The sequence below is a fragment of the Propioniferax innocua genome (assembly GCF_006716235.1).
Taxonomy (GTDB): Bacteria; Actinomycetota; Actinomycetes; order Propionibacteriales; family Propionibacteriaceae; genus Propioniferax; species Propioniferax innocua.
Window position 1 is genome coordinate 861,817 of sequence record NZ_VFOR01000001.1, and the last position, 230,686, is coordinate 1,092,502.

Genomic DNA, 230,686 nt, shown 5'->3' on the forward strand with positions numbered 1-230,686 from the left:
GCGTTCCCGCGGGAACGTGGACCCGGAGCTCGGCCGCGTGGTCGGCACGCATCACGGTGGTGGGCGGCAGCATGCGGCGCCACGGTTTGCTGCGGGTCTCCTCCAACGCGGTCTCCACAGCGGCTTCGTCGGAGGCGTCGACGCCGAGCGCGGCGAGCACCGCACGGAGTGTGCTTGGTTCGATCCGGGCGTGATTCCCGGTCCAGTCGGTGAAGTCGGTGGCGACTCCGTGAGCGGCGGCGAGTTCGGCCAGGCGATCGGACACGGGTTTCCCTTTCGATCGGTTCAACGCACCGGATGAGTCAACGCGTCTGACGCGTCGAGTCCATCATGCCCTGTGGATGCTGGGCACCCTGCTTGACGTTGACCACCTGGGTACCGGCCACTTTGTCGTGCAGTGACTGGCGTCGTTTGTCCCACAGGGGCCACAGCAGGTCCAGCAGCAGCACCAGCCACACGAGCACTGAGAAGCGGGCCAGTATCTGGTAGACGAGTGCCCGAACGAAGCTGCGTCCCCACGCAAGCCCTTGGATCTGGGTGCCACGATCGACGGGGACCACCCGCAGTCCGAGCATGAGCTTGCCTGGAGTGGCGCTCAACGCGGCGTGGAAGATCGTGAAGAACAGGACGCCCACAGCCAGATACAGCGCGATCTGCACATAGAAGTCTCGGGTCAGGATGATCGAGAGGGCATGCATGGCGTCAAAGGCCTCCGGATTCGAGAGGCTCTCGAACACATAGGCCTGATACCGCTGGGCCGCGGCTTCGAGGCGCACGTCTGCACCGGTCGCGCGCTGGATGGAGCCCACCACGAGGAGACCCAGGAACCACAGGAGCACAGCATCGATGATCGCCGCCCCTGCGCGCACTCCCCACGAAGCCAGCGGCACACCGTCAGCAGTGGTGGGCACCGACGTGCCGGTCGACGTGCCGCCGGTGTTGCCGATGTTGCCGGGGGAATAGGCCGCAGGCTGACCGGGCGGCGCTCCCACGGGCCCTGCCGAACCGACCGCGGGGCGTGTGCTGCGGTTCCACTGCCACCCATCCCAATAGCGTTCGCGGGAGGGATCACTCGGGTCGGGGTACCAGCCAAGTGGTGCAGCGTGCCGCCCCGGGGGCACCGGTGGGCTACCCACCGGAATGTCGTCGCTCATGCCTCTCCTGTCGCATCGGAACCGGTCAGGGCCGGTTCCCACGGTTGGCCGTCACGCAGATCGTGCATCATCGTGGACGTCATATCGCCATAACGGCCGAACGGCAACCTCCAGCCGCGCTCGTTCAACAGCCCCTCATGGATACCGAAACCAAGGGGTGCGTCCAGATCACGCAAGAAGTCGATGTGTTCCTTCATCGCGGCCCAAGGCCCCATCATCGGTACCGCAACCACATCGATACCGGCAGGGACCGCATCGAGGCTGTCTCCGGGGTGGAAGAAGGTCGGTTCCCCCTCGGCGGTGACGACGAGCCCGACATTGCCGACGCGCGGGATGTCCTTGTGGATGACGGCGTGAAGGCCACCCACCGCATCGATGCGGACGCCCCCGAGCTCGACGCTCGCATCGGCCGCGAGGCGCTGCACATGTGCAGGCAGCTCGTAGGTGTCCACCACGCTGGGCTCCACATGCACCTCGGCCTCAGGGTTGGCGTCGATGAGCGCACCGATGTTGTCCGGGTCGATGTGGTCGGGGTGGAGGTGGGTGACGCAGATGGCGTCGAGCCCTTCGAGCCCGTGCCAGCCGTCGGAGAAGTTGCCGGGATCGAACAGGATCCGGCGGTCTGCGACGTCGACGAGCACCGCTGCATGGCCCAAATGTGTGATCCGCATGTATCGAGCCTACGAGGTGCCTCCAGCACCGTGGCCGCAGATCGGACACAATGGGCGCGATGGAACAGATCGGGCGGTATCGGGTGGAACGGCGGATCGGCGCCGGTTCCTTCGCGACCGTCTGGTTGGCCACCGCGCCGTCCACCGGCCGCGCCGTGGCAGTCAAGGTGTTGGCGGAGAACTGGACCGACGACACCGACGTGCGCCACCGCTTCCTCAACGAGGCCCGCATCATGCGCGGCATCCAGAACCCACGGGTCGTCGGCGTCCACGACATCGGTACGCACGGCCAGCAGCCCTATTTCGTCATGGATTACTGCGACGCGGGCTCACTTCAGAAGGTGCGCAGCACCTCCATGCACCCCGGCGCGAAACTGCGTCTGTGCGCCGACGCCTGCCGCGCTGTCGCCGTGCTGCACTCCCATCACGTGGTCCACCGCGACGTGACACCGAGCAACCTGCTGCTCCACAAGGGCTCGGGAAACCATCTGGAGGTCCGACTCGCCGACCTGGGAGTCGCCAAGGACCTCAGGGAACGCGCCGGGCAGACGATGGCCGCCGGTACGCCCGCGTTCATGGCTCCGGAACAGGCACGTGGAGACGCGTCGATCGGCCCCCACTGCGATGTGTACTCGTTGGCCGCCATGACGTACACGGTGTTGTCGTCACGCGTGCCGTTTCCGCGTCAGACGATGCTGCAACTCGTACAGCGCCCCGAACATGTGCGTCCCGGGCCGATCGCCGAATCCATCGGGGCACCCGCCGAACTGGATTCCCTGCTCAACGCGGGCCTCAGCATCGATCCGCAGAACCGCCCGCCCGACGCGACCACCTTGGCCGACGCCTTGGACGCCATGGCCACGCAGATGGGCACCCCCGCCGGGCCGGTGCCGGCGTCGGCACGCACCACGCGTCCCCACCGCAGCGAGATCACCCCCGTGGTGCCCCTGCGACGTGACCGTCTGGCCGGGCTCCTCGATTCTCCGCCCTCACCGACCGCGCCACCGGCGCAAGCAGCCGGCTCCGGATGGAGCACCTCCCCACAGGCGGGAACGATGCATGCCGCTCCCCCGGGCTCACGTGGACCGGCGGCGCTGCGGCCCTCCGAATTCACCGAAGCGGCCTTTCTTCCCTCGGCGCCGGTGCCGGCACAGGGGCCGGAACAGACGGTCGCGCCCACCACCGGCAGCGCCCCCTCCGGCTGGGAGTTGACACCCGACGCATCGACGTCCGGTCGTGAGCCCTTCCCCCGCTGGCTCATCATCCTGTGGGCGAGCATCGGCGGTCTGACGCTGCTCGCCATCGTGCTCGCGATCTACATCGCGGTCACCCAGTGACGTGCGCAACCCCGTGGACTTGCACTGACCGGGCATCGTTCACGGCAAGGCCCTGACCACTTGGGCCACGCGAGCCCTCGGCACGCTTGCCACAGGCATGAAAGCCGGAATGTTCCGCTGTTGTGCGCAGAGCCCGGACAAAAGCCCCAACCGTGTGTCACCTTGGCCCGGTGCCACCGAACACCAAGGTGATCAAGGGAGCCTCCGGGTTCATCGTCAAACACTGCGGGCAGTTCTTCCGCGTCCCCAGAAAACTCATCAAACACGGCGACACCGCCGACGACGTCGCACGACGCCTCGCCAACAGCGGCCGCGGCCTGGACCAACTCAAGAAGCTCAAGAGCCCCCGCAGGCACCTCCTGGGCCCAACACCAGGGAAACTCGACCCCACCGGCCAACACGTCTGGCGCCGCATGGCCCGCAACGGCGACCTCGTCGACGGCGACGGCCTCCCCTTGGACCTCGACGACTTCGGTGGCCGCGACTCACTCCGCGACCTCACCAAGCAGGACCTCAAACGAATCTACGTAATGGGCGAAGACGGGCCCATCCAACTGAAGAAATGCGACATGGGTCACATCGAAGGTGCGGTGGAATTCTGGATCGACCGAGGCCACCGCATGAGCCCCGACGCACGCAAACAATGGATGCTCGACCTCGAACCCCCACCCCCGGGCAAGAACTACCAATTCACCCCCAGCAGCCTGAACCGCTCCGCCGGCGGCCGCAACCCCCACCGCTACCGTGACGTCGACCCCACCGTCCATGCTGCCGACGTTCCCGGCTGGCCCTGACCAACAAGGAGATCCCATGACCCCCGACGAATTCCTCAAGAGCATGAAAGCAGCCCGCAAAGACCTGGAAGCTGCCGAGGACGCCCGGGACACCGCCACCCTGACCACGATGTACCAACACATCCGCGCCGCCATGCCCCCCGACCTCCCCAAAATCAACTTCCAAGCCATCTCATACACCGCCGTCACACGCCTCCTCGAAGCCGAAGCCTGGGACGAAGCAGCCCACTGGCTGGTCAAGTTCGAACAGGGCTACGGGCCCGACTTCTACGACGTCGAGTTCGCCCACGCCGTCCTCGAATGGCACACCGGCAACCCCACCCACGGCAAAACCCTCCTCCAACAGGTCTACCGCACCCACGGAACCCTCCCCTTCCGCGGCTTCGAACGCTACCTCGCCATCGCCCGCGACAACGCCAACGCCCTCCCACCCCACACCGACACCGACGACACCCTCGACATCGACCACCCCCTCATCCAAGACCTCACCAACCGCATCAACACCGCCATGGACAACGAGCACTACACCGACGCCATCGAACTGTGCCGCCAAGCCCTCCACCACCTCGACGACCCCGCCACCACCGACGGCCCCATGTGGTTCCTCGCCACCGCCGGCGAGGCCTACTTCGCCCAAGGCGACTACCAACGCGCCCACGACGCCTTCGACGCCGCCCACCGCGCCCAAGGCGGCCACACCAACCCCCTGGTCCTCCTACGCCTGGGCGAATGCCACATCGAACACGGCAACACCGACACCGGCATCGAACACCTCATCGCCGCCCACATCGCCGACCCCACAGCCCTCGAACACGCCGAACCCCACCACCTCGAACCCCTCCACCAACGCGGACTCCCCTGACCACACAACAGGCGGCGGTGGCACGATGGGTCATTTCCTTCCGGTGACCGCCCACTTGCGGATGAGGTCGATCCGCTGTTGGAGGGTGTCCTCGTCGGCGGCTGCGCTGGGAGGTCCACCGGTGGCCGAGCGCAGTTCATTGTGGATGACACCGTGGGGCTGGTCGGTGCGGTGATGCCATGCCCCCACCAGGGAGTTGAGCTCCTTGCGCATCGCTCGCAGACGTTGATGCGTGGCCTGGCTCCTGGCCGGCCCGGCCGCGTCCCCCTCGGCCTGGGCGCGTTCCTCGGCCCGTGACAGATGCTGGGCCTGGCGTCGCTGCAGGAGATCACGCACCTGCTCGGGTTCGAGCAGCCCCGGCAGCCCGAGATAATCCCGCTCCTCCTCGGAGCCGGCCATCGCCTGCAGCCCGAACTCGCCGCCGTCGTAGAGGATCTTCTCGAAGTCGGCCTCAGAGGCCAGCGCGGTGAACTCTCCCTCTTCGGGGTCGACGTCCTCGGTGCTCTGGGTCCGCTCGGCCAGTTCCAGTAGCTGGGCCTCGTCGGCGTCCTTGGGCGCCTTCAGCACATGGTCACGAGTCTCCTCCATGGCGGACGCATGCTGCAGCAACCGGCTGACGCTCGGCACGAACACCGATGCGGTCTCCCCCTTGCTCCGGGCACGCACGAAACGACCCACCGCCTGGGCGAAGAACAATGGTGTCAACGTGTTGGTGGCGTAGACCCCCACCGACAGGCGCGGCACATCGACGCCCTCGGACACCATGCGCACAGCGACCATCCACCTGCTGGTTCCGGAGCTGAACTCCTCGATGCGCTCGCTCGAGCCCTCCTCGTCCGAGAGCACGACCGTCGGTTTCTCCCCGCACAGGTGCTCGAGCAGACGCGCGTAGGCCCGTGCCTTCTCCTGATCGGAGGCGATGACAAGCCCTCCGGCGTCGGCAATATGATTGCGCACCTCGGACAGCCGTGTGTCGGCCGCCTGCAGCACCTGGGGAATCCATGCACCGTTCGGGTCAAGTGCGGTACGCAGCGCCTGCGACTCCAGATCCTTGGTGAGGGGGGTCCCCAGCCGTGCCGCCACCTCGTCCCCCGCCCGCGTCCGCCAATGCATGTCGCCGGAATAGGCCATGAACAACACCGGACGGACGATGCCGTCGGCCAAGGCCTCGCCGTAACCGTAGGCGTAGTCCGCGGCCGAACGGGATCCCCCTCGGCCGTCGGGCTCGTAGCGCACGAAGGGAATCGGATTGGCGTCGGAGCGGAAAGGGGTACCGGTCAACGCCAGCCGACGCGTGGCCGGTTCGAACGCCTCCCGCACGCCCTCACCCCAGCTCAGGGCATCACCGGCGTGGTGAACCTCGTCGAGGATCACCAACGTCTTCGACTGTTCCACACGCACCCGCAGACCATTGGGGTTGGTGGCCACACCGGCATAGGTCAACGCGAAACCGTTGAACTCGGGCGCCAGAGCGCCCTGTTTGACGGTGTAGGTCGGGTCCAGCGAGATACCCACGCGGGAACCGGCGTTGGCCCATTGAGTCTTGAGATGCTCGGTGGGGGCCACCACCACGATCCGTTCCACCACGCGACGCTCCAACAGGTCGGCTGCGAGCGTCAGAGCGAAGGAGGTCTTGCCCGCGCCGGGCGTGGCGACGGTCAGGAAGTCCTTGGGCTCACGCGAGCGGTACTCGGCAAGGGCCGCGGCCTGCCAGGCACGCAGCGTCCGGACCGTCCCCCACGCAGCCTTCTGCGGGTACGCCGGGGAGAGTCCCTTGGCCCGCAGGTCAGGGACCGCACCTTGCTCGAAGAGATCGGGGGCCTCACTCACCGGGCCGATGGTAGCCGTTCGAGCAGGGCTCCGGTGCTGGCGCACGGATCGGAGGCGATGGAACAGCCCACTGCGACATGAACACAAGATGTTTGATCTCTCATGTTCGCTGTGTTTATATGACCGCATTCGACAGAATCGTCAATCCATCCTCGGACGAGCCACATGGGAGTGCACCATGCCCGACAACCCATCGCGTCTTCTGAAACTCCTTGCAGCCGTGGCCGCCACGATCATGACCGGCACCCTGGCCTCCCCGGCATTTGCTGCTCCCACCGTGTCCCCCACCCCGACACCGACCGTGGCCGAAACCCCATCCGCGGAAGAATCAGGAGCGGGGGAATCCGGAGCTGACCTGGATCCCGAGACCGACGACGGCCGGTACGACCCTCCCACCGAGGATGAGCTGGAACAGGCCCCCGATGCGACACCAGAACCGGTGGATCCCTCCGACATCCCTGTTGTGGACATCGAACCGCACGCGATCGCCCCGGCCTGCCCGAACGTGACGTTCGGAGTGGCCGGCGCATCATTCACCGATGGCTGGAACCCCGACGGCCGCATCTCCAACGATGGCGATGGCATCGAGGGCACCTATATGCACGAACGCAACGCGATCAGCACCTCGTGGGCGCACTACACCACACGCGATCCGTATCTCTTCCTCGATGGTGGCTGGGCCAAGGGCGGCAGCACGGTGGGTGATCTGGCGAACAAGATCCGCCCCCACATGTATCGCTCGGGCAGCTACGTGGTGATCTTCGCTGGAACCAACGACCAACTCCGGGGTGTCAGCGCCGAACGCTCGATGCAGCACATGGCCACCCTCGTCGAGAACACCGGCGTGGCCAAGAACCGCATCCTGCTGGTGACCCTTCCGCCGATCCGGCACCTGGAACAGCGCGTCATCACCTACAACGAACACCTCGCCGAGTTCGGACGCCGCAACGGCATCCGTGTGCTCGATGTGCACACGATGAACGCCAATGGAGCCCACTGGCGTGACGGACACACCTATGACGGCATCCACTTCAACCTTCCACAGGCGAAGGCCGTAGGCGATTCCATCGCCCACACCCTCAACGACATGACCGGTTGCGTCCGCAGCGACTTCGGCGCCGAAGCCGCTCGTGCGCAGCTGGGTGCAGCGCGGACCGGGATCCACGTGGGTCTGCGCGATCACGGCAAGTTCCAGCACTTCGACATCGGCTCGGTGTACGTCTCGAACGTGAGCCCCTCCACCTCGGTCCGCGGCGCGATCCGCGACGAGTGGGCGCGCATGGGCTGGGAGAACGGCTATCCCGGGTACCCGATCGAACCTGAACGGTGTGGTTTCGTGCGTGGTGGCTGCTACAGCGTCTTCGAGCGTTCCTCCATCTACTGGTCACCCGCCACCGGTGCGGTCGAGATCAACGGTGCCACCCGTGATCACTGGGGCCGGCTCGGCTGGGAGCGCGGATGGTTGGGCTACCCGACCCGCACCAAATACTGTGGCCTCATCCGCGGTGGATGCCTGCAGCGCTTCGAGGGCGGCGTCATGTACTGGACGAGCAGGACGGGCACGCACGCGGTCCGCGGCAAGATCTTCGAGCACTGGGGCACCTCCGGCTGGGAACGCGGCCATCTGGGCTACCCCACCACCGACGAACACTGCGGCCTCATCCGTGGCGGCTGCTTCACCCACTTCGAAGGTGGATCCATCTACTGGTCCCCCGGCACCGGCGCACACACCGTGAAGGGGCGCATCAAAGATGCCTGGGCCGCCGGTGGCTGGGAACGTGGACGTCTCGGCTACCCGGTCACAAGTGAGCGCTGCGACCGCGTGGGATGCACGCAGGAATTCCAGGGAGGACGTATGGTGTTTCGTTGGGACACCGGAAGGGCTGTCTCACATCACCGATGATCTTCCCAGCTGACCTGGAGTTTCCGTGAAACATGCCAAGCCCAGCAAGCGGGCGTTGATCGGGCGACGCCTTCTGCTCGTCGCCCTGCTGATCGGCATCCCCGTTTCCAGTGGGCTCGCACACTCACGAGCCGAAGCCGGGCTGAGCATGGGCGGCGAGGCCCCCGTACAGCAGGCAGAGGATCCGGGCGCACCGTTGCCTCGGAGGGGCTTGGTCGAGCACTGCCGTGTCACCTTCGGTGCCGTCGGCTCGTCCCACACCGACGGTGGCTACCCCGTCAGCGGCAAACGTGCCGACGACGGCGATGATGAGATCGGCACCTACCTCCATCACGACCACATGGTCGACACCTCGTGGGCCTACTACACAACACGCGACCCGTATGTTCACCTCGACGGCGGCTGGGCCTACGGCGGGAGCACCGTGGAACGTCTGGCTGACACGATCGAGCCCAGCATGTTCCACGAGGACAGTTACGCGGTGATTCTGGCCGGAACCGTCGACAACCTTCCCGGTTTCCTGTTCCCCCCGGAAAAGTCCATGGAGCACTATCCACGGATCGTGGAGAACACCGGTGTTGCCAAAGAGAACATCTTGATCGTCAACCTGCCTCCGGTGCGGCATCTCGAGCAGCGCGTCATCGACTACAACGAAGCACTCGAGGCCTATGCCGATAAAGAGGGGATCCGCGTCTTCGACCTGCACTCCCTGACCTCGAACGGCTACAACTGGCGCCCCGGCTATGACGCCGACGGCGCTCACTTCACCCCGGAGATCGCCTCCGTGATCGGGCAGGCCATCGCCGACACCCTCAGCGACATGTCCGGGTGCGTCGGCGATACGCACAGCCAGGTCGCGCAGCTCGCCGGCCTCGGGCCATCGACCAGCGATGTCACCTACGGCCTCGTCAACGGCGGCAAGGTGCAGGAGTTCACCGGTGGCGCGGTCTACAGTTCGACCCACACCGCTGCAGCCCCGATCCATGGCCGCATCAGGTCGACCTGGGAGACCCGAGGTGGCCCCGAGGGACCGTTCGGATATCCCCTTGATGCCGAGCGCTGCTTCGAATCCACCTGCACCCAGTACTTCCAGGGTGGACGCATCGTGCATGAGACCGTCAGCGGCCTCACCGTCCCCCACCCCTACAGCAGCGACACCATCAACTGACGCGACCCTCCTAGAATGACCGCATGAATCAACAGCTCAGCCCCGGCGCGCAGACCATCACCAAGGAGCGCACCGAGCACCAGTACCAGGACGGCGATCACGAGCGTTTCTCGCACTACGTTCCCAAGGACAAGCTCACTGAGGCCATGGTGATGGGAACACCGGTGATAGCCCTGTGCGGCAAGGTCTGGATTCCTTCACGCAACCCTGATCGTTTTCCCGTGTGCCCCATGTGCAAGGAGATCTGGGAGCAGATGAACCCCGACGACGCCGGCGACGACTCGGAATGACCCATGAGGGGTTCAGCCGCTAACGTGCCCCCATGCGCATCCTGACCCGTCCCCTGTTCGTCGTGGCTGCGGCCACCACCGTGGCACTGACCGCCTGCGGAACTCCCCCGATCCAGAACCATGTGCCCCCGTGGGAGCGACTCCAGCTCGGTGATACCGCCACACGTGGAAGCGTCGATCTCACCGTGCACAGCGTCGACGGCAACGCCGCCGAGGTGGAGATGTGCTACACCAAGGAGGGCAAGACGGGCGGTGCGAGCGCAGCCGCGTGGTGGGTGTGGACCTCCGAGGGCGGGGCCTACACGGTACGACCCAAGCAGGAGAAGCAGCCGGTCTACGGCGAGGGCAAGAAGGATCAGTGCCACCGTGGCTGGGTGCAGTACGAGATCCCCCAGGGAGCGGAGATCACGCACGTGACTTTCCGCACCAACGAGGGGACGCCCACCGAATTCACCTGGCAGGCGACCCCCGCCGGTTACAACTGATCAGTAGCGGTAGGTGTCCGGCTTGTAGGGCCCCTCGACCGGGACACCGATGTAATCAGCCTGTTTCTGGGTCAGCGTGGTGAGCTTCACTCCAAGGGACTCCAGGTGCAGACGGGCGACCTCCTCGTCCAGATGCTTGGGCAGAACGTAGACCCCCACCGGGTAGTCCTTGGTGTACAACTCGATCTGAGCCAGCACCTGGTTGGTGAAGCTGTTGCTCATCACGAAGCTCGGGTGCCCGGTCGCATTGCCCAGATTCAACAGGCGACCTTCCGAGAGCACGATGATCGAATGGGCCTCCACGGCCCCGGCCACGGTGTTGCCGCCGGGAATCCGCCATTCATGCACCTGGGGCTTGATCTCGACTCTCTCGACGCCGGGGATCGCTGCGAGACCGGCCATGTCGATCTCATTGTCGAAGTGACCGATGTTGCCCACAATGGCCTGATGCTTCATGCGCCGCATGTGCTCGGCCATGATGATGTCACGGTTACCGGTGGTGGTGACGAAGATGTCCGCCTGCGAGACCACCTCATCGAGGTGGGCCACCTGGAAGCCGTCCATGACTGCCTGCAGTGCGCAGATGGGATCGATCTCGGTGACGATGACACGCGCGCCCTGGCCACGCAGCGACTCCGCACAGCCCTTGCCCACATCGCCATAGCCGCACACGACTGCAACCTTGCCGCCGATCAGCACATCGGTGGCGCGGTTGATGCCGTCGATGAGCGAGTGACGGCAGCCGTACTTGTTGTCGAACTTGCTCTTGGTGACGGCGTCGTTGACGTTGATGGCGGGGAACAACAGGGTCTCGTTGCGCTGCATCTCGTAGAGGCGATGCACACCGGTGGTGGTCTCCTCGGTGGTGCCACGAAGATTCTCGGCCACCGCGATCCAGTCGGTGCGCTTCTCAGCCAGATTGCGTTCGAGCACCGCGTGGACGACTTTCTCCTCCTCCGAGGCATCCTCGGGAAGGTCGGCCAACGCACCGGATTTCATGGCTTCGACGCCCTGGTGGACGAGCACGGTGGCATCACCACCATCGTCAAGGATCATCGTGGGATGGCGTCCGTCGGGCCAGGTGAGGATCTGCTCGGTGCATTCCCAGTACTCGGTGAGCGACTCACCCTTCCACGCGAACACGGGCACGCCCCTGGGGTCATCGGGGGTTCCGTCGGGGCCGACGACCATGGCGGCAGCGGCATGATCCTGCGTCGAGAAGATATTGCACGACGCCCACCGCACCTCAGCACCCAGAGCAGTGAGTGTCTCGATCAGCACGGCGGTCTGCACCGTCATGTGGATCGAGCCCGCGATACGCGCCCCCTTGAGCGGCTGCGATTCGGCGTAGCGTTCCCGCATCGCCATGAGGCCGGGCATCTCATGCTCGGCGAGGGTGACTTCGGCACGGCCGTATTCGGCAAGGGACAGATCTGCGACGCGGAAATCCATGCGCGCGAGTCTAGCGCCGACTTCGAGACGTCAGTCAGGAGTGGGAAGCTCCCGCCCCAGGGCGATGCCCAGGTAGGCAGCGCCGAAGCGACCGGTCTGCAGCAGCGCCGCGTAGCGCTCCATGACCGAACCACGCCCCTGCACCGATCGCCAGATGCGGACGTCCGCGGCTTCTGCAGCACTCTCGAGGGAGCGAGCATCACCAAGGACACCTTCACTCTCGTCACCGTCGTCGAGCATCATCAACGCCGGCCGGTTGTCCGCCGGTGATTCGAAGGGATCGGCGAAGAGATCACGACGCGGGACGCCGGCGAGCACGGTGCGGAGCTCACCGGCATCAGCCGCCAGAGTCGCTCGACCGGATACGGCACGCACCTGTTCGGCCACGCGTCGACTCGCCCGGGCCGCCAGAACCGAACCACCCCACACCAGTGGTAGGGCATCGGCTGCGACGAGAGCGAACTCCTTGGCGGGGTTCGTGGAGATATCCCGGAACGGCGAGCACTCCTCAGCCACCAGGTCCATGGCGTCTGCCACCAGCACCGGATCCACTGCGGGCCCGACCCCTGCCTTGGCCAGCGCTTGAAGCATCACCACCGCCGACGCCAACTCATCGCCGGTCGTGGTCGGCAACAGTGTCGTGCTGGGAGAGGACGCACACTCGGCGATCTGGGCATCGGGCGGGCAGGCGATCATGATCCGTGCGCCACGGCGTCGGGCCTCGTGCACGGTCTCGTGCAGGGCTTCATCCCGGGCCGGTTCGCCGTGGCCCAGAACCACCACCAGATCCAAGGTCCCCACCCATTGCGGCAGTGTGGTGGACGGCCACGCGACGAAGGGAATCGGGCACCAGGGCTCGAGCACCGCGCGCAGCAGCCGCGCCTCGGGGCCCACCGCCAGCACAGCACGGGGACGCTCGACCTGCACCGCCGCGAGCGGCCCCTCCGCGGCCTCGGCCTCGATACGCAGTCGTGCACCGCTGCCGGCCAGGTGCCTCAAGAGCCCGTCAGCTGCGTACAGCGCATCGGGATCATCGAGTCGAGTGTCATCGAACTGATCGGCCACGACGAACTCCCTCCACCAGTTGGTACATCGCCGGAACGGCTCAGACCTTGCGGGCCTCATCGATGAGAAGCACCGGAATCCCCTCATCGGTCACGGGAAAGGCCAGTCCGCACACCGTTCCGGTGCACACGAGTTCGCGTCGGTCATGGTCGACGGCCAACGAACTGTGGCAGGCCGGGCACACGAGAATCTCGAGCAGATCGGCGGGGAGCTCCACCCCGATGGACACCTCGGCCATCAGACGTCCGCCCGCACTGCTGCAAGAACCTCATCGCGCAGCGACTCCATCAACGCAGGATCCTTTGCCTCCACGTTCAGACGCAGCAGCGGCTCGGTGTTGGAAGGACGCAGGTTGACCCACCAGTCCTCACCCTCGACGAGCATGCCGTCCTCCCAGGAGACATCACCGCGCCCCTCGAAGAGCGCCGCGACCTTTTCCATCGTCGCTTTGGCGTCCGCAACGGTCGAGTTGATCTCACCCGATGCCGTATAGCGGTCGAAGCGCTTCACCAGACTGCTCAACGGCTCCTGTGAACTCCCCACCAGGGCGAGCACGTGCAGTGCAGCGAGCATGCCGGTGTCAGCTCCCCAGAAATCACGGAAGTAGTAATGCGCGGAGTGTTCGCCACCGAAGATGGCGTCATACTGTGCCATCGCGGCCTTCACATAGGTGTGGCCCACTCGGGAGATCACGCACTCGCCGCCGGCTTCGGCCACGACTTCCCGCACCGTGCGGGAGGTGATGAGGTTGCACACGATCGTGGCGCCGGGTTCCCGCTCGATCTCCTGTGCGGCGATCAATGCGGTGATGGCCGAGGGATCGACGACCCCGCCGGTCTCGTCGATGATGAAGCAGCGGTCGGCGTCCCCATCGAACACCAGAGCCAGATCGGCACCGTGCTCACGGACGGCCTGCTGCGCATCCACGAGGTTCTCCGGCTCCAGCGGATTGGGCTGGTGGTTGGGGAAACTGCCGTCCAGTTCGCAGAACAGGGGCACGATCTCCAAGGGGAGATCGCCGAGAACACCCGGCACGGTGTGAGCGGCCATGCCGTTCCCGGCATCGACCACGACCTTGAGCGGCCGGATGCCACTGAGATCCACCAGGGAGCGCAGATGCTCGGCATAGGCCGGCAGCAGATCCTGCTCGCGGACACGTCCGGGAACACGGACCGGTGGGCTGGGCTGTGCCTCGTGGTCGAAAGCGCTGCGCGCGATATCGAGAAGCATCTGCGGTGTCACCGGACGCGCGTCGGCCAGGCAGAACTTGATGCCGTTGTAATTCGCAGGGTTGTGGGAGGCGGTGAACTGCACCCCCGGCAGTTCCAGACGGCCCGACGCGAACCAGAGCTGGTCGGTCGAGGACAGCCCGATGTCGATGACATCGGCTCCGCAGGAAACCGCTCCCTCGATGAACGCAGCGCTCAGCTCTGGCCCCGAAACCCGCATGTCACGGCCCAACACGAAAGCCCGCTCGTTCTCCATGAGTTTCAACGCGTCCACGAAGGCCACACCGAGGGCGAAGGCCCCGTCGGCGTCCCACTGTGCGTCATCACCAGAGCCGACGACTCCGCGGATATCATTGGCCTTGAAAATGTCCTGTGTCAGCATCACTCACAGCCTAGCCGGATCGTTCGTGCCATGGCGCATCTCACGGGTTCACGCATCACGATCGGCGAACACGGTCAGATGACCGCGCTGCGCCAACTGCACGACGCCCGCGGGGTTGGGGGTGGATGGGGGCTCGTGGTTCTCTTCGGTCCCGGAAAAGCCGACTGCGCGGACGGCCTCGGCCAGAGCGAGCAGGTCATCTTCGAGCGGTTCGGGAGCTTCGGCCTCATCGAGCGGGAGCCTGATGACGTCCCAGCCGCGAGGTGCGGTCAGACGCTCCGCGTGGCGGCTGCAGAGGTCGTAGGAGGAAGGCTCGGCCCGCTGTGCCAGGGGGCCGACCACCGCCGTCTGGTCGGCATAGACGTAGGTCAACGTCGCCACAGCGCCCATATCGCAACCTGTCCGCGCACACATCCTGCCCATCACCCCGCGAGCGTAACCCCGACCCACCAGAGTTCGAAGCATCGCCGCTCAGCGGGTCGCTCTTTCGCGCCTCGGTGAGTCAGTCGGGGGTGTCCGTGGGGTCCAGGTCCGACACCGGGCGCCCGGTCAATGCAGAGAGCTGCTCGACCAGGGTCCGCCGCACCAGGATCTGCAGGCCCTTCGAACTCGCCGCCCGCAGCTCCAGTGGCCGCTGGAACAGCACCACGACCGACGGATCCTTGGGATCTGAGGGCTCGCTGGCCGCGGCGAGCGGCACACGACGCTGCCCGTTCTCGAGCTCCGGAGGAACGGTGTCCACCGCCACGCGCACTCCCACCAGCGCCTCGGGGCAGTTGGTCTCCACAGCCTTCACTGCGGAGGCGACCGCTGCGCGAAACTCATCGCCCCGGGTACGACGCCGGAGCGGGGCGATGCGTCCGTGGGGGTTCGCCCGCGCCAAGGGGCCGCGCATGCCGCGTCCATGCCTGTCTCGACTCATCGCTCGTCTCCGTTCATCGCGCACCCTCTCACCCGAGGCCCGGATCCATCTCGGGTTCGACGCCCTCGGCTTCGGGCTGCGGAACGATCAGGGGCGCGGTGGCCATGCGATCGAAGTCCTTGTCGCTGGAGAGCAGGACACCTGCATAGAGCTCGGTGCCGGGCGTCACGTCAGCGAACACGCTTCCGGGTTCGGAACTCTCGGGAAGATTCCACACGCGCGTCGATCCGGCCGGGACCACCAGGGAGTTCTCGGCCACGTGCTCCCCCGCGGTGTTCCGAACGCGGAGCGGCAGAACCGCCTCGGTGTCGGCGGCATTGGTGACCACCACCGAGGACGCCACCCCGGGCAGCACACCGACCGGCGCAACGCCGAGTCCCTGCAACACAGGGGTGGAGGGCTGCACCGCGAGGTCCTGCCGTCCCGGATCATCGGTACTGGTGCTGACCACCGAGCCGGTGACGAGCTGATCGGAGGTGAGCCGGACCGCTCCGGCCTGTTCGGCCAGGCCTTCAGCCAGATCAACCTCCACCGAGGCCCTTGGGTTGACCCGCACATCCTCACCACCGACCGGAACGAACGCACCGTCCGGCCCGAGGATCTCCACGTGCACCGACGCCCGTCGGTCGCCGGGGTTGACCACCACGAGACGGCGTCCACCCGGCCCGTCCGGGACCCCGGGAATCACCACCGAGCGCGCCGGGAGCGTGGACGCGCTGGCGTAGGTGGCGCCCTTGGGCTGGTCCCCACCGGCACGGTCGGCCACGATCGCGGCGACGCGCCCCTGACGAGACCGCACCTGGGCCGACACCAGCTCCGGCGCAGACACGTGGGATTCGACGGCGACCTCACGGGTCTCATGCGCCGGCACCACGATGCCACGGGTCCCCGGCGTGGCCATCTCGCCATCGCGACCGTGGAACACCACATCGACGCTGACCTGCGCGTCATCGGGGTTGGTCAGGATGATCACGCTGCGCATCTCGTCATTGCCACCGAGCCCGGTGAACCAGTGAACGCCACCGGGCTCGGTGCAGGTTCCCAGGCTGATACCGCGGTCAGGGCCGCCATCCCGTTGCGCATGGACGCCCGCCGCGCTCGCCCGTGTCTGCCCGCCGCCGGCGCTCACCATCAGAGGCTCGGCCAGCTCCTCGTACTGGGTGACCGCGTCGGTGGTTCCGAGCTGGGACACCCCGGATTTCAAGCCTCCGAGCTCGAGTGATCCGCCTTCACGACCCGACGACACCACCGCGGCGAGGTCGTCGGCGGCCGGGCAGATGGTCGTCGTGCGTCCCTCGACCTCCACCGGGGCGACCGGCTCCGGAGGTTGCAGCGGAAGCTGCCCGAGCCCGAAGGTCGCCAGGACGGTGGCGAGAACAGCACCACCGGCGATCAGGGCATTGCGCCCCATGGAGTCGGTCATCGCTGCTCCTGCTCCTCGTCGGGCACCGGGCCGGCAGCCCTCCGCGCGCGTGCCGCCGGGAGCACCATGGTCTCCCATTCGGTGTCGTCAGGAGCGGCGGCGCGACGCGGCGCGGTGATGTCGGGATCGACCCGCGGATTGTTCTCGGGCTGCGAAGGCCGGGCATATGGGTGGTGAGGCTGTCGGGGTCGCGTCAGATCTGCTTCATCGACCGCCGCGACCGATGACCGAGGTGGGGATGGAGGCGCCGGACGGGGCGTGTTCCGTGCTGCACGGGCCCGCGTCGGAGCGGCGGCCCGAGCAGGTGCGGCACCGCTCTCCCACGCCGCACGACGTCGTGCACGCGAGCCGGCGAGCGAAGGTGCTGCGAACACCACCATGAGCACGATCACCGCGAGCTGGAGCCACAGCACCCAGCGGGGCCACATGGGCAGGAGTTCGAAACGCAACACACCGGTCTTGGCCGGCAGATCCACCACGGCCCGCTGCCCCTCGGCCCGATGGTTCAGCACGGCGTCATCGAGGGTGATCCGCCAGCGTCGATCATGCGGTTCGGAGATGAGAAGCCGCCGCCCCTCGACAGGTTCATCCAGCACGATCTCCCCACGCCGCCCGTCGGAGGGCACCACCACACTCGTTCGATCGGGGTTCTCGACGCTGACCCGCGCAGCGGTGCCCGGCAGCGTCCACACATGCCAGTCGTCCTTACCGGAGCCGGAACTCAGCCCGGGGGTGTTGGCGATCTTGATGCGTTCGGTCTCACTTGCTCCCCGAACCCACACGTGCCCCACTCCGAGCGCCTCCAGCGTCTCGCCCACGGACTCGTCCGCCGACCCCGACACCATGGACGCGACCATCGCCCGAGTGAGCTGGGGCCATTCGGGGGACCCGGCGTATCCGAAGCCACGGTCGGACTCACCCAGGCGAGGGCCGTCACCATCGACGAGCTGATACTGCGGCACTTCCCCGGTCAGATCGATCGCCAGCGTCCGGGTCGCAGCGGGCCCGGTCTGGGAGTTCACGACGAAAGCAGGAAGGTCCGACGCCGGCTGACGAGACAGGCCCGGCACGGCCCACACCGCCCAGCCGACGCCGCCCGCCAGCAGAACCAGGGTGGCAGCGACCCCCACCAGACGCGCCAATGGCCCATCTGGCCGATCAGCGCCCGTACCGGCACGGACATGCGTGTCGACCCCGGCCACGAACGCGGCCACGAGTGCACAGCCCATGATGACGACCCATCCGGTGAGATCGGGGCGCACCTGGCTGCCGACGGGCAGAGCCTGGAAGAGCTGCCGGCCCACGATGACGCCCACCGCAGCGGAACCGGCGGCGACCATCCAGGCGACACGCACCACTGCCCGGTCGGCGGCGACCACGAGAGCAGTGACCGCCGCGGCCCACAACAGCATGAAGGCGACCACCGAGACCCACACGGCGGGCAGGCCGGGGCCGGGCGTCCGCCCCACCAGCAGTTGCCACCACGGCACGATGTCCCACGAACCCAGCGCGGCGTCCGGCCCCAACAGAACGCGAGCGTTCCCGCCGAGGACCGACGCCGCCACCCACGGCAGCAGAACGACCAGCGGGGCCAGAGCAGCCAGGAGGGCGCGTCGGACACGTGCCCCGGAATCGAAGAACGCGCCGACGATGAGCGCCACCGCCGCCACCGGCAACAGCAGCGGGAAGAAAGGAGACAGCACTGTGAGCGCCAGCGCCGTCGACCATGCCGGACGCCAGGATTCGGGTCCGTCGATGGGCTTGGTGAACAGTGCGTGGATCGCTCCGGCGAGCAACGGCAGACCGATGGCGAAGATGATCGCACCGATGGCTCCACGGTTGACCGCTCCACTGAGCACGGGGATCAGGCCGTGAGCGACTCCGGCAAGAGCACGGATGCCCGGGCGACGCGTCAGGTGCCGCAGCCACACCTGCGAGGTGAGGAAAGACAGGGGCACCGCACCGAGCACGACCAGCGTCACGAACCACTCCGGCTGCCCGAACGTGAGTGTCGATCCGACCGCCACCCAGCCCAACCAAGGAGCGGCCAGGGATTCAGCGGTGCCTGCGATGGGCGCGAGGAAGGCTTCGTAGGCTGCGCCGAGCGTTTCCTGGCTGGGCAACAACCGCTCGCCGGTGAGTCGCCCGGGACCGATCAGATGCCGTGCCGCCACGAGTGCGGCGATGAGCGTCAGCACGAAGCCGAGTGAGAGCGGCGAGGTCCATGCGCGGCGGGTGTGTTCCGAGCCGCTGAAGTCATCGCCGGTCAGTTCGTCCAAGGTCGGCTCCCCGGCCGATGGGCCTTGGGATCCGAAGATGTCGCGCCACTGGGCGGCGATCCCACCTGCCACGGCGTCGAAGGCGAGGGCAAGCCCATGCGTCCGGCCCGGGCGCAGTTCGGCGACGCGAGCTGCGGTCTCCTTCGTCGGTACGGGAACGCGGGCCCGCAGACTCCGCGTCGCTCCCCCACCGAGGAACGCCGCAGCCGCCCGCAACTCATCACCCGAGCGACCGGGGGCCTTGGCGAGCAGAAAACCGAGGGCGCGCAACACACAACCGAGCACCAGAGCGACCGAGCCCAGCAACGCTGCGATGCCACGGCGATGCCCGGCCACGGCACGCATCGCCATCAGGCGCCGGGTGGCTTCGGGACGTTCACCGACAACCGGACTGTTGCGCAGGCCATTGTGTCCAGCACCTCGATGGACGATGACGGCCTCGGGGCAGGTCCGCACGCGATGCCCGGCCTCGGTGGCCCGCCACCCCAGGTCGAGGCCATCGGTGAACACCGCGAGTTCGGGCGCGAAACCACCCAGCTGCTCGAACACCTCGCGCCGGACGAGGAGACCGCAGGAATCGAGCCCGAGAACATCTTCGGCCCGGTGCTGACGCTGATCCACCTCCCCCTCATCCACGTGACGGTCCACCCAGCCGCCATGGGAGATTGACTGCCCGACCGACGCCAGGCGCGGCGCTCCCGCCTCGCGGCTGTGCTGGAGGATCTTGGGCCCCACCATGGCGGTGTCCGGCTCGCGGACCACCTGCGTCAACAGGGCTCCGAGTGCCTCGGGTGCCACCTGACAGTCGTCGTGGAGGAACCACAACCAGCGTCCCCCCGTGGCGGAGGAACCGAATTCACGCGCCGGGTCATGGGCGTCGAGAGCTTCCCGCACCGCGGCGCCGAATCCGCGGGCGGCGGTCTGCACCACTGTGGTGAACAAGCCGCTGCGTCGCATGATCTCGCCAGAACGGTCGAAGGAATCGGCGTCGACGCCGACGATATGGGTCGGTCGCGGGTCGAGTCCCCGCAGCGATTCGATGGTCTGGCCGAGCCAGTCGGCTCCGTTGTGGGCCACCACCACACAGGTGACCTCTTCGGTCGAGATATCGACCGGTTCAGGGGAGAACTCCTCGTCCTGCCAAGCCCAGAGCTCGGCCGAAGTGGGACGGTGGAGTTGCGGAACGGCGGGTTCAGGCCGTGAAGCCTCTACAGGCTGGCTCATGGTCCCCCTTCACGCCGATGTCACATCATGCGAACGCTCACACTACCCAACATTCGCACCGATCGAGATCGATCGTCAGCCCGGCGTCCGGGGGGGAAGTCCAGCGGTCAGACCGCCTGCTTCTTGATGCGGCGACGCTCACGCTCACTGAGCCCGCCCCAGATACCGAATCGTTCGTCGTGGTCGAGTGCGTATTCCAAGCACTCACTGCGTACCTCACACGAGAGGCACACCTTCTTCGCCTCGCGGGTCGAGCCACCCTTCTCAGGGAAGAAGGCCTCGGGGTCGGTCTGTGCGCACAGTGCGCGTTCCTGCCAGCCGAGAACGCCTTCGTCGTCCTCGGCGGTGATCACGTCCAGCCAGTCCTGCATGTTCTCCTCCTCACCAACGGAATCGGAACCTGCCGTCGCTAACTCCGCTGATGAAATTACACGCGTGTGATCACCCTGAAGTCAAGCCGAGAGCGAAATGTCACCGATGAATACGGCGTGTCGGCTCGTCAGCACCCTGAATGAGATCTTCGCGACTCAGCTCCCGGCCGAACATCTCGCGCACCTCTTCGACGTCTCCGGCGCGGGCACGACGGCACAACCGCCACAGCGCCCACAGCAACAGCGTCGGAATGGCCTGCAACACGGTGAAACCGATCAGGCCGATGACGCGCACCGGAACCGGTTCGGGCAGCACCGGGGAAATCTGCCCGATCATCTGGAACACCACGGCGATCAGCGTCGCGGCCACACCGAAACCCAGAGCGACATACAGGAACCACACGGCCCGACGCGGCAGCGGCTCCTCCAGCACCAGACACACCGCCACGATCACCAACGGCAGCGCATGCACGATCGTGAACAGTGACGGCGCGTAATCAGCGACGACTCCGATCGGACCATCCGCGGTCAGCGCCGCGAACACACGCCACACCGTCCACGCAGCCCCCAGCGCCAGCACGATCCATGCGATGGCACTCCGATGGTTGCCGAGTCGTTCAAGCATGCAACAAGGTTAAGCTCGGATTCCGCCACCGGTGGAGCGACACGCCCCTGCGATGACCGGGCTCAGGTGAACTTCAGACCGTGGTCCGATTCCGCCTTGGCCACGAGCTCCTTGATGCGTTCGGCCTCCGAGCTCGGGCATACCAACGTGATGTCCTGAGTGCTCACCACGACGGTGTCGCGCAACCCCAGAACAGCCACCAGGCGTTCGTCCCCGGCAGTGTTGATGACCAAGTTCTCCCACGAGTCCAGCACAAGCGTCCGACCATCAATGGCATTGCCATGTTCATCGCGATCAAGATGCTCCCCCAGCGCGGGGAAACCGCCCACGTCATGCCACGTGATGGGCAGACGCACCGCGACGACATGGGCACGATGGCCCTCGATATCCGCCCCGCGCCCGTGCGAGACCGGCTCCATGATGGCGTAATCGACCGAGATCTTCGGCAGCTGCGGGAACAGCTCATCGATCCGCTCAGGCTGCTCTGCGATATCGGTGACGACGCTGTGCCCTGCGGGAACCAACTGCTGGAGCTGCTCCAAGAACGTGCTCGCACGCCAGACGAACATGCCGGCGTTCCACCAGTACTCCCCCGAATCGACGTACGACTGCGCCGTGGCAAGATCCGGTTTCTCCTTGAACTCCCGCACCTCGCACAACTCATCGGACCCTCCGATCGCCTCACCGCGATGAAGGTAGCCGTATCCGGTGTGGGGTCGATCAGGGACGACGCCGAAGGTCACCAACGCGCTCGCGTCGGCCTCGGCGGCCTCGAATCCACGCCGCAGCGCGTCCTGGAACACATCGACCGGCTCGATGAGCTGATCGGCGGTCACCATGGCCACCACTGCATCGGGGTCGCGCTTGTCCAACACGGCAGCGGGCCACGCGACAGCATTGAGTGAATCACGCCCCACGGGCTCGCCCAAGATGTTCTCCACGGGCATCTCGGGCAGTTCCTCGCGAACCACCTCGGAATAGGCCGCCCCGGTGCACACCCACACCTGATCGGCGCCGACCACATCCACCACCCGTTCGAACGCCATCCGGAGCAGGCTCTTGCCCTGCACCAGGCGCAGAAGTTGCTTGGGCATCCCCTGCCGGGAAAGCGGCCACAGACGTTTACCGGACCCACCGGCCATGATCACCACGTATCGCACGGGCGCCACCCTAGTGAGCGTCCGAGCCGGAATGCGGGACCGGCACGGCGGTGCGCCTAACATGGAGCGCATGTTCCGCAACGTGGTCACCCGACGGCTCGACACCGAGGCCGTCACCCCCCTGGTGACGTGTTACGGCTCGTCCCCCGAGGAACGCAGCGAGTTCTCGGCTCGCAGCTTCGCCAACTGGGTGGACAAGACCGCAAACCTCCTGGCCGATGAGTTCGACGTGACCGAAGGCGACGGCATCGCGCTGCCCGTCCTCGCCACGCATCCCCACCACTGGATGGCCTGGGTATGGCTGACCGCCGCATGGCAGGTCGGAGCCGAGGTCAGCGTCGACGGAAGCGGCGAGATCGTCGTCGACGGCCCCGACGCGACCCCGGCCGGCGAGGGCATTCCGACCGTCGCATGCTCACTGCATCCTCTTGGGATGCCCCTGACGACGATCGCCGACGGCGTCATCGACTACGTCACCGAGGTCCGTGGCCAACCGGATTCCTGGCTGGGTGTCGACCCCGACCCCGGGGCCATCCTGTGGCAGGGCCTGACGTGGAACGATCTCGAGGTACCCGCCGACGACGCCCGACGGCTCGTCTGCCCCAGAACTCCACAGGAGGCCATCGACGCACTGCTGGCAGCCCTGCCCGGTGGTTCGGTGGTCAGCGTCCCCTCCACGTGGGACGCCGAGACACAACGAGCCATCGCCGAGGTCGAGAGGGTCACCGCATGAAACCCCTCACCGAAGAATGGCCGGGCGTCTCCTACGTGATGCCGGTGCTCAACGAAGCCCCCTACCTTCGCGAATCGGTCGAAGCGATCCTCAAGCAGGACTACCCCGGCGAACGCGAGATCATCCTCGCTGTGGCTCCCTCCAACGACGGGACCGATGAACTCGCTGCCGAACTGGCAGAAGATCACCCACAGGTGAAGGTTGTGCCGAACCCGGGGCGGGACATCCCCCGTGGCCTCAACCTCGCGATCTGTACATCACGACACCCGGTCATCATCCGCGTCGACGCGCACAGCGAACTCATGGACGACTACACCCGCATCGGCATCGCGACGCTCAAACGCACCGGTGCCGCGAACGTGGGCGGATTGATGCGCGCACACGGCAAAAGCCCGTTCCAGTACGCGGTGGCACAGGCCTACAACTCCCCCATCGCCCTGGGCGGCGGCCAGTACCACTCGGGAACCGTCGAAGGGCCTTGCGAATCGGCCTACCTCGGCATCTTCCGCCGAGAGGTGTTGATGGAGGTCGGCCTGTTCGACGAGTCCATCCGCCGAGGTGAGGACTGGGAGCTCAATTACCGCATCCGCCGCGCCGGGTACACCGTGTGGTTCACTCCTGAACTCACCGTCACCTACTGGCCACGCGAGACCCCCACGCAGCTCGCCCGCCAGTTCTACTCGACCGGCGCCTGGCGCGGCTCCCTGGTGCGCTCGGGACGCCGGACCCCCCTGCGATTCTTCGCGCCACCGGCACTGGTCGCCTCCGGGGTGATCGCCGCGGGCGAGGTGGTCGCCGACAGGTTCCTGCCCCGCCGCGTCCGCCCCTACGCCCGGATCGCCCTGAGCGGACCAGTCGCCTACGCGGCATTTCTCGCCGCTGTGAGCCAGACCGCCGCGGCTCGACGCTCGCGCCCACCCCAATTCCTGCTGACGATCGCGATCATGCACATCAGCTGGGGTGTGGGCTTTTGGAGCGGCGTCCTGCGCGGTGCAGGCAACACCATCGACACCTCACGGCTCGACGCCGAGGGCTGAACCCCGCCCCGGGCCTCAACCCACGGACCTCGGAGGTGGGTGATCAGCCTGCGGAGCAGATCGCTTCGAGGTCCTCGGCAGTCGGCGCCGGCGCATCCGGCTGACCATCACCGGGCTGGCCCTCGGCCGGCACGGGAAGTGCTGCGGGCCGGGTCACCCCGAAGGGCTCCGCACCACCGGCGGGATCGTCGGCCCCGTCCCGTTCGCCGCTCTCCCCCTCGGGCGCGGGCGTCGGCTGATCGGCGGCCTCGGACTTGGCGATCTCATCACGCACCGTCTGCTGGATGACCCCGAGGTCGGCGGCACCGGGCTGGACCAGCGGTGGCACGAAGTTGACCGATGCCACGTCGGTCCCACGGGTCTTCTCCGCCAGCGCCATGAGTGTGGCCACCTGATCCGGCGGGATATCGGTTTCGGCGATCTGCTTGCCGGCCTTCGCGATCTCGGTGAATTTCGTCGACACCGTCATCGGATCAAGCTGCTGGAGCATCGCGTTCATGACGCACTTCTGCCGCGCCATGCGCTCATAATCAGAGGACTCGGCTCGGGAACGTGCGAACCACAGGGCATCGCGACCATCGAGGTGGATGTCCTTCCCCGGGCCCAGATAGCGGCCGACCGTGCTGGACCCACCGCCGACCGGTACCGGACGGTTGATGTCCATCGTGATGCCACCCACGGCATCGATGAGTGCCTCGAACCCCTTGAGGTCGATCATCACGTGGTAGTTGATCGGCAGCCCGAGAGTCTCCTCGATGATCTCCCGAGTCGCCTCGGCCCCCGGGTCGGCGGCGTCGGGATACAGGTTCGGATCCTGTTCGGCGGCCTCGGTCGCCTTGGTGTAGACCGCGTTCAACAGGCACTCATCGGCCTCGCACTCGAATCCGTCGGGGTACAGCGTCCGCATGGGCGAGTCCGCGGGGAAATGGAGCCCCTGCAGGTTTCGGGGCAGACCGAACAACACGGTGCGTCCGGTTTCGGCGTCGATACTTGCCACGGTCAACGAATCCGGACGCAGGCCCTCCCGGCCGTCGCCGGCGTCGGCACCCATCAGCAACACGTTGTAACGACCGGCCTTCTGCTCGGTGTCACCACCACCGGCGAAGATCGACGCCAGCGCATCGGACTGGGTGTGGAAGGCACTCGCGCTCGCCGAGAGCCCACCCAACAGACTGAAAGCGAGGACGCCGCTGAGCGCGGCGAACCCGAGCCGGTGTCTTTGTGCCATGGACGGCGGCGATGAGATCCGCCACGCGTCGAGAACCAGCAGGCACCAGCCGACACCGACCGCGAAGAGCCACCCCGTCACCAAGGTCGCGACCACCGGATTCGCCACCAGCGCCAACGCCGCGCCCCGCATGAAGACCGCCATGAGGACCCACAGCACGATCGCTGCCCAGGTCCCCAACCACAGGCGCATGGCGATCCGTCCGACTCGGGCATTGCCTGCCCGGGCCTGCATGGATCCGGGCAACAGGAGCGTCAGGCCGAGATTGCCGAGACCGCGTCGCAGCCGCAGCCCCTGGCTACGGGTGAACGCGTCCCGTTCGCCACGGGCCCGTTCGCGTTGCGCTCGACGTTCGGAAACACGCTCGGTGAATGTGGTGCGCTCTCCCCCACGGGACTCAATCGTGATCCGGGGTCGGTTCTTGGCGCGCACGGTTGCGTTGGGAACACGGGAACGACGAACGTCCACGATGACCTCTCGATCGGCAGCAAAGGGGGAAGAGCCGAGGAAACACTCGAGTCGCCTCCAGTATTGGGGTGGCTCCGCCCGGTGTCGACCACGACGCGCCGCCGCCGGGTACTTTGGAGCCCATGGACGCTGATCGACACCCCGAGCGCCGACGCGCGACCTTCAGCGAGGAGGATCTCGCGCCCTCCACCGACGGGCCTGATCGGCCCGACCCGCGCGCTCAGGATGGGACGCCATCGGCTCCACGACCTCGCCGACGCACCACATTCTCCGAATCCGACCTGCCCGCCGGGGAGTCGGCCACACGGCCCAGCGCCCGTGCCCCACACCGGGCCGAAGCTCGACGGCCGGTCGGCCCGCCGGCCCAGCCGCCGCGTCCACCACGCCAGGGCGGGCCCGGCGCGAGGGGACCCCGCCCTCGAATCCGCATTGGCCGCGTGATCGGGGTGCTGCTGCTGGCGTGGCTGGTGTTCCTGGTTGCGACCCCGTTCATCGCGTGGGGAAAATCGACCAAGGAGCCGGTCTTCACCGCGGCGGAGCGGCCCGAGAAACAACCCGGGACCGTGTACCTGCTGGCGGGCTCCGATTCCCGGGACGGACTCGACGACGCCGAGCGCGAACGCCTTGGCACCGGCGACACCGAGGGCAAACGCGCCGACACGATGATCATGTACGTGGTGCCCAAGAGCGGCCCGCCCACGATGATCTCGCTCCCCCGCGACTCGTACGTCCCCATCCCCGGGCACGGGACCAACAAGCTCAACGCCGCCTACGCCATCGGCGGCCCGGAGCTTCTGGTGGCCACGGTGGAAAGCGTCACCGGCGTCCGCATCGACCACTACATCGAGGTCGGCTTCGGTGGCTTTGTGAACGTGATCGACGCCGTGGGTGGCGTCGAGATCTGCCCGAAAGAGGATATCCAGGACAAGAACTCACGTCTGGATGTGAAGGCCGGCTGCCAGAACGCCGACGGCGCCACCGCCCTGGCCTATGCACGGATGCGTTACGCCGACCCCCTCGGCGACCTGGGCCGCATGCATCGTCAACGCGAGATGATGTCCGGCGTCGCCAAAAAGGTGGTCAGCCCCTGGACCGTCATCAACCCGTTCCGATGGTGGGGAGTCAACATGGGGATGGCCAGCGCGCTCACCGTCGATGAGGACACCAGCGTCATCGGTCTGGCCAGGATTGCACCATCGGTGATGCAGGTGGGCCGCGGAAAAGGTGTGACGTTGATGGTCCCGGTCTCGGATCCGAACCTGCAGACCGAGGTCGGGTCATCGATGAAGTGGGACTCCGAGGAAGCCTTGGCCATGTTCGAGCAGGTGAAGTCCGGCGACACCACCGGCATCGAACGGTTCAAGCAGGAGTTCTGACCCCGTGCCAGAACCTGACGGGGAACCCAGAATCTGACTGGGAACCCGAAACCTGCCTGAGAACCCACAACCTGCCTGGGAACCCAGAATCTGACTGGGAACCCACAACCTGCCTGGGAACGAGGACAGGGGCCGTGGCACACGGTGTGCCACGGCCCCTGTCATGCCCGGGTGATGCGTCAGCGGTTCTCGGGAAGGCCCTTCAGGAGCTGTTTGGCCATCACGATGCGCTGCACCTGGTTGGTGCCCTCGTAGATCTGGGTGATCTTCGCGTCGCGCATCATGCGCTCCACCGGGTAGTCGCGGGTGTAGCCGTAACCGCCCAGGAGCTGCACCGCATTGGTGGTGACCTCCATGGCCACGTCCGAGGCCATGCACTTGGCGGCGGCGCCGTAGTAGGTGAGGTCGGCGTCGCCACGCTCGGAACGGGCTGCCGCAGCGTAGGTCAGCTGACGCGCGGCCTCGATCTTCATGCCCATCTCGGCGACCATCCACTGGATGCCCTGGAAGTCGGCGATCGCCTGACCGAACTGCTTGCGTTCCTTGATGTAGCCCATGGCGTAGTCAAGTGCGCCCTGTGCGATGCCGAGCGCCTGCGCGGCGATGGTGACGCGAGTGTGATCGAGTGTGCGCATCGCGGTGATGAAACCGGTGCCCTCCTCCCCGACCATCCGGCTGGCAGGAATGCGGACGTTCTCGAAGCGCACGGTGCGTGTCGGCGACCCCTTGATGCCGAGCTTCTTCTCCGGGGCGTCGAATGAGACCCCCTCGTCGGACTTCTCCACCACGAAGCAGGAGATTCCCTTGCTGCGCTTCTCCGGATCAGTGACGGCGAAGACGGTGTAGAACTCGGAGACACCGGCATTGGAGATCCAGACCTTCTGCCCGTTGAGCACGTAGTCGTCACCGTCGCGGACCGCACGCGTCTTCATCGACGCGGCGTCGGAACCGGCCTCGGCCTCCGACAGGCAGTAGCTGAACATCTTGCCCTCGGCCACCTGCGGGAAGTACTTCTGCTTGATCTCGTCGGACGCGGCGAGGATCAGCGGCACCGTGCCGAGCTTGTTGACCGCCGGAATCAAGGAGCTCGATGCGCACACGCGGGCGATCTCCTCGATGATTATCACCGTGGCGAGAGCGTCGGCGCCGAATCCACCGTACTGCTCGGGGATGTGGGGTGCGTGCAGGTCAGCGGCCTTCAGTGCGTCGAAGGACGCCTGCGGGAACTCGGCCTTCTCGTCGGCCTCGGCCGCGAACTGTGCGACCTTGCCCTCACAGATGTCGCGGGTGGCCGCCCGAATGGCGTCATGATCCTCGTTGGGGCGGTACATCTCGTCAAAGTCGCTCACGGTCACTCCTGAGTCATGCGTCGGTGCAAGGATGTGACTCCACAGTAACCCCTTTCGGTGAGCCACGAGTAACCGTTCGTCACATGTGACCTCCGCGGGGTCTTCGGGAGCGTCGTTCGACCCGCTTCGTTTGAGCTCCATTTGAACATGGCGGCCTCAGGCCCTCCCCGACTGCTCTCAGCTGTGGCGAACACCACCGCAGACGGTGCGTAACGCCACAGGCATGAACCCGACACGCCCGGCTGCATGCAGTGGCGCATTTTTCACGGCTCCACAACGCTGATCCCATGCAGGCTCGGCGACAACTTCCACCCGCGATCGAGGCCTTGGCCCGACGTCAGGGCGGCGTCGTCACTGTCGGTCAGCTCGACGCATCGGGGATCACCCGACGCATCCGTGACCGCATGACGAATTCAGGAATTCTCATCAGGATCCATGACCAGAGCGGGCTGCTGTGCACACGTGCGCCAGATCTGAAGAGCAGGCTCTGGGCCGGAATCCTGTTGGCCGGGGACCCTTCTGCGCTGGGAGGTTGGCATGCCCTGCACGTCATGGGTGCCGACGTCCGGCCCTCCAGGTTGGCCGAACCCATCCAGATCTGGGTCGAGCCCCATCGATCGCTGCGACCGAAAGGGCCATGGCGATTTCGCCGCGATTTCGGGGACAGGCTCACCGACAGGTTCCGCCTGGACTCGAAGAACCCCTGGACCATCTCAAACGAACGCAGCTTCCTGGACATCTCGCTCGGACTCGAGGCGCAGGCATGCGTGGGGCTGGCTCTGGATCTGCTGCGCGATGGCGGACTCCGGCCCGCCTTCCTGGCCGCAGCGCTCACCCGTCAATCCCATCGTCACCGTCGGCTCCTCCTCGATGTGATCGCTGACCACGAACAGGGCATCCACTCGATGCTGGAACAGCACTACGCCCGTGACGTCGAAGCGGCCCACAAGCTGGCGACCGGCAGCCGCCAGGTGCAACTCCGTGGAGGATTCGCCGATGTCGTCTACACCGCGCACAGGGTGATCGTGGAACTCGATGGGCGGGCATTCCACCGGGACCGTTTCCGCGATGCCCGACGTGACAACGCCAACGCCCTGGCCGGGTACGAGACGCTCCGCTATGGGTGGACCGACGTGGTGGGAGATCCCTGCCTGGTGGCCGAACAGGTCGCTCGACGCCTTCGGGCGCGCGGCTGGAAGGGTCGGCCGACTCCCTGCCATCGCTGTGCCTGAACGAGTCACCTCCGGCGTGCTCCGCCCCAACTGTGGCAAACAGCACCACAGACGGTGCGTAACGCCACAGCAGTCAGTCCAAGAGATCCCGCGCCAACACGGTGGCCCCGGCCACCGCGGCCGGGAACACGACGACGCTGAGCAGTGGCACGGAGAGAAGCCAATACGCTGGAACGCCGAACCCGAGGACAGACCAAGCATTACGGAGCAGTACGGCGCGTCGCTCCGCGAGGGTGAGCACCCCGCGGCGCTCACAGGTGGGCCCCACCAGTTCGCGCGCCATCATCCATCCGCCGAACACCGACGAGGCCACGACGCCGAGCACCGCTCCCACCGCCGGGATCAGGCCCAGCAGGAAGCAGAGAACGGCGCCGGCCATCGAGAGGAAGACCGTCGCGATCACCTGCCAGATCACCCGCACGATCATGCGGCCGGTGGGCTCCTTGTGTTCGGGCGGGACGGCACCGAGCGTCCGGTCCACGCCGGCGGAGATGGCGTCGTAGACCGGAGCGCCGAGCGTGATCGTCAACGTGGAATAGGCAACCACCGAGACCAATACGGCACCGACGACCAGGGCGATGGCAAGCAACACCTGCAGCACACCGCCACCGAGATCACCGGGCATCCAGTCGAGGACGGCACCGGCCATGGCCCCGGCGTTCATCACCAGAGCCACCCAGACGCCGATCAGGAGCACCGACATCACCAACGGCGGCACCATGCCGAGCACGAAGAGCCGTGGCTGCGACGCGATCACCCCGAAGCCCCGCACCAAGCAGCCGACCCCGCCGGCCACCCCGTGCACCTGGCTCCGACCGAGCACCTGGTTCACCGTGCGTCTCCACCGCGAACGTGGGCACGCACCTTCTCACCCTTGGCCTCGGCCGCAGCCCGCAGGTCGTCCTGGAACCGCAGCATCGCCTCTGTCAGCTCCGGGTCACCGGCGGCCAACATGCGTACGGCCAGCAGACCCGCGTTCCGGGCATTGCCCACCGCGACGGTGGCCACGGGCACGCCCGCGGGCATCTGCACGATCGACAACAACGAATCCATGCCGTCGAGATACTTCAGCGGCACCGGAACTCCGATGACAGGCAGCGGCGTCATGGCCGCGACCATGCCGGGAAGATGCGCCGCCCCTCCGGCCCCGGCGATTATCACTTCAAGTCCGCGCTCATGGGCGCTGCGCGCGTACTGCACCATCGCTTCGGGCATGCGGTGCGCCGACACCACATCGGCCTCGACCGCCACACCGAACTCCGTGCATGCGTCAGCAGCCGCCTGCATCACCGGCCAGTCCGAATCCGACCCCATGATGATGCCCACGCGGGCGTTGTCGATCGTCATCTTCGTCCCCCATCTGTATCGCCGTCGGTTTCGGCTTCGTCATCGATCCCCATGAGTCGGCTGGCGGCATGACGAGCCCGACGCCGGACCTGCGCAAGGTCTTGCCCCGTCACCGTCACGTGGCCCACCTTGCGGTGCGAGCGCACCTGCTTGCCATACAGCTGGACGCGCAGGCGTCGGTCCCGGGCGAAGCAGTGCAGCAGTTCCGATGGGAGGTCCTCGACGGTTCCGCCCAGCACATTGGTCATCACCGCGTACGGGTCGCGCAGACCCGGATCCCCCAGTGGTAGATCGACGACCGCGCGCAGGTGATTCTCGAACTGCGAGGTGTAGGCACCATCCATGGTCCAGTGGCCGGTGTTGTGCGGTCGCATCGCGAGTTCGTTCACCACGACGCTGCCATCGGCGCGCTGCATCAGTTCCACCGCGAGCACCCCGACGACATCGAGTTCACGGGCGATACGCAACGCGAGCTCCTGGCAGGTGATCGCCTGATCGTCGGTGAGCCCTTCGGCCGGAGTCACGGTCTCGGTGCAGATGCCCTCCTTCTGGACCGACTCGCTGACCGGGTACGCCACGGCCTGATTCGATGGTGAGCGCACCACTATCGCGCTGAGTTCGCGAGTGAAGTCGACGAACTCCTCGGCCAGGATGTCCGCACCACCGTGCAGTCCAGCGAACAGCGCGTCGGCCTCACCGGGCCGGTCCAGTTTCCAGACGCCCTTGCCGTCATAGCCCCCTCGCGTGGCCTTGGCGATGATCGGCCACCCGACCTCGTCGCCGAAAGCTTTCAGCTCGTCAGCATCTGCCACGAGGCGATTGACCGGACAGGGAATCCCCATGTCGGCGAACCGCTGACGCATGATGCCCTTGTCCTGCGCATGGATGAGGGCATCGGGGCCGGGACGCACCTCGATCCCCTCGGCCGCCACCGCACGAAGGATTTCCGTGGAAACATGCTCATGGTCGAAGGTGATGACGTCACACTGACGCGCGAAGGTGAGCACAGTGTCATGGTCGGTGTAATCACCCACCACGACGTCGGAGCCGACCTGGGCGGCCGAGACATCCGGTGATTCGGCGAGGATCCGCACGCGGAGTCCCAGCCCGATCGACGCGGCGTACATCATGCGGCACAGCTGGCCGCCGCCGATGATGCCCACCACGAAGGGGCGGACAGACGTGTCGGGTTCTTCATTCACAAGATCCCAGCCTAATGGCCGAACCCCAACCAACGCTCATCCGAGGCGCAGCCGGAAGATCACCACACGTTGGATCACGAAGTTCAGGAAGGTCGCGACGCCCTGACCGACGCAGAACGCCAAGGTGCGGGCCAGGTTCGAAGGCGGGATGAAGTTGTCCAACAAGCGGAATGTGAGTGTGTAGAGGCCGACGTTCACAAAGAAGGTGGCGCCGTACAGAACCCACACCAACGCGAGTCGACGCTTGGAGGGGCCGGTGCGGAAGGTCCAGCGTCGATTCATCGTGTAGGCGAACGTGGTTCCCACGATGAAGCCGACGGTCCGGGCGCCGGCTTCGTTCGGCCACAGGAAGTTGACCAGAAGCAACGTGATCCCGATGTCGAGCACCGCTGCCATCGCACCGGAGACGGTGAATCGCCAGACCTGGGATCGCAGCCCGACGCGTTGAGGCGTCACGGCCGTGCTGGTCTCGTTCACACATCCCACCTTAGCGAGGACCGCACGCGCCCCGGGGATATCAGTCCCGGGGCGCGTGTGGGTCGAACGGTCAGGTGCGCGGGAGATCAGGCGCCGGTCCACTCCCAGTGCCAGGGCTCGCCGGACACACCGTCGTCGAACCCGTAGGAGGGGGCGTTCGCGTTGAGCCACTTGTAGGTGGCGCCGCCGTAGCCTCCGGTGCCGGAGATGTCGACCGCCAGGCCCCATCCGTGGTTGGAGTATCCGGGCTTCGCGGCCCTGAGGTTGGGGTTGTTGTAGTACTCCACCTGGCGCTCGTAGGAGCGGTAGGCGTTGCCGCCGCCGGGGTTGGTGATCTGCAGGTTTCGTCCGAACTTCGCCGCGTAGGCGTCGTTCATGGCTTCGAGCTCGTCCTCGACGTAGCAGGCCACCTTGTCCTTGGGCGAGAAGTCGAGCGAGCACAGCACGCTGTCGGGCAGGCGTCCGTTCGAGAAGCCGTTCTCAGGGCTCGGCTTCACATCCGATCCCCCATTGTCTCCGTCATCCCCGTCATCGCCGCCGTCGTTATCGGGAGCGCCACCCACGAGGGCCGCCCAGGTGTCGGGGCCGACGACACCGTCGACGGAGAGACCCTCCGCACTCTGGAAGGCCTCGACTTTTTGGCGGGTCTCCGAGCCGTACTTGCCGTCGACGCCGGCGCCGACGAGCATCTGGACGGCCTTCACGTCGTTGTCGGAATCACCGGGACGCACCTTGCCCACCAGGGATCCCCAGGTATTGGGGCCGACGACACCGTCTTCCTGCAGGCCCTTGAGACCCTGCAGGTGCTTCACCGCGCTCAGCGTGTCGGGGCCGAACTTGCCGTCCACGCTCAGCGAATACCCATGTGCGTTGAGAATGGTCTGGAGTGCCGAGATGCTCTTGCCGGAGTCCCCGTGGCGCAGCTTGGGCAGGGACTCGGCCACGGCCGTGGCCGCCGAAGCGGTCGGCGCGGTGGAGAGCGCGAGATCACCCGCGACGACGCCTCCGACGGCGAGGGCGGCAGCACCCGCCGCAGCAGCGAGGCGCAGTCCGAACCCATGGGAGGGCTTGGGGTTGCTGATGGTCGTACGGCGAGAGGTGAACATCGTGGACATGGTCGCTCCTAGGGTGAGGTGCCTGCGGTGGGGTGCACGAACCACCATCACGATGACTCGGCAGACGAGTCCGCGTCAGCCCTGCAACAACGGAACTCTCCTGTGGAGCCTTCCGCTTGCCCATACCTCTCGCGGCTCCACCTTCACGTTGAGCCGCGTCTATCCGGCACAAGGCCGAGGTGAGAGCACTGTCTCACGACGACCCGTAAGCCACCTGTTCAGCGCACGTGCACCACATCGCCGACGCTGAACGTGCGCACCGAGCCGTCCACATCGACCCGCAGACAACCGCTGGCGTCCACTCCAATAGCGTCCCCGGTCACGAAGGCATCCGGTTCGTCGATCTCCGTGTCAGGACGTACCTGAATACGGACGCGACGGCCCACCGTCGAGCAGGCTGCCGCATAGGCCTCGGCCACCGATCCGGGGTTCTGCTGCCATGCATCGAGTTCTGTGGCGGCCACGTCCAGCACCGACACCAGCAGGTCGGTCATCGACACTTCGGCCCCATGCAGATGGAGCGACGTCGCAGTGGGCACAGGCAGTTCATCGACGTCCATGGAGACGTTGATGCCACACCCGAGGACGACGGCCAGCCCATCGGGGGCGGTCACCTGCTCGGCCAGGATCCCGCAGACCTTGCTCTCACCGATCAACACGTCATTCGGCCACTTGAGCGTCGGTTGCAGGTCGGTCACCTCGGTGATCGCGCGGCGGATCACGACGCCGGCGAGCAACGGGATCCAGGACCAGTGGTCCAGAGGAACCGATGGCCGCAGCAACATCGACAGCGCCAACGACACGCCGGGAGGTGTGGTCCAGACCCGGGTTCGACGTCCGCGCCCGGCGGTCTGGTCGGCGGTGGCCACCACCGCGCCCGGACGCGCACCGGCACGCGCGAGTTCCAGGAGCTCGGCATTCGTGGACCCCACCGAGCGGTGGATGACGAGGTCCGGCCACGTGGCGGCGTCGACGCGGCGGCGAACGGCGGCGGCGTCGATGGGATCGATCGGGGGCATCGCACTCCTTCATTCGAATTCTTCATCAGAAATCATTCCAGCTCGCCTCCGAATGGGCGCTTTCCAGCGACCCCAAATGGGCGCTTTCCAGCGACGGCTGCTCGCATCGTTCGGTTCGAGCGATAGTCTCGTCCCCATGCAGCCAGACATCCACACCACGGCCGGAAAGATCGCCGAACTGGAACGCCGCACTGAAGCGGCTGTTCACGCCGGTTCAGCCGCAGCGGTCGAGAAGCAGCATGCCAAAGGAAAGCTGACCGCTCGCGAGCGCATCGAACTGCTGCTCGACGAGGGCACTTTCAGCGAGCTCGACCAATACGCACGGCACCGCTCCACGTCCTTCGGCATGGACGCCAACCGCCCCTTCGGCGACGGTGTCGTCACCGGGATCGGCGAGATCGACGGGCGTCCGGTCTGTGTGTTCAGCCAGGATGTGACGGTCTTCGGTGGGTCGCTCGGCCAGGTGTACGGCGAGAAGATCTGCAAGGTCATCGACTTCGCCATGCGTACCGGGTGCCCGCTCATCGGGATCAACGAGGGCGGCGGTGCTCGTATCCAGGAGGGCGTGGTCTCCCTCGGGTTGTACGCCGAGATCTTCCGTCGCAACACCGAGGCCTCCGGCGTGATCCCGCAGATCTCGCTCATCATGGGCGCTGCAGCCGGTGGCCACGTGTACTCCCCCGCCCTCACCGATTTCGTGGTGATGGTCGACAAGACCTCACAGATGTTCATCACCGGCCCCGACGTCATCAAGACCGTCACCGGCGAGGACGTCTCGATGGAGGAGCTCGGCGGCGGGCGCACCCACAACACCAAGTCGGGTAATGCGCACTACCTCGGCAGTGACGAGGAGGACGCGATCGGCTACGTGCGTGAACTCATCGGGTTCCTGCCGCAGAACAACCTCGACGAGCCGCCGATCTACGAGTCCGACAGCCCGATGGACGTCACCGACCTCGACGAGTCGCTCGACACGATCATCCCCGACTCGCCGAACCAGCCCTACGACATGGCCGAGGTGGTCACCTCGATCCTCGACGACGAGGAGTTCCTGGAGACCTCCCCGTTGTTCGCACAGAACATCATCACCGGATTCGGCCGCGTCGAAGGGCGCTCGGTCGGCATCGTGGCGAACCAGCCGCTGCATTTCGCCGGCTGTCTCGACATCGACGCCTCGGAGAAGGCCGCCCGATTCGTGCGCACATGCGACGCGTTCAACATCCCGGTGCTCACCTTCGTCGATGTGCCCGGGTTCCTCCCCGGCGTCGAGCAGGAGCACGGTGGCATCATCCGCCGCGGCGCCAAGCTCATCTACGCCTACGCCGAGGCCACCGTGCCGCTGATCACGATCATCACCCGAAAGGCGTATGGCGGCGCGTACGACGTGATGGGGTCCAAGCACCTCGGCGCCGACCTGAATCTGGCATGGCCCACCGCCCAGATCGCGGTGATGGGCGCCCAGGGTGCGGTGAACATCATCCATCGCAAGCGTCTGGCCGCAGCCAGCGACCCCGAGGCGCTGCGCCAGCAGCTCATCCAGGAGTACGAGGACGAGCTGGTGAACCCCTGGCTCGCCGCCGACCGCGGTTACGTGGATCAGGTGATCGCCCCGCGTGACACCCGTCGCAAGATCGTCCGTGGGCTGCGCACCCTGCGCACCAAGCGTCAGACGCAGCCGCCCAAGAAGCATGGGAACATCCCACTGTGAGCGGCACCGAGACGTGGAAGGTCATCGCGGGGTCCCCAACCCCCGAGGAGCTCGCGGCGATCGTGCTGGTGCTCGGCTCGGGCGACGGTGACACCGGCACCCAAGCACCCACCTCGGACCTCGCCCCGGTGGGCGGCTGGGCCGCACGGCACCGCCTGTTGCAGCCCCGGCTGCTCACCGGCCCCGGAGCCTGGCAGGCCATGGTCCGCCGATGAGCACCCCGCCGCGATTGGTCCTCGCTTCGGCATCGCCTGCGCGGCGTCAGGTGTTGACGCGCGCCGGGTTGAATCCGGAGGTGATCGTCTCCGGCGTGGATGAGAGCAGCGCCAAGGCCGAATCCCCCGCCGACCTGGCAGGGCGCCTCGCCGAGCTGAAGGCTCGAGCGGTCGTCGAACGGCTCGAGGTGACCGGCCCAACGGTGGTGATCGGCTGCGACTCGGTTCTGGAGCTCGACGGCGTCGCCCACGGAAAACCACACACCGCCGAACGCGCCACCGAGCGTTGGCGGGCGATGCGCGGGCGCACCGGCATCCTGCACACGGGGCACCACGTCGTCTGTCATGACGAGGATCTGCATCCGACCGCCCGCACCTCGGTGGGATCCACGAAGGTGACCTTCGCAGACCTGAGTGACGCCGAGATCGTCGCCTACGTCGCCACCGGCGAACCGCTCGGGGTGGCAGGAAGCTTCACCCTGGATGGTTTCGGTGGCGCCTTCATCACCGGCATCGAGGGCGACCCGGCGAACGTTCTGGGCATCTCGCTGCCGCTCCTGCGTCGCATGCTCGCCGACGCCGGGGTGGAGTGGACATCATTGTGGAGCGGCTCGAACAGTCACCGCTGAGACGTTCTCGGAGATCGTGAAGGCACCGTCCCAACCGGGCCTGGTGAACAGGATCGCCTCGGGTGTGTCGGCGGTGATCTCCCAACCGGCCCCGGGAAGGTCGGCTCGCAGAACATGGGCGATCTCCGCCCCATCAGGCTGCGAGAAGGAAGCGGTTATCACATTCGGCTGATCCACGTACTGTGTGATGGCCGCATCGTCGGGGATGGGGATCAGCGCCGACGGCCCCTGCTCGTAGCCCTTCTCCGCCAAGGAGATGGTGCCGGGGGAAGGTTCAAACGAACCGGTGGGAGTGGGGGTCGGCTTCGGCACGGTGGCACCACAGCCGACCAGCACCAGGACACAGGCCCCCGCCATTCCCAGCCGAACAAGGGCCGTGGACATCACTTGGAGCCCTGCCGCAAGATGAACTCTCGGGGACACGCCCCGCACCACCGCGTCGGATCGCACGAACCCCACACTAGTCGCGGTAATCTGACGCCGTCATGACTGAAGAACCTGAGCTCACCCGTACCCCGAGCGAGGCCGCCCACGCGCCTCCGAAGCACCGCCTGCCGGCAGGCATCCGCGCCATGCGCCCCCGGCAGTGGATCAAGAATGTCCTGGTGTTCGCGGCCCCGCTCAGCGCGGGCTCGCTGTTCCACGAAGACGTTCTGCTCAAGACTTTCCTCGCCTTCTTCGCCTTCTGCATGGTGAGTGCGACCGTCTACCTCATGAACGACATCAAGGATGTCGAGGAGGACAGACTCCACCCGCGCAAGCGGTTCCGCCCCATCGCAGCCAAGGAACTCAGCGTCGGCGCAGCCTGGGTGCTGGCTGGAATCACCGCCGCCTTGGGCTTCGGAATTGGTTTTTGGACCTCGACGTACCTGGGCGTGACGCTCGCTGTGTATCTGGCGCTGCAGATCCTGTACTCGATGTTCCTCAAGCACCAGCCGATCATCGACCTCGCGATGGTGTCCTCCGGCTTCCTGCTGCGCGCCGTCGCCGGTGGCGTGGCGTCGCAGATCGACCTGAGTGCCTGGTTCCTGCTGGTGGCATCGTTCGGCTCGCTGTTCATGGTCGCAGGCAAGCGCTACTCGGAGATGAAGGTGCTCGGTTCCGACGCCGGCACCCGCAAGTCGCTGGCTGCCTACACCGTGTCGTACCTGCGCTTCGTGTGGCATCTCTCGGCCGCTGTGACCTTGATGTCCTACTGCCTGTGGGCCTTCGAGAACCAGGAGCGCGGCTGGGCCGCAGTGCCGTGGACGGTGCTCTCGATCGCTCCCCTGACGATCGGCCTGCTCCAGTACGCCATGCAGGTCGACCGCGGCAATGCCGGTGAGCCCGAGGACGTGGTGCTCAACAACCGCCCGCTGCAGCTCATGGCCGTGATCACCGTGGTCCTGATCGCCGTCGCCGTCTTCACCAAGTGAGCCCCACCCACATGAGTGCCGCCCAAGTGAGTGCCGCCCAAGTGAGTGCCGCCCAGATGAGTTCTACCCAAATGAGTGCCGCAATGACCGACGAACGCCCGGTGGCTCTTGTCACCGGTGGCAGCCGCGGCATCGGCCGCGCCATCTGTGCCGAACTGGGCCGCACTCATCACGTTCTCGTGGGCGGGACGCGAGCAGATTCGGTCGCCGAGGTGGTGGCTTCCCTGCCATCGGCTGAGCCGTTCGTGGCCGACCTGACCGACGAGCAGGCCGTGGCGTCGGCCGCAGCCAAGGTCGGGCGTCTCGATGCGCTGGTGCACAGCGCCGGCATCGGCGGCTTCGGCGATACATCGGGCTCCACCCGCGAACGCTGGCGACGCGTGCTCGAGCTCAACGTCGTGGCCGTGGTGGATCTCACCGAACTGCTCATCGAGAAACTCCGCGAGAACCACGGAATCGTGGTGGCGATCAACTCCGGCGCCGGGCACAACGCGAGCCCCGGCAATGGGCTGTATCCGGCATCGAAGTTCGCGCTGCGCGCCTACACCGATGCCCTGCGCGGACGCGAGATGGGGCGCGTACGCGTCACCTCGATCCATCCGGGCCGCGTCGACACTGACATGCAGCACGAGCTCATCGCATCCGAGGGCAAGCAGTACGACGCCACCAAGTACTTGAGCCCCGACGCCGTCGCCGAGACCGTTCGCCTGGCCATCGACACCGACCCCCGCGGTCAGATCAACGAACTGTCGATCCGCCCCTTCAACTGAGCCCGTCTCCCCGAGTAGGCCTTCCCGCGCACGCCTCCCTGTGCGCGCCTTCCCATGCGCGCCTTCCCATGCGCGCCTTCCCGCACACGCCTTCCCATGCACGCCTTTCCGCACACGCCTCCCTGTGCAGGCCTTCCCGCGCACGCCTCCCTGTGCACGCCTCCCTGTGCACGCCTCCCTGTGCACGCCTTCCCGCACAGGCCTTCCTGCGTCGGAAGGAAACATGTCCCGGACCAGCACCGAGCCACATGCCCCCATACATGCAGAAAAACATTGCGGTCAGATTCGGTCCTCATCTACGTCCGCTGACGATGTTTCGAACGACATTGCGGCCAAGATCTGACCTCAATGTTTTTCCATGTGTGGTGCCCCCTCGCCTGACGATGCCCACACCTTCCACGCCTGATGCAGCCCACACCCGCCACACCTGACGCAGCCTCAGCCCACCTCGCGGGCTTCGGGGCCGAACCAGTCGTCGAGCTGATCGTCGATATCACGCCAGCGGTCGAGTTCGCGCATCTCGAAGTCGGTCATCAGTAGATCGTCAAAGGCCCGCTGCACTCGCCCAAGGGCCTCCTCGCCATGTCCTTGCACGACCAAGCGTGTGCTCGGGCGACGCTGCGCCCACTGCCCACCGGAGCCAAGTGCGACCTGGCTGCCAGCAGCGGTGAGCACGCACACCGTGGCCGGACGCGTGGGCAAGTGGAAGCACCCGCGGATACGGACCGGCCCCACACCCAGAAGCTCCAGATCATTCATGAGACGCCCGGGGTGGAATGGTCGTTCGCTGACGAATTCCCTGGACCAGAACCCTTCGATTTCCGGCACGTGCCGAGGCGGTGTACGCACCGGGTCCAGACGCCGCTTCGCGCCACGCATGTCGTGCTTCATGTGGAGCAGACGCATCGGGTTGATGGCGCTGAGGACCTCGGCATATCGCTCTTCGGGCACCAGGTGCCGCAGGGCGGCGATCTGTCCGCCGCGTGGCGGGTCGAGTGTGCACACAAGATCGCTGTAATCGACCTGCTCCATCAGGGCTTCAGCCACCGATCGATGGTCACGGCCACCCAAGCCAAGTCCGCGCTCGGCGAGGAGGTCATCACCGAAGGCGTCCTGCGCCACGGTCTGCTCGTCCACCACCGAGAGCACCGACGCGATCCGCACCGGAAGGAACGAATGCTCGACCGCCTCGCTGATCTGCCACACAAGAGGCTCGGGTGCCGCAGCCAACGGCAGCGCCAGCACGATCGTCTGCCACGTGCCCACCTCGGCGAGGCGTCGCAGCGTCGGCACGATGTCCTCCCGTGCCGTGCACGAGAGGCACGCGTGCTCCAAGTGCGCGGTGTCGTCCTCGACCAGCCCGGAGTCGTCTGAGACTGTGCGACGGACAGTACCCCCCTCCCCCTCCTCGTCCGGTGTGAGTTCGTGACGCACCAGCACGGCGTCGGGCAGGCCCATGAGCAGCGACATGACTCCACACTCGCGTGCCACACGATCGATCGCCGACACGATCACGACCAGGGTCATCGCCCACTCCCGTAACGCTGCCGGAATCGTTCGACGCGGCCAGCGGTGTCGATGGTGCGCGAACGACCGGTGTAGAAGGGGTGACTCGCGGATGAGACATCGACGTCCACAACCGGATAGGTGTTGCCGTCCTCCCACTCCAGCGTCTTGTCCGAGGTACATGTCGAACGGGTGAGGAACAAAAGTCCTGCCGAACGATCCCGGAAGAGCACCGGTCGGTACTCGGGGTGGATGCCTTGCTGCATGGGGCCTCCTGGTTGAGTTTCGGATATGTACGAGGTGCCGCGCACGGCCGATGAACAGATCCGCTGCGCGATCTGGCATGGACACACTACACATTAAACGAGTACGGTTCTCATTTGCTTCAGTCGGGAAGGTCCCGAAGAAGGAGGATCGATGTCAGCTCGCTGCCAGGTGACCGGGGCCCAGCCCGGTTTCGGCAACAACAAACCATGGTCGAAGAAGCGCACCAGACGTCGCTTTGACCCCAATATCCAAAAGAAGCGCTACTGGGTGCCCAGCCTCGGGCGCACCGTGACACTCACTCTCTCGGCGCGAGGCATCAAGACGATTGACCGACGCGGCATCGACGCCGTGTGCCACGACCTCATCGCCAAGGGAGTGAAGATCTGATGGCCAAGCGCAGTGACGTCCGCCCGATCATCAAGCTGCGATCCACCGCCGGCACCGGGTTCACCTACGTGACCAAGAAGAACAAGCGCAACAACCCCGACCGGCTGACGCTGCGCAAGTTCGACCCCATCGTGCGCCGACACGTCGAGTTCAAGGAGACCCGCTGATGGCCAAGACCTCCAAGATCGTCAAGAACAACAAGCGCGCCGAGATCGTGGCCCGCTATGCCGAGCGTCGGGCTGAACTCAAAAAGCGCATCCGCACCGCGGACACCATGGAGGAACGCATGGAGGCCGTCCGCGCCCTCGCAAAACTCCCCCGCGATTCATCGCCCACACGGCTCCGCAACCGTGACTCCGCCGATGGACGCCCACGCGGCTTCATCCGCAAGGCGGGGGTCTCCCGTGTCCGATTCCGCAGCATGGCCCACCGTGGCGAGCTGCCCGGGATCCAGAAGTCGAGCTGGTGAGGAGCTGACATGGCAGTACCGAAACGCAAGAAATCCCGTTCACGCACGCGACATCGTCGCGCCAGGTTCACGGCCGAAGCCCCGCATCTGACGCCGATCAGGGTCCAAGGGCAGACCAAGAACGTCCCCCGGCGTCTTGCGAAGGCCTACCACCGCGGCCTGATCGATGACGACGGTCTCTGACCCGAACCACTCGAGCCGATGAATATCCGGGCCTCACGCACATCTCCCATGTGTGAGGCCCGGCTCTTTGGCCTCGGGATCCTCCCCGCACCGGAATTTCCGGGAGTGGGACAGGCGCGTTTCCACCACGAACCACTCAGGATCTGAAAAGGTGGCGGGGCGGTGCACCGATCAGGACGCCGCTAGACTCCCGGTGAACCGGCAGGGATTCAAGGAGGAACTGTGGCCCTCAACAAGGTGCTCGTTGCCAACCGTGGCGAAATCGCCGTGCGCGTGGTCCGCGCTGCGGCCGATGCCGGGTTGGGCAGCGTCGCGGTATACGCCGAGCCCGACGCGGACGCGATGTTCGTCAAACTCGCCGATGAGGCCTACGCGCTCGGCGGATCCACGCCGGCCGAGACCTACCTCGACGTCGCCAAGATCCTGGACATCGCCGAGCGCAGTGGCGCCGACGCGATCCACCCCGGCTACGGGTTCCTCGCAGAGAACGCCGACTTCGCCCAGGCGGTCATGGACGCCGGCCTCACCTGGATCGGCCCTCCACCGTCGGCGATCGATGCGTTGGGCGACAAGGTCAAGGCGCGCCACATCGCGCAGAAGGCGGGCGCCCCCCTCGTCCCCGGCACCGCCGATCCGGTCACGAACGCCGATGAGGTGGTCGCCTTCGCCGACGAGCACGGACTCCCCATCGCGATCAAGGCAGCCTTCGGCGGCGGTGGTCGCGGGTTGAAGGTCGCCCGTGAGCGCAGCGAGGTCAAGGACCTGTTCGAGTCCGCCACCCGTGAAGCCGTCACCGCCTTCGGGCGTGGCGAGTGCTTCGTCGAGCGTTACCTCGACAAGCCGCGCCACGTGGAGACCCAGTGCCTGGCCGACAAGCACGGAAACGTCGTGGTGGTATCGACGCGCGACTGCTCGCTGCAGCGTCGTCACCAGAAGCTCGTGGAGGAGGCACCCGCACCATTCCTCAGCGATGACCAGTTGCAGCGCCTCTACGAGTCCTCGAAGGCGATCCTGGCCGAGGCCGGCTACGTGGGCGCGGGAACCTGTGAGTTCCTCGTCGGTCTCGACGGCACCATCTCCTTCCTCGAGGTGAACACCCGTCTGCAGGTGGAACACCCCGTTTCCGAGGAGGTCACCGGCATCGACCTGGTCCGCGAGATGTTCCGCATCGCCGACGGCGAGGAGCTCGGCTACGACGACCCGGTCATCCGCGGCCACTCCATCGAATTCCGTCTCAACGCCGAAGACGCCGGACGCAATTTCATGCCCGCCCCCGGCACGCTCACCGCGTGGCACGCGCCCACAGGCCCCGGCGTCCGCGTCGACGAGGGCTACCAGACAGGTGACACGGTCCCCGGTTCGTTCGACTCGCTGGTCGCCAAGATCATCGTCACCGGCGCGACGCGCCAGGAGGCCATCGAACGCGCCCGACGCGCTCTCGCCGAGACCGTCGTGGAGGGCATGCCCACGGTGCTGCCATTCCATCGTGTCGTCCTCGATGACCCTGCGTATGCGGCGGTCGACGGTGATTTCACGGTGCACACCCGTTGGATCGAGACCGAGTTCGACAACCAGATCGAGCCTTGGGAGGGCCAGCCCGCCGACGCCGAAGACCGCCCCGAGAAGCAGGTCGTGGTCGTGGAGGTCAACGGCAAGCGTGTGGAGGTCGCCGTTCCCGAGGGTGCCTTGGCATCGGCCAACGCATCCAGCAGCAGAAAGCGCAAGAAGTCGAAGCGTTCCTCACGCGGCAGCGTCGCGGCGGCTCCGACCAATGCCCTCACCTCCCCCATGCAGGGCACCATCGTGAAGGTGGCCGTCGAGGAAGGTCAGGACGTCTCCGAGGGCGACACCATCGTGGTGCTCGAAGCCATGAAGATGGAGCAGCCGCTCACCGCACACCGCTCAGGCACGGTCTCGGGGCTCGATGCCACGCAGGGCGCCACAGTGCAGGCCGGGTCAATCATCTGCACCATCGAAGGTGACGAGGACGACGACTGACACCTATCGGGCCGCGGCCCACCGACGACAGAAGTCGGTGGTGCCCAGCTCGAGCCGCACGGTGGCAAGATCATCGCCGCGTGTGCCGCCACGATTGACGATGACCACGGGCAGACCGGCCTTCGCAGCCTGACGCACGAACCGGAGCCCGGACATCACCGCCAGCGACGATCCCAACACCACCAGGATGTCGGCTTCATCCACCATCGCGCGGCAATGAGCCACGAGATCCTTGGCAACCGTTCCCCCGAAGAAGACCACGTCGGGTTTGAGGACACCATCGCACACCAGGCAGTCGGGCACGACGAAGTCCTCCCAGCCCTCGATCTCCATGTCTCCGTCAGGGCGGGCACGAGCCGGATCGGGCCGCGGCGCATAGGCGCCGGTGGGATCGTCATGGCCCGATGGCAGCACATCGGGGTTGAGCACCGCCAGACGCTTCTGCAGGTCATAGCGCGAGGAGATGTCCCCGCACGTCAGGCAGACCACATCGGCCAGACGCCCGTGAAGGGCCACCACCGGTCGGCTTCCTGCCGCCTCGTGAAGTCCGTCGACGTTCTGGGTGATGACGCCCGTCACCTGATCGTTGAGCGAGGCCAGAGCGATGTGCCCCGCATTGGGGTGGGCGCCGGCCACAAGCTCCCATCCACGGAAAGACCGAGCCCAGTAGCGTCGACGGTTGCTGGCCGACCCCACGAACTCGGCGTGCAACATCGGGTTGCTGCGGGGCGATCCGGGGCCTCGGTAGTCGGGGATGCCCGAATCAGTGCTCATTCCGGCGCCGGTGAGCACAGCGACACGTGCCCCACGCAGGAGATCGAGCGTCTGCTCCACTCGGATGGATTGAGCGGGCCGGATGGATGGAGCGGGCCGAATGGACGGGGCGGGCGTCACAGAATCGGTTCGAAGCCCATGTCCAGCTGTTCATCACTGTGCCCGTGCAGACGGCGTGCGGCCTCGGCGAACGAACCCGACAGCGACGGGTAGACGGTGAAGTCGTGGGCGAAGTTGTCGACGGTGATGCGTTCGGAGACCGCGATCGACAGGGAATGGATGAGTTCCGATGCCGCCGGCGAGACCACCACGCCACCGACGATGATGCCGGTGGTCGGCAGGCAGAACAGTTTGACGAAGCCCTCGCGGATCTCCTGCATCTTGGCTCGAGCATTGCCCTTGAGCGGCAAGGTGTACGACAGGGCGCGCACCTCACCCGAATCCACCTGCGCCTGGGTCACACCCACCGTCGCGATCTCGGGGGCGGTGAACACATTGGACGCCACGCCACTCATGTCAAGGGGAGCCACCGCGTCACCGAGTGCGTGCCACATCGCGATGCGGCCCTGCATGGCCGCCACCGAGGCGAGCGGCATGACACCGGTGCAGTCACCGGCGGCATAGATGTTGCGGACGCTGGTTCGCGAGACCTTGTCGACCTCGATGTGTCCCGAACCGGAGACCTTCACCCCGGCGTCGGGCAGACCCATGTTGGTGGTGCTGGGCACCGAACCGACCGCCATCAGACAGTGGGTTCCGGTGACGGTGCGGCCGTCGGTCAGCGTGACGGTGACCTCATCGCCGTCACGTGTCACCGATTCGGCGCGGCTCTGCGACATGATCTGCATGCCGCGACGTTCGAAGACATCCTGCAGCACCATGGCGGCGTCGGCATCCTCGCCGGGAAGCACCAGGCGACGCGAAGACACGAGAACGACCTCGGCACCCAACGCGCGATAGGCGCTGGCGAACTCGGCGCCGGTGACGCCCGAGCCCACGACGATGAGCTTCTCGGGCAGTTCGGTGAGGTCGTAGAGCTGGGTCCAGTTGAGGATGCGTTCCCCGTCGGTGCGTGCGCTCGGGAGCTCTCGGGCCGTGGAACCGGTGGCGACGAGAACGATGTCGGTGTCGAGACGCTCTTCGGTTCCGTCGGGGCGGGTCACCACAACGGTGTTGGTTCCGTCGAGGCGTCCGCGGCCCTCGATGACCTCGACTCCGGCGTTCTCCATCTGCTTCTCGATGTCGCGGGACTGCTGCTGTGCGAGGTCGAGGACACGTCGGTTCACCGCGCCGAGATCCACCGACACCGAGGACCTGTCTGCGGAGCCATCCAGTCGGATGCCGAGCGCACCGGCGCGCTCGACCATCGTCATGATCTCCGCTGTTGCGATGAGGGTCTTGGAGGGAACACAGTCGGTCAGGACCGCCGAACCCCCCAGACCATCGCTGTCCACAAGACGCACTCGGCCGCCAAGCTGGCTGCCCACCAGTGCCGCCTCGTATCCGCCAGGTCCGCCACCAATGATCACCACGTCAGTCACAGGGCTCATTGTTGCAGTATTCGCACAGGAGGCAGAATCGGCCCCATGGAGAGCACGCAGACATCCGCCGCCGATGCCGCCCACGCCCTGCTCGAACGTGTGGGGGTGGAACGACTCGACACCGCATTCATCCTCGGCTCGGGGTGGTCCAGTGCCGCCGACGACCTCGGGGAGGAATTGGGACGCTGCCCGCTGGGCAAGCTTCCCGGTTTCCGCGCCCCCGTGGTGGCCGGTCATGGCGGTGTCGTCCGTGCCGTGAGGACCGGTTCGGGCCGCATCGCCGGGGTCCTGACCGGGCGTACGCACTTCTACGAGGACCGCGATGTGATGGCCGTCGCCCATGGTGTGCGGACGCTGGCCGCCGCCGGCGTCGAACGCCTGGTGTTGACCAACGGCTGCGGGTCGCTGCGTCCGGACTGGGGACCGGGTCAGGTGGTGCTGCTCCGCGACCACATCAACCTCACCGGCGCCACACCCCTGCGCGGCCCGGAGTTCATCGACATGAGCACTGCCTACTCCTCTGCCCTGCGGGAGGTCGCACGGAGCGTCGACGCCGAGCTCCCCGAGGGGGTCTACGTGCAGTTCGCCGGGCCCCAGTACGAGACACCGGCCGAGGTTCGGATGGCCGGTGTCCTGGGTGGTGATCTGGTGGGAATGTCGACGACGCTCGAGACCATCGCCGCACGGGCGGCGGGCGTCGAGGTGCTGGGGATCTCGCTCGTGACGAACCTCGCAGCCGGCGTGGGCGAGGCGCCGCTCGACCATGCCGAGGTGCTCGCGGCCGGGAAGGCGGCGGCACCGCGGCTTCGGGAACTGCTCACGGGAATCGCCGAGGTGCTGTGATGCCCGGCTCCGGACTGCCGCTCGACCCCGGATTGCGCGAACAGGCCGAGGACTGGCTCGCCGAGGACCCCGATCCCGAGACCCGCGCCACTCTGACGACTCTCCTCGAACAGGCCGAGGCTGCGGCGCCGACGTCGGCAGCCGCCGCCACCGAGCTGGCGTCGGCGTTCGCGGGGCCGCTGGAGTTCGGTACCGCGGGACTGCGTGGGCCCATGGGTCCGGGGCCCGCGCGGATGAACCGGGTGGTCGTGACGCGTGCCGCCGCTGGTCTGGCGCGCTGGCTCACGCAGTGGCGGCTGACCGCACGCGTGCTGGTGGGTCATGACGCCCGGCATGGATCGGAGAGATTCGCCCGCGACACCGCCGAGATCCTCGCCGGGGCGGGACATGAGGTCGTCCTTCTCGACGGCCCGGTCCCCACGCCTCTCGTGGCTTTCGGTCTGCTCAACGGCGAGCGTCCGGCCCATGCCGCGGTGGTCGTGACCGCGTCGCACAATCCTGCGGCGGACAACGGCTACAAGGTCTATGTGGGCGGCTCACAGATCATCCCGCCGGTGGACGCCGAGATCGCCGAGGCCATCGCCCACGAATCAGCCGAACCGCTGGCGGCGCTCCCCCGGCGTGCGGTGACGCCCACCGGCCCGGAACCGCTTCTCGCCGCCTATGTGGCCCGGGCCGCCGCTGCGGCACCGGACACCGATTCCTCCGTTTCTCCCGTCCAGTGGGTGCACACGGCCATGCACGGCGTCGGGGCGCCGTTGGTGCGACGCGTGACCGCGGCCGCAGGGCTGCCCGAGCCGATCGAGGTGGCGGCACAGGCCGAACCGGACCCTGACTTCCCGACGGTGCCGTTCCCAAACCCCGAGGAAGCCGGCGCGATGGACCTGGCTCTCGATCTGGCGGCCGAACAGGGCGCCGACGTGGTCATCGCCAACGACCCCGACGCCGACCGCTGCGCCGTCGCGGTTCCCGGTGCCGACCCGCATGATCGCGCGGCATGGCGTCTGCTGACCGGCGATGAACTCGGTCTTCTCCTGGGGGATGACGCCCTGCGCCGCGGCGTCCCTGGTGTGTTCGCGGCGTCGGTCGTCTCGGGGAGCGCGCTGGAACGACTCGTGCGTTCCGCAGGGCGCGAGTTCGTCACCACCCTCACGGGGTTCAAATGGATCGGACGTGTGCCCGACCTCGCCTTCGGCTACGAGGAGGCCATCGGCTACTGCTGTGACCCCCATGCCGTCGCCGACAAGGACGGCATCACCACGGCCCTACGGGTGCTGCAGATGGTGGCCCGGTTCAAGGCATCGGGCCGGACGCTGACCGACCGACTCGATGAACTCGCTGCCGAGCACGGGCTGGTCAGCACGGCGCAGGTGTCCATCCGCACCGATGATCCGGAGACCATCTCGCGAGCTCTGACCTCACTGCGGCAGACCCCGCCCACGCGGCTCCTCGGTGAGACCGTGGGAGTCACCGACTTGGCCGACCCCTCACGCCCCGAGCCGGCCGATGCGACCGCTGGTCTTCCCCCGACCGATGCCGTCATCCTGTCGGGTCATGACTTCCGTGCAGTGATCCGCCCCTCCGGCACCGAGCCCAAACTGAAGATCTACCTCGAAACTCGCCACGACCCGGTTCCTCCCGCAGAACTTCACCGGGTGCGGAGCCTCGAACAGGACCGGCTCGGGCTGCTCGGGCACGAGGTCACGAGCATCCTCGGACTCCGAGAACCGGACCGACTTCACGAGGTCTGAGCGGCAGAACCCCAAGGCCGCAGGCGGCTTGCCGAGGACAGTGGAGGTCTGCGCACCGATGACGGTGCACAGACCTCCACTCAAACTCATCCACTCACGCTGGCGTGAAAGCGTGAGCAGTCTGCTCAGCGGCGACGCAGGATGGTCACGCCACCGAGGATGGCGCCCAGCCCCACTGCGATGATGCCCAGAGCGGGACCACCAGTGTTGGGCAGGCCCGCTGCAGGACGCGTGCCGGAGGGATCAGACGTTCCCGCCCCGAGAGCCTGGGTCTCGGGGGCCTGGGTGTCAGGGGCTTGGGTCTCGGGGGCCTGGGGCGGGGCCGGAGTCTCGTCACCGGGTGTGCTGACCGGGTCCTGTGACGGCGTGGGCGTCGGATCGGGCGACACCGTCTCCATCGGGGGCTCACTCGGCGCAGGTGTCTCCGTCGGCGTCACGCTTGCACTCGGCTCAGACGTCTCGCTCGGCGTGGGCGCCGGAGTCTCGGACGGGGTCTCACTCGGCGTCGGCGCCGGAGTCTCGGACGGCGTCTCACTCGGCGTCGGCGCCGGAGTCTCGGATGGCGTCGGTGTGGGGGTGGGAGTCGGAGTCGGCGTGGGAGTCGGCGTCGGAGTCGGCGTGGGCAGCACGGCACCCGGCTCCAGCACATACTTGGTGTCGGTGCACTTGTCGATGGAGAAGCTGTCCAGCGTCTCCCCCACAGCCACGTCGGTGGTGGAGTTGTCACGCTTCGCGCCAACGGTGGAGGTGTACTCGAGACGGCACCCGTTGATGCTGATGTTCTGGAACGTCGTGGTGTAACCGGCGCTCGTCACCACCGTGGCATCGTTGTTGGACCAGGCGTTGTTGTCATCGGGAGCAGGGTCGTAGTCCTTGCCGCCGGCATGCGAGACCACGTACATGGGTCCGGTCGTCACGCCCTCGGTATCGGTGGCGTTGTCGTTGTCGAAGCCACGCCCATAGGTGTGGTCGTGGCCCTGCAGCACCAGGTCCACATCATGTTCTTCGAGAATCGTCTGCCACGCGTCACGGATGCGGCTCTCATCGCGTCCATCACGGGTGTTGTAGACCGGCTGGTGGAACATGACGACGGTCCACGCGTTGGGGTTGTTCGCCAGCGTCTCGTCCAACCACGTCGCCTGCTCATCGATCTGTTGGTTTCCGTCGAGCACCACGATCCGCACGTCATTGCGGTCCACGTAGTAGTTGCGCTCGTCGTACAGGCCGTTCGTGGGCAACGTGTAGTTCTGGTAGTAGTCGGTGGGCGGTACCTGCGGAAGATCCCAGAAGTTTCCCGGCGTGTAGTACTCGTGGTTACCCGGGGTCAGCAGGTGCTGACGCGAGGTGGCGTCAGCACCCAGGGCACCGAACCAGTCGTTCCACTCCGCATGGTTGTAGGGGACGTCGATCATGTCGCCCGCGTGAAGAACCAGGCCCGAATCGGGGTGGTTCTCGAACGCCATCCGGGAATTCTCGGCCCACTCCTCGGTCAGTCCCTGCTGTGCATCACCGAAGTAGAGGAAGTCGAGCCTGTCGCTGGTGTCGGCGGTGGTGAAGGAATGCCACTCGCTGGCGTCCTCCCCGCTGACCACGCGGAACTCGTAGGTGGTGCCGGATTCGAGCCCCTCGACGTCGGTACTCCACGGATAGTGCAGGTCGGCCATGTAGGCGCCACGGGTGGGCGTCAGGGTCTGCAACACGTCAGTGGTTCCGGCCTGACGCACCTCGACGGTGGGCTCTGAGGCCACCGACGGCAACCGGAAGTTGATGCCCACGCCCGTGGTGGGGTCGGCTGCCGCGTTCACGATGAGCCGACCCGGTTCCAGCGTCGCCGCCGATGCCGGAGCAGCCGCACCGGTGGCCAGAACAGCCGCCACGCCAAGGACTGCCACGAACTTGTTGATGGTCACCTGACTCCTCCTGAGAACACCGCGTGCAAGGCCTCCTGCCACGGGTGAGGAGTCAAACCATCCCGGGTTGCCGCAGGATTACCTCAAGGTGAACATCAGTCGACCATCTCAGACGATGGGCGCCCACTCCGGACCGGTCTCGGCGAGCTCGGCGTCCAGCTTTCCGAACAGCGGCTTGGGCTTGGCCAGAGGCGTCCCGGTCTTGACCGGGCGTGATCCCCATTCGGCCTGTTCACTCGCGTAGTCACCCATGAGCACCGGGTAATCGGTGTTGCCTTCCTCGCTCACCTCGCGGATCTCGGGCTGCGCCGCCCAGACGCCCTCTCCCCCGAGTGCTTCGTGGATCTTCTGGGCCGAGTGCGGCAGGAAGGGCGTCATCATCGTGTTGACATCACTGACCACCTGGAGCGCGGTGTGGAGCACGGTGTCGCGTCGGGCCGGATCCTCCTTGAGTTTCCAGGGTTCGGTCTCCGACAGGTAGCGGTTGGCGTGCGAGGCGATGCGCATGGCCTCGGTGGCAGCGTTCTTGAAGCGGTTCTTGCCGAGGAGATCCCCCACCGTGGCGAAACCGGCCTTGGAGAGTTCCAACAGCTCGGTGTCAATGGCGTGGAACTCGTTGGGATGCGGGATCGCACCGTTGTTCTTGTGGGCCATGGAGATGGAGCGGTTCACGAGGTTGCCCCACTCGTTGGCGAGCTCGGAATTGTTGCGTCGCACGAACTCGTCCCAGGTGAATTCGGTGTCCTGGTTCTCCGGCCCGGCGATGGCGATGAAGTAACGCAGTGCGTCGGGGCCGAACTCCTTGAGGAAGTCGGTGACGTAGATGACCTTGCCGCGGGAGGTCGAGAACTTCGAGCCGGCCATGTTGAGGAACTCCGAGGAGACGACCTCGGTGGGCAGGTTCAACTCGCCGAACGCCCCGGGCTCGCCGCCCTTGACACCCTGACCGTTCTGCCCCAACAGAAGTGCAGGCCAGATGACCGAGTGGAAGACGATGTTGTCCTTGCCGAGGAAGTAATAGGCCTGCGCGTTCTCGTCGAGCCAGAAACGCTTCCAGGCGTCGGGGTCGCCGATGCGCCTGGCCCATTCGATCGACGCCGAGAGGTAGCCGGTGACGGCGTCGAACCACACGTACAGACGCTTCATCGACTGATCGCTCCAACCGTCGAGCGGGATCGGCACACCCCAGTCGAGGTCGCGGGTGATCGCGCGCGGCCGCAGGTCCTTGAGGAGGTTCTCGCTGAACCGGAGCACATTGGGACGCCAGTCGGTGCGCTGCGACAGCCAGGTGCCGAGCTGCTCGGCGAGGGCGGGGAGATCCAGGAAGAAGTGTTCGGTCTCCACGAACTTGGGGGTCTCACCGTTGATGCGCGAACGAGGATTCTTCAGATCGATGGGATCGAGCTGGTTGCCGCAGTTGTCGCACTGGTCACCGCGCGCGCCGTCGTCACCACAGATCGGGCAGGTGCCCTCGATGTAGCGGTCGGGCAGGGTGCGTCCGGTCGAGGGGCTGATCGCCCCCTTGGTGGGTTTGGCCACGATGTAGCCGTTGTCGTACAGGGTGAGGAACAGGTCCTGCACCACCTTGTAGTGGTTGCGCGTGGTGGTGCGGGTGAACAGATCGTAGGTGAGCCCCAGGCCCTGCAGGTCCTCGACGATGACCCGGTTGTACTTGTCGGCGAGCTCCCGCGGCGAGACACCCTCACTCTCGGCCTGCACCGAGATGGGTGTGCCGTGCTCGTCGGTGCCCGAGACCATCAACACGTCGTTGCCGATCATGCGCTGATAACGCGCGAAGACATCCGACGGAACCCCGAACCCGGAGACGTGTCCGATATGGCGGGGTCCATTGGCGTACGGCCAGGCAACGGCGGTGAGCACAGAGGTCATGGGGGCCAGCCTATGACACCAACCGTGGCCACGTCCTGACAACGATTCTCACGCCAGAATCCCGAAAAGACCTTGCAGGGCCCTCATCCGCGTGGTCTGCTGGGAACAGGGGGATGAGACATGCGAATGAAACCGGTACGGAGACGTCGATGGACGCTGGTCGGCGTCCTCATGGCCTTGGCATTGGCCACATCCGGGTGCTGGAAGCCCGGCGCCGAACCCGAGCAGGAGACGAACGCCCCGGCACCGACGCCCACCAGCGCCGCACCTGAACCAGAGCCCATCTGGCACGAGCACGAGGGTTTCTGGCGGCCTGTGGCCGACGATGGGGACAACCGGTTGTTGCTGACCGACGGCAAGAAGCTCATGGCGTGGAGCCCCGAGGCGGGCGAACTGTGGTCCACCCCCGCGCCGACGCGGATGGACGGGTCCATGGCGGTGATCGCCGACGCGCACCATGTCTACGCACAGGACGACGGCACCGGGGTCAGTGCATTGTCCTGGGACAGCGGCGAGATCGTATGGGAAGCGGACATGGCCGAGCGTATGAACTGCAGCAATGCCTCGGTGCTGATCCTGCAGAGCACCGGACAGGTCGAGGGCGGCTGGTTGACGGGCCTTTACATGGGCCCCACGCCCGAGATGGAGGGTGACTGTTCCACGGGCTCTCCCGCCGAGCCGGTGACGGTGGCCGCAGCGATCGACCCGAAGACCGGCGAACTCAACGGCGAGCCGTTCAAGATGCCGGGTGATCGCATCGAGAGCGGACACGCCCACAGCCGCGACGGATCAGCCATCTATGTGTTCACGTCCGACGGTATGGGGTCGGGCCTCCATCGCTACGACCTTCGCGAAGGTCGGACCGATGTTCTGGGACTCAACGATGCCTTGGGCGAATATGCGAATCAGGGCGTCCAGGCTGACCTGTCCGAACTCGACGACGACACGCTGCTGCTCGCCTTCACCGACCCCCTCGAGAATCAACGCATCGCCGGCTCGATCGACATCGCCTCGTGGAACGACGACGACAAGGTCGGGAAGGCCACGTTCACTGCTGCCCCGCCGCAGAAGGACTACTGCCTGCGGCACATCGTGCGTACGGCCGATCCTGCTCCCTACTGCATCCGGGACGACATCGTCCCCAACCCCGAGACTCCCGATGGTGGGGCGGATGCGTTCTGGGTCGGGGTCCCCGATGAGAAAGGTGTCTTCGTACTGGATGAATTCCAGCACGTACCGGCTCCCGGTGACCTCGACCGACGCGGCCAAGCGCGCGAGGACTCCTACGGCGCGTTCAACGCACTGATTCCCGCAGACACCTTGGAGGCCGGTTCCGGGGCGCCCGGAATCGTGGTGCCCGGCGACGGTGCATCGGTCGCCGCCTTCGACGTCGCCACCGGCGATGAGCTGTGGCGCTTCGAGCCGTCGAGTGGTGACGGCGTCAGCACCCAGCCATATGCCCTTCCGTCCTTGGGAGAGGTCGCCTTCGTGATCCGTGGGGCCGGGGACGAGGAGACCGTGATCCTCGACGCCGCCACCGGCGCGGAGGTCGAACGCGTCACCGGCGGATACAACGCGCTCGACGGCTACTCCGGCGAATTCCTCGTCGTCAACGACGGCGAGAACACGCGCGTGCGAGCCCTGCCCTGATCCCGGGCGGCGTCACCTCGACGTGGCCGAGGGTCAATCGCCCACGGTGGGGAAGGTGTGCAACCGCTCGATGATCCGATCGGCAGTGGAGACATCGGTGAACGCTGCCCACGCCGCGTTCGCGGTGAAGCGCTTGAGGTCATCGAGCTCATAGCCGAAGGTTTCGACCAATGACTGGAACTCGGCGGTCAACGACGTCCGGCCCAGCAGACGGTTGTCGCAGTTGATGGTGAGGGTGAACCCCAGTTCATCCAGCAGCCGCACCGGGTGTTGGGACAGGTCGGTCGACGTGGCACCGGTCTGAAGGTTCGAGCTCGGGCACACCTCCAGCGGGATCCGGTGGTCACGGACGAACGAAGCCACCCGCCCCAGCCGCGGGATCGACCCGCTGAGGTCGATGTCCTCCACCACCCGCACGCCGTGCCCGATGCGCTGAGCGCCCTGCGTCAGAGCATCGCGCAGGGAGTCGACGCCCGCCGCCTCGGCGGCATGGATCGTGATGTTCGCAAGGTTCTCCCGCAGCCGGGCGAAGGCTTCGGTGTGCTTGCTCGGCGGGAACCCGTCCTCGGCACCGGCGATGTCGAAGCCCACCACACGGGCCGAAGGGTCGTCTCGTCGATCCAAGTAGAGGTCCGCGATCTCCGGTGAACGATCGGCATGACGCATCGCGGTGATGATCTGCGAGGCCACGATCTCGACGCCGTCGAGCCGCGCCTCGTCCATGCCCTCGGTGAGTCCTGCCGCAACGGCGTCGACGGCCTCATGGAGCGTGAGCCCCTTCGTCAGGTGCTGCTCCGGAGCCCAACGGGCCTCGGCCAGGACGACCCCGTCGGCGGCCTGATCGAGCACCCATTCCTTGGCGACGCGACGCAGCCCGTCAGCGGTCTGCATGGCGGCGGTGGTGTGGGCGAATGTCTCGAGATACCGCGGCAGCGACCCGGAGTTGGCCGCGTTGAAGAACCACTCCCCCAGTTCTTCGGGGTCGGTGGTGGGCAGCTCGTGACCGGCGTCCTCGGCGAGGTCGACCAACGTCGACGGACGCAGACCACCATCCAGATGATCGTGGAGCGACACCTTGGGCAGCGCCCGGATCACGTCGGTGGTGAGTTCGAGGTCATCGGTCATGCCAGTCTCCTGAAACGTCGAGCGGGGTCCACCCCATGATTTCCCATCACGACACACAAGCGCCGGGCACCCCTGAAGATGCCCGGCGCTTGAACAGAAATCAGTCAGTTCACTTCTTGCCCGAGACCTTGGCCTTGAACTGCGCAGCAGCCTTGAACCCGGGGACGGAGGTGGCGGCAATCTCCATCGCCTCACCGGTGGCGGGGTTGCGGCCGGTGCGGGCTGCACGGTCGCGCTTCTCGAAGGTGCCGAGGCCGGGCACGGTCACCTTGTCGCCCTTGGCCACGGTGCCGGTCACCGAGTCGATGAGGGCACCGAGAGCCTTGTCAGCATCAGCCTGGCTGATGTTGGCAGCAGAGGCCATGGCCTCGAGGATTTCCTTCTTCGTCATTGATGGTTCCTTTTCCGTTGGTCATCAGGACGGTCACCAGAGTAACCACGTCATCACAGCGGATTCCACCCCCAAACCGCGGCGTGGCGGGGTTTTCTGCACTCAACACACCTCAGATTCCCGTCTGATATCTTGCCCCGGCCCACAGGGCCGGAACACCTCACCGAACGACTTTCGAATACCTACGTCACAGTTTGATCTCACGCCGCATCGCACAGCGTGTCGCCAAGCCGCCCTTGACTCCGCATGGTGACCTGATACCACACACCGGTTGAGGAGATTCTCATGCTCACATTCAAGAGGCTGACCGCGAGCGTCAGCACTCTCGTGGTCGGCCTGACGACGGCATTCGTCGGGACGACAGCCGATGCTGCCTTCCCCGAGACAGATCCGGCACCGCAGACCCCCATGACGTCGTCCATGACCCCGGCACCCGAACTCGACGACCGAGTCATCTTCCAGGGCTTCAGCCTGTACCAGCCCTACGAGAGCAACACCTATCAACGGCTCGGCGACCATGCCGACCAGCTGAAGGAATGGGGCGTCACCGATGTGTGGCTTCCACCGGGCTACCGCTCGTTCGGCATGGCCCGCTACATGGAGGGCTACGCGATCGCCGACCGCTACGACCTCGGCGAATTCCCCAAGGGCCTGAACAACGAACGGGCCACCAAATACGGCACCTCCGACGAGCTGAAGGCGCTCATGGACGACCTCCACGGCGCTGGGTTGCGCGGCCAGATGGACCTCGTTCCCAACCAGATGATGGGCCTCGAGGGCCAGGAGGCCGTGCGCGTCAGCCGCGTCGACCACCACGGCAACCGGTTCCAGAACCAGTACACGACGCACGAGCCGTCGGACATCCAGGATGAGGTCTACCTCGCATACACCAAGGGTGGTGGCCCCGGCCAGGAGAAGTACGGCCGCATCAAGGAGTTCAACAAGAACCACTTCAACGGCTCCTCACTGCAGCAGCTGGGCATGGGTGATGTGCTGAAGGACGCCGACGGCAAGCCGTACCGTGTCAAGCAGGCCTCGGGTAACAACCCGCCGCAGTGGTGGGACCAGTCGCTCGGCATCAACGACGTCGAGGGGTATCTCTCGGCCCGCGGCGCCTTCGAGCTGACCGCCGGCAACTGGAAACCGACCATCCTCAAGGCCGACCCCGGATTCACCGATTTCGCGCTCGACCGCGCCAACCGGGAGACCTGCCCCTACACCCGTGCCGCGCAGCTCGAGGAGCCCGGCGACAACGCCATCTGGGCCTGCCGTGACGCGTACCTGTCCACTCAGGACGCCTACGGCAGTCGCTCGGAGGAGCCGACCTTCGCCAATGACGAATCGGGCATCGACTGGGATGACCAGATGCTGTTCGACACCCACGGGCCGTTGGACCAGAGCTTCGGCAATGAGTTCCTCGTCGGCAACGATTTCAAGAACACCGATCCCGAGGTGCAGGCCGAACAGCGTCACTGGATGAAGTGGCTCCTCGAGACCTACAAGCTCGACGGTTTCCGCATCGATGCCGCCGCGCACTACGACACCGACATCCTGGCCATCGAGGACGAGGTCACCAGCCAGCACTTCGGCGGCGACCGCAGCAAGTACACCAGCTACCTCGAGGCCTATTACGACGACCAGAACGGCTATCTGGATTCCCGTGGCAACCGCCAGCTCGCCATGGATGGTGATCTGTTCTACAACATGCAGGGAACGCTCGGGCGACGCGATCACCCCGCGTGGTTGCGCGAGTCGTTCGAGGGACGCCACAGCGCCGTCGATCGCATCAACCCCGGGCAGCCGGCACGCCCCAACTGGTCGTTCGTCAACAACCATGACCAGGAGAAGAACCGCGTCAACCTCGCCATGATGAAGCGGCTCGGCATGACCCCGAACCATCAGTGGGGCGACGCTGTGCCCCGTTCGTTCGAGGAGGAGTACACCAAGGAGCTCGAACGGGCTGCGCTGAACGACTACAACGCCGACCTCAAGAAGGTCGACAAGACGCTGTCGCCGGTCAACGTGCCATCGATGTACGCGATCCTGCTCACCAACGCCGGCACGGTTCCGACCGTCTTCTACGGCGACATGTACACCACCAACGCCTCGTACATGAGCGAGAAGACGCCCTACCACGACACGATCGCCGCACTTCTGAAGGCACGCAAACAGTTCGCCAAGGGCAACCAGCGCGTCGAGCTGTTCCAGACACCGGGAACGGTGGCCGAGGGGCAGCAGGTCGTGGCCAGCGTCCGTGAGGGCGACAGCCGGGGCACGGGCTTGGCGACAGTGGTCGCGAATGTTCCCACCGTGGACACCCACGTACGGGTCAACATGGGCCGCGAACATGCGAACCAGAAGTACCGCGATGTCACCGGGAACCACTCCCAGCAGTACGTGACCGACGGTCAGGGTTTCCTCACCGTTCCGGTGAAGGGCAAGAAGACCGCCCAGGTGCATGGCAGCCTGGGTGTGTGGGCTCCGGTGAACAGCGATGAGAGCATCGCCGTCCACGGCGCGATCCGCGCCAAGTGGGGGTCGCTGGGTGGCGCGACGGGCGTCATGGGCAGGGCGACCGGCATCGAGGCGTGCTTCCTGCGCGATGGTGGCTGTTTCCAGGCATTCGAACACGGCCGCATCTACTGGTCGCCAGCGACAGGAGCGCATTTCGTGCGTGGCGACATCGATCGTCGCTGGGGCCAGCAGGGATGGGAGACCGGGTTCCTCGGTTACCCCACCACCGACGAGATCTGTCGCCACGGCTACTGCGTGCAGGAGTTTCAGGGCGGCACGATCACATGGCGTCCCGACGGGCGTCGTGGCCTGATCATCAAGGGCGCGATCCTCGGCGAGTGGAACCGTATCGGCGGGGTCGACGGGGTCATGGGCCCGGCCCAGATCGAAGAACAATGCTGGCTGCGTGACGGCGGCTGCTTCCAGCGCTTCGACCGCGGCCACATCTACTGGCAACGGCACACCGGCGCGCACTTCGTCCGCGGTGAGATCTTCAAGGAATGGGGACGCCTCGGCTGGGAGGCCGGACGCATGGGCTACCCGACCGGACCGGAAGCCTGCGTGTTGAAGGACGGTGGCTGCTTCCAGTCCTACGAGGGTGGCCTCATCTACTGGACGATGGGCACCGGAGCACACCCGGTGATCGGCAAGATCGGCGAGCACTACGCATCCACAGGTTGGGAACGCGGCCGCTTCGGGTATCCGGTCGAGGCGGAGAGGTGCACGGTCGGGACCAAGGGGCTGGAGTGCACTCAGCGCTTCCAGGGCGGTGTGATTCGCTGGTCCCATGCTCGAGGCATCCACTGACATCGCCCGTTGGCGAATCGCGGCGCAGCGTCTGGCGGGTTTCGACCTGCCGGACGCTGCGTCCGTTGTGACATGGCTGGGATGCGTCCAGGCTCAGGATCTACCCGGAGCCCTCACCTCGGTCGCCCTCCGGACCCCGGACCGCTCGTTGGCCGGAGTCCGCGATGCGCTCGACTCCGGCCAGATCGTGCGCTCCTGGCCCATGCGCGGCACCCTGCACCTCGTACCTGCACGTGACATCGGCTGGATGACCGGTCTGACACACCCGCGCACGTTCGCGCAGTCGCGGCGACGCCGCGAAGAACTCGGTATCGATGAGACGATGATCGAGCGCGCATGGGAGTTGTTCGCCACCGCCCATGCCGAGCAGGGCCCACTCCCTCGAGCAGCGGTGCTGGAGGCGTGGAAGTCGTTGGGCGTCGACGAGGTCAAGGGCCGCGGCTACCACCTGTTCCTGCTGCTGTGCCAGATGGGACGCATGGCACAGGGCCCGCACGACGGCACCGAGACCCGCTTCGTGGATCTCGACGCATGGGCAGGCACCCGTGACGAACCCAGCCGCGAGGAGGCACTCGCGCGCTGGGCCGAGATGTATTTCCGCAGCCACGGCCCGGCGACGGAGAAGGATTTCGCGAGGTGGACCGGCCTGACCATGGCCGATGTGCGTGCCGGCATCACGGACGCGTCGGGGCTGGAACGCCTCGACATCGACGGAACCGCCCACTGGATGGACCCGGCCACGCCCGACCGCGCCGCACAGCATCGGGAGCAGATCGACGCCATCCACCTGCTGCCCGGGTTCGACGAGTTGATCCTCGGCTACGCCGACCGCACCGCCACGCTCGCGAAACGCCACGAACAGCTCGTGGTGCCCGGCAACAACGGCATGTTCAAGCCGACGATCATCTCCGGGGCGCGCGCCGTGGGCACGTGGTCGGTGAAGAAGGCCACCAAGACGCTGCCCGCCCGACTGCTGCCCACCGGCTTCACCTCCAGGCTGCCGGCCGCGGTGAAGCTCGAACGCGCCTTCGCCGCCCTGCCCGACTGAGGTCAGTCCCGGCGCGTCACCGGGTCCGAACCGTCCCAGGTGTCCATGCCCTCGTACCCCAGGTCGGCGTGGTGGAACACCGGGTTGAGCCCCTGCTTGCGCTGGTCGGTGTAGTTGGTCAGCAGCTTCACCGCGACCTTGGCGAGCATCAGCACCGCCACGAGGTTCAAGGTCGCCATGATGCCCATCACCACGTCGGCGAGCGACCAGACCAACCCCAGGCTGGACATGGCACCCCACGCGACGAACAGGCACACCACGAGCCGGTAGGCCACGAGCAGGCCCTTGCTCTTGGTCATGAAGTACAGGTTGGATTCACCGTAGTAGTAGTTCCCGATCACCGAACTGAACGCGAACATGAAGATCGCGATGGTCAGGAAGTGCACCGCCCAGGAGCCGAGCTGCATCTCCAGCGCGCTCTGCGTGAGTGATGCCCCTTGCTTCTCGTCACCGAACGTGGGGTTGGAGAGCAGCACGATGAACGCGGTGATCGAGCACACGATGATGGTGTCGAAGTAGACGCCGAGCGCCTGCACGAAACCCTGTTTGGCCGGGTGCGACACCGACGCGGCCGCACCGGCGTTGGGGGCCGAACCCATACCTGCCTCGTTGGAGAACAGACCGCGCTTGAGCCCCTGGATGAAGACCCCGAAGAACCCGCCGACAGCGAACTCACGGATCCCGAAGGCACCCAGGACTATGTCGGAGATCATCCCCGGAACCGCTTCGATGTTCATGACCACCACGGCGGCTCCGATGATGAGGTACAGCACGGCCATCACCGGGACGACGATCTGGGTGAAGCCAGAGAGCGTCCGCACACCGCTGAAGATGATGATCCCGGTGACCGCAGCAAGCATGACGCCCATGATGACCCCGAGGACGAGGCCCTGGGTCGAATCCGGGTCGATCTGCAGCGAGGTGCCCAGTGCGTCGACGATCGAATTGGACTGCACCGAGTTGAACACGAAGCCGTAGGTGATGCAGATGATGATGGCGAACGCGATGCCCATCGGACGCTTGTTCAGGCCACGCTCCATGTAGTAGGCGGGGCCACCGATGTAGGCGTCCTTGCCGCGGATCTTGTAGGCCTGCGCGAGAGCCGATTCGGCGAAGGCCGACGCCCCGCCCAGGATCGCGAACAGCCACATCCAGAACACCGCACCCGGGCCACCGAGGCTGATCGCCAGGGCCACACCGGCGATATTGCCCGTGCCGACCCGGGACGCGGCCGAGATGGTGAACGCCCGGAACGACGAGAGCTGTTTGTTGCCCTGAGCATCATCGATCGCGGGTTCCTTCACCACACGCAGCATCTCGGGGAGCAGCCGTATCTGCACGCCCTTCGTCATCACGGTCAGTGCGATTCCCGCGCCCACCAGGATGATGAACACCACGTACCAGAGGTATTCATTGATGAAGGCGATGGCGTCGTTCAGGGCTTCCATGGGGCCTCCCCGGTCGTTGTGCCTGGTGCTGTCTGGCGCCTGGTGCTGTCAGGTGCCCGGTGCTGTCAGGTGCAGGGTGAGGTCAAGTTCAGCACACCTGAGCCATCAGGCAAAAGAGGTTCTGTCCCACTCACGCACGAGTTCGGCTGTGGTGCTCGCCACATCATCGGCGGCACAGATCGCCGACACCACGGCCGCACCCACCGCCCCGGACCGACGCAGGGGCGCCACATCGGCCATCTGGATGCCACCGATCGCCACACAGGGCAGCGGAGAACGCGCCGCGAGGTCGGCGAACCCGTCGATGCCGAGTTCGGGTGGGTGATCGGGTTTGGTACGCGTGGCGTGCACCGCACCGACACCGATGTAATCGACCCCACCGGGGATCGCCGTGATCTGCTCGATCGTCTCGGCGCTGTGCCCCACGATCGCGTCCGGGCCCAGAACGGCTCGGGCCTCCCCCACCGGCGCATCGTCCTGCCCGAGGTGAACGCCGTCGACCACGATCCCCCGCCGACGCGCGGCGATGGCGAGGTCGAGCCGGTCGTTGACGAGCAGGGGAACCCGCCGGTCGATGATCTCGGCCAGTGCAGCGATCTCGGCGAGCTGCTCGGCGTCCGAGGCGTGCTTCTCGCGGTACTGGACGCACCCGACACCGGCGTCGACGGCCTGCCGCACGGTGTCGAGCACTCCCCTCTCACCGCAGAGCCCGCGGTCGGTCACCAGGTAGATGCCGTAATCCCGGTCGAAACCCGTCATGTCAGTTCTCCGTGACCCGAGCGCACTCAGCCAGAGCCGTACCATCGATGGCGTCCAACGCATCGAGCAGGGCCACGGCGAACGACCCCGGCCCGACGCCGGCGGCCTGTTCCCCTGCGACGGACATCAGGGCATGCGCGGCGGTGACCGCCTCAAGCGGCGTCACCTCTTCCGACCCGGAGCCGAGGAAGGCTGCCACGAGCGCCCCGAGCGAACATCCGGTGCCGATGACCCGGGTCAGCATCGGATCGCCACCGGTGACGCGCACGACGCGGCGCCCATCGGTGATCAAGTCGGTGGCACCGGAGACGGCGACTACCGCGCCGGATCGCTCGGCGAGGCCACGGGCTGCGTCGAGCGCGGCTTCGGGGGCGTCGGTGCTGTCGACGCCGCGCCCCCCGGTGCCACCGGCGAGTGCGAGGATCTCGGAGGGATTGCCTCGGATCGCGGTGGGGCGGAGAGCGACAAGGTCGAAGGCCAGTTTCGTGCGGTGCGGAAGAGCCCCGATCGCGACGGGATCCAACACCCACGGCGTACCGGCCTCCCCGGCTGCGGCGGCGGCTTCACGCATGGCGTCCCGGTGCTCTGGCAAAGGCGTCCCGGTGTTGCACAACAGCCCGTTGGCGACGCCGGCGAACGGGCCGGCCTCCCCCACGATGTCGACCATCGCCGGGGCCGCACCCACAGCGAGCAGGATGTTGGCGGTGATGTTGGTGACCACCGAGTTCGTGATGCACTGCACCAGCGGTCCGGTGCCGCGCAGCTGGTCACGAAGTTCGCCGCAGAGCGCAGCGTCGATCGTTCGGCCGGATTGCAGGTCTGGCATGTGACATCCCTTCGCCAGTGCTAGCTGGAGCAGGTTCCCCGGGTCTCATCTCAGCTGCCTGCCGTTCTGCGCAGACAGCACCCCGTGTCGGTTCTGCCGACTGTACTCCTGCCCGGACGCGCCGAATGCACCCCCATGGGGTTCATTCCCGACGCGTGACCGGGTCCGATCCATCCCAAGCGTCCATGCCGTGGATCTTGAGGTCATCGGCGTGGAATGCCGGGTCCAGGCCACGACGCCGCTGCTCTCGATAGTTCGCCAACAAGCGGGCGGCCACGCCCGCGAGCATGATGACGCCGACGAGGTTGAGCGTCGCCATGATGCCCATCGTGACGTCGGCCATCGCCCAGACCAGGTCCAGGCTCGCAACCGCGCCCCAGAAGACGAACCCGCAGACGATGGCGCGATAGACGTTCAACACCGTGCGCGACGACGACAGATACTTCACATTGGCCTCACCGCAGTAATAGGCACCCAGAACCGAGCTGAAGGCGAACAGGAACATCGCCACGGTCAGGAAGTGAATGGCCCAGTCCCCCAACTGCAACGCCATGGCCTCCTGCGTCAGACTCGCGCCACGGGCCTCGTCGCCGTAGACCGGATTCGAGAGCAGCACGATGAACGCGGTGACCGTGCAGACGAGCCAGGTGTCGAAATAGACGCCGAGGGTCTGCACGAAGCCCTGCTTCGCCGGGTGCGACACCGACGCGGCCGCCCCCGCGATCGGCGCCGACCCCATACCCGCCTCATTGGAGTACAGGCCACGGCGGACGCCGTTGATGACCACCGCGAAGAAGGTGCCCGCCGCGAATTCACGGATCCCGAACGCGCTGAGGACGATGTCGGCCATCACCCCGGGCAGTTCGTTGGCGTTCATCACCATGATGACGGCACCGATCAGCAGGTAGATGACGGCCATGATCGGCACGACCACCACCGTCACGCCCGAGAGAGCGCGGGTCCCGCTGAAGAAGATGAACCCCGCCACCACGGTGAGCACGACGCCGACGATCGCGGCGAAGCGTGTGAACTCGGGGGTTCCGGGCTCGAACCGCACCGAGGTGGTGAGAACGTCGATGACCGAGTTGGACTGCACCGACGCGAACACGAAGCCATAGGTGAAGATCATGATGACCGCGAAGGCCATTGCCATCTTCTTCCTGCCGAGCCCGCGCTCCATGTAATGGGCAGGGCCGCCGACGAAGGACTCCTTGTCGCGCACCTTGTAGGCCTGCGCGAGCGTCGACTCCACGAACGAGGTGGCCCCACCGATCAATGCGAGCAGCCACATCCAGAACACCGACCCCGGACCACCGAGGCTGATCGCCAGGGCCACACCGGCGATATTGCCCGTGCCGACGCGGGCCGCCGCCGAGATGGTGAACGCCCGGAACGACGAGATCTGCTTGTTGCCCTCGTCATCATCGATCGATGGCTCCTTCACCACCCGGAACATCTCCGGGAGCATGCTGAGCTGCACGCCCTTCGTGCGCAGGCTCAGGTACAGACCGATGACGATCAGCACGACCGTCACCCCGTACCAGAGCCATTCGTTGATGACGCCGACGACGGTGGACACCATGTCCATACGAGGTCACTCCTCCGGCATCGCCTGGTGCGATGTCCGTTCGATGGGCATTTCTCGGATCGCGGCGTCACACTACCGGGCCATCACCCGTGGTTCTCGTCAGCCGGGATGAGAGCGATCTTCTGCCAGACCTTCCTGGCCATGTCGGAGGTGAGTGTCTCGATCCCACCGACGGCGTCGAGGATCTCGCCGTCGGTGGTCTCCTCGCCGAAGAGCGCTGCGGTCTTGCCGCCGAGGGAGAGCATCTCGGAGCACTGATGAAGGTAGATGGTGAACTCATCGCGCGTGAGCCCGAGGCCACCGTCGTCGCGCGAACCCTGATGGAGCCGCTCGGGAACCTTGGTGAGCTGGTGCATGTCGATCACGTGCGCGAGCGAACGCAACCGGTGCAACATGCGCAGAACACGGGCCCGCTCCATACGTTCGGGCACCGTGTACAGGAAGAACACCGCGATGCCGCCGAACACCACGTCGTTGATGATCGTCTCGATCAGCGGCAGCCAGTCGAGCACGGTGAGGGAGTCCGGGCTGGCCGCAATCTCCGTGGCGGCCAGCCCGATCGCCCCACCGAAGAACAGCAGCACGAGCGCCATACCCACGCGAGAGGCCACGCGCGCTGCGCGCACCCGGCGTCTGCTGTCACCTTCGTTTGATCCGACCTCGTCGATCAGCGCGACGAGCTCGGCCCCCACCTCCCACAGGCTGCGTCCGGGGAAACGCGCCTCGACGCGGCGTTGGAGATTGGCTGCAGAACGCCGTACGGCAGCGTGGTCCAGCCGCTGAAAACGGCTGACCGGGGAGGTCTCGGCGCGGTCGGGCATCGGCGACTGGGCAGGCACCCCACCCGAGGGTATCCGTCACCGCTTGGATCATGCATACGCAAACTATATAGTTTGCGAATGTGATTGATGACTCCCTGACCGCCGACCTCGTGCACGTGGCCGGACGCAGCATCCGCATGCTCACCCGCGATCCCAGCTTGGAAACCCTCGGATCGGTGACACCCGCACTCTCGGTCATCAAGGCCGAAGCGCCCATCACCGTCTCCGACTTCGCCCGCCACTACGGCTGCACCCAGCCATCGGCCTCACAGCTCCTCGCCAAGCTCGAACGCCACGGATGGGTGGTGCGCACCACGAGCGCCACCGATGGTCGCGTCCGCAATTTCGCCCTGACGCCGGCAGGCGAACGACAGCTCACCGACGCCCGTGCCCGCGCCGCGGAGCTTCTCTCCCCCGCACTCAGGCAGCTCCCCGAGAGCGATCTCGCCGCGCTGCGACGCGTCATCACCGCTCTCGAGGATGTGCTCGACGCCCGAGCGTCCACCCAGGTCACCCACGCATGACCGCAGACACTCCCGACGTCGAACCCGATGACGTGAAATCTGACGAGGTGGCCCCCGCCGCAAAGGATGAGGAGGGCCTGGACCAGATCGGTTTCACCGACCAGCCGAGCGAATCCACCGGAGCATCGGCACCCATGATCAGCGTCCACGACTTGACGAAGAGGACCGGCGAAAACCATGCCTATCGCGACGTGTCGTTCACCGCCAGGGCCGGCGAACTCGTGGTCCTCGCCGGACCCGAGGGCACAGGCAAGACCATGCTGCTGTTGGGGATCCTCGGCCGCATGACATTCGACGCCGGTGGCGGCCACGTGGCGGGGTTCGAACTTCCTCGCCGAGCGCGTCGCGTCCGAGAGCACTCGGCGGTGGCCAATGTCGATGCGCTCACCGCGCTCGACAACTCGATGACGGTGCGCCAACATCTGGCCGAGCGCATCATCATGAACCGACCCTGGTATCTGCCGGTGGCGAGTCGGCGGGCTGTCGATCGCGCCATGGACGAGTACCTCGACATCGCTGCCCATCTGGGCGACCGGTTCGACGCACTGTCACCTGCCGCCATGGAACGACTCGGTCTGGCTGAACGACCCGACCTGGAGCTCCGTCCTGACGCCTACATCGACGAACTCAACGATCTGCAGCGATTGACCGTGGAGATCGTTCTGGCCTGCATCTCGAAGACCGAAATCGTGGGCGTCGATGATGTCGACCTGCTCCGCACCCAGAAGGACCGACTCTGGGCATGGCTGCTGTTGTTGCAGCTCAGCAGCCTGCGCCAGGACTTCAGCGTCCCCACCACCACCCTCATCGCCACCTGCCAGGAGACCACCGAACTCCAGCAGCTCCTCGACGCCTTCGCCGATGAGGCCGACGACTTCGCACCTGTGCAACAGGTGCTCCTGCCTGGGAAAGAGACCTGAATGTACACACTCCCCGGACTCGAACTCAGCCGTTTCCGCCGCAACACCCTCGCACGTCTGGCGACGGTCGTGATCGCCTTCATCCCCGCCATCTACGGCTGCCTGTATCTCGCGTCGAACTGGGACCCGACCGAGAATCTCGATCAGCTCGACGCCGCGGTCGTCAACCTCGACACCGGTGCGCAACTGCCCGACAGCCCCGACGGCACTCCCGGCGAACACCTCGATGCCGGTGACGAACTCACCTCAGAACTCACCACTTCCGATGACGCCGGGTTCACCTGGACCGAGGTGGACGCAAAGACAGCGGCCGCGGGACTGAACGACGGCACCTACGCAGCGGTGCTGCACATCCCCCGCGGGTTCTCGGCCAACATCGCCTCCAGCGGCAAGGACCACCCCCAGAAAGCGGAGCTGACCCTGGAGACCGACGACGCGCACAACTACATCGTGGGCACAGTCGCCCAACAGGTCCTGGAGACGATCCGGGGCAACCTCAACGAGACCACGACTGCGAAGTACGTGGATCAGGTCTACATCGGTTTCAACGAGATCCAGGCCAAGATGACCGAGGCCGCCGATGGTGCCCAGAAGGTCTCGGATGGGGCGTCGGATCTGCACGAGGGCACCGGAACCCTGGCCGAGGGCACCGGCACCGCCCGTGAGGGTGCCGGCGAATTGGCCGACGGTCTGGGTGAACTGTCCGACGGCGCGGACAGGCTTGCTGACGGAACCGGACGGCTCGCCACTGGAGCATCCGACCTTCACGATGGAACCAACCGCTTGCGAGAGGGGTCATCGGAGGCCGCCGACAGATCCGGGGACCTCGCCGACGGCGCCCGGCAGGTCGCTGATGGCACCGAGAAGCTCTCCACCAAGGCCGATGAAGTGGATGCCAAGGCTGCACGGGTGCGGGATCGCGTCGACGAGTTCGATCAGAAGGCGACGCCGATCATCAGCGACAGCCGCCAGGCACTCTCCGATGCGCACGATCAGACCGTCGGCGATCTGCAGACACGGGCGGACGAGTTGGCGTCGAAGTACCCCGATGACCCGGATGTGCAGGCGCTGTCCCAGGAACTCGAGACGATGGCCACCGACCTGGAGAATGCCCATTCACGCGCAGATGCGGCCGCCGATGACGTCGAGTCGGCTCGCCGAGGTGTGCGCGACACCGTGGATTCGGCCGCCGATCGCATCGACGAGGCGGCCGGGCAGATCCACCGGCTCGATGAGGGCGCCACACAGGTGGCCGACGGGGCCGATCGTCTGCACGAGGGTCTGGTCACTCTCGATGACGGCGTTGGTCAGTTGGATGACGGAGCCGCGAAACTCAAGACCGGAGCATCGGAGGTGAACGACGGCGCCGGTCGGTTGGCCGAGGCGTCGAGCACGGCTGCCGAAGGCGGACGCGACCTGGCCGACGGGTTGGTGGAACTCGACGACGGCGCCCACCGGTTGGACGAGGGCGCAGGTGAACTGGACGAGGGCGCAGGTGAACTCTCCGACGGCATCGCCGAAGGCGCCGATTCCGTACCGACCTATTCGTCCGCGGACCGTGACACCCGATCCGACGTGGTCGCCGTGCCGGTGGAGGGCGATGCCCAGCGCGACCATGCCGTCGAGGCCTACGGCGAAGGCCTGGCGCCCTTCTTCCTGTCGCTCGCGCTGTGGATCGGCGGCATGATCACCTACATGGTGCTCAACGCCATCCCCTACCGGGCACTGGCGTCGTCGGCCAGGTCGTGGCGGATCGCCTGGTCGGGATATGCGCCCGGCATGTTCTTCGGCGTGCTGCAGGTGCTGGTGATCTTCACGGTGTTGACCTTCACCCTGGATTTCACGGTGCCGAGCTGGCTTGCAACGATCGCGTTCGCGATTCTCGTCGCCGCATCGTTCCATGCGGTCCACCAGTTGTGTGTGGTCCTGCTGGGATCCTTGGGGCGGCTCGTCGCCCTCATCCTGCTGATGTTGCAGATCGGCGCGGCCGGTGGCACCTATCCAGTGGAGACCACGCCACCGTTCTTCCAGGCCATAGCACCCTTCCTGCCCATGACCTATGCCGTGGAGGGGCTGCGCGGACTCATCGCCGGCGGCAACACCCTCGGTGTGGCGCATTCGGCGGTGATGCTGCTGGCGTTCGGCGTCGGCGCCCTGACGCTGAGCGCGTTCGTGTCGAGCCGAAAGCGCGTGGTGACCGTTGCGCGGCTCTACCCGAGCCTGGAGTTGTGAGCCTCCGCCCCACCTCTACGTTGTGCCGGGCAGACGCGGCACAACGCAGAGGTGGCCCCCTCAGGAATCAGATCAGGCCATCGGTGAGGTGTGAGGGCGTGCCAAAGCGGTGTGCGGTGATCGAGACCGCCTGCTCGCGCAGGTGCGGAAGCATCTCCACCCGTCCGGCACGGACGACCTCTCCCCCATACACCGCAATGTCAGGCTTACCGCCGCTGGCCTCGGTGATCCCAGCCAGCACATCGGCGCGGGAGGCCCCTGCCACGACGCGGATACGGACGCCTGCATCGGGGCCTTCGAGGGCCGCCAGGTTCCGCACCCGATCGGCCCACGCGGCGTCGTCCTCCACCACGACGGTCGCACCTCGTTCCTGGACGATCCGCGCAGCCTCACCGGGCAGCGGCACCGCCGTGGACACCACCGGCGTCGCCTCCGCAGCCAGGGCCGCCGCCAGTGCCCGCAGCACGTGGTGCGGTTCGGCATCGGCGGCGACGCGGATGGTCACGGTCTCGGGGCGGTAGCGCAGCAGGTTCCGTTCGACGCCGAGCTGCGATGCGTCGCGGGCGATGCCGAACTCGTCGTCCCACGCCCGAGCGTCACTGGCCATGGCCTCACTCAGCCACGCCACGGCATCGGCGTCCAGCCCCAGCCGTTCGGCTTCTGCCAGCAGCGGAGCCGCCACTGGACGAGGGTCACCGGCTGCGGCCGGAGCGTCGGACCACTCACCGAAGGCATGCAGATAGTTGGGCCCACCGGCCTTGGTCCCCGGGCCGATCGCCGATTTCTTCCAGCCCCCGAAGGACTGCCTGCGCACGATCGCGCCGGTGATCCCGCGGTTGACGTAGAGGTTCCCGGCCTCGACGCGGTCGAGCCAGAGGGCGATCTCGTCACGGTCGAGCGACTGCAGGCCCGAGGTCAGGCCGTACTCGATCTCGTTGACGATCTCGATGGCCTCCTCGAGAGTGTCGACGGTCATGACGCCCAGGATCGGCCCGAAGTACTCCACGTGGTGGTACTCGGACCCACGCTTGACGCCTCCGCGGACGCCCGGCCGCCACAGCTTCACCTCACCATCGCCGTCGCGGGAGAGCGGACCGGCATCGGTGATCGGTGTGGGGGCCTGGATCCACCACTCGCCCTCGCCGAGCGTGGTCAGCCCGCGCAGGAGCTTGCCCGACGGCGGCGCGATGACCGGGCCCACCTGGGTCCGCAGATCATCGGGGGTGCCGACCTTCAGCGACGCCACCGCGTCACGCAACTGCCGGTTGAACCGTGGCGAATCGGCCACCGATCCGACGCAGATCACCAGCGACGACGCCGAGCATTTCTGCCCCGCGTGGCCGAAGGCCGACTGGACGATGTCGCGCACCGCGAGATCGAGGTCGGCGTTCGGGGTCACGATCGTGACGTTCTTGCCGCTGGTCTCGGCCAGGATGGGCAGGTCCGGGCGCGCCTGACGCATGGTCACCGCCGTGTCGTAGGCACCGGTGAGGATGACCCGATCGACGCGCTCGTCGGCGATGAGTCCGGTCATCACGTCGCGGTCGGTGATGTGCACGTACTGCAGCACCTCACGCGGCACACCGGCCTCCCAGAGGGCCTCGATCATCACCGCACCGGTGCGTGACGCCGCGGGCGCCGGCTTGAACACCACGGCCGCTCCCGATGCCAGGGCCGAGAGCGCACCACCGGCGGGGATGGCGGTCGGGAAGTTCCACGGCGGGATCACCGCGACGAGCCGAGACGGCGTGAACTCCGCACCGTCGACCTTCTCGAGCTCCTGGCCCAGTGCGGCGTAGTAGTGGGCGAAGTCGATGGCCTCACTGACCTCGGGGTCACCCTGATCGAGGGTCTTGCCGCACTCGGACCCCATGACCTCCAGCAGCTCGGCGCGCTTGGATTCCAGGATCTCGCCCGCACGATGCAGGATGCGAGTACGTTCGGTGACGCCGAGATCCCGCCACGACTGCGCCGCGTCGAGGCCACGGGCGATGATGCGGTCGATCTCATCGGCGTCATTGACCGTGGCCGAGTCCCGGAGATCACAGCCGAGGCGCGATTCGACCATGCGTCCGGCGATCTCTCGGCCCCAGACGCGTGCGGCGGGAAGATCGGGGTCGGTGTCGGGGGTGTTGGTGAAACCTTCGTAGCCGCCCTCGGTCCAGGCGTCGACGCGGGCCTCCACGTCGGCGACCGGGACCCGTCGATCCTGACGACGGTTCGGCAGCGGCACCTGGAAGTTCTCCACACGCCCGTCGCCGGTGATCTGTTCCAGGTCGGCGAGCGAGGCGAGGAAGCGATCTCGTTCCCGGGCGAACAGCTTCGTGTCGTCGTGGAGCTCGAACACCGCCGACATGAAGTTCTCCTGGCTCGCCCCCTCCTCCAGGCGACGGATCAGGTAGGCGATGGCCACGTCGAACTCGGCGGGCTTCACCACCGGCGTGTACAGCAGCAGCGAGCCCACCTCGCGTCGCACCACCTCGGCCTGACCGGTGGCCATGCCCAACAGCATCTCCACGTCGACGCCGTCCTGCGCTCCACGGGCCTTGGCCAGCAGCCACGCCAGGGCAACGTCGAACAGGTTGTGCCCGGCGATGCCGATGCGGATGTTGCGGACGTGCTCGGGGCGCAACGCGTAGTCGAGGACGGCCTTGTAGCTGGTGTCGCTGTCCTGTTTGGTGCCCCAGGTGGCCTGTGGCCAGCCGTGGATCATGGCGTCCACGTGTTCCATGGGCAGGTTGGCTCCCTTGACCACGCGCACCTTGATCGGAGCACCGCCGGCATCGACGCGGCGGGCGGCCCAATCCTGCAGGAACATCATGGCCCCCAGCGCATCGGGCAGGTACGCCTGCAGCACGATGCCCGCTTCGAGGTGGGCGAACTCGGGACGCTCGAGCAGACGGGTGAACACCGCGATGGTGAGATCGAGGTCCTTGTACTCCTCCATGTCGAGGTTGATGAACTTGTTCGGCGTCGCCTCCGCCGCGATCCGGAACAACGGCACGAGCTCGCGCTCCATGTGCTCGACGGCCTCGTCGAAGGCCCAGTGGTTGTGCGGGGCAACGGTCGAGGACACCTTGATCGACACGTAGTCGACGTCGTCGCGCTCGAGCAGACGCCTGGTGCCCTCGATGCGCCGGGCGGCCTCCTTCTCACCGAGGATGTACTCGCCCAGGAGGTTGACGTTCAACCGGACGCCGTCGCGTCGCACCTTCTGGATCGCGGGGCCGAGCCTGGAGTCGGTGGCGTCGATGATGAGGTGGCGCACCATGTGGCGGAGCACACGCCGCGCGATGGGCACCACGACCTGCGGCAGCAGGGGACCCACCGCGCCGCCCAGGCCGATCGCATGGCGCATGACCGCCGGCAGGAAGGCCGGGGTGAGCGGCGTCAGTTCCTTGAGTTTCGACGCCGCCGCATTCACATCCTCGGGGCGGATGACACCGTCGACGAATCCCACGGTGAAGTCCAGGCCGTTCGGATCCTGCAGGACGCCCGCCAGCTGCTGGGCCGCCGGCTCGACCGGCTCGTGGGCTGCGTCGCGCAGCCAGCGCTGGACCAGCTCGATCGTCTCGTCGGCAAGATCCTGGGGTCGGACGTCATGGGATGGGTGGGTCATGGCGATCGGCCTTTCGACGACGCAGCGTCTTGTGGATGTCACATGCCACCGCCTCCATCGGCCGGTGGGCATGTCTTGATGCTCCAGTGTGCGATGCAAAAGAGGTGACGTAAAGTAATCATTTCTTCCAGATAGAATTCACTTTTACTGAACTTTTGGGGAAGGGTGACGGAGGGCCGATGCTGGACATGAAGCGGCTCCGCCTGCTGTGGGAGTTCCACACGCGCGGAACCATCGCCGAGGTCGCCGACGCGCTGAACTACACCCGCTCGGCGGTGTCCCAGCAGCTTTCGCTGCTGGAACGTGAGGCCGGTACACCGCTGCTGCGCAAGGTGGGGCGCCGCTTGGAGCTCACCGCCACCGGCGAGGCCTTGGTCGTCGAGGTCGAGCGTCTGCTGAACGACATGGAGCGGGCCGAGTCCGTCCTGCAGTCCGGCGCGGTCGGCGTCCGGATCCGGGTGGCCTCCTTCCAGACCGCAGTGCTCGCCCTGTTCCCTGCCGCCCTGCAGATCATCCGACGCACCGCGCCGGAGTTGCGCGTCGAGTTGGTGCAGTACGAGCCCGAAACCGCCCTGTCGGAGACATGGGCGCGTCGGTTCGACCTGGTGGTGGCCGAGCACTACCCCGGACACGCGGCGCCCCACTTTCCCGGGCTGGATCGCATCCCCCTGACCTCCGACCTCATCAGCCTCGCTCTTCCACCGTCCGGCACCGGCGCAGCCTTCGACGAGGTCACCTGTATCGAGGACGCCACCGATCTGCCGTGGGTGATGGAGCCACCGGGCACCGCGACGCGGCACTGGGCGGAGCAGGCATGCCGCCGGGCCGGTTTCGAGCCCGACATCCGTTTCGAGACCGCTGATCTGCAGGCGCATGTACGTCTGGTCGAGACGGGCAATGCCGTGGCGCTCCTACCAGGGCTGGTGCACACCTCCACCCCCACGGTGCGTCTGGTGGACCTTCCCGACGCGCCACATCGCTCCGTCTTCACCGCAGCACGTGAGGCGAGCGCGGGCCACACCGCCATCGCCACCGTGCGCGCCGCATTGGAAGAGGTGGCCACCTGGCGGTGATCGCCGCGAGAACGCCCTCGCTCGGACGCATGGCACAAGATTTCACATGTGGTTCACCTCACATCCACTTCGGCCCCCTAGTCTCTCCATAGCCCTGCTGATCCACGCATCGGAGAGAGTCATGGCGGAGAACGCCGAAGGAAACATCAACCCTTCCCCGGAGTCCGACCACGACGCTGCGACGTCCAGCGCTCTGACGGTCACTGATCAGCCCACGACTGAAGGTCCGGCCACCGATGCCGGGGCCGACGACGGTCCCCCACCCGCGAGCCCGCTGAGCTTCATCCCGCTCGAGGGTCGCGCGGCCAGCATCCGTGACTGGGTGGGCGTCCTCGTGGGCGTCTACATCCTCATCACCGCGGTGCAGGTGATCAGTGGTGGGTTCAAGACCGCCACCGGCGATCAGGCCGAGCAGCTGTTCACCTTCGCCTCCAACCCGCTCATCGCGCTGATGATCGGCCTGCTGGCCACGGCACTGACCCAGTCGTCGTCGACGACGACCTCGATCGTGGTCGGGCTCACCGCGGGCGGCATGCCGATGGAGGTCGCCATCCCGATGTTGATGGGCGCCAACCTGGGCACGACCATGACCAATACGCTGGTCAGCCTCGGCATGGCCCAGGACAAGTCGGTGTTCCGTCGGGCCTTCGCCGCGGCCACGGTGCATGACTTCTTCAACCTCATGGCGGTGTTCATCCTCCTCCCGCTCGAGTTGATGTTCGGAGTCCTCGATCGGGTCTCGGGATGGCTCGCCGGCGCCACCTCCGGGTCGGACGGCGGTATCGTCGCCGCCATCTTCGGCGGCCTGGGCACCGCGGTGAAGGCCGCGACCTCACCCCTGTCGGACCTCATCGAGACAATCGTGTCGGCGGTCGGCCTGCCCGATGTGGTGACCGGCATCATCCTCATCGTCGCGGGTGTGGCCCTGATCCTGTCGGTGATCAACACCATCGGGAAGCTGTTGAAGGGCCTCATGGTCGGCAAGGCCAAACAGGTACTCCATGCCGCGATCGGTCGTGGCCCGGTCACCGGCATCTTCTCCGGGATGATCATGACGATCATGGTGCAGTCGAGCTCCACCACCACGAGCCTCGCGGTGCCTCTGGCCGGTTCGGGCGCCTTCACCCTGCGTCAGATCTACCCCTTCACCGTCGGCGCGAACATCGGCACCACGATCACGGCCCTGATCGCGGCATTCGGGTTCTCCGGCATCGAGGGCACCCTGGCCATGCAGGCGGCCTTCGTCCACCTGATGTTCAACGTCCTCGCCACAGTGATCATCTTCGGCCTCCCGTTCCTGCGCGTCGTACCACCACGGTGCGCGGAGTTCCTCGCCAAGCACTCGGCCGAACGCAAGCTCTGGGCAGCGGTGTGGACCCTCGGGGTGTTCGTCGCCCTGCCACTGTTGCTCATCCTGGTGCCCCAGCTCTTCTGAGAGGACCGACCCATGAACGAATCCCGCTCCCCCCAGCAGATCGAAGCCGAACTGGAGCGGATGCTCGCCGAGGCCGAAGCGACCGCGGCACGGCTGCGCACCGAGCTGGCATCCCTGCGCGCCCATCAGCCCGAGCCCGAGGATTTCGACGCCGTCGAGGCGGCCCAGCATCTGGAAGCCGAACATCTCGATCGCTACATGCAGGAAGCCACCGTCAACTGGCGCAAGCTCCTCGAGTTCTTCGAAGAGGCCCTCGCCGAGATCCGACGCCCACGCAGCACCACTGAGTCCGACCCTGCGGACCAGCCCTCGACACCCGAGGAGGACTCCGATGTGTGACCTCACCCGTCTCACCATCCCGACGCTGGCGTGCGCCCTGTTGCTGTCGGCGTGCAGCGGCGAGGCCGACAACGACTCCATCGAGGTCTCGGGCTCGGCAACGGTCGCCCCCATCACCGGGGCCATGGCCGCCCAGGGCCGCTTCGACGTGAACGTGGCCGCCGAGGGCACCATCGACGGCTTCGAGCGTTTCTGCGCCGGTGAGACCGCCATCAATGATGCCTCCACCGCGATCCCGGCCGAGGCGCTCGCCACGTGCGAGGAGAACGGCGTCGAGTTCGTGGAGCTGCCGATCGGGCTGGACGCCCTCACCGTGGTCCGGCATGAGAAGAACGACTTCGCCACCGATCTGACCTCCGCCGAGCTCGCCGCGATCTTCGAACCGGGCTCGACGGTCACGACCTGGTCGGATGTGCGCAGCACCTGGCCCGACGAGGAGATCGCCCTGTTCGGCCGCGGCAGCGGTTCGGGCACGTTCGACTTCTTCACCCACACCATCAACGGCGAGGCCGGCGCCATTCGTGACGACTACCGGCACACTGACGACATGGCCGAGCTGGCCACGTGGATCGCCGAGGACGAGAACGCGCTCGGTTTCATGGGAGTCGGCAACTATCTGGCCGCCGACGAGGAGCAACGCGATCTCATCACCAACGTCGCGGTCGATGGCGTCATGCCGGCCCTCGCCGAGACCCAGGACGGCTCCTACCTGCTGGCCCGTCCGCTGTTCATCTACGTCTCGACCGCAGCCATCGAGGAGGATCCCCGGGTCGGTGAGTTCGTCGACTACTACGTGGAATACGCCCCCGATGTGCTGCCTCGGGTCCGTTTCTACCCCTTCGCCGATGAGACCTACGGTGCGGTGCAGGAGCGCTGGTCGGACCGCACACCGGGCGCCATGTTCGGCGGTGAACAGTTCGTCACCGACGTCGAGGCCGGCCTGGAGGGGTGACGCCCTGGCCCGACGCGACTGGAGGTCAGCCCTGTCGGCCCGCCGTCGCCGGCACCCCTGGGGTCGGCAGCCGCGACTGCCGCGTGGATGAGCCACGGATCATGACCCGCGCCAGATGGACGGCGGCGAAGACCAGCCCCTGGGTCACCACCACCAGGCCCCCGGAGGAGACGTCCAGCCAATAGCTGACGTAGATACCGAGCACCGAGCATGACGCCGAGATGGCCGGGGCGAGGACGAGCATGCGCCCGAAGCGGTCGGTGAGCAGGCGGGCCGTGGCTCCCGGAATCACCAGCATGGCGACCACGAGCACCACGCCGACCACCTGCAGCGCCGAGGTCGCGGTCAGGGCCAGCACACCCAGCAGGATCGACCCCAGCCGGCGGGGCGAGAGACCGATCGCATGGGCGTGGGTGGGATCGAAGGCGTAGAGGGTCAGGTCCCGCCGCTTCAGCACGAGCACCAGCCCCGCCACGAGCGCCAGAGCACCGACCTGCAGCAGATCACCCGTCCCCACGCCCAACACGTTGCCGAAGACGATCCGGTGCAGGTCCACCTCACTCGGGGTGATGGAGACCAGAACCAGCCCGAGCGCGAACAGCGTCGTGAACACGATGCCGATCGCCGCGTCCTCCTTGATCAGTCCGGTGACCCGCACCGACCCGATCAGGACGACCGCGAGGAGGCCGAAGACCAACGCCCCCACCGCGAAGGGCACCCCGAAGATGTAGGCCAGGACCACGCCGGGAAGAACGGCGTGGGAGACCGCATCACCCATGAGGGACCAGCCCACCTGCACCAACCAGCACGACAACAGTGCACACACCACGGCCACCACGACGGTGGCGCCGAGCGCCCGCAGCATGAATCCGTACTGCAGCGGTTCGAGCAGCACCTCCACCGGACTCATGACGCCAACCCGAAGGCGAGTGCGAGCTTCTCTGGCTCCAACGCTTCGGCCACTGAGCCGTGGAAGAGCACCTTCCGCAACAACAGGACCACGTCATCGGCCAGCTCCGGAAGGGCGTGGAGGTCGTGGGTCGAGACGACGATCGCGCAGCCCTCTGCCGCGAGTTCGCGGAGCAGGCCCACGATCATGGCTTCACTGGGTTTGTCGACGCCGGCGAAGGGCTCATCGAGCAGCAGGATGCGCGCACCCTGGGCCAACCCGCGGGCCACGAACGCGCGTTTGCGCTGACCTCCGGAGAGCTGGCCGATCTGTCGATCGGCCAGATCGGTGAGTTCCACGCGCTCCAGGGCGGCGTCGACGGCACGGTGATCCACTGGCCGTGGCCGCCGTAGGGGTCCCTGGTGGCCGTAGCGTCCCATCATCACCACCTCGCGCACCGAGATCGGGAAAGCCTGATCGATGTCCTCGGACTGGGGCACGTAGCCCACCAGGCCCCGCGCCCGGGCGCGGGCGGGGGTCTCTCCCCCGACCCGGACCGTGCCGACATCGAGGGGCACGACCCCCATGATCGCCTTGTAGAGGGTGGACTTTCCCGACCCGTTCATCCCGATCAGACCCGTGACCCGACCCTCGGGAATCTGCAGGGTCACCCCGGTCAACGCCTGCACCTCGCCGTAGGTGACTCGCACGTCATCGACCTCGATGGCTGTCTCCTGCGGCATGGTGGGTGTCCCCACCGATGGCGGCATCGTGTTCGCCGACGTCATCATGCACCTCCGGTCAGAGCAGTCGCGATCGTCTGCGCGTCATGCTGGATCAGCTCCAGGTAGGTGGGCACCGGCCCCTCGGCCTCGGAGAGCGAGTCGACGTAGAGCGTGCCTCCGTAGGTGGTGCCGGTCGCCTCGACCACTCGCAGCATCGCCTTGTCCGACACCGTCGACTCGCAGAACACCGCCGGGACGTCGTTGCCCTCGACGAATTCGATGGTCGCGGCGATCTGCTGGGGCGTGGCCTCCTGCTCGGCGTTCACCGGCCAGATGTAGTGCTCGGTGAGGTCGGCATCGCGCGCCAGATAGGAGAAAGCTCCCTCACACGTCACCAGTGCTCGTTCATTGGACGCCAGCGGCTCCAACTCCTCGAGCAGTGCATCGTGCACCTGCTGGATCTCCTGTTGGTAGTCCGCGGCCCGGGCCTCGAAGTCGGCAGCATGGTCGGGGTCGAGCTCGGCGAAGGCTGCGGCCATGTTGTCGACGTAGATCTGTGCTTCGGTCGGACTCATCCATGCGTGGGGGTTGGGCTTGCCCGCGTAGGCGTCCTCGGTGATGTCGACCACCTCGACCCCTTCGGAGACCACGACATGGGGCACATCGGCCTGGTTCGCGAATTGTTCGAACCACCCCTCCAGCCCCAGGCCATTGTCGAGCACGAGGTCGGCCTGCGATGCCTTGGCGACATCACGTGGGGTCGGTTCGTAACCGTGGATCTCCGTGCCCGGTTTGGTGATCGACTCGATGACCAGGTGTTCACCGGCCACGTTCTGGGCCATGTCCGCCAGCACCGTGAACGTCGTCAACACCATCGGCCTGTCATCACCGGCAGGCGCCTCGCCACCGCCACACCCGGTGATCGACGCCACCACCAGAGCCAAACCCCATGCCAGTGGCCACACTCGTCGCCTCACATCATCCCCCTGCATACTTCAAGCAATGAAACTATAAAGTTAGACGCGTCAAACTTGACCATAGTAAAGCACTGCTTCCATGGCAGCCACAACGCGCCCCACGGCCCCGTGCCCACGATGATCGACGCGACGAGCGCCGAAAAGTTCGATAGGCTTCCCTTCGCCGATGCCCCACCGGGGCCGGGGAACACGGTGCAATTCCGTGACTGACGCGCAGCGGTGACGATCGACCGCGGCCCCCATGACGCCACTGGAAACGGGAAGGCGGGGACCGCTCCGGGACTACCCGGCCGATCGAAGTCCGAAGACCCGTTGGCACCGCATTCCGAGCGGTCAGACTCTGCGGGCTCGCGCCACGGCCCGCCTGGCATGAGGAGTTCCATGCATCCCATCAGGACGCGCCCCGGCGGCCCACGGCTGCTACGCGCCCTTGCCCTCGCGGCCGTCGCAGCGTTCGCCGTCGGGGCTTGCTCGGCCCCCGACACACAGACCACCGATCCCAGCGCGGCCCCGGGGAGCGACACCCATCCGGTCTCGCTCGAGAACTGCGGCCGAACCGTGACCGTGGAGACGCCACCCCAACGCGTCGTGGGACTCAACCAAGGCACCACCGAGATCCTGTTGAGCCTGGGTCTGGCCGACCGCATGGTGGGCACGGCGACGTGGACCGATCCGATCCGCGATGACCTCGCCGATGCCAATGCCGGCGTCGAACGCCTGGCAGACAACTATGCGAGCCTCGAGACGGTCCTGGCCACCGAGCCGGACTTCGTGGCAGCCTCATTCGCCCCGACGCTCGCCGAGGGCGGATCAGGCACGTTCGAGGACTACGCCAAGGTAGGAGTCCCCGCCTACCTAGCCCACACCGATTGCGCGAAGGCGGTGCAGGGGCAGGGCGCCGGCGACGGCGCCCGGAACGAGAAGCTGACCATGAACGATATCCACACCGACATCCGCGAATTGGCCCTGATCATGGGCGAGTCCCCGGCTGGCGAGGACCTCGTGGCGTCGCTGGACGAGCGGCTCGACGCCGTCGAGCCCCCGGAGGGAGCCGAGGGCACAACGGTCGCCTTCTGGTTCGCCAATTCCGAGGCCCCCTACATGGCAGGCGGGGTGGGGGCTCCGCAGATCATGGCCGACGAACTGGGGCTCACCAACGTCTTCGACGACCGCAAGGACGAGTGGCCCCAGATCAGCTGGGAAGCCGTCGCTGCCGAAAACCCGGACTACCTGGTGATCGGTGATCTGACCCGCGATTCACAGACGGCCGAATCCGCCGAAGCCAAGATCGAGTTCCTCACGTCGAACCCCGTCACCCGCGAGATGGATGCGGTCCGGAAGGAACGCTTCATCCTGCTGGCCGGCGCCGACATGAACCCGTCGATCAGGACGGTCGACGGCATCGAGAAGCTCGCAGCAGGGCTGGCGTGACCTGGCGCAAGCGCGCGACCCGAGGCCGGATCGGTCCATGGCTGATCGGCCTCGCCGCCCTCTTGGCGCTGGCCCTGTCGATCGCCGTCTCCATCACCCTGGGGCCGGTGCCCATCGGCGTCGGTGATGTCCTCCATGTGGTGACTCACCACGTCGGGCTCACCGGCCCACCGGAGGTATCGCGTATCGCAGCCGCGACCGTCTGGGAGCTGCGGCTCCCTCGCGCTCTGCTCGCGGCCCTGTGCGGCACCGGACTGGCGGTGTGTGGCCTGGTGCTACAGGCTCTCCTGCGCAACCCCTTGGCCGATCCCTACCTGCTGGGAGTGTCTTCCGGGGCATCGACCGGGGCGGTCGTGATGGTCGTGTTCGCTCCCGCGACATTGCTTGGTTCGCCAGCGGGCTTGTCGGCAGGCGCCTTCGCGGGCGCTGTCCTGGCCTTCGTCGTGGTCATGGCCCTGGCTCACCTCGCCGGCGGCGGCAATCACCGCATCATTCTGGCGGGCGTCGCGGTGACACAGCTGTTCAGCGCCTTGACGAGCTTTCTGATCATGGTCGCGGCCGACGCCAACACGACCCGTGGCGTCCTGTTCTGGCTGCTGGGGTCACTGGCGTCATCGACGTGGGACGACGTGGCCGTGGCCGGCGCAGTGGTGATCGTGGGCGTGCTGGTGGCGCTGTTCCAAGCCACAGCCCTGAACGCCTTCACCTTCGGCGCGGAGCAGGCCTCCACACTCGGCATAGATGTGCGTCGTGTTCGGATCGTCCTGCTGGGAGTCACGGCAGCGTTGACGGCCACCGTGGTGTCCCAATCCGGCGCCATCGGATTCGTCGGGCTCGTCCTGCCTCACCTGACGCGGCTGCTGGTGGGAGTGTCCCATCGACGGCTCATTCCTGCGACGGCCATGCTGGGAGGCATCTTCCTCGTGTGGGTGGACACTGCTGGACGCACCGTGGCCGCCCCCACCGAGATCCCCGTCGGGGTCATCACGGCCCTGATCGGCGTGCCGATCTTCGCCGCGTTGCTGCTGCGGAACCGGAGCGTGACGTCATGAGTGCCATCACCGTCCGTGACGTCAGGTATTGCGCGGGTCGGACCCCGATCCTCCACGGTGTCGACATGGACGTCACCCCCGGGTCCTTCACCGCGGTCATCGGCCCGAACGGTTCTGGCAAATCCACCCTCGTGCGCTGTTTGGCCGGCCTGGTCCGTTTCAGTGGGCACATCGAGGTCGATGGCCATGATGTGGCACGGACCGCACGCAAGGAGATGGCTCGTTCGGTGGCCGTGGTGGCCCAACAGCCCGAGGCCGTCGAGGCCCACTCGGTACGCGAGGTGATCGCCTTGGGGCGCACGCCGTACCTGGGTGCGCTCAGCGGGGCAACGGCCCACGACCACCATGTCGTCCGCGACGCAGCCACCCGCACGGGGGTGGAGCACCTGCTCGAGCGCACCTTCTCCACGTGCTCTGGTGGCGAGCGTCAACGAACCCACATCGCGCGAGCACTCGCCCAGGAGTGCGAGGTGCTCTTGTTGGACGAGCCGACCAACCATCTCGACGTGCAGCAGCAGTTCTCCATCTTGGAGCTTGTTGACGCCGCCGACATCACCACCCTTGCCGTCCTGCACGACTTGAACCTCGCTGCCCAGTTCGCCGACCACATCGTCGTCCTGGACTCTGGCCGGATCGCCGCAGCAGGACCACCCCGGGAGGTCCTGACCCCCGACATCATCGAGGACGTCTTCGGCATGCGCCCACAAGTCATCTGCGACGACCACCGGGTCAACGTGCACTTCCACCGGCAGGCGTCGACCCGGCGCGGTTGATGCGGCAAACACAGGACCGGCCTCCGACGTGACAGCTCGCACCGTGACTCTCAGAGCAGGTGCATCTCCTGGGCCTTGATGCCCAGCTCCTCACGGAAGTCGGGGTGGGCGATGGCAATGAGCCGTTCGGCACGCTGGGCGCTGGTGGCCCCGCGGAGCTGCGCCACTCCGTACTCGGTGACGACGTGGTCGACGTCATTCTTGGAGGTGGAGACGAAAGCACCGGGTTTGAGGGTCGGAGTGATGCGGGAGATGGTGCCGCCCTTGGCGGTCGACGGCAGCACGATGAACGACTTGCCGCCGCGCGAACGGTTGCCCGCCCGCACGAAGTCCGACTGGCCCCCTGTCCCCGAGTAGGGCTTGTATCCGATCGATTCACTGCAGCACTGACCGGTGAAGTCGATCTCGATGGTGCCGTTGATGGTGTGCAGCAGATCATTGGCCCCGGCGATCGCTGGATCATTGGTGAAATCGACCGGATGCATCTCCAGGCCGCGGTTGCGGTGCATCCACGAGTAGAGGCGCTCCGATCCCAGGGCGAAGGTCGCGAGGCTGACGCCCGGCTTGACGCTCTTGCCGCGGTTGGTGACCGCGCCGGATTCGGTGAGGCTGAGGATGCCGTCGCCGATCATCTCGGTATGGATGTTGAGGTCGGTGCGTCCGGTGAGCTGCATGACCACGGCGTCGGGAATGGCACCGTAACCGATCTGGAGGGTGGCGCCGTCGGGAATCATGTCAGCCACGTGACCGCCGATGGCCTTCTCGACCTCGTCGATCTTCGGCAACCCCACGGTGGCGAGAGGGCGATCATCCTCGACCACCGCTGCGACCTGATCGAGATGCACGTGGCAGTCCCCGTAGGCGTAGGGCACCTGCGGGTTGACCTCCAGCACCACCGCCCGGGCCTTCTCGATGGCGGCCAAGGTGTAGTCGGTGCTCAGGCTGATCGAGAAGTAGCCGTGCTCGTCCATCTCCGATGCCATGGCGAACACCACGTCGACCGGCAGGAGCCCGCGTCGGAAGAGCTCGGGCATCTCGGAGAAGTTACTGTGCCGAACATCGATCCAGCCGTCCTGCGCTCCTTTGCGCGTGGGCCCGCCGAGAAACAGCGCGGCGTGCCGCACATGACCGCGGGTCTCGGGTTCCAAGTAGTCGAACGTACGCAGCGGCAGTATCTGGCTCACGGTGACGTCGCGGAACTCACGCCGCTGTTCACTGAGCGCCTCCAACAGGGCCGGGGTCTCCCCCACTCCGGTGGGGAGCACGACGGTGTCGCCATCGTGAATCATCCCCACTGCGTCATGGGCGCTCATTTGCTTCGCGGCATAGGCACGCGCAAACGTCATCGGCTCTCCTTTGAGTCAGACCGCGGTCGGTCACACCGGTCGTAACCGCCGTTCGGCGATTATCGCAGGATCCCGACGCGAGCGCGCGAGGGCCCCATCCGCTCGACGCCCGGCCCAGCGTCGCCGGGCTGCTGCAGGGTTCGACTGATGCTGTAATGGTCCGATGCAGCCAGAGGTTCCCGACTTCGTCGATCGATTCGCCGACCACTGGGCCGCCGTCGGCGGGACTCGGACCGAGGGGCTCATCGCAGGTTATCTGTTGCTCGATAAGTCCGAGGGAGTCAGCGCAGCCGAGCTGTCCCAGCGGCTGGGGGTCAGCCGGGGCTCGGTCTCCACGTACACACGGCATCTGGTAGAGCGCGGGTTCATCCGCCGCGTCCGACTCCCCGGGGATCGAACGCACTACTTCTGCACGGATCAGGACGTGTGGGCGGGGTTCTTGAGAGCCGAGCAGGACTATCTGCAGCGTCAGCACCAGCTGGCGCAGGAGATGCTGGGGCGCGTCGAGCCGTCCGGGCCGGCCTGGCAGCGCCTGCGCAATATGCGGGACTACATGCAGTGGGTGGCCGACAATCTGGCGCCCGAGGAATGGGAGCGGTTCAAGACTGCACGGGACGCCCGGCCAGAACACGGTTGACCGCGTCTCACAGCTGCCCCTCCCGATGCTCCTGCACCAGCAGATAACCGAGGTACAGGCCGCCGACACCCATGGTGAGGACGCCGACCGGCAGACCGGACACGATGGGCGCCTGCTGGGCCGCCAGGTCGGCGGCGCTGAGGATGAACGCCCCGGTGAGGGCCGATCCGACGATGCCGACGCCGGCGGTGCCCGTCAGGCGTTTGGTGATCTGAGGTGCGGTCAGGGCCACGAACGCCACGGGACCGGTGGCGGCGACGGCGACACCCGAGGCGAGCACAGACAGGATGACCGCTCGTGTGCGGGTGCGCTGCGGATCCACCCCCAGTCCGGCGGCGGCGTCATCACCGAGTTCGAGCAGGCTGACCGCACGCCCGATGGCGAGCCCGGCGGGAATGAGCAGCGCGGCGCCCGTGGCGCTGACGATGATGTCGAGATCGTTGGCGGAGTTGAGCGATCCGGTGAGGTATTCGGCCAGGTGGGTGGCGGCGTCACGGAGTTTGGCGCTGACGACGTATTGGGTGATCGAGAAGGCCAGGGCCGAAACGGCGATGCCGGCGATGATCGTGCGGGCCGGGGAGGCGAATCCGCGACCGGTCGCACCGAAGACCGCCAGTGTCGCGATCCCGGCTCCGCCGACCGCCGCGACGGCGCTCGGGAAGCCGGGAAGGAAGAGACTCGCGGTGGCGGCCCCGGCTCCGGCGCCGGCACCGAGTCCGATCACGTCGGGGCTCCCGAGCGGGTTGCGGGTGACGGCCTGGAACAGTGCACCGGACATGCCGAGCAGGCCTCCGGCGAACACGGCGGTCACCAGACGTGGGCCGCGCCAACGTTCGAGCACGAACGCGACCTTGCCCTCGGCCCCGCCGAGCAACGCGGCCGGCAGCTCCGGCAGGGGGATGCCGAGCCGTCCCAGAGTGAGGGTGACGATGGCCACCGCCACGATCGCCAGAGCCACACCTGCATGGACGGCGATGACCCTCCGGCGCACCACCAGCGCCACCGGCCCCATACGCAGAACCTTCTTCGTGGTGCTCATCGCGCGGCCCACCCCCGGCGCACAGCGACCAGCAGGAAGGGAGCACCGATCCAGGCGGTGACGATGCCGACCATGATGTCCTCGGGCCGGGCGATGACCCGCCCCACGGTGTCGGCGGCGACCATCAGCGTCGCCCCGAGCAGGAGCGCCAGGGGGATCTGGACACGGTGGTCGGTTCCGACCACCGACCGCGCCAGATGCGGGACCACCAGGCCGACGAAGGCGATCGGCCCGACAGCAGCGGTCGCGGCCCCGGCGAGCAGGGCTGCCGCGACGATGCCGCCGACTCGCACCAGGCGCACCGGGGTGCCCAGGGATGTTGCCATCTCCTCCCCGAGGGCCAGGTTGTTCAAGGAGGAGGACACCATCAACGCCAGGATGAATCCGATGCCCAGGGCCGGAGCGACGGACAGGGCGACCGACCCGTCGCGTCCACCCAGGGAGCCGACGACCCAGTGCCGGAAGGAGTCGAACACGGCCGGGTGGGTGAGGATGATGGCCTGCCGGTAGGCCGTCAGTACCGCGGACACCACTGCCCCGGTGAGCAGCAGCTTGACGACACTGCCCGATGCCGACCGTGCCCCCACCATGAACACCACCAGCACCGTCGTCAGGGCACCGGCGAACGCGACCCAGACCGCGCCTGCCCCGACGGCGACGCCGTTTCCGGTGATCGCCGAGACCGTGACCACCGCCGCGCCCGCGCCGACGGTGATGCCGAGCAGGCCCGGATCGCCCAGGGGGTTGCGCGTGATGCCTTGGATGATCACCCCGGACACCGCCAGTGCCGCCCCGCTGAGGACCCCCATGAGCGTGCGGTCGATCCGCGCGTCGAGGACTGCGGCGAGGTACGGGTCGGTACCTCCGACGAGTCCGGTGAAGGCGTCGGCGATGGAGGTGGGCTTGCCACCGAACAGCAGGCTGGCTGCGATGGCGAGAGCGAGGCAGCCGACCGCGAGAACCATCAGAGCCACGGTCGGCAGCCGCCTGGGTGAGGTCACCGTTCGACGCGCTCCACGGCTTCGTCGATCATGGGCACGTAGCGCTCCAGGGTCCACGGGACGGTCAACGGGTTGATCATCGAGGACGCGGTGACGAACGACTGGTCGGTCGGCGCGACGACGGCACCGTTGGCGACGGCGGGGATCTGCTGGTACAGCGGCTGCTTCTCCACTTCCTCGCGTGTGTTCTCGTCGGAGTAGAAGGTGAAGATGACGTCGGAGTCCTTCAGCCTGTCTGCATTCTCCAGGCCGATGTCGGCCGAATCGGTGCCCTCCACCTCGAACTCGCGCAGGTCCTCCACCACCGGGTCGACGCTCAGCCCCAGGGCCGAGACCATCGCGACGCGCTGCTCGGTCTCGAAGAAGACGCCCAGCGACCCCGGGCCGGTGTTGTAGACGTAGGAGAAGGTGAGGTCTTCGTACTCGGGCTTGGCGGCCGAGGCGAGCTGTTCGTCGATGTCGTCGATGAGCTGTTCGGCCTCATCGGACTTGCCCATGGCCTCACCGATCACCTCGATCTGTTCCTGCCAGGTGATCACCCACGGCTCCTCGGCGTAGGCCACCGTGGGAGCGATATCGGTCAACACGTCGTACTGCTCTTGGGTGACGCCGGACCAGGGAGCCAGGATCAGGTCGGGTTCGAGCTCGACGATGGCCTCCACGTCGAGTTCGGCGTCTCCGGCGAACTGTTCCGGCAGGGGTTCGCCGGCCTCCTCCACCGCTTCGTGCACCCACGGCAGATAGCCGGTGTCATCGGCGCCCCACGCGTACTCTTCGACGCCGACCGGCACGGTGCCCAGAGCGATGGCAGTCTCGGCAGAGCCCTGCCCGAGGGTGACGATGCGCTCGGGCTCCTCGGAGATGACGGCCTCACCGAGCGCATGCTCGATGGTCACTGGCTCCCACCCGGCGCCCGTACCGGTGTTCTCGTCCTCGGCGCCGCTTGCACAGCCGCTCAATGCGAAGGCACCGACGACCAGCACCGCTGCGGCCCGCACCCCGTTCCCAGATGCACGCATCATGTATGTCCCTCTCGTGGTTCGACCCCGGACAACCCCCCGAAGCACGCTTAGGTTAGCCTCACCTTTTCCTTCTTTCAATTTATCTGAAACATCAGGAGGTGCCGGCACCTCCTGCATGGCGCATTCCGACGCATCGCACACCCGGCTCCCCCCTGGCCCGCCCACCCCAGTACGACGTGCAACCCCGCCCCGGGCCCGGCACAATCGGTCACCAGCCTGCAGGTCCACATGTGGAGGGAACCGGTGACGATGCACTCCCCCGGCACGGACGCGACCAGCGATCCCCAATCCCGGCTCCGCTCCACCTGCACTCCCCCACCCCGCACGCTTCCATCTACGCAGGGCCCCTCATTCGAGCGGTGGCGGCAGCGGCATCCGCGGTTGGTCGATGCGCTGGTGATCGGGGCATTGGCGTCGTACAACGTCCTGAGCCTCCAACTCGTGTTCGTCTGGGATGGCTGGCCGTCGGGGATCGGCACCACGGCAGCGTCGATCATGCTGTTCATCGCCTACGCCCTGCGACGGAACCGCCCGTGGACGTGTTTCGCAGTGGCGCTGCTGGTGGCCTTCACGCAGCTCGCCTTTCTCGATGTGCCGCTGGTGGCCGACGTCGTCCTGGTGTTGATGGTCTATCACTTGGCGACGCGTTCGAGCTGGAGTGCGTCACTTGGCGCGTGCATCCCCCTGTGGGTGTGGATCCCGCTGATGGCCCGCCCTCTGTTGGACCGGGGGTGGATGCGTATCGGCGACATCCTCACGTTGTCGGTGGTGGTGCTGTGGGCCTGGACCTGGGGCACGCTCACCCGAGTCCGCCGCGCACATGAACACAGCCTGCTCGAACGCGCGGAGGACCTGCAGCGGCAACGCGAAACGCAGGCCCGCTTCGTGGCCGTGGCCGAACGGACCCGGATCGCCCGGGAGATGCACGACATCGTGGCCCATGGTCTGGGGGTGATGGTGGTCCTGGCCGACGGTGCCGCCAAGACCGTCGACACCGACCCCGACCAGGCCCGTCACGCCATGGAACGAGCGCGGGACACCGGCCGCGATGCGCTGGGCGAGATGCGACGCATGCTGGGGATCCTGCGTTCCGACGACGAAGCCGACCTGACCCCACAACCCGGCCTGTCCCAACTCGATCGCCTACTGCGTCAATCGCGGGACGCCGGGCTGCCTGTCGAACTGACCGTCGACGGCACTCCGGCGCCTCTGCCCGATGGTGTGGATCTGGCGGCATACCGGGTGATCCAGGAGTCCCTCACCAACGTGCGCAAACATGCCGACCTCGGCGTCACGCGCGTCGCGATCACGGTGTCCTATCGTCCCGATGTGGTGCGGATCCACGTATGGGATGACGGAACCGGACCGGCCGGGACCGCCACCTTGGCCCCCGACGATGGTGGCGGGTCACGCGACCGCGTGGGAGGTTGTGGACACGGCCTCGTCGGCATGCGCGAACGTGTCCACGCCTATGGCGGCACGGTGCGGGCCGGGCCGCGTGATCCCCATGGTTTCGAGGTCGTCGCCGAACTGCCGAGAGGAGCATCATGACCATCCGCCTCCTGCTGGTCGATGACCAGGAGATGTATCGCATGGGGTGCTCGATGATGCTGAAGAGTCGACCCGAGTTCGAGGTGGCGGCCGAGGCCGATGACGGCGACACGGCCCTTGACGTGCTGCGGAACACTGCGATCGATGTGGTCCTGATGGACGTGCGCATGCCCCGACTCAACGGCGTCGAGACGACCCGACGCATCTGCGCGGCCGGTGGCCCACCGGTGTTGGTGCTGACCACCTTCGATCTCGATGAGTACGCCTTCCAGGCCCTTCGCGCCGGAGCCAGCGGCTTTCTGTTGAAGGACGCTCCCCTCGAGGAGTTGGCGACAGCCATCCAGCACGTGCATGTCGGCGACGCGGTGGTGGCCCCACGCGTCACCAAACGGCTGCTGGGTCACTGGATGGACGCAATGCCTCCCGTTTCCTCGCCGAGTGCGTCCCAGGACGTGGCGTCGGCCCTCGATCCGTTGACCACCCGGGAACGTGAGGCCCTCGAACTGGTGGCCGCAGGGCGTTCCAACCGTGAGATCGCCCGCGATCTCGTCATCGCCGAGGGGACCGTCCGCATCCATGTCAGCAACATCCTGACCAAGTTAGGGCTTCGGGACCGTGTGCAGGCGGTGATCTTCGCCTACGAGCACGGCCTCGTCGGCACCGGGGACCGCTGAGGGGCGCCCTATGCAGAATGCAGAGCAAAGATAGGCGCTCTGTCAGAGGCGTGATCATGGCGTTCTCGCGACGCTGGAGACATGTCATCCATCGTCGCCACCACTGATCTGACCAAACGCTACGGATCGACCACCGTCGTCGACGGGCTGGACCTTGCAGTGCCCGAAGGATCCGTCTACGGGTTCCTGGGGCCGAACGGCTCGGGCAAGTCGACCACGATGAAGATGCTGCTGTCGCTGGTCCAACCCACCAGCGGCGAGGTGCTGCTCATGGAACGTCCGATGAATCGCGCCACCCGGCGCGGCCTGTTGGCGCATGTCGGTTCGCTCATCGAGGCCCCGCCCGGGTACGGGCACCTCACCGGGCGGGAGAATCTGCGCCTGGCGCAACGCCTGCTCGGATTGAGCGAACGGCAGGTGGATCAGGCTGTGCGCACGGTTCGGCTGCAGGACCACCTCGACAAGAAGGTGCGCAACTACTCCCTGGGCATGAAGCAGCGTCTCGGGATCGCTCTGGCCCTTGCTCGGGAGCCCCGACTGCTCATCCTGGACGAGCCCACCAATGGGCTGGACCCGGCCGGGATCGAGGAGATCCGTGAACTGATGCGCCGCTTGGCCAGCCGGGGGACCACCATCATGGTGTCGTCACATCTGCTCGGGGAGATCGACAAGACCGCCACGTTCCTGGGCATCCTGTCGCAGGGGCGGCTGATCTTCCAGGGCAGCCGCGCCGATCTCTTCCAGGCCGCCACACCCGATGTGGTGCTGCGCTGCTCCGATCCGCCAGCCGCCCACCGGCTCCTCGCAGCACGGGTCCCCTCAACGCTCACCGGGCAGGAGCTGCATCTGGCCGGGCTCGGCGATCATCACGTGGCCGCCTGCGTCGACACCCTGGTTTCACACCGCATCGGCGTGTTCGATGTGCGACGCCGGGAGCAGTCCCTGGAGGACGTGTTCCGCGATCTGACCGCGGGAGGACGCCTGTGACCGCGATCGTCAACGAGTTCACCAAGATGCGCGGGTTGCGGCTGTGGCCTCTGCTGGTAGCCATGGTGTTGGTCGTCTTCGGGGGTACTGCGCTCGGCATCATGTCCGACCCGGAGTTCGACCCCGGAGCACCGGGTGCCTGGAATCATCCGCTCATGGGCGCAGCCATGGCTCTGACCATGTTCTCGCCGTTGTTCGTCGCCGTGCTCGCCAGCCGGCTGGTCGATGCCGAACATCTCGCCAACGGGTGGTTGTTCTCGGCGACCACGGAACTGCCGGCCGGACGTCTGTGCCGGGCCAAGGTCGTGGCCCTCGGCATCCTGCTGGTGGCCACCACCGGCACGGGCTACCTCGCGGTCCCGACGCTGGGAAGCCTGGTCGGCATCGAGGTCCCGTTCCCGCTGGGACGCTGGCTGGGGTACGGCTGCTGTGCCATGGTCATCGCCGTGGCGTTGCTGGCTCTCCATGTCCTGATCGCCGCACGGTTCGAGGATCAACTGGTGGGGCTCGGCATCGGAGTGCTGGGGCTGCTCATCGCTGCGGCATCCCAGTTCTTCCCTACATGGGCGGGCCACCTGCTGCCGTGGTCGTACTACGCACTGATCATCCCCGCGGGCTACACGGCCGACGCCCTCGCCGAACTGCCCCTGTCCTACCCCAGCATCGCGGCGCTGGGATGCGTCGTCACGGCGTTGTTCCTGGCCGCCACCGGCCGACTCGACCGAAAGGAACTCTGACATGCGCACCGTGCGTGCCGAAACCCTGAAGCTGCGACGCTCGACCGCATGGGTCGTGGTCCTGCTGCTTCCCGTGGCGGTGGCGTTCATGGCCTGCCTGAACACCTTGACCTCGGGCGAGCCACTCGAGGACGGCTGGCACACGCTGTGGGTGCGTGTCGCCGGATTCCATGCACTGTTCCCGCTCGCTCTGGGCGTGGCGCTGTTGGCGTCGCTCATGTGGCGGCCCGAACACAAGGGTGGCAACTGGAACGCGTTGATGGGTGGCCCCACCACCTCCGGAAGCATCGTGTGGGCCAAGACGGTGACACTGTGGTTGCTGACCCTGACGATGCAGGCGGTGCTGCTGGTGCTCGTCGTCGCGGTGGGCAGGCTGGCGTTCGGGCTCGACGGGTTCCTGCCCGGCCAGTACCTCGTGGCGACGGTGGTCTCGGGAATCGGCGTCCTGCCATTGGTGGCCCTGCAGTCGGCCCTGTCGCTGTTCGTGCGGTCATTCGCCGGGCCGGTGGCGATCGCGCTGGTCGGGGCGGGCGCGTCGGTGGTCGCACAGCAAATGGCCGGTGATCTCGCACTCCTCTCCCCCTACTCCGTGGCGACGCGGACGCTGCACCTGTCATCGGGCGTGTTCGGCGATGCCGGCACGCTGGCTCCTGGGATCGTGACGCTGCTCGTGGGCGCCTCGCTGGCATGGCTGCTGGTCATCAACACCGTCGGAGCCCGGGTGCTGGACGGCCGGGACGTGCGCGTCTGAGGGCGCGTCGACGCCCGACCGGCAGACAGTGACCACCGGGCCTCGGGCCCGAGGCCGCATGAAACGCTGGCCCCAACCCTGAGGAGGCCAGAATGTCCACGTCGTCCCCCAAACTCGCGGTCGTCGGTGCCGGAGCGGTCGGCAGTTCCTTGGCATATGCCTGCCAGATCCGTGGTTCGGTCCAGCAGATCGCCCTCTACGACATCGACACACCGAAGGTCGAGGCCGAAGCCAAGGACCTCATCCACGGCACCCAGTTCACCCCCGTCTCCCAGCTCGTCGGCAGTTCGGACATCACCGTGGTGGCCGACGCCGACGTCGTCGTCATCACCGCCGGGGCCAAGCAGAAGCCCGGGCAGACCCGGCTCGATCTCGCCGATGCGAACGTCGCGATCCTGCACGCAATGCTGCCCGCGCTCGTCGAACAGGCTCCCGATGCGGTCTACGTGTTGGTCACGAATCCGTGCGATGTGCTCACCTGGGCGGCCCAGCACATCACCGGCCTGCCGCGCGGCCGCGTCATCAGCAGCGGAACCCTGCTGGACACGTCCCGACTGCGACGTCTGGTGGCCGAGGTGGCCGGCGTCCACCAGTCGAATGTGCACGCGCTGATGCTGGGCGAACACGGCGACAGCGAGTTCCCGGTCTGGTCGTCGGCCACGATCGGGCAGACGCCGTTGCGCGACTGGCTCGTGGACGGCGAACCAGTGTTCACCGACGCCGTCCTCGAGGATCTCAGCGCCTCGGTGGTGCAGGCCGCCTACGAGGTGATCCAGGGCAAGGGCGCGACCAACTATGCGATCGGTCTGGCCGGCGCCCGGCTGGTGGAGGCCATCATCACCGACCAGCGCACGGTGCTGCCGCTCTCCAGCGTCCTGGACGACTACCGCGGCGTGAGCGATGTCGCACTGTCGGTGCCCAGCGTGGTGGGACGCGGAGGCGTCAGCGAGGTACTGGAGGTGCCGATGTCCCAACACGAACGCACCAGGTTCCAGGCATCCGCCGAGCAGGTCCGCGCAGCCTGCGACCGCTTCGCCGACGAACCCACCGGGTGAGCGGCCCGCAACCGGAGCCGCCACCAAGAGGCGAAGAACCGGCACGGGAGCCTGCGGGCTCGCCGCCTCGCGTCAGGCCGGAGGCAGGGCTTCGGAGAGAGCGCGGCGCCAGGGGTCGAGGTCCCATCCCTGTTCGGCGATCCAGGACGGCACCGGATGTGGTTCGGCAGAGAGCCGGTGCAGCATCGATTCGGCCCCGCCGGATCACCGCGAAGAAAGGGGCACATGTGCGACACCGAGTCACCCCAGCGAGCGCGTGGCGGAGGCGTCGACAGCGAACAAGTGAGACAATGCCCCGGTGTCTTCACCCAGTACCACCACCAGCGACCGCCGGCCGGCCCCTCGAGGCAGTGCGCTGCGGTTCCTGATCCCCTCCCTGATCGGCGTGTTCCTGTTCATGGTGCCGGTTCCCGACGGCACCGGATCGCCGACCATTCCGATCGCCTACGCCGCCAATGCCACCGGTGAGGTCATCGCACCGGCCATGCCGTGGCTGCTGCTGTGCCTGGCCGTGATCTCCGCCGTCGGCACGGTGTTGTATGCCACGGTGAAACCGGCTTTCCTCGACACGAGGCTCGGACGACTGTTGTTCGACACCTCGACGTTCTGGCTCGTGGTCCGACTCGTGGGGCTGGCCATCACCGCGATGATCGTGCTCGGCGTCGGCCCGGAATGGGTACGCAACGAGAACACAGGTGCGGTCATCCTCGACCTGGCGTCCCTGCTCATGGTGGTCTTCGCACTCGCCGGGCTCCTGCTGCCGTTGCTGTTGAACTTCGGCCTGCTCGACTTCGCCGGAACCCTCATGACCCGCATCATGCGCCCGCTCTTCCGGGTACCGGGACGCTCCTCCGTGGTCGGACTCACCTCGTGGCTCGGCGACGGCACCATCGGCGTGCTGATGATCAACCAGCAGTACGTCCACGGCCACTACACCAAGCGTGAGGCGGCAACGCTGGGCACGACGTTCAGCATCGTCTCGGTGACCTTCATCGTGGTGATCCTGCAGACGCTCGGCCTGGAGCACATGTTCGCGCCGTTCTACCTGACGCTGATCATCGCCGGTCTCATCACCGCGATCATCATTCCCCGGATTCCTCCCGTCTCCCGGATCCCTGATGAGTACGTCGAGGATCCGGTCCCCGAACCCACCACTGCGCGCGCATCGGAGGAGGCCTCCGCGGAGGAAACCGATGGCACGGAGCGTTCACTGCTGTCGAAGGCTTGGGCGAGTGCCCTGGACCGGGCATCGACCGTCCGCGTGCGCGATGTGGTGAACAGCGGCGTCTCGAATGCCCTGGAGATGTGGCTCGCGGTGATCCCGATCATCATGGCAGTGGGCACGATCGCGGTGATCATCGCCGAATACACCAGTTTCTTCCGGTACCTGGGCATTCCATTCGTCCCGGTGTTGGAGCTGTTCCAGGTGCCCGAGGCCGCCGCCGCGTCGGAGACGATGGTCATCGGTTTCGCCGACATGCTGCTGCCGGCCATCATCGGCGGCAGTATCCAGGCCGAGATCACCCGCTTCATCGTCGGCGCCCTCGCGGTGACCCAGCTCATCTTCATGTCCGAGACCGGCGGCATGCTGCTGGCGTCGAAGATCCCGCTGAAGTTCCACCACCTGGTGATGATCTTCCTGCTGCGCACCCTCATCGGCCTGCCGGTGATCGTGGCTCTGGCCCACCTGTTCTACTGACGCCTGCCGGCCCCTGAACGGCACCGCCGACCGGACTTCTCCAAGAACCCGGGCTTCCCCCGAAGACTTGCCCCACGCCACCAAATAAGCCTAGCCTTACCTAATCGCGCGGGGTGCGGTTTCCGCGATCCCCGCCGAGCCCACGGCAGGTGGGCACAGACCCGGATGAGAAGGACCTGGCGCATGACGACGAGCCTCCACAACCCCGCCACCGATCATTCCGCGACAGCGGTCGATGCGCCCACCCGGGTGAATCACGCGTCCCCGGCCGCACAGCCTCGTCTCCAGATCGAGGACGCCACGATCGGCTACGACACCCGCGTCATCAGCGAGAATCTGTCAGTGCAGATCCCCGACGGGTCGTTCACCGTGATCGTCGGCTCCAATGCCTGCGGCAAGTCGACGCTGCTGCGCGCCCTGTCTCGACTGCTGAAGCCGTCCAGTGGCTCGGTGATCCTCGACGGGCGGACCATCACCGCCTACAAATCGAAGGAGGTCGCCCGCCGGGTCGGGCTGCTTCCGCAGTCCTCCATCGCGCCGGAGGGCATCACGGTCGCCGACCTCGTGGCGCGCGGCAGGTTCCCCCACCAGAGCTTCATCAAGCAGTGGACCGAGGCCGATGAGACCGCCGTGCTCGAGGCCATGGACGCCACCGGCGTCGCCGAGCTGTCCGACCGATTGGTCGATGAGCTCTCCGGCGGGCAGCGGCAGCGCGTGTGGGTGGCCATGGCCCTGGCGCAGGACACCTCGATCCTGCTGCTGGACGAACCGACCACGTTCCTGGACATCACCCATCAGATCGAGCTGTTGGAGTTGTTCACCGACCTCCATGAGCAGGGCCGCACCCTCGTCGCGGTGCTGCACGATCTCAACCACGCCGCCCGCTACGGCACGCACCTGATCGCCATGAAGGACGGCGCCGTGGTCGCCGAGGGAGCGCCCGCCGAGATCGTCACCGCCGAGCTCGTGGAAGAGGTCTTCGGGCTGAAGTGTGTGGTGACACCCGAGCCTGTCGCCGGCACCCCACAGGTGGTGCCCCTGGGACGCGACCGAGGAGCCGGCCGGGGCGTCGGCACGGCGCGGAGCGTATCCTGATCCGGGGTGACGTCGGCCCGCTCCCCTGACGGTCATGGGAGCGAGGCCGACGCGTCAGCGTGGATGCCGACGCCAGCCTCACTCGGTGGTCGCGTGAGCGTCGGGCGTCTCCTCGGCCGCGGTTTCGGTGTGGCGATGGATCCACGGGGTCAGCAGCACGAGCACGACGGCGAACCCGAGTCCGGCTCCGCCGAGGACTCCGAAGTAGAGCGTGTCCGAGGTGCCTTCCATCGCCTGGATGGTCTGGGCGGTGATCGACTGCCCGGCGGCGGAGGCGAGCAGCCACAACGCCATGGCCTGCGATTGGAACGCCTTCGGCGCCAGCAGCGAGGTGGCTGCGAGACCGACCGGGGACAGACACAGCTCGCCGAGGGTCTGCACGATGTACACCGCGACGAGCCACAGGGGCGAGGCCAGTCCGTCGCCGGCGACCATCGACGCCGCCATCATCATCAGGAACGACACCCCGGCCAGCCCGAGCCCGACGGTGAACTTGTGCCCCACCCGGATGATGCCGTCGGTGCGGACCCACAGCCAAGCGAACAGCGGCGTGAGGACGACGATGGTGAAGGGGTTGATGGACTGGAACCACTCGGGGTTGATGGTGATGCCAAGCCAGTCGAGTTCGGTGCGGCTCTTGGCGAACGTGGTGAGCGTCGACGCAGCCTGCTCGAAGATCATGAAGAACAACATCGCGGCGATGAACAGTGGCACGAACGCCTGCAACCGATGCCTCTCCCCCGGCGTCACCTTGGCCGAACGGAACATCGTCACGAACAGCGCCACCGGCGTGATGAGGCAGATCAGGGAAATGGCGTCGATGATCGCTCCGAGGGGATCACCTTGGATCACCGCGATGATCGCGTACAGCACCATGACGCCGGCGATCACCATGCCGACCTTCTTCCAGGCATCGACGCGATCGGCGGCGTCGATCATCGGGTTGGCCGGGGTCTCGCCCACATGCTTCAACAGGCCACGACCCCACAGGAAGGCGATGATGGCCAGCAACATGCCGAATGCTGCCGCGGAGAAACCGGCATGGTACCCCCACCGCACGCGCAGGAAGCTCACCGCCCACGGAGCGACGAGCGAGCCGATGTTGATCGACATGTAGAAGATCGAGAACCCCGCCGAACGACGCTTGTCCTCGGGCGTGTAGAGCGCCCCGACCAGGGCTGACGGGTTCGGCTTGAAGACGCCCGAGCCGACGGCGACCAGCACGATGCCGAGCCAGCTCGCCGGCGCCCACGGCACCGCCAGCGCCGTGTGCCCGGCGATGATGATGAACGAGCCGAGTAGGAGCGTCTTGCTGGTGCCCAGCAGTCGGTCCGCGATCCAGCCGCCCGCGATGGAGAACAGGAACACCGACGCGCCGTAGATCGACACGACGGCCTCACCCATCGTCTCACCAAGCCCCAGCCCGCCATCGGCGACCGTCGCCGTCAGGTACAGGAGAAGGATGGCGCGCATTCCGTAGTAGCTGAATCTCTCCCACAACTCTGTGCCGAAGATGATGCCGAGCGCGCCAGGGTGACCGAAGAACCGCCGGTCCTGCTGCATGATGACCTCAGATGGACTCGATTTTCACATGGTCGGGCGCAAGATTACTGCGCCGTACCGGCATCCGTCAGGGGGCGTGCCGCATTATTCCTGCGGAAATTCGATCGAACGCGTGGCATTTCCCACACTTCATCGCCACATGGAAGCATTTCTGCGGGAACAACGCGGTGCGCCATGCCGCGTCCCGGCGAGTCGAACTCATGCATCCTCGCGGTCCTCAAGCAGGTCCTCGACATGCTCACGCAGATCGGCGGCATGCACCGAGACGACCTGCCACACGATCTCGTGGTCGATGGCTTCGTAGTCGTGGGCGATCCGGTTCCTCATCCCGATGGCCCGCCGCCATGTGGGTTGTGCGGCGCGCTCCTGCAAGAAGTCCTCGGGGAGTCGACGCACCGCCTCGCCCAGCTTGAGGACCAGCGAGTCCGCCGCGAGGTGGGGCACGCCCAGCTCGGGGTCGCTGTCGTACCAGTCGCGCCCACGGCCGGCCAGGGCCTCCGCTCGTCGACACAACCGCACGACATCCTCGAGCCTACGGCGGGTCTCGGCGGGCAGAGACGCGTTCACAGGGCGACCGCCGTGCGGGCGATCTCGTGATCGGCAGAGAGTGAGCGGGAGGTGACGATGTCCACGCCTCTGCCCAAGAGCGTTTCCAGCTCTGCGGCAGCATCGATGATGTCGAGCAGATCAAGGTCGGGGGCGGCATCCACGAGCAGATCGATGTCGCTGTCGGGGCGGTCCTCGCGTCGAGCGACGGAGCCGAAGACGCGCGGATTGTGCATGCGATGACGATTCAGCACGGCGATGACCGCGTCATGGTGCCGCTCCAGCGCGACCTGTGCCGAAGGCCGCAATGCGGCCTCCAGACGCTCGAGGGTCGCCGGCGAAGGACGGCGCCGACCGCGCTCATAGGCCGCGATATTGGGCTGCGGCACACCACTGCGTTCAGCAAGCTGAGCCTGGGTGAGCCCCGCTCGCAGGCGACGTGACCTGAGATCGTCCATGAGCCAAATATAGTGCGCGATATATCGCCCTGCTGCGGAAAGGGAGAAACTCCGCAAGGGTGAACACTCGCCGCGCCCCTCGAATACCGCGGCAGCTGTATCGCAGCACTTTCCCGAGCCCCGCGCAGCCCTTCAACCAAGCAGCCCTTCAACCAACCTGTCCGGCCAGTGCACCTGGGGCGTCAACGGTCATGGAGAGAATGCGGGTCCACCCTGTCACGGGGCCGAAGAAGGGCGTCCGATGTCGAAGAGATTGCCCTCCGGGTCGCGGAGGGTGACCCATTCGACGCCGTACTCATCAAAGTGGGCGACGCGTTCTGCCCCGAGATCGACTGCTCGTGCCACGGCGGCGTCGAGGTCGTCGGCGTGCAGGTCGAGGTGAACCGGATTCTTCACCATGCGCCTCTCCCCCTCGACGCCCAGAAAGAGAAGCGTCGGCCCCTTGGCCGAGGGATCGTGCACCGCACCGATGGAGGCGAAGTACTCATTGGCACCCGGTTCGATCGGCCGGTCCAGTAGCTGCGACCAGAAGGTGGATTGGGCGGCGACGTCACGGCAGTCGAAGGTGATCGCGGTGATGGTGGGGGCAGTCATGGTCATTCCCTTCCAGGGGCATCGGTGCGGGTGGGTGGATGTATCGGCCAGTGGAGTTCAGATCTCCATGTGTGTGGGTCCGGGGATTCCGATGGGCTGATCAGGTAGTGCTCACGAACATCGGTGGCGGTGTCGGGTGTGAGGTGGTGGTGCACCTGTGCGCCCAGTGCGGCGTAGGTGGCGCGGAACGTGTCGTAGGCACCGTCGTGGACGGCCACGGCGAAGTGCCCGCCCGGCAGGACGGTGGCGTCGGGCGTCTCCTGCGGCACGGGCAGAAAAGCCGTGACCGTTCCCCTGCCCTCGGTGAAGAATTCGTTCGCGTAGAAGGCACCTGGCGTCCCCGTCACCCCGTTGGCCGCAGCGACGAGCTGCGGGTAGGTCTCCCCGAACCACGCGGAACACTCGCGGAGGGACAGCTCGGCGCTCGCCATCAACACGTGTCGGTGAGTCACCCATCGCACCGCGAACGGCACGTCGGGGAAAGCACCCAGCAGATGCGTGGCTCGCGCGACACGATCCCGGGCTGCCTCCAGATCGGCGCGGGTGCGCCCCAGCGCGTCGGCGACGAGTTGTGTCCGATCCTCCGCCGAGCCGAGGATGCGTCCGATCTCCTGCAGCCCCACGCCGGAGTCACGCAGCGTCGCCAACACCACGGCGTCGGCCACCTGATCGGGTGAATACCAGCGGTAGCCGGTGTGCTCATCGATACGAGCAGCCGTGATGACGCCCGTGTCGTGATAATGACGCAACCGTTTGACGGTGAGGCCGGTGGCCTGAGCGAACTGACCGATGCTCATCAACTGCATGCCGACAGTCTGCGCCCTCCCATCGTGGGAGGGTCAACGGCTCGATGCCGACATCCCTGAGGCATCAGGATCGTCATCTCTGGTGGAGCTAAGGGGATTCGAACCCCTGACCTTCTCATTGCGAACGAGACGCGCTACCAACTGCGCCATAGCCCCATGTCCTTTGGACATCTGTAAATATTACACCTCAGCCCAACAGCCTCCAAACCATTGCCCTACCCTGCGGCTTCACGTCCCTCACTCCGCCACCGGAAGAGAACAGAACCCGCAACCCTCCGGCCCGCGTCTCAACGGTGAGGCAGAATGGTTCGCGATGAGCAAGTCCCGTCGCGTCCGAATGTCCAGCCAAGAGCGTCGTGAGCAGTTGATCGATGTCGCCCGTGGGCTGTTCGCCGATCGCGGCTACGACGGTACATCGGTGGAGGAGATCGCAATGACCGCGCGGGTCTCCAAACCCATCGTCTACGAACATTTCGGGGGCAAGGAAGGTCTCTACGCCGTCATCGTCGACCGTGAGATGCAGAGCCTCCTGGGGAGCATCCGCAGCACCTTGGCCGACACCACCGCGTCCGAACGCGAACTCGTCGCCCAGGCTGCCGATGCACTGTTGGAATACGTGCAGTCCGAGAGCGACGGTTTCCGTATCCTGGTCCGCGATTCGCACGTGGGTGAAACCACCGGAACCTTCGCCGGCATCCTCAGCGAGGTGGCTTCCCGCGTCGAAGATCTCCTTGTGTACCACTTCCGGATACGCAAGCTCGACCCCAAGACCGCCCCCATGTATGCCCAGATGCTGGTCGGCATGGTGGGCCTCACCGGCCAGTGGTGGCTGGACCACCGCCATCACAAGAAGGAAGAGGTCACCGCTCACGTGGTGAACCTCGCCTGGAACGGCCTTCGTGGGCTGGAGAAGACGCCACCGAAACTGCCGTCGATGACACCCGAGGAACGCTCGGACCACACCTGAACGGTCAGTGCGTTCCGGGGAATCCCAAAAGAAGTTGGCGCAGCAGGCCGGCCAGTTCATCGCGCTCGTCCGCTTCAAGGGACTCCAACATCGCCGTCTCCGACGACAACAGGTCAGACATCGCTCCATCAACACGCTCGCGCCCGGCGTCGGTCAATCGCACATGCACACTCCGGCGATCCTCCGGGTCCCGGTATCGCGAGACCAACCCGCGCTCGACCAACCGATCCACACGCGTGGTCATGGTGCCCGAGGTCACCAGGGTCTCCACCAACAGTTGTTTGGGCGACAGCTCGTAGGGGCGTCCGGCCCGCCGCAGCGCGGCCAACACGTCGAACTCCCAAGCAGTCACATCATGACCGGTGAAGGCGTCCTGACGCGCCCGATCCAACAACCGGCTCAGCCGCGACACCCGCGACAACACCGACATGGGTGACACATCCAGATCGGGACGCTCCCTCGCCCAGTCGGCGACGATGCGGTCGACGTCATCGGTTTCGCTCACGCATGCTCCCGGATGATCTTGGCCCCCGGTACGGGGCCATGCACACGTCGCACCCCCACGATCCCCGGCTCCGCCACCAAGGCCGCCGAGACCCGCACCGCAGCGTCCTCGTTACGGCACAGAAAAGCGCACGTCGGCCCAGACCCACTGACGATCCCCGCCAGCGCACCGGCACGCTGCCCCGCATCCAGAATTTTCTGCAGATCCGGACGCAGATCCAACGCGGCCTCCTGCAGGTCATTGCGGAGCGTCGACGCCAGATGCTCCACGTCACCGGCGGCGAGGGCGTCGATCATGGCATCGGGCACATCCACGTCACGACCATCAGGTACGAGCTCGTCGAAACGTCCATACACCGCAGGGGTGGACAGTCCCCCCTCGCTGAAGGCGAGAACCCAATGGTGGTGCCCTCGTTGCATGATCGGCATCACATGATCCCCGCGCCCGGTGCCCAGTGCCACCCCACCCAGAAGCGCGAAGGGAACATCCGACCCCAGTTCGGCGGCATGGCTGCGCAGCTCTTCGGCGTCCATGCCCAGACCGGCCCATTCATTGACCGCCAACAACGTCGCCGCAGCATCAGCAGACCCCCCGGCCATCCCCCCGGCGACCGGGATCGATTTGCGGATCTCCAGATGAACCCCGGGCGCGGGCAGCGTGTACCTCGCTGCCAGGAGCGCAAAGGCCTTGGTCGCAAGGTTCTCCGGCCCGACCGGGACCGCGTCGACGCCCTCCCCCACGATGTTCAGGTTCACTTCATCGGCGGGCCACAGGAGCACTTCGTCGAACAGGTTGACCGCTTCGAACACCGTCCCCAACGGATGGAAGCCGTCGTCGGCGCGCGGCCCCACGCACAGGGCAAGGTTGATCTTGGCTGGTACGCGCACGCGTACCACTGCACTCGTCGTCACCCGCGTAAGGCTAGCTGCTCGGCGATCGCCGCGAACTGGGTGATGGTCAGACGCTCCCCACGGGCCTGCGGATCGACGCCGGCGGCCTCGATCGCCTCGGCTGCCGCGGCCGATGAACCCGCGATCGACGACAACGCCGACCGCAACATCTTGCGCCGTTGGGCGAACGCGGCATCCACCACGCGGAACACGTCCTCACGAGAGGCTGAGGTGCTCGGGGGTTCGCGTCGTGTGAACCGCACCAGCCCGGAATCCACATTGGGCACGGGCCAGAAGACCTTGGGCGGAACGGTCCCGACACGGCTCGCCTCGGCATACCAGGCAAGCTTTGCAGACGGGACGCCATAGGTCCGCGAGCCGGGTTCGGCGACGAGCCGATCGGCGACCTCCAACTGCACCATCACCAGCCCACGCCGGATCGACGGTGCCCGAGCCAGCAGATGCAGGATCACCGGCACACTCACGTTGTAGGGAAGGTTCGCCACCAAAGCAGTGGGTTCACCGGGCAGGTCGGTGACAGCGAGCGCGTCGGACTCGATCACCTCGAGATTCGCCGCATGCTCGGGCATGAGCTCCTCCGCGGTGCGTGGGAGCCGCTGCGCCAAGGACGTTTCGATCTCGATGGCCAACACGTGCGCAGCCTGTTCCAACAGTCCGAGCGTCAACGATCCGAGGCCCGGCCCCACCTCGACGACACGGTCGGTCGGATCCAGCTCGGCCAGTTGCACGATACGGCGCACGGTGTTGGCGTCGATGACGAAGTTCTGGCCGCGCTGTTTGGTGGGGCGCAGATCGAGTTCTTCCGCCAGAGCGCGGACGCGCGTGGGATCGAGGAGGCTCACCACGCACCGCCGTATGCGGCGAAGGCATTGTCGGTGAGCCGCTGGCAGAACTCCTCGAGCGGTTCCTCACGAAGGTCGGCGAGGAACCGCACGGTGTGCGGCATCACGTAGGACGCGTTGGGGTGGCCGCGCCATGGGACGGGCACCAGGTAGGGGGCGTCGGTCTCCACGAGGATCCGGTCGGCGGGCGTGACGCGGGCTGCCTCCCGCAGGGCCTCATTCGCCTTGTAGGTCACCGGCCCCGGGAACGAGAGCCAGGCCCCCCGCGCCACGCATTCCCGCGCGAAGTCCGCGTCTCCGGAGAAGCAGTGCATGATGATGCGCTCGGGGCAGCCCTCGGCGTCGAGCACCTCGAGGATGTCGTCGTGCGCGTCGCGGTCGTGGATCACGAGCGTCTTGTCATGTTCCTTCGCCAGCGCGATGTGTGCCCGGAAGGACCGCTTCTGCAGGTCGTGCCCTTCTCCGGCCTTGGTGCGGAAGTAGTCCAGACCGGTCTCGCCGATGCCACGCACCTGTGGATCCCCCGCCAGTTCGGCGATGGCGGCGATGGCGGCGTCGAGGCCGTCCCCGAGGCGGGCGGCTTCATTGGGGTGGAGCGCCACGGTGGCGATCACCTCGGGATGCTTCCGTGCGATCTCCACGGCCCAGCGGGACCCGTCGACGTCACAGCCGATCTGCGCCAGCCTGGTGACGTTCACCTCGGCGGCCTTGGCGAGCGCTTCGGCCACCGGCAGAGCGGCGACATGCTCGGTGGTGTCGAGGTGGGTGTGTGAATCCACCACGGGGACGGGAAGGGCTTCGGGCATCGTGGGCATCTCGGACTTCACGGGGCCAGTCTGCCAGTCGTCCTGCCGGAAGTGGGCGAGCATGATCGCGCTGTTTTTTTGGAGGGAGCACTTCGGGTGGTGTGGACAGCACAGCCCTCATCCGGCTGCCTGTCGCACACCACCCGAAGCCGCTCACCCCGTCAAGCCACTAGCCCTTCACGCAGAGCACCGTCTGCAACCGGGCCACGACATCGACCAGATCGCGCTGCGCGTCGATCACTGAATCGATGTCCTTGTAGGCCGCCGGGATCTCGTCCACGACACCCTCATCCTTGCGGCATTCCACTCCGGTGGTCTGCTGCGCAAGATCCTCTGCGGTGTACGAGCGCCGCGCCTGACCACGCGACATCCGCCGCCCCGCACCGTGCGATGCCGACTCGTACGACGCCGGATTCCCCAGCCCCCGCACGATGTACGACCCGGTACCCATCGAACCGGGGATGATGCCCAGATCACCGGCCCCGGCACGGATGGCGCCCTTGCGAGTCACGATCAACTCCGTCTCGTCGTAGGTCTCGACGGCGACATAGTTGTGGTGACACTTGATCGGCTCCTCGAACCCGATGCCCTCGATGCGGTGCTCCAGTTCGTCACACACCGCCTGCAGCATCACGTCACGGTTGAGCAGTGCGTAGGCCTGGGCCCACCACAGGTCGGCGAGATAGGCCTCCATCTCCGGTGTTCCAGCGAGGAAGACGGCGAGATCCCTGTCGACGATCCCCTGGTTGTGCTCCAGTGCCTGTGCGGTCTTGATGTGCACGTTGGCGAGCTGGTTCCCGATGCCCCGCGAGCCCGAGTGCAGCGTCACCCACACCCGGTCATCGTCCCCCACGCAGAGCTCGATGAAGTGATTGCCGCCACCGAGCGTCCCCACCTGGCGGATGGTCTTGTGCTCCGACTTGCTCCGCACGAGGGACCGCGCGGTCTCCCCCGCTCGCAGGTTCGTGAATCCCTGCATCTGTTCCTTCAGCCGGGCAGCAAGGTTGGCGTGCCGACCGATCATGCGTGGCTCATCGCGGTGCGCGGCGAACCCGACCGGTACGGCGCGTTCGATCCCCAAGCGAACCGTGCCCAGATCATCGGGAAGCTGATCGGCGCGCAGCGTGGTGCGCACGGCCGTCATGCCGCAGCCGATGTCCACGCCGACCGCCGCCGGAGCCACCGCCTGCTCCATGGCTATGACCGACCCCACGGTCGCACCGAAGCCGTAGTGCACATCGGGCATGACACGCACACCGCGCGTCCACGCCAGTTGTGCGACATTGCGGATCTGCTGCCGTGCAGACTCCTCGATCATCGCCTCATCGGCCCACATCAAAGTGTTGTCGGTGCCGCTCAACGGCACCGGATAGGTGTCCATTCCTTGTCCTTTCTCATGGCCCCATCGGGGATTGGAAGGACGCAGACCCACTCCACCGCGGCATGCGGCTGTCTGGGGTGATACGAGATGCGTGGGAGGAGAGGTCTGGTCCGAAGCTCAGAGCTGCTGCTCGGAGCGCTGACGCTGGCCCGACGGCAGCGCGAAGCGTGCTTCGGTGAAGAAGCGTTTCGCAGCCATCATCAGACCTCTCAACTCGATCGATGCCGAACGGCACCGATCGTCAGTGTCACACAGCCCATCAACAGGGGCAACTGCTCGACAGGGGCAACTGCGGGGTCTTCTCGCAAAAGGGCCGTCTACAGCGACTCATGAGGGAAGATTTCCCTCAAGTGCCCGCTCAAACGGCCCTAATGCGCCACCACCCCCAGAACGGCACGCAGATCCCGAGGCAGATCAGCAGATAGCGCAGCGGTCGGCTCGTCGCGGTGCCGCCATAACGGATCAACTCCTGCACGCACAACGCCGGAAATGCAGAAAAGACGCCAAGCGTCCAGGCCACGGTCCCTGCGAAGCCGAGCAACCACAGCGCGTCGGTCGTCCCAGTCCCTTCCTGCGTGAAGACCCCGAGCCCGACTGCGGCAACCAAGGGAAGGATGAGCAGATGCCCCAAGGCCCACCACCGCCACCAAGGCCCCATCCCCAATGGGCGCAGCACGCCGGCCACCAGTTGCGGAAGACCACCGACGGCGATGACCGTCCATGTCAGCAGCAGATCGCCGGGGCCAGACACACCAAAGAACGGTGCAGCGAAACTCATGGCCAAGATCGTCTTGGCACACCAATCAAGTACCCGATCGATGCGACCGCGTGAAGCGACGATCGGAGGGTCCGGAATCAGCGGGATCCGCAGGATGTCGCTCACCCCATCCTCCCGAACGACAACACCCGCATCATCCGACGCACCAAACCTCGACGGAATGATCAACCTCCGCGAAACGGTGGCAGTTCGAGATCCGCAATGCGGTAGCAAGCAGGGTCAAGGACTTCTCGCAAGCGCGCGTGTAGTCGAGCTGCCACACGCTCATACACCTCACCCTCCCATTCGGCATACGTGCTCCAACCGGTTCGAGGGCTCCACCCCTTTTGAAACATCGCGTCCCACGCTTGGAGATCCTCGCGAAACTCCTCAGGCAGTTCACTCCATGGATCCGCAACTTGCCGAGGTTCCCACGTCAACGGCATGAACGGACGATCCTTCCCGCTGCGTAGCGTAACCGTGATCACAATGCCCACTCCTGCCCGCTTCCCCGAATCGGCCAAAGATCCACAACCACTGCGGCTCCAACCTCTTGTTTCAGACGACGTCCCAACCGTGCTGCCATCCGCGCGTACAGACGGCCCTCGAAACTCTCCTTCCACCCTGGATCGCTGATGAACCGGTCTTGAAACAGGTCATCCCAAACAAACAGGTCATCCCAAAGTTCCTGACTGATCGCCACGGGATCAAGGCCTTGTCGCACTGGCGGCTTGACCATAGGCTCGCTCACCAGTACCCACGCCGACTTGGCCGCGCTTCCCTCACTGTCCACCGTATGACTAAGAATCGGCCATAGATCGATGACCAGCGAGCAGTTTGGCCCTAGTGCATATTGAGCCCGACGGGCCAAACGGCAGGCCATCCTCCGATACAGACGGCCCTCGAAACTCTCTTTCCACCCTGGATCGCTGATGAACCGGTCTTGAAACAGGTCATCCCAAACAAACAGGTCATCCCACAGATCCCGACTGATCGCCACATCAAAATCCACAGGAGTTCCATCCTCACGCTCACCGCGAAGCGGAGGTTTACTCAGGAACTCGGGGCCAAACCAGACCCGAATCTGTTTACCCATCAGCAGGGAAGTTCCCGGCTTCGACCCGACGCGACCTCGGGTCATGCCACTCACCCGTCACAGTCTTTCCATCCCAATAGAGGAACCCTCTCTCGAAAGCTTGAGTTCGATGATGGGAGGGAGCCCCCTTCGGATGAGTCTCCCCACTCGTGGGATAGCCAAAGCGGCTACGTTCCCATCCATCCCGGGACCACGCTTCGCAGTTTTCATCCCATCCTCCCGAACGACAACACCCGCACCACCGCGGTTCCTTCGGCCTCGGACGCCTCGATCAGCACTTCGGCGTGGATCTGCCAGTCGTGGTTCCCCTCGGGGTCGTGGATGATCTGTCGGACCTCCCACCGGTCCGGCCCACGATCGATCGCCAACAGGCCAGGGCCGCGGGCATCGGCATCCAGCAGCACCTCGGTGTGTTCGTCGAAGTAATCACCGCATGCGGCGTCCCAGTCCAACTCCCCCATCACCACATCGACGTCGGCGCGTTCACACATCTCGGCCTCGATGTCGGCGAGGTCGCCCCACCGGTCCTCGGCCACCAACTCGACCTTCCGCCACATGAGGTTGCGCACCATCGCGGTGAACACCCGCGTGTTCCCGGTGATCGGACGTGGCGGAGCGGGGGGCTTGCCCGCCGCGGCGGCCTCGGCGGCCCGAGCCACAGCTTCCGGATCGGTCAGCGCCTCCCACTCGTCCAGCAGCGACGAGTCGGTCTGCCGCACCGTTTCGCCGAGCCACTCGATGACGTCCTCGAGCTCCTCGGTGCGAGCGCTCTCGGGCACGGTCTGCCGCAAGGTGCGGTAGCAGTCGGTGAGATAGCGCAACACCACACCTTCGCTGCGGGCCAATTGGTACTGCGAGATGAACGAGGTGAAGTCGAGTGCCTGCTCCCACATGTCCCGCACCACGGCCTTGGGAGCCAGCGCATCGGCATCGACCCAAGGGTGGGTCTTCACATACGCGAGCATCGCGTACTCCAGATGCTCGGCAAGCGGCTGCGGCCACTCGATCTCGTCAGCGGCTTCCATGCGCTCGAAATAGTCCATGCCATCGGCCTTCATCTCACCGATGGCCTCACCCTTGGCCTTCTTCTTCTGCGCGATCAACACCGGCATGGGATTGTCGAGCACCGCTTCGATCACCGAGATCACATGCAGGTGGTATTCCGGGTCCTCACGATCGAGCGCCCGGATCACCTCCACGGCGAACGGCGCCAGCGGTTGGTTCAGAGCGAAGTCGTCCTGCACCGCATCGGTCATGCGGCAGCCGCGCTCTCCCGGACCGGCGTCGGGGATCTTCACCAGCACACCGGCGTCCAGCAGCCCGCGCGTGATCGAGATCGCCCGCCGCGAGAGCCGACGCTGCGTCTTGGCGTCGGAATGGTTGTCCTGCATCAGCGCCTTCATGCGCACCCACGGGTCGCCGGGGCCCTCCACCACGTTGAGGATCATCGACTCGTTGACCCGCATCCGCGACTGCAACTGCTCGGGCTCGGTGGCCTGGAGTTTCTCGAAGGTCTCCTCCGACCAGCTCACGAACCCCTCGGGGGCCTTCTTGCGCTGCACCTTCTTCAGTTTCTTGGGGTCGTCGCCGGCCTTGGCCAGCAGCTTCGCGTTCTCGATCTCGTGCTCGGGGGCCTGACACACCACGTAGCCGACGGTGTCGAACCCCGCCCGGCCCGCGCGACCGGCGATCTGGTGAAACTCCCGCGACTTCAGCCGGCGCTGCTTGGCGCCGTCGAACTTGGTGAGCCCGGTGAACAGCACCGTGCGGATCGGCACGTTGATACCGACGCCCAGGGTGTCGGTTCCGCAGATGACCTTCAACAGCCCGGTCTGGGCCAACTGCTCCACCAGCCTGCGGTACTTGGGCAGCATCCCCGCGTGATGGACGCCGATACCATGCCGCACGAGTTTGGACAGGATCTTGCCGAACCCCGGGCCGAAGCGGAACGCGCCGATCTCTGCCCCGATCCGTTCACGTTCCTCTGCATTCAGGAGTTTCAGCGACGTCATCGACTGTGCCTGCCGCGCCGCATCGGCCTGCGTGAAGTGCACGACGTACACGGGTGCCTGCTGGGTGCTCACGAGCTCGGCGATCTTGTCGTGCAGCGGATCGACCGACCACGAGAACACCAACGGCACCGGTCGTTCGGCGTTGTCGACGACCGCCACCTCTCGACCGGTACGACGCTTGAGATCCTCCTGCAGCCACTCGGTGTCGCCCAACGTTGCCGACATCAACACGAACTGTGCCTGGGGCAGCGTCAGCAGCGGCACCTGCCACGCCCAGCCACGGTCGGGCTCGGAGTAGAAGTGGAACTCATCGGCCACCACCTGGCCGATATCGGCTTCCTCACCCTCGGCCAGACCGATCTGGGCGAGGATCTCGGCGGTGCAACAGATGATGGGGGCATCGGCATTCACCGAGGCATCACCGGTGATCATCCCGACGTTGTCGGCCCCGAATACCTCACACAGTGAGAAGAACTTCTCACTCACCAGCGCCTTGATCGGTGCGGTGTAGAACGACACCTTGTCCGACGCCAACGCAGCAAAGTGCGCCGCAAGAGCCACCAACGACTTTCCCGAACCAGTCGGCGTCGCCAGCACCAGATGGTTGCCGGTGAAGATCTCCAACGCTGCCTCGTCCTGGTGCGGGTAGGGCGTGATGCCCTGCTGAGCGGCCCAAGCGTGGAAGTGCTCGTAGAGCGTGTCGGGATCGGCGGGGACGGCATCGGTGAGCTTCACACCTCCAACCCAACCACACCGGCTTCATCGAAGCCGTCGCATAGGTCGCATAGTCGGTGCCGAAGGAACGGACCGACACCGTCGACGCCTGATCCCAGATCACGAGCCGCGACGTGCCTCCAGCACTGCTTCATACAGCGCATTCCGCGCCATGCCGGTTCGCTCGGCAACCTCCGCCACGGCCGGTTTCATCCGCTGCCCGTCCGCCATGAGCCGCTGCACCTCGGCGACTGCCGCATCGGGGTCAGCGTCGACGGCCTCCGCTCCCTGCACGACCACGGTGATCTCACCCCGTGCTCCCTCAACGGCCCACGCGGCCAACTCGGCCAAGGTGCCCCGCACCACTTCCTCATAGGTCTTGGTAAGTTCCCGGCACACCGCTGCCGGCCGGTCGGCGCCCAGGACCGCAGCGGCATCCTCGAGGAACCCGGCCAGCCGGTGTGGCGCCTCGAAGAACACCATCGTGCGTTCCTCGGTGGCCAATGACGTGAAGCGAGCCCGCCGCTGCCCCGGCTTGCGGGGCAGGAACCCCTCGAAGCAGAACCGGTCCACCGGCAACCCACTCACGGCCAAGGCGGTCAGAACCGCCGAGGGCCCGGGCACAGCCGTGATCGGCAGCCCCTCAGCCACCGCCGCCGCAACCAGCCGATAACCAGGATCGGACACCGACGGCATCCCCGCGTCGGTCACCACCACCACGGTGCGCCCGTTCTGCAGGTCCTCGATCAGCCCTGGGGTTCGCTCGGCCTCATTGCCGTCGAAGAAGGACACCACACGTGCATCGGTCTCCAACCCCATCCGCTGACATAGACCACGGAAGCGCCGCGTGTCCTCAGCCGCGATCACTTCTGCCTCGGCCAGGACCCTGCGCAACCGCGGGGAGACATCCTCCACATCGCCGATTGGCGTTCCGGCCAGGATCAACATCGGATGTTCCTCCTCAACAGTGCGCCTGCTCGCACATACGGCTCTCTCAGCGACTCATGAGGGAAATATTCCCTCATGAGTCGCCTCAGGGGGAACTTTTGCACAGATCTCCCTGCTCACCTCAACAGCGTTAGGATGCATCCGGCCGCAGACCGAGGAGATACGCGTGTCGAAGACCAGAACCGCATCCGAACCGACGTCGAGTCGTGACCGCTCGACGCGCGAGGGTGAAGGCGACGACCACGCGCGCACCCCCGGCGAAACCCAGGTGACCCCGACACGCATCACGCGACTGCGCCCAGCCCTCCCCGACGACGGCTGGATGGGCTGGGCCGTCTCCCTGATGGTCACGGCACTCGCCTTCATCCTGCGAGTGGTGAACCTCGGATATCCGAACAAGCTCGTGTTCGACGAGACCTACTACGCCAAGGACGGGTGGTCGGTCTTCCAGTACGGCTACGAGCGGGCGTGGTCCGATGACGCCAACGACCTCATCACACAGGGCGATCTCTCCGGTCTCCAGGACGCTCCGTCGTTCGTGGTCCACCCACCGGTCGGCAAGCTCCTGATCGGCCTTGGGGAGTGGATGTTCGGCATGGACGCCTTCGGATGGCGCATCATGTCGGCGATCTTCGGCTCACTGTTGATCCTCGTGATCATCCGTATGACCCGACGCCTCTCCCGCTCCATTCTGGTGGGCGCCCTTGCCGGTGTCCTTCTCTGCTTCGACGGCCTGCACTTCGTGATGTCGCGCATCGCGCTGCTCGACATCTTCCAGGCGTTCTTCACTCTCGCCGCCGTGGCCGCGCTGCTCGTGGATCGCGACTGGTTCCGCAACCGTCTCGCCGATCATCTGCACTCCAACAAACTTCAGTCACTGGACGGAGCGTTCGGCCCGGTGCTTTTCTGGCGCCCTTGGCGGCTCGTCGCCGGCGTCCTGTTCGGCTTGGCCTGCGCCACCAAATGGAACTCGGTCTACGTACTCGCGGCGTTCTCTGTGCTCTCGGTGTTCTGGGACGTGGGTGCCCGACGTCTTGCGGGGGCACGCCACCGCGCCTTCCTCGCACTGCTCATCGACGCGCCCATCGCGTTCGTGTACCACGTCATCGTGGCGGTCATCGTGTACATCGCGTCGTGGTTCCGGTGGCTCACCACCACCGGCGGCTACGCGCGCGACTGGGGTGAGCAGAACCCCGATGCCACCATCACCAAGGTCCTTGGAAAACCTCTGGCATCACTGTGGGACTACCACGAACAGATCTTCGGCTTCCACACCGGCGACTTCATCCGGGGCCAGGAACACACCTACCAGTCCGATCCCATCGGCTGGTTGATCATCGGCCGCCCGATCGGGATCGACGCGGTCAACAGCATCGCCCCCGGCGCCGACGGCTGCCCCGGTCCCGAGGAGTGCATCCGTGTCATCTCCGCGATCGGCACGCCGGTTCTGTGGTGGGGTGGCGTTGCCGCCCTCATCGTTGCGGTGTTCTGGTGGATCGGGAATCAGGATTGGCGCTTCGGGGTCCCCATCGTGGGATTGGCCAGTGTGTGGTTCCCGTGGTTCAGCCAGACCGATCGCCCGCTGTTCTACTTCTATGCGATCCTGATCATCCCGTTCACGGTGGTCGCCCTCGCGCTCGTGCTGGGCAAGCTCATCGGAGAGGGGCGCCAGACGTGGCGTCCGGGAGTCATCATCGCCGGCGCGTTCACCGCTGTGGTGATCCTCAACTTCGGTTTTTTCCATCCGATTCTGACCGACGGACTGCTGACCCAGCCCCAGTGGCAGGCCCGCATGTGGTTCGATCGTTGGATATGACGCGGCCCCCGGCTTAGACTTCAGGGTCGACCAATGTTCACCACTGGAGGAGTATCTGTGAGACTGCTGCGCTTGGCCGCGGTGCCCGTGGCGCTGGGGGTCGCACTGACGACCGCCTGCAGCGGGGACAACACCGGTGAGTTGAACATCACTCCCCTGCCTGTTGCCGACATCAACGAGCGACCTCGCGAACAGCTCACCACCGGTGGTGAGCTTCGGGTTCCGGTCACGGAGCTGGGAACGTCCCTCAACCCCCTCTCCTCAGATGCCTCCCCCGAGATGGATGAGGTCCGTCGCGCCTTCCTGCCGACGTTGTTCGATGTGTCGTCCACCGGCGAGGTGAAACCCAACCCGAACTTCCTGACCGACGCGAAGGTCACCAGCCCGCCGGGGAGCCCCACAACGGTGACGCTGACGCTCAACCCCGACGCCAAGTGGGGCAACGGCGATCAGGTGACGGCCGAGGATGTCGTCGCCACTTGGCGGGCCTGCAACGGGCAGACGCCGGAGAATCGCTGCCGTGAAGGTCTGCGCCTCGAACGCATCCGTGACATCGTGGCCACCTCCCCCACCGAGGCACAGGTCTCCTTCAACGAGGCAGATCCGGATTGGGCAGAGGTGTTCGCCCACACCGGAATCGTTCGGGCTTCCAGCGTAAGCAGCCCGACCTCGTTCAATGACGATTGGAAAGAGGTTCGTGAGGCTTGGGTCAGCGGACCTTACGTCCCCACCTCGGTCAATACCGAACATGGCGTCATCTCCATGGAACCGAACGATTCCTGGTGGGGTGAGGAGCCTCCGTTGGAACGGTTGACTGTCGTGGAACGCAACGAGGGTGAGCTCGATCAGGCGTTCGCCAAGAACGACGTCGACGCCTTGGAGGTCGGCACGTCCCCGGACGCGTTCACCACCGGTCAGGAAAATCCTGATGCTGTCATGCATCGTTCCGGCGGCACCGAGGCGCGGACGCTGGTGTTCAACACACAGTCGGCCGGTCCTGTCTCGGACCAGGGTGTTCGCACCGCGATCGCCCTGACGCTCGACCGCTCCCGCGTGGGAACCGAGGCGATGCCGGGTATCGACCACACTGCCGCAGCCTTGGACAATCGAGTGTTCCGTTACGGGCAGGAGGGGTACGTCGACAACGCCGAGACCACCGAGATGACCCGTGATGTCCGCAAAGCGCGCAAGGCTCTCGATGCAGCGGGTTGGAAGACCGAAGGGGATGGCACTCGTTCCCGCGACGGTCAACCCCTCGAGATCGCGATGGTCCGCGTCACCGGAGACCCCGTCTCCGAGCACGAGTTCACTGCGATCAGCCAGCAGTTGAACGAGGTGGGCATCAAGGTCGTGCCGGAGGACATCGATGTGAACTCGTGGGCCGACGGTGCCGCGCTCGGCTCGGGCACGTTCCAGATGGCTGCCGTCACCGAGGAGCAGTCGGTCTCTCCGACCAGTGAGTTGCCCGCTCGCTTCGCCAAAGGCGGCGCACGGAACTGGAGCAAGCTTTCGGTACCCGAGATCGAGACGGCACTCGAGGAGTTGAACGCCGAGACCGACCCGGCGCGACGCCGCGGCATCGCGAACCGCATCGACGAACTTGCATGGACGCACATGGGCACCTTGCCGCTGTACCAGGTTCCCGAGACCACGTTCACTCGTTCGCGTCTTGCGAATTACGGGGCCAACGGCATCGGCACGGTGGATTGGTCCACCGTCGGTTACGTGAAGTGAGCCGGCACTTCCGCTGACCGAACCAGCCCCCAGCCGCGATACATGCTGCGTCGATACCGCAGGGTTCACCGTGAATGTCTGGTGCGGAACCGTGGTGCTTTCGGGAACGGGGTCACCGTGTTGAGGTTCCACGCGTGACGCGTGGCTCCCCACGCCGTGCGCCCCACCGTGGCGAGGCGCACCAATCGCTGTGGTGCCCAGGGGAAGTCCGCGCCGGTGCTGAGATGGGTGAACACCTGGCGGGCCGCGGCCATCCCCAGCGTCAGTTCCCAAGGGCCGAAACCGGCCATGACCAGATCCTCAGCGCGTTGCCCGGTGCCCCGCCTCGCGGCACCACTCAGCCGGAGGTGCCCGACGAAGGGCAGGGCGTCGACGCTGTCGCAGGTGGCTGCGTCCCAGCGTCGAATGATGGATGCCGACACCCCGCGAGCGGCGAGCCAGGTCAGTGGATCCTCACTGCGTGACCCGACAGCCACGGACCCGTTCTGCTGGGGAACGAGAAGTGCTTCCCCGTGGTCGATCATGTTCCAGGCCCGGTCGAGTTCGAGCCCATGCACTTCAGCCCAGCGCCAGGTGGTTCGACGCAAACGGGACCGCACCAAAGCACCGCGGGACACTGGCCATGGTGTCGCCGAGATCCGGGTTCCGGCTTTCGGCGGCAGCATCTCGCTGAGTGTTCCGCCGGCGTCGATGAATGCCTCCAGCAGGTGGTCGCGCAGACAGGTGACGTCGACCGTCAGGCCCGTCCCGTTCGGGTACGGGCGCACGTCCCACGGCAGTCGTGGTGTGTCATCGAATTCTGGCTCGAAGCCCACCCGGCGCATGGCCATGGATTCGTAGCGCAGCCAGAAGGCTTCATGACCATCGTCGGTGGCGGTGGCGACAGGAATGGGCGTGGCCGTGACAGCGAACTCCTCGATGAGCCCTCGCGCATCATCGACGGCGAGGCTCAACGCATCGGCCACTGACTCCGCTGCATCCCTGCCGTGCCAGCGTTCCACATGGTGGTACAGCAGCCCCTGCTGCACGGTCACAGGTGCCGCTGAAAGACCCTGCGGCGATCCGGGCGTCACGCCGCGGTCCACCACCGTCACAGATGCCCCGGCGCGCTGGCACCACAGCCCCAGCGTCAATCCGGCGAAGCCAGCACCCACGATCATGACGTCTTTCACGCAGCCTCCTCGACTCACGCGCGCAGCGGCCATCACAGGTGATGCTACTTCTGCCAGCCGATGTCCTCGATTCTCGGCTGTGCATGAGCGGTGGCGCCCATGTTGGCAAGGCCCGAACGGGTCGCCCAGATATCGGGACCGAGATAGAGCGGCATCACGCCATGCTGTCCAAAGCCCTTGGTCTCGGCATTGTTCGCTATCCGGGCCTGGCCTTCGCGGCTGGTCTCCACCAGCATCTGACGGGTGATCTGGTCGACCACGTCGGGGTCTGCCACACCGGACGCATTCACCGCCGAATCCCTGCACCACATGTGGCACACGTTCGCGGCCGCGTCGGTTCCCCTCATCGGGTGAAAGCTGAAGGCCATGTCGAAATCCCGAAGGCCCATGGCACGGTCGATCTCGTCACGAGGTCTGCTGTGGACACGCAGTTCCACGCCGATGTCCTTCATCATGGATGTGTAGGCCCGCATGGCTGCTGCAATGGCCTCATCATCGCGGGGCACCAGCAGGTCGACTTCCAGACGCTCACCGTTGCGTTCCCGGATACCGTCGGAGCCCGGTGTCCAACCCGCGCCGTCGAGCATCTGCCGGGCCCGCCGCACATCGAACTGCACGGCGGCACCGAAGTTGTCACGATAGCCCTCTGTGTGCGGGAGCAGAACGAACGAACCGGGCAGCGCCTCGGTGTGGTCCAGACCGTGGAAGGCGATGCCTGCGAGGGACTCCCGGTCGGTGCCGAGCCACAGGGCTTCCCGAACCGCCGGGTCGTCGAAGGGTTTCCGTGTCCCGTTGAGGGTCAGCACCCTCGGTGCCGTGTTCGTTCCGCGTCGCACCTCCACGCCCTTGGCAGCCTGGACGCGCTCAAGCTGCTCGCCATCGTTGACGCGCGCGACGTCGATCTTCCCGGCCAGAAATGCAGTGACCTCCTCACCGCGTCCCAGCGGGATGAACTTTCGTTCCTCGAGCACTCCCTCATCGCCCCACCACTTCTCGTTGGGGACGAACGATGCCTTGTCCGCAGTGCCGTCGATGTACTGCACCTTGTACGGGCCCGCACCCCATTCAGGGTGTGCCTGGCCCACGTAGGCGGTGCCGAACGAATCGACTGCATCAGGATGCAGGAGCCGGTCGAACAGCCCTGGCCACCAGGGATAAACCGAGTGGAAGGTCACCACTGCCTGTTTCGCGTCCTCGCCCCTCTCCACGGATTTGATCTGCTGGTAGCCCAGGTCGGCCTGACACCCTCGCCCGACCGTGCCGCACACCTGCCACACCGATTGGAGCGCACGCCAGTCGATCGGGGTTCCGTCGTTGAACGTGGCGGCCTCGTTGAGTGTGTAGGTCACCTGTGTCGAACCGTCGATGGTCTTGGCCCTCACCGACGTGAAGTAGTCGGGATTCGGTTCGGGCTCACCCGATGGCCCCTGGATATGGGTCACCGGGTTGTACCAGCCCCAGAGCTCTCGCGTGGAGGCGCCGGCTTCCACGTGCCACTGGTTGTGCTGGGATTCGATGCCGTTGATCGCCGTGGTCAGGGTGCCACCGACTTTGAGTTCTTCGTGTTCGCGCTGGTTGTAATCCGATGTGACCGGCTCGACTTCCTCGGATTCCGGGGCGGGCAGCGGCTCAGTGGCGGAGGTGCATCCGCTCAACGCCATGAGGACGATGACGGCCATCATCACCGCACGCATGGCTGCACTGGAGTTCGGTCCTCGCACGGATCCTCCTGCCGATCGTGTTCCCACGCCATCCGACCATACGCGCGAACTCCAGCACCCCGCACCGCTCGCCCTGCCCCACCTCTACGTCGAGCCGCATCTGCCCGGCACAACGTCAAGGTAGCGCCGGCGGCGCCCAAGCACCCCGCCCCACCTCTACCTCAAGCCGCGTCTATCCGGCACAACGTCAAGGTAGCGCCGGCGGCGCCCAAGCGTCCCGCCCCACCTCTACCCCAAGCCGCGTCTACCCGGCACAACGTCAAGGTGGAGCCAACGAAACAGCGTGGGCCACCCGGCGGATGATGCCGGGTGGCCCACTGAGGTGTTGTGCGGACGCAGCGTCGCTCAGGTCGGCTACGTCATCCGCATTCAGCTGCGCACGGTGGGTTGAGGCAGATAGACCTCGGCGCCGCTCTCCAGGAACTCCTTCGACTTCTGCTGCATGCCCGCGATGGCGGCTTGGGCCTCCGCGGAGCCGTAGGTGTCACGGATGTCCTGGCTGATCCGCATCGAGCAGAACTTCGGGCCGCACATGGAGCAGAAGTGCGCCGTCTTCGCGGGCTCGGCGGGCAGCGTCTCGTCGTGGTATTCCTCGGCGGTCTGCGGATCCAGCGAGAGGTTGAACTGGTCGCGCCAGCGGAATTCGAACCGTGCCTTCGACAACGCGTCGTCGCGATCCTGCGCTCCCGGATGCTCCTTGGCGAGATCGGCGGCATGTGCGGCGATCTTGTAGGTGATGACGCCGGTCTTGACGTCGTCGCGGTTCGGCAATCCGAGGTGTTCCTTGGGCGTCACGTAGCAGAGCATCGCGGTGCCGTAGCGCGCGATCTCGGTGGCACCGATGGCCGAGGTGATGTGGTCGTAGCCCGGCGCGATATCGGTGACGAGGGGGCCGAGGGTGTAGAACGGCGCACCGTCGCACAGCTCCTGCTGACGCTCCACGTTCTCGCGAACCTTGTGCAGCGGCACATGGCCCGGTCCTTCGACCATCACCTGCACGTCGTACTCCCACGCGCGCTTGGTGAGTTCGGCGAGGGTGTCCAGCTCGGCGAACTGGGCCTCGTCATTGGCGTCGGCGATACAGCCCGGACGCAGCCCGTCACCGAGGGAGAACGCCACGTCGTACTGGGCGAAGATCTCGCACAGCTCGTCGAAGTGCGTGTAGAGGAAACTCTCCTCGTGGTGGGCCAGGCACCAACCGGCCATGATCGAGCCACCGCGCGAGACGATCCCGGTGACGCGCTCGGCGGTGAGCGGCACGTAGCGCAGCAGCACACCGGCGTGGATGGTCATGTAGTCGACGCCCTGCTCGCACTGCTCGATGACGGTGTCGCGGAAGATCTCCCACGTGAGCTTCTCGGCCTGCCCATCGACCTTCTCGAGCGCCTGGTAGATCGGCACGGTGCCGATCGGGACCGGCGAGTTGCGGATGATCCACTCACGGGTGGTGTGGATGTCGTCACCGGTGGAGAGGTCCATGACGGTGTCGGCGCCCCACTGCGTCGCCCAGCGGAGCTTGCTGACCTCCTCGGCGATCGACGAGGTGACCGCCGAGTTGCCGATATTGGCGTTGACCTTCACCAGGAACTTCCGCCCGATGATCATGGGCTCGGATTCGGGGTGGTTGACGTTGTTGGGGATGATCGCCCGACCGGCTGCGACCTCCTCACGCACCACCTCGGGATCACACTGCTCGCGCAGCGCGACGTAGCGCATCTCGGGGGTGATCTCGCCGCGGCGGGCGTAGTGCATCTGCGTCACGCGCTTGCCGGGCTTGGCACGGCGTGGTGCGCGGCTCTCGCCCCGCCATTCGTGCGACGCCTCACCGCGACGCATCGCCGAGCGGCCGTCATCGGCGAGGTCGCGGTCACGGCCCTGGTAGGTCTCGGTGTCGCCACGCTGCTCGATCCACTGCGTGCGCTGCGCCGGGAGCCCCACCTCGGGCTCGCAGTCCGGCCCCGCGGTCCGATACATCTGCACCGGTTCGTTCGGTGCCCCATCGGGCCCCGGCTCCAGCGCCACCTCGGTGACGGGCACCTCGTATTCACCATCGGTGATGGTGGAGACGCTGAATGCCTCGGGGTACTGCCATTCCTGATCGTCACGCTCCTGGCCCCCGCCATCATTGCGGGCTGTCAGATCGTGTTCGTTCACATGCGCCATTTCGGCCCCTTCCTTCGCCGGCATGACCCGGACAGGTTCGACGGTGGTCGGCAGCTTCAGCCAGATCTCAGCCCCTGCTGGGGCCCCCGTGGTCAATGTGTGAACGACGCTACCAATAACCATCGCGGCTAGGCTGCAGGGGTGTCTCTTCGTCGAACTGTCCTGGTTGTCGCCGCTCTGAACGCGGTGTGGTTCTTCGTCCAGATGTCGGTGGCTCTGGCCATCGGCTCGGTGTCGCTGCTGGCCGACGGCGTCGACTATCTGGAGGACACCGCGGTCAACCTGCTGATCGCGGTGGCCCTCGGTTGGTCGCTGACGAACCGTTCCCGGATGGGCAAGGTGATGGCGTTCGTCATCCTCGTACCGGCGCTCATCGCCGCATGGCAGGCCTTCACCAAGTTCCGTGACCCGTTCGAGCCCGATACGACCATCATGCTTCTGGCCGCAGTCGGCTCCGTGATCGTGAACGGGCTATGCGCGTGGTTCCTCGTGCATCACCGACGCGGTGGGGGCTCGATGACCAAGGCCGCCTGGCTGGCCGCCCGCAACGACGTGATCATCAACATCGCCATCATCGCCATGGCCCTGCTCACCATGGCAGTGGGCTCGGGCTGGCCGGACCTCGTGCTCGGCGTCATCATCCTGGTCATCAACCTCGGCGCTGCCAAGGAGGTTTGGGAAGCCGCGACCGAGGAGAACCTCGCAGCCAAGGCCGAGGCCGGTGAGACCGGCTGCGGTTGCTGACGCGTCAGTCTCCGCGTGATGAGCCGGGGCCTCAGTGCCGGATGATCACTGCTCCTGGTCGCAGGGGGCCAGATGGATCCACGCGCGCTCGGTCCCGCTCTTGTCCCCGATGGCGTCGATGTGTGACTCGTCGTGCCACTGGCGCAGGGTGATGTCATAGGGACCCGGCGGAATCTCTCCCAGATTCTCGTAGGGCTCTTCCGACGACATGTCCAAGCTCATGATCAACAACGACCCGTCGATCGTCTGCCGACCCTTCAGCTCCGACGTCCACTCCTTCGCCAGCCAGTCCTGCGGCTCCGCCCCGACGGACACATCGAACTGAATCAGCCCTCGATCCACGGCCGAGTGCACCAGCACAGCGCCCTGCACAATGGCCGACTCGGCACCGCGAGCGGCTTCAGGAGGGCTATCAGTTGCGCTGAACTCCCCCCACAGAAGCCACGCGGTCTTGTATCCAACAGCGACTTTCTCCTGAAAAATCTTAGACTCGCACACCGAATTTCTCCCCATTCAAGACGCGTTGATCAGTGTAAAAAATTCCAAGCTCCGTGCCGCCAGCACTGTTATGCTTGGCATCAATCAGGCACCGGCTGAACCCGCCCGCGCCCGTGCGATCTGGATCCTTCAGACCGCACTTCAAGGACGAGTGACTACGAGCAGGTCCGCCGCTACTCGCTGCCCCTTCTCGAGTCGAAGCAAAGGGATACTCATCGCACTCCTTGCCCTCAGGCCGAGGCGACGGAACTCCTCTCCGGCAGGCAATCTTCCGGTTTTCGTCAATTAAACTTGAGTCCATGGTCCGCGTCAGTGTGCTCGGGAGGCCCGATTTGATGGCTGCGCGCACATGAGCGTAGTAGGTCTTGTTCCCGCGTCCCACTGCGTAGATCGCCTTACCAGTGGAGACGCAACCGGGACGAGTACCCTTCTTGAGCGCACCGTCACAACGAAAAAGCGGCGGAGAGTCGAAAAGTACAGAGTTGGTAGAACCACCCTTCAAAACGGCCCGGGCGCTGTAAAGCAAGTCGAAGTCCTGGACAACCCCCGCAGGCTGGTTTGGCTTGTACAGGAAAGTGTGCTCTTTCGCGCTCGTGGGCCCTTTTCCTGTCACAGAGATGCTGCCCTCCTCCCGAAGCATTCCCGCACCCCATCTGAGAGAGGCCGTCGAACCCAGTCCAGTTGCGGAGGCCCGAGTGATCGTATGTTCAATGGAAACCGGGCCACCCGCCACACCCGACGTTTCAGCTTCTCCGCGGATCACGAAAGTAGCGGTTCCTATGGTTTTGAAGGCCGGAAGCCTGATAACCCAGACATATACATCACGATAGAAGCAGATATGGAACCGGTCGCGGTAGACGCCCTTGTTTCTACCCGTAGGGTTCTCACATATCTCCTTTTTCCAGTTGTTCTCCTTGGGGAGCGGGTATTCTTTCGAGCTCGAACGCACCCGCGGGTCACCACCCCCACCGGACAGACTCAGACAGTAGAGGAGATCGCCACGTTTCGCGCAGTGCTGATATTCATCAGGAATAGGGTCAGGTGACGTTGCGGCTGTGGCAGGAACCGCCATCACCGGCACAAGCAGAACAGAACAGAACAATAAATACTCTAGCGATACCGCCCAGCATCAGCAGACCTTCCATACCGAGGATGCCGTTCGGCACGCTAGCACTCACTTCAGGAAGGCGCCACAGACTTTTCGGGTTTCGCCCAGCCCTTCCGTGGCCGGAACCTCGCCACCAAATCCGAGGCCGGTGAGACCGGCTGCGGTTGCTGACGCGTCAGTCTCCGCAGCCGTCGAAGTCGAGGTCTCCGAGCGCGTCTCCCAAGCCGCCGAGTGCGTCGCCCAGACCGCCCATTGCTTCACCCAGATCGCCGAACCCCTCTCCCAGGCCGGCAAAGGTCTCCCCGATCACATCCGGGTCGAAGGCGCCGATCATCTCGCCGAAACCGTCACTGAGGCCACCGCCGGAGAGGAAGTCGATCCACATGAAGTCACTGAGCAGGTCGAGCATCGCGACGTCCGAAAGACCCATGTCGTGCTGGTACTTCTTGGCGATGTCGCCGAAGAGCTTGGCCCATCGGTCGGCCACACCGAACACGATCGCGTACGGCAGGTAGCGCGAGAAGATGTCGGCGGCCTCCTCGAACTTGATCTGATCGGCCTCGGCGGTCACCAGATATTCCCTGAACCCGAGGCTCTGGATGCGCACGGCGGTGCCGGTCGCAGTCCTGGGCACGCGGATGCCCCGGCCACCGACGAGCAGGATGATGCCGCCGATGATCGCGGCCATACCGGGCAGGACGCGGAGCGATGCCTCCATGGCGTTCGCCATGCCCAGCATCGCGAGGAAACCACCGATGATGAGGGCGATACCCCACTTCTTCGAGGGACCACCACTCGAACGCGGATGCTTGCGATACCAGCCCCGACGCACCATCTGCTCATACAACGAGACCTGCGCGGTACGCATCGCCAGGCCGAAACCACTCTGCAGATCCGACATGCGCACACGCGGGCCGGGGCCGAACAGCTCCTGCAGCAGACGCAGCTCGAAATCCCGCGGGGTGCCCGGCGGCTCCGGGTTCACCGTCAGCAACCAGTCCTGTTTGCCACGGCCGCCGTCCTTGGCCTCCAACGGTGTGATCTCGAGGAATCCACGCACGGCCAGATCGATGATCGTCGCGGTGACCTCCACGGGGCGGACGCGTCCACCGACCACGGCTCCCACCAGCCCCGGGCCGACCGGATCCGACCCCGGACCGGCCTCCTTGGGCGGCTGGAACTGCACCGGAATCGTTCCGCGGTACTCCCCTCCTGGGATCTTCTCCGTGGGGGTCGACGCCACGGACCCGAACTGACCCGGTGTGATGCCGGTGAAGATCTCATCTCGCGAGTTTCGACGTGCCACCACAACCACGGCGATGGCGGCACCGATGATGGTCAGCGAGATGAGGAACAGAACCAGATCCATGGTCACAGTCTTCCAGACGCAGCAAACGACAACGACCGATTCATGACACCGTCAGAAGATTGATTCGGCTCACCGGAGGAATCCACCTCGAGACACTCCACCAGGTTCACCCGATCGACTGACGCCGGTGGGCATCGACCCGCTCGGACAGCTCGTCCACATCATCGAAATCGCCCTCCGAGAGATGCTTGCGTGGCACCTGACGCACACGGCCAGCCAAATCGCTGAGATCGCGGTAGCCCTGCTCACGCCCCTCGGCGTCACCTGCGAAGTCACTCGACAGGTACCGGTGCGACTCACGCTTGAACTTGTTCAGCAGCGTCAACGCCTGGCCACGCGGGCTGAGCAACGACACCGCGACCGTCACAGCCAGCAGACCGACTATCACCCCGAGTGACACCGTCGTGGTCACCTCCGGCACCGGGACCCCCTCGCCGCCGTTGATGAAGCTCAGATCGTTGTCATGCAACGCATGGAGGACCATCTTGACGCCGATGAACAGCAGGATCGCCGAGAGTCCGTACGACAGGAACACCAACCGGTCCAGGAGCCCATCGAGCAGGAAGTACAACTGACGCAGCCCCATCAACGAGAACGCGGTGGCGGTGAACACCACGTACACATTCGTGGTCAGCCCGAAGATCGCCGGGATCGAATCGAGCGCGAACAGGATGTCGGTGCCACCGATCGCCACCATGACCAGCAGCATCGGCGTCAGCACCCGCTTGCCGTTCTCGACGGTGAACAGCTTGTCCCCGTCGTAGTGATCGGTGGTGCGGATGAACCGCTTCGCCAACCGGATGACGACGTTGTCGGCCTCATCGGCTTCGTCACCGCCGCTGATCTCACCATGGATGAGCTTCAACGCGGTGAAGATCAGGAAGGCGCCGAAGAAGTAGAACGCCCACGCGAACTTCTCCAACACGAAGGCACCGGCGGCGATGAACCCCGAGCGCGCGATGAGCGCGAACACGATCCCGAACAACAGAACCTTCTGTTGGTCGGCACGAGGGACCTTGAACGCCGAGATGATGATCAGGAACACGAAGAGGTTGTCCACCGACAACGCCTTCTCCGTCACATACCCGGCGAAGTATTCCTGCCCCATCTGCGATCCGCCGAGCAGCCACACACCGCCGCCGAAGACCAGCGCGATACCCACATAGATGATCGACCAGATCGTCGCCTCACGCAGCGTCGGCTCATGGGCCTTCCGCACATGGAAGAAGAAATCGAAGGCCAGCAGGCCGCCGATGGCCACAATCGTCAGGGCCCAGACGTAACCAGGGGTCACCGCGTACTCCTCAGGTGCCCCACGGCAGAAGGGGCGAGTCAGAATTCCAGGGTTTCGGATGCGCGGTATTGGTCGATGCATCCGCTGCCTTCACACCGAAGCTGCAGCGGCCTGCCCAGATTACCGATCCCAGCCCCATAGTCAAACATGCAACGACCCAACGAGACGCTGATTCCCATATCCTCGTCGCCACGCGCTTCGGAAACAGACGACCGGGGCCGGGCCCGCTCCAGCGGTGCCCGGCCCCGGTCCTTTGCAGAAGGACCACATCACGACGCTCCCTGCGCCGCGTCGTGACGCCTCCAGGTCACTTCATGACGACCGAAGGATCATTCCCCTGCGTGTACTCCACGAAGCCATGCTCGAACTCCTGGAAGAACACCTTGTTGCCATCGCGCATCTCGAAGTGGAGATCGCTGACGGGGAAACCCAGCTTTCCGGTCTCATAGCCCTCAGCGGCCCAGCCCTTCATCACCTGGCCAGACACGGGGAAGGCGCCGGTCTCACGGCTCCAGTAGACGCTTCCATACTGGAACGTCTGGAAGCACGCGTCCTTCTCTCCACCGATGGAGCAGTCCTCCGCAGCGGTCGGATAACCGAGGTAGCTCTTCTCCCAGCCCTTCGAGGCCCACACATCACGGATCGCACCACGTACGACCTGCGCGCCGGTCTTCTCGGTCCAGTAGATCGAGCCGTTCTCGAACTGGTTGGCGCAGCCGCCGTCGCGCAGTTCGCAGAACTCACCGGTCAGGGGCCAACCGAGATCACCGTTCTCGTACCCGGTCTCACCCCAGCGTGCAAGGATGTCGCCGCGCACGGCCATGACGTCCTTGTCCTTGGGCTTGTAGAGGTTGCCGCCCTGGAAGGTCTGCCAGTTGCCCTTGTCCGAGGCCCCCTCATCCCCGGTCGGGAAGCCGAGCCATCCGTGCTCCCAATTCTCCTTGCCCCAGTGATCACCGATGGGCCCACCGACCTTGATGGCCCCATGGCCCTTGGTCCAGTAGATCGAGCCGTTCTGGTACGTCTGGAAGCAACCCTCGTCCTTCAACCGGCAGAACGTATCGCCGGCGGGGAACCCGAGCTCGCCGTGCTCCCAGTTTCCATCGCCCCACTTCTCGCCGATCGGCCCCTTGACGAACCACGACTGTGTCTTGGGCGTGTAATAGATCGAGCCCTTCTCGAAGGTCTGGAAGCAACCCCCATCGGCGAGATCACAGGAGGCCTCCGCGATCGGACGCCCGAGCGGCCCGGCGGCATCGCCGGAACGTCCGTAGGCCTCGATGATCGGAGCCCGCACGGTGAATGTCTCCTTGCCGTGCGTGTAGTGGATCTGCCCGCCCTCGAAGACCTGGCCACAGCCCGAATCGGTGCACTCCTCATCAGCCAGTGGATAGCCGAAGTCACCGTCCTGCGCCTTCTCGTCAGTCCACCGCTGATGCAGGGCGCCACGAATGGTCAGGACCCGACCGTTCTCGGGGGTCCATACCAGCGTGCCGTTCTCGAACTGCTGCATGCAGGCGTCGGCGCGCAGGCCACACTCCTGCTCTGCTCGCGGCTGCCCGAGGTCGGCGTCGGTCCCACGCAGTTCCTTCCACTGCTTGCCGATGGCACCGGGGACCTTGAACGCCCCGGCTCCACCAGAATCAGTGGTGGTCTTCTTCGACGTGGACGCGCCCTGGGCGGCGCTGTCGTTCGGCGCAGCGAGGGCCGGAGCCGCCACTGACGATGCCGCCAGCACGAGCGCGGCCGATGCGGCCAATGAGCTCCAGAGTTTCATGGTTGTTCCTTGTCGCAGGGGAAGGCGAACACCTGATGTCTAGCATCTGGAACTCCCCGACTTCCGCACGACACTCCGGAGTGTCACACGCTTGTGATTACAGCACCCCGGTTTCCGGGGACGAGTCAACCAAGCCGTGCCCCGCGAACCGGATCCCAATGCACCGTTCCTCCCTGGAAGCGTTGCGTGCAATGGAAACCACCGGTGTGATCGCAGCGTTCGTCGGCCACCGGATAGCCCCAGCGTCCACGCTCCCAACCCTGACGCTGCCATCCGCGCCGGATCTCTCCCCACACCGGCTGCGCACCGGTCGCGGGCGTCCAATAGATGGAGGCCCCGTTCTGGAAGTGGTTGAAACAGCCACCTTGTCGAAGGCCACAGTTCTCACTGGTCACCGGGTAGCCGAGGCGCCCCTTCTCCCATGAGTGGCGACCCCACTCCGAGGCGATCGCCCCCTTGGTCAGGTGGGCGCCCGTGGCCGGCGACCAATGGATGGTGCCGCCCTGGAACCGCTGAAAACAACCTCCATCGCGCAGACCGCACACCTCCGGTCCGACCGGATAGCCGACATGTCCCCACTCATAGCCCATCTGGTTCCAGGCCTCTCCAATACGGCCACGCACCGCGTGAGCACCGGTCGCCGGGGACCAGTACATGCGTCCGCCCTGGAAACGCTGCCAGCAGCCACCACCGACGAGCCCACAACGCTCGTCACCGGTGGGATAACCGAGCCAGCCGCGTTCCCAGCCCATGCGTCCCCAGCCTTCGCCGATCTTGCCGAGCACGATCACAGGTGACGAATCCGATGTGGCCCAATACACCGAGCCGCCGACGAAATGCTGCCCACAGCCACCATCACGAAGGCCGCAGAAACGGTGCGAGGTGTTCGTGCCCACCACCGAGTTCCACTGGACCGACGGGCCCCTCGAGTACCCCGACACGGCCCGGATGTCCACCACGGCGTTCTGATTGCTCGGGGCGGTGAACGAGAAGCGCCCCGCCGAATCCACCGCCCGTGCCTGGCTGGCGTTGCCGATGGTGACGCTCACCCGTGTCGCGGCGGGCAGGGCCGCCGCCCCGGGGCTGCGCGGGAGAGTTCCCCGAACGACGCCATCGGCCCCGGCCCCACCGACGGTGGGCTTCTCCAACGCGACGCCGATGCTGTATCCAGCATCGGTGAGCGGCTTCAACCCCGACGCCATGGCCAACGGCCGCTCCCCCGCGCCAGAGCCGCCCGAGAGCACACCCACCACACGCGTCCCCATGACGATCCCCGTGCCCGAATCGCCCTTGCGCGTCGACATGCCATACATCTGCAGGCCCTGCACGAGCCGCCCATCGTTCTCCCCGAAGCCCGGTACGTGAGCGACGCCCACCCGCGTGTCGGAGGTGCACCTCCACTCCTGGGTGGTGCCACCTCCCGCGCAGACGCTGGCGCCGCTGACGAGGTTGGCCGTTCCGGTGATCGGCAGCGATCCCGGCCAAGTGGTCGCCTGCGGTGCGATGGCGTCTGATCGATCCAGACGATAGGACGCCACGTCATGACCGAGTTCACCCGAGGTGTTCCCCGGGCCACCGAACTGGTGGAAGGCCAATGTGCCGCGAGCCGGACCATCGAGGAACCCGGCCGAGCGCACCTGGCCATCCTGCGTGCAATGGCCGGCGGTCACCATCACCGGGCGCCCAAGGGAGTCGAAACCGCCGAATCCGATCGAGCAACGTGCACCACCGCCGCCGTCGAGCCAGTACTCTCCGATCCGGGCATTCTGTTCGATCCATGGCGTGACCTCCAACGCGATCCCCTGCTCATCGGCAAATGTCCGCGCCTGTTCGGTCTCCTCGCTGACCTGCAACACCGGCCCCTCTGGGGACGACACAACCGAGACGAAAACCTCTGCGCCCACCTCCTGCAGGAACAACGCGGCAAGGTCCTCAGCAGACGGCCCCGAAGGCGATTCAAGTTCCGCACCCACCTGCTCGGCGGCCGCCTCCGCGTCGGCACCCTCGCCGGTGACGACCACCGCCTCACCGTCCACCCGGACTTCATCGACGCCCGGGGCGTCCTGGATCTCCGCAGCATCGGCCGCCGCCTCGGAACGGGCGACGTACTCCTCCCAGGAGATGCCGAGATCACGCTCGACCGCTGCGACCAGGTCAGGGTCGACCCCCTCCACATCCTGACTCGCCGGCGGTGGCTCGTTCGGCTCCGCATTCGCCGAAGTCGGCATCAGCGTCACCCCGATGATCACCACCAATGCGGCGACCATGACCACCGCCGCACGCACGCACGACACGATCCGAAGATTCCCCACCTGAGCCGCATCCATCACAGGGATGAGACTAACCACATAATCGGGAAAAAGGGCGTTCGGAGACGATTTCCTGCACCAGCGCACACCAGATGACGCCGGACGGTTCACAGCACCTGGGACACCAATGTCTCGGCGGCGTCGACGATGTCATTGGTCTCGGCCTGCCAATTGGGCTCCTGAGAACGATAGGGCCCGGTGGCCAACGAAATCACCACCGCAGCTGCGCGCAACCGAAGCTCGGCCGGATCGACGCGTTCGTCGAACACCGGCACCCATGTCGAGAGCAGATGCCGCACGCGAGCCGCCTGCTGTGCGTTCATGCGCTGGACCGTGGAGAGGTGGGCGACCATGCACGCAAGGTCGTCGGCGCGACGCCCGGGCCCGATGGTGTCCACGTCCAAAAGCCCGCAGACGCGTCCGCCACGCACATGGATCTGGCCTTCGTGGAAGTCGCCGTGGGTCGGCTCGTTCCCCAGCGGGATCGACGCCAATCCGTTCTCGATCTCGTTGGCGAGCCAGCGCAGACGCGGCTCCATGGTCGGCATGGCCTGCGCGACCATGTCGGTGTAGTAGTGGATCGACTCCGCCCACGGTGCCCGACGCGGCAGCTGTGCCACCGAGGGCGGCATGGCGTCGAGAACACCGATGAGGTCCTCGGCCGTGCATGGATCCCGCGGGTCGAAGATCGCCCGGCTCAACGGTGTGCCGGGTAGTTCGTCGAGCACGAGGAGGCAGTCGGGCGTCGCCGCGGCAACACGTGGGGCGGGGATCCCCGCACTCAGCAACATCTCGTGACGGTGCCGCACATCATGGAACGACTTGTCCCGCAACACCTTGGTGTAGAAGACGATGCGTTGGGTTCCGCGTGGCCCCGGCACCGTCACACGCGCCCGGACCACCGCACGTCGACGCGGACGGTAGCCGATCATGCGCAGCTCCACCTGACCGGGATGAAGGTGGCTGCCCACGATCGGGCCGAGGAGCGCCGCCGCCGACTCCGGGAAGGCTGCCCGCGGGAGACCCGGAAGATCGGGGTCATGCGGGTAGATCCACACCGCCGCCTCCCGCTCGCCGTCGACGAAGATACGGGCGTGCTCGTCGGTGGCGGAGCGTCCGCCCGCACGGGTGCTGACGCCCAGAAGCTCCTCTCGACGCCCCTGCGGCCCATCGACGATGGCGGTGTACGTCGCCGTCGTGGAACGGTTGGGCTGCGAGTCGACGTGCGACATCTGCCACCGCACGAGCGTCCCCCCGGCATGCTGCACGGCGGCCCGCAGCAACGGCTCCACTTCATCGGTCGTCAACAACCGCGACCCGTCCGGATCGGGCGGACGGCTGGCGGTGTGCGGAAATCCCGATTGCGGCCCGGGCCCCTGTGGCGGCGGCATTCCCGGGTGCTGCGGGCGGAACGGCGGCTGTGTCATGAGCGGAGGGCAGCGTCCAACCCCACGCGAGCGTAGACCTCCGAGAGGGTTGCGGAGGCCTGCTCGCGTGCGCACTCGGCTCCACGGGCGAGGATGTTCATCAGTTCGGCGCGGTCCTCGAGCAGTTCTTCCACGCGTTCACGCACCGGCGTCAGCTCGGCCACCACGGCGTCGGCCACCGCGATCTTGAGATGGCCGTACATCTTTCCCTCGAACTCGCTCACGAGTTCCTCGATCGGGCGCCCGGTGACGGCCGACATGATCGACAACAGGTTGGCGACACCGGGCTTGCCCTCGGGGTCATAAGTGACCTCGGAGCCCGAGTCGGTGACGGCAGATTTGAATTTCTTGACGATCTTCTTGGGCTCGTCGCAGATCTCGATGCGCCCCGCGGGCGACGGCGCGGACTTGCTCATCTTCGAAGAGGGGTCCTGCAGGTCTTGGATCTTGCCCACCGATTCGAGGATGTGCGGTTCGGGCACTGGGAAGAACTCACCGAAGTGGCCGTTGAAACGCGTCGCCAGATCGCGTGCGAGCTCCAGGTGCTGACGCTGATCCTCCCCCACCGGCACACGATGGCTGCGGTAGATGAGGATGTCGGCGGCCATCAGCACCGGGTAGTCGAACAGCCCCAGGTTGGTGGATTCGGGGCCACGCTTGGACGACTTGTCCTTGAACTGTGTCATGCGCGACGCCTGCCCGAACCCGGTGAGGCAGTTCAACACCCAGGTGAGCTCGGAATGCTGCGGCACATGGGACTGCACGAACACGGTGGCCCGTTCGGGATCGACGCCGACGGCGATGATCTGGGCGGCAGTGCGAAGGGTGCGTTCCCGCAGCACCTCCGGATCGGGCCATTCATTCAGCGAATGCAGGTTAGCGACCCCGAAGAAGGCCTCTGCTCCCTCCTGCAGGCCGGGCCACTGACGCAGGGCACCCAAGTAGTTCCCGAGGTGCATGGAGTCAGCGGTGGGCTGGGCAAGCGAGAGAACACGATCGGTCATACGCGCCATTGTTCCACTACCGACGTCTCTTGTGTACGAATACACCCGGATCGAGCCCTGTCCACATCGCTCGGACCCTCTTCGTTCTCTCAATCCCTTTTGTTCTCTCAGCCCCTCTTTGTTCTCTCAACGGGGTGCTGGGATCGTCACCGCCCCGACTGCTTCGCCCAGCTCGTTCTCGACGACCAGAACAGTGTTCTCGGGTGGGATGTCGAACGTGACGACGCCGTCGATCTTCTCCCCCATGGCGAGTTCGGCCGAACCCAGCAGCGGCTCGTTGCCGTCGGCCCCCATGGTGGGCTCGGCCATCGTCCCGTCTGGAAGACGAACCTTGAAGTAGAGGGGGTTCACCGGAACGGTCCCCTGCGTCGCCGAGATCGTCAGCCGAAGCACGAGATAGCGCTCCTCGGGTGGCTTGGACCGGTCTCCGGTGCCCGTGGTGCGCCACGAGTAGCTGTCGATCACGATATGGGAGGCCCCCGTCGTCATGGGCGCGTCCAACTGTGGCCCGGGCAGCTCCACGACCTGTTCGGGGGGCGTGGGAGTCGGCGTCGGTGTAGGGCTGGGGTCGATCCGGCTGCGTTGGGCGGGTTCGGGCGCCACGACCGGCTCACCGGATCCGGCCACCGTCGTCCCACAGGCCGTGACCGTCGTCAACACGGCCACGACGATCGCGGCCCTCGTGCCGCGCATCGGGTTCCCTTGCCGTTCATCCACGACCGCGAACGTACCAGCGCCGCGCCATCCCACCGGCCAGCCATCCACGCGGCGGAACGAACGAGCGCCTATGGTATTCGGCGCCGCTCCCACGAACCGGCCATCCAGAACACGTGCGAAGGACCTCATGACCAGCCAGCAGAACTCCCCCGATGCCCCCGCCCTCACAGACACCCACGACTGGGTCGTGACCCTCGTGTGTCCGGACGGGCCCGGCATCGTGCATGCCGTCTCAGGAGCGATCGTGGGGCTGGGCGGCAACATCACCGAGTCGCAGCAGTTCTCCAGCGACACCGGCCGCTACTTCCAGCGCATCGCCGTGACCACGCCAGCCGACGCCGACCTCGAGGCGGCACTTCGACCGGTCGCCGAGCAGTTCGGCGGCGAATTCACCGTCGACACCGCCTCCCGCCCCGTCCGCACCCTCGTGCTGGCTTCGAAGGTGCCCCACTGCGTCCAAGATCTGCTGTACCGCCAACAGTCCGGATGGCTCCCCATCCGCGTGACGCGCGTCATGGCCAACCATCCGACGCTCGAACCCCTGGCCTCTTTCCACGGCATCGACTTCGAGCACCACCCGGTGACCCCTGACACGAAGGCAGCCTTCGAAGAGCGCGTCCGGGAGGTCATCGAGACCGACGAGATCGAGCTGGTGGTACTCGCGCGCTACATGCAGATCATCACCCCCGAGCTGTGCGAGGAGCTTGCCGGTCGAGCCATCAACATCCACCATTCGTTCCTCCCCGGCTTCAAGGGGGCCAACCCCTACCGGCAGGCACATGCACGTGGCGTCAAGCTCATCGGGGCCACCGCTCACTTCGTGACCTCGGACCTCGACGAGGGCCCGATCATCGAGCAGAACGTCGTCCGCGTCGATCATTCCCACACGCCCGCCGGGCTTGTCGCCATCGGACAGCGCGAGGAGTCCCGGACGCTCACCGAGGCCGTCAAGCTCTTCGCCGAACACCGTGTGCTCCTCGACGGACAACGGACCGTCATCTTCCGCTGACAACCGCTTCCTCCCGGTCCGGCCGCCACCCGCCCGGACCTGCCAGCCTGCGTGGGACCGCGCGTCTCAGATCGACGCTCCACCTCTACATGAAGCCGCGTCTGCCCGGCATGACGTAGAGGTGGAGCGTCCGTTCATCACGATTCGCCGAATGTCCTTCCCTCGACGCCGCGTAACGGGCATGGTGGTGTGCACGAGCTTGCCGGGCCGGCTGCAACGACGCATCCACCGGCGACGCCGACACATCCACAGTGAACAACACGCCCACAGCAGGGGTGACGGGAACCGTTGGCACGATGAGGTGCTCTGGTTCTCGGCACCCGGAGCACGGTCCGCAGGACCGCCGACGTAAAGGAGCGCCATGTCCACGCCTTCCCGGGACCCTGAAATCCCTGCACAGGCTGGCGAAGACGGCCATCAGAACCGAACCGCACGCCTCGACGCAGAACAACACACGACCTCACAGCACCATCCGACGGCCGAGGACTTCTCGGCAGTGGCCCAGACCGAGGAGTTCCAGCAACTCCGACGCCGGTTCCGTGGCTTCGCCTTTCCGATGGCGGCGTTCTTCATCGTCTGGTACTTCACCTACGTCCTGCTCTCGACGTATGCGGAAGACTTCATGGCCACCCGTTTGGGGAGTTCGGCCATCACCATCGGACTCGTGCTCGGCGTCCTGCAGTTCGCCACGACCTTTCTCATCACCTGGCTCTACGTGCGCCACGCCAACAAGAGCCTCGATCCGATCGCCTCGCAGCTGAAGGCCGACCTCGAGGAGGCACGATGACCACCTCCACACTGACCCCGCTCGCGGGCTCACAGCTCGGGAACCCCGTCATCAACATCGCAATCTTCGCCGCCTTCGTGGTGGCGACCATGTTCATCGTCGTTCGCGTCTCGAGCGGGAGGACCAAGAAGAAGGAGACCTCGGACTTCTACACCGGCGGCGCCAGGTTCGATGGCCGACAGAACGGACTGGCCATCGCGGGTGATTACCTCTCGGCGGCGTCCTTCCTGGGCATCGTCGGCGCGGTGGCCTATTACGGCTACGACGGTCTCTTGTATTCCATCGGCTTCCTCGTCGCCTGGCTCGTCGCACTACTTCTGGTGGCCGAGCCGCTGCGCAACACCGGCCGGTACACCATGGCCGATGTGCTGTCGTTCCGCATGAAGCAGAAGCCTGTGCGGATGGCTGCAGCGATCTCGACGCTGCTCGTGTCGTTCTTCTACCTGCTCGCTCAGATGGCCGGCGCCGGTGGTCTGGTCGCCCTGCTGCTGGGCGTCTCGGACGACTTCATGCAGAACGTCGTCATCACACTGGTGGGTGTACTGATGATCGCCTACGTGCTCATCGGCGGCATGAAGGGCACCACCTGGGTACAGATGATCAAGGCGATCCTGCTGGTGACCGGTGTGATTGTCATGTCGATCTGGGTCATGGCTCTACATGGCTTCAACCTGTCTTCGCTCGTCCAGGGCGCGATCGATCACGTGAATTCGGTGCAGGAGACCGCCGGGCAAGGCGAGAGCCTGTTGGAGCCGATGGGCAAGTACGGATCCAACAAGGTCGGGTTCATCTCGTTGTCTCTCGCTCTGGTCTTGGGCGCGGCAGGCCTGCCACACGTCCTGATGCGTTTCTACACGGTTCCGACAGCGCGGGAGGCACGTCGCTCGGTGAGCTGGGCCATCGGCCTGATCGGCACCTTCTATCTGATGACGATGATCCTCGGCTTCGGAGCCGCCGCCCTCGTGGGCAAGGAGAACATCGATCAGATGCCGGGCAAGGCCAATGCCGCAGCCGCAGCCTTGGCCTTCGAACTCGGCGGCACCTTGCTGCTGGCCATCATCGCCGGTGTCGCATTCGCCACGATCCTCGCGGTCGTCGCCGGACTGGCGATCACCGCATCGGCGTCCTTCGCCCATGACATCTACAACAACGTCATGAAGGACGGGAAGGCAGATCCCAGGGTCGAGGTGAAGGTGGCTCGCTACACCGTGCTCGTCATCGGCGCCCTGTCGATCATCGGTGGAGTGGCCGCCAAGTCACAGAACGTGGCTTTCCTTGTCTCTCTGGCCTTCGCTGTGGCCGCGTCGGCGAACCTCCCATCGATCCTGTATTCCCTCTACTGGAAGGGCTTCAAGACGCAGGGGTCGCTGTGGTCGATCTATGGCGGGCTGACCTCCGCCATCGTGCTGATCATCTTCTCCCCCGCAGTCTCCGGCGCAGAATCATCGATGATCCCGACGGCTGATTTCGCCTGGTTCCCACTGGACAATCCCGCACTGGTCTCGGTACCTGTCGGTTTCTTCCTTGGATGGTTGGGGTCGGTGCTCAGCGACGAGGACAACACGGCGGTCTCGACCGAGATGGAAGTGCGCTCGCTGACCGGCGCGGATGCCGGTGGTGCGATCTCACACTGACCCAGCACATTCCGCCCCTGCAATCGACGCCCCACCTCTACGTGAAGCCGCGTCTGCCCGGCACAACGTAGAGGTGGAGGGGTATGGGTGGAGTGGTATGGGTGGCTGAGGGGGCTCGCACCGCGGGGCGTACGCTCCTTGGTGTATGCCCATGAGAACCGCATCACCCATGTGGCAGTAACGCACGTCGTGATGCGCTGATAGTTTCGAGTCAGTCGCTCGATGCCGAGAAATCAAGGAGATTCCCATGACGAAGACGCCCGTGAAGGTCGCTGTGACCGGAGCCGCCGGACAGATCTGCTACAGCCTGCTGTTCCGCATCGCCAGCGGCGACCTGCTCGGCAAGGACCAGCCCGTCGATCTGCACCTGCTCGAGATCACCCCCGCCCTGAAGGCCCTCGAGGGCGTCGTCATGGAGCTGGATGACGCAGCGTTCCCGCTGCTCAACAACGTCGTGACCGGCGACGATGCGAACAAGGTGTTCGATGGCGTCAACGTGGCGTTGCTCGTGGGCGCCAAGCCCCGTGGCAAGGGCATGGAGCGCGGCGATCTGCTCCGCGACAACGGCGGCATCTTCGGCCCGCAGGGCAAGGCCCTCAACGATCACGCCGCCGACGATGTGCGTGTCCTGGTGACCGGTAATCCGGCCAACACCAACGCCCTCATCGCGATGAACAACGCTCCAGACATCCCGAACTCGCGCTTCAACGCCCTCACGCGTCTGGATCACAACCGTGCGCTCTCGCAGCTCTCGAGCAAGACCGGCACACCGACCACCGAGATCAAGAAGATGACCATCTGGGGCAACCACTCGGCCACCCAGTACCCCGACATCTTCCACACCGAGATCGGCGGCAAGAACGCTGCCGACCTGATCGACGACGAAGCCTGGCTCGCCGACACCTTCATCCCGACCGTCGCCAAGCGCGGAGCAGCCATCATCGAGGCCCGTGGCCTCTCCTCAGCGGCCTCTGCAGCGTCGGCCACGATCGATCACATGCGTGACTGGATCGCCGGCACTCCCGAGGGCGACTGGGTTTCCATGGCTGTTCCGTCGGACGGCTCCTACGGCGTCCCCGAGGGCCTGGTCTCATCGTTCCCCTGCGTGGTCAAGAACGGCGAGTACGAGATCGTCCAGGGTCTGGAGATCAATGAGTTCTCGCGTCAGCGCATCGACGCCAGCGTCGCCGAGCTGGCCGAAGAGCGCGACACCGTGCAGAAGCTCGGCCTGATCTGATCTCTTCGCATACCATCGCGCATGCACCCGTGGGGGCTCGCGGCCCTCACGGGTGCATGCTGGTAGTGAACAACCATCACACATCGGAGGTACCGTGACTCAGAACCCTGGATATCCCCAGGAGCCGGATCCCAATCAGCAGCCGCAGATCCAGTGGGATTCCGATGCTGGGTCCGCCTCAGGTGGCCAGCGTCCCTCGGCCTATGAGTCAGGTGCCTACGGCTCTGCGGGTTCGTATGGTTCGGCGGGATCCTACGGCTCTGCCGCACAGCCGGATTTCGGTGACCCCCATGGTTCGTCCGATCCGTACTCCTCCAACAACCCCTATGGCGCTCCCGGTTCCTATGGTTCAGCCGGTTCCTACGGTTCGGCGGGATCCTACGGCTCGGCGGGATCCTACGGTTCAGCCGGTTCCTACGGCTCCGCCGGTTCCTATGGTTCGGCCGGTTCCTACGGCTCTGCTGCCGAGCCGGTCCAGGAGTTCCCGAGCTATGAGTCCTACGGCGGCACCGGATCGAGTAACCCCTACGCGATACCCGGGCAGGCTCCCCTGACGCCGTACACATCCCGTCCGTACGGTTTTCTCGAGAACGCTCCGAACGCTGTGGCGTCGATGGTCCTCGGCATCATCTCGCTGGCCTGCGGTCTCACCGGCCCAATCGCCCTCGGTCTGGGCATCAGTGCGCTGGGCAAGGTCAACGCCGAGCCGAGCCGTTACACCGGCAAGGGCATGGCCATCACCGGCATCGTCCTCGGCGGCCTCACCACCGGACTCACGCTGCTGTTCCTGTTGATCGCCGTCTTCGGCTGAAGCACTGGTCGGGGCAGTCTCACTCCCAGGAGGGGACAGCGAGCGCGAAGCCCACGACTGCAAGCCCGGCAAGTGCCATCAGCGCCACGTCGAACGCCTTGTGGCGAACCTTCAACAACCCGACGATGTCTTTGGGCAGCCATGCACGTTCAGCGGCTCCCACCAGCATCGACGCACCGATCGTGACCGACCCGACGCGCCAATGCCCCACCCACGCCAGGATGAGGCCCGCCACCAGGCCGGCCACCACGATCAGCAGCGGCCACTGGTTGAGTCCGCGCGTGGCCGCTTCAGGAATGCCGCGCGCCATCAGTCCTCGGGGTGGTCCGCCAGGTACTCGGCACGATCCACCACATTGCTGAGGAGCATCGCCCGCGTCATCGGGCCCACGCCACCGGGCACGGGGGCGATCTTCGACGCGACCTCCCACGCGGACTCATCCACGTCCCCCTTGAGGCCAGCATCGGTGCGAGTGATACCAACATCGAGCACCACCGCACCCGGCTTGAGCATGTCACCGGTGAGCAGCCCCGGGCGTCCCGCAGCCGCCACCACGATGTCGGCCCGCTTGGTGTGAGCAGCCAGATCTCTGGTGCCGGTATGGCAGAGCGTCACCGTTGCGTTCTCGGAGCGACGCGTCAGCAGGAGGCCGAGGGGACGCCCCACCGTCGTGCCGCGTCCCACGACGCACACCTCCGCGCCGTGGAGATCCACGTCATTGCGGCGCAGCAGCTCGACGATGCCGCGCGGCGTGCACGGCAACGGACCGTCCTGCCCCAGCACCAATCGCCCCAGATTCACCGGATGCAGCCCATCGGCATCCTTGCTCGGATCGATGAGTGAGAGCGCCTCGTTGTCGTCCAGGTGTTCAGGAAGAGGCAGCTGCACGATGTAGCCGGTGCATTCGGGGTTGGAATTGAGGTCGCCGATGGCCGCCCGCAGTTCCTCCCACGATGTGTCGGCGGGCAGGTCGACGCGGATCGAACCGATCCCCACCTGCTCGCAGTCACGGTGCTTGCCGCGCACGTACGAATGGCTTCCCGGGTCATCACCGACCAGCACGGTGGCCAGCCCCGGTGCACGCCCTCGTGCATTGAGCGCGGCCACGCGTTCTGCGAGTTCGGCCTTGATCGCGGACGCTGCCGCCTTGCCGTCGAGTTTCTCCGCCGTCATCGTTCCCTCTTCCCCAATACTCCGGTCCATGCCTTCACCGACTTCACCGATTCCCCAGGGAGCCCGAGGGGCGAGTCGGTACTGCTTCGACAGTGCCGAGGTCCGGCGCCGGTTCCGGCACCGGACCTCGGCGTCGTGGGGCGTCCGCCCCACGACGGATCAGCCGATGTTCTCGAGCACCTCGGTGAGAACCTGGTTGAACGTGGTGGACGGACGCATGACCGCATCGGCCTTGGCCGTGTCGGGGCGGTAGTAGCCACCGATATCGGCGGGGCTGCCCTGCACCGAGATGAGTTCCTCGGCGATGGTCTGCTCCCCAGCGGTGAGCTTCTCGGCGATGGGGCCGAAGGCCGTGGCCAGTTCCGGATCATCGCTCTGGGCCGCCAGAGCCTGTGCCCAGTACATCGCCAGGTAGAAGTGGCTGCCGCGGTTGTCGATGCTGCCGAGCTTGCGGGCAGGCGACTTGCCGTTGGTCAGCACCTGCTCGGTGGCGATCTCCAGGGCATCGGCCAGCACACCGGCGCGCGGGATGCCCGCGGTCTTGCCCATGTGACGCAGGCTCTCGGCGAGCGCGAGGAACTCACCGAGCGAGTCCCAACGCAGGTAGTTCTCCTCGACGAGCTGCTGCACGTGCTTGGGTGCCGAACCACCGGCGCCGGTCTCGAACAGGCCGCCACCGTTCATCAGCGGCACCACCGAGAGCATCTTGGCGCTCGTGCCGAGTTCGAGGATTGGGAACAGGTCGGTCAGGTAGTCGCGCAGCACGTTGCCGGTGACCGAGATGGTGTCCTCACCGTTACGGATGCGCTCGATCGACACCCTGCACGCCTCGGCAGGAGCCAGGATGCGGATGTCCAGCCCGTCGGTGTCGTGCTCGGGGAGGTACTTGTTGACCTTCTCGATGAGGTTGCGGTCGTGGGCCCGGTTCTCGTCGAGCCAGAAGATCGCCGGCGCTCCGGATTCGGCGGCGCGCGTCACCGCGAGCTTCACCCAGTCACGGATCGGGGCGTCCTTGGCCTGGCAGGCACGCCAGATGTCGCCCTCGGACACCTCGTGGCTCATGAGCACATCACCGGCTGCGTTGCGGACCTCGACTGTTCCCGCCGCCTCGATCTCGAAAGTCTTGTCGTGAGAACCGTACTCCTCGGCCTTCTGCGCCATGAGGCCGACGTTCGGCACCGAACCCATGGTGGTGGGGTCGTAGGCACCATTGGCCTTGCAGTCGGCGATGACGGTCTCGTAGACGCCGGCGTAGGAGCTGTCGGGGATCACCGCAAGGGTGTCGTCCTCCTCGCCCTGCGGGCCCCACATCTTGCCACCGCCGCGAATCATGGCGGGCATCGAGGCGTCGATGATCACATCGCTGGGCACGTGGAGGCCGGTGATGCCCCTGTCCGAGTTCACGTACGACAGACGCGGGCCCTGCTTCAGCGCGGCGTCGATACCGGCACGGATGCCGTCGGCCACATCGGCGGGCAGTGCGTCGAGACCACCCAGGATGCCGCCGAGCCCGTCATTGGCCGACAGGCCGGCCTCGGCGAGCTGCGGACCGTACTGTGCGAACACCTCGGGGAAGAACGCCTTGACCATGTGACCGAAGATGATCGGATCGGAGACCTTCATCATCGTGGCCTTGAGATGGGTGGAGAGCAGCACGTCATCGTCCTTGGCCGCGGCCACCTGGTCCACCAGGAAGTTCTCGAGGGCCTTGGCGTTCATGAACGTGGCGTCCACGACCTCCCCGGCGAGCACCGGCGTCGACTCCTTGAGCACCGTCTCGGTGCCATCGGTGCCGATGTGCACGATCTTCAGATCATCATCGGCCTCCATGACGACCGACTGCTCGTTGTGTGCGAAGTCGTCGGCATCCATCGTGGCCACGCGTGTCTTGGACTCGGGCGACCAGTCGCCCATGCGGTGCGGATTCTTGCGAGCGTAATTCTTCACAGCCTGGGGCGCACGACGGTCGGAGTTGCCTTCCCGCAGCACTGGGTTGACCGCCGAGCCCTTGACCTTGTCGTAGCGGGCACGGACGTCCTTCTCCTCATCGGTCTGCGGGTCCTCCGGGTAGTCCGGGAGGGCGATTCCCCGCTGCTGCAGCTCCGCGATCGCGGCTTTGAGCTGCGGCACCGAAGCCGAGATGTTCGGCAACTTGATGATGTTGGCCTCGGGCATCTTCGCCAACTCCCCCAGCTCGGCCAGAGCGTCGGACTCACGCTGGCCCTCCGGAAGGAGATCGCTGAACACCGCGACGATGCGCCCGGCCAGCGAGATGTCGCGCGTCTCCACCTCAACTCCGGCCGTCGATGCGAACGCCTCGATCACAGGGAAGAACGAGTGCGTCGCCAGCAGCGGGGCTTCATCGGTCAGGGTGTAGATGATCTTGGCCATGTGCGCTCCTAGAAGGTCGTGCCTACCGTACGGGGGTGATTCCACATACGGACTTGTGCTGAGAGGGATGCCGAACGATCAGCCGCTTGGCCGCTGAACATGACGCTCCGCTCAACGTTCAGGGTCAGGCTACCGCCCGCTCGATGGAAGAAGTGTCGGGTCGTTCAGTGGAAGAAGTGTCGGGTTCTGGTCCGGTACATGGTGACGCCGGCTTTCCTGCAGGCCTCGATCGTCTCCTCATCACGGATCGAGCCACCCGGCTGCACAATGGCACGCACCCCGGCGTCGATGAGGATCTGGGGGCCATCGGCGAAGGGGAAGAAGGCGTCGGAAGCCGCCACCGCGCCCTGGGCACGGCCATCGGAACGCTCCACCGCGAGACGGCAGGAGTCGACGCGGTTCACCTGGCCCATGCCGATGCCCACCGCGGCACCGCCGTTGGCCAACAGGATCGCGTTGGACTTCACCGCGCGGCAGGCACGCCATGCGAAGGCGAGATCGGCGAGGGTCTCGGCATCGGCCGCCTCACCGGCCAGGAGTTCCCATGTGGCCGGGTCGTCCCCGTCGGCCTGGAAGTGGTCGGCCTCCTGCACCAGGACGCCACCGGAAATCGGCTTGAGCTCGGTGGCCGGCCCCTCGGCGCGGTTCATGTCGGCCACCAGGATGCGGATGTTCTTCTTGCGCTGGAGGATCTCCAGTGCCTCGGCTTGATAGGAGGGCGCGACGATCACTTCGGTGAACACCTCGGCCACCTGCTCGGCCATGGCTGCGGTGACCTCACGGTTGGCGGCGATGACGCCACCGAACGCCGAGGTCGAGTCGCAGGCGTGGGCCTTCGCGTGAGCGTCGGCGATGTCGGTGCCCACGGCGATACCGCAGGGGTTGGCGTGCTTGATGATCGCGACCGCGGGCTCATCGAAGTCGAGTGCTGCGCGGCGGGCGGCGTCGGTGTCGGTGTAGTTGTTGTACGACATCTCCTTGCCGTGCAACTGCTGTGCGCCGGCGAGCCCGATGGAACCGTCGACGTAGAGCGCCGCAGCCTGATGTGAGTTCTCGCCGTACCGCAGATCGGCAGCCTTGGTCCAGGTCGCTCCGGTGAACTCGCCGAAGAGCGATGCGGCGTCGTCCTCGAGCTGGCCCTGGAACCAGTCAGCCACCGCAACGTCGTAGGCCGCGGTGTGCGCGAAGGCCTGTGCGGCCAGGCGTCGACGCTGGGCGGTGGTGGTGCCACCGGCCTGCAGCGCCTCGATGGCCTCGCCGTACTGGGCGGGATCGGTCAGCACGGTGACGCTCGCATGGTTCTTCGCGGCGGCACGCACCATGGAGGGGCCTCCGATATCGATCTTCTCGATGCAGTCGTCGAAGCCCGCGCCGGATGCGACGGTCTCGGAGAACGGGTAGAGGTTGGTCACCACCATCTCGAAGGGCTTGACGCCGAGCTCGGCCAACTGCTGATCGTGGGCATCGAGAGAGCGGTTCGCCAAGATCCCGGCGTGGATGTGCGGGTGCAGCGTCTTGACGCGGCCGTCGAGACACTCAGGGAACCCGGTGACGTCCTCCACCGGGGTGACCGGCAGTCCGGCGTCGGCGAGAGTCGCCGCCGTGGAGCCGGTCGAGACGATCTCGACACCTGCCGCCACGAGAGCCTGGCCGAGTTCAACCAACCCGGTCTTGTCGTAGGTGGAGACGAGGGCGCGGGTGATGGGCGTGCGGTCCGACATGTTCCTTCTTTCACTTGGCCTGCTGGGCCGATCCGTGCGGGTGTTCGGTTGTGCGTTCCAGAGGCGGGCGTTCACGATCCCGCAAGAGTTGTGACGGTGCGCACGAGCAGTTCGCGTTCGGCCACCTTGATGCGTTCGTGCAGGGTCTCGACCGTGTCGTCGTCGGCGACGGGCACCGCGACCTGGCCGAGGATCTCTCCGGTGTCCACCCCAGCATCGATCGTGAAGACCGTGGCGCCGGTCACCTTGACGCCATGCGCAAGGGCGTCCCGCACAGCGTGCATACCGGGGAAGCTCGGCAGCAGGGCGGGGTGGGAGTTGATGGCCCGCCCTCCGAAGCGGGCCAGGAAGGTCTCCCCCAGCAGCTTCATGAATCCGGCGCTCACCACGAGGTCGGGCTCATGGGCCGCCACCAGTGCGGTGAGTCCGGCGTCCCACGTGGCGCGGTCGGCGCCCCGCGTCAAGGGCAGTGCGAACGTCGTGATGCCGGCGTCACGGGCGCGGGCCAGGGCGTGGGCGTCCACGCGGTCCGAGCCGACGGCCACGATCGACGCCGGGAGTCGACCGGCCCGTTCGGCGTCCAGCAGCGCCTGGAGCAGGGAGCCGGAACCGGATGCGAGTACGACGATGCGGAAAGCCACCCCTGCAGCCTACTGCTCCGGGCGCTGCACCGGGCCCAGCCGTGGATTCGTGGGTTCCTCCCCCTCTTCCACGGCCCCCTCTTCCACGGCCCCCGTAGGTTCTTCGTTGATCTGGGGATCTTCGGCATCAAGTCGATCCCAGACTCCGGAGTCCTCGGTCTCCGAAGTGGGCGCATCGTCCTCAGCGCTCGAGTCGCCGTCACCGTCGTTCGAATCGATGTCGCCGCTCCCGGCACTCGGCCTGGTGGGGTCGCTTCCTTCCCCGGATTCGGCCTTCTGCTCGGCACGACGCATCCGCGACATGCGGACCAGCCCCCACACCAACCCGACGGTGAGACCGGAGAGGCCCATGATCGCGGGGGCGAGCACGAGCAGTTCGATGCCACGCGGGCCGAGGCCGGTGAGGTTCCCGGTGCCGAGATCACCACCGGACAACATGGCCGTGGCGACGACGAGGAGGCCCCCCAGGACGCCGGACAGACCGCCCACCACCGCCGTCTCGTCGCATCGTGCGTGCGGCAGTGAGCGCAACACCGAGATCGCTGCGACGGCACCGGCGAGGACACCCACGACCAGCCACAGCATCAAGCCCTCATGATGTGGCCCCTCCGGTGGAACGGCACCGAAGACTGGAATCGCGGGCAGGAATCCGATGTCGGTTCCCACCGGGGTCAGGACACTCTGAGCACCCAAGCGGATCCCGGCCCCCAGCACCCAGGAGACGCCCCACAGCACCAGATTGACCCAGAAGGCCGCCTGCGTGACCCATGCGGCAGCCACTCCTGCCCCGGTGAACCCGAGCTCATCCTGGAGCGCGATGACACGCGGCCACTGCTGCACGAATGTGGTCGCCACGGCTGCGACGCCGCCCACGAACGTGACTCCCCAGGAGCGCGCCATCGCCATGGGGACCGGCTGCGCCCACCACGGCAGCCTGTCGAGGACGAAGACCCTGAACGGACGCATGACGCCCGGCCACGCTCCGAGCACCGAGACGCCCAACCCGTGGGCGAGCACGATGCCCAACCGCTCGGTGACGCCGGTGGCTGCCGAGATCGCCACCACGCCCATGGTGTAGGCCACGATGACCAACCCGGCGCACTTCAGGGCAAAGCGCAGCCGCTCGGGCTCGGCGGCTTCCTCTGTCTGTTCGGCCACCACCAGCGCAGCACGTCGTGTGAGAAACCACACAATCGGGATGAATGTGATCGTCACGCCCAGCGGAACGACCGTCCACAGGCTTCTGCCCACCTGAAGGCCACCACCGTGTGCCGCGATCCAGACGCGTGTCGCCATCTGCACGGCTTCGGCGAACGGCGCGGTGCGGTCGATCACCCACAGCCCCAGAGCGGGAATGGTGACCACCAGCCACGTCGTCACGACAGCCAGAACCCCCGCGGCGAAAACAGTCATCGGCCACGGGAACCGTGTCAGCACGTCGTCATTTTCGGGCTCGTCACCGTCGCCGTGCACCTGTACCTGCAGGTGCACGCGCTCGGAACGGGTTCTTCTGGTGGTCATATCGCGCCCATCGTGGCAGAGTGAGTCAGTCGTGATCGCTTCGGACACACCGGAGCCACAGGGTTGGGCCACCACGTAAACTTGCTCAACCGATGGACGAGCGCCACGCTGGGAGGAGCAAACGCGTGTCTGACGAACAGCAACCGCACCCGCGGCCACGCCGGGCTGCGGGACCATCCCCCCAGTCGCCGGATGACGAGAACTTTAACCCCGGAGGCCCCGGCTTCGGCTCGGACACGCCGGAGAGCATGCGGCCTCGTCGCGGCGTGGAGCAACCTCGTCGCGGCGTGGAGCAACCTCGTCGCGGCGTGGAGCAACCGAGCGGAGGCTCTCCCGCCCCGGGACCACACCGGCCCACCGGCCCGGGGTTCGGCTCCTCGACTCCGGGGGGAGTCGGTCATGACGCTCCACCGCCGGCGGATCAGACCGTGCTTCGAGGTGACCTGCCCAAAACAGATCGTCCCGGGGCACGGGACGACCAGACGGTCCTGCGCAGTGAACTAGGCACCAGCGGCGATCTGGGCACCAGCGGCGATTCCCCCTCCACGCCGCACCGTGGCCCCGATTTCGCGACGGGCGCAGGAGCCTCTGCAGCCGGCAGCTCGACGGCTTGGTCCAAGCCCACCGGTGGCGGCCATTCCGGCACCCCCTCCCCCGACCTGACCGCTCCCGCCCCCAACCGTGGCGACGTCGACGCCGAAGACAAGACGATCGACGCCGCGAGCCTGGGCAAGGCCCGCGTCGACTCGGATGACCCTGAGAAGAATCCCTTCGCGCCACGCCCGGAACAGAAGGAGAAGAAGTCCTGGAAGGACCGCCTTCCCCTGGTCGGGAAATCCGAGCCCGAGGCCCCGGTCGGACGCCGCGTCGCCGAGCGCAAGCCCTGGTTCCGCGTCCCGACCCGTGCCGGGCAGAAGACCGACAAGCGAAACATCACCGCCGCGCTGGTCACCGGAGCCGCAGTGGTCCTGACCATCGTCGTGCTCGCCAGCTTCTTCATGTGGAATGGAAAGCGGGAGACCGCCGCGTTGATGCAGTCCCCCACGCCCACTGCAAAGACGACCAATGATCCTGCGCCGCTGGTGACCGAGGGCAGTCTGATGACCGCGGACATCTCCAAGTCCCTCGACTCCGGGCAGGACTGGAACGCGACACAGACCAGCGATCAGGTGGGCGAGCAGTCCGTGGGCGTCGCCTGCGTGACCACGACCCCCAACGGGCAGCCTCTGCCCAAGGGCACCTTCCTGCGGACGCTGACCGGATCGGGCGACAAGGGCACCGCCGCACTCCACCGCGTCGACGGCTTCGGTTCGACCGATGAGGCCAAGAGCTACTTCCAGTTCCGCTCCACCGAGATCGGCGGCTGCCAGGGATCGCCGTTGCACGTGCAGGAGGGCTACGAGATCACCGGGCTCGGTGACGAGGCCGTGGCGGTGAAGCTGGTCCTGCAGGACCAGACGCCCGAGTACCACACCGTCGTCCTGGCCCGCACCGGCCAGAACGTCAACATCATCGATGTCGCGCAGAAGGACTCCTCGGTCTCCGCCGACGATGTGGCCGACGCCGCACGTCAGGTGATAAATCGCCAGTGTGGTTCAGCCGCCGGACTGTGCTCGGCTAGCGACATGCAGGTCAAGGACTCCATGCCTCCCGCCGGTGGCGACGAGCCTGGCTTCCTCGCGGCCGGCGATATCCCGCGCATCACGCCAGGCACCGGCAACTGGGCCGGCACGGCCCTCACCAAGGAGGTCGACGTCGGTGACGGCAGCAACTGCGAGGCCGTCGACTTCGCCACCGTCTCGGGCCCCCAGAAACGCCAGCAGCGCACCTACCTGCTGCGCAACGACCCCGGCGCTCCGGCGGAGTTCGGCATCGACGAGGTCGTGCTGACCATGCCGAACACGGGCGATGCCGAAGATCTCGTCTCCGAGATCGGCGACAGCATCGACGGCTGCGAGAGTCGCCTGCTGACTGCGAAGGTGCCCCAGAAGGGCGAGGTGAAGGCCAAGGGAGCCGGCGGCATGGAGGTCGAAGGACGCTGGTTCACCGTCACCCAGGAACTCGGCGGCAACCAGAAGTCGACCTACCGTGTCGCCGTCGTCCAGTCGGGCACCAAGGTCATCTACACCCGCATGAATCCCGAGGGCGACTTCGACCTCGAGGATGACGAGTGGGCGCGGGTCAACAAGAGGGCCGGCCAACGAGCGACGCAGAGCGGCTGACCCAGACCCGTTGAGAGCAACGACCGGCTGAAGACGGCAAGCGATCGATGACAGCAAGGACCCCGGCGCACATCATGTACGCCGGGGTCCTTCGTCATGCTGAGAGGCTCAGCTCACTTCTTGTCGTCTCCGATGCCGAGGCCCTTCTTGATGGCGTCGCCGCCCTTCTCCACGTGCTCGGAGTGCTTGTTGCCGGTCTTCTCGTTGACCATGTCCTGGCCCTTGTCGACGCCCTGCTGGACCTTGTCGGGGTTCTCGCCGGCGAAGTCCTTGGCCTTGTTCAGAAAGTCGTTCATGGTCTCTCCTTCGTTTGACGGTCAGACGTTGGGGGTGACCAACGACACCCACGCTAGCGACCACCATCTTCCCGCTCCGACCCCCTCCCCCTTTCGCGGCTCTCACCCACGAACCGACGAGCCCCGGACCTCCTGCAGAACACAGGTGGTCCGGGGCTCGTGACGGGTCAGGAAACGCCGTTCCCGAGCGTCAGATCCGGGAGAGCAAGGCTCACTTGCCGAGGTTCTCCATGACCGCACGCATCAGTTCAGCGGTCTCGGTGGGCGTCTTGCCCACCTTGACGCCGGCGGCCTCGAGGGCCTCCTTCTTGGCTGCCGCGGTGCCGGAAGATCCCGAGACGATGGCGCCGGCGTGGCCCATGGTCTTGCCCTCGGGAGCGGTGAAGCCGGCCACGTAGCCCACGACGGGCTTGGTGACGTTCTTCTCGATATAGGCGGCGGCGCGCTCCTCGGCGTCGCCGCCGATCTCGCCGATCATGACGATGGCATCGGTGTCGGGATCGTCCTGGAACGCCTCGAGGCAGTCGATGTGCGTGGTGCCGATGACCGGGTCGCCACCAATACCGATGGCGGTGGAGAAGCCGAGGTCACGGAGCTCGTACATCATCTGGTAAGTGAGCGTGCCCGATTTCGAGACCAGACCGATACGACCGGCCTTCGGCGCGATGTCGGACGGGATGATGCCCGCGTTCGACTTCTCCGGGGAGATGATGCCGGGGCAGTTCGGGCCGATGAGACGGGTCTTGGTGCCCTTGGTGAGGGTGTAGAACTCGGCGGTGTCCTTGACCGCGATGCCCTCGGTGATGCAGACCACCAGCGGCATCTCGGCCTCGATGGACTCCACCACGGCCGACTTGGTGAACTTTGCAGGGACGAAGATGACCGAGACGTTGGCGCCGGTCTCGGCCATGGCCTCGGCCACGGTTCCGAACACGGGGATCGAGACACCGCCGTCGAACTCGACGCTCTGGCCGGCCTTCTTCGGGTTGGTGCCACCGACCACCTGGGTGCCGGAGTTGAGCATGCGCTGGGTGTGCTTCATGCCCTCGGACCCGGTCATGCCCTGGACGATGACCTTGGAATCAGAGTTGAGGAAAATTGCCATGGTTCAACGTCCTTTCAGGCCTGATCAGCCAGTTCGGCAGCCCGGCGGGCCGCACCGTCCATCGTGTCGACGCGCTCGAGCCCGGGGAGGTTGGCCTCATCGAGGATCTTACGGCCGAGATCTGCGTTGTTGCCGTCCAGACGCACGACGAGCGGCTTGGGCTCGGTGCCGTTGGCCTTGAGGATCTCGAAGGCCTTCACGATGCCGTTGGCGACCGCGTCACAGGCGGTGATGCCACCGAACACGTTCACGAACACCGACTTCACCTGCTCGTCGCCGATGATGACATCGAGACCGTTGGCCATGACCTCGGCATTGGCGCCGCCGCCGATGTCGAGGAAGTTAGCGGGCGAGGGCTTGCCGGGGAACTCCTCACCGGCGTAGGCGACGACATCGAGCGTCGACATGACCAAGCCTGCGCCGTTGCCGATGACGCCAACGTTGCCGTCGAGCTTCACGTAGTTGAGGTCGAGCTTCTTGGCCTTGAGTTCGAGCGGATCGGTGGCGTCGATATCGACGAGCGCCTCGTGGTCGGGGTGGCGGAAACGCGCGTTGTCATCGAGGGTGACCTTGCCATCCAGCGCGATGATGTCACCCGCACCGGTCTTGACCAGGGGGTTGACCTCGACGAGCGAGGCATCCTCGGCCGTGTACACCTCGTACAGCTTCACGAAGACGGGGGCGAGCTTGTCAGCGTCGGCGTCGTCGAAACCGGCCTTGGTGGCGATCTCGCGGGCCTTGGCCTCGTCCAGGCCGGCCACCGGGTCGATCGGCTCACGCACAAGCGCCTCGGGACGCTCGACGGCGAGCTGCTCGATCTCCACGCCGCCCTCCTTGGAGCACATGACGAGGTAGCGACGCTCGGCGCGGTCGAGCAGGATCGAGAAGTAGTACTCCTCGGCGATGTCAGCGCCTTCGGCGATCATGACCTTCTTGACAACGTGGCCCTTGATGTCCAGGCCCAAGATCTGCTCGGCCTTCTCTGCGGCCTCATCAGCGCTCTTGGCGACCTTGACCCCGCCGGCCTTGCCACGGCCGCCGGTCTTGACCTGCGCCTTGACGACGACGACCGGAGTGCCGAGATCGGCAGCGGCCTGCTTGGCTTCATCGGGGGTGGTGGCGGTGATGCCCCGGAGAACCGGCACACCGTGCGACTCGAATACGTCGCGCGCCTGGTATTCGTAGAGATCCACGACGGCTCCATCCTTGTGGTGACGACATTTGTCTTTCCGCAGCCTAGCGAGCCAGGAACTTCGGCGACACACCCGGTTCGCACGTACGGAACGCTCAAACCGGAAATCACCGCCACAGAGGCATGGCGCGTCCACATGCCCCCTTCCTAATGTGGTGCGCAGACCACAACGTTCGCCCACTTCCCCACCCCTCCAAGCGCTGCGCCCCGAGCAGCACTTCACGTGAGCGAGTTCTTCTGGACGAGGACATGATGCGCACTTCTGGTTCGTTCCGGCAGCCGATCGCCCTGGACGCCGACCGGACCCTGCGCCGGGACGAGATCGCCCGGCTCCGTGCGGCCCATACCTCTGCGGCCCCTGCCCAGCGCTTCCCCGCGCCCACGGCACCCGGCCGCCCCGCCACGGCGGCTGCGCCCGGACGTGGCCCTGCAGCCCCTCGCGGAGAGAACCGCGCGACTCCCCACCCACACACCGCTCCCGTCGAGGCCGATGCCGTCATCGCCGACGATGACCCCGATGGCGTCACACCCCTGCTGCAGGTCGCGAGTCACGGCATCACTGCGCTGGGTCTGTCTCTGGTGGCGCTGTTCGCGACCGGGATGATCTTCTGGGCGAACACGGCGGCGACCACCGAAGCGATGGATCATCGCGCTTCGGGTGCCGGGCTCCCCGACACCTCGCAGGCCATCCCGGTCGAGGCCGTCAGGCCTCCTGTCGGTGCTCTGGGCAACGAGCCCGACCCCAACCCCGAGGATGAGACCACGAACGGCGAGCTCGAGGTGTTCGACAGGTCGGCCGAGGCCTCGGTCTCCGACCCGGTTCGCCAAGAACTCGACCGCGCCATCGCCGGTCGCCGCGCCCACCATCGTGACGCTCAGCTCTCCCACACCAACGACCGCGCGGTCGCGACCTCCGATGAGCGTGTGGTGGACGCCCGGGGCCGCAGGCTCGTGGACACCCAGGAAGCCACCAAACGGGAGAACGCTCGACTCGAGGAGGAGAAGCGGAAAGCCGAACAGGCCTTGGCCGAACAGCGGCGGGCAGAAGAGCAGTCTCGTCACGATGCCGCCCAGCAACGACGCGGCCCACTCCTGCCGCCACGCCCCGAAGAGCTGGCCGGGGGTCGGGCCGACGTCGATGGGAACGCCGCCACCCCAGTGGCAGCGGGCGGCTACAGCGTCAGTGCCCGTTGGGGCGCGGTCGGCTCATGGTCGCGCTACCACACCGGCGTCGACCTCGCCGCCCCCGTCGGCACACCCCTGCGCGCAGCAGCCGACGGCGTCGTCATCCCCGCCAACGGCGGCGGCTGGGCCGGAACCCACGTCGTCATCCGCCACAGCGACGGATCCGCCACCCTCTACGCCCACATGAGCGGAGCCTCGGTCTCCCCCGGCCAAACCGTCAAAGCCGGCCAACCCATCGGCGCCGTCGGCATGACCGGCCGCACCTTCGGCCCCCACCTCCACTTCGAGCACTACCCCAACGCCAGCACCGTCGGAGACCCCTACACCACCGACGACCCCGCCCGCTGGCTCATGGGCCTCGGCGTCAACCTCTGACCCGAACCACGAGCCCCGTGACCTTCGAGGGCCGAATGTCACACGAAAAGCACAAAAAGTGACGAAGGTCACATCGCGAGAGGGGGTGGCCGAGCCATCCCGCCCCCTGCAGGCATCAGGGAGAACCCTGATGCCCGTGGGGTTTCCCCCGCTCCACACGCACGTGACTCCACAACCCTGCCGAGCGTCACGGAGATTTGAGGTCGGGTTACCAATCCGTTACCTTTGTTGAGGTCGCTGCGAGGCCAGATTCCCGCAAGCGGCTGAGAGTGACCGAACACCTAGGAGACTCCATGGGGATCAACCCGCTGCGCCGCACCAAGGCACGTCGCGCGATGAACGCGACCCCCGAGGCGAAGCTGGAAGAAGTCGATCCCGCCCTGGGCACCCGCTCGCTCATCGCGCACGGATTGGCCGCACTGGCCATCTCGACGCTGGGCCTGGGCACGATCGGCGCGGTGAACCTCGCCTCGACCGCACAGGCCAATCACGTGGACGAGACCCGCGTCGAAGGCACCGGAAACCCCGACACCTCTCGCGCCGAGCCCGAAGTGGCCGCGCAGGAGCAGCGCCTCGAGCGTGCCGCCGCGCAGCAGGAGGAGCAGGAGGCCGGCGAGTCGGAGAACGGCAGCCTCGAGGTCTTCGACCGTTCCGCCACCGAAGCCAGCCGCAATGCCGTGCGCAATGAACTCGACCGCGCCATGGCCGACAAGCGCGCCGCAGAGCGCAGCTCGTCACTCGTGCAGACCAACGAGGATGCTTTCGATGAGTCCGGCAAAGCCGTTCAGGACGCCCGCTCGAACAAGCTGATCGACAACGACGAGGCCATCAAGCGCGAGCAGGCCCGCCTCGAAGAAGAGAAGAAGAAGGCCGAGAAGGCTCTCAAGGACCAGCGCGCCGAAGGGGAAGCCCAGGAAGAACCCGGCGCACTCCCGCCGATGCCGAAGTCCAGCAGCGGCGGCATCAAGGGCAAGGGCGCGACGCCCATATCTCCCGGCTCCTACACCGTGGGCGCACGCTGGGGCGCTGTCGGTGCGTGGTCGCGCTACCACACCGGCCAAGATCTTCCCGCCCCCGTGGGCACACCCCTGCGCGCAGCAGCCGACGGCGTGGTCATCCCCGCCAACGGCGGCGGCTGGGCCGGAACCCACGTCGTCATCCGCCACAGCGACGGATCCGCCACCCTCTACGCCCACATGAGCGGAGCCTCGGTCTCCCCCGGCCAAACCGTCAAAGCCGGCCAACCCATCGGCGCCGTCGGCATGACCGGCCGCACCTTCGGCCCCCACCTCCACTTCGAGCACTACCCCAACGCCAGCACCGTCGGAGACCCCTACACCACCGACGACCCCGCCCGCTGGCTCATGGGCCTCGGCGTCAACCTCTGACCCGAACCACGAACCACGAGAGTGACCCCACCGGCTTCCGCCGGTGGGGTCACTCTTTGCTCCATGTCGGTGACAGGCCGAGGCGGCGTCACTGCATGGTCAGAGTTTCTCCAGCGGCGCGAATTTCAGCGCCAGACGCTTGACCCCCGCTGAGCCGAAGTCCACGTCGGCCTTCGCCGCGTCCCCACTGCCGGACGTCGCCAACACCGTGCCCAGCCCGAAGCTGCTGTGGACGACCTTCTCACCCACTTCCAGCACCGGCACCTGCTTGTTGGCGCGGGCCTGCGTCACGCGGCTCGGGAACGATGCCTCCGAGCCGCTGCGTGTGGCGCGTCCACCACCGCTTCCCCAGGGGCCGACCGAACCCGTGTCGCTCCACGACGTGCTGGAGGATCCGAGCCGCTTCCAGTCGATGAGCCGTTCGGGGATCTCCTCCAGGAACCGGCTCGGCGGATTGTGCTGCGGTGCGCCCCAGGCTGCACGCGTCTGTGCGCGCGACAGGTGCAGCAGGTTCCGTGCGCGCGTGATGCCCACATAGGCCAGCCGTCGCTCCTCCTCCAGCTCGGTGGGGTCGGCGAGGGATCTCATGTGCGGGAACGTGCCGTCTTCCATGCCGGTCAGAAACACGGTGTCGAACTCCAGACCCTTGGCGGTGTGGAGCGTCATGAGCGTGACCATGCCGTTCTCATCAGAATCAGGAATCTGGTCGGCGTCGGCCACCAGTGCGATCCGCACGAGGAAGGCGGCCAGGGACGGATCGGTGTCGGCCAGATCGGGGGCCTCGGCCTCTTCTCCGGCTTCTTCTCCGGCCTCTTCGCCGGTCTCGTCGTCGACCTCGTCGGGAACATCCGTGGCGGTGGCGCTCCCGACGAACTCCTCGGCGACCGCCACGAATTCGGCGAGGTTCTCCAACCGCGTCTGATCCTGCGGATCCTCAGAATCCTGCAACGTGGCCAGATACCCGGAGACCTCGAGGATGTGCCCCAGAACCTGGTCGGCCGGTGCAGTCTCGGCCAGTTTCGCGGCTTCGTCGAGGAGGTCGTTGAAGGCACCCAGCAGTTTCGTGGCACGCGAAGCGAGTCCCAGGTCCTTGTACTGACGCAGCGCAGCGCCGAAGGAGATGCGGTCCCGCGCGGCACGTTCGGCGACCGCATCCACCGAACGGTCCCCGATCCCCCGCTTGGGCACATTGATGATGCGCCGGACCGACACGTCATCGTCACGGTTCGCGATCGCACGCAGATACGCGATGGCGTCCCGAATCTCCTTGCGCTCGTAGAATCGAACGCCACCCACCACCCGATACGGCAGGCCGGTGCGAATGAAGGCCTCCTCGAAGGCACGGGACTGCGCGTTCGTCCGATAGAAGATCGCGGTCTGTCCGTAGGCCGCTTCACCCTCGTCCACCAGACGATCGATCTCCGACGCGATCCAACGCGCCTCATCGTGCTCGGTGTCGGCGACGTAACCCACGATCTGCGGGCCGTCACCGGCGTCGGACCACAGGTTCTTGGCCGGACGCCCCTCGTTGCGGGTGATGACGGCATTGGCCGCGGTGAGGATCGTCTGCGTCGAGCGGTAGTTCTGCTCCAGCAGGATCGTCCGGGCGCCGGGAAAATCGGCCTCGAAATCGAGGATGTTGCGGATCGTGGCGCCACGGAACGCGTAGATCGACTGGTCCGAATCACCGACGACCATGAGCTCGGGTGAATCGAGTGCACGCAGGTGCTCGGCGTTCTCGAGCTGTTCGGGGTCGGCGCACAGTTCATGGATGAGCTGGTACTGAGCGTGGTTGGTGTCTTGGTACTCGTCGACGAGCACGTGCCGGAAGCGCCGCCGATAGACCTCACGGACCTCCGGGAACGCCTGCAGCAGGTGCACGGTGGTCATGATGAGATCGTCGAAGTCGAGTGCGTTCGCGGCGCGGAGCCGACGCTGGTACTCCCGGTAGGCCTCCTGATAGCCCTCGGCGAGCTCGGTACCGCCCCATCCACCCGGCACCGGTCGCCCGGCGCAGGATTCGTGGTCGACCAGTTCGTTCTTGGCGTCCGAGACCCAGTTGAGGACGTCACGGGTCGGGAACTTCTTCGGATCCAGATGCAGATCGGCGAGCACCATCTGCATGAGCCGCTTGGAGTCGGCCCCGTCGTAGATGGAGAACGTGCGCGCGATGTCGAACCGCCCGATCTCCGCACGAAGGATCCGCACACAGGCCGAGTGGAACGTCGAGACCCACATGAGTCGGGCCCGGTTCCCGACGGTGTCGGCCACACGTTCACGCATCTCGGCCGCAGCCTTGTTGGTGAACGTGATCGCGAGGATCGACCCCGGATGCACCTGCCGCTGCGAGACCAACCATGCGATGCGACGCGTCAGAACCCGCGTCTTGCCCGAGCCTGCCCCGGCCACCACCAACAACGGACTGCCGGCATGGGTCACGGCCTCACGCTGCGGGCCGTTGAGGCCGGCAAGCAGCGTCTCGGCGTCGACGGTCGGCGGACGCGTCGACGAAGATCCAGAAGACGCGGCATCGCGCTGCGTCGAAGCAGGGGTCGGCTCGGGGAACAGGGCTGCGGAGTTCATCAGGGCCACACTACGGCGCGACACCGACACATGGGGACCACGTTTCGCTTCGACCTATAACCTTTCACCCATGTGGACAACGACGAGGCGCATCCTGAGCCGCATCGTGCTGGCCGTCTTCGGCATCCAGGTGGCGACGCTCCTCGGACTCATGGTGGTCGACGCCCGCCGCAAGAAGAACAAGGCACCCACGTCGTTCCCGCGGCAGGCCCCCACCGCCGTGCAGTCCCGCAGCAACAACGCCACGGTCTACACCTATGGCCATGACCTGTTCGACGACATGATCGAGGCCATCGACGCCGCCACCGAGCACATCCGCTTCGAGACGTTCATCTGGAAGACCGACGCCACCGGCCGCCGCTTCCGTGACGCCTTTGTGCGCGCGGCCGATCGGGGCGTCCAGGTGGATCTGGTCTGGGACGAACTCGGCAAGGTGTTCTTCACCGACGGTGTTCTGCACCCGGAATTCTTCGACTTCTCCGACCACCCGAACATCCGAGCGCGCAGTCACCCCCTGGTGATGGGCGGCGTCCTGTTCTGGCATCCGCGGCACTACGGCTCCAACCATCGCAAGATCCTCACCGTCGACCACCGTCTGGGATTCATCGGTGGCTACAACGTCGGCGACGAATACGCCGCCGACTGGCGCGACACCCACCTGCGGGTGGAGGGCCCGGCCGTTCTCGAACTCGAGAACGCCTTCGTCGACTACTGGAACCTCTTCGCACCCGAGAATGAACACCTCCCCGCGATCAGCGGACGGTCGTGGGATCCCTCGGTCCAGGTGGTGCGCAACGTCCCGCTGCAGCGGCTGTATCCGATCCGGAGCATGTACCTGGAGAACATCGACAGAGCCGGTGAACGGATCTGGATGACGCACGCCTACCTCATCCCCGATGACGACATCATCACCGCCCTCACCGACGCGGTGGAGCGCGGTGTCGACGTGCGGATCATCGTGCCGTACCACTCGAACCACATCGTCGCCGACTGGGTCGCCCGGGGCTCGTTCCGCCCCCTGTTGCGCGGAGGCGTCCGCCTGTTCTGCTATCAGCACGCCATGGTGCACTCCAAGACCGCACTGATCGACGATGCCTGGACCACCATCGGCACCGCCAACCTCGACCCCCTGTCGCTGAAAGGCAACTACGAGATCAACCTGTCCCTGGTTGACGACGCCCTCAACAGCACCATGGCCGACATCTTCGAGATGGATCTGACCAACTGCAGCGAACTCACCCTCGAGCAGTGGGAGAAGCGCCCCATGATGGTGAAGCTCTCCGAATCGGTCCTCAAACCACTCAGCCCCCTCCTGTGAGGTCGTTGCCCCACCCCGGGTGATGACAATGCCCCGCCGCGAACGGTTCGCGGCGGGGCATCGTGGTTGAAGTCTGGACTGTACGGACCTTGCGGTTATCGAAGACCTGAGATCAGGCCTTCTTCTTGGTGATGAAACCGAAGATGAAAATGAGGATGAGAGCACCGACCACCGCGAGGGCGATGGTGCCGAAGCTCCACGGGTTCTGCATGATGCCCTTGATGCCGCCGTCGCCGCCGAGGAGGCCGACGATGAAACCACCGACGATGGCGCCGACAACGCCGAGGAGAATGGTGGCGACCAAGCCCATGTCCTGCTTGCCCGGCATGATCAGACGGGCCAGGCCGCCGATGATCGCGCCGATGATGATCCAAGAAATGACGGCCCAAATCATGTCTACTCCTGACTGTTCGAGGGAATTCGGAGTTGGGGACCGGACATCTTCATCATGCCGACATTTCCCCGATCATGCAAACATCAACCAGTTTCGGCGTGGCTCGTGTCACACCAGCCGCCGATCGGTGGCCCAGCGAGTCAACTGGTGGCGATTCGACAACTGCAGTTTACGCAGCACATTCGATACGTGGGTCTCAACGGTCTTGACCGAGATGAACAGTTCGCGCGCCACTTCCTTGTAGGCATACCCGCGGGCGATGAGGCGCATGACCTCACGTTCCCGTTGCGAGAGACGGTCCAGTTCCTCATCCACCTCGGCGATGTCGATGGAGCCGGAGAACGCATCGAGCACGAACCCGGCCAGACGTGGGGAGAACACAGCGTCCCCGTCGGCGACGCGTCGAATGGCGTCGATGAGTTCAACGGCATTGATCGATTTGGTCACATAGCCGCGGGCACCGGCACGGATGACGCCGATGACGTCCTCGGCGGCGTCGGAGACCGACAGGGCGAGGAAACGCTGATCGGCGTCGACCACATGCACCTGCTTGATCACCTCGGCGCCACCGCCACCGGGGAGGTGGACGTCAAGGAGCACGACGTCGGGCTTGGTCCGGGTGATGACTTCGACCGACGAGGCCACGTCCTCGCCCTCGCCGACCACCTTCACACTGGAGCCGATCTCATGCTTGACACCGGCCCGGAACATCGCGTGGTCGTCGACGACCACGACGCGCAGCAGCCGATTGGGCTCCGGCTTCTCGGGAGCGGGGAGGCCCGATCCCAGTCGAGCGGGTTGGTTGGCGGGGTCGGTCAGGTCACTCACACATGCTCCTTGGGGGCATCGGCGTCTGGTCTCTGATTGGGATCTCGTTGACTGGATTCGGGATCGGGGACGGGAAGGAACAGCCGCACCTCGGTCCCCTCCCCCGGGGCCGAACGGATCTCGGCCCGGCCACCGTGGCGCTCTATGCGATCGATGATGCTACCGCGAACGCCTTGGCGATCCTCGGCCACATCGTCCATGACGAAGCCACTTCCGCGGTCGCGGACGAACAGCTCGATCTGCTCATCGACCACCTCGGCGAACACATCGATGCGTCCGGCACCGGAGTGTTTCGCCGCGTTGACCATGGCCTCACGCCCGGCACGGATCAACGCCTCCACATCGCCGGTGAGTGGCACATCACCGACACAGACGAGCTCGATCGGAACGCCCCATTCGTCATCGACCTCCGCCGCTGCGGCTTCGAGAGCGGCTTTGAGGGACTCCTCGCGAATCACATCGCCATACAGCCATGTCCGCAGCTCACGTTCCTGCCGCCGAGCCAATGTGGCCACGGCCCTGGGGTCATCGGCCTGACGCTGGATGAGGGCGAGGGTCTGCAGCACCGAGTCGTGCAGATGGGCAGCCATGTCAGCGCGTTCGTCCGCGCGGACCCTCTCCTCCCGAGCCTCCCGCAACACAACACTGGACCGATGGATCCACGGGGCCGCCACCAGTCCAAGGCCCACCACCAGAAGACCGGCGATGGCCAAGGCTCCGGGAAGAGCATCCAGCTGCCCTCGCTGGGCCAGCACAGTACCGACGGAGGCCCCGACGAGCGTCATACCGAAAATTACGCGCGCCACCGTGGCCAGTCGGCTCCCACTGATCAGAGGGCCGTACCAATGACGGGGCCCGGTTGCTTCGGCATTGGCGTCGGCGGTGTGCCACACCAGGGCGACGCCGGCCCCGGCGAACACCATCGGCCAGAAGAGCTGGGGCTCCAGACCGATCCCGCCGATCTGAATCAGGATGATGAGGCCAAAGGCCAACAGCGCCACCGGAGCAGCCCGGTGCAGGTCACGGCGTGAACGCTTCTTCGGTTCCTGCCGCATGCCACGACGTGACGCCGATTCCAGCCCGGGCGCCTCGGCGCGCACCTGCACCGGCAGCAAAAGCCACAACACGGCGTAGATGACGATGCCACTCCCACTGACGAGCATGAGCAGCACGAACATGATGCGCAGCGCCAGCACCGACCAACCCAGGTGCTCCGACAGGCCACTGCAGACGCCGCCGATCCACGCGCGGTCCACGGTGCGGTAGGCATGCGGCGATCCTGCACCCTCGCCGGTGGCGCCCGGGTTCGGGCCGCGTCCGCCCGGAGGGCTCTGCGTCCCCGATTGGGACTGTGTGGAGGGCATGGGTGCAGGAACGGGCGACGTGTGCTGCCACGTCCGTTCGGGTTGTTGCATGGGCCCTCCTCGACCATCAAGTCTGGTCGTTGGCCGGGCTCCCGTCACCCGGGATACCCCCGAGCCGCACCCGGACGAGTCCCGGCCACTCAGGGTCGATTCTATGGGCCCGGCCCCGTGGTTCCGGGCCGGATCACGGTCTCCTGCGGGGTATCGGGAAGGTTTCGGGGTCATGCCCCATGGCTTCCATCACGCTCCCGGGAGAGAATGGACACATGTTGGAGAGCCTGCCTGCCGAGCGCAGCACCACCAACCGGCGCATCGCCGGTGTCTGTGGTGCGCTCGCGCAACGCTGGTCGGTCGACCCGGTGTTGCTCCGAGTCATGGCGGTGACGCTGGCGCTCAGCGGCGGCGTCGGCATCGCTCTCTACGGGGTCGCCTGGGTGTGGCTGCCGTCTGCACAGGCATCAGCGCCGGTGGACCGCATGATCCCGGGGCTGCGCAAGGCGAATCCGGCACTGCTCGCTCTCCTGGCGGCGGTCATCATCATCCCGGTCATGGCCGTGCTGAGCGTGCTGCTGCCGTTCGGTATCGCGCCGGCCATCATCATCGGTGTCACCTGGTGGATCTGTGGACGTCAGCAGCGTCGCACCAAGATGACACATCGCCTGCTCGCCGAGGAACGGGCCCGCGCCCAGCAGGCTCTGCTGCAGCAACCGCACGGCCACCGCTTCGCCGGAGCCCCACCGTTCACCGGGTTCCAGACCCCACACACGGCCAGACTCCACCCATCGGCTGGACCGGGGCCACATCCACAATCACCCCACGCGCCTCGCCCCCCAGCCATGGGAGCTCCGGGCCCCATCCACGGACATCACCGCCCCATCGCCGATGCCTTCCCCGAGCCCGAGGGTCTGGCTTCGGAGTTCGTGACACCGCCCGGTTCGCCCCCCGGAGAACCCGCAGCAGAGGAACCGACACCGTCGCGTCGACGCTCGCGCCGCGTCCTGATCACTCTGCTCATCGTGCTGGCCCTGGGCGGCACGATCATCGGTGGCCTCAGCGCCGCACCAGGCGTCGACGACCAGGGCATCTCGGTCGGCGTGGCCATCACCTGCGTCATCGCAGGAATCGCCGGCCTGATCGCCAGCCGCACCAAACGCGACCAGACATCTGCGCGGAATCGCACATCTGGGCATTCCGCCCCATCCGAACCCCGTTCAACAGCCAGAAAGGGAACAACATGACCCTCCAGCGTTCCACCTCCGACCGCATGATCGCCGGCGTCTGCGGCGGCATCGCCGAGGAATACAACATCGACGCCACCCTCGTCCGCCTCATCACCGCAGCGATCGTGCTGTTCACCGGCGTCGGCCCCGCGCTGTACATCCTCGGCTGGATCCTCATGCCACAGGCCAACGGGCACATCATCGCCCAGGACGCGGTGAACCGGGCCTCGGACTGGACGAAGTCACGTAAGGACAAGCACGGCGGCCAGCCCTACCCCGACCCCCATGCCGGACGTCAGTACATCCACAACGCCGACGACCTGCGCTGACCCCTCCGCGAGCCCGGTCAGCCACGCATCCCGGTCAACGGGTGCTGAGACGGAACGAGGGCGCCGCAGCGCCCTCATCCCCTCACGGCTCTTCGCCGCTCACTCCCATTCGATGGTGCCCGGCGGCTTGCTGGTGACATCCAGCACGACGCGATTCACCTCGGGCACCTCGTTGGTGATGCGGGTGGAGATCCGCTCGAGCAGATCGAATGGCAGGCGGCTCCAGTCAGCGGTCATGGCGTCCTCACTCGTCACCGGACGCAGCACGATCGGATGCCCGTAGGTCCGCCCATCGCCCTGGACACCCACCGACCGCACGTCCGCCAGCAGCACCACCGGGAATTGCCAGACCTCGCCATCGAGCCCCGAAGCGGCGAGCTCGTGGCGGGCGATGGCATCGGCACGACGCAGGATCGCGAGGCGTTCGGCGTCGACCGCGCCCACGATGCGGATCGCCAGCCCGGGACCCGGGAAGGGGTGGCGGTTCACCATCTCCTCCGGCAGCCCCAGTTCACGCCCCACCGCACGGACCTCGTCCTTGAACAGGGTGCGCAGCGGCTCGATGAGCTTGAACTGCAGATCATCGGGCAGCCCGCCCACGTTGTGGTGGGACTTGATGTTGGCCGCACCCTCGCCGACGCCGGATTCGACGACATCGGGGTAGAGCGTCCCCTGAGCCAGGAAGTCGATGCCCCGATCATCGGCGATCTGACGCGTCGTGGCCTCGAAGGTGCGGATGAACTCACGTCCGATGATCTTGCGCTTCTGCTCGGGGTCGGTGACGCCGGCCAGATGGCCGAGGAACTGATCGGCGACGGAGGCCACCACCAGATCGACGCCGGTCGCAGCCACGTAGTCACGTTCGACCTGTTCGGCCTCGCCCTCACGCAGCAGGCCGTGGTCGACGAAGACGCAGGTGAGCTGGTCACCGATCGCGCGCTGCACAAGGGCCGCCGCCACGGCCGAGTCGACGCCACCGGAGAGCGCGCAGAGGACGCGGCTGTCCCCCACCTCCTTGCGGATGGAGGCCACCGAGTCGGCGACGATGTTCGCCGGCGTCCAGTCGGCACGACAGCCCGCGATGTCGTGGAGGAACGCCTCGAGGATGCGCTGCCCATGCTCGGTGTGCAGAACCTCGGGGTGGAACTGCACACCGGCCAGGCGTCGTTCCGGATGCTCGAAGGCGGCGACGGGCGCGCCATCGGTGGACGCGAGCGTCGTGAACCCCTCTGGTGCCGCGTGCACGGCGTCACCGTGACTCATCCAGGTGCGGAACTCGGCGTGCGCGCCGGGGAGGTCGAGGCCCGAGAACAGGGTTCCCGGCTCGGTGGCGCGCGTCGCGGTACGTCCGTATTCGCGTTGACCGGTCGCTGCCACGTGGCCGCCGAGGGCCTGGGCCATGGCCTGGAAGCCGTAACAGATGCCGAAGACCGCGACATCGGCGTCAAAGAGTGCGGCATCGATCTGCGGCGCACCCTCCACATGGACCGAGCTGGGGCCACCGGAGAGGATCACCGCCCGTGGCTTGTGTTCGAGGATCTGCTCGACCGACGCGGTGTGCGGCACGATGACCGAGAAGACATTGGCCTCCCGCACGCGACGGGCGATGAGCTGGGCGTACTGGGCTCCGAAATCGACCACCACGACGGTGTCATGGGCCTCGGCGTTCTGCTGCACGGTCTGGGACATGGGAACGATTCTAGGGCCTTCGCGGCACTGCTCGACACCTCGAGGGCCCAAGGCCCGACCGCGATCACTTCTTCACCCGGGCCGCCGCACATGGCAGTGTTGAGGCATGGACACCGACGTCATCATCATCGGGGCCGGGCTCTCCGGTCTCGTCACCGCCGTGACCGCCGCGAGTGCTGGACGGCGGGTGACAATCCTCGACAGGGAAGGGCCACAGTCGATCGGCGGCCAGGCCTTCTGGTCGTTCGGCGGGCTCTTCCTGGTCGATTCCCCCGAGCAGCGTCGACTGGGCGTGCGGGACAACGCCGAGCTGGCACTCGCGGACTGGCTCGGCTCAGCCGGATTCGACGGCCCACAGGATCACTGGCCGCGCAAGTGGGCCGAGGCATACGTGGATTTCGCCGCAGGCGAGAAACGTCGCTGGCTGCGTGATCAGGGAATCGGCCTGTTCCCGCTGGTGCAGTGGGCCGAACGCGGCGGGCAGACCTTCGGTGCACACGGCAACTCGGTTCCGCGTTTCCACATCACATGGGGTACTGGGCCGGGGCTGGTGGAACCGTTCGCGCGCCAGGTGGCCGCGTCACCGCACATCGAGTTCCGTGGACGCCGGTACGTCACCGAGATGTCGCACGACGCGAGCGGATGGCACGTGGGAGGGGACATACTGGCTGACGACGACGCAGAACGCGGGCGCCCCACCAGCACCGAAGTGGTGGGCCGGTTCGATCTGCGTGCCCAAGCTGTGGTGGTGGCCTCCGGCGGCATCGGCGGAAACATCGATCTGGTGCGCGAACTGTGGCCGTGGGGCTCTCCCCCATCGGCCGAATCCATGGTGCAGGGCGTCCCCGACTACGTGGACGGATCGATGCTGCCCATCACCGAAGCCGCCGGCGGACGCCTGATAAACCGCGACCGCATGTGGCACTACCCCGAGGGACTGCGTAACCACGACCCGCTGTGGACCAAGCACGGCATCCGCATCCTCCCGGGGCCCTCGTCGCTGTGGCTGGACGCCGACGGGGCACGGCTCCCGGCGCCGAACTATCCCGGTTTCGACGCCCTGGGAACGCTTCAGGAGGCGACCGCACGCGGAGACCATTCCTGGTTCGTGCTGGACGAGGCCACGATCGCGAAGGAGTTCGCCCTGTCGGGTTCGGAGCAGAATGCCGACCTGACGGGCAAGGACGTCGCGGCACTGTCGAAACGCCTGCGGCCGGGGCCGACACCGGAGGTTCAGGCGTTCATCGACGCCGGACTCGACATCGTGGTGGCCGACACCGTCGCCGATCTCGCTCGACGGATGAACGAGCTGGTCGGAGCAGACCGTATCGATGCCTCCGAGCTGATGCAGGTGATCACCGCCCGCGACGAGCAGGTGGCGTCGAAACTGGGCAAGGACCCCCAAGTGGTGGCCACGCGAGCCGCACGATCGTTCTTCAGCGACCGAGTGATGCGGGTCGTCCCACCGCACCGCCTGCTGGATCCGGGGAGGCCGGGACATCACGGCTCGGGCGGACGCCTGATCGCTGCACGTTTGCACACCCTGACCCGCAAGACGCTGGGCGGCATCGAGACCGATCTCGATGCGCGGGCGCTGGGCGTCGACGGTCAACCTGTGCCCGGACTGTATGCGGTGGGCGAAGCCGCAGGTTTCGGGGGCGGCGGGGTGCATGGGCACAAGGCGCTGGAGGGCACCTTCCTCGGGGGCTGCCTGTTCAGCGGGCGTCGAGCCGGATCTGCGTTGGCGCGGGATCTTTGAGCCGGCCTGCCGAGCCCCGCACTGCCGTCTCCATCAGCAATGCAGATCCCGCGCCCGGCCCTCTGACCCCTCCCACCGCAACGATGTGATGCGTCTCACACGGAGCCGAATTGGAATTATCGGCCCATTAGGATCTTTAATAGGTCTATGAAGATCTTCGACAACGTCACTCAGGTGGTCGGCAACACGCCACTCGTACGCATCAACAGCCTCAACAAGGGCGACGCGAACGTCTACGCAAAACTCGAATTCACCAACCCCGCCAGCAGCGTCAAGGATCGCATCGGCGTCGCCATGGTGGACGCCGCCGAACGTTCGGGACAGCTCAAGCCCGGCGGAACCATCGTCGAGGGGACCTCGGGCAACACCGGCATCGCTCTGGCGATGGTGGGCGCGGCACGTGGCTACAAGGTCGTGCTGGCGATGCCCGAAACCATGTCGAAGGAACGTCGCGCCCTGCTGCGCGCCTTCGGGGCCGAGCTGGTGCTGACCCCGGCCTCCGAAGGCATCAAGGGCGCGGTCGATGCCGCCCAGCGCATCGCCGAAGAACGCGGCGGCGTTCGGGTCGACCAGTTCTCCAACGAGGCGAACTCGCAGGTGCATCGCGAGACGACCGCCGAGGAGATCTGGACGGACACCGACGGCACCATCGACTATTTCGTGGCCGGTGTCGGCACCGGCGGGACCATCACCGGCGTCGGCGAGGTGCTGAAGGAGCGTAAGCCTGAGGTGAAGGTCATCGCGGTGGAGCCCTTCGAATCGCAGCTGCTCGGCAGGGGCACCCCCGGGCCGCACAAGATCCAGGGCATCGGCACCAACTTCGTGCCCCCGATCCTGCATCGCGACGTGATCGACGAAATTCTCGCCGTGGACATCGACACGTCCCTCGACACGGCCAAGGCCGCAGCCCAGAACGAAGGCCTGCTCGTCGGCATCTCCTCGGGCGCAGCACTGCACGCGGCCCTGGAGGTGGCAAAACGCCCCGAGGCCGCGGGCAAGAACATCGTGGTCATCATCCCGTCGTTCGGCGAGCGGTATCTCTCCACACCGCTGTACGCCGACCTCATGGACTGATCCCCCAAGCCCCTTCCGCCTCGATGTTGTGCCGCGTCTATTCGGCACAACGTCGAGGCGGGCTGCTCAGGGCTGCTTCAGCTTGATCGAACGGCCCGTCCAATCGGGCGCCACCGTGCCGAGGTCGGCGATGCGTGCAGCGATGGCCTCGGGGAACGGAGCGGTCGAGGCCGGTTCGCCGGCGACGTGAAGAGCCATGATCTCCTCGGTCGCCACGACGTTTCCGTCCACCACCATCTCGTGGGCCAGATGCAATTTCTTGGCCCCGGCAGTGACCACCCCACTGCGCACCGTCACCTGCGCATCACCCGACACCTCTCTCAGGTACCGCACGTGGGCCTCCACCGTGTACAGCGAAGCGTTCTGCTCGGAACGGTACTGCTCATCAATGCCGGTGAGGTCCATCACCGCATCGGTGGCGAACCCGAACAGCAGCACGTAGTAGGCCTCGGAGAGGTGTCCGTTGTAGTCGATCCACTCCGGCTCGATGCCACGATGCAGCACCTCACGCATGCGGGGGCCCTCCTGGTCCTTCACCCTCGTCACCGGCTCCACCGTTGCCCTCATCAGCCCGGATCTGGTCGATGATGCGGCGGATCGCGATGATGGACCGATCACGCTGCGCAATGAGATCGGCGACGCTGCGGCCCTGCGCTTCCTCGTCGATGCCGGCGACGACGCGATCGCGTAGTTCACCTGTCAGCTCGGGGGCGCCCAACCGCGTCCACGGGGACTTCAGCGACGGGCCGAAGTGGTCGAGCATGTGCGCCATCCCGCCGGGACCACCAGCCAGATGGAAGGTCAGCATCGGCCCCTGCAACGGCCAACGCAACCCCGGCCCCTCGGTGATGGAGAGGTCGATCTGTTCGACGGTGGCCTCACCGTTCTCGATCATGTGCAGCGCCTCACGCCACATGGCTTCCTGGAGTCGGTTGGCGATGAACCCCGGAACCTCACGTTCCATGGTGATCACCGACTTGCCGATGTGCTCGTACCAACCCGAGGCCCATGTCACAGCGTCGGCGTCCGATCCCTCGCCCCCGACGACCTCGACCAATGGGATCAGGTACGGCGGGTTGAACGGGTGCCCCACCACGAACCGGCCCGGATCGTTCAGCTCGGTGGCCATCTCCGTCATGGAGTAACCGGAGGTCGAGGACCCCACCACCACACCGGGGGCCAGCGCCGCCTCGATCCTGGCGAACAGTTCACGCTTCAGGGTGAGGTCCTCCGGCGCGCTCTCCTGCACGAAGCCGACGCCGTCCAGGGCCTCGGCCAGATCCGAGTGCACCGTGACCGCATGCGGGTCGGCGCCCTCGGCGAGCCCAAGCTCGGTGAGGGCGGGCCAGGCCATGTCGATGAGCGTGCGGAGCTTCTCCTCGGCGTCCGGCGAGGGATCCCAGGCCTTCACCCGGTAACCGCGCGCCAGGAAGTGGGCCACCCAGCCCCCGCCGATGGTGCCGACGCCGACGCAGCCGATCGTGGTGACGTCATCGAATGCGGGAAGGTTCATCGAGCACCTCCGAGATTGAGCAGCTCACGGGCTTCGTCAGGGGTGGCGACCTGTTCACCGAGCGAATCGATGATGCCCACGGCCTTCTCCACCAACTGTGCGTTGGTGGCCTTGACGCCTTTGCGCAGGTACAGGTTGTCCTCGAGCCCGACGCGCACGTGCCCGCCGAGCAACACCGACTGGGCCACCCACGGGAACTGGTTGCGCCCGATGGCGAAGGACGCCCACTGCGCGCCCTCCGGCAGGAGCTTGACCATGGACTCCAGCAGGCCCGGGTCGGCAGGCGCACCGTAGGGGATGCCCATGCACAGCTGGTAGAGCGGCGGCGGATCGAGCAGGCCCTCGGCGACCATGACGTTGGCGAACCAGAGGTTTCCGGTGTCGAAGATCTCCATCTCGGGCTTCACGCCCAGATCACGGATGGCCGCGGCCCCCTGTCGAAGCATGTCGGGCGTGGAGACGTAGACCATGCTGCCCTCACCGAAGTTGAGCGATCCGCAGTCGATGGTGCACATCTCGGGACGCAGTTCGGTCACGTGGGCCAGACGCTCGGTCTGGTTGACCAGGTCGGTGCCCTCGAGCGGCTGCAGGGGGTTCTCGGGATCGAGCATGAGATCACCACCCATGCCGGCGGTGGTGTTGATCACCGGGTTGACGTCGCTGGCGGCGATGCGCTCCAGCACCTCTCGGTAATACTCCACCTTCCGCGAGCCCTGCCCGGTCTCGGGCTCGCGCACGTGGATGTGCACCACCGACGCGCCCGCACGGGCGGCGGCGATGGCGTCGTCGGCGATCTGTTCCGGGGTCACCGGGACGTTCTCGCTCTTGGTCGTGGTCTCACCGGCACCGGTCAGGGCACAGGTCAAGATCACCTTGCGGCTCATGGCAGAGGTCCTTCCTTCGGGGTCATCGGTCGGAGGGGGTGGTGGATTCGGCGCCGGGAACGAGCACGGCGTGCTCGAGATAGGCGCGGACCCGGCGGTGGAGGGTGGCGGCATCGATCGTGCCCATCAGCATCTGGAGACCCAGGCCGTCGAACAGAGCGGTGAGTTCACCCACCAGATCATCCAGCGGGCGATCCTGCACCACGCCTGCGTTCTGACATTCACGCAGCACATTGGCAACGGTGGCAGTCCAGCGTCGGTAGGCATCGGCGTGGCTCTCCCGCGAGCGCGGATCGGTGATCGAGACCGCCCACACCTGCAACCAGATCGACCACTCCAACCGCATCTGTTCATCGGCATCGGGGGCCTGGATCGTCAAAAGGTGCAGCAGTCGGTCGCGGGCATGTCCCAGGGTCCCGAAGTCTGCTGTCTGACGGTCATAGGCATCCTTGACGCTGACCCGCAGGCATTCATCGAGCAATTCTCGTTTGCTGCCGAAGTAGTAGGCGATCATCGACGGGCTGACGCCGGCGGCGTCGGCGATCTCCGAAAGACCGACCCCCGGGTAGCCGCCCTCGGCGAACAACCGCCACGCCACGGCGAGCACCTCTCTACGGCGGCGCTGTTTCTGTGGGGTCTCCCGGATACGTCTCGGCATCGCCGCTGGCGGAGCGACGGCCGATCCGCTCTCGCTGCCTTCCACACCGGTGAGCAGCCAGTGGACCGTGACATCGGCGGTGGCGGCGATCGCCTTCAACTCGTCGGCGGTGAAGCGTCGACGCCCGCTGAGCGACTTGGAGAGCTTGGTGGCATCGAGGTCGATGGCCTCGGCGAAAGCCCGTTGGGTATAGCCACTCGCAGCGATACAGCCACGAGCACGGGCGCCGATCTCGGCGTCGGAGGCGACCGGCAAGGGTCCTTCGGATGCCACAGCCATGACGCTAACGGGCCTCGATCGCCGATGCGAGCGCTTCGAGCAAATCCTTGGCCCGTCGGTCGACATCCTCGCTCTGCATCTCGTTGAGCAGGAACGAAAAACCGATCCCGTGGTCGGGCCAGGCCCCGTGCAGCCCGCCACCAGCGCCGGTGTGGCCGAACGCGGGACGCACCGCGCCGTAGGTCCCGATGGGGTCGTCGAGCTCATAGCCCAGACCGAATCGGACCGGGCGGTCGTTGATGGCGTCGGTCCCCTCCGACCAGGTACGGGTGGCGAGCTCGCGCGTCGCGGCGCTGATGACGCTCTCCCCGCCGGCGATCAGGGAATACAGACGCGACATGGCGTCGGCGCTGCCGATGCCGCCCCCTGCGGAGAGTTCGGCGGCGTGGTGTTCGCGTTCGTTGACCGAGAGCCTCTCGCCGAGCAGGGAGCTGCCGTACATGCGGTCGACGATGCGGCGACGCTCGGGATCATCCTTCAGGAACGTCGAGACGCGGTAGCCGTCGGCGCGGTGGATCGTGGCCACACGCGGCTCCTCCGATTCGGGAAGACCCAGATGGATGTCGAGGCCATGGGGTGTGGCCAGTCGTTCCCGGACAAGGTCCCCCACGCTCCGCCCGGTGACACGACGCAGGATCTCGGTCATCAGATACCCGTACGTGATCGCGTGATAGGCGACCCTGTCCCCCGGCTCCCACAACGGCTCCTGCGCAGCGAGGCGTTCGGCCATCAAAGCGTTGTCGAGTTGTTCATCCCCCACCGGGGCGGGGTCGACGTACACCAACCCGACAGTGTGCGAGAGCACATGATGGACGCGGACCTCGGCCTTGCCGGCCTGTGCGAACTCGGGCCACAGGTCGGCGACGCGCGCCTGCGGATCGAGCTCTCCGCGGTCGATCGAGATCGCCGCGAGCGTGGCCACCAGTCCCTTGGTGCCCGAGAAGAGCACGGCCAGCGTCGATTCCGTCCACGGTCGGGCGCCACCGCGTTCGGTGGTCCCGCCATACATCTGCACCAACGGTTCACCGTCACGGTGGACGCTGAACGCCATGCCACCCGACCCGGCCTGCACGTGTCGGGAGAAGACCTCGGCGAGTTCCTCGGTGGGGATCTGCTCGTGGTCGACGATCGTCACCGGCGTCTGGGCGTCAGAGATCTGGGGCATTCTCCAGCAGCTCCTTGGTGTAGTCGGCCGTGGGATTGGTCAGGATCTCCTCGGTGGTGCCCTCGTCGACGATGACGCCCTGCTGCAGCACCGCCACCCGAGAGGCGATGTGCCGGGCCAGGGCGATGTTGTGCGTCACGAACAGCATCGTCATCCCCCGTTCCTCACGCAGACGAACCAAGAGGTCGATGATGCTGGCCTGCACCGACACGTCCAGCGCCGAGGTGATCTCATCACACACCAGCACCTCGGGCATGTTCACCAGGGCTCGCGCAATCGCAGCCCGCTGCCGCTCACCGCCGGAGAGATCACCTGGGCGACGCCGGGCGAACTCACGCCCCAGCCGAACAGCATCCAGAGCATCCCCGACACGTTCACGACGCTGCCTGGCCGTCATCTCCCCGGTCATCTCCAGCGGAACCGACAGGGACTGCTCCAGCGTCCGGCGTGGATTCAGTGAGGAGTACGGGGACTGGAACACGTACTGGATGGCCTTGCGCTGCTGCGCGGCGCGACGCCGCGTCGAGCGCTCCAACGCTTCACCCCGGTGCCGGATCGTTCCTGTCCAGTTCGCGTTCAGGCCGGCGATCGAACGGGCCATGGTGGTCTTGCCCGAACCGGATTCGCCGAGCAGCAGCGTGGTCTGAGCCGGCTGCAGCTCAAGGTCGATGCCCTTGAGGACCTTGTTCGAACCGTAGGCCACCCGGAGGTCCTCGATGGACAGGGTCACCCCGTCATCGTGAGCGGCCTCGGTGGTCCGTGCCGGTTCGTTGACCTCAACTCGCGCTTCCTTCCCGCCGGTGCCGGGCTCGTTGGCCGTGGACTCGGCGGGTTCGTCATCCGCTTCGGCCGGATCGAACTCCCCGGCACGTCGTCGCTGTTCGAACTCCCAGATCTTGTTCCGGCCGGCGAGGTCGGGGACGGCGGCGATCAGCGTCCGTGAATAGGGGTGCTGAGGATCATGCAACACCTGTTCCACGGGGCCGACCTCGACGACCTCACCGCGCTGCATCACCATCACCCGGTCGGCGATCTCATTGACCACCGCGAGGTCGTGGGTGATGTAGAGGGCGGCGACGCGGTGCTTGATGGTCAGATCGCGCACCGTGTCAAGGACGAGCGCCTGAGTGGTGACGTCCAGGCCGGTGGTCGGCTCGTCGAGGACGAGCACGTCCGGGTGCATGGCGAAGGCCATCGCGATACCGATGCGCTGCTGCTGACCTCCCGAGAGCTGGTGTGGCCAGCGACGCTGATAGGCGTCGTCATCGGGCAGACCGACCTCACGCAGCACATCCCGGACCCGTTCGGCACGGGCCGCGTCGTCGTCACCGTAGGCGTGGATGTCGAGCACTTCCCGGATCTGCTCACCGACACGCATGCTCGGGTTCAACGAGCTGGCGGGGTCCTGCGGGATGTAGGCGACGCGGGAACCGCGCAGGCCACGTCGCACCTCGCGGTCCAGGGCCGTCATCTCCACCGGATCCACCAGCGTGGACGCGTGCAACGTCACGCTCCCCGCGGTTCGGTGAAGCCCTTCACGGAAATGGCCGAGCACGGCGAGCGCCACGGTGGTCTTGCCCGAACCGGACTCCCCCACCAGGGCGAGGATCTCCGAGGGGCGCAGCGACAGATCCACACCGCTGACGATGACCTGCGTCGGTGCGGCAGTGGTGCTGATCTCGAGGTCCTCGACCTCGAGCACGGGGGCGTCGGCGGCAACGCGTGTGTGCCACGCCGACCCCTCGACCATGGGCGCACCAGAACCGGTACGTGTCTTGGCTCCCCTACGTGGGGTGGTTTTCTGCGGTGTCATCAGGCTTCACTCACCTTGGTGGACGCAAAGGTGCGGGCGATCGAATCTGCGATGAGGTTGGTGCCGATCGTCAGCAGGGCGATCACGAGCACTGGAAGCATGACGCCCCAGGGCTGGACGGCCAGCGCGATGCGGTTCTCGTTGATCATCAGACCCCAGTCGGGTGCAGGCGGCTGCAGGCCCAGTCCGAGGAACGAAAGCGAGGCGATACCGCCGATGGAATAGGTCAGACGCAGACCCGCCTCGACCGTCAGCGGCCCGGTGATGTTGGGCAGGATCTCGCGGACGATGATGCGCCAGCGCGGCACCGCATACATCTCGGCTGCAGCGATGTAGTCCTCGTTGATCACGTTGAGAGCGGCCGAACGGGTGACGCGGGCCACGCGGGGAGCGTGCGTCAGGCCCAGGACCATGACGAGCACCCAGCCCTGGGGGCCCAGGACGGTGACCGCCAACAGCGCGAACACCAGCTGCGGGATGGCGAGCAGCACATCGTTGGCGCGCATGAGGATCGAATCCACGGTTCCGCCGGTGTAGGCGGCGACGGTGCCGAAGATCATCCCCACGATGATGCCGACGGCGGTGGCCAGCAGTGCGAGGGTGATCAGCGTCAGACCGCCGGACAGGAACCGGGAGAGCACGTCACGGCCCAGGTTGTCGGTGCCGAAGGGTCCGGTGAGGCGGAACGGCTGGTCGGCGAATTCGGTGGCCGTGTATCCGGTGGCCCACGGCAGAAGCAGCGGTCCGATGAGCGCCAGGGCCACGATCGTGGCGGTCAACGCCACACCGACCTTGGCCTGTCGTTGTGCGAAGAAGCGCTGGAGGGGGGTCAGGACGACGCCACTGGCAGCCATCAGCGAGCACCTCCCGTGCGGAGTTTGGGGTTGGAGAGAATGCCGACGACGTCGGCGAGCAGGTTGACCACGATGTAGACGACCGCGATGAGCATCACCACGGCCTGGACCACCTGAACGTCGCGATAGGTCACCGCGTCGATGAGGGCCTGGCCCAGCCCCGGGTACCGGAACAGGTACTCGACCACCGCGACGCCACCGGCCAACCAGGCGAGCTGGATGGCGATGACCTGCGCGACGGGGCCGATCGCATGCGGCAGCGCGTGGCGGAAGATGACGCGTCGTTCGGGGACACCCTTGAGCCGGGCCATCTCAACGAAGCCGGAGTCCAGAACCTCGATCATGGTGGCGCGAGTCATGCGCACGATGTAGGGGGCGACTGCGAGAACCAACACGATGGTCGGCAGCACGAGCTGCGCCGGGAAATCCCACACCTGGGTTCCGGGTGGACGCATGGTGACCGCGGGCAGGATCGTGAACACGCTGGTGGCGAACAGGGCGACGAGCGCGATACCGATGACGAACTCGGGCAGGGCCGCCAGGACGAGGGAGCCGATGGTGATGGCCGAGTCGGTGGTCCTGCCGCGGCGCAGCGCCGAGTAGATGCCCACGAGCAGACCGATCGGGATCGCGATGACCGCAGCGATCACCATGAGCAGCAACGACGCCCCGAGTCGGTCCCCGAGAAGCGCCCCGACCGACTCACCGGAGGCCACCGAGGTTCCCAGGTCACCGGTGACCAGTCCACCGAGCCACAGGAGGTAGCGCTTCCACGGTGGGGCGTCGAGATTCATCTCGGCGTTGATGGCAGCGATGCGTTCGGGCGTGGCCTGCTGGCCGAGGATGGCGCGGGCCGGATCACCCGGGAGCAGCGCTGTGGCGAAGAAGATGATGAGCGAGACGGCGAACAGAATCAGGATGCTGATGCCGAGTCGCTTGGCGATGAGTCGGGCGATCACAGGGCCTCCCCGATGAAGACGCGATGGAATTGGAAACCTGAAAGTGGGATCCCGGTGCGGTTCTCCACAAGGCCTCCGACGTAGTTCTGGTGGGCGTCGAGCTGGTTCGCAAAACCCCAGATGATGAAGCCGCCCCGTTCGAACAGGATCGTCTGGGCCTCGGCGATGATCTCGGCGCGACGCTCGGGGTCACGCTCGGCACGGGCCGCAGCAACGAGTTCGTTGAACTCCGGGTCGTCGAAATGACATTCGTTGAACGGCGAATCCGGCAGACTGCTGGCGGAGGCCTGCTCGAGGAAGTTGCGGGTGTACCAGAAGCTCTGGGAGAAGCCGTAGTTGAGATAGTCACCCCAGAAGGCGGTGAGGTCCATCTGGTTGATCTTCACCCGGATGTCGGCTTCCTTCGCCTGCTGGGCGAATACCTGGGCGGCTTCGACGGCACCGGCCTGGATGGGCGCGGTGACCAGTTCGATGTCGATCCCATCGGGATGGCCGGCTTCGGCGAGCAGGCGCTTGGCCTCGGCGATGTTCTGCTCCCGTTGTGGGACGTCGGGGTAGCTGGGGTCGAACACCGCGTACATGTCATTGCCCACGATTCCCTGGCCGGAGAGCGTCTGGTTGATCATGCCGGGTCGATCCACGGCCAACCGCATGGCCTGACGCACGCGGACATCGTCGAAAGGCTCCTGATCGACCCGCATGGTGAACGGCAGGTACATGCCGGTCACCGAATTGAGGATGCTCAACCGGGGGTCGCTCTCCAGCACGTGGGTGAGTGCTGCGGGGATGGAGGCGATGGCGTCGACCTGGTTGGAGAGCAACGCATTGATGAGCGCATCGTTGTCGTTGAAGTTCAGCAGGACGACGCGTTCGAGGTGGGGGCCCTCATCGCCCCAGTAGTGGGGGTTCGGCACCATCACGGTGGACTGTGCGGGCACGAAGTCCTCAAGCATGAACGGCCCGGTGCCGACGGGGTTCTCGACGTCGAAGTCCTCCGGCACGATCACGTTGGAGTACGAGCCGGTGAGGTTGTCGAACTCGGCGTCGGCGCTGGACAGGTGGAACTCGACGGTGCGCTCATCCACCTTGACCATGCGGTCGAGGTGCCCCAGTGATGCAGCACCGTTCTTGGGGTCGTCGGGGTCGATGATGCGCGTGTAGCTGGCGATGACGTCCTCGGGACGCAGCGGACGCCCGTCAGAGAATTTGACGCCGGAACGAAGTTTCACGGTCCAGACCGTGGCGTCCTCGTTGGGGGTGATCTCCTCTGCCAGCATGGGACGCAACTCGTAGTCATCGTCGAAGTACATCAACGAGTTGTAGAGATTGATCGCGCGACCGATGTCACCGAGGTTGGTGGCCACCTGGGCATCGAGGGTGTCCGACGCCCCACCGCCGACGAAGCCCACGGTGAGGCTGCCCCCCTTGACCGGCTTGGAGAGGTCGAACTTCGGCGCCGCCTCGGCCTGACCGCGACCGCAGCCGCTGAGAACCGACAGCGCGCCGAGGCCCAGCACTCCCCCGAGCACGGCACGGCGAGTGGTCCTCATATCGAGCGGGACGAATGGCGCGGGCACGTGAAGCCTCCTGAAAGTGTGATGGCCCTCATGTGGGGAACGCCAGCACCTTAGTGACCCGAACCATACGATCGCAACTTCTTTGAACAAGAACCGGCTAATCGCAACACGCGTCGGACCCCGCTCCACCTCTGCGTCGTGCCGCGTCTGCCCGGCAAAACGCAGAGATGGAAAGCAACGCCTCGGACGCACGGCCCCACCTCTGCGTCGTGCCACGTCTATCCGGCAAAACGCAGAGATGGAAAGCAATGCCTCGGACGCACGACCCCACCTCTGCGTCGTGCCACGTCTATCCGGCAGAACGCAGAGATGGAAAGCAATGCCCCGGACGCACGACCCCACCTCAACGCAAAGCCGCGTCTACCCGGCAGAACGCAGAGATGGAGCCATCTGACCGGCGTCTGCACCCTCAATGACACCGGTCCGTCTGACGGAACGAGGCGTCAGGACTTCTTGACGTCCATCACCACGTCGAATTCCAGCAGCGATGCACCGGTCGCCACCGGCTTCTTCGCCTCCCCGGCATGGGCGGCACGAGCGTCACCATCACGCCACGCAGCGAAGGATTCCTCGTCCTCCCACTGCGTCACCACGAAGTATCGGTTCTCCCCCGCCGTGGGACGGAGCAGCTGGAACCCCAAGAACCCCGGAGCGGAGTCAACGGTGTGCGCACGGTTCGCAAAGCGCTTTTCGAGCTCGGGACCCGCTCCCTCGGGGACTTCGATGGCATTGATCTTCACCACTGTCATGCCGCGATCCTAGACTCCGCTCGGAGGCCCCCGTCAGGCCCCGCATCGCTTGCACTCGACCGACCGAATCGGGCCGCGCTCCCTCAGTCTCGCGATGGCTCTCCTCGCCCAACGAAAACGAAGTGGCACCCCTTCGGGATGCCACTTCGTTGGCCTCGATCACTCAGTCCTTCTCGCGTGCCCGCTGGATCTCCCGCGCGCGTTCCTCGTTGGCCTCTTCGGTCAACCTGGCGCCGGCCTCGGCATCCCGTGTGAGGTTCTCCCCCGTCTCAACGTCGAACACGTGCATACGCCGCCCATCAACCCACAGTTCGGCATCATCACCGCCACGGATACGGCTGGCCGCATCGAACGAAGCGACGATCTGGGGCTCCATCTCGTCACCGTCGAGATCGCGAGCCAGCTCATCGAGGAGGTCCTTGACCTTGGCATCCGACTCGTACTCGATGTATCCGTACTGTTCGTTGCCCAACCACTCCGAGTGGCTCACGCGGGCAGAGAAGGTCGTGCCGTGCGGCTTGATGGCCTCATCGACGAGCTTGGCGTCCTCGAAGTGCTCCGGGCGCATGCCCAGCAGCACCACATCCTTGCCCTCGGCGGCATCCAACAGACGCTGCGGCACCTCCAACGCACCCAGGGGCGTCTGCATGCGCCCGCCCTCCACGCGAGCAGGCAGGAAGTTCATCGACGGTGCGCCGATGAACCCGGCAACGAACAGGTTGGTCGGCTGCTCGTACAGTTCGCGCGGCGAGGCGATCTGCTGCAGCTCACCCTTCTTGAGTACCGCAACACGGTCGCCGAGCGTCATGGCCTCGGTCTGGTCATGGGTCACATAGATCGAGGTGATGCCGAGGCGACGCTGCAACTGCGCGATCTGCGTACGCATCTGGCCACGCAGCTTGGCGTCGAGGTTCGACAACGGCTCATCGAACAGGAAGGCATCGGCGTCACGCACGATCGCACGCCCCATGGCCACACGCTGACGCTGACCACCCGAGAGGTTTCCGGGCTTGCGCTCGAGGTGTTCATCGAGATCGAGCATCGCCGATGCCAGACGCACCTTGTCGTCGATCTCATCCTCACTCAGCTTGTTCTTGCCGAGCCGCATCGGGAACGCGATGTTCTCGTAGACGGTGAGGTGCGGATACAGCGCGTAGTTCTGGAACACCATGGCGAGATTCCGGTCACGCGGAGCAACCTCGTTGACGCGCTCACCATCGATGAGCAGGTCGCCGGAGGTGATGTCCTCCAACCCCACGACCATGCGCAGCAGCGTCGACTTACCGCAGCCCGAAGGCCCCACGAGGATGATGAACTCACCGTCGGCGATGTCGATGCTGACGCCGTTCACCGCCGGGAATCCGTCACCGTACTTCTTGACGATGTTCTTCAAAGTGATGGTTGACATGTCTTCTTCTCTCCTCCGGTCAGCCCTTGACGGCGCCCTGCGTCAGGCCGGACACGATCTGACGCTGGAACAGCATCACGATGATGATGACGGGAATGGTCACGATGATGGCCGCCGCCGAGATGGCGCCGGTGGGCTCCTCGAACTGCGAAGCACCGGTGAAGAACGCCAGCGCCGCCGGGACGGGACGGGCTGCTCCGGTCGAAGTCAGCGAGATGCCGTACACAAAGTCGTTCCACGCGATGAAGAACGCGATGATCGCGGTGGTGAACACCCCCGGTGCAGCGAGCGGCACGATCACCTTTCGGAACGCCTGGAACGTGGTGGCGCCATCCACCTGCGCGGCCTGCTCCAGATCCCACGGGATCTGCTGGAAGAACGCCGAGAGGGTGTAGATGGAGATCGGCAGCGTCAATGACAGGTAGGGGATTATCAGGCCCGGCCACGTGTCATAGAGCCCGATCTGACGCCACAGGTTGAACAGCGGGGTCACGATCGAGATCACCGGGAAGATCGAGACGCCGAGCGCCGCCGCCAGAATCAACCGCTTGCCGGGGAAGTCGAGTCGTGCGATCGCGTAGGCGCACAGCGTCGACAGGACCACGGCGATCAATGTGGAGATCAACGTGATGCCCAACGAGTTGATCAGTGCCGGGATGAACAGATCCGACGCCGCCCCGGCGAAGATCGACTGATAGTTCTCAAGCGTCGGTGCCGACGGCAGCAGTTTGCCGCTACTGAGCTCCGCGGTCGGTTTCAACGAGGTCGCCAGGATCGAGAACACCGGGAACAGCGTGTACAACCCGACGACGATCGTGATGACCGCCCACAACAGGCCCCTGCGGCCCTTGCCCTTTCCTTCGTTCGCCGCCATGTCAGCGTCCTCCCTTCGGGCCGGCGAGATCCACCTTGAAGCCCTTGATCGCAACAACGCTGATCGCGATCACGCAACAGAACAGAACCACCGAGATGGCCGACCCCATACCGATCTCGAGTCGACCGATCGACGTGCGGTAGGCCAACAGCGAAAGCACCTCGGTGCCGTAGGCGCCGTTGGTCATGATGAAGATGTTGTCGAAGATGCGGAAGGCGTCGAGCGCACGGAACAGCACCGCGACCATGATCGCCGCCTTCATGTTCGGCAGGATGACGCGGCTCATGCGCTCCCACCACGTGGCGCCATCGACCTTGGCGGCCTCGGTGAGCTCACCGGGCACCTGAGCCAGCCCCGAGAGCAGAAGCAACGAGATGAACGGCGTGGTCTTCCAGATCTCCGAGGCCATGATCACAAACAGCGCGCTGGGTGCGGCACTGAACCAGTCGAAGCCGGCGTCGATCCCGGGAACCCAACTCAGCCAGTGGTTGACGAAGCCGGAGTTGAGGTCGAAGGCGTAGAACCACGCGAACGCCGAGACCACGGTGATCGTGCCATAGGGCACCAGGATCGCGGTGCGCAACGGACCACGGATGCCCCGGATCGCGCTGTTCATCACCAGTGCCAGCGCGAAGCCCAGCACCAGCTCCACCGCCACGGTCACCACCGTGATCAACGCGGTGACGCCGAGAGCCTGCCAGAACACAGGGTCGGAGAAGATGACCGCGTAGTTGCCGAGGAACACGAACTCGCGCTCCTCCGGTGCGGTCAGCCGGTAGCTGAACATCGAGTCGAAGACGGCCTGCAGGATGGGATAGACCGTCACCAGCAACATGATGATGAAGGCCGGACCAGCCAGCAGCCACCCGAGCCTGCGCTCGGCGCGCGCCCGCTCCGAGAGCGGCGCCTTCCCCTTCACGGGAGTTGCCTCGGCGCTCACAACAGACGCTCCCCTCTCAGCACCTCACCGAGGAACTCCTGGGTCTCGGCCGGTGTGTTCTCGTTGACATCCGGGATTGGCGTCCACTGCTGCTGCACCGCGGTGGAGACCTCGTTGTAGAACGGAGTCTGTGGACGCGCGGCCCCGGCGTTCAGCGAATCGCGGATCAACGGAGCCATCGGATAGGCCTCCTTCACCGCCGGATCGTCATAGGCGGACTCGGCGGCCGGCGGGTTGCCATTGGTGGCGAAGTACATCGCCTGATTCTCCGGTGACGTGATGCAGGTGACCGCCTCATAGGCCAACTCGGGGTGCTTGCTCGGCGCACCGACTCCGATGTTGATGCCGCCCACCGGAGGCGCCGATGGGGTGTCGGCGTCGACGCGCGGGTACTGGGCCCAACCCATGTCCTGGGCGACCTCGGGGGCTTCCTCGTTGAGCGCCGTCCACACGAACGGCCAGTTCACCATGAACGATCCCTCGTCGGTGGCGAAGAAGTCCTTGTTGGCCGACTCATCGGCGTTGACGCCACCGCCGTACAGACCCTCCCGGCCAATCGTTCCGACGATCTCGGCCGACTTGCGGCCCGCCGGGGAATCGATACCGAAGTCGGTCTCATCGGCTTTGGCTCCGGGGTTGCGGATGAGGCTCTCGTTCTGCGATTCGACCAGCGCGTTGAGCCATACCGTCATCGACTCGCCGCGGGTCACCTGCACGCCGAGCTTCTTGTCGGTCTTCTTCGACGCCTCCATGAGCTGGTCCCACGTGACCGGCTTGGTCATGTCGAGCCCGGCCTCCTCGGCCACCGACTTGCGGTACCAGAGCAGCTGGGTGTTGGCCCAGAACGGCACCGTGACGAATTCGTCCTTCCACTTCGAGGACTCGATCGCTCCCTCGACGACGCCCTCGGTGCGCTGGTCGATGACCTCCTGCGGCACCGGCGCCAAGAACCCGGGCTCGGCGAGTTCCGGGATGAACGGCGGGTCCAGGCTCATGATGTCCATGGATGAATCCCCCGCCGCGAGTCGCCGCGCGAGCTGTTCACGCTGCGATGATGCATCACGCGGCAGGAGCGATGTGGTGATCGTGTACCTGCCCCCGGACTCCTCAGAACACTTCGCCGCGATCTCGGCCTGGCCACCATCATCGGGGTTGATGTACCACATCAACTCCGTCTCCCCGGTCTCGGCCGAGCACCCTGCCAGCGCCGTGACAGCCAGCATGCTGGCGGCCACCACCGTGGCCCCGGCTCGTCTGCCCCTGTGCATACGATTCCTTCCGACGAGATGCCCACATCCACGTGGTGCGGCACTCACAGTATCCATCTTCCTTCTTCGGGAATACCGGAGGCCCGGATCGAGACACAACATTTACCGATCGGAATGTCTCGAGGTTCCTGCCCCAGCCCATTCAGAAGCGTTCGCGCGCGATCTGCTCGTGGTGACGCACGACCTCGGAGACGATGAAGTTGAGGAACTTCTCAGCGAATTCAGGGTCGAGGTGCGCCTCCTGCGCCAACGCACGCAGACGCGCGATCTGCTCGCGTTCGCGCGCCGGATCGGCCGGCGGCAGACCATGCTCGGCCTTGAGATGCCCCACACGCTGGGTGATCTTGAAACGCTCGGCCAGCAGATGCACCAGCGCGGCGTCCATATTGTCGATGCTGCCGCGCAACGAGGCGAGCTCGGCTTTGGGATCATCCATGGGATCAGCCTGCCATGAGCCACATCGCACATCGGACATGGTCACCATGCGGCGGCAGACGCTCACCGCGTGGTGGCCAGGGCCTCATCGATCTGACGCGGCCCCAACGCGCCGAAGCGCACATCACGCACGATCCCGTCGGCGTCCAGGAAGAAATGGTGCGGAATGGCTCCTGCACCATAGGCCCGCGCGATGTCGTTGTCGGCATCGGGGATCTGGTGAAACGTCAACCCCAGGCGTTCGGCATAGGCGTCGACGGTATCGGCGTCCTCCCCCACGTACACCGCGATGACGGTCACGCCATCCCCCTCGGCGTGCGCGGCCTCCACATCGGGGGCCTCGACGCGACACTGCGCGCACCACGTGGCCATGAAAACGATCCAGGTCTCACCTTCGATCTCCGAGAGTCGGACCTCCTCTCCGTCAATACCCACGGCGGTGAAGTCCGGAGCGGCCTCGCCGATCTGCGGGGCGGGCGCGGCACCGGCCACCTCCACCTGCGATATCTCCCCGGCCTCGGCCTCCTCGGTCTGACGCTGGTTCATCAACCAGCTGCCCGCCAGCACCGCCAGCACGGTCACCGTCACCAGGACGACGCGCATCGTGGCTCCACGTCTTGCGCCATCCCCTCTCCCGGCACCGGGCGTCGCGGCGTCATCATGCTCGCCCACCTGTGTGGTTCCTTGATCTGATACATGGCTGGGCATGTTCGACCTCCCTGCTTCCACTCGCACTCAGTAGGAGTGCAGGCCCCCGAAGAAGAGGTTGCCGAAGTAGGTGAAGATCACTGCGGCGAACCCCAACACCAACAACCAGGCCGAACGCGAGCCACGCCAGTCACGGGTCACGCGAGCATGCAGGTATCCGCCGTAGATCAGCCATGTGACCAGGGCCGCTGTCTCCTTCGGGTCCCAGCTCCAGTAGCGCCCCCAGGCGACATTGGCCCAGATCGAGCCGAGGATGAGCATGAACGTCAGCATCGGGAACGTGACCACCACCGAGCCATAGCCGATCTCATCGAGCAGGTCGCTCTTCGGCCAGCCCCTCCACCGGATCTTCGGGGCGATCAGGTACATCACAGCGGCACCGAAACCGACCGCGGCCGCACCGTAGCCGATACAGGCGGTGAACACGTGCAGCGTCAGCAACGGGCTGTTCTGCAGTGCGGGGACAAGCGGGCTCGGTTCATACGACATCGTGGACGCATACAGCAGCATCGCCAACGCCAACGGAAGCGTCATCATCGCAAGGACCCGAACCTGGTACCGACGCTCGACCACCACGTGAGCCACAAGGATTCCCCAGGCGAAAGCCACCGAGAACTCGTAATGACTCGCGAACGGCGCATGCCCGGTCACCATGGCCCGAGTGACCAATGATGCGGTCAACAACACCAGGGACAAGATCGCGGCGATCGACGCATACCACGCCACTCCGCTCGGCTTCGAAGCCCGCACACCTCCCGGTTCGGCGGCGCCATGCGTCTCCGACACCGCCGCATCCATCGGCGGCCCACCGGCTCCCACCAATTCCTTGGATTCGGCATGGGCGCGAGTGCGCATCTGCCGGGCACTCAGCACCACGGCCAAGTATCCGACCGTCGCGAACGCCACCAGCAACGTGGCGCTCATCAGCAACAACTGTGAGAGATCCAGTAGTTCCATGGTCAGCCAACCTTCTTCCCATTCCCGCCGACGGCGGCGGTCTCCGCGGTTTCGGATGTGACGTCATCGGCTGTGTGTTCACAACCGGCGGCTCGTTCATGACCGATGACTCGGGCGAGTTCGTCGGCCAGCTCCCCGAAGCGTCGACGGAACGCCGCATCGGTCTGGTCGGGCGAGGCGATCTTGATGCGCGAGCCACCCTCGGATTCGCTGACCCGCACCCAGATCCGGTGATGCCGGAAGAACATGGTCAGGCAGGTGCCGATGGCAAGCAGCGCGCAGCCGATCCACATGATCGGCGCTCCGGGATCCTTCTTCACGATCATCGTGGTGAACTTCTGCTCCCGATCGAAGCCGATCTCGATTCCGCTGAGTTCCGCCCTCTCCCCAGGATCAAGCACGGCGCGATCCTGCATCGTCTCCGAACCCAACGGGTAGACCTCCACCCGTACCTGGCCCGACTGCAGACCGGGAACACGTTGCCCCGACGCAGCACTGATGACGAAGATCTCCAGCTGCTGTTCTTCGAGGATGTGGACTCCGTACTGCTGTGCCCCGTCATCGGTGGCCCACTGCAGCGGCACTCCTCCCTCGAACAGCGTCTTCCCCGCCTCATCTGTGATGTCCACCACCGCAGCGATACCGAAGGACGCCTGGTGGAAATACACGCCGTCGATGATCAGCGGTTCGTTGACCCGGACATCCTGGCGGGCCACCTCCTCACCGTCCCGCATGAGAGTGAGGTCGCTGACATAGTCGATCGGCGAACCGGTCTCCTGGTCGTAGGCATCGGTGAACGAATCGGCGCGCGCAGTGAGTCCGGTGCCATGCCCCACCTCCTCGGGCACTCCAACGGTCAGGTTGAAGGCCTCCTCACGAAAGCCGGCCACCGAACTGACCGCGAACGCCACCATGATGAGGATGAACGCGGCGTGGGCGGCGACTGTCCCGAAAGGGGCCAAGTGGTTCTGGTCGACGTAGAGCCCGCGGCCCCCACTGCGCTCATCGACGATGACGCGCGTGCGTCGACGCTCCAACAGCCCGCGAGCGGCCTCCATCGCCTCGTCCGGCGGCAGCGGACTCTCCACCGAGGCTCGCATCCGCGCGTGGTCGAAGAACCGTGGCCGCACGTGCGTCTGGGGACGGAAGGCCGCCTTCCACAGCAGCGGGAGACGATGCGTGGTGCAGGCCGCGATACTCAAGGCAAGCAGGGCCATCGTTGCCAGCCATACCGGGGAGCTGAAGATGTGGAATGCGCCCACGAAGTCCAGCACGCCGGTCCATCCGCCGTAGACTCCGCGGGCCTGGTCCAGCCAACCCGCGCGCGCCTCGGCGTCATCGCGCACCCCGGCAGGCATCTGCTGGATCATCACACCCACGAACGACAGCGCGCACATCGCAAGGATCAGGGTCAGCCCGACCCGTTTGTTGTACAGGAATCGATAGAGGCCGCCGAACACCTGGCCGACCGACACATCGAGATCATCTGAGCTCTGTCCCGCCGGACGCACGGCCCTTCTGGAGACACCCTTGTGCATGTCAGCGCTCCTGCTCCTCGAGCCGACCCAGATGATCGGACGCGGTCTTGGCCATGTCGGAGTCGGGATCGAGCTCGATCACCTTCTCCCACGCGGCGCGCAGGGCATCGTGGTCGACAGGCTCACGGGCCAGGTACACGAACCCGAGGTTGTAGTACGAGTGCGGCTGATCGGGGGCAAGCTTCGCCACCTGCTTCCACGTTTTCTCGGCCTCATCCATCTGATCGGTGTTGAACTGGATGACGCCCAAGGCGAGCAGAGCATCGACATTGTCGGGGTCGATCTTGAGGATGCGTTCCTGCCATTTGCGGGATTCCTCCCACTGCCCGGCCGAATGCTGCAGGGAACCAAGTTCGCCCATGGCAGCGATGTCCTTCGGGTTCTCCTCGATCCTCTTCTCGAGCTCGGCGACCTTCTCGGGATCGGCCTCGGTGAATTCACTCATCCCACCGGCAGGGGCCTGACCGGCCGCGCCACCTTCCATCTCCGAGACATCGGGGTGCCCGTCGGGCATCTCCGCAGCGTTGGGGACGCCGGCCTGCGACGGGCCGCCCCACTGCTGAACGATGATGACGATCGCAGCGGCCAAAGCGGCGACGAGCACCTTGTTGATCTGCTTGGCGGTACGGGAGACCGACTCCCCCACCGGTTCGCGCTCTCCCTCGGCCCGGTCAACGGACGCTCGTGTGGCCGACCGCGCCGCCCTGCCGTGCTTCCTGCGTCCACCCCGCCGTGGCCGGCGTCGCGGCATGGGGGCTTCGTCTTCGCTCAGGCTCGTCGGGTCCTCGATGGCTTCGATGCCATCATCTGCGATCTCGGGGGTGGGCTCGGCGTCTCGGGGTTCATCCGCCATGATGCCTCTCCTGGTTTCGGGGGCCTACGGCCCCGGGTCGTCCATGGGTCGATTCCTCAGGCCCCGAGCACCGGGCCGGGGCTCATCGCTGAGCCGCCGACCCGTGCGGGGCCAACATCCCGTGTACTCAGGCATCCCGTGTACTCAGGCATCCCGGTGCACTCAGGGCTGGTTCACCTTGGCCGTGGTGGACACCGGCCCGGCGTCCACATCGACACCGTGCAGGGCAAGTTGTCCCTTCCGTGCGTAATCGGTGGCCTGGTTGAGGATGGTGATCGAGTACTGCGGGGCATGGAAGCCGTGCGAGTTCTCCGAGACCGAGTAGTCGATGATGAACTGCGCCCGACGCTGGTACTCACGCGCCAGCTTCAACTCTTCGTCAGAGCGTCCCTCCTTGACCGCCTCGTCCAGATCTGCGATGAGTGCGTCCAAGGCGTCGAAGCTCATGTCCTTCGACTCCTGCCAGCGGCCGGTGATGGTTCCGACGCGTTCGCGCATCTCGTCCTCGGTGGCGTTGTGGCAGGTCAGGCACGAGCTGTTGATGCCCTCATCGGTCCGCATCGGGTTGGTGACCTGATGCTCGGAGATCTTCGCTGCACCATCCCGCTTGTAGGGCATATGGCAGTCGGCACAGGTGACGCCGTTCTGGGCGTGCGTGCCGTTGCTCCACGTTTCGAACTCGGGGTGCTGGGCCTTAATCACATTGGCGCCGGTCTTCTCGTGTTCGAAGTCACTGAACTCGTGCTCGTCGTAGTAGTCGATGGCGTCATCGACGGTGAGCCCGTTGTCCCAGGGGAAGGTCAACGTCTTGTCCTCGGGGGTCATGTAGTACTCGACGTGGCACTGTGCACACACGAAGGTGCGCATCTCCTGATGGGTCGCATCGGTGTTCACGTCGAAGTCCTTGATGCCCTGGCTCTCCTTGTACTTGGCGATGCCTTCTTCGAAGGCAGGACGCGTGATGCGAAGCTCCATGGTCTCGGGATCGTGGCAGTCGATGCAGCCGATCGGCCCGCCGGCATGCTCGACCGCCTCGCCGTACGGCAGTTTGTTCATCTCGGCCCATCCCTTGGCGTGGTCACCGTCTCCCAGCGAGTCGGTCACCTCCGGCAGGGAGACATGACAGTTCAGGCAGGCTCCGGGCTGCTCGAACTCGGTCATCCGCCTGGTGAGCTGTTGATCCTCGAGCATGTATTCGTGACCGCGGGGACGCCGGTAATCCACCGAGAACGCGTACCCCTTCCACATCGTGACAAGACGCGGGTCCTCCTCGAGCTTGCTCACTGCGATCTCGGTCCGCGGATCGTCCTTGGTGGGCTCGCGGGGCTCGGTCTTGTCCGGGTTCATCTCACTGGTCTTCTTGAAGCCCTCGTACTGCTTCGGGAAGTTCTTGCCCCACACCTCGGAGTCGTACGTCTTCTCATCGAGCGCCACGACCTGGTTGTAGGGCGACTTGGCCTCCTGCTGACGATCGAAGATGTTCGTCAACAGCCACGTCAGCCCGGCCGCACCCACGGCAACGACCACGAGCACCATGACCGGAACCCACCGTGACTTGGGCCCGACCCACAATTTCTGCCCCTTCTCGCCTCGGGGCCTGCTCTCACCGGACTTGTCACTCATCTTCGTCACCTCTTGTGTCCCACGCCGTCGTGGCAGCGGATGCAGGAAACGGCCTCGCCACCCTGAACGGGGCCATGTGTGATGTCGTCGACCATGTTTCCGTGGCAGTGAAGGCAGGAGGCTTCAGTGACGCGGCGGTTGTGGTCGCGGATCTTGATGTTCTCCGGGTAGTCCTGAATCGTGAACTTCAACGAGTGCCAAGCACCGTTCTCGGCCTTGTTGATGTACTTGTGGACCACGTTGTCGTGCGGCGCATGGCAGTCATTGCACGTGGCCACCGCATGGTGCGGACCCTGGGCCCAGCCGTCGTACTGTTCCTGCATCGCATGGCAACTGGCACACGTGGCGGGATCATTGCCGAAGTAGTTGGTGATGCCGGCGTAGTGAAACGTGTAAGCGCCCACTCCGATGATCACCCCCAGCAACGCGGCCAGCGTGATGCCGGTCCAGCCGGTGAACGCATGGGTGAAGTCGTGCCAGACCCTTGCCACCAACCGTTTCATCGCCCACCGCCTCGTGTCCGATCCGGGAGCGGATGTCAGACCTATCCGCTGCCACGTATTTTACAAAGAAAACCTAGGAACTACTACGTCCTACTACGCGACTTTGCTCACGTGACCGCTGACACACAAGGCTTCAACCACATCTGGCGCATCGGCAATCGATCAGCATCCGGCCCCGAGCGCCACCCAAGAAGGGCTGAACGACAACGGCGCCCCGGCAGGTGCCGGGGCGCCGTCATCGCAGACTTGTTTCTGGCCGTCACTCGCTTCTGGCCGCCACTCGCTTCTGGCCGTCAGTTCACCATCACATCGACGCGCTGGAATTCCTTGACCTCGGTGTAACCGGTATTGGCCAGCGTCCGCTTGAGGGCCCCCACCAGATTCATGGTGCCGTCGGCGACGGTCGAAGGCCCCATCATGATCTCCTCGAACGAACCGAGCTGACGGAACTTCACACGTTCACCACGGGGAAGGTCGGCATGCCAGGCCTCCGGGCCCCAGTGCCAGCCATGCCCCGGCGCATCGGTGGCACGCGCCAGAGGCGTCCCCACCATGACCGCGTCGGCACCACACGCAATGGCCTTGGCGATCTGGCCGGATGTACCCAACGAGCCGTCGGCGATCACGTGCACATAACGCCCACCGGACTCATCCATGTAATCCCGACGCGCCTCGGCCAGATCAGTCACCGCCGAGGCCATCGGGACGGCGATCCCGAGCACGTCGCGGGTCGCATGCGTCGCTCCCCCACCGAATCCGACCAGAACCCCGGCCGCACCGGTTCGCATCAAGTGCAGACCCATCTGGTACGTGGCGCAACCGCCGACGATCACCGGGACATCGAGATCATAGATGAACTGCTTCAGATTCAATGGCTCGGCATGACTCGACACGTGCTCAGCCGACACCGTGGTGCCCCGGATCACGAAGAAGTCGACGCCCGCCTTCTCCACGGTCCCAGCGAACTCCTTGGTGTTCTGCGGCGACAGCGAGCCCGCCGCCGGAACCCCGGCCTCACGAATCTGTTTCATCCGCTCGGTTATCAACTCACCCTTGATGGGCTCGGAGTAGATCTGCTGCATCCGACGCGTGGCCTCCACCGGATCATCGATGCCGGCGAGCTCCTCCAGCAGCGGCAACGGATCGGCATACCGCGTCCACAGACCCTCCAGATTGAGCACACCAAGGCCGCCCATCCGGCCCATGGCGATGACCGTGTCGGGGCACATGACCGAATCCATGGGTGCGCCCATGATTGGGAAATCGAACTCCACCGCGTCGATCTTCCAGCGCAGATTGACCTCTTCGAGACCACGGGTGCGCCGCTGCGGCACGATCGTGATGTCGTCGAAGCCGAATCCCCGGTTGGCTCGCTTGCTGCGGCCGATGTCGTACGTCATGTGATTCAGTCCTTGGAGTAGTTCGGTGCTTCCACCGTCATCTGGATGTCATGCGGATGCGATTCACGCAGCCCGGCCGAGGTGATGCGGACGAAACGTCCACGCTCCTGCAGTTGCGCGATGGTGGACGCGCCACTGTAGAACATCGACTGACGCAGGCCTCCAACGAGCTGGTAGGCCACCGCAGCCAAAGGCCCGCGATACGCCACCTGACCCTCGATTCCCTCCGGCACGAGCTTGTCGTCGCTGGTCACATCACCCTGGAAATAACGGTCCTTCGAGTACGAGGCCTTGCGTCCCCGAGCGGCCATGGCCCCCATCGAGCCCATCCCGCGGTACATCTTGTACTGCTTGCCGTTGATGAAGGTGAGCTCACCGGGCGACTCGGTGCAGCCAGCCAGCAGCGAGCCGAGCATCACGGCGTCTGCACCGGCCACGATCGCCTTGGCGATGTCCCCGGAGTACTGCAGGCCGCCGTCGCCGATCACCGGAACCCCATACTGACGCGCCACCGAGGCAGCGTCATGGATGGCGGTCACCTGCGGCACGCCGACACCGGCCACCACACGTGTGGTGCAGATCGAGCCCGGCCCGACGCCGACCTTGATGCCATCGGCACCCGCCTCGCACAGGGCCTTCGCACCGGCGGCGGTGGCGATGTTGCCTCCGATGATGTCGACGTCCTTGCAGGCCGGATCGGCCTTGAGCCGCCGGATCATGTCGGTCACGCCCCGCGAATGGCCGTGAGCGGTGTCCACGACCAGCACGTCCACGCCCGCCTCACACAGGCTCATCGCACGCTCCCACGAGTCGCCGAAGAACCCGACTCCGGCCCCCACGCGCAGACGCCCCTTCGGATCCTTCGACGCCAACGGATACTGATCGGACTTCACGAAGTCCTTGAGCGTGATGAGCCCCTGCAAGCGCCCGTCGGCGTCCACCAGGGGAAGCTTCTCGATCTTGTGCTTCGCCAGCAGCGCCATGGCGTCATCCGGTTTGATGCCGACATGACCGGTGACCAACGGCATCGGCGTCATCACATCGCGCACCAGACGCCGGGGATCGGCCTCGAAACGCATGTCACGGTTGGTGACGATGCCCAGCAGCTTCATGTCGTCGTCCACCACGGGCACGCCCGAGATGCGGAAGTGCCCACACAGCTCATCCACCTCACCGATCGTCTTGTCGGCGGTGATCGTGATCGGCTCGAGGATCATCCCCGCCTCGGACCGTTTGACCTGATCGGCCATCGACGCCTGTTCGTCGATCGAAAGGTTGCGGTGCAGAATGCCCATACCGCCCTCACGGGCCATGGCGACCGCCATGCGCGCCTCGGTCACGGTGTCCATCGCCGCCGAGATCAGGGGCAGACGGACCGAAACGTTCTTCGACAACCGTGTGGTGGTGTCCACCTCGGAGGGGATGACATCGGATTCATTGGGCTGAAGCAGCACATCGTCGAAGGTCAGCCCCAGGTCGGCGAACATGGGCGGCACGCCGAAGGCATTGCGGTCGGGTTCGGTCATGGTGAGGCCTCCACTTCTGGGTCGGTCACTACGGAATCTTCGTCGGTCTTCTCCCGATCGCGTCGGTGACGACCGCTGCGATACAACGCTCGCAGGGCGACGCCGAGGTCGGGGTGGTCAAACACGAATCCCTCGTCTTCCAGAACCCGCGGGACCGCCCGCGTGCTGAACAGGAGTGCCTCGTTGACCAACTCATGCCCCAGGACGCGGCGCACCAGCGGCAAGGGCAACGGCACCCGCGTCGGACGCCGCAGGACGTGGCCGAGCCTCTCGGTGAAATCTTCGTTGGTGACGGGGTTGGGGCTGACGAGGTTGACCGGGCCGACGATGCCGCGCTCCAGCACGCACCTCACCGCACGCACCCAGTCATCACACGAGATCCACGAGATCCACTGCTGACCATCGCCGATGATCCCACCCAGCCCCATGCGGAACAGAGGCGCTTGCTTGCCGAGCACTCCCCCGCGTCGCGTGAGCACCTGACCGGTACGGAGCCACGAGACCTGCAGCCCCTCGGCCTGCGGTGCGGAACCCTCCCACTGTGTCACCAGACCGGCGAGGAAACCACGCCCATTGGCGTCGGACTCATCGACCACCTCATCACCGGTGTTGCCGTAATAGCCGACGGCCGAGGCACTCAACATCGCCGTACAACGCTCCGATTCAGCGGCGTAACGATGCAACGTGGCTGTCGGGCGCACGCGGGATTCCAGCAGCAGGTGCTTACGGGCGGGCGTCAGACGCGCATCCGCCAAGCCGGCCCCCGACAGGTTGATGACCGCGTCGACATCGGCCAGCCCCTGCCCTTCGATGATTCCCCGTGACGGATCCCAGCGTCGCTCCACATAACTCGTCGGGGCACGCCGCACCAGACGCACCACCTCATGCGCCGGTTCGAGCGCACCCACCAGAGCAGAACCGAGCAGACCGGACGCCCCGGAGACGGCGATTCTCATCAGGACTCCTCCTTCATCAGGATCCCTCGGACGCAGCGTCGGCACACGGATTGATCCGCATGTGCCGGGTTCGCGCCAAGAATATCCATCCAAGCCCAGCGCCAAGGAGCCAACCGGGAATGGGCCGCAGCGCGTAGTACTCCAAGCCGCCCTGCACAACCACGAACATGATGCAGGCCGCAATGGCCCACCGCAGGATGCGGTCGGAATAACGCAGGACGCCGAACATGGACCCGCCCCAGATCATGTACCAGGTGTGGAAGCCCGCGCCGGAGAACGCGATGGCGTTGAACGCCCAGACAAGCCAACGGATCGGATGACTGGTGAAATCCTTGTCATTGGCCGCTGCATGCTCGGCGCGCTCGGGGACACGCCGGGGTGCGATGTGATCGGAGAAGAAGAAGTACCAGGCGAACACCGCTGCGGTCAGCAGGGCCACCACGGTGAAGATCTTGGCGATCACCGGAAGCAGGGGGTAGTCGCTGAAAAGCCGGACGAACGGCCCGATGATCTGCTCCACGACGCTTGCCGGTGACATGCCCCAGGTGAGCTCGCCGATGTTCGTGGCATGCCGCCACCCGAACCCGAAGGTGAGCTCCGACATCGCGATGAACGTGGCGGCGGTGATGACCCCCGCTGCGCCGACATACGCGAACATGCGCCAGAAACGTCGAACGAGCGTCAACCGCCCCAGCGTCGGGGCCACTGAGACCAGACCCACCGCGATGAACGCGATCAGGCCCGGCTGCTTGAAGCCGGCCCCGAGTGCGACGAGGACGGACCCCAGCACGAGCCCGGCCTTCCCCCAGCGCGTTGCCGCCAGCATGGCCAGGGTGACAAGAGCGACCATGCCCGCATCGTTGTGGGCACCTCCGATGAAATGGATGACGACCAGCGGGTTGAGGACCCCCACCCACAGGGCCGTACGTGGATCGGCCCCATGGGCACGAGCCAGACGCGGCACCGCCCAGGCCATGACCGCCACGGCCAGCAGCACGGGGATGCGCATCGCGATCACCGACCAGTAGGCATGGAACCCGGTGGCCCATGCGACCACATACTGACTCAGCAGCGCCAACGGCGGATAGACCGCAGTGGTCCCCTTCCAGACCGGATGCACGTTCTCGGCGAACGGTCCGCCCATCTCCGCCAAAGGCGAGTAGTAAGGATGCTCGCCGAGATGGATGATCCATCCCTGATCGGCGTACAGGAAGGCATCGGAGCTGAAGACGGGCGGCACGACGAGCATCGGCAGCGCCCACAGCGTCAGAACTCGCCCAAGACGCAGCGTCGGATCAGCGGCCGGGCGGACCAGCACCCATCCGCGGAACAACAACACCAGGCCGACAGCCATGACAACGCGGCCGACCTGCAGATCGAGGACGACACGCAGCCACCGCAGGGGTGTGCTGCGGTCAAGGATGTCATTCGGAACGAACCCTGGCGTCAATACCGCGATGGAGATCAGGACCGTGCCCAGAAATCCAGAGAGCACACCACGCCGACGCCACCACGGCATGGCCGCAGCGGACGCCGCTGACGCATCGTTGTGTGCCACGCGGCCTCATTTCTGCATCGGACGGTCGGGGTCTGGCGGTCCAAGGGCGATCCATCGCCCCGGACATCGTAGTGCTTTCGCACATGAACCATGCGCCGAGGCAGTAACGACATCACTACGAAGAGACCGCACGAGGCTCGACCTGCGGAGATTGCCGACACACGGCCACCGCGACGCGCGATCCACCTGCCCCTCACGGCATGTCAGGAGCACCACAACCGTGGCGACATGTCAGGAACACCACAACCGTGGCGACAAGGTCAGGAACACCACAACCGTGGCGACAAGGTCAGGAACACCGCGATCGTGGCGACGATCTCCCCCACTCCGATGATCATGGCCCACCGCTTGGCGCGAACTCCCGCCACGGCCGACGCCCGCGCCCGGAGCACGGGAACCATTCCGGCACGGATGGCGAGGAGCACCCAGACCACGATGTGAGCCGCCCCGGTGAACCCCGCCGCGGCAGCGAACGCCGCAGCCATGATGCCGCCGACGTGGTAGAGCACCGACCCGATGAGCCAGGCCCTCGAACCCCGTTCACGAATGTTCGTCTTCACGTAGGGAACGGTGCCGAGGAAGTACGCGGCGAGCAATCCGCTGAGCACCCAGACCCCACCGGAGATCTGCCAAGGAGCATCACCGGTCCCCGCGGTGAAGACAACCGGGGCCATGAGTCCGGCCGCAAGAACGGTGACGGTGTCGTTCACCACGCCGCGGTCACGACGGCATCGGGACTCGTTGATCGCAATGGACACCAAGGGCAGATAGGCGATGGCCCACCAGCACAATTCGGGCGCGGCGACCACGCTCACCAAGACCAGCAGGGCCGTCGCCACACCGAGATTCCGAAGGGGCACGCCATTGCGCCGCCCCTTGGAGGCAAGCCACTGCGTCAAGGAGAAATAGGCGAAATAGCCGACCCACCAGGCAGCCAACAGCGGCAGATGGATCCACGACGCCCCACCGAGAACAATCCCCAACAACGGCGGAGCAGCCACCATCGCCCACGCACCATGCTGGTTCGGAACCCATGACCGACGTTTACCCTTCGCCATGGAAGAATTTTCTCATATTTCAGCAAGAGTTTTTCTGGTCACCACCGAAGGGCCGTTCAACGCAAAAACCAGGGCGAACGGCAAAGGCCCCGGCCGACGCGAACGCGCCGACCGGGGCCTTCACTGATTCCAGTCAGAATCAGACGATTCGCTCAGTCCTCGTCGTCCTGATCCTCGGGCTTGTCCACCACCAGGGTCTCGGTGGTGAGCAGCATGGCCGCGATCGAGGCGGCATTGGTGAGCGCGGAGCGGGTCACCTTCACCGGGTCGATGACGCCGACCTCGATGAGGTTGCCGTACTCCCCGGTGGCCGCGTTGTAGCCCTCACCGGGCTCCATCTCGGCAACACGTGAGGTGATGACGTACCCCTGCTCCCCACCGTTCTCGGCGATCCAACGCAGCGGCTCGACGACCGACCTGGCCACGAGCTTGGCGCCCACGGCCTCGTCACCGGAGAGCTCGAGGGAATCCACGGCCTTGGCGGCGTGAATCAGGGAAGCGCCACCACCGGCGACGATTCCCTCCTCGATGGCCGCACGAGTGGCCGAGACGGCGTCCTCGATACGGTGCTTCTTCTCCTTGAGCTCCACCTCGGTGGCAGCGCCCACACGGATGACACAGACGCCACCGGCGAGCTTCGCGATGCGCTCCTGGAGCTTCTCGCGATCCCAGTCCGAATCGGTCGCCGCAGCCTGATCGTGGAGCTGCTTGACGCGGCCCTCGACGTCGGCGCTGTCACCAGCACCATCGACGATCGTGGTGTTGTCCTTGGTGACGACGACGCGCTTGGCGCGGCCGAGCACCTCCAGACCCACCTGGTCGAGCTTGAGACCGACCTCGGGAGCCACGACCTGACCACCGGTCAGGATCGCGATGTCCTCCAGCATGGCCTTGCGACGATCACCGAAGGCGGGAGCCTTGACGGCAACCGAGGTGAACGTGCCACGGATCTTGTTGACCACGAGCGTCGACAGGGCTTCGCCCTCGACGTCCTCGGCCACGATGAACAGCGACCCCGAAGCGCCGATGACCTTCTCCAACAACGGGAGCAGATCGTTCATCGAGGAGATCTTGCCGCTGTGAATGAGGATGTAGGGATCCTCGAGCACGGCCTCCATACGCTCGGTGTCGGTCACCATGTAGGGCGAGAGGTAGCCCTTGTCGAACTGCATGCCTTCGGTGAAGTCGAGCTCGGTTCCGAAGGTCTGCGATTCGTCGACGGTGATGACGCCGTCCTTGCCGACCTTGTCGAAAGCGTCAGCGATGAGACGACCGATCTCGTCGTCACGCGAGGAGATCGTGGCGACCTTGGACATCTCGTCGGTCGAGTGAACCTCCTTGGCGTTCTCCAGGAGGCGGGCGTTGATGGCCTCGACGGCCTGGTCGATACCGCGCTTGAGTTCGACGGGGTTGGATCCCGACGCCACAGCGCGCAGGCCTTCGTGCACGAGCGCCTGGGCCAGGACTGTGGCGGTCGTGGTCCCGTCACCGGCGATGTCGTTGGTCTTGGTGGCGACCTCCTTGGCGAGCTGCGCGCCAAGGTTCTCGTAGGGATCGTTGCACTCGACCTCACGGGCGACGGTCACGCCGTCGTTCGTGATCGTGGGGGCACCCCACTGCTTGTCGAGCACGACGTAACGGCCCTTGGGGCCGAGGGTCACCTTCACGGTGTTGGCGAGGATGTCGACGCCACGCTCAAGCGAGCGACGCGCCTCCTCGTCGAACTGAAGGATCTTTGGCATGTGTGGGACTCCTCAGAGGATTCGAATGATCACGTGGTGACGTGCGGAACTCAGCGTCACTTGGCGACGTGCAGAACTCAGCGTCACTTTGCGACGTGCGGAACTCAGCGTCACTTTGCGACGACGGCGAGGATGTCACGGGCATTGAGGAGCAGGTACTCCTTGCCGTCGTACTTGACCTCGGTGCCGCCGTACTTGGAGAAGATGACGACGTCATCCTCCTTGACATCCATCTCCACACGCTTGCCGTTGTCGTCGATGCGGCCGGGGCCGGTCGCAACGACCTTGCCCTCCTGCGGCTTCTCCTTCGCGGTGTCCGGGATCACCAGACCCGAAGCGGTGGTCTGCTCGGCCTCGAGCGGCTCCACGAGGACACGGTCCTCGAGCGGCTTGATCGTGACTGCCACGACAAACCCCTTTCTGTTCGTTCACTACGTATGTCAGGTGCCCGTGGCGTCGTCGCGGGTGCCGCCCGAGCGTTGGCACACTCCGTGGTGGAGTGCTAACGCGAATCTAGCCCCTGTTCTGGCACTCGTTCAAGTGGAGTGCCAAATGCGGGTCCTGGCTCCGCTCGACGACCAGAACGCTGGTTCGACCCGTGGTGGGTGTGATGATCAGCGTCGCGGCACCAGGCCCCCTGGGCCGCAACGATTTCCGTAACGCGGCGGGATCGGCGTCCACTCCGCGTTTCTTGATCTCGAGGGTGCCGACCCGGTTCTCCCGAACCCACGCCTTCAGGTCTTTGACCCGGAAGGGCAGCACTTCGCGGACCTCGAACCATGTCAGCCCCGGATGCTCCACGCGCCTCTCGCCGGTGAGGTAGGCGATGTCGGGAGCAATTCGCCCCAACCCGGTGGCAGCGGCCACGGCTCCCAAGGCGCCGGAGCGGATCAGTGCGGGATCAGGCTCAGCGACCCAATCCCCCAAGTCCCGGACGGGGGCATGCATGGCATCGGCGAAGACGCGGGTGGCTCCGGCGTCATCGAGCAGCAACGCCGCGCGGCCGGAGCCCGGACTCAGCAGGACCTCCACCAGGTCGCCGTCATGCTGGATCCATTCGGCCGAGCATCCCTCGGGGATCTCCCGGTGCGGCAACCCCGGGCCGAGCTTGGCCCAGGCCCCACGCTCGAGATGGGAACGCACGAACTCCCACCCAGGAATCAGATCCTCGAGCCGCCATGACCTGCCCCGAGCACCGCGACGTGCCGGATCGAGGAAGACGGTCTCGTCGTCATCCGGGGTGAACGTCGTGGCATCGGCCAAAATCACCTCGGCACGCCCCGGCACGGCACCATCGGCATCGGCATCGGCATCGGCATCGGCATCGGCATCGGCTGAGTCTTCCCACACCCCCACTGCCTCGACCTCTCCAGCCTTCGAGCCCGAAGAATCTGAATTCACAGTCGGCTCATCGACGTTCTGCGATCTGTTGACCGCGAGATTGACCTCGGCGAACACTGCCGTCGCAGGGTCAAGTTCGAGGGCCCGCACGTCGATACCGGCCTGCATCATGGCTCGCGCATCGAGACCAAGACCGCAAGTGAGGTCAGCGACCCTCCGCACACCGGCGTCCCACATCATCTGTGCCCGCACCCGAGCGACCGCCGGCCGGGTGGCCTGTTCGAGCCCGTCCGCGGTCAGGAAAAGCGTCCCCGCATCGGCCCCCAGCTTGCCTCGGGCTCTGCGCCGAAGCGTGACCTGCTCCAACGCCGCCGCCGCGAGTTCCGGGGCGAAATCACGTCGCAGCGCCGTCGCAGCGGCCAGCGAACCGGGATCGGCCTGGCGCTCGGCCAGCTCCAATGCCTTCGCACCCTCGGGCCCCACTAGTCGTCGTGCCAGATCTGCGTCCACCGCCCCAGCATCACATGGAAGTGCAGGGCTTATGGAAGTGCAGGGCGTCGCGTTGCCGCCGATCCAGCCCCACCTCTACGTCCTGCCGAGCAGACACGGCACAACGTCACGCTGGGCCACACCACACCCACACTCACGCCCCACCTCTACGTCCTGCCGAGCAGACACGGCACAACGTCACGCTGGGCCACACCACACCCACACTCACGCCCCACCTCTACGTCCTGCCGGACAGACGCGGCACAACGCAGAGGTGAGGCACAGCCGAAGCGGGCCGTCCGAGCAGGGCGTCGCGTCAGACGAGCACCGTGGAGACAGGAAGGCTGGAGTGAGCCGAGAAGTCAAGGGGCGAGGGCGGCAGGTCGGCTTGCACCACGGCCGAACCGAGAGCTGCGATCATCGCGCCATTGTCGGTGCACAGCCCCGGGCGGGGGCGACGCAGCTCGACGCCGATCTCGCGCAGACGGTCTTCCAGAAGTGTGCGCAGACGCGAGTTCGCCGCCACACCACCACCGAGCACGAAGTGTTCGAGCCCGTCACGTCGGCACAGATCGACGGCCTTCGCGGTGAGCACATCCGCCACCGCTTCTTGGAAGGACGCACACACGTCAGCGACGGGGATCTCGCATCCATCGCGCTCGGCCTTCTCGACCCACCGCGCCACTGCGGTCTTGAGACCGGAGAACGAGTAGTCGAAACGGTGCTTCTCGAGGTCATGGCGGGCGGTGAGCCCCCGCGGGAACCGGATCGCCTTGGGATCGCCCTCGGCAGCCATCCTGTCGATGATCGGCCCACCGGGATACGACAATCCGAGCAGACGTGCGACCTTGTCGTAGGCCTCCCCGGCGGCATCGTCGATGGTCTGGCCGATCATGGTCACATCACGTGCCACATCGTCGACGCGCAGCAGCGATGTGTGGCCCCCCGAAACGAGCAGAGCCCCGGAAGGTCGAGGCAAAGCCCCGTGCTCAACGGTGTCGACGGCGACATGCCCGACCAGATGGTTCACCCCGTAGAGCGGCTTCCCCGTGGCGAGTGCGAGCGTCTTGGCTGCGGAGATACCGACCACGAGGGCGCCCATGAGCCCCGGGCCCGCGGTGACGGCGATGGCGTCCAACTCCGAGACGTCGACATCGGCAGAAGCGAGGGCCCGCTGTAGCGTCGGCGTCATGGCCTCGAGGTGCGCCCGGGCTGCGATCTCGGGGACCACCCCGCCGAACCGCATGTGTTGCTCCATCGACGAAGCCACCTCATGCGCGAGGAGTTCGTGGCCGCGGACGATACCGACCCCGGTCTCGTCACACGAGGTCTCGATCCCCAGGACCAACGGCCCCCGGTCATTGGTTTTCGTCATCGTCATCCTCCTCGGCCAGTTCGAGCCGCAGCACCACGGCGTCCACGCCCGTGCCGTAGTAATCCGTGCGGCGCGCTATCTCGGTGAACCCCGCCCGCGCGTACAGAGCGTGTGCGGCCCGGTTGTCGTGCCGGACCTCCAACAGCATCTCGTCGGCCTCGGCTGAGTTCGCGTCTTCGATCCCGGCCCGGAGCAGCTCCGCACCCACACCGTGTCCACGCATCTCCGGCGCCACGATGATGCGGTTGAGATCCGCCACTCCCCCGATGATCTGCACCGTGATGACCCCCAGGATCCCGCTCGCCCCAGGGCACTCGGCCACCTGCACCCAGCGATTGTCCGCTTCGAGCTCGTGGAACCAGGCATCCCTGCTCCACCGTTCCCTGACGGGGAAGGCTTCTTCGAGAGCGACGATGGCATCAAGGTCATCAGGAGTGGCGAACCGCAGGGATGCTCGCACAAACGGCCTCTCCACGGACTCAAGAGGGAAATCTTCCCTCAACGGTTCGCTGAAGCGGGGGTTTTGCGCGCCCATCAGCGCGTACCCCCGGCCGGAAGCACAAGACCGGGGACGAGCGCCGATTTACGGCGGGTCGGCACCTTCGCATCAGGGTCCCGCAGGTACAAGGCCTGCGGTGGCATGACCGGGAAGTCGCCAGTGGCGAGCACGACCGGATCAAGATGACCCACATGACCTGCGCCCTCGACGACCGGCCCCACATGCGGTCCGGGAACCACATCGGGCACCGAGACAGCAGGCTCGCCGATACGTTCCCCCGCCGCATAACGGGCGTGATACCACTCCCCACGCCGCGCATCGGTGACCACACTGAACTCACCGTCACACGACACCTGCTTGGCGAGCACATCCAACGAGCACACCGCCACCAACTCAGCGCCATGCAGGAACGCCAGTACCTGTGCCGCAGCGATCCCAACCCGAAGCCCAGTGAACGGCCCGGGCCCGATCCCCACCACCACGCGCGTGATCTGGGGCCGACCCGCCTCTTCGAACGCCTCATCCAGCAGCGGGGTCAACTGCTCGACATGGGCGCGAGGGTCTTCGAATCCTCGTGTGGCAAGCACATCGGCGCCGTCACAGACGGCGACACGCACATCCAGCGAGGTGTCCAGCGCGATCGTGACCATGTCAGCCTTCCTCCTGGCTCGGGGTGTTCTCACCCGGGATGTTCTGGCCCGGAGTGTTCTCGCCCGGGGCTTTCTGGTGCTGCTCCACGATTGCCCCACTCGGGAATTCGTGGAGTCCATACCCGCTCGGTGGCGTGAGCCCCAGTGCTTCCTCGAGATCGATTGCCCAGCGATCGCCGTGCCCATCGAGCACCACGATGCGTTCATCGGACTGCGAAGAACGATCGATGACAACCCACAGCCGGTCCTGCGCCAAATGCTCGGCTTTGCCCTCGCCCCACTCGATGAGGAACACCTGCTCGGTCGCACTGCTGGCAAGATCGAGATCATCGAGCTCGTCGGCATCGGCCAACCGGTAGGCATCGACGTGAACGAGGTCGGGACCATCCGGCGCTGCGTGCACATGGGAAAGGACGAACGTCGGTGAAGTGATCGGTGCGGTGATGCCGAGCCCTGCACCGAAGCCCTGCGCGAATGTGGTCTTGCCTGCTCCAAGCTCACCTTCGAGCATGATGAGGTCACCACTGCGCACGATCGCGGCCAGACGCCGGCCGAGACCGCGCATGGCATCGGCATCGGGGACGCGCACGATCACCGGGAGTTTGCGTTCGAGGTGATAGAGCAGGTCGTCGGTACGCACCACGTGATACCCACAGCGCTGCCACCATGCGAGCAACCCAGGGAATTCCCGTCGGACCACCAAGGCACCGGCGCGACATCCCATGCTCGCCGCGATCTGGTCGGCGGCCGGAACCATCGCCGACGCCACACCAGCCTTCTGGAAGTCGGGATGCACCGACACCCGCCGCAGGGACGCACGCCTGCCGTCATCGGTCGCCACCAGGATCACACCCACGATACGGCCTGCGACGCGGGCCACCACTCCACTGCCTTCAGCGATCTCGGCAGCGATCGTGGCCGAGGTCTCGGCCAGCGCCGGAGGTGGTGGGGAAACCGATGCACGCGCGCCGAACGCAGCATGGATGACCCCGACGATGTCGTCGGCGTCTGTTTCGTGCGCACGCTCGATACGCAGGTCCTCGATGTGGGTCACCTGCCAATCCTACCGGGGCGACCCACACCGTTCACCTGTTCAGCCGCGGAACTGACGCCTGCCACCGGAGTGGCTCCGGGGACCGCCACGGCCACCGCGGCCACCGCGGCCACCGTGACCACGGCCACCATGACCGCCACGCCCACGTCCCTTGAAACCACCGGGGCCACGCTTGGGCCCACGCTCGGGTTTACGGGGCGCGATCAGCTTGAGGTAGTCGGTCTCGAGGATCGGCTCGGCGTGCGGGGCACGAGCACCGGTCATCTCGGCGAGCGCCTCATCGGTCGGGTGGGTTCGCATCGGTTCCACCTTGATCCCGGCGTCACGCAGCAGCCGATCGGTCTGGCGACGCTGATGCGGCAGCACGATCGTGGCCACCACACCGGCGTTGCCGGCGCGCGCGGTTCGACCCGCACGGTGCAGGTAATCCTTCGGCCCCATGGGCGGATCAACCTGCAGCACCAGTGACACGTCATCGACGTGGATACCGCGGGCGGCCACATCGGTGGCGACCAGCACCGGCACGCTTCCCTCACGGAACGCCAACAGCACGCGGCTGCGGGCTCCCTGCGTCAGACCACCATGCAGGGCGCCGGCCATCACACCGGCCTCCCGCAACTGACCGGCGACACGATCGGCTCCGCGCTGAGTCCGGACGAACACAACGGTGCGGCCCTCACGGTTGCAGATCGCCGCAGTGGCGGCGTTCTTGTCATGCGGCAGCAGGTGCAGCACGGCATGGGTCATGGTCGTGACCGACGCCTGGGCTGAATCGACCTCATGGGTGAGCGGATCGTTGAGGTACTTCTTCACGACCTTGTCGACGCCGCGGTCCAAGGTCGCCGAGAACAGCAGCCGCTGGCCACCGGCGGGAGTGGCGTCGAGGAGGGTCGTGACATCGGGAAGGAAGCCGAGGTCGGCCATGTGGTCAGCCTCATCCAGCACGGTGATCTCGGCCTCGGTGAGGTCGGCGGCGTCCTGCTTCATGAGGTCGATGAGACGGCCGGGGGTGGCCACCACGATGTCGACACCGGAGCGGAAGGCCTTGATCTGCGGCCCATAGGCCATGCCACCGGCAACCAAGATGACCTCGAGACCGGCAGCCCGGGCCAGCGGGGCCACCACATCGGCCACCTGGAGGGCGAGCTCACGCGTCGGCACCAAGATGAGCCCGCGCGGCGAACGGCCACGACGCGCAGTCGCGGTGGTGTCCTCCATGAGTCGAGCCACGAGCGGGAGCCCGAAACCGAGCGTCTTGCCCGAGCCCGTGCGTCCACGGCCGAGGATGTCCCGACCCCGGAGCGCATCGGGAATCGTCGCCTCCTGGATGGGGAACGGATGCTCGATGCCACGAGCCGACAGCTCCGCAGCCAACACCGCAGGCACCCCGAGTTCAGTGAAGGTCGTCTCGGTGGTGGCCGCTGTCGTCGCCGGATTGACGTGATGCGAGGGCTCGGCGGTGTCCGGCGACCACGCCATCACGTCTGCCCCGTCGTCGAAAGCCTCCTGGCTGTCGAACGAACGGGCGTCCTCGAACGGACGCCCGCCACGTGACTCGCGACGGTCGTCCCGGTCACGGCGCGGGCCGCGATCGCTGCGGTTGCCCCATTCACGCTTGCCGCGATCATCACGGCCGCGACCGTCACGACCACGATCGCCCCACTCACGCCGCGGGCCACGGTCGTCACGAGACCGGTCGTCACGAGACCGATCACCGCCGAATCGATCGCCCTTCACGTGACGGTCACGTGATTCACGGCGTTCGTCGCTCCAGCGATCCTTGGGCCCACGGCCACCCTTGTCACCGGCGGTCCTGTATCCCGACTTCTTGTATCCGGCCTGCTTGTATCTCCCCTGTTTTCCGCCGGTCTCCCTGCGTTCTGGTGAGTTACGACGCTCGTCCGAGCGCGGTGCGCTGCGATCTTCTGCTCCGTCGACGCCCCATCGCATGTTCTGGGGACGCTCGTCGGCACTGCGACCAGAGCTACGGCGGGGTGGACGCCCCTGCTGTTTGCGCTGTGACGCATTCCATCGCTTCTTCGGTGTGCCGTCAGCCTTGAAACTCTTGGGACCACGCCCACCGGGCTTGGGGGTGGACGGGCGCTTCGCTCCAGACGCCGATGGGCGTCCGCTGTGGGTCGTGTTCTTCTTGCGTGGCCTGCTTGCGTATGCCATCTGACTCAACTTTCGGGCCCATGGGCCCCTCGCAGGCGCGTCACCGATGTCGGATCTGACCGACAGGCGGAATCGACGGCTCCACAGCACGAAATGCTCAAAATGAACCGGTGATCCGGAGAGGGGGGTGAACGATGACGAACCTCAACGCCCCCGATCGTGGGGGCTCGGCCCGAACTGCACTTCGCAGCCGGGAACTCGACAAGCCTACCTCATGCGGCCACGTTCCCCAGCCAGGTATTCATCGAGAAGCCGGAGAAGCATCCGTCGACCACTTTTCGTAACCCTGCGTTGTCCAACACGTTGCCTCCGTGGAACATGCCCGTCGACTTGATGGGTAAGTTGGATGACGTGCGTGTAGCGGTCGTGACGGAATCCTTCCTCCCGCAGATCAATGGGGTCACCCATTCGGTCATGCGGGTCCTCGAACATCTGCAGCGAGAGGGGCATGACGCGCTGGTCATCGCGCCGTCCCACTCGCAGGGTGTGCCCAAGGAATACGTGGGTTTCCCCGTCATCACCATGCCGTCCTTCGCGCTTCCCGGTTACGCCGATGTGCGCGTCGGAACCACTGGCCAGTGGCGCTTCGAGCGGATCTTCTCCAACTTCCAGCCCGACGTGGTGCACCTCGCGGCCCCCTTCACCATCGGTGAGCGAGCCGGCGTCGCCGCCGACCGACTCGGCCTGCCCAGCGTCGCGATCTACCAGACCGAGGTGCCTTCCTACGCGGCCCGCTATGGCGTCCCGCAGGCGACCCCGCTGTTGTGGAAGTGGATCCGCAACATCCACCAGCTCGCCACGATGACGCTGGCCCCTTCCACGTACGCCCGCAAACAACTCGTCGATCTGGGGGTCCAGCGCGTCGGGCTGTGGGGCCGCGGCGTCGACTCGACACGGTTCCACCCCGACAAACGTTCGGAGGAGTTCCGCGCCGAACATGCCCCCAACGGCGAGAGGCTCATCGGGTATGTGGGACGCCTGGCCACCGAGAAGCAGGTGGATGACCTCGAAGTGCTCGCCGACCTTCCCGGAACCCGCACCGTCATCATCGGCAAGGGCCCCCGCCGCGAGGAACTCGAACGGATCCTGCCCCACGCGGTGTTCCTCGGCCAGCAAACCGGCGAGGACCTGCCCATCGCACTCGCGAGTTGTGATGTCTTCGTCCATCCAGGCGAGCTTGAAACGTTCTGTCAGTCCATACAGGAAGCGCTCGCATCGGGGGTTCCCGCCGTCGCACCCGCCCGCGGCGGCCCGATCGACCTGATCGACCCCTCCCACACCGGCTGGCTCTACGCCCCCGGTGACCTCGCAGGCATGCGTGGTTTCGTCCGCGACCTCCTGGGTGACGATCGCAAGCGCGCCACGTTCTCACGTCGTGCCCGCGAAGCGGTCGAGCACCGCACATGGGAGTTCATGTGCTCGCAGCTCGTGGACTACTACGAAGAGGCGATCGAGGCCAACAACGTCATCCGCGTCGCCTGACGCCACCGGGCAAACCTGCCCTGTTCCTTCGTCCCTGCCTTCGGTGAGTGTGTCTTCAGCGGGCGCGTTCGGCGCGGACGATCAAGGAATCCAACAAGTCATTGACCGGTTCAGGGTTGCCGATGAAGTGCATATGCCCCTGCTTCGGATCGATCCACGACTCCGCGCCGGGCAACCGTTCGATGACAGCGTGTGTGTGTCGGACGGGAAGGATCTGATCACGTCTCCCCCCGACGACCATGGATTCGACGCACTGGATCGCCTCCAGCCCGGCGCGTCCATCGAAATCAGCAAACGCCGGGTAGAAGTCCCCCATGACCTTCAGCGGCGTCGCCCCGATCATCTGAACCATGAATTCCACCAGCTGGGGCGGCACTTCTGAGCCGTAGGCCATGCGTCGGGTGACCACATAGCCCACATCGGTCCCGACGCGTCGCGCCCGATCCCACAAGTGGGGGGCCCGGTTGATCGCGGCGATGGCATGGGGCGCGAGTGCGGTGAAGACCGGACCGGGCAGCCCGGGCACGACCGACAGGTTCGACAGGTCCCCCGCCGAGGTTGCGACAAGGCCAACTCCCCGGACCTTGCGTTCAAACTCCTCGGGGAAGATCCTCGCAAAATCCATGATCGTCATACCACCCATGGAGTGCCCCACGAGGATGACCTTCTCGTCCGGGTCCGTCGTCGCCTCAAGGACCGCGTGGAGGTCGCGGGCGAGCTGGTCGACGCGGCAGCTGTCGGCGTCGGCGAGGTCGGAATCACCGTGCCCGCGTTGGTCGTAGACCACCACACGTCGCCGCCCCCGCACCGCCTGGCGCTGGTGATACCAGCAGTGGCGGCTGAGCACATACCCGTGGACGAACACCACGGTCAGCGCATCCTCCGGCGCTTCAGGAGCTTCATCCACCTCCGCGTGCAGCCGGGTGCCGTCGTCGGAGGTCACCGGCACCGGGTCTCCGGTCAGGGAGAAGTACTCCGACGCATCGCGCACGCTGGGGCGAAGCCGTCGTCGGATGATCTGACGCTCGAGCTCGAACCCGGTGGCGATGGCGCCGACCGTCGCCGCCGCGATGCCGGCGATCAGTCCGGCGGTGCGTGCCTCCCGTCGTTGCAGCCCGTTACTCATCGCCGTCCTCCAGCACCCGTGGCACCCGTCCGCCGATACGCGAGACGATCTCGTAGCCGATGGTGTCGCAGCCCTCGGCCCAGTCCTCCGCGCGTGGACCGTCGACCGCTCCGAAGAGCGTCACCTCATCCCCGACGGCATCGGGAGCATCCGGCCCCAGGTCGATCATGAACTGGTCCATGCAGACGCGGCCCACGATCGGCACCGTGCGGTTGCCGACACGGACCTTCACCCTGCCCGACGCCGCCCGCAGAATCCCGTCGGCGTAACCGAGGGGGACGAGTCCGAGGGTCGTGTCGTGGGGCGCGATCCAGGAATGTCCGTAGGAGACGCCGTCCCCCTCGTTGACATGGCGGACCGCCGCGAGCTGCGCGCGCAGACGCATCGCCGGCAGGAGTTCCACCCCAGCGCGGGTCGCACACCCGTCACCGGGATCGATCCCGTACATGGCGATGCCCAGACGCACCGCGTCGTGGTGGAGTTCGGGGTGGCCGAGGGCAGCGGCGGAGTTGGCCAGGTGGACGATCTCGGGTTCGAGGCCCACCGAACGGGCGTGGGCGACGGCGTCGGCGAAGGCGTCGGCCTGCTTCTGTGTGGCGGGGTGGTCCGGCTCGTCGGCGGTGGCGAGATGTGACCAGATGCCGGTGATCTTCACCGCGCCGGTCTGCTCACATTCGAGGGCGGCGCGGCACAGGTGGTCCCACTCGGCGGGGTCGGAACCGGCGCGGCGCATCCCCGAGTCGAGTTCGAGTTGGACGCGGGCGGTCTTCTCACAGGCCGCGGCTGCCATGAGGGCACTGGAGAGTTGGTCGACGGTTCCGGCGGTCACGTCGATCCCGTCGGCGACCGCCGGTTCGTAGTCCTCCTCGGGTCCGTGGAGCCACGAGAGGATGGGGCCGGTGTCCCCGGCCTCGCGCAGCACGAGCGCTTCACCGATGGTGGCGATGCCGAGCCAGGGGGCGCCGGCCTCCCGTGCGACACGTGCGCAGGTCACGGCACCATGGCCGTATCCGTCCGCCTTGACCACGGCCATGACCTGCGCCGGTGCCACGTGGTGCGCGATGGCATCGATGTTGTGGCGCAGGGCGTCGGTGTCGATCGTGGCCGACGCGGTGCGGGGGTCGATCATGGAATGAGTGGTCACGCCCACACCTTACGACGCGATCACCGCTCGGCGAGCAGGGCTGCGAGGGTGTCCGGGAACCGCTCCGCGAGCCGTTCGGGTGGCCGCGGCCCGGGGTGGTCCGCGGCGGTGAGGGCCTGAAGGGAGGCGCCGAGCACCGCGGCGAGGGTGGCGTCGACGCCGGTGGCGAGGAGGGCCGCGCAGGCTCCGGCGAGGGTGTCGCCCGATCCGGCACGCGCCGTCCAGGCCGGCCCGGGAACGGGCATCTGCACGGTGGTCTCCCCCGGCGTCGCCACGTATTGCAGACCGCCCTTGAGCAGGATGGTCGCCCCGAAACGGTCCGCTGCCCGCCGCGCCGCATCCATGGGTTCGGCCTCCACCTCGGAGCGTTCGACGCCGAGCATGCGCGCCAGTTCTCCCGCGTGTGGTGTCAGCAGCGAATCGGACAGGTCCAGGCCGTCGAGCAGATCCGGTCGCAGGGCGTCGGCATCGAGGACGCAGGGAGCGGTGTCGGTCCATTCGGTCAGGCGTGCGCGCGCTGCCCGAGTGTCACGGTCGCCCCAGCCGCTTCCTGCGAGGAAGGCCTGGCATCGACCCTCGGCGAGCACGACGCTCGGGAACTCCGCGAGCAGGGACACATCGGCGTCGCCGAGGTGGCGGATCATGCCGGCGCCGGTGTTGAGGGCTCCGGCCAGCGCAAGTCGGGCGGCACCGGGGTAGGCCGCCGAACCGGCGTCGATGCCCACCACACCGCGGGTGTACTTGTGGTCATGACGAGTCGGCACCGGCCAGGCGGCTGCCACGTCGGCGGCCTCCCACTGGCGCAACGCGGGCGGGCCGGTGGCGTCGAGGTCGAGGCCGATCTCCACCAGTTCAGTGGGCCCGCAACGGTCGGGCTGGGTGAGGTGGGCGATCTTGTGTCCGCCGAAGGTGACTGTGAGGTCGGCGCGCAGTCCGCTGGGGGCGCACGAGTCGGACGCGAGCCCCGACGGCACATCGACCGCGACGACGGGGGTGTCGCCGATGGCTTCGGCGATGGCACGATCCGGTTCGCCGGCCCGGCCCCCGATACCGAAGAGGCCGTCGATCACGAGATCACAGGGCTGGTGAAGTCCTTCGACATCGGTCACGGTTCCACCGGCACGCAGGAGCGCCGCGAGCCCGGCCTCGTGGCCACGGCCGGTGAGCAGGTGGGCACGCACGCGCACGTTGCAGCGTCGCAGGAAGGCCCCGGCCCACAGGGCGTCTCCACCGTTGTTGCCGGGACCGACCAACAGATGCACCGTGCGACCGGATGCCGGACGCAGTTCACGCAGCACCGCCGCCGCCAAACCTGCTGCAGCACGACGCATGAGGGTGCCGTCGTCTCCTGGCGCGACACCGGTCTGCGGGTCTGGCTCCCCCATGATCGTGGCTTCGGCGCGGCGGATCTGATCAACGGTCCACGCGGTCTTCATGGGGCCATGGTTGCACGGTGGGTCGGCAGCTCTGCGCTAGCTACACCATGGGCGACACCGCGACGCCGGAAGATTCCGGCCAACTCTCCAGCGGGCGTTTTCGTGATCATGCCCCAGTTAGCATGCCCCCCCATGACTTCAGCATCGAGCGCCGTCCCCCCACCTGAGGAAATCATCGAACGCATCCTCGCCGTCGCCGAAACCGACGAACCCGGCACCCCCGAAGAAATCGACCACACCTTCCACACCGTCGGCATGCCCGAAGCCCCTACACTCCGCAAACTCCTCCTCCGAAGCCGATCCCTCCTATTCCCCAAAACAGAAGTCACCGTATGGGGAACAGCCCACACCTACTCCGCCGGAACCTCTGACGAAAACGACCTCATCAGATTCTGCCGCCTCTACCCCGAATGCATCCCCATCGTCGGCATCGAATACGCATGGCACCGAGAAAAGCAATCCTGGTGCTACTGGAACCACACCTTCGACGAATTCTTCGAGTTCTACCCCGACGACGCTGCGATGCTCCACGCAGCCTTCGAACATCTCACCCCCGGACACTGATCATGGCGAGAAAGACCGGGGGTGTCGCCGATGGCTTCGGCGATGGCACGATCCGGTTCGCCGGCCCGGCCCCCGATACCGAAGAGGCCGTCGATCACGAGATCACAGGGCTGGTGAAGTCCTTCGACATCGGTCACGGTTCCACCGGCACGCAGGAGCGCCGCGAGCCCGGCCTCGTGGCCACGGCCGGTGAGCAGGTGGGCACGCACGCGCACGTTGCAGCGTCGCAGGAAGGCCCCGGCCCACAGGGCGTCTCCACCGTTGTTGCCGGGACCGACCAACAGATGCACCGTGCGACCGGATGCCGGACGCAGTTCACGCAGCACCGCCGCCGCCAAACCTGCTGCAGCACGACGCATGAGGGTGCCGTCGTCTCCCGGCGCGACACCGCGACGCAAACACCGCGACGCCGGAAGACTCCGGCCAACTCTCCAGCGAGCTTTTCATGATCATGCCCCAGTTAGCATGCCCCCATGACTTCAGCATCGAGCACCGTCCCCCCACCTGAGGAAATCATCGAACGCATCCTCGCCGTCGCCGAAACCGAAGAGCCCGGAACTCCCGAAGCGATCGACCACACCTTCCACACCGTCGGCATGCCCGAAGCCCCCACACTCCGCAAACTCCTCCTCCGAAGCCGATCCCTGCGCTTCTCCAAAAACGAAATGAAAGTCTGGGGCCTCGGCGACACTGACAATGACGGCTACGACCTCATCACCTTCTGCGACCTCTACCCCGAATGCATCCCCATCGTGGACATCCAATATGCATGGCACCGCGAGAAACAGGTGTGGTGCCACTGGAACCACACCTTCGACGAGTTCTTCGAATTCTACCCCGACGACGCCACCATGCTCCATGCCGCCTTCACCCACCTCGCCGCAGGATACTGACCGTGGCTCGCAAAAGAGGACTGGACATCTTCAGGAAGATGGTCGCCCCCTACCTGAAGACATGGATGCGCTCCGGCGCACCTGCTCGCGGCGTCCTCAAGAAAAAAGTTTACGAGATGCCCGGCGTGCACTTCCGTCCTCTGAAATACACGAAACGCACCAAAGCAGATCGAAAAAGCCGCGACGTCAGTTCGACAACGGTGGCCGCCACCCGGCGGCGGTGCCCGCATCATCACCCCTGACCGAGCCCACGACGATTCAGACCGACACCCCGAATCCGCCAACCCCCACGACCAAGGAGGACCCATGCGAGACATCGACGCCCTGCTCACCGAGATCGACGAGGACGAGGGCTTGGAGCCTGCCGCGACCGCCGCGGACATCGACGTCCTCACACCACGTTTCCGGGAAGTGTTCGGCATCGACCTGCCCGAGACGATCCGGAACATCTGGCTTCGCAGCGACGGCGTCTGGGTGAACGGCGTCCACCTGTACGGCACCCGCGATTTCGAAGAGGGCGAGCAGGGACGCAGCGTCGACACCCTCGGCATCCTCGAATCGAACGAGCGCCTGCTCGAAGGGGGTCACACGATCGACTCCCCGCTGCGGTTCATCGGTGACGTGGACGACCAGCTGCTGGCCTATGACACCAGCGACAACCGTTGGAAGTTGGTGGACCGCACCGACTGGGAACCCGACGACGAGGAGGAAGACTCCCACGCCACGTGCGAGGAATTGATCCGCGACGTGCTGGAATCGCGGGTCTGATCCGCCACCCGCCATGAGTTTCGACCACATCTTCGACGAGCTGAGCGCCACGGCCAAAAGCGTCGAGGCCCAGCCGGTGCGGGTGCCCACGGTGGAAGCCGAAGGTGCCTGCTCCGACGACCTGATCGTGCTCACCATGAGAGGCGGGGAGTTCACCGATGCTCGCGTGGACCCTCGCGCGATGCGGAAGTCCAACGCCGATCTCGGCGATCTGATCATCGAGGCGGCCATGGGTATGACCGACGCCGATGGTGCCGCACAACACGTCATCCACGCCAACGAGGGATCCGCCGTCGAAGCGTTGCTCGGGGCCTGACGCGCCTCACCTCTCGGCCACGACGAATGCCATGGCCATGTCGCCATCATGGGTCAGCGAGACGTGCAGACGCTCGACGCCGAGCTCGGTCATGCGCGCAGCGACACTTCCGGTGACGCCGAACGACGGGCGTCCGTACTCGTCGGTCTCGATCCAGGCGTCGTGCCAGCCGAGTCCCTGCTCGATGCGCAGTGCCTTGGCCAAAGCTTCCTTCGCCGCGAATCTCGCCGCCTGCGACTCCGGCGCCAGGTCTGCTTCGGCTGGCGTCAACCAGCGCTCCGCGAACCCGGGGCGACGAGCACATGCTCGACGCCACCGCTCCACCGAACAGGCGTCGACGCCGATACCGACGATCACTCGACCGTGACGGACTTGGCGAGGTTGCGGGGCTGGTCGACGTCGTGGCCCATCTGCGTGGCGAGTTCGCAGGCAAACAACTGCAGGGCCACCGTCGCCACGAGGGGCTGGAACAGCGTCGACACCGGCGGCAGGGAGATGAACGAATCGGCGTAGCGCTCGGCCACGTCATCGCCCTCCTCGGCGAGCACGATGGTCTTGGCGCCCCGTGCCCGGATCTCCTGGATGTTCGAGACGACCTTCTCGTGCAGTTGGTCACGGCCCCGCGGCGGCACCACCACGAACACCGGGAGCCCGGGTTCGATGAGGGCGATGGGCCCATGCTTCAGCTCACCGGCAGCGAACCCCTCGGCGTGGATGTAGGCGAGCTCCTTGAGCTTCAACGCCCCTTCGAGGGCCACGGGGTAGCCCACATGGCGCCCGAGGAACAGCACCGAGCGTCGGTTCTTGAGCTGCGCGGCCAGGTCGAGCACGGGCTGGGAGTCATCGAGAACCTGCTGGATGAGGCCCGGCATGCGCTCAAGCTCGCCCATCATCGCCCGGATCTCGTCGCCGTACTTCATGCCGCGCACCTGCGCCAGGTACAGGCCCAGCAGGTAGCAGGCCATCACCTGCGTCAGGAAGCCCTTCGTGGAGGCCACCCCGATCTCCGGGCCGGCATGGGTGTAGATCACTGCATCGGACTCCCGGGGAATGGTCGCCCCGTTGGTGTTGCAGATCGCGATGACCTTGGCGTGCTGTTCGCGCGCGTGCCGGATCGCCATGAGGGTGTCGGCGGTCTCGCCGGACTGCGAGATCGTCACCACCAGCGTCATCGGATCGATGATCGGATCCCGGTAGCGGAACTCGGAGGCGATCTCCACCTCACAGGGCACGCGCGTCCAGTGCTCGATGGCGTACTTGGCCACGAGACCGGCATAGAACGAGGTGCCGCAGGCCACGATCACGATCTTGTTCACCCGACGCAGATCCTCCGGCGGGATACGGACCTCGTCGAGCGTCAGATCACCCTTCTCGGTGAAACGACCGAGAAGGGTGTTGGCGACCGCCTCGGGCTGCTCGAAGATCTCCTTGCGCATGAACCAGTCATAGCCATCCTTCTGCGCTGCCGAGAGATCCCAGTCGACGTGGAAGGTGCGGTAATCGGCGGGATTGCCTTCGAAGTCGGTGACGTACACCTCGTCGGCGGTGATCTCGACGATCTGGTCCTGCCCCAGCTCGATGGCCTCGCGCGTGTGCTCGATGAACGCGGCCACGTCGGAAGCGACGAAGTTCTCCCCATCACCGACGCCGACCACCAGCGGCGAGTTGCGACGCGCCGCCACGACGCGCCCGGCATCACCGGCCTCGATCGCGACGAGGGTGAACGCTCCCTCGAGTCGGTTGCAGACCGCGCGAAGGCCGCTGACGAGGCCGGAACCACGGTTGATCTCGCGGGCCAGCAGATGCGCTGCGATCTCCGAGTCGGTCTCGGAGGCGAACTCGACACCTTCGGCCTCGAGCTCGGCGCGCAGCGTCGCGAAGTTCTCGATGATGCCGTTGTGGACGACCGCGACGCGGCCGTCGGCGGACAGGTGTGGGTGGGCGTTCACATCGTTGGGCGCACCATGCGTCGCCCACCGGGTGTGACCGATACCGGTGCCCGACTCACTGGGGGTCTGGGCGTCGAGAACGCTCTGCAGGTTGGCGAGCTTGCCTTCCTTCTTGGCGTACTCGATACGACCGTCGTCGACGACGGCCAGACCGCCGGAGTCGTAGCCACGGTATTCCAGACGGCGCAACCCATCCACGACGATCTCCCGCGCCCGTCGCGGCCCCACGTATCCAACGATCCCACACATGGCGCACACGTTACTGGCACAGGCCCATTGTTCGCACCAGCAATGGCTGCAAGCCCCATCAGTTTTCAGATCCCGGGCGAACACACGCTGCGGGCGGAGCAGCGTACGATGCCCCACATGGCCTCCGAGGGATCGACGTCGACCAGCCCCTACGTCGAGATCGCCAGATCGGACTGGGCAGAACTCGCACATGCGACTCCGGTGCCACTGAGCGAACGCGTTCTCACAACCATGCGGTCCAGCAGTGACCCCATCGATCTCAACGAGGTCACCGAGGTCTACCTTCCGCTGACACGGCTGATCAGCCTCTATGTGGAGCACGCGGGAAGACTCGCGGGTGCCAGCAATGAGTTCTTGGGGATGGACCGACGCCGCACCCCGTTCGTGATCGGCATCGCCGGGTCGGTCGCCGTCGGCAAGACCACCACGGCCCGCGTCCTGCAGGCCCTCCTTGCCCGCGACCCACGCCACCCGAAGGTCGAACTCGTCACCACTGACGGATTCCTGTGGCCCAACGCCGAACTGGACCGTCGCGGCATCATGCACCGCAAGGGTTTCCCCGAATCCTACGATCGACGCAGCCTGCTGCGCTTCATCATCGGGGTGAAGTCGGGGCGCCCTGTCACCCAAGCCCCGGTGTACTCCCATCTCACCTATGACCGCGTCGCCGACGAGACCATCACCGTCGAACGCCCCGACATCCTCATCGTCGAAGGCCTCAATGTGCTCCAGCCCGCACAGCCTCGGGCCGATGGCACGACCGGGCTGGCTGTCAGCGACTTCTTTGACTTCTCGGTCTACGTGGACGCCGCCACCGTCGACATCAAGCGCTGGTACATCGAACGTTTCCGTCGGCTGCGCGTCACCGCTTTCCGCGACCCCCGCAGCTATTTCCGGAGATATGCCGACCTGAACGATGAGCAGGCACACCAGCGCGCGAGCGAGATCTGGGACAACATCAACGGTCCCAATCTGGCCACCAACGTGCTGCCGACGCGGGGACGTGCCACAGCGATCCTCCGCAAGGGTGAGAACCACGAGGTCAAGTGGGTGCGGATCCGCAAGATGTGACCCACACGGGCCCAGGACTGGGCCGAAACGTCTCAGAGCGCGCAGCGTTCCTTGACCACTCCGGCGAGGCGTTCGGCGATCTCCCGCGCTTGTTCCTGCGTGACGGCCTCCACCATCACCCGCACCACGGGCTCGGTTCCGGAGGGGCGCAGCAGGACACGACCGGTGTCACCGAGCTCCTGATCGGCGGTGGTGACCTCATGCATGACGGTCGGATCGATCGCCGCACGCGTCTTGTCGACGCCCTTGACGTTGACCAACTCCTGCGGGAGCTTCGTCATCACCGCGCCAAGATCCTTGAGCGAGCATCCGGTCTCGACAACGCGCGCCATCAGGTGCAGGCCGGTGAGAACACCGTCACCAGTGGTGGCGAATTCGCTCATGATGACGTGGCCGGACTGTTCCCCACCGAGGGTGAAGCCGTTGTCACGCATCGATTCGAGGACGTAGCGGTCACCGACCTTGGTCTGGTCGACGCGCAGTCCACGCTCGGTCATGGCGTTGAGGAATCCAAGATTGCTCATCACGGTGGCCACGACGGTGTCATTGCTGAGTCGGTCCTGCTCGTGCATCGCCAGAGCGAGCACAGCCAATGTCCGATCCCCGTCGACGATGTCTCCATCGGCGTCCACCGCGATGCAGCGGTCGGCGTCACCATCAAGCGCCACACCGAGGGCGGCGCCATGGGCGACGACGGCCTCCTGCAGGTCCTTCGGGTGCGTCGAGCCACAGGCCTCATTGATGTTCAGCCCCGTGGGGTCGGCGTGGATCTCCACGACCTCCGCCCCGGCGGCTTCGAACACTGCACGGGCAGTACGGCACGAGGCACCGTTGGCACAGTCGACGACCACCTTCAGGCCAGCAAGATCGGTATCGATACTGCCTGCGATGTGGTCGATGTACTGCTGCACCAGATCGGGGCCTTCGGTGACGCGGCCGACGCCGGCACCCACCGGGCGCTGCCATTCGGCCCCAAGACGTTCCTCGATCGCATCCTCGAGAGTGTCATCGAGCTTGGTGCCACCCCGCTGGAAGAACTTGATGCCGTTGTCGGGCATCGCGTTGTGGCTCGCCGAGAGCATGACTCCGAGGTCGGCCCCCGCCGAATTGACGAGATAGGCCACGCCGGGGGTGGGCAGCACGCCGAGACGCACCACATCCACCCCCGCAGAGGCCAAGCCCGCCACCACGGCTGCTTCCAGGAACTCCCCCGAAGCTCGGGGGTCGCGGCCGACCAGGGCGGTCGGCTTGTGTCCACTGAACGCACCGGCTTCGCCGAGCACGTGGGCTGCGGCGACTGAGAGGTTGAGCGCCAACTCGGCGGTGAGCTCCTCGTTCGCCGTTCCGCGAACTCCGTCGGTTCCGAAGAGGCGGGCCATCGGATCAGCGCTTGCTGTACTGCGGAGCCTTGCGGGCCTTCTTGAGGCCGGCCTTCTTGCGTTCCTTGATCCGCGAGTCACGCGTCAGCATCCCGGCCTTCTTCAGGGCTGGACGCGATGCCTCGGCATCCACCGCGTTGAGTGCGCGGGCGATACCCAGACGCAACGCGCCGGCCTGACCGGAGCTGCCACCACCGCTGATGATGGCGACCACGTCGTAGGAACCGGCGACACCAGCGGCCTCGAACGGCTCGGAGATGAGCTGCTGATGGAGCTTGTTGGGGAAGAAATCCTCCAGCGTGCGGCCGTTGATCTTCCACTGGCCCGATCCGGGAAGGAGGCGGACGCGGGCGATGGCCTGCTTGCGGCGTCCCACGGCCTGGCCGGGAGCCACGATGGCGGGACGGTCGCCCGACTCGGCAGCCGCACCCTCGGCTTCGGAACGGTAGGCGATCTCGCGCTCGCCCTCGGTGAACGGGGTCGTGCCCGTCTCGATGGTCTCTTCGGTCTCAGACATGAATTCTCCGGTGCTCACTTCGTGGTGGTGGGATTGGCACCCGCGACCTGCTCGATCTGGGTGAACGTGTAGGGCTTGGGCTGCTGAGCCTTGTGGGGGTGCTCGGGACCGGCGTAGACCTTGAGCTTCTTGATGAGCTGGCGGCCCAGACGGTTCTTGGGGAGCATGCCCCACACCGCAAGCTCGACGGCCTTACGCGGATTCTTCTCGATGAGCTCGCCGTAGCTGACCTCACGCAGGCCACCGGGAGTACCGGTGTGGCGGAAGGCCTTCTTGTCGGTGTGCTTCTTGCCTGTGAGGGCGATCTTCTCGGCGTTGATGACGACGACGAAGTCACCGCCATCGATGTGCGGGGCGAACGTGGGCTTGTGCTTGCCGCGCAGCAGGGTCGCTGCGGTGGCGGCCAGACGACCAAGGACCACGTCCTCGGCGTCGATCACGACCCAATCGCGGGTGATCTCGCCGGGCTTCGGGCTGTACGTGGACACGTAGACCTTCTTCTCTCGTGTTCTGCGTGGTGGACGTGTTGTGACGCAGGCGAACGGGCGAGGATCTGCTCCGCTCCGAACCGATGGGCCCGTCTCGGCCCGAGTTCGGAAGGTGAGGGTTCGCGACCGCCCGGCTCAACAGCGTTTCGAGAGACGCTGGATCCAGCGGCCGCTTCTCGAAGTCACTGCTTCGGTCGGACGGAGCGATTCGCGGTGAATCCACTCCCGTTTGCGCTGAGCGCAACGTGACAACAGTAGTGCACTCCCGCGCCGTGAGCCAAATCATGCCCTGCGGGCTGCCAGCCCCACGCGGGGAACGAATCAGCCAAGCTGGACGCCTGAGGAGCATCGAGAACCGAACGAGGAGCCGCCCCCACTTGGAGAACGGCTCCTCGCATCAGTCAGGTGATCGATGCATCAGTCAGGTGATCGATCCGAAAAGGGTCACTTGCTCGGGTAGTCGCGCTCGGGCTCACCGATGTAGACCTGACGCGGACGCCCGATCTTGCCGGCAGGATCAGCGAGCTGCTCACGCCACTGCGCAATCCAGCCGGGCAGGCGTCCGAGCGCGAACAGGGCGGTGAAGTACGAGGTCGGGAAGCCCATGGCCTCGTAGATCAGGCCCGTGTAGAAGTCGACGTTCGGGTAGAGCTTGCGCTCCACGAAGTAATCGTCCTCCAGCGCGATCTCCTCAAGCTCCAGAGCGATGTCCAGCAGCTTGTTGGACTTTCCTGCAGCGCTGAGGATCTCGTGCGCGTGCTTCTTGATGATCACGGCGCGCGGGTCGAAGTTCTTGTAGACGCGGTGCCCGAAGCCCATGAGCTTCACACCCGAGGACTTGTCCTTGACCTTGTCGAGGAAGGACTTGGCATCCAGGCCCTCGTCGCGGATATGGCCGAGCATCTCCAGAACCGCCTGGTTGGCACCGCCATGCAGCGGCCCGGAGAGCGCGTTCACACCAGCGGCCACCGAGGCGTACATGTTGGCCTGCGAGGAGCCCACCATGCGCACCGTCGAGGTGGAGCAGTTCTGCTCGTGGTCGGCATGCAGGATGAACAGCGTCTCGAACGCGCGCACCACGGCCGGGTCAAGCTCGTATTCCTCGGTCGGGTTGCCGAACGACAGACGGAGGAAGTTCTCCACGTAGCCCAAGCGGCGCTGCGGATACAGGAAGGGGTCCCCCACCGAGTTCTTGTAGGCGTAGGCGGCCAGCGTCGGCATCTGCGCGAGCAGACGGATGGTGGCGCTCTCGACGTGTTCGGGATCGTGGGGATCAAGCGCATCGGCGTTGAACGTGGCCAACGCATTGACGCCCGACGCCAGCACCTGCATGGGGTGCGAACGACGCGGGAAGCAGCGGAACAGATCACGCATGCGCTCATCGAGCATCGACCGCGTGGTGATGCGGTCGGTGAACTCGCTCAGCTCGTCATCGGTGGGCAGCTGACCGTAGATGAGCAGGTGCGCGACCTCGAGGAAGGTGGCCTTCTCGGCCAGCTGGTCGATCGGGTAGCCGCGGTAGCGCAGGATCCCCTTGGCTCCATCGATGAAGGTGATCGACGACTCACAGCTCGCGGTGTTGGTGTAACCCGGATCAAGCGTGGTGTTACCGGTGGTCTTCATCAACGCACCGATGCCGTACCCATCGTTGCCGACAGTGGCCTTGGTGATCGGCAGTTCGAGCGTCGCGTCTCCGGCAGTGAGAACAGCAGCGTCCTTCGACATGTCCCTCCTTGTTCGGGATGTTTTCGCCCCCTACCAGCGATTCAGACAGGCTTCGGCGTCCGGGGGCTCGGGACCGCTCGTGGCACCGTTAGACGCACTGGGCCGCAGTGCCGGAACCTGTCACGCCAACACTAAGGGGTGCGCGAGACTTTTGCAGTCCGGCCCACGTGGCAGAACACCGCGGAGGCGCCAGCGACAGCGCCCGGGCCGATGAGATCGAGCCCCACAGCGACCTTCAAGTGACGAATATCACACAGGAGAGGTCGGTCACATGCGCGACAACGCCATGCCGTGGGGAACCTGACCGGACGGCACGATGCGCTTGCCGAAGGGGAAACAGGTCACCGGGATCATCTTGAGATTGGCGATCGCCAGCGGGATTCCGATGATGGTCACCGCCTGCGCGATCGCGGTGCTGACATGCCCGATCGCGAGCCACAGGCCGGCGATGATGAACCAGATGACGTTCGCGACGCCGGAGACCACTCCCGCACCCTGATGGGCGGGAACCACCGCCCTGCCGAAGGGCCACAGCGCATAACCGGCCATGCGGAACGACGCCACTCCGATGGGGATGGTGACGATGAAGATGCAGGCGAGCACACCGGCCAGCACATAACCGAGTGCCAGCCAGAGGCCACCGAAGATCAGCCAGATGATGTTGAGCAGTGTGCGCACGAGCCCTCCTGAATGTTCGCTCCGAACGGCCGGTGCCTGAACGACCGATTCGAGATCCGCCCCAGATGCCCAGCCAACCAGATGCCCAGCTGGGCAGCTGGGCAGCTGCCCAGCCAACCCGATGCCCAGCCAACCCGATGCCCAGCCAACCGGACGTCCAGTCAACCCGTTCCGACCGCCGTTTGCATCGGGGAAGCCCCGCAGGTCTCCACCGATCTGCACCGACCGCCTTCTCCACCAGACCTGATCTCCACCAGACCTGCCATGCCGGATCAGTCACGCCGGCATCCTCACCGGGAATTCACCAGGAGATGGTGACCTCGATCTCGTTCTTCCCGCCCGGCTCCACCTCGACCTCGAATTCGAAACCGACCTGGTCGGCCACCCGAACCGAGACCTCGCGGTCGCCGTGGTTGACGCGAACCTCGTTGTGCCGCTCCAGTTGATCGGCCAGTGCGCGGAGCCTGGCTGCGGCCTGTTCCCTGGTCATCATCGTCTCGGTTTCATGCTCGTACAGTTCCTCACCCATGCCTCAAGCAAAGCAGCCCCGACGAAGCAGGTGGGAGCGGGGCTCGGTGCGTGACCCCGCGTTCTCCCGCCGCCGCGTCCTAGGATGACGCTGATGAGTTCCCACGACGCCGATCCCCCCAACCCGGGCGCCCCCGCAGTGCCGGACGCCGACCCCCGCCCCAGGCGTCGGGTCGTGTCCTACGTACGCCGCGGTGACCGCATGAACCCGAGCCAACAGCGCGCGTGGGACGAACGCGACGCATGGATGGTGGAGGTCGCACGCGGCGAACAGTCCACGTCCGTCGCCGAGGGCGCCCGGGTCGACTGGCCCGAGCAGTTCGGTCGTGTCGCGCCGATGGTCGTGGAGATCGGTTCGGGAACCGGGGACGCCCTCGTGGCCGGCGCCCGCGCCCATCCGGACTGGAACTTCGTGGCCTTCGAGGTGTTCCGCCCGGCCATGGCTTCCACGATGATCAAACTGCGCGCCGAAGGTCTCACCAACGCACGGCTGGTGGAGGCAGACGGCGTCGCCGCCCTGCGCGAACTCATCGAGCCCGGGCTCCTCACCGAGCTGTGGACCTACTTCCCCGACCCATGGCACAAGACCCGACATGCCAAACGTCGCCTCGTGCAACCCGAGTTCGGAGCGCTGGTCGCGAGCCGCCTCGGCGCCGATGGTGTCTGGCGCATCGCCACCGATTGGGCCGAATACGCCGAACATTGTCGTGAGGTTCTCGACGACCACCCCGATCTGGTCAACGTGCACGACGGACCCGCGCCCCGGACGCCCGAACGCCCCCTCACCAAATATGAACAGCGAGGGATCCGCGCTGGACGTGAGGTCACCGACCTGACCTACCGGAAGCGGACATGACTCGACGCTTCCGGCTCGACATCGCCTACGAGGGCAGCGGGTTCCACGGCTGGGCGACCCAACCCGATCTGCGCACCGTGCAGGGAACGCTCGAGGAGTGGATCCCCAAGGTCCTGCGGCTCCCCCATCCGACCCCGCTCACATGCGCGGGGAGGACTGACACCGGTGTTCACGCACGCGGCCAGGTCGCACACGTCGACCTCCCTGCCGATACTGACGCTCCGACCCTCCAGCGTCGGTTGCGCCGCGTCCTGCCAAGCGATGTGGTCGTGACCGATGTGCGCCCCGCGCCCCCCGGTTTCGACGCCAGGTTCTCGGCGGTGTGGCGCCGCTACGTCTACCGGCTCGACGATTCGGGCACACCCGATCCGCTGTACCGCAACATGGTGGTGGCCAGTGCCCCATTGGATGTCGACGCGATGCATGATGCGGCTCAGGAGCTGGTGGGCCTGCGGGATTTCGCACCGTTCTGCAAGCGCCGCGAGGGAGCGACGACGATCCGGACATTGCTGGAGGTGCGCTGCGAACGTGTCGGGCCGCTTGTGGAGTGCACCATCCGCGCCGATGCGTTCTGTCATTCGATGGTGCGGTCCCTCATGGGGGCGTTCACCGCGGTGGGGTCGGGCCGACGCGATGCCGTGTGGTTACGCGAGGTGGCGACACTCGGCGAACGCGCCAATGCGGTGCAGGTGATGCCGGCCCACGGCTTGTGTCTGGAGGAGGTCGCCTATCCTGCGGACGCCGAACTGGCGGCCCGCGCCGAGCAGGCACGTTCGAGACGCGAGGAGACCGAGTGAGCCATTACTTCGACACCCCCGAGGGACCGGTGCGCGAGCGTGAGTTCGACGAGACCATCTGGGGTCGGACCCACCGCTTCGTCACATCCAACGGTGTCTTCTCCTTCGACGGGCTCGATCTCGGTACATCGGTGCTGTTGCGTTCGATCGACGCTCCCCCAGCCGGCACCCGCGTCCTCGACCTGGGTTGTGGCTGGGGGCCGATCACCGTGGCGCTGGCGGATGCCGGCGTCCACGTCACCGCCGTCGATGTCAACGAACGAGCGCTGGAGCTGTGCCGCCGCAATGCCGAGCGCGCCGGCGTCGGGGAGCGTGTGCAGGTGGTAACACCCGACGCGGTGGACCCCGAGGCCCGGTTCGACGAGCTCTGGTCGAACCCACCGATCCGCATCGGAAAGGCCGCCCTTCACGAGCTTTTGCTCACCTGGCTTCCCCGACTGGCGCCCGAGGGAACTGCATATCTGGTGGTCAGCAAGAACTTGGGCGCTGATTCGCTGCAGAAATGGCTCATCTCGCAGGGGTACTCATGTGAGCGTCGGGCGAGCGCCAAGGGGTTCCGTGTGCTCGTCGTGAGCTGGGCTACGGACTCCCCCGGGGCTTGAACGGACACGAAGGTGCCCTAGCGTGGGGACCTGCGGTTCGTCTCATTGTCGAACCCGATCCATCGAGAAGGAGGGCACCATGTCCACCGAAGACAAGATGAAGAACAACGCCGACCTGGCCAAGGGCAAGATCAAGGAAGGCATCGGCCGCGCAACCAACGACAAGGGCCTCGAGGGTGAGGGCAAGCTCGATCAGGGCAGCGCCGCCACCAAGAACAAGGTCGAGGACGCCAAGGACGCCGCCAAGGGCGGCTTCGCCGACTGACAGGCCCGATTGACCCACAACACGGTCGACTCACGACAGTCGACCCACAACACGTGGGCTCACGACACGCGGCTCAGCTCACAACACATGGGCTCACAACACATGGGCTCACGACGCGTGGGCTCACAACACATGGCCGCCATCGGGAGCTGATGGGGAATAGCGATCACAACCCCCGTGTTCCAGCTCACACGTGTCGCCCTAAACTCGGTCCACAAAGCATGGCGACGAACAAGCCTGAAACTAGGAGTGAAGCATGACCTACGTTCTGCCCGACCTCGACTACGACTACGGCGCTCTCGCGCCGCACATCGCCCCCGAGATCATGGAGCTGCATCACAGCAAGCACCATGCCACCTACGTCAAGGGTCTGAATACGGCGACCGAGAAGCTGGCCGAGGCGCGTGCGAACGGCGACTTCGGCGCCATCCCGAAGCTCGAGAAGGATCTCGCGTTCAACCTCGGCGGTCACATCAACCACTCGGTGTTCTGGAAGAACATGTCACCCGAGGGTGGCGGCCAGCCCGAGGGTGAGATCGCTGCCGCGATCGATGAATTCTTCGGCTCGTTCGAGGGCTTCAAGGGCCAGTTCAACTCCGTGGCCACCACCCTGCAGGGTTCGGGCTGGTCGGTGCTGGCCTGGGACATCCTTGGCAAGAAGCTGAACATCATGCAGCTGTTCGACCAGCAGGGCAACCTCCCGGTCGGTCAGATCCCCGTCCTGCAGCTCGACATGTGGGAGCACGCCTTCTACCTGCAGTACAAGAACGTCAAGGCCGACTACGTCGATGCCTGGTGGAACGTCGTCAACTGGAACGACGTCACCGAGCGCTTCAACAAGGCCAAGGCCGCCGACCTCATCTGATCGGTCGCCGTAACGGTTCTCTCGAACGCGGCTGGGCCCCTGCGGCCCAGCCGCGTTCGTCGTCCCTGCGCCCAGCCACGCTCATCGTCCCTGCGCCCAGCCACGCTCATCGCCCCTGCGGCCCGGCCGCTCTCATCGCCCCTGCGGCCCGGCCATGTTCGCCATGCCCGGGTCTTCTAAACTGAATCGCTCGCGCAGGTGTGTGCACACGCGGGAACAGTGTCAGCGACCGAAGGAGCCTCCATGGCACAGAAGATCATCCTCGACTGCGATCCCGGGCATGATGATGCGGTCGCAATACTGCTGGCAGCCGGGAATCCGGAGATCGACCTGCTGGGCATCACGACCGTCGGTGGCAATCAGACTTTGGACAAGGTCACCTATAACGCCCGTCAGGTGATGACGATCGCCGGCGTCGACTGCCCCATCCATGCCGGCGCGACGCGTCCGCTCGTCAAGGATGTGGAGACCGCCGGCGACATCCATGGCGACACCGGTATGGAGATCCACGGATACGAACTTCCCACTCCGACGGTGGAGGTCGCCGACCAGCACGCGGTGGATTTCATCATCGAGACCGTCATGGCCAACGAGCCGGGCACGGTCACGCTGGTGCCCACCGGCCCCCTGACCAACATTGCCCTGGCCGTACGACTCGAACCGCGAATCGTCGAACGCGTCAAGGAAGTCGTCCTGATGGGCGGCGGCTATCACACCGGCAACTGGTCGCCGGTGGCCGAGTTCAACATCAAGATCGATCCCGAGGCCGCCCACATCGTGTTCAACGAACCGTGGCCGCTCACGATGGTCGGGCTGGACCTCACCCACCAGGCCCTCACCACCGCCGAGGTGGAGGCCCAGATCAAGGCGATCGGATCCGATGTCGCCGACTTCACAGTCGGCCTGTTCCATGCCTTCCGCGACAACTACAAGGATGCCCAGGGCTTCGACGATCCGCCGGTGCACGATCCCTGCACCATCGCCTACCTCATCGACCCGAGCATCGTCTCGACGCAGAAGGTTCCGCTGGACGTCGAGCTCCAGGGTGCACTGACCACCGGCATGACCGTGGCCGACTTCCGCGCTCCCGCCCCGCCGGACTGCCACACACAGGTGGCTGTGAACCTGGACCACAAGAGGTTCTGGGATCTGGTGACCGACGCGGTGCGCAGCGTCAGCAGCCGGTCGCGGTGAGCCGTCTCGGTGGGTGACGCAGCCTTTCGGTGATGCGACAATCCACGACATGCCGAATGTTGACCGAGCACCGGTCGTCGCGAAGTCATGGGCCGAACTGACCCGCGATGAGTTCTACGACATAGTCCGGCTCCGAGCCGAGGTGTTCATCCGCGAACAGCGGATCGTGGACGAGGCCGAGATCGACGAAGTGGACCGTGCCCCGGACACGATCCATGTGTGGATCCCCGGCGATGCGGGCGCTCTTGCGTATCTCCGTGTCACGGGAACCACGCCCGATGACGCCGATATGCCACACATCACCCGCGCCTTCGGACGCGTCGCGGTGCATCAGTCGGCACGCGGCACCGGACTCGCACAGCACTTGGTGCAATGGGTCATCGACACCCATGGCGACGAACCGATACTGATCCACGCTCAGGCCTACATCGCCGCGTTGTACGAGAAGTATGGCTTCGAACGCATCGGAGAATTGTATGAGGAAGCCGGTATCCCCCACTGGCGGATGGTTCGAGACGGCTGATTCAGGCGCAGGGCACTGGGCCGAGGCCCCGCGCCAGCCACAACAGCAGGGCCAGTCACAGGACGAACGCGTCGACGCTGCCGCCAATGCGCCCGGCCACAAAGCGTGGGCCAGACTGCTGACCAGGCCAGACGCCCAACTGCTCGGGACCGGCCACAAAGCATGCGCCAGACGGACTCTGTCACCTGCCTGTCTCCCACCTGTCTCCCAGCGCTGGCCCCGGCCACAAAGCATGAGTCAGACCCTCCGTGCCAGACCACAAGGGCTTGGACGAGCGCTACCCCTACATACAAAGACCCGCTACATACAAAGAAAAACAGAATGTCCTCCGGCTGCATGCCGCACGCCTCGTACCCCCTACATACAAAGAAAAACGTTTAGGTCAGAATCTGGCCGCAAGCGGGGTGCTGCGGCGTGGAAGCGCCGCGACTGCGGTCAGATTCTGACCTAAACGTTTCCGAACCTATAGAGGCGCTTCGCTCAGTTCCGCCCAGCGGCACAGTTCACAGCATCGCCTGTGCACTGGGCTGACCCGCACACCGGGCGGAGCCTGACCCGCACACCGGGCCCACCTACACACCGAGCCCACCTGCACACCGGGCTCACCTACACACCGAGCCCACATGTGCACCGACCGCCACCTGCACACCGAGCTCACTCGCTTATCTGGTAGCCGCCCGTACACCCACGCCCTGCTCGCCGCTGCCCCAGCACAGCAGCACAGCAGTGAGTCGGCTCTCAGCTGCCCGACTCAGCAGGCTCCTCCACCAATTCACCGAATGGCCGGACGAGCCAACGCGGGAGGGGTTGCCCTGTCAGCAGCGACCGCCAAGCGCGGGCATAGATGAATGGCGTCATGCCGATGCGGGTGTTGCGCCTGGTGCGCTTCCCGAACGAACGCACCTCGGTCAGGGGCACGAACGAGACCTCGCCCGCAGGAGCGCTCCGGTCGAAGGCACATACATCACGGGTGCGCCCACCATGGGTGACGCGGACCCACGAATGCGCCGTGCGCCACCACGGTTCGGGCGTCGCACCAGAGCGGACACGCGTGGCGAATACCCGTTCGACCTCGAACCCGAGCGCTTCGAGGAGCAAAGCGAGCGCTCCGTTGTACTGGCTGGAATAACCGCGAGAGTTCCTGAATGATGAGGGGGCATTCTCCCACAGCGTCACGATCGTGTACTGCGAGTACTTGCGATGCACGAGGATGCGGGCGTGCTCGACGAGCTCCCATCCCTCGAGGCCGGACGCCCGGCATGAAGCAATCGCATCGTCCAGGGTGTCGACGCCATCGGGAAGACGGGGCCGAGCCGGAGGGACGGCAGCGAGCACCGGCAACACCGTCGCCGCGGCCGCACCCAGTGCCGCTGGGACGAGCCACCACCGTGAAGGATTCCTGCAAGTCATCGCGCTGCCTTTCTACGCGGACCGGATGGACGCGGTTCAGATGGATGCGGGCCGGATGGACGCGGACCGAATGGACGCGGACCGAATGGACGCGGGCCAGATGGACGCGGGCCGGCAAGTTCGGAGTGGAGCTCAAGCATCCGCTGCACCGAGGCCTCCCACGTGTACTGCTCTGCCCGGGCACGTGCTGCGCGGCGGGTTTCGATCCTTGGCCTGGCGATGAGCCGTTCGACGGCGTCGGCTATCGACTCGGCATCGGGTGTCCCCCATTCACCGCAGGTGCCATCGACCAGTTCGCGGGCGCCGCCGAACGCCGCTGTCACCACCGGCGTGCCCGAGGCCAACGCCTCCAGCACGGCCAGGCCGAAGGTCTCCACCGGGCACACCGACAACGACACGTCAGCCGACGCCAGCGCCCGGGCCACGGCGTCACGGCCGTCAAGGTACCCCTCGAAGCTGATCGGGGCATCACCCGCGATGCCTTGGATCTCTTCGAGATCCGGCCCGGTGCCGAAGACCTTCATCTGCACCGGCAGGCCTCGCTCATACAGTTCCACCGCTGCTGCGACCGCTAGCTGCGGGCTCTTCTCGCGAGACATGCGCCCCACATGGATGAGTTTGAGAGTGCCGTCATCCGCGGGCTGGCCGACATCGGGATGGAAGGTCTCGAGATCGACGCCGAGTGGCACCCGAACCAGTCGGGCTTGCGTGTTGGCAAATTCGTCGGCCGCGTACTGTGAGGTGACGACGACGGCGTCGAATGACTGCGCCAGACGTCGATTGAGGGCCCCCACCACGGTCTCGACGCCGAACCGGCGACGCATCCAGCCGCTGAGCATGCCGTCGAGACGCTCGTGGCTGAACAGCACCGAGCCGATCCCCCGCTTGCGAGCCCATCGTGCGGCCGGCGACAGCGTCCATTTGTCGGAGACCTCCACCGACGTGGGGTTGAAACGCGCGAGCGCATCGAGTGCACGCCACGGCTGGGCGATCATGCGATAGGCCGAATTGGGCAGATGCGGGGAGGCGACCTCCACCACGATCCCCTGCTCGGTCTCACGCCACGTGTCCTTCTCCCCGGGGACCACGAGGATGCGCTCACAGCCGGCATCGATGTACCCGGAACCGAGTTGGTCGATCGCACGACGCATACCGCCGGACACGGGCCCCACAAAGTTCGCGAGCTGGGCGATCCGGAGGGTCATGACGCCAAGACTACGTGCTTCCCGAAGCCGAACCGGCCCCACAGGCCCACCCCGCCTCGACCAGAAGCACTCAACGTACGAAGATGTGTGTGTGCCCGATGAAGATCACAAGACCTCAGCTGTTCCACTCCCTCCACCGTCAGTGGTGTGGGGAGACGAGTCCGAAGCCGTCGCCGCCGCCCTGGAATGGGCCCGCGCGCGCACCGTACGGGCGTCCGACCCCAAGACCACGGCACGACCACCCGAAGAGCTCGCCGAAGAGGTCGCCGAAGAGGTCGGAGAGGTCATCACCCCCGAAGGTATCGGCGCCCAGCGGGCGATGCAGATCTTCACCGAAATACTGGAGCCGGCAACCCGCTCACAAGATGATCCGATGAACCTCGCTTATATCCCCGCCGCTCCGACGCGGGCATCGGTGGCATTCGACGAGGCCGTGGCCAGCGCCAACATCTTCGGCGGACTGTGGGAAACCGGCGCCGGCGCGATCTTCGCCGAGAACCAGGTATTGACGTGGATCACTGACATGCTCGGATGGCCCCGCAGCTCGGGCGGATGTTTCGTTTCCGGCGGAACTGCCGGAAATCTTTCGGCAATCGCTGCGGCCCGCGAGAGTTGGCGTACTCGCCATGGCCGCCCCGAAGGCGGCTTCAAACTGGCCTGCAGTTCCACTGCCCATTCCTCGGTGCGCTCTGCGGCCCGGCTCCTCGACATGGAGGTGGTGCCGATCCCCGTCGACGAACGCGATCATCTGACCGGCGCAGCCGTGGCAGACGCCCTCGCCTCCGACCCGAGCATCGTCGCGGTGGTCGCTTCAGCCGGATCGACGAATGCGGGCGTCGTCGATGACATCGACGACGTGGCGGACGCTGCCCACGCACACGGCGCCTGGGTGCATGTGGACGGCGCGTACGGCGGGGCGGGATTGTGCGCCCCTTCGGCGCAAGACCGCTTCCGTGGTGTGGAGAAGGTCGATTCATTCACCGTGGACCCGCACAAGTGGCTGTTCGCGCCCTACGACTGCTGCGCGCTGGTGTACCGCAACCCGGCCCAGGCTCTGGCGACACACAGCCAACACGCCGAGTACTTGGACAATGCCGAGCGCGGCAAACAGAACCCCGCCGACCTCGCCGCACACCTCACGCGTCGCACCCGAGGGCTGCCGCTGTGGTACAGCCTCGCAGTCCACGGGACCGACCGTTACACCCAGGCTGTGGAGATGTCCCTCTCGACGGCGCGCGCGGTGGCTGCCGGGATCAAGGAACGGTCCTTCCTGCGGTTGCTGAGGGAACCAGAGCTGTCGATCGTGGTGTTCGACCGCCCAGGCTGGGATTGGGATGACTACGTGACGTGGTCCAACCGGTTGGCCCGTGACGGCGTGATCCTGTGCGTACCTACACGGCACAAGGGTGCACCAGCGCTACGACTGGCCTTCGTGAACCCCGAGACGAAGGCCGAGCACGTGTTGGCGATCCTGGATTCCTTGGCGGGGAGCCCGGATGAGGCCAACGCATCACCGAAGCATGGCCCCGCCGGCGCGTGATACTCGACCGCAAGCGATGCCGCCCTGCCGAAGACGGCGGGTCCACTGCCTCGAGCCCGCTTGCCTCGAGCCCGCTCGAATCACGCGCTCTGGCGGTCGAGTCAGAGGTGCTGGATCACCACACTGCCCACCCATGCGAGCAGGAACAGACCTACGAAAGCCGCGATAGTCCACGTGATTTCGCTTGGGCTGGTGGTCTCATTTTCCTCATATGAGGGTTTTCTCGTTTCTTGGTCGCTTCCCCTCCGGACCAACGCTTCACGCCGGCGCACACGGGGAAGCTGCAGCGTGCTCGTGTCATCCATGACCCCCATCCTAGAGTCACGATTTCGTAACTTCCAAGCCGTGAAAGAGCCCTACCAGAAGTACGGACTCAGGTCTGATCAGAAGGCCCCTCGCTCGGCTCTGGGTCCGAGCCAGAGGGCAGTTCCCGGCGCTGGATCAGCCCTTCTCGCACCAACGGATCGACCAGTGCGTTGACGGTGTCATCCACAGGAACCAAGCCATCTTCCTGAGGCCGACGAGAGAGGTACGTCGGAGACTTCGCGTGCCGCCACGGCCCTATCTCGTGACGCGTTATCCGGCCCTCGCGACGAGCCCGGTTGAACGACGACTCGGCGAACCACGGCCACCGCGCCGGAAATACGATCTGCCCCACATATGGAACACGATCGCGGGTCCCCTGGATGTGCCACAGATGTTTGATCCGATCGAGGCCGGGGTCTGACGAAAGCACCCCACCCAACGACAGCATGTAGACAGGGACCCCCACATCGGCGAGATACCAGGCTGCACCCACACAGATCTGTGCACCCCCGGACCAACCAAGCAGCACCACCGGGTCCCCCGAACCCTGCCGATATCCGGCTTCACGCAGCTGCCGCCAGACGTGGCTGGCGAGGGCGAGGTTGAACATGGGCCCGTATCGGCGGTCCGCCGATACGAGCACCTGCAAGATGTTGTAGGCATTGATCGCCCACGGAAGCACAGGGAAGCGTCGATTCTGCAGCCGCTCCATCTGACGCCAGAACCACGAGCCGTCACGGTTCTCGGTGAGACCGTGATCCAACACCGAATACGGGTAAACACCTTCGACGAGCACCGCATCATCACCCAGTCGCGCCCGAAGACGCTCGAGCAGGGGCTTTTCGGGCTTGGGTGAGGAACCCGAGACCGCACCGATACCCGACATGTACACGATCCAACAGCTACCCTGGCTCTCCTTTGGCCCGGTGGGTGCGGCATTGACCCGTGTGCGAGGCTCCTCCTGCGCAGCCCACCACGTCAGTGTCTCCAATGGAGCAGTGATGAGCAGCAGGAGGATCAGCACCAGCACACCGACCACGACCTGTGCGATCACCCCTCCATCTCCAGGATCCCCTCGATGTCCATGAGCTCGCGGCTGGAGCGACGCAGCTCGCGTCCGGTGAGCCGCCGCCACAGATTGTTGCGGACACGGCTCGCAGGGCCTCCGAGCACGGCCACCAGAGCCAGAGTGGCCACTGATGCCGCCAGACTCATCAGAAAAGCCATGGGGACATCCACACCGAACACCTGCCCGGTGAGGCTCCACAGGATCAAGAAGCTCCAGGCCATGAGTCCGCGTGAGAGGAAAGGCCCCACTCCGGGCGCGATCACCACGAACGCGAACACCCCTGGTGATGCAGCAAGTGCCACTGCATTCGCCATCGTGCCGAACCCGACAACGACGCCGAGCGCCCACCCCAGCGACCACAGGATGCCTGCCAGCAAG

214 protein-coding genes, 1 tRNA gene and 3 riboswitches (2 of these 218 running past the window's edge) are annotated in these 230,686 nt (G+C 66.0%); of the genes, 77 read left to right on the top strand and 138 right to left on the bottom strand.

The features are described 5' to 3' along the window. The 3 genes in view from malQ to FB460_RS04070 are tightly spaced (at most 37 nt apart) and all read right to left on the bottom strand, a layout consistent with a single transcriptional unit that may run on beyond the window. A protein-coding gene (gene malQ / locus FB460_RS04060) for a 4-alpha-glucanotransferase (protein WP_211345821.1) crosses the window boundary here: on the bottom strand, positions 1-265 show its beginning. The gene continues 1,883 nt to the left of window position 1, outside the view; only the first 265 of its 2,148 coding nucleotides appear in the window; the start codon lies at positions 263-265; its stop codon lies off the left edge, out of view. Between the two features lie 37 nt (positions 266-302). Then, positions 303-1,154: an RDD family protein gene (locus FB460_RS04065; protein ID WP_142092793.1), complete on the bottom strand. Its 852-nt coding sequence runs from the start codon at positions 1,152-1,154 to the stop codon at positions 303-305. Next, positions 1,151-1,825 carry an MBL fold metallo-hydrolase gene (locus tag FB460_RS04070; RefSeq protein ID WP_142092794.1) on the bottom strand — a complete coding sequence of 225 codons (675 nt, stop codon included), beginning with the start codon at positions 1,823-1,825 and terminating at the stop codon, positions 1,151-1,153. Before FB460_RS04070 ends, FB460_RS04065 begins: the two co-directional genes overlap by 4 nt. Before the next feature lie 59 nt (positions 1,826-1,884). Here FB460_RS04070 and FB460_RS04075 point away from each other — a divergent pair, with 59 nt between their 5' ends. The 3 genes from FB460_RS04075 to FB460_RS04085 all read left to right on the top strand — a co-directional run bounded on the left by FB460_RS04075 (position 1,885) and on the right by FB460_RS04085 (position 4,818). Continuing rightward, a complete protein-coding gene (locus FB460_RS04075) occupies positions 1,885-3,162 on the top strand; it encodes a serine/threonine-protein kinase (RefSeq protein WP_170209936.1) in 1,278 nt (425 codons plus the stop codon). A gap of 170 nt (positions 3,163-3,332) precedes the next feature. Then, positions 3,333-3,956 (top strand): hypothetical protein, encoded by a 624-nt coding sequence (locus FB460_RS04080; RefSeq protein WP_142092796.1) that lies wholly within the window; start codon positions 3,333-3,335, stop codon positions 3,954-3,956. A gap of 16 nt (positions 3,957-3,972) precedes the next feature. Beyond that, the gene (locus FB460_RS04085) at positions 3,973-4,818 is read left to right on the top strand and encodes a tetratricopeptide repeat protein (protein ID WP_142092797.1); all 846 of its coding nucleotides are present in this window, start codon (positions 3,973-3,975) and stop codon (positions 4,816-4,818) included. A gap of 30 nt (positions 4,819-4,848) precedes the next feature. Here FB460_RS04085 and FB460_RS04090 read toward each other — a convergent pair whose 3' ends face one another. After that, positions 4,849-6,648 carry a DEAD/DEAH box helicase gene (locus FB460_RS04090; protein WP_425466957.1) on the bottom strand — a complete coding sequence of 600 codons (1,800 nt, stop codon included), beginning with the start codon at positions 6,646-6,648 and terminating at the stop codon, positions 4,849-4,851. Between the two features lie 178 nt (positions 6,649-6,826). On the opposite strand from FB460_RS04090, the gene FB460_RS04095 reads away from it, so the two are divergent. The 4 genes from FB460_RS04095 to FB460_RS04110 are packed head-to-tail and all read left to right on the top strand — an operon-like array spanning position 6,827 to position 10,494. Then, complete coding sequence (locus tag FB460_RS04095; protein ID WP_170209937.1) at positions 6,827-8,551, top strand: GDSL-type esterase/lipase family protein; 1,725 nt, start codon at positions 6,827-6,829, stop codon at positions 8,549-8,551. 25 nt (positions 8,552-8,576) lie between these two features. Continuing rightward, the gene (locus FB460_RS04100) at positions 8,577-9,719 is read left to right on the top strand and encodes a GDSL-type esterase/lipase family protein (protein ID WP_142092800.1); all 1,143 of its coding nucleotides are present in this window, start codon (positions 8,577-8,579) and stop codon (positions 9,717-9,719) included. Positions 9,720-9,742: 23 nt separating this feature from the next. Further along, entirely contained in the window at positions 9,743-10,009 is a 267-nt protein-coding gene (locus FB460_RS04105; protein ID WP_142092801.1) for a DUF3039 domain-containing protein, read from the top strand. A gap of 32 nt (positions 10,010-10,041) precedes the next feature. After that, positions 10,042-10,494: a hypothetical protein gene (locus FB460_RS04110; RefSeq protein WP_142092802.1), complete on the top strand. Its 453-nt coding sequence runs from the start codon at positions 10,042-10,044 to the stop codon at positions 10,492-10,494. Here the strand turns inward: FB460_RS04110 and ahcY are convergent, their stop codons facing one another. The 11 genes from ahcY to FB460_RS04165 form a co-directional block, all read right to left on the bottom strand. After that, positions 10,495-11,946, bottom strand: a complete 1,452-nt coding sequence (gene ahcY / locus FB460_RS04115) for an adenosylhomocysteinase (RefSeq protein WP_142092803.1) — start codon at positions 11,944-11,946, stop codon at positions 10,495-10,497. 30 nt (positions 11,947-11,976) lie between these two features. Beyond that, positions 11,977-13,011, bottom strand: coding sequence for an SIS domain-containing protein (locus FB460_RS04120; RefSeq protein WP_246044233.1), 1,035 nt, complete (start codon positions 13,009-13,011; stop codon positions 11,977-11,979). Positions 13,012-13,051: 40 nt separating this feature from the next. Then, positions 13,052-13,249 (bottom strand): Trm112 family protein, encoded by a 198-nt coding sequence (locus FB460_RS04125; protein ID WP_246044234.1) that lies wholly within the window; start codon positions 13,247-13,249, stop codon positions 13,052-13,054. Continuing rightward, positions 13,249-14,622, bottom strand: coding sequence for a phosphomannomutase/phosphoglucomutase (locus FB460_RS04130; protein ID WP_142092805.1), 1,374 nt, complete (start codon positions 14,620-14,622; stop codon positions 13,249-13,251). The genes FB460_RS04125 and FB460_RS04130 overlap by 1 nt, the downstream gene beginning before the upstream one ends. Before the next feature lie 48 nt (positions 14,623-14,670). Beyond that, on the bottom strand, positions 14,671-15,087 hold the full coding sequence (locus tag FB460_RS04135; RefSeq protein ID WP_342775204.1) for a DUF3499 domain-containing protein: 417 nt from the start codon (positions 15,085-15,087) through the stop codon (positions 14,671-14,673). Positions 15,088-15,124: 37 nt separating this feature from the next. Further along, positions 15,125-15,544, bottom strand: a complete 420-nt coding sequence (locus FB460_RS04140; RefSeq protein ID WP_142092806.1) for a metallopeptidase family protein — start codon at positions 15,542-15,544, stop codon at positions 15,125-15,127. Positions 15,545-15,572: 28 nt separating this feature from the next. Beyond that, entirely contained in the window at positions 15,573-16,967 is a 1,395-nt protein-coding gene (locus tag FB460_RS04145; RefSeq protein WP_142092807.1) for a DUF5719 family protein, read from the bottom strand. Continuing rightward, positions 16,964-20,470, bottom strand: a complete 3,507-nt coding sequence (locus tag FB460_RS04150) for a glycosyltransferase (protein ID WP_142092808.1) — start codon at positions 20,468-20,470, stop codon at positions 16,964-16,966. The genes FB460_RS04145 and FB460_RS04150 overlap by 4 nt, the downstream gene beginning before the upstream one ends. 107 nt (positions 20,471-20,577) lie before the next feature. Next, positions 20,578-20,841 carry a WhiB family transcriptional regulator gene (locus FB460_RS04155; RefSeq protein WP_142092809.1) on the bottom strand — a complete coding sequence of 88 codons (264 nt, stop codon included), beginning with the start codon at positions 20,839-20,841 and terminating at the stop codon, positions 20,578-20,580. 100 nt (positions 20,842-20,941) lie between these two features. After that, a complete protein-coding gene (locus FB460_RS04160; protein ID WP_142092810.1) occupies positions 20,942-21,466 on the bottom strand; it encodes a hypothetical protein in 525 nt (174 codons plus the stop codon). Between the two features lie 62 nt (positions 21,467-21,528). Beyond that, on the bottom strand, positions 21,529-22,626 hold the full coding sequence (locus FB460_RS04165) for a mannose-1-phosphate guanylyltransferase (protein WP_142092811.1): 1,098 nt from the start codon (positions 22,624-22,626) through the stop codon (positions 21,529-21,531). A 70-nt stretch (positions 22,627-22,696) separates the two neighbouring features. On the opposite strand from FB460_RS04165, the gene FB460_RS04170 reads away from it, so the two are divergent. Both FB460_RS04170 and FB460_RS04175 read left to right on the top strand, forming a co-directional pair. Beyond that, entirely contained in the window at positions 22,697-23,359 is a 663-nt protein-coding gene (locus tag FB460_RS04170; protein ID WP_142092812.1) for a TIGR03089 family protein, read from the top strand. After that, complete coding sequence (locus FB460_RS04175; protein ID WP_142092813.1) at positions 23,356-24,396, top strand: glycosyltransferase family 2 protein; 1,041 nt, start codon at positions 23,356-23,358, stop codon at positions 24,394-24,396. Before FB460_RS04170 ends, FB460_RS04175 begins: the two co-directional genes overlap by 4 nt. A 43-nt stretch (positions 24,397-24,439) precedes the next feature. Here the strand turns inward: FB460_RS04175 and FB460_RS04180 are convergent, their stop codons facing one another. After that, the gene (locus FB460_RS04180) at positions 24,440-26,092 is read right to left on the bottom strand and encodes an LCP family glycopolymer transferase (protein ID WP_142092814.1); all 1,653 of its coding nucleotides are present in this window, start codon (positions 26,090-26,092) and stop codon (positions 24,440-24,442) included. Between the two features lie 122 nt (positions 26,093-26,214). Between FB460_RS04180 and FB460_RS04185 the strand changes: the two genes are divergently transcribed. Beyond that, positions 26,215-27,468 carry an LCP family protein gene (locus FB460_RS04185; RefSeq protein WP_142092815.1) on the top strand — a complete coding sequence of 418 codons (1,254 nt, stop codon included), beginning with the start codon at positions 26,215-26,217 and terminating at the stop codon, positions 27,466-27,468. 179 nt (positions 27,469-27,647) lie between these two features. Here FB460_RS04185 and FB460_RS04190 read toward each other — a convergent pair whose 3' ends face one another. Continuing rightward, on the bottom strand, positions 27,648-28,799 hold the full coding sequence (locus tag FB460_RS04190) for an acyl-CoA dehydrogenase family protein (RefSeq protein ID WP_142093354.1): 1,152 nt from the start codon (positions 28,797-28,799) through the stop codon (positions 27,648-27,650). A 305-nt stretch (positions 28,800-29,104) separates the two neighbouring features. Between FB460_RS04190 and FB460_RS04195 the strand changes: the two genes are divergently transcribed. After that, entirely contained in the window at positions 29,105-30,049 is a 945-nt protein-coding gene (locus FB460_RS04195) for a type IV toxin-antitoxin system AbiEi family antitoxin domain-containing protein (RefSeq protein WP_142092816.1), read from the top strand. Positions 30,050-30,122: 73 nt separating this feature from the next. Here FB460_RS04195 and FB460_RS04200 read toward each other — a convergent pair whose 3' ends face one another. From FB460_RS04200 to FB460_RS04225, 6 genes are all read right to left on the bottom strand, one after another. Continuing rightward, positions 30,123-30,881, bottom strand: coding sequence for an EI24 domain-containing protein (locus FB460_RS04200; RefSeq protein WP_142092817.1), 759 nt, complete (start codon positions 30,879-30,881; stop codon positions 30,123-30,125). Then, a complete protein-coding gene (gene purE, locus FB460_RS04205; protein ID WP_142092818.1) occupies positions 30,878-31,396 on the bottom strand; it encodes a 5-(carboxyamino)imidazole ribonucleotide mutase in 519 nt (172 codons plus the stop codon). Before purE ends, FB460_RS04200 begins: the two co-directional genes overlap by 4 nt. Then, positions 31,393-32,598, bottom strand: a complete 1,206-nt coding sequence (locus FB460_RS04210; RefSeq protein WP_142092819.1) for a 5-(carboxyamino)imidazole ribonucleotide synthase — start codon at positions 32,596-32,598, stop codon at positions 31,393-31,395. The genes purE and FB460_RS04210 overlap by 4 nt, the downstream gene beginning before the upstream one ends. 36 nt (positions 32,599-32,634) lie before the next feature. Then, positions 32,635-33,075 carry a GtrA family protein gene (locus FB460_RS04215; protein WP_211345822.1) on the bottom strand — a complete coding sequence of 147 codons (441 nt, stop codon included), beginning with the start codon at positions 33,073-33,075 and terminating at the stop codon, positions 32,635-32,637. 86 nt (positions 33,076-33,161) lie between these two features. Beyond that, positions 33,162-34,190 (bottom strand): peptidoglycan-binding protein, encoded by a 1,029-nt coding sequence (locus FB460_RS04220; protein WP_142092820.1) that lies wholly within the window; start codon positions 34,188-34,190, stop codon positions 33,162-33,164. A 218-nt stretch (positions 34,191-34,408) separates the two neighbouring features. Continuing rightward, entirely contained in the window at positions 34,409-35,209 is an 801-nt protein-coding gene (locus FB460_RS04225; RefSeq protein ID WP_142092821.1) for a biotin--[acetyl-CoA-carboxylase] ligase, read from the bottom strand. A gap of 136 nt (positions 35,210-35,345) precedes the next feature. Between FB460_RS04225 and FB460_RS04230 the strand changes: the two genes are divergently transcribed. From FB460_RS04230 to FB460_RS04240, 3 genes are read left to right on the top strand one after another with little or no spacing between them, the layout of a single operon-like run. Then, positions 35,346-36,917 (top strand): acyl-CoA carboxylase subunit beta, encoded by a 1,572-nt coding sequence (locus FB460_RS04230; protein WP_142092822.1) that lies wholly within the window; start codon positions 35,346-35,348, stop codon positions 36,915-36,917. Beyond that, positions 36,914-37,132 (top strand): acyl-CoA carboxylase subunit epsilon, encoded by a 219-nt coding sequence (locus FB460_RS04235; RefSeq protein WP_142092823.1) that lies wholly within the window; start codon positions 36,914-36,916, stop codon positions 37,130-37,132. Before FB460_RS04230 ends, FB460_RS04235 begins: the two co-directional genes overlap by 4 nt. After that, positions 37,129-37,761: a Maf family protein gene (locus FB460_RS04240; protein WP_142092824.1), complete on the top strand. Its 633-nt coding sequence runs from the start codon at positions 37,129-37,131 to the stop codon at positions 37,759-37,761. The genes FB460_RS04235 and FB460_RS04240 overlap by 4 nt, the downstream gene beginning before the upstream one ends. Here FB460_RS04240 and FB460_RS04245 read toward each other — a convergent pair. Beyond that, a complete protein-coding gene (locus tag FB460_RS04245; RefSeq protein WP_142092825.1) occupies positions 37,729-38,211 on the bottom strand; it encodes a hypothetical protein in 483 nt (160 codons plus the stop codon). The two genes, FB460_RS04240 and FB460_RS04245, sit on opposite strands and share 33 nt — an antisense overlap. Before the next feature lie 35 nt (positions 38,212-38,246). On the opposite strand from FB460_RS04245, the gene FB460_RS04250 reads away from it, so the two are divergent. Beyond that, positions 38,247-39,176, top strand: a complete 930-nt coding sequence (locus tag FB460_RS04250; RefSeq protein ID WP_142092826.1) for a decaprenyl-phosphate phosphoribosyltransferase — start codon at positions 38,247-38,249, stop codon at positions 39,174-39,176. An 83-nt stretch (positions 39,177-39,259) separates the two neighbouring features. Further along, entirely contained in the window at positions 39,260-39,946 is a 687-nt protein-coding gene (locus FB460_RS04255; protein WP_142092827.1) for an SDR family oxidoreductase, read from the top strand. A 438-nt stretch (positions 39,947-40,384) separates the two neighbouring features. Here the strand turns inward: FB460_RS04255 and FB460_RS04260 are convergent, their stop codons facing one another. Together FB460_RS04260 and FB460_RS04265 are read right to left on the bottom strand one after the other, a co-directional pair. Then, a complete protein-coding gene (locus FB460_RS04260) occupies positions 40,385-41,473 on the bottom strand; it encodes a GTP-binding protein (protein ID WP_142092828.1) in 1,089 nt (362 codons plus the stop codon). Further along, entirely contained in the window at positions 41,470-41,718 is a 249-nt protein-coding gene (locus tag FB460_RS04265; RefSeq protein ID WP_142092829.1) for a type B 50S ribosomal protein L31, read from the bottom strand. Before FB460_RS04265 ends, FB460_RS04260 begins: the two co-directional genes overlap by 4 nt. A gap of 151 nt (positions 41,719-41,869) precedes the next feature. Here FB460_RS04265 and rpmB point away from each other — a divergent pair, with 151 nt between their 5' ends. From rpmB to FB460_RS04290, 5 genes are all read left to right on the top strand, one after another. Then, positions 41,870-42,106 carry a 50S ribosomal protein L28 gene (gene rpmB, locus FB460_RS04270; protein WP_142092830.1) on the top strand — a complete coding sequence of 79 codons (237 nt, stop codon included), beginning with the start codon at positions 41,870-41,872 and terminating at the stop codon, positions 42,104-42,106. Continuing rightward, positions 42,106-42,273, top strand: coding sequence for a 50S ribosomal protein L33 (gene rpmG / locus FB460_RS04275; RefSeq protein WP_142092831.1), 168 nt, complete (start codon positions 42,106-42,108; stop codon positions 42,271-42,273). The genes rpmB and rpmG overlap by 1 nt, the downstream gene beginning before the upstream one ends. Beyond that, positions 42,273-42,575 carry a 30S ribosomal protein S14 gene (rpsN, locus tag FB460_RS04280; RefSeq protein ID WP_142092832.1) on the top strand — a complete coding sequence of 101 codons (303 nt, stop codon included), beginning with the start codon at positions 42,273-42,275 and terminating at the stop codon, positions 42,573-42,575. Before rpmG ends, rpsN begins: the two co-directional genes overlap by 1 nt. Positions 42,576-42,584: 9 nt before the next feature. Next, on the top strand, positions 42,585-42,758 hold the full coding sequence (gene rpmF, locus FB460_RS04285; RefSeq protein WP_142092833.1) for a 50S ribosomal protein L32: 174 nt from the start codon (positions 42,585-42,587) through the stop codon (positions 42,756-42,758). Between the two features lie 222 nt (positions 42,759-42,980). Further along, entirely contained in the window at positions 42,981-44,756 is a 1,776-nt protein-coding gene (locus FB460_RS04290) for an acetyl/propionyl/methylcrotonyl-CoA carboxylase subunit alpha (protein ID WP_142092834.1), read from the top strand. A 3-nt stretch (positions 44,757-44,759) separates the two neighbouring features. On the opposite strand, the gene FB460_RS04295 is transcribed toward FB460_RS04290, so the two are convergent. Together FB460_RS04295 and FB460_RS04300 are read right to left on the bottom strand one after the other, a co-directional pair. Beyond that, positions 44,760-45,590, bottom strand: coding sequence for a Sir2 family NAD-dependent protein deacetylase (locus FB460_RS04295; RefSeq protein ID WP_246044235.1), 831 nt, complete (start codon positions 45,588-45,590; stop codon positions 44,760-44,762). Between the two features lie 56 nt (positions 45,591-45,646). Next, a complete protein-coding gene (locus FB460_RS04300; RefSeq protein WP_211345823.1) occupies positions 45,647-47,071 on the bottom strand; it encodes an NAD(P)H-quinone dehydrogenase in 1,425 nt (474 codons plus the stop codon). Between the two features lie 45 nt (positions 47,072-47,116). On the opposite strand from FB460_RS04300, the gene FB460_RS04305 reads away from it, so the two are divergent. After that, positions 47,117-47,914 (top strand): purine-nucleoside phosphorylase, encoded by a 798-nt coding sequence (locus tag FB460_RS04305; protein ID WP_142092836.1) that lies wholly within the window; start codon positions 47,117-47,119, stop codon positions 47,912-47,914. Then, positions 47,914-49,665: a phospho-sugar mutase gene (locus FB460_RS04310; protein WP_142092837.1), complete on the top strand. Its 1,752-nt coding sequence runs from the start codon at positions 47,914-47,916 to the stop codon at positions 49,663-49,665. The genes FB460_RS04305 and FB460_RS04310 overlap by 1 nt, the downstream gene beginning before the upstream one ends. Before the next feature lie 125 nt (positions 49,666-49,790). Here the strand turns inward: FB460_RS04310 and FB460_RS13405 are convergent, their stop codons facing one another. After that, positions 49,791-51,575, bottom strand: a complete 1,785-nt coding sequence (locus tag FB460_RS13405; RefSeq protein ID WP_170209938.1) for a purple acid phosphatase family protein — start codon at positions 51,573-51,575, stop codon at positions 49,791-49,793. 108 nt (positions 51,576-51,683) lie between these two features. Continuing rightward, positions 51,684-53,465, bottom strand: a complete 1,782-nt coding sequence (gene metG / locus FB460_RS04320; RefSeq protein ID WP_142092839.1) for a methionine--tRNA ligase — start codon at positions 53,463-53,465, stop codon at positions 51,684-51,686. 120 nt (positions 53,466-53,585) lie between these two features. Here metG and FB460_RS04325 point away from each other — a divergent pair, with 120 nt between their 5' ends. After that, positions 53,586-55,115 carry an outer membrane protein assembly factor BamB family protein gene (locus FB460_RS04325; RefSeq protein ID WP_142092840.1) on the top strand — a complete coding sequence of 510 codons (1,530 nt, stop codon included), beginning with the start codon at positions 53,586-53,588 and terminating at the stop codon, positions 55,113-55,115. 33 nt (positions 55,116-55,148) lie between these two features. Here FB460_RS04325 and FB460_RS04330 read toward each other — a convergent pair whose 3' ends face one another. Both FB460_RS04330 and FB460_RS04335 read right to left on the bottom strand, forming a co-directional pair. Further along, positions 55,149-56,240: an adenosine deaminase gene (locus FB460_RS04330; RefSeq protein WP_142092841.1), complete on the bottom strand. Its 1,092-nt coding sequence runs from the start codon at positions 56,238-56,240 to the stop codon at positions 55,149-55,151. A 109-nt stretch (positions 56,241-56,349) separates the two neighbouring features. Beyond that, positions 56,350-56,631, bottom strand: coding sequence for an HU family DNA-binding protein (locus FB460_RS04335; RefSeq protein WP_142092842.1), 282 nt, complete (start codon positions 56,629-56,631; stop codon positions 56,350-56,352). A gap of 285 nt (positions 56,632-56,916) precedes the next feature. Between FB460_RS04335 and FB460_RS04340 the strand changes: the two genes are divergently transcribed. Further along, on the top strand, positions 56,917-59,952 hold the full coding sequence (locus tag FB460_RS04340) for a glycoside hydrolase family 70 protein (RefSeq protein WP_142092843.1): 3,036 nt from the start codon (positions 56,917-56,919) through the stop codon (positions 59,950-59,952). Next, complete coding sequence (locus tag FB460_RS04345; protein WP_142092844.1) at positions 59,933-61,000, top strand: winged helix DNA-binding domain-containing protein; 1,068 nt, start codon at positions 59,933-59,935, stop codon at positions 60,998-61,000. The genes FB460_RS04340 and FB460_RS04345 overlap by 20 nt, the downstream gene beginning before the upstream one ends. Positions 61,001-61,002: 2 nt before the next feature. Here FB460_RS04345 and FB460_RS04350 read toward each other — a convergent pair whose 3' ends face one another. From FB460_RS04350 to FB460_RS04370, 5 genes are all read right to left on the bottom strand, one after another. Then, on the bottom strand, positions 61,003-62,448 hold the full coding sequence (locus FB460_RS04350) for an alanine/glycine:cation symporter family protein (RefSeq protein WP_142092845.1): 1,446 nt from the start codon (positions 62,446-62,448) through the stop codon (positions 61,003-61,005). 105 nt (positions 62,449-62,553) lie between these two features. Further along, positions 62,554-63,207: a thiamine phosphate synthase gene (thiE, locus tag FB460_RS04355; RefSeq protein WP_142092846.1), complete on the bottom strand. Its 654-nt coding sequence runs from the start codon at positions 63,205-63,207 to the stop codon at positions 62,554-62,556. A 1-nt stretch (position 63,208) separates the two neighbouring features. Further along, positions 63,209-64,033, bottom strand: a complete 825-nt coding sequence (gene thiM, locus FB460_RS04360; RefSeq protein WP_142092847.1) for a hydroxyethylthiazole kinase — start codon at positions 64,031-64,033, stop codon at positions 63,209-63,211. Beyond that, a riboswitch (TPP riboswitch) is annotated at positions 64,023-64,128 on the bottom strand. Its footprint overlaps the gene before it by 11 nt. A gap of 47 nt (positions 64,129-64,175) precedes the next feature. Beyond that, positions 64,176-65,621 (bottom strand): alanine/glycine:cation symporter family protein, encoded by a 1,446-nt coding sequence (locus tag FB460_RS04365; RefSeq protein WP_142092848.1) that lies wholly within the window; start codon positions 65,619-65,621, stop codon positions 64,176-64,178. Positions 65,622-65,704: 83 nt separating this feature from the next. Beyond that, a complete protein-coding gene (locus FB460_RS04370) occupies positions 65,705-66,460 on the bottom strand; it encodes a hypothetical protein (protein WP_211345824.1) in 756 nt (251 codons plus the stop codon). Positions 66,461-66,522: 62 nt separating this feature from the next. Between FB460_RS04370 and FB460_RS04375 the strand changes: the two genes are divergently transcribed. The 3 genes from FB460_RS04375 to FB460_RS04385 are packed head-to-tail and all read left to right on the top strand — an operon-like array spanning position 66,523 to position 70,118. Continuing rightward, on the top strand, positions 66,523-66,966 hold the full coding sequence (locus FB460_RS04375) for a MarR family winged helix-turn-helix transcriptional regulator (RefSeq protein ID WP_142092849.1): 444 nt from the start codon (positions 66,523-66,525) through the stop codon (positions 66,964-66,966). Next, the gene (locus FB460_RS04380) at positions 66,963-67,886 is read left to right on the top strand and encodes an ATP-binding cassette domain-containing protein (protein ID WP_170209939.1); all 924 of its coding nucleotides are present in this window, start codon (positions 66,963-66,965) and stop codon (positions 67,884-67,886) included. Before FB460_RS04375 ends, FB460_RS04380 begins: the two co-directional genes overlap by 4 nt. Next, the gene (locus FB460_RS04385) at positions 67,887-70,118 is read left to right on the top strand and encodes a YhgE/Pip domain-containing protein (RefSeq protein WP_142092851.1); all 2,232 of its coding nucleotides are present in this window, start codon (positions 67,887-67,889) and stop codon (positions 70,116-70,118) included. A gap of 67 nt (positions 70,119-70,185) precedes the next feature. Here FB460_RS04385 and FB460_RS04390 read toward each other — a convergent pair whose 3' ends face one another. After that, positions 70,186-73,737 carry a bifunctional proline dehydrogenase/L-glutamate gamma-semialdehyde dehydrogenase gene (locus FB460_RS04390; protein WP_142092852.1) on the bottom strand — a complete coding sequence of 1,184 codons (3,552 nt, stop codon included), beginning with the start codon at positions 73,735-73,737 and terminating at the stop codon, positions 70,186-70,188. Between the two features lie 179 nt (positions 73,738-73,916). On the opposite strand from FB460_RS04390, the gene FB460_RS04395 reads away from it, so the two are divergent. The 4 genes from FB460_RS04395 (at position 73,917) to FB460_RS04410 (ending at position 77,536) form a co-directional block, all read left to right on the top strand. Continuing rightward, positions 73,917-74,810 (top strand): LysR family transcriptional regulator, encoded by an 894-nt coding sequence (locus tag FB460_RS04395; RefSeq protein WP_142092853.1) that lies wholly within the window; start codon positions 73,917-73,919, stop codon positions 74,808-74,810. 121 nt (positions 74,811-74,931) lie between these two features. Then, entirely contained in the window at positions 74,932-76,245 is a 1,314-nt protein-coding gene (locus FB460_RS04400; RefSeq protein WP_142092854.1) for a Na/Pi symporter, read from the top strand. 12 nt (positions 76,246-76,257) lie between these two features. Beyond that, a complete protein-coding gene (locus tag FB460_RS04405; RefSeq protein ID WP_142092855.1) occupies positions 76,258-76,584 on the top strand; it encodes a class I SAM-dependent methyltransferase in 327 nt (108 codons plus the stop codon). Next, entirely contained in the window at positions 76,577-77,536 is a 960-nt protein-coding gene (locus FB460_RS04410; RefSeq protein WP_142092856.1) for a PstS family phosphate ABC transporter substrate-binding protein, read from the top strand. The genes FB460_RS04405 and FB460_RS04410 overlap by 8 nt, the downstream gene beginning before the upstream one ends. 25 nt (positions 77,537-77,561) lie before the next feature. Here FB460_RS04410 and FB460_RS04415 read toward each other — a convergent pair whose 3' ends face one another. The 3 genes from FB460_RS04415 to FB460_RS04425 are packed head-to-tail and all read right to left on the bottom strand — an operon-like array spanning position 77,562 to position 80,127. Further along, on the bottom strand, positions 77,562-78,446 hold the full coding sequence (locus FB460_RS04415; RefSeq protein WP_142092857.1) for a metal ABC transporter permease: 885 nt from the start codon (positions 78,444-78,446) through the stop codon (positions 77,562-77,564). Beyond that, the gene (locus FB460_RS04420) at positions 78,443-79,213 is read right to left on the bottom strand and encodes a metal ABC transporter ATP-binding protein (protein WP_246044236.1); all 771 of its coding nucleotides are present in this window, start codon (positions 79,211-79,213) and stop codon (positions 78,443-78,445) included. Before FB460_RS04420 ends, FB460_RS04415 begins: the two co-directional genes overlap by 4 nt. Then, the gene (locus tag FB460_RS04425) at positions 79,213-80,127 is read right to left on the bottom strand and encodes a metal ABC transporter substrate-binding protein (protein ID WP_246044237.1); all 915 of its coding nucleotides are present in this window, start codon (positions 80,125-80,127) and stop codon (positions 79,213-79,215) included. Before FB460_RS04425 ends, FB460_RS04420 begins: the two co-directional genes overlap by 1 nt. A 147-nt stretch (positions 80,128-80,274) precedes the next feature. Beyond that, positions 80,275-80,458: riboswitch (cobalamin riboswitch) on the top strand. A gap of 50 nt (positions 80,459-80,508) precedes the next feature. On the opposite strand from FB460_RS04425, the gene FB460_RS04430 reads away from it, so the two are divergent. Genes FB460_RS04430 through FB460_RS04440 form a run of 3 tightly spaced genes read left to right on the top strand, consistent with a single transcriptional unit; the run spans position 80,509 to position 83,383 of the window. Next, the gene (locus tag FB460_RS04430; protein WP_142092859.1) at positions 80,509-81,558 is read left to right on the top strand and encodes an ABC transporter substrate-binding protein; all 1,050 of its coding nucleotides are present in this window, start codon (positions 80,509-80,511) and stop codon (positions 81,556-81,558) included. Next, on the top strand, positions 81,555-82,610 hold the full coding sequence (locus tag FB460_RS04435; protein WP_142092860.1) for a FecCD family ABC transporter permease: 1,056 nt from the start codon (positions 81,555-81,557) through the stop codon (positions 82,608-82,610). The genes FB460_RS04430 and FB460_RS04435 overlap by 4 nt, the downstream gene beginning before the upstream one ends. Further along, positions 82,607-83,383 (top strand): ABC transporter ATP-binding protein, encoded by a 777-nt coding sequence (locus FB460_RS04440; protein WP_142092861.1) that lies wholly within the window; start codon positions 82,607-82,609, stop codon positions 83,381-83,383. Before FB460_RS04435 ends, FB460_RS04440 begins: the two co-directional genes overlap by 4 nt. Positions 83,384-83,433: 50 nt before the next feature. Here FB460_RS04440 and FB460_RS04445 read toward each other — a convergent pair whose 3' ends face one another. Continuing rightward, positions 83,434-84,729 carry an acetyl-CoA hydrolase/transferase family protein gene (locus tag FB460_RS04445; RefSeq protein ID WP_142092862.1) on the bottom strand — a complete coding sequence of 432 codons (1,296 nt, stop codon included), beginning with the start codon at positions 84,727-84,729 and terminating at the stop codon, positions 83,434-83,436. Positions 84,730-84,892: 163 nt separating this feature from the next. Here FB460_RS04445 and FB460_RS04450 point away from each other — a divergent pair, with 163 nt between their 5' ends. Then, a complete protein-coding gene (locus FB460_RS04450) occupies positions 84,893-85,366 on the top strand; it encodes a GbsR/MarR family transcriptional regulator (RefSeq protein WP_142092863.1) in 474 nt (157 codons plus the stop codon). A 7-nt stretch (positions 85,367-85,373) separates the two neighbouring features. On the opposite strand, the gene FB460_RS04455 is transcribed toward FB460_RS04450, so the two are convergent. The 3 genes from FB460_RS04455 to FB460_RS04465 are packed head-to-tail and all read right to left on the bottom strand — an operon-like array spanning position 85,374 to position 88,428. After that, positions 85,374-86,405 carry a FecCD family ABC transporter permease gene (locus FB460_RS04455; protein WP_142092864.1) on the bottom strand — a complete coding sequence of 344 codons (1,032 nt, stop codon included), beginning with the start codon at positions 86,403-86,405 and terminating at the stop codon, positions 85,374-85,376. Then, complete coding sequence (locus tag FB460_RS04460; RefSeq protein ID WP_211345825.1) at positions 86,402-87,406, bottom strand: FecCD family ABC transporter permease; 1,005 nt, start codon at positions 87,404-87,406, stop codon at positions 86,402-86,404. The genes FB460_RS04455 and FB460_RS04460 overlap by 4 nt, the downstream gene beginning before the upstream one ends. Beyond that, positions 87,403-88,428, bottom strand: a complete 1,026-nt coding sequence (locus FB460_RS04465) for an iron-siderophore ABC transporter substrate-binding protein (protein WP_142092865.1) — start codon at positions 88,426-88,428, stop codon at positions 87,403-87,405. The genes FB460_RS04460 and FB460_RS04465 overlap by 4 nt, the downstream gene beginning before the upstream one ends. Positions 88,429-88,677: 249 nt before the next feature. Between FB460_RS04465 and FB460_RS04470 the strand changes: the two genes are divergently transcribed. From FB460_RS04470 to FB460_RS04505, 8 genes are all read left to right on the top strand, one after another. Further along, positions 88,678-89,979: a sensor histidine kinase gene (locus FB460_RS04470; RefSeq protein ID WP_246044293.1), complete on the top strand. Its 1,302-nt coding sequence runs from the start codon at positions 88,678-88,680 to the stop codon at positions 89,977-89,979. Continuing rightward, entirely contained in the window at positions 89,976-90,653 is a 678-nt protein-coding gene (locus tag FB460_RS04475) for a response regulator (RefSeq protein ID WP_142092867.1), read from the top strand. The genes FB460_RS04470 and FB460_RS04475 overlap by 4 nt, the downstream gene beginning before the upstream one ends. An 81-nt stretch (positions 90,654-90,734) precedes the next feature. After that, on the top strand, positions 90,735-91,640 hold the full coding sequence (locus FB460_RS04480; RefSeq protein ID WP_142092868.1) for an ABC transporter ATP-binding protein: 906 nt from the start codon (positions 90,735-90,737) through the stop codon (positions 91,638-91,640). After that, entirely contained in the window at positions 91,637-92,377 is a 741-nt protein-coding gene (locus FB460_RS04485; RefSeq protein WP_142092869.1) for an ABC transporter permease, read from the top strand. Before FB460_RS04480 ends, FB460_RS04485 begins: the two co-directional genes overlap by 4 nt. A 1-nt stretch (position 92,378) precedes the next feature. Then, positions 92,379-93,128 (top strand): ABC transporter permease, encoded by a 750-nt coding sequence (locus FB460_RS04490; RefSeq protein WP_142092870.1) that lies wholly within the window; start codon positions 92,379-92,381, stop codon positions 93,126-93,128. Positions 93,129-93,220: 92 nt separating this feature from the next. Next, positions 93,221-94,183 (top strand): L-lactate dehydrogenase, encoded by a 963-nt coding sequence (locus FB460_RS04495; RefSeq protein WP_142092871.1) that lies wholly within the window; start codon positions 93,221-93,223, stop codon positions 94,181-94,183. 298 nt (positions 94,184-94,481) lie between these two features. After that, positions 94,482-95,882, top strand: a complete 1,401-nt coding sequence (locus tag FB460_RS04500; protein ID WP_211345826.1) for a YjiH family protein — start codon at positions 94,482-94,484, stop codon at positions 95,880-95,882. A gap of 183 nt (positions 95,883-96,065) precedes the next feature. Then, entirely contained in the window at positions 96,066-96,977 is a 912-nt protein-coding gene (locus FB460_RS04505; RefSeq protein WP_142092872.1) for an ABC transporter ATP-binding protein, read from the top strand. Between the two features lie 78 nt (positions 96,978-97,055). On the opposite strand, the gene FB460_RS04510 is transcribed toward FB460_RS04505, so the two are convergent. The 6 genes from FB460_RS04510 to FB460_RS04535 all read right to left on the bottom strand — a co-directional run bounded on the left by FB460_RS04510 (position 97,056) and on the right by FB460_RS04535 (position 101,100). Next, positions 97,056-98,540: a peptide MFS transporter gene (locus FB460_RS04510; RefSeq protein WP_142092873.1), complete on the bottom strand. Its 1,485-nt coding sequence runs from the start codon at positions 98,538-98,540 to the stop codon at positions 97,056-97,058. A 198-nt stretch (positions 98,541-98,738) separates the two neighbouring features. Continuing rightward, positions 98,739-99,107: a HepT-like ribonuclease domain-containing protein gene (locus tag FB460_RS04515; protein WP_211345827.1), complete on the bottom strand. Its 369-nt coding sequence runs from the start codon at positions 99,105-99,107 to the stop codon at positions 98,739-98,741. Beyond that, entirely contained in the window at positions 99,104-99,544 is a 441-nt protein-coding gene (locus FB460_RS04520) for a helix-turn-helix domain-containing protein (RefSeq protein ID WP_142092874.1), read from the bottom strand. Before FB460_RS04520 ends, FB460_RS04515 begins: the two co-directional genes overlap by 4 nt. 216 nt (positions 99,545-99,760) lie before the next feature. Beyond that, positions 99,761-100,138: a VOC family protein gene (locus tag FB460_RS04525; RefSeq protein ID WP_142092875.1), complete on the bottom strand. Its 378-nt coding sequence runs from the start codon at positions 100,136-100,138 to the stop codon at positions 99,761-99,763. A 2-nt stretch (positions 100,139-100,140) separates the two neighbouring features. Beyond that, complete coding sequence (locus tag FB460_RS04530) at positions 100,141-100,944, bottom strand: MerR family transcriptional regulator (RefSeq protein ID WP_142092876.1); 804 nt, start codon at positions 100,942-100,944, stop codon at positions 100,141-100,143. A gap of 80 nt (positions 100,945-101,024) precedes the next feature. After that, positions 101,025-101,100, bottom strand: a tRNA-Ala gene (locus FB460_RS04535). A gap of 157 nt (positions 101,101-101,257) precedes the next feature. On the opposite strand from FB460_RS04535, the gene FB460_RS04540 reads away from it, so the two are divergent. Then, positions 101,258-101,911, top strand: coding sequence for a TetR/AcrR family transcriptional regulator (locus FB460_RS04540; RefSeq protein WP_142092877.1), 654 nt, complete (start codon positions 101,258-101,260; stop codon positions 101,909-101,911). 4 nt (positions 101,912-101,915) lie between these two features. Here FB460_RS04540 and FB460_RS04545 read toward each other — a convergent pair whose 3' ends face one another. From FB460_RS04545 to rsmI, 9 genes are all read right to left on the bottom strand, one after another. Then, positions 101,916-102,416, bottom strand: a complete 501-nt coding sequence (locus tag FB460_RS04545) for a MarR family winged helix-turn-helix transcriptional regulator (RefSeq protein ID WP_246044238.1) — start codon at positions 102,414-102,416, stop codon at positions 101,916-101,918. Beyond that, positions 102,413-103,327: a 4-(cytidine 5'-diphospho)-2-C-methyl-D-erythritol kinase gene (locus tag FB460_RS04550; RefSeq protein WP_142092878.1), complete on the bottom strand. Its 915-nt coding sequence runs from the start codon at positions 103,325-103,327 to the stop codon at positions 102,413-102,415. The genes FB460_RS04545 and FB460_RS04550 overlap by 4 nt, the downstream gene beginning before the upstream one ends. Continuing rightward, a complete protein-coding gene (gene rsmA / locus FB460_RS04555) occupies positions 103,324-104,172 on the bottom strand; it encodes a 16S rRNA (adenine(1518)-N(6)/adenine(1519)-N(6))-dimethyltransferase RsmA (protein WP_142092879.1) in 849 nt (282 codons plus the stop codon). The genes FB460_RS04550 and rsmA overlap by 4 nt, the downstream gene beginning before the upstream one ends. Next, a complete protein-coding gene (locus FB460_RS04560) occupies positions 104,166-104,984 on the bottom strand; it encodes a TatD family hydrolase (protein WP_246044294.1) in 819 nt (272 codons plus the stop codon). Before FB460_RS04560 ends, rsmA begins: the two co-directional genes overlap by 7 nt. 160 nt (positions 104,985-105,144) lie before the next feature. Then, entirely contained in the window at positions 105,145-106,356 is a 1,212-nt protein-coding gene (locus FB460_RS04565) for an RtcB family protein (RefSeq protein ID WP_142092881.1), read from the bottom strand. A gap of 358 nt (positions 106,357-106,714) precedes the next feature. Beyond that, positions 106,715-107,239: a hypothetical protein gene (locus FB460_RS04570; protein ID WP_142092882.1), complete on the bottom strand. Its 525-nt coding sequence runs from the start codon at positions 107,237-107,239 to the stop codon at positions 106,715-106,717. A 358-nt stretch (positions 107,240-107,597) separates the two neighbouring features. After that, on the bottom strand, positions 107,598-108,209 hold the full coding sequence (locus FB460_RS04575) for a hypothetical protein (RefSeq protein ID WP_211345828.1): 612 nt from the start codon (positions 108,207-108,209) through the stop codon (positions 107,598-107,600). A 206-nt stretch (positions 108,210-108,415) separates the two neighbouring features. Continuing rightward, on the bottom strand, positions 108,416-110,956 hold the full coding sequence (locus tag FB460_RS04580; RefSeq protein WP_142092884.1) for a DEAD/DEAH box helicase: 2,541 nt from the start codon (positions 110,954-110,956) through the stop codon (positions 108,416-108,418). 99 nt (positions 110,957-111,055) lie between these two features. Continuing rightward, complete coding sequence (gene rsmI / locus FB460_RS04585) at positions 111,056-111,883, bottom strand: 16S rRNA (cytidine(1402)-2'-O)-methyltransferase (protein WP_142092885.1); 828 nt, start codon at positions 111,881-111,883, stop codon at positions 111,056-111,058. 322 nt (positions 111,884-112,205) lie between these two features. Between rsmI and FB460_RS04590 the strand changes: the two genes are divergently transcribed. Together FB460_RS04590 and FB460_RS04595 are read left to right on the top strand one after the other, a co-directional pair. Next, entirely contained in the window at positions 112,206-113,699 is a 1,494-nt protein-coding gene (locus FB460_RS04590) for a phospholipid carrier-dependent glycosyltransferase (protein WP_142093363.1), read from the top strand. A 57-nt stretch (positions 113,700-113,756) separates the two neighbouring features. Continuing rightward, on the top strand, positions 113,757-115,433 hold the full coding sequence (locus FB460_RS04595; protein WP_170209942.1) for an ABC transporter substrate-binding protein: 1,677 nt from the start codon (positions 113,757-113,759) through the stop codon (positions 115,431-115,433). A gap of 65 nt (positions 115,434-115,498) precedes the next feature. On the opposite strand, the gene FB460_RS04600 is transcribed toward FB460_RS04595, so the two are convergent. The 3 genes from FB460_RS04600 to thiC form a co-directional block, all read right to left on the bottom strand. Then, the gene (locus FB460_RS04600; protein ID WP_170209943.1) at positions 115,499-116,605 is read right to left on the bottom strand and encodes an FAD-binding protein; all 1,107 of its coding nucleotides are present in this window, start codon (positions 116,603-116,605) and stop codon (positions 115,499-115,501) included. Between the two features lie 44 nt (positions 116,606-116,649). Further along, positions 116,650-118,326 (bottom strand): ABC transporter family substrate-binding protein, encoded by a 1,677-nt coding sequence (locus FB460_RS04605; protein ID WP_142092888.1) that lies wholly within the window; start codon positions 118,324-118,326, stop codon positions 116,650-116,652. Between the two features lie 369 nt (positions 118,327-118,695). Continuing rightward, positions 118,696-120,489, bottom strand: a complete 1,794-nt coding sequence (gene thiC, locus FB460_RS04610) for a phosphomethylpyrimidine synthase ThiC (RefSeq protein WP_142092889.1) — start codon at positions 120,487-120,489, stop codon at positions 118,696-118,698. Next, positions 120,481-120,589: riboswitch (TPP riboswitch) on the bottom strand. It overlaps the preceding gene by 9 nt. A gap of 41 nt (positions 120,590-120,630) precedes the next feature. On the opposite strand from thiC, the gene FB460_RS04615 reads away from it, so the two are divergent. Next, complete coding sequence (locus tag FB460_RS04615) at positions 120,631-121,233, top strand: cation efflux transmembrane domain-containing protein (protein ID WP_211345829.1); 603 nt, start codon at positions 120,631-120,633, stop codon at positions 121,231-121,233. Between the two features lie 45 nt (positions 121,234-121,278). Here FB460_RS04615 and FB460_RS04620 read toward each other — a convergent pair whose 3' ends face one another. From FB460_RS04620 to FB460_RS04660, 10 genes are all read right to left on the bottom strand, one after another. After that, positions 121,279-121,575: a hypothetical protein gene (locus tag FB460_RS04620; protein WP_142092890.1), complete on the bottom strand. Its 297-nt coding sequence runs from the start codon at positions 121,573-121,575 to the stop codon at positions 121,279-121,281. Positions 121,576-121,717: 142 nt separating this feature from the next. Next, positions 121,718-122,803: a NucA/NucB deoxyribonuclease domain-containing protein gene (locus tag FB460_RS13490; RefSeq protein WP_142092891.1), complete on the bottom strand. Its 1,086-nt coding sequence runs from the start codon at positions 122,801-122,803 to the stop codon at positions 121,718-121,720. Beyond that, on the bottom strand, positions 122,769-122,897 hold the full coding sequence (locus FB460_RS13410) for a hypothetical protein (RefSeq protein WP_281281823.1): 129 nt from the start codon (positions 122,895-122,897) through the stop codon (positions 122,769-122,771). The genes FB460_RS13490 and FB460_RS13410 overlap by 35 nt, the downstream gene beginning before the upstream one ends. Before the next feature lie 117 nt (positions 122,898-123,014). Further along, complete coding sequence (locus FB460_RS04630) at positions 123,015-124,208, bottom strand: DUF2207 domain-containing protein (protein ID WP_142092892.1); 1,194 nt, start codon at positions 124,206-124,208, stop codon at positions 123,015-123,017. A gap of 106 nt (positions 124,209-124,314) precedes the next feature. Continuing rightward, positions 124,315-125,502, bottom strand: coding sequence for a TerC family protein (locus FB460_RS04635; protein ID WP_246044240.1), 1,188 nt, complete (start codon positions 125,500-125,502; stop codon positions 124,315-124,317). A gap of 307 nt (positions 125,503-125,809) precedes the next feature. Further along, complete coding sequence (locus tag FB460_RS04640) at positions 125,810-127,279, bottom strand: LGFP repeat-containing protein (RefSeq protein WP_142092894.1); 1,470 nt, start codon at positions 127,277-127,279, stop codon at positions 125,810-125,812. Positions 127,280-127,404: 125 nt separating this feature from the next. After that, entirely contained in the window at positions 127,405-129,606 is a 2,202-nt protein-coding gene (locus tag FB460_RS04645) for a hypothetical protein (RefSeq protein WP_246044296.1), read from the bottom strand. 89 nt (positions 129,607-129,695) lie between these two features. Continuing rightward, entirely contained in the window at positions 129,696-131,015 is a 1,320-nt protein-coding gene (locus tag FB460_RS04650; RefSeq protein ID WP_246044241.1) for a phosphotransferase, read from the bottom strand. Further along, the gene (gene trpS, locus FB460_RS04655; protein WP_246044242.1) at positions 131,012-132,019 is read right to left on the bottom strand and encodes a tryptophan--tRNA ligase; all 1,008 of its coding nucleotides are present in this window, start codon (positions 132,017-132,019) and stop codon (positions 131,012-131,014) included. The genes FB460_RS04650 and trpS overlap by 4 nt, the downstream gene beginning before the upstream one ends. 126 nt (positions 132,020-132,145) lie before the next feature. Next, positions 132,146-132,736 carry a DUF4352 domain-containing protein gene (locus tag FB460_RS04660; protein ID WP_170209944.1) on the bottom strand — a complete coding sequence of 197 codons (591 nt, stop codon included), beginning with the start codon at positions 132,734-132,736 and terminating at the stop codon, positions 132,146-132,148. Between the two features lie 127 nt (positions 132,737-132,863). Between FB460_RS04660 and FB460_RS04665 the strand changes: the two genes are divergently transcribed. The 5 genes from FB460_RS04665 to FB460_RS04685 all read left to right on the top strand — a co-directional run bounded on the left by FB460_RS04665 (position 132,864) and on the right by FB460_RS04685 (position 138,214). After that, positions 132,864-133,745, top strand: coding sequence for a formyltetrahydrofolate deformylase (locus FB460_RS04665; protein ID WP_142092898.1), 882 nt, complete (start codon positions 132,864-132,866; stop codon positions 133,743-133,745). A 361-nt stretch (positions 133,746-134,106) separates the two neighbouring features. After that, on the top strand, positions 134,107-134,532 hold the full coding sequence (locus FB460_RS04670) for a DUF485 domain-containing protein (RefSeq protein WP_142092899.1): 426 nt from the start codon (positions 134,107-134,109) through the stop codon (positions 134,530-134,532). After that, the gene (locus tag FB460_RS04675) at positions 134,529-136,166 is read left to right on the top strand and encodes a solute symporter family protein (protein WP_142092900.1); all 1,638 of its coding nucleotides are present in this window, start codon (positions 134,529-134,531) and stop codon (positions 136,164-136,166) included. The genes FB460_RS04670 and FB460_RS04675 overlap by 4 nt, the downstream gene beginning before the upstream one ends. A gap of 247 nt (positions 136,167-136,413) precedes the next feature. Then, the gene (locus FB460_RS04680) at positions 136,414-137,403 is read left to right on the top strand and encodes a malate dehydrogenase (protein WP_142092901.1); all 990 of its coding nucleotides are present in this window, start codon (positions 136,414-136,416) and stop codon (positions 137,401-137,403) included. Between the two features lie 94 nt (positions 137,404-137,497). Beyond that, entirely contained in the window at positions 137,498-138,214 is a 717-nt protein-coding gene (locus FB460_RS04685; protein ID WP_142092902.1) for a DUF4190 domain-containing protein, read from the top strand. A 19-nt stretch (positions 138,215-138,233) separates the two neighbouring features. On the opposite strand, the gene FB460_RS04690 is transcribed toward FB460_RS04685, so the two are convergent. The 6 genes from FB460_RS04690 to FB460_RS04715 form a co-directional block, all read right to left on the bottom strand. Beyond that, positions 138,234-138,524 (bottom strand): DUF3017 domain-containing protein, encoded by a 291-nt coding sequence (locus tag FB460_RS04690; RefSeq protein WP_142092903.1) that lies wholly within the window; start codon positions 138,522-138,524, stop codon positions 138,234-138,236. Next, the gene (locus FB460_RS04695; RefSeq protein ID WP_142092904.1) at positions 138,524-139,387 is read right to left on the bottom strand and encodes a bifunctional methylenetetrahydrofolate dehydrogenase/methenyltetrahydrofolate cyclohydrolase; all 864 of its coding nucleotides are present in this window, start codon (positions 139,385-139,387) and stop codon (positions 138,524-138,526) included. The genes FB460_RS04690 and FB460_RS04695 overlap by 1 nt, the downstream gene beginning before the upstream one ends. A 159-nt stretch (positions 139,388-139,546) precedes the next feature. Beyond that, entirely contained in the window at positions 139,547-141,778 is a 2,232-nt protein-coding gene (locus FB460_RS04700; RefSeq protein ID WP_142092905.1) for an NADP-dependent isocitrate dehydrogenase, read from the bottom strand. Positions 141,779-141,942: 164 nt separating this feature from the next. Next, positions 141,943-143,499, bottom strand: a complete 1,557-nt coding sequence (purH, locus tag FB460_RS04705) for a bifunctional phosphoribosylaminoimidazolecarboxamide formyltransferase/IMP cyclohydrolase (RefSeq protein WP_142092906.1) — start codon at positions 143,497-143,499, stop codon at positions 141,943-141,945. A gap of 71 nt (positions 143,500-143,570) precedes the next feature. Then, the gene (purN, locus tag FB460_RS04710; RefSeq protein WP_142092907.1) at positions 143,571-144,140 is read right to left on the bottom strand and encodes a phosphoribosylglycinamide formyltransferase; all 570 of its coding nucleotides are present in this window, start codon (positions 144,138-144,140) and stop codon (positions 143,571-143,573) included. A gap of 9 nt (positions 144,141-144,149) precedes the next feature. Then, positions 144,150-145,661 (bottom strand): cell division protein PerM, encoded by a 1,512-nt coding sequence (locus tag FB460_RS04715; protein ID WP_142092908.1) that lies wholly within the window; start codon positions 145,659-145,661, stop codon positions 144,150-144,152. 428 nt (positions 145,662-146,089) lie between these two features. Between FB460_RS04715 and FB460_RS04720 the strand changes: the two genes are divergently transcribed. After that, entirely contained in the window at positions 146,090-147,883 is a 1,794-nt protein-coding gene (locus FB460_RS04720) for a hypothetical protein (protein WP_142092909.1), read from the top strand. Between the two features lie 113 nt (positions 147,884-147,996). On the opposite strand, the gene FB460_RS04725 is transcribed toward FB460_RS04720, so the two are convergent. From FB460_RS04725 to sucC, 3 genes are all read right to left on the bottom strand, one after another. Further along, positions 147,997-148,179, bottom strand: coding sequence for an antitoxin (locus FB460_RS04725; RefSeq protein ID WP_142092910.1), 183 nt, complete (start codon positions 148,177-148,179; stop codon positions 147,997-147,999). A gap of 211 nt (positions 148,180-148,390) precedes the next feature. After that, positions 148,391-149,284, bottom strand: a complete 894-nt coding sequence (sucD, locus tag FB460_RS04730; protein ID WP_142092911.1) for a succinate--CoA ligase subunit alpha — start codon at positions 149,282-149,284, stop codon at positions 148,391-148,393. A gap of 14 nt (positions 149,285-149,298) precedes the next feature. Beyond that, entirely contained in the window at positions 149,299-150,477 is a 1,179-nt protein-coding gene (gene sucC, locus FB460_RS04735) for an ADP-forming succinate--CoA ligase subunit beta (RefSeq protein ID WP_142092912.1), read from the bottom strand. A 248-nt stretch (positions 150,478-150,725) separates the two neighbouring features. Here sucC and FB460_RS04740 point away from each other — a divergent pair, with 248 nt between their 5' ends. Both FB460_RS04740 and FB460_RS04745 read left to right on the top strand, forming a co-directional pair. After that, on the top strand, positions 150,726-152,036 hold the full coding sequence (locus FB460_RS04740; RefSeq protein WP_170209945.1) for a peptidoglycan DD-metalloendopeptidase family protein: 1,311 nt from the start codon (positions 150,726-150,728) through the stop codon (positions 152,034-152,036). Between the two features lie 293 nt (positions 152,037-152,329). Beyond that, positions 152,330-153,424, top strand: a complete 1,095-nt coding sequence (locus FB460_RS04745) for a M23 family metallopeptidase (RefSeq protein WP_142092914.1) — start codon at positions 152,330-152,332, stop codon at positions 153,422-153,424. Positions 153,425-153,523: 99 nt separating this feature from the next. On the opposite strand, the gene FB460_RS04750 is transcribed toward FB460_RS04745, so the two are convergent. Continuing rightward, positions 153,524-156,007 (bottom strand): UvrD-helicase domain-containing protein, encoded by a 2,484-nt coding sequence (locus FB460_RS04750; RefSeq protein ID WP_142092915.1) that lies wholly within the window; start codon positions 156,005-156,007, stop codon positions 153,524-153,526. Positions 156,008-156,077: 70 nt separating this feature from the next. Here FB460_RS04750 and FB460_RS04755 point away from each other — a divergent pair, with 70 nt between their 5' ends. Then, positions 156,078-157,325, top strand: coding sequence for a phospholipase D-like domain-containing protein (locus tag FB460_RS04755; RefSeq protein ID WP_142092916.1), 1,248 nt, complete (start codon positions 156,078-156,080; stop codon positions 157,323-157,325). 112 nt (positions 157,326-157,437) lie between these two features. Here the strand turns inward: FB460_RS04755 and FB460_RS04760 are convergent, their stop codons facing one another. The 3 genes from FB460_RS04760 to FB460_RS04770 form a co-directional block, all read right to left on the bottom strand. Continuing rightward, a complete protein-coding gene (locus tag FB460_RS04760; RefSeq protein ID WP_142092917.1) occupies positions 157,438-157,719 on the bottom strand; it encodes a GlsB/YeaQ/YmgE family stress response membrane protein in 282 nt (93 codons plus the stop codon). A gap of 108 nt (positions 157,720-157,827) precedes the next feature. Beyond that, positions 157,828-158,508 (bottom strand): LuxR C-terminal-related transcriptional regulator, encoded by a 681-nt coding sequence (locus FB460_RS04765; protein WP_142093366.1) that lies wholly within the window; start codon positions 158,506-158,508, stop codon positions 157,828-157,830. Between the two features lie 35 nt (positions 158,509-158,543). Further along, the gene (locus FB460_RS04770) at positions 158,544-159,962 is read right to left on the bottom strand and encodes an ATP-binding protein (RefSeq protein ID WP_246044243.1); all 1,419 of its coding nucleotides are present in this window, start codon (positions 159,960-159,962) and stop codon (positions 158,544-158,546) included. 215 nt (positions 159,963-160,177) lie between these two features. Between FB460_RS04770 and FB460_RS04775 the strand changes: the two genes are divergently transcribed. After that, positions 160,178-161,149, top strand: coding sequence for a PspC domain-containing protein (locus FB460_RS04775; protein ID WP_170209946.1), 972 nt, complete (start codon positions 160,178-160,180; stop codon positions 161,147-161,149). Continuing rightward, positions 161,146-161,460 carry a PspC domain-containing protein gene (locus FB460_RS04780; protein ID WP_142092919.1) on the top strand — a complete coding sequence of 105 codons (315 nt, stop codon included), beginning with the start codon at positions 161,146-161,148 and terminating at the stop codon, positions 161,458-161,460. The genes FB460_RS04775 and FB460_RS04780 overlap by 4 nt, the downstream gene beginning before the upstream one ends. A 99-nt stretch (positions 161,461-161,559) precedes the next feature. On the opposite strand, the gene guaA is transcribed toward FB460_RS04780, so the two are convergent. Next, positions 161,560-163,149 (bottom strand): glutamine-hydrolyzing GMP synthase, encoded by a 1,590-nt coding sequence (guaA, locus tag FB460_RS04785; protein WP_142092920.1) that lies wholly within the window; start codon positions 163,147-163,149, stop codon positions 161,560-161,562. A 106-nt stretch (positions 163,150-163,255) separates the two neighbouring features. Here guaA and FB460_RS04790 point away from each other — a divergent pair, with 106 nt between their 5' ends. Both FB460_RS04790 and cysK read left to right on the top strand, forming a co-directional pair. Then, a complete protein-coding gene (locus FB460_RS04790; RefSeq protein WP_142092921.1) occupies positions 163,256-164,908 on the top strand; it encodes an FAD-binding dehydrogenase in 1,653 nt (550 codons plus the stop codon). A gap of 147 nt (positions 164,909-165,055) precedes the next feature. Further along, entirely contained in the window at positions 165,056-165,982 is a 927-nt protein-coding gene (cysK, locus tag FB460_RS04795; RefSeq protein ID WP_142092922.1) for a cysteine synthase A, read from the top strand. A gap of 66 nt (positions 165,983-166,048) precedes the next feature. Here cysK and FB460_RS04800 read toward each other — a convergent pair whose 3' ends face one another. The 34 genes from FB460_RS04800 to FB460_RS04965 form a co-directional block, all read right to left on the bottom strand. Continuing rightward, entirely contained in the window at positions 166,049-166,495 is a 447-nt protein-coding gene (locus tag FB460_RS04800) for a thioesterase family protein (RefSeq protein WP_142093368.1), read from the bottom strand. Continuing rightward, entirely contained in the window at positions 166,488-167,495 is a 1,008-nt protein-coding gene (locus FB460_RS04805; protein ID WP_142092923.1) for a 3-hydroxyacyl-CoA dehydrogenase NAD-binding domain-containing protein, read from the bottom strand. The genes FB460_RS04800 and FB460_RS04805 overlap by 8 nt, the downstream gene beginning before the upstream one ends. Then, entirely contained in the window at positions 167,492-168,379 is an 888-nt protein-coding gene (locus FB460_RS04810) for a beta-keto acid cleavage family enzyme (protein ID WP_142092924.1), read from the bottom strand. Before FB460_RS04810 ends, FB460_RS04805 begins: the two co-directional genes overlap by 4 nt. A 22-nt stretch (positions 168,380-168,401) precedes the next feature. After that, positions 168,402-169,310 (bottom strand): TetR/AcrR family transcriptional regulator, encoded by a 909-nt coding sequence (locus FB460_RS04815; protein WP_170209947.1) that lies wholly within the window; start codon positions 169,308-169,310, stop codon positions 168,402-168,404. 10 nt (positions 169,311-169,320) lie between these two features. Next, positions 169,321-170,481 carry a serine hydrolase domain-containing protein gene (locus FB460_RS04820; RefSeq protein WP_142092926.1) on the bottom strand — a complete coding sequence of 387 codons (1,161 nt, stop codon included), beginning with the start codon at positions 170,479-170,481 and terminating at the stop codon, positions 169,321-169,323. Beyond that, the gene (locus tag FB460_RS04825; RefSeq protein ID WP_211345830.1) at positions 170,465-172,294 is read right to left on the bottom strand and encodes an ATP-binding cassette domain-containing protein; all 1,830 of its coding nucleotides are present in this window, start codon (positions 172,292-172,294) and stop codon (positions 170,465-170,467) included. The genes FB460_RS04820 and FB460_RS04825 overlap by 17 nt, the downstream gene beginning before the upstream one ends. After that, positions 172,294-173,148 carry an ABC transporter permease gene (locus FB460_RS04830; RefSeq protein ID WP_211345831.1) on the bottom strand — a complete coding sequence of 285 codons (855 nt, stop codon included), beginning with the start codon at positions 173,146-173,148 and terminating at the stop codon, positions 172,294-172,296. Before FB460_RS04830 ends, FB460_RS04825 begins: the two co-directional genes overlap by 1 nt. Continuing rightward, positions 173,148-174,107 (bottom strand): ABC transporter permease, encoded by a 960-nt coding sequence (locus tag FB460_RS04835; RefSeq protein ID WP_246044244.1) that lies wholly within the window; start codon positions 174,105-174,107, stop codon positions 173,148-173,150. The genes FB460_RS04830 and FB460_RS04835 overlap by 1 nt, the downstream gene beginning before the upstream one ends. Beyond that, complete coding sequence (locus FB460_RS04840) at positions 174,104-175,684, bottom strand: ABC transporter substrate-binding protein (RefSeq protein ID WP_211345832.1); 1,581 nt, start codon at positions 175,682-175,684, stop codon at positions 174,104-174,106. Before FB460_RS04840 ends, FB460_RS04835 begins: the two co-directional genes overlap by 4 nt. Before the next feature lie 443 nt (positions 175,685-176,127). Further along, positions 176,128-176,433 (bottom strand): antibiotic biosynthesis monooxygenase family protein, encoded by a 306-nt coding sequence (locus FB460_RS04845; protein ID WP_142092927.1) that lies wholly within the window; start codon positions 176,431-176,433, stop codon positions 176,128-176,130. A 163-nt stretch (positions 176,434-176,596) separates the two neighbouring features. Continuing rightward, entirely contained in the window at positions 176,597-177,841 is a 1,245-nt protein-coding gene (locus FB460_RS04850; RefSeq protein WP_142092928.1) for an ABC transporter ATP-binding protein, read from the bottom strand. Between the two features lie 19 nt (positions 177,842-177,860). Next, positions 177,861-178,715 (bottom strand): carbohydrate ABC transporter permease, encoded by an 855-nt coding sequence (locus FB460_RS04855; protein ID WP_142092929.1) that lies wholly within the window; start codon positions 178,713-178,715, stop codon positions 177,861-177,863. A 1-nt stretch (position 178,716) separates the two neighbouring features. Beyond that, positions 178,717-179,634, bottom strand: coding sequence for a carbohydrate ABC transporter permease (locus tag FB460_RS04860; protein ID WP_246044245.1), 918 nt, complete (start codon positions 179,632-179,634; stop codon positions 178,717-178,719). A gap of 17 nt (positions 179,635-179,651) precedes the next feature. After that, positions 179,652-180,923 carry an extracellular solute-binding protein gene (locus FB460_RS04865; RefSeq protein ID WP_211345833.1) on the bottom strand — a complete coding sequence of 424 codons (1,272 nt, stop codon included), beginning with the start codon at positions 180,921-180,923 and terminating at the stop codon, positions 179,652-179,654. Between the two features lie 142 nt (positions 180,924-181,065). Continuing rightward, complete coding sequence (locus FB460_RS04870; protein ID WP_142092931.1) at positions 181,066-181,359, bottom strand: chorismate mutase; 294 nt, start codon at positions 181,357-181,359, stop codon at positions 181,066-181,068. Between the two features lie 62 nt (positions 181,360-181,421). Further along, the gene (locus FB460_RS04875; protein ID WP_170209948.1) at positions 181,422-181,961 is read right to left on the bottom strand and encodes a TlpA family protein disulfide reductase; all 540 of its coding nucleotides are present in this window, start codon (positions 181,959-181,961) and stop codon (positions 181,422-181,424) included. 132 nt (positions 181,962-182,093) lie between these two features. Continuing rightward, complete coding sequence (ccsB, locus tag FB460_RS04880; protein ID WP_142092933.1) at positions 182,094-183,023, bottom strand: c-type cytochrome biogenesis protein CcsB; 930 nt, start codon at positions 183,021-183,023, stop codon at positions 182,094-182,096. A 2-nt stretch (positions 183,024-183,025) separates the two neighbouring features. Next, on the bottom strand, positions 183,026-184,561 hold the full coding sequence (locus FB460_RS04885; protein ID WP_142092934.1) for a cytochrome c biogenesis ResB family protein: 1,536 nt from the start codon (positions 184,559-184,561) through the stop codon (positions 183,026-183,028). A gap of 1 nt (position 184,562) precedes the next feature. Continuing rightward, positions 184,563-185,414 (bottom strand): tetratricopeptide repeat protein, encoded by an 852-nt coding sequence (locus FB460_RS04890; RefSeq protein ID WP_142092935.1) that lies wholly within the window; start codon positions 185,412-185,414, stop codon positions 184,563-184,565. Positions 185,415-185,576: 162 nt separating this feature from the next. Further along, positions 185,577-187,037, bottom strand: coding sequence for an ammonia-forming cytochrome c nitrite reductase subunit c552 (locus FB460_RS04895; protein ID WP_142092936.1), 1,461 nt, complete (start codon positions 187,035-187,037; stop codon positions 185,577-185,579). A 5-nt stretch (positions 187,038-187,042) separates the two neighbouring features. Then, positions 187,043-187,540, bottom strand: a complete 498-nt coding sequence (gene nrfH / locus FB460_RS04900) for a cytochrome c nitrite reductase small subunit (protein WP_142092937.1) — start codon at positions 187,538-187,540, stop codon at positions 187,043-187,045. A 293-nt stretch (positions 187,541-187,833) separates the two neighbouring features. Continuing rightward, positions 187,834-188,940, bottom strand: coding sequence for a GuaB3 family IMP dehydrogenase-related protein (locus FB460_RS04905; RefSeq protein ID WP_142092938.1), 1,107 nt, complete (start codon positions 188,938-188,940; stop codon positions 187,834-187,836). Positions 188,941-188,945: 5 nt separating this feature from the next. Next, entirely contained in the window at positions 188,946-190,466 is a 1,521-nt protein-coding gene (gene guaB, locus FB460_RS04910; protein WP_425466961.1) for an IMP dehydrogenase, read from the bottom strand. After that, complete coding sequence (locus tag FB460_RS04915) at positions 190,463-191,422, bottom strand: TIGR01777 family oxidoreductase (protein WP_142092939.1); 960 nt, start codon at positions 191,420-191,422, stop codon at positions 190,463-190,465. The genes guaB and FB460_RS04915 overlap by 4 nt, the downstream gene beginning before the upstream one ends. Positions 191,423-191,438: 16 nt before the next feature. Continuing rightward, a complete protein-coding gene (gene mptB, locus FB460_RS04920) occupies positions 191,439-192,980 on the bottom strand; it encodes a polyprenol phosphomannose-dependent alpha 1,6 mannosyltransferase MptB (protein ID WP_142092940.1) in 1,542 nt (513 codons plus the stop codon). 260 nt (positions 192,981-193,240) lie between these two features. Then, positions 193,241-194,038 carry a YwiC-like family protein gene (locus FB460_RS04925; RefSeq protein ID WP_142092941.1) on the bottom strand — a complete coding sequence of 266 codons (798 nt, stop codon included), beginning with the start codon at positions 194,036-194,038 and terminating at the stop codon, positions 193,241-193,243. A gap of 152 nt (positions 194,039-194,190) precedes the next feature. After that, entirely contained in the window at positions 194,191-195,780 is a 1,590-nt protein-coding gene (groL, locus tag FB460_RS04930; protein ID WP_142092942.1) for a chaperonin GroEL, read from the bottom strand. 110 nt (positions 195,781-195,890) lie between these two features. After that, positions 195,891-196,187 carry a co-chaperone GroES gene (gene groES, locus FB460_RS04935; protein WP_142092943.1) on the bottom strand — a complete coding sequence of 99 codons (297 nt, stop codon included), beginning with the start codon at positions 196,185-196,187 and terminating at the stop codon, positions 195,891-195,893. 106 nt (positions 196,188-196,293) lie between these two features. Continuing rightward, positions 196,294-197,631 (bottom strand): THUMP-like domain-containing protein, encoded by a 1,338-nt coding sequence (locus FB460_RS04940; protein WP_142092944.1) that lies wholly within the window; start codon positions 197,629-197,631, stop codon positions 196,294-196,296. 295 nt (positions 197,632-197,926) lie between these two features. Continuing rightward, positions 197,927-198,985, bottom strand: coding sequence for a tRNA (adenosine(37)-N6)-threonylcarbamoyltransferase complex transferase subunit TsaD (gene tsaD / locus FB460_RS04945; RefSeq protein WP_142092945.1), 1,059 nt, complete (start codon positions 198,983-198,985; stop codon positions 197,927-197,929). Beyond that, positions 198,969-199,445 carry a GNAT family N-acetyltransferase gene (locus FB460_RS04950; RefSeq protein ID WP_170209949.1) on the bottom strand — a complete coding sequence of 159 codons (477 nt, stop codon included), beginning with the start codon at positions 199,443-199,445 and terminating at the stop codon, positions 198,969-198,971. The genes tsaD and FB460_RS04950 overlap by 17 nt, the downstream gene beginning before the upstream one ends. Before the next feature lie 74 nt (positions 199,446-199,519). Next, positions 199,520-200,134 carry a tRNA (adenosine(37)-N6)-threonylcarbamoyltransferase complex dimerization subunit type 1 TsaB gene (gene tsaB / locus FB460_RS04955; RefSeq protein WP_142092947.1) on the bottom strand — a complete coding sequence of 205 codons (615 nt, stop codon included), beginning with the start codon at positions 200,132-200,134 and terminating at the stop codon, positions 199,520-199,522. Between the two features lies 1 nt (position 200,135). Then, positions 200,136-201,188 carry a tRNA (adenosine(37)-N6)-threonylcarbamoyltransferase complex ATPase subunit type 1 TsaE gene (tsaE, locus tag FB460_RS04960; RefSeq protein ID WP_246044246.1) on the bottom strand — a complete coding sequence of 351 codons (1,053 nt, stop codon included), beginning with the start codon at positions 201,186-201,188 and terminating at the stop codon, positions 200,136-200,138. A gap of 39 nt (positions 201,189-201,227) precedes the next feature. Then, a complete protein-coding gene (locus FB460_RS04965) occupies positions 201,228-203,363 on the bottom strand; it encodes a DEAD/DEAH box helicase (protein ID WP_142092948.1) in 2,136 nt (711 codons plus the stop codon). Between the two features lie 351 nt (positions 203,364-203,714). Between FB460_RS04965 and FB460_RS04970 the strand changes: the two genes are divergently transcribed. Beyond that, on the top strand, positions 203,715-204,845 hold the full coding sequence (locus FB460_RS04970; RefSeq protein ID WP_142093376.1) for a glycosyltransferase family 4 protein: 1,131 nt from the start codon (positions 203,715-203,717) through the stop codon (positions 204,843-204,845). Positions 204,846-204,900: 55 nt separating this feature from the next. On the opposite strand, the gene FB460_RS04975 is transcribed toward FB460_RS04970, so the two are convergent. Genes FB460_RS04975 through FB460_RS04985 form a run of 3 tightly spaced genes read right to left on the bottom strand, consistent with a single transcriptional unit; the run spans position 204,901 to position 208,551 of the window. Continuing rightward, the gene (locus tag FB460_RS04975; protein ID WP_142092949.1) at positions 204,901-205,971 is read right to left on the bottom strand and encodes an alpha/beta fold hydrolase; all 1,071 of its coding nucleotides are present in this window, start codon (positions 205,969-205,971) and stop codon (positions 204,901-204,903) included. Then, positions 205,964-207,115 carry an alanine racemase gene (gene alr, locus FB460_RS04980; RefSeq protein WP_246044247.1) on the bottom strand — a complete coding sequence of 384 codons (1,152 nt, stop codon included), beginning with the start codon at positions 207,113-207,115 and terminating at the stop codon, positions 205,964-205,966. The genes FB460_RS04975 and alr overlap by 8 nt, the downstream gene beginning before the upstream one ends. 20 nt (positions 207,116-207,135) lie before the next feature. After that, positions 207,136-208,551, bottom strand: coding sequence for a bifunctional ADP-dependent NAD(P)H-hydrate dehydratase/NAD(P)H-hydrate epimerase (locus FB460_RS04985; protein WP_142092950.1), 1,416 nt, complete (start codon positions 208,549-208,551; stop codon positions 207,136-207,138). Positions 208,552-208,683: 132 nt separating this feature from the next. On the opposite strand from FB460_RS04985, the gene FB460_RS04990 reads away from it, so the two are divergent. After that, entirely contained in the window at positions 208,684-209,115 is a 432-nt protein-coding gene (locus FB460_RS04990; RefSeq protein WP_142092951.1) for a hypothetical protein, read from the top strand. On the opposite strand, the gene FB460_RS13455 is transcribed toward FB460_RS04990, so the two are convergent. Then, positions 209,055-209,474, bottom strand: coding sequence for an NAD(P)H-hydrate epimerase (locus tag FB460_RS13455; RefSeq protein WP_142092952.1), 420 nt, complete (start codon positions 209,472-209,474; stop codon positions 209,055-209,057). The two genes, FB460_RS04990 and FB460_RS13455, sit on opposite strands and share 61 nt — an antisense overlap. Before the next feature lie 114 nt (positions 209,475-209,588). On the opposite strand from FB460_RS13455, the gene FB460_RS05000 reads away from it, so the two are divergent. From FB460_RS05000 to FB460_RS05015, 4 genes are all read left to right on the top strand, one after another. Beyond that, positions 209,589-210,008, top strand: coding sequence for a hypothetical protein (locus FB460_RS05000; RefSeq protein WP_142092953.1), 420 nt, complete (start codon positions 209,589-209,591; stop codon positions 210,006-210,008). A gap of 2 nt (positions 210,009-210,010) precedes the next feature. Continuing rightward, positions 210,011-210,250 carry a hypothetical protein gene (locus tag FB460_RS05005; protein ID WP_142092954.1) on the top strand — a complete coding sequence of 80 codons (240 nt, stop codon included), beginning with the start codon at positions 210,011-210,013 and terminating at the stop codon, positions 210,248-210,250. 64 nt (positions 210,251-210,314) lie between these two features. Continuing rightward, positions 210,315-210,776, top strand: a complete 462-nt coding sequence (locus FB460_RS05010) for a hypothetical protein (RefSeq protein ID WP_142092955.1) — start codon at positions 210,315-210,317, stop codon at positions 210,774-210,776. Between the two features lie 13 nt (positions 210,777-210,789). Next, positions 210,790-211,092 carry a hypothetical protein gene (locus FB460_RS05015; protein WP_142092956.1) on the top strand — a complete coding sequence of 101 codons (303 nt, stop codon included), beginning with the start codon at positions 210,790-210,792 and terminating at the stop codon, positions 211,090-211,092. Positions 211,093-211,098: 6 nt separating this feature from the next. Here FB460_RS05015 and FB460_RS05020 read toward each other — a convergent pair whose 3' ends face one another. Beyond that, positions 211,099-211,449 (bottom strand): holo-ACP synthase, encoded by a 351-nt coding sequence (locus FB460_RS05020; protein WP_142092957.1) that lies wholly within the window; start codon positions 211,447-211,449, stop codon positions 211,099-211,101. Next, a complete protein-coding gene (gene glmS, locus FB460_RS05025) occupies positions 211,446-213,290 on the bottom strand; it encodes a glutamine--fructose-6-phosphate transaminase (isomerizing) (protein WP_142092958.1) in 1,845 nt (614 codons plus the stop codon). The genes FB460_RS05020 and glmS overlap by 4 nt, the downstream gene beginning before the upstream one ends. A gap of 117 nt (positions 213,291-213,407) precedes the next feature. Here glmS and coaA point away from each other — a divergent pair, with 117 nt between their 5' ends. Continuing rightward, a complete protein-coding gene (gene coaA / locus FB460_RS05030) occupies positions 213,408-214,361 on the top strand; it encodes a type I pantothenate kinase (RefSeq protein WP_211345834.1) in 954 nt (317 codons plus the stop codon). Positions 214,362-214,393: 32 nt separating this feature from the next. On the opposite strand, the gene glmM is transcribed toward coaA, so the two are convergent. The 6 genes from glmM to FB460_RS05060 form a co-directional block, all read right to left on the bottom strand. Continuing rightward, a complete protein-coding gene (gene glmM, locus FB460_RS05035) occupies positions 214,394-215,740 on the bottom strand; it encodes a phosphoglucosamine mutase (protein WP_142092960.1) in 1,347 nt (448 codons plus the stop codon). Positions 215,741-215,744: 4 nt separating this feature from the next. Further along, positions 215,745-216,257: a 30S ribosomal protein S9 gene (gene rpsI, locus FB460_RS05040; RefSeq protein WP_142092961.1), complete on the bottom strand. Its 513-nt coding sequence runs from the start codon at positions 216,255-216,257 to the stop codon at positions 215,745-215,747. 14 nt (positions 216,258-216,271) lie between these two features. After that, a complete protein-coding gene (rplM, locus tag FB460_RS05045) occupies positions 216,272-216,745 on the bottom strand; it encodes a 50S ribosomal protein L13 (RefSeq protein WP_142092962.1) in 474 nt (157 codons plus the stop codon). Between the two features lie 444 nt (positions 216,746-217,189). Beyond that, a complete protein-coding gene (locus tag FB460_RS05050) occupies positions 217,190-218,470 on the bottom strand; it encodes a citrate synthase (RefSeq protein WP_142092963.1) in 1,281 nt (426 codons plus the stop codon). Positions 218,471-218,737: 267 nt separating this feature from the next. Next, positions 218,738-219,148 carry a YccF domain-containing protein gene (locus tag FB460_RS05055; RefSeq protein ID WP_142092964.1) on the bottom strand — a complete coding sequence of 137 codons (411 nt, stop codon included), beginning with the start codon at positions 219,146-219,148 and terminating at the stop codon, positions 218,738-218,740. Positions 219,149-219,449: 301 nt separating this feature from the next. Further along, entirely contained in the window at positions 219,450-219,677 is a 228-nt protein-coding gene (locus tag FB460_RS05060; RefSeq protein ID WP_142092965.1) for an amphi-Trp domain-containing protein, read from the bottom strand. 93 nt (positions 219,678-219,770) lie between these two features. Between FB460_RS05060 and trmB the strand changes: the two genes are divergently transcribed. The 7 genes from trmB to FB460_RS05100 all read left to right on the top strand — a co-directional run bounded on the left by trmB (position 219,771) and on the right by FB460_RS05100 (position 224,778). After that, positions 219,771-220,532, top strand: coding sequence for a tRNA (guanosine(46)-N7)-methyltransferase TrmB (trmB, locus tag FB460_RS05065; RefSeq protein WP_142092966.1), 762 nt, complete (start codon positions 219,771-219,773; stop codon positions 220,530-220,532). After that, positions 220,529-221,329 (top strand): tRNA pseudouridine(38-40) synthase TruA, encoded by an 801-nt coding sequence (truA, locus tag FB460_RS05070; RefSeq protein ID WP_142092967.1) that lies wholly within the window; start codon positions 220,529-220,531, stop codon positions 221,327-221,329. The genes trmB and truA overlap by 4 nt, the downstream gene beginning before the upstream one ends. Continuing rightward, positions 221,326-221,931 (top strand): class I SAM-dependent methyltransferase, encoded by a 606-nt coding sequence (locus FB460_RS05075; protein ID WP_142092968.1) that lies wholly within the window; start codon positions 221,326-221,328, stop codon positions 221,929-221,931. Before truA ends, FB460_RS05075 begins: the two co-directional genes overlap by 4 nt. Before the next feature lie 79 nt (positions 221,932-222,010). After that, positions 222,011-222,196, top strand: a complete 186-nt coding sequence (locus tag FB460_RS05080; protein WP_142092969.1) for a CsbD family protein — start codon at positions 222,011-222,013, stop codon at positions 222,194-222,196. Positions 222,197-222,452: 256 nt separating this feature from the next. After that, a complete protein-coding gene (locus FB460_RS05090; RefSeq protein ID WP_142092970.1) occupies positions 222,453-223,061 on the top strand; it encodes a superoxide dismutase in 609 nt (202 codons plus the stop codon). A gap of 243 nt (positions 223,062-223,304) precedes the next feature. Continuing rightward, positions 223,305-224,255 carry a uridine-preferring nucleoside hydrolase UriH gene (uriH, locus tag FB460_RS05095; RefSeq protein WP_142092971.1) on the top strand — a complete coding sequence of 317 codons (951 nt, stop codon included), beginning with the start codon at positions 223,305-223,307 and terminating at the stop codon, positions 224,253-224,255. Positions 224,256-224,304: 49 nt separating this feature from the next. Further along, a complete protein-coding gene (locus FB460_RS05100; RefSeq protein ID WP_142092972.1) occupies positions 224,305-224,778 on the top strand; it encodes a GNAT family N-acetyltransferase in 474 nt (157 codons plus the stop codon). A 738-nt stretch (positions 224,779-225,516) separates the two neighbouring features. Here FB460_RS05100 and FB460_RS05105 read toward each other — a convergent pair. Together FB460_RS05105 and FB460_RS05110 are read right to left on the bottom strand one after the other, a co-directional pair. Then, the gene (locus tag FB460_RS05105; protein ID WP_142092973.1) at positions 225,517-226,188 is read right to left on the bottom strand and encodes a hypothetical protein; all 672 of its coding nucleotides are present in this window, start codon (positions 226,186-226,188) and stop codon (positions 225,517-225,519) included. Further along, the gene (locus FB460_RS05110) at positions 226,185-227,393 is read right to left on the bottom strand and encodes a glycosyltransferase (protein ID WP_142092974.1); all 1,209 of its coding nucleotides are present in this window, start codon (positions 227,391-227,393) and stop codon (positions 226,185-226,187) included. The genes FB460_RS05105 and FB460_RS05110 overlap by 4 nt, the downstream gene beginning before the upstream one ends. Positions 227,394-227,484: 91 nt before the next feature. On the opposite strand from FB460_RS05110, the gene FB460_RS05115 reads away from it, so the two are divergent. Then, positions 227,485-228,933, top strand: coding sequence for a pyridoxal phosphate-dependent decarboxylase family protein (locus tag FB460_RS05115; protein WP_211345835.1), 1,449 nt, complete (start codon positions 227,485-227,487; stop codon positions 228,931-228,933). A gap of 101 nt (positions 228,934-229,034) precedes the next feature. On the opposite strand, the gene FB460_RS13150 is transcribed toward FB460_RS05115, so the two are convergent. The 3 genes from FB460_RS13150 to FB460_RS05130 all read right to left on the bottom strand — a co-directional run. Beyond that, positions 229,035-229,238 carry a hypothetical protein gene (locus FB460_RS13150; protein ID WP_142092976.1) on the bottom strand — a complete coding sequence of 68 codons (204 nt, stop codon included), beginning with the start codon at positions 229,236-229,238 and terminating at the stop codon, positions 229,035-229,037. A gap of 68 nt (positions 229,239-229,306) precedes the next feature. Then, positions 229,307-230,293: a hypothetical protein gene (locus tag FB460_RS05125; RefSeq protein WP_142092977.1), complete on the bottom strand. Its 987-nt coding sequence runs from the start codon at positions 230,291-230,293 to the stop codon at positions 229,307-229,309. Beyond that, positions 230,290-230,686, bottom strand: partial view of a hypothetical protein gene (locus tag FB460_RS05130; protein WP_170209951.1) — the 3' portion only. 233 nt of this gene lie beyond the right edge of the window; the window shows 397 of its 630 coding nt (coding positions 234-630); its start codon lies beyond the right edge, outside the window; it ends in the stop codon at positions 230,290-230,292. The genes FB460_RS05125 and FB460_RS05130 overlap by 4 nt, the downstream gene beginning before the upstream one ends.

Excerpts from the sequence above, each read along its gene's own strand:
- FB460_RS04855 (WP_142092929.1), bottom strand. The coding sequence starts at position 178,715 with ATGGCGGCGAACGAAGGAAAGGGCAAGGGCCGCAGGGGCCTGTTGTGG.
- rpmF (WP_142092833.1), top strand. The coding sequence starts at position 42,585 with ATGGCAGTACCGAAACGCAAGAAATCCCGTTCACGCACGCGACATCGT.
- FB460_RS05080 (WP_142092969.1), top strand. The coding sequence starts at position 222,011 with ATGTCCACCGAAGACAAGATGAAGAACAACGCCGACCTGGCCAAGGGC.
- FB460_RS04725 (WP_142092910.1), bottom strand. The coding sequence starts at position 148,179 with ATGAACGACTTTCTGAACAAGGCCAAGGACTTCGCCGGCGAGAACCCC.
- FB460_RS04155 (WP_142092809.1), bottom strand. The coding sequence starts at position 20,841 with ATGCAGGACTGGCTGGACGTGATCACCGCCGAGGACGACGAAGGCGTT.
- FB460_RS04680 (WP_142092901.1), top strand. The coding sequence starts at position 136,414 with ATGACGAAGACGCCCGTGAAGGTCGCTGTGACCGGAGCCGCCGGACAG.
- FB460_RS04480 (WP_142092868.1), top strand. The coding sequence starts at position 90,735 with ATGTCATCCATCGTCGCCACCACTGATCTGACCAAACGCTACGGATCG.
- FB460_RS04665 (WP_142092898.1), top strand. The coding sequence starts at position 132,864 with ATGACCAGCCAGCAGAACTCCCCCGATGCCCCCGCCCTCACAGACACC.
- FB460_RS04825 (WP_211345830.1), bottom strand. The coding sequence starts at position 172,294 with ATGACACCGCAGAAAACCACCCCACGTAGGGGAGCCAAGACACGTACC.
- FB460_RS04755 (WP_142092916.1), top strand. The coding sequence starts at position 156,078 with ATGTGGACAACGACGAGGCGCATCCTGAGCCGCATCGTGCTGGCCGTC.
- uriH (WP_142092971.1), top strand. The coding sequence starts at position 223,305 with ATGGCACAGAAGATCATCCTCGACTGCGATCCCGGGCATGATGATGCG.
- FB460_RS04510 (WP_142092873.1), bottom strand. The coding sequence starts at position 98,540 with ATGCAGCAGGACCGGCGGTTCTTCGGTCACCCTGGCGCGCTCGGCATC.
- FB460_RS04450 (WP_142092863.1), top strand. The coding sequence starts at position 84,893 with ATGCAGCCAGAGGTTCCCGACTTCGTCGATCGATTCGCCGACCACTGG.
- FB460_RS04560 (WP_246044294.1), bottom strand. The coding sequence starts at position 104,984 with ATGCCCACGATGCCCGAAGCCCTTCCCGTCCCCGTGGTGGATTCACAC.
- FB460_RS05000 (WP_142092953.1), top strand. The coding sequence starts at position 209,589 with ATGACTTCAGCATCGAGCACCGTCCCCCCACCTGAGGAAATCATCGAA.
- FB460_RS04445 (WP_142092862.1), bottom strand. The coding sequence starts at position 84,729 with ATGACGTTTGCGCGTGCCTATGCCGCGAAGCAAATGAGCGCCCATGAC.
- ahcY (WP_142092803.1), bottom strand. The coding sequence starts at position 11,946 with ATGGATTTCCGCGTCGCAGATCTGTCCCTTGCCGAATACGGCCGTGCC.
- FB460_RS04085 (WP_142092797.1), top strand. The coding sequence starts at position 3,973 with ATGACCCCCGACGAATTCCTCAAGAGCATGAAAGCAGCCCGCAAAGAC.
- FB460_RS04240 (WP_142092824.1), top strand. The coding sequence starts at position 37,129 with ATGAGCACCCCGCCGCGATTGGTCCTCGCTTCGGCATCGCCTGCGCGG.
- FB460_RS04400 (WP_142092854.1), top strand. The coding sequence starts at position 74,932 with ATGGCGGAGAACGCCGAAGGAAACATCAACCCTTCCCCGGAGTCCGAC.
- FB460_RS04385 (WP_142092851.1), top strand. The coding sequence starts at position 67,887 with ATGTACACACTCCCCGGACTCGAACTCAGCCGTTTCCGCCGCAACACC.
- FB460_RS04065 (WP_142092793.1), bottom strand. The coding sequence starts at position 1,154 with ATGAGCGACGACATTCCGGTGGGTAGCCCACCGGTGCCCCCGGGGCGG.
- rsmI (WP_142092885.1), bottom strand. The coding sequence starts at position 111,883 with ATGTTGATCCTGGCCGGAACGCCAATCGGCGATGTGGAGGATGTCTCC.
- FB460_RS04540 (WP_142092877.1), top strand. The coding sequence starts at position 101,258 with ATGAGCAAGTCCCGTCGCGTCCGAATGTCCAGCCAAGAGCGTCGTGAG.
- guaB (WP_425466961.1), bottom strand. The coding sequence starts at position 190,466 with ATGACCGAACCCGACCGCAATGCCTTCGGCGTGCCGCCCATGTTCGCC.
- FB460_RS04565 (WP_142092881.1), bottom strand. The coding sequence starts at position 106,356 with ATGGACACCTATCCGGTGCCGTTGAGCGGCACCGACAACACTTTGATG.
- FB460_RS04525 (WP_142092875.1), bottom strand. The coding sequence starts at position 100,138 with ATGACTGCCCCCACCATCACCGCGATCACCTTCGACTGCCGTGACGTC.
- groL (WP_142092942.1), bottom strand. The coding sequence starts at position 195,780 with ATGCCAAAGATCCTTCAGTTCGACGAGGAGGCGCGTCGCTCGCTTGAG.
- FB460_RS04415 (WP_142092857.1), bottom strand. The coding sequence starts at position 78,446 with ATGAGTCCGGTGGAGGTGCTGCTCGAACCGCTGCAGTACGGATTCATG.
- FB460_RS04925 (WP_142092941.1), bottom strand. The coding sequence starts at position 194,038 with ATGGCGAAGGGTAAACGTCGGTCATGGGTTCCGAACCAGCATGGTGCG.
- FB460_RS04820 (WP_142092926.1), bottom strand. The coding sequence starts at position 170,481 with ATGCCCCAGATCTCTGACGCCCAGACGCCGGTGACGATCGTCGACCAC.
- FB460_RS04390 (WP_142092852.1), bottom strand. The coding sequence starts at position 73,737 with ATGACCCACCCATCCCATGACGTCCGACCCCAGGATCTTGCCGACGAG.
- FB460_RS04575 (WP_211345828.1), bottom strand. The coding sequence starts at position 108,209 with ATGGGTAAACAGATTCGGGTCTGGTTTGGCCCCGAGTTCCTGAGTAAA.
- FB460_RS04395 (WP_142092853.1), top strand. The coding sequence starts at position 73,917 with ATGCTGGACATGAAGCGGCTCCGCCTGCTGTGGGAGTTCCACACGCGC.
- FB460_RS04420 (WP_246044236.1), bottom strand. The coding sequence starts at position 79,213 with ATGACGTCGGCGAACACGATGCCGCCATCGGTGGGGACACCCACCATG.
- FB460_RS04630 (WP_142092892.1), bottom strand. The coding sequence starts at position 124,208 with ATGGATCTGGTTCTGTTCCTCATCTCGCTGACCATCATCGGTGCCGCC.
- FB460_RS04650 (WP_246044241.1), bottom strand. The coding sequence starts at position 131,015 with ATGACACAGCCGCCGTTCCGCCCGCAGCACCCGGGAATGCCGCCGCCA.
- FB460_RS04850 (WP_142092928.1), bottom strand. The coding sequence starts at position 177,841 with ATGTCAACCATCACTTTGAAGAACATCGTCAAGAAGTACGGTGACGGA.
- FB460_RS04345 (WP_142092844.1), top strand. The coding sequence starts at position 59,933 with ATGCTCGAGGCATCCACTGACATCGCCCGTTGGCGAATCGCGGCGCAG.
- FB460_RS04875 (WP_170209948.1), bottom strand. The coding sequence starts at position 181,961 with ATGCGCGTCGTCCTGGTGACGGTGACCGTGCTGGCGGTGCTGGCGGGC.
- FB460_RS05090 (WP_142092970.1), top strand. The coding sequence starts at position 222,453 with ATGACCTACGTTCTGCCCGACCTCGACTACGACTACGGCGCTCTCGCG.
- FB460_RS04160 (WP_142092810.1), bottom strand. The coding sequence starts at position 21,466 with ATGCTTGAACGACTCGGCAACCATCGGAGTGCCATCGCATGGATCGTG.
- truA (WP_142092967.1), top strand. The coding sequence starts at position 220,529 with ATGACTCGACGCTTCCGGCTCGACATCGCCTACGAGGGCAGCGGGTTC.
- FB460_RS04220 (WP_142092820.1), bottom strand. The coding sequence starts at position 34,190 with ATGTCCACGATGTTCACCTCTCGCCGTACGACCATCAGCAACCCCAAG.
- FB460_RS04915 (WP_142092939.1), bottom strand. The coding sequence starts at position 191,422 with ATGAGAATCGCCGTCTCCGGGGCGTCCGGTCTGCTCGGTTCTGCTCTG.
- rpsN (WP_142092832.1), top strand. The coding sequence starts at position 42,273 with ATGGCCAAGACCTCCAAGATCGTCAAGAACAACAAGCGCGCCGAGATC.
- FB460_RS04780 (WP_142092919.1), top strand. The coding sequence starts at position 161,146 with ATGACCCTCCAGCGTTCCACCTCCGACCGCATGATCGCCGGCGTCTGC.
- FB460_RS04410 (WP_142092856.1), top strand. The coding sequence starts at position 76,577 with ATGTGTGACCTCACCCGTCTCACCATCCCGACGCTGGCGTGCGCCCTG.
- FB460_RS05100 (WP_142092972.1), top strand. The coding sequence starts at position 224,305 with ATGCCGAATGTTGACCGAGCACCGGTCGTCGCGAAGTCATGGGCCGAA.
- FB460_RS05050 (WP_142092963.1), bottom strand. The coding sequence starts at position 218,470 with ATGTCGAAGGACGCTGCTGTTCTCACTGCCGGAGACGCGACGCTCGAA.
- FB460_RS04325 (WP_142092840.1), top strand. The coding sequence starts at position 53,586 with ATGCGAATGAAACCGGTACGGAGACGTCGATGGACGCTGGTCGGCGTC.
- FB460_RS04130 (WP_142092805.1), bottom strand. The coding sequence starts at position 14,622 with ATGCTGACACAGGACATTTTCAAGGCCAATGATATCCGCGGAGTCGTC.
- FB460_RS04230 (WP_142092822.1), top strand. The coding sequence starts at position 35,346 with ATGCAGCCAGACATCCACACCACGGCCGGAAAGATCGCCGAACTGGAA.
- FB460_RS04520 (WP_142092874.1), bottom strand. The coding sequence starts at position 99,544 with ATGGACGATCTCAGGTCACGTCGCCTGCGAGCGGGGCTCACCCAGGCT.
- cysK (WP_142092922.1), top strand. The coding sequence starts at position 165,056 with ATGAAGATCTTCGACAACGTCACTCAGGTGGTCGGCAACACGCCACTC.
- thiE (WP_142092846.1), bottom strand. The coding sequence starts at position 63,207 with ATGACGGGTTTCGACCGGGATTACGGCATCTACCTGGTGACCGACCGC.
- FB460_RS04340 (WP_142092843.1), top strand. The coding sequence starts at position 56,917 with ATGCTCACATTCAAGAGGCTGACCGCGAGCGTCAGCACTCTCGTGGTC.
- coaA (WP_211345834.1), top strand. The coding sequence starts at position 213,408 with ATGGCCTCCGAGGGATCGACGTCGACCAGCCCCTACGTCGAGATCGCC.
- FB460_RS04110 (WP_142092802.1), top strand. The coding sequence starts at position 10,042 with ATGCGCATCCTGACCCGTCCCCTGTTCGTCGTGGCTGCGGCCACCACC.
- FB460_RS04255 (WP_142092827.1), top strand. The coding sequence starts at position 39,260 with ATGACCGACGAACGCCCGGTGGCTCTTGTCACCGGTGGCAGCCGCGGC.
- FB460_RS04965 (WP_142092948.1), bottom strand. The coding sequence starts at position 203,363 with ATGGCATACGCAAGCAGGCCACGCAAGAAGAACACGACCCACAGCGGA.
- FB460_RS04475 (WP_142092867.1), top strand. The coding sequence starts at position 89,976 with ATGACCATCCGCCTCCTGCTGGTCGATGACCAGGAGATGTATCGCATG.
- FB460_RS05015 (WP_142092956.1), top strand. The coding sequence starts at position 210,790 with ATGAGTTTCGACCACATCTTCGACGAGCTGAGCGCCACGGCCAAAAGC.
- FB460_RS04865 (WP_211345833.1), bottom strand. The coding sequence starts at position 180,923 with ATGCACAGGGGCAGACGAGCCGGGGCCACGGTGGTGGCCGCCAGCATG.
- FB460_RS04905 (WP_142092938.1), bottom strand. The coding sequence starts at position 188,940 with ATGACGTACGACATCGGCCGCAGCAAGCGAGCCAACCGGGGATTCGGC.
- guaA (WP_142092920.1), bottom strand. The coding sequence starts at position 163,149 with ATGTCCCAGACCGTGCAGCAGAACGCCGAGGCCCATGACACCGTCGTG.
- FB460_RS04760 (WP_142092917.1), bottom strand. The coding sequence starts at position 157,719 with ATGATTTGGGCCGTCATTTCTTGGATCATCATCGGCGCGATCATCGGC.
- FB460_RS04990 (WP_142092951.1), top strand. The coding sequence starts at position 208,684 with ATGACTTCAGCATCGAGCGCCGTCCCCCCACCTGAGGAAATCATCGAA.
- rpmB (WP_142092830.1), top strand. The coding sequence starts at position 41,870 with ATGTCAGCTCGCTGCCAGGTGACCGGGGCCCAGCCCGGTTTCGGCAAC.
- FB460_RS04895 (WP_142092936.1), bottom strand. The coding sequence starts at position 187,037 with ATGAGTGACAAGTCCGGTGAGAGCAGGCCCCGAGGCGAGAAGGGGCAG.
- FB460_RS04870 (WP_142092931.1), bottom strand. The coding sequence starts at position 181,359 with ATGGATGATCCCAAAGCCGAGCTCGCCTCGTTGCGCGGCAGCATCGAC.
- FB460_RS04305 (WP_142092836.1), top strand. The coding sequence starts at position 47,117 with ATGGAGAGCACGCAGACATCCGCCGCCGATGCCGCCCACGCCCTGCTC.
- FB460_RS13455 (WP_142092952.1), bottom strand. The coding sequence starts at position 209,474 with ATGCGTCGTGCTGCAGCAGGTTTGGCGGCGGCGGTGCTGCGTGAACTG.
- FB460_RS04075 (WP_170209936.1), top strand. The coding sequence starts at position 1,885 with ATGGAACAGATCGGGCGGTATCGGGTGGAACGGCGGATCGGCGCCGGT.
- FB460_RS04265 (WP_142092829.1), bottom strand. The coding sequence starts at position 41,718 with ATGCAGCAAGGCATCCACCCCGAGTACCGACCGGTGCTCTTCCGGGAT.
- FB460_RS04675 (WP_142092900.1), top strand. The coding sequence starts at position 134,529 with ATGACCACCTCCACACTGACCCCGCTCGCGGGCTCACAGCTCGGGAAC.
- FB460_RS04530 (WP_142092876.1), bottom strand. The coding sequence starts at position 100,944 with ATGCAGTTGATGAGCATCGGTCAGTTCGCTCAGGCCACCGGCCTCACC.
- FB460_RS04700 (WP_142092905.1), bottom strand. The coding sequence starts at position 141,778 with ATGGCCAAGATCATCTACACCCTGACCGATGAAGCCCCGCTGCTGGCG.
- ccsB (WP_142092933.1), bottom strand. The coding sequence starts at position 183,023 with ATGGAACTACTGGATCTCTCACAGTTGTTGCTGATGAGCGCCACGTTG.
- FB460_RS04185 (WP_142092815.1), top strand. The coding sequence starts at position 26,215 with ATGGACGCTGATCGACACCCCGAGCGCCGACGCGCGACCTTCAGCGAG.
- FB460_RS04590 (WP_142093363.1), top strand. The coding sequence starts at position 112,206 with ATGGGCTGGGCCGTCTCCCTGATGGTCACGGCACTCGCCTTCATCCTG.
- FB460_RS04105 (WP_142092801.1), top strand. The coding sequence starts at position 9,743 with ATGAATCAACAGCTCAGCCCCGGCGCGCAGACCATCACCAAGGAGCGC.
- FB460_RS05010 (WP_142092955.1), top strand. The coding sequence starts at position 210,315 with ATGCGAGACATCGACGCCCTGCTCACCGAGATCGACGAGGACGAGGGC.
- FB460_RS04745 (WP_142092914.1), top strand. The coding sequence starts at position 152,330 with ATGGGGATCAACCCGCTGCGCCGCACCAAGGCACGTCGCGCGATGAAC.
- FB460_RS04670 (WP_142092899.1), top strand. The coding sequence starts at position 134,107 with ATGTCCACGCCTTCCCGGGACCCTGAAATCCCTGCACAGGCTGGCGAA.
- FB460_RS04830 (WP_211345831.1), bottom strand. The coding sequence starts at position 173,148 with ATGGCTGCCAGTGGCGTCGTCCTGACCCCCCTCCAGCGCTTCTTCGCA.
- FB460_RS04430 (WP_142092859.1), top strand. The coding sequence starts at position 80,509 with ATGCATCCCATCAGGACGCGCCCCGGCGGCCCACGGCTGCTACGCGCC.
- thiM (WP_142092847.1), bottom strand. The coding sequence starts at position 64,033 with ATGCCAGACCTGCAATCCGGCCGAACGATCGACGCTGCGCTCTGCGGC.
- FB460_RS04195 (WP_142092816.1), top strand. The coding sequence starts at position 29,105 with ATGCAGGCTCGGCGACAACTTCCACCCGCGATCGAGGCCTTGGCCCGA.
- FB460_RS04770 (WP_246044243.1), bottom strand. The coding sequence starts at position 159,962 with ATGCAACAACCCGAACGGACGTGGCAGCACACGTCGCCCGTTCCTGCA.
- purH (WP_142092906.1), bottom strand. The coding sequence starts at position 143,499 with ATGTCGGACCGCACGCCCATCACCCGCGCCCTCGTCTCCACCTACGAC.
- glmS (WP_142092958.1), bottom strand. The coding sequence starts at position 213,290 with ATGTGTGGGATCGTTGGATACGTGGGGCCGCGACGGGCGCGGGAGATC.
- FB460_RS04690 (WP_142092903.1), bottom strand. The coding sequence starts at position 138,524 with ATGGCGCGCGGCATTCCTGAAGCGGCCACGCGCGGACTCAACCAGTGG.
- FB460_RS04310 (WP_142092837.1), top strand. The coding sequence starts at position 47,914 with ATGCCCGGCTCCGGACTGCCGCTCGACCCCGGATTGCGCGAACAGGCC.
- FB460_RS04070 (WP_142092794.1), bottom strand. The coding sequence starts at position 1,825 with ATGCGGATCACACATTTGGGCCATGCAGCGGTGCTCGTCGACGTCGCA.
- FB460_RS04715 (WP_142092908.1), bottom strand. The coding sequence starts at position 145,661 with ATGACCACCAGAAGAACCCGTTCCGAGCGCGTGCACCTGCAGGTACAG.
- FB460_RS04645 (WP_246044296.1), bottom strand. The coding sequence starts at position 129,606 with ATGGATGCGGCTCAGGTGGGGAATCTTCGGATCGTGTCGTGCGTGCGT.
- rpsI (WP_142092961.1), bottom strand. The coding sequence starts at position 216,257 with ATGTCTGAGACCGAAGAGACCATCGAGACGGGCACGACCCCGTTCACC.
- nrfH (WP_142092937.1), bottom strand. The coding sequence starts at position 187,540 with ATGAAACGGTTGGTGGCAAGGGTCTGGCACGACTTCACCCATGCGTTC.
- FB460_RS04810 (WP_142092924.1), bottom strand. The coding sequence starts at position 168,379 with ATGAGCCGCAAGGTGATCTTGACCTGTGCCCTGACCGGTGCCGGTGAG.
- tsaD (WP_142092945.1), bottom strand. The coding sequence starts at position 198,985 with ATGACGAAAACCAATGACCGGGGGCCGTTGGTCCTGGGGATCGAGACC.
- FB460_RS04805 (WP_142092923.1), bottom strand. The coding sequence starts at position 167,495 with ATGAACCTTCCCGCATTCGATGACGTCACCACGATCGGCTGCGTCGGC.
- FB460_RS04505 (WP_142092872.1), top strand. The coding sequence starts at position 96,066 with ATGACGACGAGCCTCCACAACCCCGCCACCGATCATTCCGCGACAGCG.
- FB460_RS04985 (WP_142092950.1), bottom strand. The coding sequence starts at position 208,551 with ATGAAGACCGCGTGGACCGTTGATCAGATCCGCCGCGCCGAAGCCACG.
- FB460_RS04890 (WP_142092935.1), bottom strand. The coding sequence starts at position 185,414 with ATGGCGGATGAACCCCGAGACGCCGAGCCCACCCCCGAGATCGCAGAT.
- FB460_RS05110 (WP_142092974.1), bottom strand. The coding sequence starts at position 227,393 with ATGACCCTCCGGATCGCCCAGCTCGCGAACTTTGTGGGGCCCGTGTCC.
- FB460_RS04365 (WP_142092848.1), bottom strand. The coding sequence starts at position 65,621 with ATGGACATGGTGTCCACCGTCGTCGGCGTCATCAACGAATGGCTCTGG.
- thiC (WP_142092889.1), bottom strand. The coding sequence starts at position 120,489 with ATGGCGCATGTGAACGAACACGATCTGACAGCCCGCAATGATGGCGGG.
- FB460_RS04750 (WP_142092915.1), bottom strand. The coding sequence starts at position 156,007 with ATGAACTCCGCAGCCCTGTTCCCCGAGCCGACCCCTGCTTCGACGCAG.
- FB460_RS04455 (WP_142092864.1), bottom strand. The coding sequence starts at position 86,405 with ATGAGCACCACGAAGAAGGTTCTGCGTATGGGGCCGGTGGCGCTGGTG.
- FB460_RS05105 (WP_142092973.1), bottom strand. The coding sequence starts at position 226,188 with ATGACTTGCAGGAATCCTTCACGGTGGTGGCTCGTCCCAGCGGCACTG.
- FB460_RS04140 (WP_142092806.1), bottom strand. The coding sequence starts at position 15,544 with ATGAGTCGAGACAGGCATGGACGCGGCATGCGCGGCCCCTTGGCGCGG.
- FB460_RS04135 (WP_342775204.1), bottom strand. The coding sequence starts at position 15,087 with ATGCTTCGAACTCTGGTGGGTCGGGGTTACGCTCGCGGGGTGATGGGC.
- FB460_RS04845 (WP_142092927.1), bottom strand. The coding sequence starts at position 176,433 with ATGACAGTGGTGAAGATCAATGCCATCGAAGTCCCCGAGGGAGCGGGT.
- FB460_RS04190 (WP_142093354.1), bottom strand. The coding sequence starts at position 28,799 with ATGTACCGCCCCAACGAGGATCATGACGCCATTCGGGCGGCCACCCGC.
- FB460_RS04740 (WP_170209945.1), top strand. The coding sequence starts at position 150,726 with ATGATGCGCACTTCTGGTTCGTTCCGGCAGCCGATCGCCCTGGACGCC.
- trmB (WP_142092966.1), top strand. The coding sequence starts at position 219,771 with ATGAGTTCCCACGACGCCGATCCCCCCAACCCGGGCGCCCCCGCAGTG.
- FB460_RS04125 (WP_246044234.1), bottom strand. The coding sequence starts at position 13,249 with ATGGCCGAGGTGTCCATCGGGGTGGAGCTCCCCGCCGATCTGCTCGAG.
- sucD (WP_142092911.1), bottom strand. The coding sequence starts at position 149,284 with ATGGCAATTTTCCTCAACTCTGATTCCAAGGTCATCGTCCAGGGCATG.
- FB460_RS13490 (WP_142092891.1), bottom strand. The coding sequence starts at position 122,803 with ATGGCGGTTCCTGCCACAGCCGCAACGTCACCTGACCCTATTCCTGAT.
- FB460_RS04350 (WP_142092845.1), bottom strand. The coding sequence starts at position 62,448 with ATGGAAGCCCTGAACGACGCCATCGCCTTCATCAATGAATACCTCTGG.
- FB460_RS04465 (WP_142092865.1), bottom strand. The coding sequence starts at position 88,428 with ATGATGCGTGCATCTGGGAACGGGGTGCGGGCCGCAGCGGTGCTGGTC.
- FB460_RS13150 (WP_142092976.1), bottom strand. The coding sequence starts at position 229,238 with ATGGATGACACGAGCACGCTGCAGCTTCCCCGTGTGCGCCGGCGTGAA.
- FB460_RS04170 (WP_142092812.1), top strand. The coding sequence starts at position 22,697 with ATGTTCCGCAACGTGGTCACCCGACGGCTCGACACCGAGGCCGTCACC.
- FB460_RS04885 (WP_142092934.1), bottom strand. The coding sequence starts at position 184,561 with ATGCACAAGGGTGTCTCCAGAAGGGCCGTGCGTCCGGCGGGACAGAGC.
- FB460_RS04695 (WP_142092904.1), bottom strand. The coding sequence starts at position 139,387 with ATGACGGCGGAGAAACTCGACGGCAAGGCGGCAGCGTCCGCGATCAAG.
- FB460_RS04145 (WP_142092807.1), bottom strand. The coding sequence starts at position 16,967 with ATGACCGACTCCATGGGGCGCAATGCCCTGATCGCCGGTGGTGCTGTT.
- metG (WP_142092839.1), bottom strand. The coding sequence starts at position 53,465 with ATGACCTCTGTGCTCACCGCCGTTGCCTGGCCGTACGCCAATGGACCC.
- FB460_RS04330 (WP_142092841.1), bottom strand. The coding sequence starts at position 56,240 with ATGACCGATGACCTCGAACTCACCACCGACGTGATCCGGGCGCTGCCC.
- FB460_RS04470 (WP_246044293.1), top strand. The coding sequence starts at position 88,678 with ATGCACTCCCCCGGCACGGACGCGACCAGCGATCCCCAATCCCGGCTC.
- FB460_RS04260 (WP_142092828.1), bottom strand. The coding sequence starts at position 41,473 with ATGACCCTGGTCGTGATCGTGTCGGCGATCGATCGTGTGGCACGCGAG.
- FB460_RS04380 (WP_170209939.1), top strand. The coding sequence starts at position 66,963 with ATGACCGCAGACACTCCCGACGTCGAACCCGATGACGTGAAATCTGAC.
- trpS (WP_246044242.1), bottom strand. The coding sequence starts at position 132,019 with ATGACCGATCGTGTTCTCTCGCTTGCCCAGCCCACCGCTGACTCCATG.
- FB460_RS04775 (WP_170209946.1), top strand. The coding sequence starts at position 160,178 with ATGTTGGAGAGCCTGCCTGCCGAGCGCAGCACCACCAACCGGCGCATC.
- FB460_RS04175 (WP_142092813.1), top strand. The coding sequence starts at position 23,356 with ATGAAACCCCTCACCGAAGAATGGCCGGGCGTCTCCTACGTGATGCCG.
- FB460_RS04790 (WP_142092921.1), top strand. The coding sequence starts at position 163,256 with ATGGACACCGACGTCATCATCATCGGGGCCGGGCTCTCCGGTCTCGTC.
- FB460_RS04975 (WP_142092949.1), bottom strand. The coding sequence starts at position 205,971 with ATGAGTAACGGGCTGCAACGACGGGAGGCACGCACCGCCGGACTGATC.
- FB460_RS04490 (WP_142092870.1), top strand. The coding sequence starts at position 92,379 with ATGCGCACCGTGCGTGCCGAAACCCTGAAGCTGCGACGCTCGACCGCA.
- FB460_RS04095 (WP_170209937.1), top strand. The coding sequence starts at position 6,827 with ATGCCCGACAACCCATCGCGTCTTCTGAAACTCCTTGCAGCCGTGGCC.
- FB460_RS04800 (WP_142093368.1), bottom strand. The coding sequence starts at position 166,495 with ATGCGTGAGGTGCTGCATCGTGGCATCGAGCCGGAGTGGATCGACTAC.
- rpmG (WP_142092831.1), top strand. The coding sequence starts at position 42,106 with ATGGCCAAGCGCAGTGACGTCCGCCCGATCATCAAGCTGCGATCCACC.
- FB460_RS04640 (WP_142092894.1), bottom strand. The coding sequence starts at position 127,279 with ATGAAACTCTGGAGCTCATTGGCCGCATCGGCCGCGCTCGTGCTGGCG.
- FB460_RS04495 (WP_142092871.1), top strand. The coding sequence starts at position 93,221 with ATGTCCACGTCGTCCCCCAAACTCGCGGTCGTCGGTGCCGGAGCGGTC.
- glmM (WP_142092960.1), bottom strand. The coding sequence starts at position 215,740 with ATGGCCCGCCTCTTCGGAACCGACGGAGTTCGCGGAACGGCGAACGAG.
- FB460_RS04405 (WP_142092855.1), top strand. The coding sequence starts at position 76,258 with ATGAACGAATCCCGCTCCCCCCAGCAGATCGAAGCCGAACTGGAGCGG.
- FB460_RS04150 (WP_142092808.1), bottom strand. The coding sequence starts at position 20,470 with ATGAGCCAGCCTGTAGAGGCTTCACGGCCTGAACCCGCCGTTCCGCAA.
- FB460_RS05060 (WP_142092965.1), bottom strand. The coding sequence starts at position 219,677 with ATGGGTGAGGAACTGTACGAGCATGAAACCGAGACGATGATGACCAGG.
- FB460_RS04250 (WP_142092826.1), top strand. The coding sequence starts at position 38,247 with ATGACTGAAGAACCTGAGCTCACCCGTACCCCGAGCGAGGCCGCCCAC.
- FB460_RS04440 (WP_142092861.1), top strand. The coding sequence starts at position 82,607 with ATGAGTGCCATCACCGTCCGTGACGTCAGGTATTGCGCGGGTCGGACC.
- purE (WP_142092818.1), bottom strand. The coding sequence starts at position 31,396 with ATGACGATCGACAACGCCCGCGTGGGCATCATCATGGGGTCGGATTCG.
- FB460_RS04335 (WP_142092842.1), bottom strand. The coding sequence starts at position 56,631 with ATGACGAAGAAGGAAATCCTCGAGGCCATGGCCTCTGCTGCCAACATC.
- FB460_RS04225 (WP_142092821.1), bottom strand. The coding sequence starts at position 35,209 with ATGCCCCCGATCGATCCCATCGACGCCGCCGCCGTTCGCCGCCGCGTC.
- tsaB (WP_142092947.1), bottom strand. The coding sequence starts at position 200,134 with ATGGTCACGATCGCGCTGGACACCTCGCTGGATGTGCGTGTCGCCGTC.